General features: G+C 36.2%; 243 protein-coding genes, 1 other RNA gene, 5 pseudogenes and 2 riboswitches (2 of these 251 running past the window's edge). Of the genes and pseudogenes, 197 read left to right on the plus strand and 52 right to left on the minus strand.

Annotated elements, in window-relative coordinates:
- The 11 genes from mutS to glnA all read left to right on the plus strand — a co-directional run.
- A protein-coding gene (gene mutS, locus MKY94_RS08255) for a DNA mismatch repair protein MutS (RefSeq protein WP_342578446.1) crosses the window boundary here: on the plus strand, positions 1-1,591 show its 3' portion. Its footprint begins 989 nt before the window's first position; only the last 1,591 of its 2,580 coding nucleotides appear in the window; its start codon lies beyond the left edge, outside the window; its stop codon occupies positions 1,589-1,591.
- Between the two features lie 23 nt (positions 1,592-1,614).
- Positions 1,615-3,438: a DNA mismatch repair endonuclease MutL gene (gene mutL / locus MKY94_RS08260; protein WP_342578447.1), complete on the plus strand. Its 1,824-nt coding sequence runs from the start codon at positions 1,615-1,617 to the stop codon at positions 3,436-3,438.
- Positions 3,439-3,448: 10 nt separating this feature from the next.
- Positions 3,449-4,960 (plus strand): glycerol kinase GlpK, encoded by a 1,512-nt coding sequence (glpK, locus tag MKY94_RS08265; RefSeq protein ID WP_342578448.1) that lies wholly within the window; start codon positions 3,449-3,451, stop codon positions 4,958-4,960.
- Positions 4,961-6,613, plus strand: a complete 1,653-nt coding sequence (locus tag MKY94_RS08270) for a glycerol-3-phosphate dehydrogenase/oxidase (RefSeq protein WP_144541809.1) — start codon at positions 4,961-4,963, stop codon at positions 6,611-6,613.
- On the plus strand, positions 6,610-7,530 hold the full coding sequence (locus tag MKY94_RS08275) for an alpha/beta fold hydrolase (protein ID WP_342578450.1): 921 nt from the start codon (positions 6,610-6,612) through the stop codon (positions 7,528-7,530). Before MKY94_RS08270 ends, MKY94_RS08275 begins: the two co-directional genes overlap by 4 nt.
- Complete coding sequence (gene miaA / locus MKY94_RS08280; protein ID WP_342578451.1) at positions 7,523-8,443, plus strand: tRNA (adenosine(37)-N6)-dimethylallyltransferase MiaA; 921 nt, start codon at positions 7,523-7,525, stop codon at positions 8,441-8,443. The genes MKY94_RS08275 and miaA overlap by 8 nt, the downstream gene beginning before the upstream one ends.
- 61 nt (positions 8,444-8,504) lie before the next feature.
- The gene (hfq, locus tag MKY94_RS08285) at positions 8,505-8,726 is read left to right on the plus strand and encodes an RNA chaperone Hfq (protein ID WP_144541813.1); all 222 of its coding nucleotides are present in this window, start codon (positions 8,505-8,507) and stop codon (positions 8,724-8,726) included.
- A gap of 76 nt (positions 8,727-8,802) precedes the next feature.
- On the plus strand, positions 8,803-9,102 hold the full coding sequence (locus MKY94_RS08290) for a rhodanese-like domain-containing protein (protein ID WP_144541815.1): 300 nt from the start codon (positions 8,803-8,805) through the stop codon (positions 9,100-9,102).
- A gap of 143 nt (positions 9,103-9,245) precedes the next feature.
- A complete protein-coding gene (locus MKY94_RS08295; RefSeq protein ID WP_342578452.1) occupies positions 9,246-10,496 on the plus strand; it encodes a methionine gamma-lyase family protein in 1,251 nt (416 codons plus the stop codon).
- A gap of 137 nt (positions 10,497-10,633) precedes the next feature.
- Positions 10,634-11,017: a MerR family transcriptional regulator gene (locus MKY94_RS08300; RefSeq protein WP_144541819.1), complete on the plus strand. Its 384-nt coding sequence runs from the start codon at positions 10,634-10,636 to the stop codon at positions 11,015-11,017.
- A gap of 41 nt (positions 11,018-11,058) precedes the next feature.
- Positions 11,059-12,393 (plus strand): type I glutamate--ammonia ligase, encoded by a 1,335-nt coding sequence (gene glnA / locus MKY94_RS08305; protein ID WP_191697958.1) that lies wholly within the window; start codon positions 11,059-11,061, stop codon positions 12,391-12,393.
- A gap of 108 nt (positions 12,394-12,501) precedes the next feature.
- Here glnA and MKY94_RS08310 read toward each other — a convergent pair whose 3' ends face one another.
- The 3 genes from MKY94_RS08310 to MKY94_RS08320 all read right to left on the minus strand — a co-directional run bounded on the left by MKY94_RS08310 (position 12,502) and on the right by MKY94_RS08320 (position 13,910).
- Entirely contained in the window at positions 12,502-12,735 is a 234-nt protein-coding gene (locus tag MKY94_RS08310) for a tyrosine-type recombinase/integrase (protein WP_342578667.1), read from the minus strand.
- Positions 12,736-12,763: 28 nt separating this feature from the next.
- Positions 12,764-13,438 (minus strand): site-specific integrase, encoded by a 675-nt coding sequence (locus MKY94_RS08315; protein WP_342578453.1) that lies wholly within the window; start codon positions 13,436-13,438, stop codon positions 12,764-12,766.
- 259 nt (positions 13,439-13,697) lie between these two features.
- Positions 13,698-13,910, minus strand: coding sequence for an ImmA/IrrE family metallo-endopeptidase (locus tag MKY94_RS08320; protein ID WP_342578668.1), 213 nt, complete (start codon positions 13,908-13,910; stop codon positions 13,698-13,700).
- A gap of 4 nt (positions 13,911-13,914) precedes the next feature.
- On the opposite strand from MKY94_RS08320, the pseudogene MKY94_RS08325 reads away from it, so the two are divergent.
- The 20 genes and pseudogenes from MKY94_RS08325 to dnaN form a co-directional block, all read left to right on the plus strand.
- Positions 13,915-14,136, plus strand: a pseudogene (locus MKY94_RS08325) (hypothetical protein); the annotation flags it as partial.
- Positions 14,137-14,363: 227 nt separating this feature from the next.
- On the plus strand, positions 14,364-14,537 hold the full coding sequence (locus tag MKY94_RS08330) for a hypothetical protein (protein ID WP_342578454.1): 174 nt from the start codon (positions 14,364-14,366) through the stop codon (positions 14,535-14,537).
- A 570-nt stretch (positions 14,538-15,107) separates the two neighbouring features.
- Positions 15,108-15,473 (plus strand): hypothetical protein, encoded by a 366-nt coding sequence (locus MKY94_RS08335; protein WP_342578456.1) that lies wholly within the window; start codon positions 15,108-15,110, stop codon positions 15,471-15,473.
- A gap of 28 nt (positions 15,474-15,501) precedes the next feature.
- A complete protein-coding gene (locus MKY94_RS08340; RefSeq protein WP_342578458.1) occupies positions 15,502-16,083 on the plus strand; it encodes an SMI1/KNR4 family protein in 582 nt (193 codons plus the stop codon).
- A gap of 101 nt (positions 16,084-16,184) precedes the next feature.
- A complete protein-coding gene (locus MKY94_RS08345) occupies positions 16,185-16,469 on the plus strand; it encodes a hypothetical protein (protein ID WP_342578460.1) in 285 nt (94 codons plus the stop codon).
- An 89-nt stretch (positions 16,470-16,558) separates the two neighbouring features.
- On the plus strand, positions 16,559-16,816 hold the full coding sequence (locus tag MKY94_RS08350; RefSeq protein ID WP_342578461.1) for a hypothetical protein: 258 nt from the start codon (positions 16,559-16,561) through the stop codon (positions 16,814-16,816).
- A 155-nt stretch (positions 16,817-16,971) separates the two neighbouring features.
- A pseudogene (locus tag MKY94_RS08355) lies at positions 16,972-17,277 on the plus strand (HNH endonuclease).
- 136 nt (positions 17,278-17,413) lie between these two features.
- Positions 17,414-17,749 (plus strand): P27 family phage terminase small subunit, encoded by a 336-nt coding sequence (locus tag MKY94_RS08360; RefSeq protein WP_342578670.1) that lies wholly within the window; start codon positions 17,414-17,416, stop codon positions 17,747-17,749.
- Positions 17,746-18,243, plus strand: coding sequence for a hypothetical protein (locus MKY94_RS08365; RefSeq protein WP_342578463.1), 498 nt, complete (start codon positions 17,746-17,748; stop codon positions 18,241-18,243). The genes MKY94_RS08360 and MKY94_RS08365 overlap by 4 nt, the downstream gene beginning before the upstream one ends.
- Before the next feature lie 10 nt (positions 18,244-18,253).
- A complete protein-coding gene (locus MKY94_RS08370) occupies positions 18,254-18,535 on the plus strand; it encodes a hypothetical protein (protein WP_342578464.1) in 282 nt (93 codons plus the stop codon).
- Positions 18,536-18,823: a hypothetical protein gene (locus MKY94_RS08375; protein WP_342578465.1), complete on the plus strand. Its 288-nt coding sequence runs from the start codon at positions 18,536-18,538 to the stop codon at positions 18,821-18,823.
- A 138-nt stretch (positions 18,824-18,961) separates the two neighbouring features.
- Complete coding sequence (locus MKY94_RS08380) at positions 18,962-19,570, plus strand: histidine phosphatase family protein (protein WP_342578466.1); 609 nt, start codon at positions 18,962-18,964, stop codon at positions 19,568-19,570.
- Between the two features lie 291 nt (positions 19,571-19,861).
- Positions 19,862-20,068 (plus strand): annotated as a pseudogene (locus tag MKY94_RS08385) (hemolysin XhlA family protein); the annotation flags it as partial.
- A 12-nt stretch (positions 20,069-20,080) separates the two neighbouring features.
- Positions 20,081-20,341: a phage holin gene (locus MKY94_RS08390; protein WP_154310985.1), complete on the plus strand. Its 261-nt coding sequence runs from the start codon at positions 20,081-20,083 to the stop codon at positions 20,339-20,341.
- Positions 20,342-21,010: a M15 family metallopeptidase gene (locus tag MKY94_RS08395; RefSeq protein ID WP_342578467.1), complete on the plus strand. Its 669-nt coding sequence runs from the start codon at positions 20,342-20,344 to the stop codon at positions 21,008-21,010. It abuts the gene before it with no gap.
- Positions 21,011-21,567: 557 nt separating this feature from the next.
- Positions 21,568-22,065 carry a sigma-70 family RNA polymerase sigma factor gene (locus MKY94_RS08400; protein ID WP_154310982.1) on the plus strand — a complete coding sequence of 166 codons (498 nt, stop codon included), beginning with the start codon at positions 21,568-21,570 and terminating at the stop codon, positions 22,063-22,065.
- Positions 22,055-22,702, plus strand: a complete 648-nt coding sequence (locus tag MKY94_RS08405) for a zf-HC2 domain-containing protein (protein ID WP_342578469.1) — start codon at positions 22,055-22,057, stop codon at positions 22,700-22,702. The genes MKY94_RS08400 and MKY94_RS08405 overlap by 11 nt, the downstream gene beginning before the upstream one ends.
- Positions 22,703-23,109: 407 nt before the next feature.
- Entirely contained in the window at positions 23,110-23,496 is a 387-nt protein-coding gene (locus MKY94_RS08410) for a hypothetical protein (RefSeq protein ID WP_342578470.1), read from the plus strand.
- A 728-nt stretch (positions 23,497-24,224) separates the two neighbouring features.
- A complete protein-coding gene (locus MKY94_RS08415) occupies positions 24,225-24,371 on the plus strand; it encodes a hypothetical protein (RefSeq protein ID WP_154310979.1) in 147 nt (48 codons plus the stop codon).
- Between the two features lie 512 nt (positions 24,372-24,883).
- Positions 24,884-26,014 carry a DNA polymerase III subunit beta gene (gene dnaN / locus MKY94_RS08420; RefSeq protein ID WP_342578471.1) on the plus strand — a complete coding sequence of 377 codons (1,131 nt, stop codon included), beginning with the start codon at positions 24,884-24,886 and terminating at the stop codon, positions 26,012-26,014.
- A 148-nt stretch (positions 26,015-26,162) separates the two neighbouring features.
- On the opposite strand, the gene MKY94_RS08425 is transcribed toward dnaN, so the two are convergent.
- The 3 genes from MKY94_RS08425 to MKY94_RS08435 all read right to left on the minus strand — a co-directional run bounded on the left by MKY94_RS08425 (position 26,163) and on the right by MKY94_RS08435 (position 28,435).
- Complete coding sequence (locus MKY94_RS08425) at positions 26,163-26,342, minus strand: hypothetical protein (protein WP_151110252.1); 180 nt, start codon at positions 26,340-26,342, stop codon at positions 26,163-26,165.
- Positions 26,343-26,824: 482 nt separating this feature from the next.
- On the minus strand, positions 26,825-26,974 hold the full coding sequence (locus MKY94_RS08430) for a hypothetical protein (RefSeq protein WP_154310977.1): 150 nt from the start codon (positions 26,972-26,974) through the stop codon (positions 26,825-26,827).
- Between the two features lie 546 nt (positions 26,975-27,520).
- Positions 27,521-28,435: an iron-hydroxamate ABC transporter substrate-binding protein gene (locus MKY94_RS08435; RefSeq protein ID WP_144537082.1), complete on the minus strand. Its 915-nt coding sequence runs from the start codon at positions 28,433-28,435 to the stop codon at positions 27,521-27,523.
- 268 nt (positions 28,436-28,703) lie between these two features.
- Between MKY94_RS08435 and MKY94_RS08440 the strand changes: the two genes are divergently transcribed.
- On the plus strand, positions 28,704-28,931 hold the full coding sequence (locus MKY94_RS08440; RefSeq protein ID WP_144537080.1) for a lactate dehydrogenase: 228 nt from the start codon (positions 28,704-28,706) through the stop codon (positions 28,929-28,931).
- Between the two features lie 133 nt (positions 28,932-29,064).
- Here MKY94_RS08440 and MKY94_RS08445 read toward each other — a convergent pair whose 3' ends face one another.
- Both MKY94_RS08445 and MKY94_RS08450 read right to left on the minus strand, forming a co-directional pair.
- On the minus strand, positions 29,065-29,496 hold the full coding sequence (locus MKY94_RS08445; protein ID WP_342578474.1) for a hypothetical protein: 432 nt from the start codon (positions 29,494-29,496) through the stop codon (positions 29,065-29,067).
- A 31-nt stretch (positions 29,497-29,527) separates the two neighbouring features.
- Complete coding sequence (locus MKY94_RS08450) at positions 29,528-29,719, minus strand: hypothetical protein (RefSeq protein WP_191697408.1); 192 nt, start codon at positions 29,717-29,719, stop codon at positions 29,528-29,530.
- 196 nt (positions 29,720-29,915) lie between these two features.
- Between MKY94_RS08450 and MKY94_RS08455 the strand changes: the two genes are divergently transcribed.
- From MKY94_RS08455 to MKY94_RS08490, 8 genes are all read left to right on the plus strand, one after another.
- The gene (locus MKY94_RS08455) at positions 29,916-30,836 is read left to right on the plus strand and encodes an oxidoreductase (protein WP_342578475.1); all 921 of its coding nucleotides are present in this window, start codon (positions 29,916-29,918) and stop codon (positions 30,834-30,836) included.
- Positions 30,820-31,671: a hypothetical protein gene (locus MKY94_RS08460; protein WP_342578476.1), complete on the plus strand. Its 852-nt coding sequence runs from the start codon at positions 30,820-30,822 to the stop codon at positions 31,669-31,671. Before MKY94_RS08455 ends, MKY94_RS08460 begins: the two co-directional genes overlap by 17 nt.
- A gap of 200 nt (positions 31,672-31,871) precedes the next feature.
- Positions 31,872-32,102: a DUF3139 domain-containing protein gene (locus MKY94_RS08465; RefSeq protein WP_342578477.1), complete on the plus strand. Its 231-nt coding sequence runs from the start codon at positions 31,872-31,874 to the stop codon at positions 32,100-32,102.
- Positions 32,103-32,398: 296 nt separating this feature from the next.
- Positions 32,399-32,830 (plus strand): hypothetical protein, encoded by a 432-nt coding sequence (locus MKY94_RS08470; RefSeq protein WP_225216079.1) that lies wholly within the window; start codon positions 32,399-32,401, stop codon positions 32,828-32,830.
- 231 nt (positions 32,831-33,061) lie between these two features.
- The gene (locus MKY94_RS08475; RefSeq protein WP_342578478.1) at positions 33,062-33,508 is read left to right on the plus strand and encodes a DUF2262 domain-containing protein; all 447 of its coding nucleotides are present in this window, start codon (positions 33,062-33,064) and stop codon (positions 33,506-33,508) included.
- A gap of 197 nt (positions 33,509-33,705) precedes the next feature.
- Entirely contained in the window at positions 33,706-34,236 is a 531-nt protein-coding gene (locus MKY94_RS08480; protein WP_191697412.1) for an HAD family hydrolase, read from the plus strand.
- Positions 34,237-34,293: 57 nt separating this feature from the next.
- Positions 34,294-34,575 (plus strand): hypothetical protein, encoded by a 282-nt coding sequence (locus MKY94_RS08485; RefSeq protein WP_191697413.1) that lies wholly within the window; start codon positions 34,294-34,296, stop codon positions 34,573-34,575.
- 14 nt (positions 34,576-34,589) lie between these two features.
- Positions 34,590-34,982, plus strand: a complete 393-nt coding sequence (locus tag MKY94_RS08490) for a group-specific protein (RefSeq protein ID WP_191697414.1) — start codon at positions 34,590-34,592, stop codon at positions 34,980-34,982.
- 441 nt (positions 34,983-35,423) lie between these two features.
- Here the strand turns inward: MKY94_RS08490 and MKY94_RS08495 are convergent, their stop codons facing one another.
- A complete protein-coding gene (locus MKY94_RS08495; RefSeq protein ID WP_191697415.1) occupies positions 35,424-35,870 on the minus strand; it encodes an ImmA/IrrE family metallo-endopeptidase in 447 nt (148 codons plus the stop codon).
- A gap of 31 nt (positions 35,871-35,901) precedes the next feature.
- Positions 35,902-36,228, minus strand: a complete 327-nt coding sequence (locus tag MKY94_RS08500) for a helix-turn-helix transcriptional regulator (RefSeq protein ID WP_144537060.1) — start codon at positions 36,226-36,228, stop codon at positions 35,902-35,904.
- Between the two features lie 222 nt (positions 36,229-36,450).
- Here MKY94_RS08500 and MKY94_RS08505 point away from each other — a divergent pair, with 222 nt between their 5' ends.
- The 7 genes from MKY94_RS08505 to MKY94_RS08535 all read left to right on the plus strand — a co-directional run bounded on the left by MKY94_RS08505 (position 36,451) and on the right by MKY94_RS08535 (position 39,242).
- Entirely contained in the window at positions 36,451-36,645 is a 195-nt protein-coding gene (locus tag MKY94_RS08505) for a hypothetical protein (protein WP_340863024.1), read from the plus strand.
- A 30-nt stretch (positions 36,646-36,675) separates the two neighbouring features.
- The gene (locus MKY94_RS08510; protein WP_263619337.1) at positions 36,676-36,801 is read left to right on the plus strand and encodes a hypothetical protein; all 126 of its coding nucleotides are present in this window, start codon (positions 36,676-36,678) and stop codon (positions 36,799-36,801) included.
- Positions 36,791-36,952 (plus strand): DUF3954 domain-containing protein, encoded by a 162-nt coding sequence (locus MKY94_RS08515; RefSeq protein WP_144537056.1) that lies wholly within the window; start codon positions 36,791-36,793, stop codon positions 36,950-36,952. The genes MKY94_RS08510 and MKY94_RS08515 overlap by 11 nt, the downstream gene beginning before the upstream one ends.
- Before the next feature lie 167 nt (positions 36,953-37,119).
- On the plus strand, positions 37,120-37,599 hold the full coding sequence (locus MKY94_RS08520; RefSeq protein ID WP_342578479.1) for an ArpU family phage packaging/lysis transcriptional regulator: 480 nt from the start codon (positions 37,120-37,122) through the stop codon (positions 37,597-37,599).
- A gap of 276 nt (positions 37,600-37,875) precedes the next feature.
- A complete protein-coding gene (locus MKY94_RS08525; protein WP_144537052.1) occupies positions 37,876-38,169 on the plus strand; it encodes a hypothetical protein in 294 nt (97 codons plus the stop codon).
- Entirely contained in the window at positions 38,166-38,435 is a 270-nt protein-coding gene (locus MKY94_RS08530; RefSeq protein WP_191697418.1) for a phage holin, read from the plus strand. Before MKY94_RS08525 ends, MKY94_RS08530 begins: the two co-directional genes overlap by 4 nt.
- A gap of 117 nt (positions 38,436-38,552) precedes the next feature.
- Positions 38,553-39,242, plus strand: a complete 690-nt coding sequence (locus MKY94_RS08535; protein ID WP_191697419.1) for an N-acetylmuramoyl-L-alanine amidase — start codon at positions 38,553-38,555, stop codon at positions 39,240-39,242.
- A 99-nt stretch (positions 39,243-39,341) separates the two neighbouring features.
- Here MKY94_RS08535 and MKY94_RS08540 read toward each other — a convergent pair whose 3' ends face one another.
- From MKY94_RS08540 to MKY94_RS08550, 3 genes are all read right to left on the minus strand, one after another.
- Positions 39,342-40,028 (minus strand): hypothetical protein, encoded by a 687-nt coding sequence (locus MKY94_RS08540; RefSeq protein WP_342578480.1) that lies wholly within the window; start codon positions 40,026-40,028, stop codon positions 39,342-39,344.
- Between the two features lie 367 nt (positions 40,029-40,395).
- Positions 40,396-40,998, minus strand: a complete 603-nt coding sequence (locus MKY94_RS08545; protein WP_340863028.1) for a hypothetical protein — start codon at positions 40,996-40,998, stop codon at positions 40,396-40,398.
- A gap of 636 nt (positions 40,999-41,634) precedes the next feature.
- The gene (locus tag MKY94_RS08550; protein ID WP_342578481.1) at positions 41,635-42,093 is read right to left on the minus strand and encodes a DinB family protein; all 459 of its coding nucleotides are present in this window, start codon (positions 42,091-42,093) and stop codon (positions 41,635-41,637) included.
- A 192-nt stretch (positions 42,094-42,285) separates the two neighbouring features.
- Here MKY94_RS08550 and MKY94_RS08555 point away from each other — a divergent pair, with 192 nt between their 5' ends.
- Complete coding sequence (locus MKY94_RS08555) at positions 42,286-42,672, plus strand: hypothetical protein (RefSeq protein ID WP_191697423.1); 387 nt, start codon at positions 42,286-42,288, stop codon at positions 42,670-42,672.
- A gap of 130 nt (positions 42,673-42,802) precedes the next feature.
- Here MKY94_RS08555 and lexA read toward each other — a convergent pair whose 3' ends face one another.
- Positions 42,803-43,423, minus strand: coding sequence for a transcriptional repressor LexA (gene lexA, locus MKY94_RS08560; RefSeq protein WP_151110235.1), 621 nt, complete (start codon positions 43,421-43,423; stop codon positions 42,803-42,805).
- 175 nt (positions 43,424-43,598) lie between these two features.
- On the opposite strand from lexA, the gene MKY94_RS08565 reads away from it, so the two are divergent.
- From MKY94_RS08565 to MKY94_RS08585, 5 genes are all read left to right on the plus strand, one after another.
- Positions 43,599-43,910 (plus strand): LysM peptidoglycan-binding domain-containing protein, encoded by a 312-nt coding sequence (locus MKY94_RS08565; protein WP_191697424.1) that lies wholly within the window; start codon positions 43,599-43,601, stop codon positions 43,908-43,910.
- Positions 43,907-44,554 (plus strand): recombinase family protein, encoded by a 648-nt coding sequence (locus MKY94_RS08570; RefSeq protein ID WP_191697425.1) that lies wholly within the window; start codon positions 43,907-43,909, stop codon positions 44,552-44,554. The genes MKY94_RS08565 and MKY94_RS08570 overlap by 4 nt, the downstream gene beginning before the upstream one ends.
- A 64-nt stretch (positions 44,555-44,618) precedes the next feature.
- Positions 44,619-44,852 (plus strand): DUF896 domain-containing protein, encoded by a 234-nt coding sequence (locus MKY94_RS08575; RefSeq protein ID WP_144537032.1) that lies wholly within the window; start codon positions 44,619-44,621, stop codon positions 44,850-44,852.
- Between the two features lie 87 nt (positions 44,853-44,939).
- The gene (tkt, locus tag MKY94_RS08580) at positions 44,940-46,940 is read left to right on the plus strand and encodes a transketolase (RefSeq protein ID WP_191697426.1); all 2,001 of its coding nucleotides are present in this window, start codon (positions 44,940-44,942) and stop codon (positions 46,938-46,940) included.
- Positions 46,941-47,088: 148 nt separating this feature from the next.
- Entirely contained in the window at positions 47,089-47,310 is a 222-nt protein-coding gene (locus MKY94_RS08585) for a YneF family protein (protein ID WP_144537029.1), read from the plus strand.
- A 357-nt stretch (positions 47,311-47,667) separates the two neighbouring features.
- On the opposite strand, the gene MKY94_RS08590 is transcribed toward MKY94_RS08585, so the two are convergent.
- A complete protein-coding gene (locus MKY94_RS08590; RefSeq protein ID WP_144537021.1) occupies positions 47,668-48,600 on the minus strand; it encodes an alpha/beta hydrolase in 933 nt (310 codons plus the stop codon).
- An 11-nt stretch (positions 48,601-48,611) separates the two neighbouring features.
- A complete protein-coding gene (locus MKY94_RS08595; protein ID WP_342578483.1) occupies positions 48,612-49,508 on the minus strand; it encodes a hydroxymethylglutaryl-CoA lyase in 897 nt (298 codons plus the stop codon).
- A gap of 108 nt (positions 49,509-49,616) precedes the next feature.
- Here MKY94_RS08595 and MKY94_RS08600 point away from each other — a divergent pair, with 108 nt between their 5' ends.
- From MKY94_RS08600 to MKY94_RS08655, 12 genes are all read left to right on the plus strand, one after another.
- Complete coding sequence (locus MKY94_RS08600; protein WP_342578484.1) at positions 49,617-50,801, plus strand: acetyl-CoA C-acetyltransferase; 1,185 nt, start codon at positions 49,617-49,619, stop codon at positions 50,799-50,801.
- A gap of 13 nt (positions 50,802-50,814) precedes the next feature.
- Positions 50,815-51,078: a DUF3886 domain-containing protein gene (locus MKY94_RS08605; protein ID WP_144537015.1), complete on the plus strand. Its 264-nt coding sequence runs from the start codon at positions 50,815-50,817 to the stop codon at positions 51,076-51,078.
- Between the two features lie 431 nt (positions 51,079-51,509).
- Entirely contained in the window at positions 51,510-53,180 is a 1,671-nt protein-coding gene (locus MKY94_RS08610; protein ID WP_144537013.1) for a hypothetical protein, read from the plus strand.
- Between the two features lie 14 nt (positions 53,181-53,194).
- The gene (locus MKY94_RS08615; protein ID WP_342578485.1) at positions 53,195-54,433 is read left to right on the plus strand and encodes a DegT/DnrJ/EryC1/StrS family aminotransferase; all 1,239 of its coding nucleotides are present in this window, start codon (positions 53,195-53,197) and stop codon (positions 54,431-54,433) included.
- Between the two features lie 13 nt (positions 54,434-54,446).
- Positions 54,447-56,255: a hypothetical protein gene (locus MKY94_RS08620; protein WP_342578487.1), complete on the plus strand. Its 1,809-nt coding sequence runs from the start codon at positions 54,447-54,449 to the stop codon at positions 56,253-56,255.
- A 12-nt stretch (positions 56,256-56,267) separates the two neighbouring features.
- The gene (locus tag MKY94_RS08625; protein ID WP_342578489.1) at positions 56,268-57,332 is read left to right on the plus strand and encodes a prolyl oligopeptidase family serine peptidase; all 1,065 of its coding nucleotides are present in this window, start codon (positions 56,268-56,270) and stop codon (positions 57,330-57,332) included.
- Between the two features lie 75 nt (positions 57,333-57,407).
- Positions 57,408-58,841, plus strand: a complete 1,434-nt coding sequence (locus tag MKY94_RS08630) for an extracellular solute-binding protein (protein ID WP_342578491.1) — start codon at positions 57,408-57,410, stop codon at positions 58,839-58,841.
- 131 nt (positions 58,842-58,972) lie between these two features.
- Positions 58,973-59,488 (plus strand): hypothetical protein, encoded by a 516-nt coding sequence (locus MKY94_RS08635; RefSeq protein ID WP_342578493.1) that lies wholly within the window; start codon positions 58,973-58,975, stop codon positions 59,486-59,488.
- Between the two features lie 67 nt (positions 59,489-59,555).
- Positions 59,556-60,200 (plus strand): YesL family protein, encoded by a 645-nt coding sequence (locus MKY94_RS08640; RefSeq protein WP_342578495.1) that lies wholly within the window; start codon positions 59,556-59,558, stop codon positions 60,198-60,200.
- 163 nt (positions 60,201-60,363) lie between these two features.
- A complete protein-coding gene (locus MKY94_RS08645) occupies positions 60,364-61,296 on the plus strand; it encodes an ABC transporter permease subunit (protein WP_342578497.1) in 933 nt (310 codons plus the stop codon).
- 63 nt (positions 61,297-61,359) lie between these two features.
- A complete protein-coding gene (locus MKY94_RS08650) occupies positions 61,360-62,232 on the plus strand; it encodes a carbohydrate ABC transporter permease (protein ID WP_342578498.1) in 873 nt (290 codons plus the stop codon).
- A 67-nt stretch (positions 62,233-62,299) separates the two neighbouring features.
- Complete coding sequence (locus MKY94_RS08655) at positions 62,300-63,925, plus strand: extracellular solute-binding protein (protein WP_191697437.1); 1,626 nt, start codon at positions 62,300-62,302, stop codon at positions 63,923-63,925.
- Between the two features lie 90 nt (positions 63,926-64,015).
- On the opposite strand, the gene MKY94_RS08660 is transcribed toward MKY94_RS08655, so the two are convergent.
- Together MKY94_RS08660 and MKY94_RS08665 are read right to left on the minus strand one after the other, a co-directional pair.
- A complete protein-coding gene (locus MKY94_RS08660; protein ID WP_342578499.1) occupies positions 64,016-65,269 on the minus strand; it encodes an MFS transporter in 1,254 nt (417 codons plus the stop codon).
- A gap of 19 nt (positions 65,270-65,288) precedes the next feature.
- A complete protein-coding gene (locus tag MKY94_RS08665; protein WP_342578500.1) occupies positions 65,289-65,876 on the minus strand; it encodes an ArsR family transcriptional regulator in 588 nt (195 codons plus the stop codon).
- A gap of 199 nt (positions 65,877-66,075) precedes the next feature.
- On the opposite strand from MKY94_RS08665, the gene MKY94_RS08670 reads away from it, so the two are divergent.
- On the plus strand, positions 66,076-66,615 hold the full coding sequence (locus tag MKY94_RS08670; RefSeq protein ID WP_151110208.1) for an AAA family ATPase: 540 nt from the start codon (positions 66,076-66,078) through the stop codon (positions 66,613-66,615).
- A gap of 238 nt (positions 66,616-66,853) precedes the next feature.
- Here MKY94_RS08670 and MKY94_RS08675 read toward each other — a convergent pair whose 3' ends face one another.
- Positions 66,854-67,750: an aldo/keto reductase gene (locus MKY94_RS08675; protein ID WP_342578501.1), complete on the minus strand. Its 897-nt coding sequence runs from the start codon at positions 67,748-67,750 to the stop codon at positions 66,854-66,856.
- A 68-nt stretch (positions 67,751-67,818) separates the two neighbouring features.
- Between MKY94_RS08675 and MKY94_RS08680 the strand changes: the two genes are divergently transcribed.
- The 12 genes from MKY94_RS08680 (at position 67,819) to MKY94_RS08735 (ending at position 78,361) form a co-directional block, all read left to right on the plus strand.
- Positions 67,819-68,361 carry an NUDIX hydrolase gene (locus MKY94_RS08680; RefSeq protein WP_151110205.1) on the plus strand — a complete coding sequence of 181 codons (543 nt, stop codon included), beginning with the start codon at positions 67,819-67,821 and terminating at the stop codon, positions 68,359-68,361.
- A gap of 56 nt (positions 68,362-68,417) precedes the next feature.
- Positions 68,418-68,885 carry a hypothetical protein gene (locus tag MKY94_RS08685; protein ID WP_151110203.1) on the plus strand — a complete coding sequence of 156 codons (468 nt, stop codon included), beginning with the start codon at positions 68,418-68,420 and terminating at the stop codon, positions 68,883-68,885.
- Positions 68,886-68,970: 85 nt separating this feature from the next.
- Positions 68,971-69,411 (plus strand): Fur family transcriptional regulator, encoded by a 441-nt coding sequence (locus MKY94_RS08690; protein ID WP_144536985.1) that lies wholly within the window; start codon positions 68,971-68,973, stop codon positions 69,409-69,411.
- Between the two features lie 188 nt (positions 69,412-69,599).
- Positions 69,600-70,499: a site-specific tyrosine recombinase XerD gene (xerD, locus tag MKY94_RS08695; protein WP_151110202.1), complete on the plus strand. Its 900-nt coding sequence runs from the start codon at positions 69,600-69,602 to the stop codon at positions 70,497-70,499.
- Positions 70,500-70,571: 72 nt separating this feature from the next.
- Complete coding sequence (gene deoB / locus MKY94_RS08700) at positions 70,572-71,750, plus strand: phosphopentomutase (protein ID WP_151110201.1); 1,179 nt, start codon at positions 70,572-70,574, stop codon at positions 71,748-71,750.
- Between the two features lie 15 nt (positions 71,751-71,765).
- Complete coding sequence (locus MKY94_RS08705) at positions 71,766-73,070, plus strand: pyrimidine-nucleoside phosphorylase (RefSeq protein ID WP_342578502.1); 1,305 nt, start codon at positions 71,766-71,768, stop codon at positions 73,068-73,070.
- A 353-nt stretch (positions 73,071-73,423) separates the two neighbouring features.
- Positions 73,424-73,780, plus strand: coding sequence for an anti-sigma factor antagonist (locus tag MKY94_RS08710; RefSeq protein WP_144536977.1), 357 nt, complete (start codon positions 73,424-73,426; stop codon positions 73,778-73,780).
- Positions 73,770-74,216 carry an anti-sigma F factor gene (spoIIAB, locus tag MKY94_RS08715; RefSeq protein ID WP_144536974.1) on the plus strand — a complete coding sequence of 149 codons (447 nt, stop codon included), beginning with the start codon at positions 73,770-73,772 and terminating at the stop codon, positions 74,214-74,216. The genes MKY94_RS08710 and spoIIAB overlap by 11 nt, the downstream gene beginning before the upstream one ends.
- Positions 74,216-75,001 carry a SigF/SigG family RNA polymerase sporulation sigma factor gene (locus MKY94_RS08720; RefSeq protein ID WP_144536972.1) on the plus strand — a complete coding sequence of 262 codons (786 nt, stop codon included), beginning with the start codon at positions 74,216-74,218 and terminating at the stop codon, positions 74,999-75,001. The genes spoIIAB and MKY94_RS08720 overlap by 1 nt, the downstream gene beginning before the upstream one ends.
- Before the next feature lie 2 nt (positions 75,002-75,003).
- Positions 75,004-76,449 carry a spore germination protein gene (locus MKY94_RS08725; RefSeq protein ID WP_342578671.1) on the plus strand — a complete coding sequence of 482 codons (1,446 nt, stop codon included), beginning with the start codon at positions 75,004-75,006 and terminating at the stop codon, positions 76,447-76,449.
- 65 nt (positions 76,450-76,514) lie between these two features.
- Positions 76,515-77,837, plus strand: coding sequence for a diaminopimelate decarboxylase (lysA, locus tag MKY94_RS08730; protein ID WP_342578504.1), 1,323 nt, complete (start codon positions 76,515-76,517; stop codon positions 77,835-77,837).
- A 164-nt stretch (positions 77,838-78,001) separates the two neighbouring features.
- Positions 78,002-78,361 (plus strand): GNAT family N-acetyltransferase, encoded by a 360-nt coding sequence (locus MKY94_RS08735; RefSeq protein WP_144536969.1) that lies wholly within the window; start codon positions 78,002-78,004, stop codon positions 78,359-78,361.
- A 2-nt stretch (positions 78,362-78,363) separates the two neighbouring features.
- On the opposite strand, the gene MKY94_RS08740 is transcribed toward MKY94_RS08735, so the two are convergent.
- Positions 78,364-78,867 (minus strand): DUF309 domain-containing protein, encoded by a 504-nt coding sequence (locus tag MKY94_RS08740; protein ID WP_340844371.1) that lies wholly within the window; start codon positions 78,865-78,867, stop codon positions 78,364-78,366.
- 54 nt (positions 78,868-78,921) lie between these two features.
- Between MKY94_RS08740 and MKY94_RS08745 the strand changes: the two genes are divergently transcribed.
- The 12 genes and pseudogenes from MKY94_RS08745 (at position 78,922) to MKY94_RS08800 (ending at position 91,632) form a co-directional block, all read left to right on the plus strand.
- Entirely contained in the window at positions 78,922-79,692 is a 771-nt protein-coding gene (locus tag MKY94_RS08745) for a segregation/condensation protein A (RefSeq protein ID WP_144536967.1), read from the plus strand.
- Positions 79,673-80,251, plus strand: a complete 579-nt coding sequence (gene scpB / locus MKY94_RS08750) for an SMC-Scp complex subunit ScpB (RefSeq protein WP_144536965.1) — start codon at positions 79,673-79,675, stop codon at positions 80,249-80,251. The genes MKY94_RS08745 and scpB overlap by 20 nt, the downstream gene beginning before the upstream one ends.
- A gap of 53 nt (positions 80,252-80,304) precedes the next feature.
- Positions 80,305-81,267: a D-alanyl-D-alanine carboxypeptidase family protein gene (locus MKY94_RS08755; protein WP_186318085.1), complete on the plus strand. Its 963-nt coding sequence runs from the start codon at positions 80,305-80,307 to the stop codon at positions 81,265-81,267.
- A gap of 101 nt (positions 81,268-81,368) precedes the next feature.
- Positions 81,369-82,103 (plus strand): pseudouridine synthase, encoded by a 735-nt coding sequence (locus MKY94_RS08760; RefSeq protein ID WP_144536961.1) that lies wholly within the window; start codon positions 81,369-81,371, stop codon positions 82,101-82,103.
- A gap of 97 nt (positions 82,104-82,200) precedes the next feature.
- On the plus strand, positions 82,201-82,737 hold the full coding sequence (resA, locus tag MKY94_RS08765; RefSeq protein WP_305076191.1) for a thiol-disulfide oxidoreductase ResA: 537 nt from the start codon (positions 82,201-82,203) through the stop codon (positions 82,735-82,737).
- 13 nt (positions 82,738-82,750) lie between these two features.
- Complete coding sequence (locus MKY94_RS08770; RefSeq protein WP_151110197.1) at positions 82,751-84,412, plus strand: cytochrome c biogenesis protein ResB; 1,662 nt, start codon at positions 82,751-82,753, stop codon at positions 84,410-84,412.
- Position 84,413: 1 nt separating this feature from the next.
- Complete coding sequence (gene ccsB / locus MKY94_RS08775; RefSeq protein WP_151110195.1) at positions 84,414-85,598, plus strand: c-type cytochrome biogenesis protein CcsB; 1,185 nt, start codon at positions 84,414-84,416, stop codon at positions 85,596-85,598.
- Positions 85,599-85,718: 120 nt separating this feature from the next.
- A complete protein-coding gene (locus MKY94_RS08780) occupies positions 85,719-86,435 on the plus strand; it encodes a response regulator transcription factor (protein WP_144536954.1) in 717 nt (238 codons plus the stop codon).
- Positions 86,428-88,209, plus strand: a complete 1,782-nt coding sequence (locus MKY94_RS08785; protein ID WP_342578507.1) for an ATP-binding protein — start codon at positions 86,428-86,430, stop codon at positions 88,207-88,209. Before MKY94_RS08780 ends, MKY94_RS08785 begins: the two co-directional genes overlap by 8 nt.
- Before the next feature lie 45 nt (positions 88,210-88,254).
- A pseudogene (gene sigX / locus MKY94_RS08790) lies at positions 88,255-88,797 on the plus strand (RNA polymerase sigma factor SigX); the annotation flags it as partial.
- On the plus strand, positions 88,790-90,043 hold the full coding sequence (locus MKY94_RS08795; RefSeq protein ID WP_342578508.1) for a hypothetical protein: 1,254 nt from the start codon (positions 88,790-88,792) through the stop codon (positions 90,041-90,043). The pseudogene sigX and the gene MKY94_RS08795, both read left to right, overlap by 8 nt.
- A gap of 706 nt (positions 90,044-90,749) precedes the next feature.
- Positions 90,750-90,884, plus strand: a riboswitch (FMN riboswitch).
- A gap of 154 nt (positions 90,885-91,038) precedes the next feature.
- Entirely contained in the window at positions 91,039-91,632 is a 594-nt protein-coding gene (locus MKY94_RS08800; protein ID WP_342578509.1) for an ECF transporter S component, read from the plus strand.
- A 151-nt stretch (positions 91,633-91,783) separates the two neighbouring features.
- Here the strand turns inward: MKY94_RS08800 and MKY94_RS08805 are convergent, their stop codons facing one another.
- Positions 91,784-92,032 carry a ferredoxin gene (locus tag MKY94_RS08805; RefSeq protein WP_144536944.1) on the minus strand — a complete coding sequence of 83 codons (249 nt, stop codon included), beginning with the start codon at positions 92,030-92,032 and terminating at the stop codon, positions 91,784-91,786.
- Positions 92,033-92,143: 111 nt separating this feature from the next.
- Here MKY94_RS08805 and MKY94_RS08810 point away from each other — a divergent pair, with 111 nt between their 5' ends.
- From MKY94_RS08810 to MKY94_RS08840, 7 genes are all read left to right on the plus strand, one after another.
- Positions 92,144-93,178 carry a helix-turn-helix domain-containing protein gene (locus tag MKY94_RS08810; protein WP_342578510.1) on the plus strand — a complete coding sequence of 345 codons (1,035 nt, stop codon included), beginning with the start codon at positions 92,144-92,146 and terminating at the stop codon, positions 93,176-93,178.
- A complete protein-coding gene (locus MKY94_RS08815; protein ID WP_144536940.1) occupies positions 93,171-94,580 on the plus strand; it encodes a RecQ family ATP-dependent DNA helicase in 1,410 nt (469 codons plus the stop codon). The genes MKY94_RS08810 and MKY94_RS08815 overlap by 8 nt, the downstream gene beginning before the upstream one ends.
- 77 nt (positions 94,581-94,657) lie before the next feature.
- A complete protein-coding gene (locus MKY94_RS08820) occupies positions 94,658-95,296 on the plus strand; it encodes a LysM peptidoglycan-binding domain-containing protein (RefSeq protein WP_342578511.1) in 639 nt (212 codons plus the stop codon).
- A 73-nt stretch (positions 95,297-95,369) separates the two neighbouring features.
- Entirely contained in the window at positions 95,370-96,002 is a 633-nt protein-coding gene (locus tag MKY94_RS08825; RefSeq protein ID WP_144536936.1) for a CBS domain-containing protein, read from the plus strand.
- 172 nt (positions 96,003-96,174) lie between these two features.
- Positions 96,175-96,939, plus strand: a complete 765-nt coding sequence (locus tag MKY94_RS08830; protein ID WP_342578512.1) for a metallophosphoesterase — start codon at positions 96,175-96,177, stop codon at positions 96,937-96,939.
- Positions 96,940-96,970: 31 nt separating this feature from the next.
- A complete protein-coding gene (locus MKY94_RS08835) occupies positions 96,971-97,939 on the plus strand; it encodes a YpdA family putative bacillithiol disulfide reductase (RefSeq protein WP_340863043.1) in 969 nt (322 codons plus the stop codon).
- A 267-nt stretch (positions 97,940-98,206) separates the two neighbouring features.
- A complete protein-coding gene (locus MKY94_RS08840; RefSeq protein ID WP_342578513.1) occupies positions 98,207-98,431 on the plus strand; it encodes a hypothetical protein in 225 nt (74 codons plus the stop codon).
- Positions 98,432-98,501: 70 nt separating this feature from the next.
- On the opposite strand, the gene MKY94_RS08845 is transcribed toward MKY94_RS08840, so the two are convergent.
- Complete coding sequence (locus tag MKY94_RS08845) at positions 98,502-99,482, minus strand: asparaginase (RefSeq protein WP_342578514.1); 981 nt, start codon at positions 99,480-99,482, stop codon at positions 98,502-98,504.
- A gap of 79 nt (positions 99,483-99,561) precedes the next feature.
- Between MKY94_RS08845 and prsW the strand changes: the two genes are divergently transcribed.
- The 34 genes from prsW (at position 99,562) to MKY94_RS09015 (ending at position 129,372) form a co-directional block, all read left to right on the plus strand.
- The gene (gene prsW, locus MKY94_RS08850; RefSeq protein WP_144536926.1) at positions 99,562-100,257 is read left to right on the plus strand and encodes a glutamic-type intramembrane protease PrsW; all 696 of its coding nucleotides are present in this window, start codon (positions 99,562-99,564) and stop codon (positions 100,255-100,257) included.
- Between the two features lie 497 nt (positions 100,258-100,754).
- Positions 100,755-101,489 (plus strand): spore cortex-lytic enzyme, encoded by a 735-nt coding sequence (sleB, locus tag MKY94_RS08855; RefSeq protein WP_225216089.1) that lies wholly within the window; start codon positions 100,755-100,757, stop codon positions 101,487-101,489.
- Between the two features lie 9 nt (positions 101,490-101,498).
- Complete coding sequence (locus MKY94_RS08860; RefSeq protein WP_151110181.1) at positions 101,499-102,782, plus strand: PepSY1/2 domain-containing protein; 1,284 nt, start codon at positions 101,499-101,501, stop codon at positions 102,780-102,782.
- 72 nt (positions 102,783-102,854) lie between these two features.
- The gene (locus MKY94_RS08865; protein ID WP_144536920.1) at positions 102,855-103,502 is read left to right on the plus strand and encodes a flagellar brake domain-containing protein; all 648 of its coding nucleotides are present in this window, start codon (positions 102,855-102,857) and stop codon (positions 103,500-103,502) included.
- 77 nt (positions 103,503-103,579) lie between these two features.
- Positions 103,580-104,251 (plus strand): (d)CMP kinase, encoded by a 672-nt coding sequence (cmk, locus tag MKY94_RS08870; RefSeq protein ID WP_144536918.1) that lies wholly within the window; start codon positions 103,580-103,582, stop codon positions 104,249-104,251.
- Positions 104,252-104,839, plus strand: a complete 588-nt coding sequence (locus MKY94_RS08875; protein WP_151110179.1) for a lysophospholipid acyltransferase family protein — start codon at positions 104,252-104,254, stop codon at positions 104,837-104,839.
- Positions 104,840-104,932: 93 nt separating this feature from the next.
- Positions 104,933-106,075, plus strand: coding sequence for a 30S ribosomal protein S1 (gene rpsA, locus MKY94_RS08880; RefSeq protein ID WP_154310939.1), 1,143 nt, complete (start codon positions 104,933-104,935; stop codon positions 106,073-106,075).
- A gap of 122 nt (positions 106,076-106,197) precedes the next feature.
- Entirely contained in the window at positions 106,198-107,508 is a 1,311-nt protein-coding gene (gene der, locus MKY94_RS08885) for a ribosome biogenesis GTPase Der (protein WP_144536913.1), read from the plus strand.
- 23 nt (positions 107,509-107,531) lie between these two features.
- The gene (locus MKY94_RS08890) at positions 107,532-108,551 is read left to right on the plus strand and encodes an NAD(P)H-dependent glycerol-3-phosphate dehydrogenase (protein WP_144536911.1); all 1,020 of its coding nucleotides are present in this window, start codon (positions 107,532-107,534) and stop codon (positions 108,549-108,551) included.
- A 109-nt stretch (positions 108,552-108,660) separates the two neighbouring features.
- Positions 108,661-108,840 carry a DUF2768 domain-containing protein gene (locus MKY94_RS08895; protein WP_225216090.1) on the plus strand — a complete coding sequence of 60 codons (180 nt, stop codon included), beginning with the start codon at positions 108,661-108,663 and terminating at the stop codon, positions 108,838-108,840.
- A gap of 13 nt (positions 108,841-108,853) precedes the next feature.
- Positions 108,854-109,561 (plus strand): hypothetical protein, encoded by a 708-nt coding sequence (locus MKY94_RS08900; protein ID WP_144536909.1) that lies wholly within the window; start codon positions 108,854-108,856, stop codon positions 109,559-109,561.
- Between the two features lie 81 nt (positions 109,562-109,642).
- Complete coding sequence (gene spoIVA / locus MKY94_RS08905; protein WP_144536907.1) at positions 109,643-111,121, plus strand: stage IV sporulation protein A; 1,479 nt, start codon at positions 109,643-109,645, stop codon at positions 111,119-111,121.
- 173 nt (positions 111,122-111,294) lie between these two features.
- Positions 111,295-111,567 carry an HU family DNA-binding protein gene (locus MKY94_RS08910; protein WP_144536905.1) on the plus strand — a complete coding sequence of 91 codons (273 nt, stop codon included), beginning with the start codon at positions 111,295-111,297 and terminating at the stop codon, positions 111,565-111,567.
- A gap of 178 nt (positions 111,568-111,745) precedes the next feature.
- On the plus strand, positions 111,746-112,315 hold the full coding sequence (folE, locus tag MKY94_RS08915) for a GTP cyclohydrolase I FolE (RefSeq protein ID WP_340844377.1): 570 nt from the start codon (positions 111,746-111,748) through the stop codon (positions 112,313-112,315).
- Positions 112,316-112,382: 67 nt separating this feature from the next.
- Positions 112,383-112,604: a trp RNA-binding attenuation protein MtrB gene (gene mtrB, locus MKY94_RS08920; protein WP_144536901.1), complete on the plus strand. Its 222-nt coding sequence runs from the start codon at positions 112,383-112,385 to the stop codon at positions 112,602-112,604.
- A gap of 89 nt (positions 112,605-112,693) precedes the next feature.
- Positions 112,694-113,443: a heptaprenyl diphosphate synthase component 1 gene (locus tag MKY94_RS08925; RefSeq protein ID WP_144536899.1), complete on the plus strand. Its 750-nt coding sequence runs from the start codon at positions 112,694-112,696 to the stop codon at positions 113,441-113,443.
- 15 nt (positions 113,444-113,458) lie between these two features.
- Positions 113,459-114,163, plus strand: coding sequence for a demethylmenaquinone methyltransferase (locus MKY94_RS08930; protein WP_144536897.1), 705 nt, complete (start codon positions 113,459-113,461; stop codon positions 114,161-114,163).
- Positions 114,164-114,183: 20 nt separating this feature from the next.
- The gene (gene hepT, locus MKY94_RS08935; protein ID WP_186318083.1) at positions 114,184-115,158 is read left to right on the plus strand and encodes a heptaprenyl diphosphate synthase component II; all 975 of its coding nucleotides are present in this window, start codon (positions 114,184-114,186) and stop codon (positions 115,156-115,158) included.
- A gap of 80 nt (positions 115,159-115,238) precedes the next feature.
- Positions 115,239-115,685 (plus strand): nucleoside-diphosphate kinase, encoded by a 447-nt coding sequence (gene ndk / locus MKY94_RS08940; RefSeq protein ID WP_144536893.1) that lies wholly within the window; start codon positions 115,239-115,241, stop codon positions 115,683-115,685.
- Positions 115,686-116,291: 606 nt separating this feature from the next.
- Entirely contained in the window at positions 116,292-117,062 is a 771-nt protein-coding gene (locus MKY94_RS08945; protein ID WP_151110167.1) for a protein-glutamate O-methyltransferase CheR, read from the plus strand.
- A 150-nt stretch (positions 117,063-117,212) separates the two neighbouring features.
- Positions 117,213-118,394, plus strand: coding sequence for a chorismate synthase (gene aroC / locus MKY94_RS08950; protein WP_191697451.1), 1,182 nt, complete (start codon positions 117,213-117,215; stop codon positions 118,392-118,394).
- A gap of 2 nt (positions 118,395-118,396) precedes the next feature.
- A complete protein-coding gene (gene aroB, locus MKY94_RS08955) occupies positions 118,397-119,485 on the plus strand; it encodes a 3-dehydroquinate synthase (protein ID WP_342578515.1) in 1,089 nt (362 codons plus the stop codon).
- Positions 119,486-119,851 (plus strand): chorismate mutase, encoded by a 366-nt coding sequence (gene aroH, locus MKY94_RS08960; protein WP_191697453.1) that lies wholly within the window; start codon positions 119,486-119,488, stop codon positions 119,849-119,851.
- Positions 119,852-119,873: 22 nt separating this feature from the next.
- Positions 119,874-120,974: a histidinol-phosphate transaminase gene (gene hisC / locus MKY94_RS08965; protein WP_342578516.1), complete on the plus strand. Its 1,101-nt coding sequence runs from the start codon at positions 119,874-119,876 to the stop codon at positions 120,972-120,974.
- Positions 120,974-122,071 carry a prephenate dehydrogenase gene (locus MKY94_RS08970; protein ID WP_342578517.1) on the plus strand — a complete coding sequence of 366 codons (1,098 nt, stop codon included), beginning with the start codon at positions 120,974-120,976 and terminating at the stop codon, positions 122,069-122,071. The genes hisC and MKY94_RS08970 overlap by 1 nt, the downstream gene beginning before the upstream one ends.
- 13 nt (positions 122,072-122,084) lie before the next feature.
- Complete coding sequence (aroA, locus tag MKY94_RS08975; RefSeq protein WP_342578518.1) at positions 122,085-123,377, plus strand: 3-phosphoshikimate 1-carboxyvinyltransferase; 1,293 nt, start codon at positions 122,085-122,087, stop codon at positions 123,375-123,377.
- A 103-nt stretch (positions 123,378-123,480) separates the two neighbouring features.
- Positions 123,481-124,716 carry a tetratricopeptide repeat protein gene (locus tag MKY94_RS08980; RefSeq protein WP_151113693.1) on the plus strand — a complete coding sequence of 412 codons (1,236 nt, stop codon included), beginning with the start codon at positions 123,481-123,483 and terminating at the stop codon, positions 124,714-124,716.
- 20 nt (positions 124,717-124,736) lie between these two features.
- Positions 124,737-125,288, plus strand: coding sequence for a ReoY family proteolytic degradation factor (locus tag MKY94_RS08985; protein WP_144536877.1), 552 nt, complete (start codon positions 124,737-124,739; stop codon positions 125,286-125,288).
- A 16-nt stretch (positions 125,289-125,304) separates the two neighbouring features.
- Complete coding sequence (locus MKY94_RS08990; RefSeq protein WP_151110156.1) at positions 125,305-125,754, plus strand: YpiF family protein; 450 nt, start codon at positions 125,305-125,307, stop codon at positions 125,752-125,754.
- Positions 125,755-125,908: 154 nt separating this feature from the next.
- Complete coding sequence (locus MKY94_RS08995; protein WP_144536873.1) at positions 125,909-126,412, plus strand: ubiquinol-cytochrome c reductase iron-sulfur subunit; 504 nt, start codon at positions 125,909-125,911, stop codon at positions 126,410-126,412.
- Positions 126,413-126,432: 20 nt separating this feature from the next.
- Positions 126,433-127,107, plus strand: coding sequence for a cytochrome b6 (locus MKY94_RS09000; RefSeq protein WP_144536871.1), 675 nt, complete (start codon positions 126,433-126,435; stop codon positions 127,105-127,107).
- A gap of 41 nt (positions 127,108-127,148) precedes the next feature.
- Entirely contained in the window at positions 127,149-127,928 is a 780-nt protein-coding gene (locus MKY94_RS09005) for a menaquinol-cytochrome c reductase cytochrome b/c subunit (protein WP_151110154.1), read from the plus strand.
- A gap of 124 nt (positions 127,929-128,052) precedes the next feature.
- Entirely contained in the window at positions 128,053-128,634 is a 582-nt protein-coding gene (locus MKY94_RS09010; protein WP_342578520.1) for a DUF1405 domain-containing protein, read from the plus strand.
- Between the two features lie 63 nt (positions 128,635-128,697).
- Entirely contained in the window at positions 128,698-129,372 is a 675-nt protein-coding gene (locus MKY94_RS09015; protein ID WP_191697514.1) for a zinc metallopeptidase, read from the plus strand.
- Between the two features lie 133 nt (positions 129,373-129,505).
- Here MKY94_RS09015 and MKY94_RS09020 read toward each other — a convergent pair whose 3' ends face one another.
- Entirely contained in the window at positions 129,506-130,375 is an 870-nt protein-coding gene (locus tag MKY94_RS09020) for a YitT family protein (protein WP_151110150.1), read from the minus strand.
- 101 nt (positions 130,376-130,476) lie between these two features.
- Between MKY94_RS09020 and MKY94_RS09025 the strand changes: the two genes are divergently transcribed.
- The 18 genes from MKY94_RS09025 (at position 130,477) to MKY94_RS09110 (ending at position 146,230) form a co-directional block, all read left to right on the plus strand.
- The gene (locus MKY94_RS09025; RefSeq protein ID WP_151110148.1) at positions 130,477-130,812 is read left to right on the plus strand and encodes a nucleotide pyrophosphohydrolase; all 336 of its coding nucleotides are present in this window, start codon (positions 130,477-130,479) and stop codon (positions 130,810-130,812) included.
- Positions 130,812-131,588, plus strand: coding sequence for a 4-hydroxy-tetrahydrodipicolinate reductase (gene dapB / locus MKY94_RS09030; protein ID WP_342578521.1), 777 nt, complete (start codon positions 130,812-130,814; stop codon positions 131,586-131,588). Before MKY94_RS09025 ends, dapB begins: the two co-directional genes overlap by 1 nt.
- Before the next feature lie 11 nt (positions 131,589-131,599).
- Positions 131,600-132,007 (plus strand): methylglyoxal synthase, encoded by a 408-nt coding sequence (gene mgsA, locus MKY94_RS09035; protein WP_144536859.1) that lies wholly within the window; start codon positions 131,600-131,602, stop codon positions 132,005-132,007.
- 19 nt (positions 132,008-132,026) lie between these two features.
- Positions 132,027-133,157 carry an N-acetyl-alpha-D-glucosaminyl L-malate synthase BshA gene (gene bshA / locus MKY94_RS09040; protein ID WP_144536857.1) on the plus strand — a complete coding sequence of 377 codons (1,131 nt, stop codon included), beginning with the start codon at positions 132,027-132,029 and terminating at the stop codon, positions 133,155-133,157.
- Complete coding sequence (locus MKY94_RS09045; RefSeq protein WP_342578522.1) at positions 133,157-134,338, plus strand: CCA tRNA nucleotidyltransferase; 1,182 nt, start codon at positions 133,157-133,159, stop codon at positions 134,336-134,338. Before bshA ends, MKY94_RS09045 begins: the two co-directional genes overlap by 1 nt.
- Positions 134,328-135,308 (plus strand): biotin--[acetyl-CoA-carboxylase] ligase, encoded by a 981-nt coding sequence (locus tag MKY94_RS09050; RefSeq protein ID WP_342578523.1) that lies wholly within the window; start codon positions 134,328-134,330, stop codon positions 135,306-135,308. The genes MKY94_RS09045 and MKY94_RS09050 overlap by 11 nt, the downstream gene beginning before the upstream one ends.
- A 267-nt stretch (positions 135,309-135,575) precedes the next feature.
- On the plus strand, positions 135,576-136,433 hold the full coding sequence (gene panB, locus MKY94_RS09055; RefSeq protein ID WP_144536851.1) for a 3-methyl-2-oxobutanoate hydroxymethyltransferase: 858 nt from the start codon (positions 135,576-135,578) through the stop codon (positions 136,431-136,433).
- Entirely contained in the window at positions 136,408-137,256 is an 849-nt protein-coding gene (gene panC, locus MKY94_RS09060) for a pantoate--beta-alanine ligase (RefSeq protein WP_144536849.1), read from the plus strand. Before panB ends, panC begins: the two co-directional genes overlap by 26 nt.
- Positions 137,256-137,639, plus strand: a complete 384-nt coding sequence (panD, locus tag MKY94_RS09065; RefSeq protein ID WP_144536847.1) for an aspartate 1-decarboxylase — start codon at positions 137,256-137,258, stop codon at positions 137,637-137,639. Before panC ends, panD begins: the two co-directional genes overlap by 1 nt.
- 345 nt (positions 137,640-137,984) lie before the next feature.
- Positions 137,985-140,744, plus strand: a complete 2,760-nt coding sequence (gene dinG / locus MKY94_RS09070) for an ATP-dependent DNA helicase DinG (protein ID WP_342578524.1) — start codon at positions 137,985-137,987, stop codon at positions 140,742-140,744.
- 22 nt (positions 140,745-140,766) lie between these two features.
- Positions 140,767-140,937: a YpmA family protein gene (locus tag MKY94_RS09075; protein WP_342578525.1), complete on the plus strand. Its 171-nt coding sequence runs from the start codon at positions 140,767-140,769 to the stop codon at positions 140,935-140,937.
- Between the two features lie 3 nt (positions 140,938-140,940).
- Positions 140,941-141,429 carry a DUF5590 domain-containing protein gene (locus MKY94_RS09080; protein WP_144536841.1) on the plus strand — a complete coding sequence of 163 codons (489 nt, stop codon included), beginning with the start codon at positions 140,941-140,943 and terminating at the stop codon, positions 141,427-141,429.
- Positions 141,430-141,457: 28 nt separating this feature from the next.
- The gene (gene asnS, locus MKY94_RS09085) at positions 141,458-142,753 is read left to right on the plus strand and encodes an asparagine--tRNA ligase (RefSeq protein WP_191697463.1); all 1,296 of its coding nucleotides are present in this window, start codon (positions 141,458-141,460) and stop codon (positions 142,751-142,753) included.
- A 62-nt stretch (positions 142,754-142,815) separates the two neighbouring features.
- Positions 142,816-143,526, plus strand: a complete 711-nt coding sequence (locus MKY94_RS09090) for a DnaD domain-containing protein (RefSeq protein ID WP_144536837.1) — start codon at positions 142,816-142,818, stop codon at positions 143,524-143,526.
- A gap of 10 nt (positions 143,527-143,536) precedes the next feature.
- Complete coding sequence (gene nth, locus MKY94_RS09095; RefSeq protein WP_144536835.1) at positions 143,537-144,193, plus strand: endonuclease III; 657 nt, start codon at positions 143,537-143,539, stop codon at positions 144,191-144,193.
- A complete protein-coding gene (locus MKY94_RS09100) occupies positions 144,180-144,488 on the plus strand; it encodes a YpoC family protein (RefSeq protein ID WP_151110132.1) in 309 nt (102 codons plus the stop codon). Before nth ends, MKY94_RS09100 begins: the two co-directional genes overlap by 14 nt.
- A gap of 202 nt (positions 144,489-144,690) precedes the next feature.
- On the plus strand, positions 144,691-145,257 hold the full coding sequence (locus MKY94_RS09105; RefSeq protein WP_342578526.1) for a histidine phosphatase family protein: 567 nt from the start codon (positions 144,691-144,693) through the stop codon (positions 145,255-145,257).
- A 103-nt stretch (positions 145,258-145,360) separates the two neighbouring features.
- On the plus strand, positions 145,361-146,230 hold the full coding sequence (locus MKY94_RS09110; RefSeq protein WP_191697465.1) for an SDR family oxidoreductase: 870 nt from the start codon (positions 145,361-145,363) through the stop codon (positions 146,228-146,230).
- A 209-nt stretch (positions 146,231-146,439) separates the two neighbouring features.
- On the opposite strand, the gene MKY94_RS09115 is transcribed toward MKY94_RS09110, so the two are convergent.
- On the minus strand, positions 146,440-149,064 hold the full coding sequence (locus MKY94_RS09115; protein WP_342578527.1) for a PBP1A family penicillin-binding protein: 2,625 nt from the start codon (positions 149,062-149,064) through the stop codon (positions 146,440-146,442).
- Between the two features lie 21 nt (positions 149,065-149,085).
- Entirely contained in the window at positions 149,086-149,685 is a 600-nt protein-coding gene (gene recU / locus MKY94_RS09120; RefSeq protein WP_151110126.1) for a Holliday junction resolvase RecU, read from the minus strand.
- A gap of 184 nt (positions 149,686-149,869) precedes the next feature.
- Here recU and MKY94_RS09125 point away from each other — a divergent pair, with 184 nt between their 5' ends.
- From MKY94_RS09125 to MKY94_RS09170, 10 genes are all read left to right on the plus strand, one after another.
- On the plus strand, positions 149,870-150,025 hold the full coding sequence (locus tag MKY94_RS09125; RefSeq protein ID WP_154310921.1) for a hypothetical protein: 156 nt from the start codon (positions 149,870-149,872) through the stop codon (positions 150,023-150,025).
- A gap of 75 nt (positions 150,026-150,100) precedes the next feature.
- Complete coding sequence (locus MKY94_RS09130; protein WP_144536823.1) at positions 150,101-150,460, plus strand: YppE family protein; 360 nt, start codon at positions 150,101-150,103, stop codon at positions 150,458-150,460.
- A 1-nt stretch (position 150,461) separates the two neighbouring features.
- The gene (locus tag MKY94_RS09135) at positions 150,462-152,741 is read left to right on the plus strand and encodes a DEAD/DEAH box helicase (protein ID WP_151110122.1); all 2,280 of its coding nucleotides are present in this window, start codon (positions 150,462-150,464) and stop codon (positions 152,739-152,741) included.
- On the plus strand, positions 152,731-154,008 hold the full coding sequence (locus MKY94_RS09140) for a ribonuclease H-like domain-containing protein (RefSeq protein WP_342578528.1): 1,278 nt from the start codon (positions 152,731-152,733) through the stop codon (positions 154,006-154,008). The genes MKY94_RS09135 and MKY94_RS09140 overlap by 11 nt, the downstream gene beginning before the upstream one ends.
- 79 nt (positions 154,009-154,087) lie before the next feature.
- A complete protein-coding gene (gene gpsB / locus MKY94_RS09145) occupies positions 154,088-154,384 on the plus strand; it encodes a cell division regulator GpsB (RefSeq protein WP_144536817.1) in 297 nt (98 codons plus the stop codon).
- Positions 154,385-154,449: 65 nt separating this feature from the next.
- Positions 154,450-154,833: RNase P RNA component class B (rnpB, locus tag MKY94_RS09150), an RNA gene on the plus strand.
- A gap of 324 nt (positions 154,834-155,157) precedes the next feature.
- Positions 155,158-156,909, plus strand: coding sequence for an EAL domain-containing protein (locus tag MKY94_RS09155; protein WP_342578529.1), 1,752 nt, complete (start codon positions 155,158-155,160; stop codon positions 156,907-156,909).
- Complete coding sequence (locus tag MKY94_RS09160) at positions 156,909-158,036, plus strand: class I SAM-dependent RNA methyltransferase (protein WP_144536813.1); 1,128 nt, start codon at positions 156,909-156,911, stop codon at positions 158,034-158,036. Before MKY94_RS09155 ends, MKY94_RS09160 begins: the two co-directional genes overlap by 1 nt.
- 57 nt (positions 158,037-158,093) lie before the next feature.
- On the plus strand, positions 158,094-159,992 hold the full coding sequence (locus MKY94_RS09165) for an ATP-dependent DNA helicase (RefSeq protein WP_340844391.1): 1,899 nt from the start codon (positions 158,094-158,096) through the stop codon (positions 159,990-159,992).
- 174 nt (positions 159,993-160,166) lie between these two features.
- Positions 160,167-160,766, plus strand: a complete 600-nt coding sequence (locus MKY94_RS09170; RefSeq protein ID WP_342578530.1) for a hypothetical protein — start codon at positions 160,167-160,169, stop codon at positions 160,764-160,766.
- 726 nt (positions 160,767-161,492) lie between these two features.
- Here the strand turns inward: MKY94_RS09170 and MKY94_RS09175 are convergent.
- The 4 genes from MKY94_RS09175 to MKY94_RS09190 form a co-directional block, all read right to left on the minus strand.
- Entirely contained in the window at positions 161,493-163,160 is a 1,668-nt protein-coding gene (locus MKY94_RS09175; protein WP_154310916.1) for a b(o/a)3-type cytochrome-c oxidase subunit 1, read from the minus strand.
- Between the two features lies 1 nt (position 163,161).
- A complete protein-coding gene (locus tag MKY94_RS09180; protein ID WP_144536805.1) occupies positions 163,162-163,638 on the minus strand; it encodes a cytochrome c oxidase subunit II in 477 nt (158 codons plus the stop codon).
- Between the two features lie 20 nt (positions 163,639-163,658).
- Complete coding sequence (locus MKY94_RS09185; protein ID WP_144536803.1) at positions 163,659-163,781, minus strand: cytochrome c oxidase subunit 2A; 123 nt, start codon at positions 163,779-163,781, stop codon at positions 163,659-163,661.
- A 306-nt stretch (positions 163,782-164,087) separates the two neighbouring features.
- Positions 164,088-164,543: a chemotaxis protein CheX gene (locus MKY94_RS09190; protein ID WP_144536801.1), complete on the minus strand. Its 456-nt coding sequence runs from the start codon at positions 164,541-164,543 to the stop codon at positions 164,088-164,090.
- A 336-nt stretch (positions 164,544-164,879) separates the two neighbouring features.
- On the opposite strand from MKY94_RS09190, the gene MKY94_RS09195 reads away from it, so the two are divergent.
- Entirely contained in the window at positions 164,880-168,491 is a 3,612-nt protein-coding gene (locus tag MKY94_RS09195) for a dynamin family protein (protein WP_342578531.1), read from the plus strand.
- Positions 168,488-169,303, plus strand: coding sequence for a sulfurtransferase (locus tag MKY94_RS09200; protein WP_342578532.1), 816 nt, complete (start codon positions 168,488-168,490; stop codon positions 169,301-169,303). Before MKY94_RS09195 ends, MKY94_RS09200 begins: the two co-directional genes overlap by 4 nt.
- Before the next feature lie 117 nt (positions 169,304-169,420).
- On the opposite strand, the gene MKY94_RS09205 is transcribed toward MKY94_RS09200, so the two are convergent.
- Positions 169,421-169,780 carry a hypothetical protein gene (locus MKY94_RS09205; RefSeq protein ID WP_342578533.1) on the minus strand — a complete coding sequence of 120 codons (360 nt, stop codon included), beginning with the start codon at positions 169,778-169,780 and terminating at the stop codon, positions 169,421-169,423.
- Between the two features lie 254 nt (positions 169,781-170,034).
- On the opposite strand from MKY94_RS09205, the gene MKY94_RS09210 reads away from it, so the two are divergent.
- Positions 170,035-170,454, plus strand: coding sequence for a hypothetical protein (locus tag MKY94_RS09210; protein WP_342578534.1), 420 nt, complete (start codon positions 170,035-170,037; stop codon positions 170,452-170,454).
- Between the two features lie 447 nt (positions 170,455-170,901).
- Positions 170,902-171,972: a 23S rRNA (adenine(2503)-C(2))-methyltransferase RlmN gene (gene rlmN / locus MKY94_RS09215; protein WP_191697474.1), complete on the plus strand. Its 1,071-nt coding sequence runs from the start codon at positions 170,902-170,904 to the stop codon at positions 171,970-171,972.
- Positions 171,973-172,004: 32 nt separating this feature from the next.
- Here the strand turns inward: rlmN and ytzI are convergent, their stop codons facing one another.
- The 3 genes from ytzI to ilvA all read right to left on the minus strand — a co-directional run bounded on the left by ytzI (position 172,005) and on the right by ilvA (position 175,187).
- On the minus strand, positions 172,005-172,154 hold the full coding sequence (ytzI, locus tag MKY94_RS09220; RefSeq protein WP_342578672.1) for a YtzI protein: 150 nt from the start codon (positions 172,152-172,154) through the stop codon (positions 172,005-172,007).
- A 114-nt stretch (positions 172,155-172,268) separates the two neighbouring features.
- Positions 172,269-173,759: a catalase gene (locus MKY94_RS09225; RefSeq protein ID WP_154310910.1), complete on the minus strand. Its 1,491-nt coding sequence runs from the start codon at positions 173,757-173,759 to the stop codon at positions 172,269-172,271.
- Positions 173,760-173,924: 165 nt separating this feature from the next.
- The gene (gene ilvA / locus MKY94_RS09230; protein WP_342578535.1) at positions 173,925-175,187 is read right to left on the minus strand and encodes a threonine ammonia-lyase IlvA; all 1,263 of its coding nucleotides are present in this window, start codon (positions 175,185-175,187) and stop codon (positions 173,925-173,927) included.
- Between the two features lie 214 nt (positions 175,188-175,401).
- Between ilvA and MKY94_RS09235 the strand changes: the two genes are divergently transcribed.
- The 5 genes from MKY94_RS09235 (at position 175,402) to MKY94_RS09255 (ending at position 180,847) form a co-directional block, all read left to right on the plus strand.
- On the plus strand, positions 175,402-176,166 hold the full coding sequence (locus MKY94_RS09235) for a DeoR/GlpR family DNA-binding transcription regulator (RefSeq protein ID WP_144536786.1): 765 nt from the start codon (positions 175,402-175,404) through the stop codon (positions 176,164-176,166).
- Entirely contained in the window at positions 176,163-177,470 is a 1,308-nt protein-coding gene (locus MKY94_RS09240; protein WP_342578536.1) for a four-carbon acid sugar kinase family protein, read from the plus strand. Before MKY94_RS09235 ends, MKY94_RS09240 begins: the two co-directional genes overlap by 4 nt.
- Positions 177,467-178,477 (plus strand): 4-hydroxythreonine-4-phosphate dehydrogenase PdxA, encoded by a 1,011-nt coding sequence (gene pdxA, locus MKY94_RS09245; protein ID WP_144536781.1) that lies wholly within the window; start codon positions 177,467-177,469, stop codon positions 178,475-178,477. The genes MKY94_RS09240 and pdxA overlap by 4 nt, the downstream gene beginning before the upstream one ends.
- Before the next feature lie 70 nt (positions 178,478-178,547).
- On the plus strand, positions 178,548-179,924 hold the full coding sequence (locus tag MKY94_RS09250) for a gluconate:H+ symporter (protein WP_342578537.1): 1,377 nt from the start codon (positions 178,548-178,550) through the stop codon (positions 179,922-179,924).
- Positions 179,925-180,298: 374 nt separating this feature from the next.
- Positions 180,299-180,847, plus strand: a complete 549-nt coding sequence (locus MKY94_RS09255; RefSeq protein WP_342578538.1) for an NADPH-dependent FMN reductase — start codon at positions 180,299-180,301, stop codon at positions 180,845-180,847.
- Between the two features lie 177 nt (positions 180,848-181,024).
- Here the strand turns inward: MKY94_RS09255 and lepB are convergent, their stop codons facing one another.
- A complete protein-coding gene (gene lepB / locus MKY94_RS09260; RefSeq protein WP_340863962.1) occupies positions 181,025-181,582 on the minus strand; it encodes a signal peptidase I in 558 nt (185 codons plus the stop codon).
- A 95-nt stretch (positions 181,583-181,677) separates the two neighbouring features.
- Positions 181,678-182,580 (minus strand): LysR family transcriptional regulator, encoded by a 903-nt coding sequence (locus tag MKY94_RS09265; protein ID WP_144536777.1) that lies wholly within the window; start codon positions 182,578-182,580, stop codon positions 181,678-181,680.
- A gap of 120 nt (positions 182,581-182,700) precedes the next feature.
- Between MKY94_RS09265 and gltB the strand changes: the two genes are divergently transcribed.
- The 4 genes from gltB to hisF all read left to right on the plus strand — a co-directional run bounded on the left by gltB (position 182,701) and on the right by hisF (position 190,433).
- Positions 182,701-187,233 carry a glutamate synthase large subunit gene (gene gltB, locus MKY94_RS09270; protein WP_342578540.1) on the plus strand — a complete coding sequence of 1,511 codons (4,533 nt, stop codon included), beginning with the start codon at positions 182,701-182,703 and terminating at the stop codon, positions 187,231-187,233.
- A gap of 184 nt (positions 187,234-187,417) precedes the next feature.
- Entirely contained in the window at positions 187,418-188,899 is a 1,482-nt protein-coding gene (gene gltD, locus MKY94_RS09275) for a glutamate synthase small subunit (RefSeq protein WP_342578541.1), read from the plus strand.
- 147 nt (positions 188,900-189,046) lie between these two features.
- A complete protein-coding gene (gene hisH / locus MKY94_RS09280; protein ID WP_342578542.1) occupies positions 189,047-189,667 on the plus strand; it encodes an imidazole glycerol phosphate synthase subunit HisH in 621 nt (206 codons plus the stop codon).
- Positions 189,660-190,433, plus strand: a complete 774-nt coding sequence (gene hisF / locus MKY94_RS09285) for an imidazole glycerol phosphate synthase subunit HisF (RefSeq protein WP_154310904.1) — start codon at positions 189,660-189,662, stop codon at positions 190,431-190,433. Before hisH ends, hisF begins: the two co-directional genes overlap by 8 nt.
- 212 nt (positions 190,434-190,645) lie before the next feature.
- On the opposite strand, the gene MKY94_RS09290 is transcribed toward hisF, so the two are convergent.
- From MKY94_RS09290 to MKY94_RS09305, 4 genes are all read right to left on the minus strand, one after another.
- The gene (locus MKY94_RS09290) at positions 190,646-191,308 is read right to left on the minus strand and encodes an HAD-IB family hydrolase (RefSeq protein ID WP_154310903.1); all 663 of its coding nucleotides are present in this window, start codon (positions 191,306-191,308) and stop codon (positions 190,646-190,648) included.
- Between the two features lie 214 nt (positions 191,309-191,522).
- Positions 191,523-192,116, minus strand: a complete 594-nt coding sequence (locus MKY94_RS09295) for a spore coat protein (RefSeq protein WP_186318095.1) — start codon at positions 192,114-192,116, stop codon at positions 191,523-191,525.
- Between the two features lie 215 nt (positions 192,117-192,331).
- On the minus strand, positions 192,332-192,898 hold the full coding sequence (locus tag MKY94_RS09300; protein ID WP_342578543.1) for a branched-chain amino acid aminotransferase: 567 nt from the start codon (positions 192,896-192,898) through the stop codon (positions 192,332-192,334).
- 14 nt (positions 192,899-192,912) lie between these two features.
- Positions 192,913-193,467 (minus strand): DUF1273 domain-containing protein, encoded by a 555-nt coding sequence (locus tag MKY94_RS09305; RefSeq protein WP_342578544.1) that lies wholly within the window; start codon positions 193,465-193,467, stop codon positions 192,913-192,915.
- Positions 193,468-193,559: 92 nt separating this feature from the next.
- Here MKY94_RS09305 and MKY94_RS09310 point away from each other — a divergent pair, with 92 nt between their 5' ends.
- Together MKY94_RS09310 and MKY94_RS09315 are read left to right on the plus strand one after the other, a co-directional pair.
- The gene (locus MKY94_RS09310; protein WP_144536759.1) at positions 193,560-193,787 is read left to right on the plus strand and encodes a DUF2642 domain-containing protein; all 228 of its coding nucleotides are present in this window, start codon (positions 193,560-193,562) and stop codon (positions 193,785-193,787) included.
- A 12-nt stretch (positions 193,788-193,799) separates the two neighbouring features.
- The gene (locus MKY94_RS09315; protein ID WP_144536757.1) at positions 193,800-194,693 is read left to right on the plus strand and encodes a manganese catalase family protein; all 894 of its coding nucleotides are present in this window, start codon (positions 193,800-193,802) and stop codon (positions 194,691-194,693) included.
- 205 nt (positions 194,694-194,898) lie between these two features.
- Here MKY94_RS09315 and MKY94_RS09320 read toward each other — a convergent pair whose 3' ends face one another.
- The 6 genes from MKY94_RS09320 to MKY94_RS09345 are packed head-to-tail and all read right to left on the minus strand — an operon-like array spanning position 194,899 to position 200,623.
- Positions 194,899-196,095, minus strand: a complete 1,197-nt coding sequence (locus tag MKY94_RS09320) for a CoA transferase (protein WP_342578545.1) — start codon at positions 196,093-196,095, stop codon at positions 194,899-194,901.
- Between the two features lie 17 nt (positions 196,096-196,112).
- A complete protein-coding gene (locus MKY94_RS09325) occupies positions 196,113-197,255 on the minus strand; it encodes an alpha-hydroxy-acid oxidizing protein (protein WP_144536755.1) in 1,143 nt (380 codons plus the stop codon).
- Between the two features lie 12 nt (positions 197,256-197,267).
- On the minus strand, positions 197,268-198,044 hold the full coding sequence (locus MKY94_RS09330) for an enoyl-CoA hydratase-related protein (RefSeq protein WP_144536753.1): 777 nt from the start codon (positions 198,042-198,044) through the stop codon (positions 197,268-197,270).
- Between the two features lie 15 nt (positions 198,045-198,059).
- A complete protein-coding gene (locus tag MKY94_RS09335) occupies positions 198,060-198,731 on the minus strand; it encodes a methionine ABC transporter permease (protein WP_144536751.1) in 672 nt (223 codons plus the stop codon).
- Positions 198,728-199,747 carry an ATP-binding cassette domain-containing protein gene (locus MKY94_RS09340; protein ID WP_144536749.1) on the minus strand — a complete coding sequence of 340 codons (1,020 nt, stop codon included), beginning with the start codon at positions 199,745-199,747 and terminating at the stop codon, positions 198,728-198,730. The genes MKY94_RS09335 and MKY94_RS09340 overlap by 4 nt, the downstream gene beginning before the upstream one ends.
- 57 nt (positions 199,748-199,804) lie before the next feature.
- On the minus strand, positions 199,805-200,623 hold the full coding sequence (locus tag MKY94_RS09345; RefSeq protein WP_151110074.1) for a MetQ/NlpA family ABC transporter substrate-binding protein: 819 nt from the start codon (positions 200,621-200,623) through the stop codon (positions 199,805-199,807).
- A gap of 94 nt (positions 200,624-200,717) precedes the next feature.
- A riboswitch (SAM riboswitch) is annotated at positions 200,718-200,830 on the minus strand.
- A 151-nt stretch (positions 200,831-200,981) separates the two neighbouring features.
- Between MKY94_RS09345 and MKY94_RS09350 the strand changes: the two genes are divergently transcribed.
- A complete protein-coding gene (locus MKY94_RS09350; RefSeq protein ID WP_151110072.1) occupies positions 200,982-201,485 on the plus strand; it encodes a PPC domain-containing DNA-binding protein in 504 nt (167 codons plus the stop codon).
- Positions 201,486-201,901: 416 nt separating this feature from the next.
- Here the strand turns inward: MKY94_RS09350 and MKY94_RS09355 are convergent, their stop codons facing one another.
- A complete protein-coding gene (locus tag MKY94_RS09355; RefSeq protein ID WP_342578547.1) occupies positions 201,902-203,065 on the minus strand; it encodes a pyridoxal phosphate-dependent aminotransferase in 1,164 nt (387 codons plus the stop codon).
- An 85-nt stretch (positions 203,066-203,150) separates the two neighbouring features.
- Between MKY94_RS09355 and MKY94_RS09360 the strand changes: the two genes are divergently transcribed.
- From MKY94_RS09360 to MKY94_RS09375, 4 genes are all read left to right on the plus strand, one after another.
- Positions 203,151-203,930, plus strand: a complete 780-nt coding sequence (locus tag MKY94_RS09360) for a carbon-nitrogen family hydrolase (protein WP_340844405.1) — start codon at positions 203,151-203,153, stop codon at positions 203,928-203,930.
- A gap of 82 nt (positions 203,931-204,012) precedes the next feature.
- A complete protein-coding gene (locus tag MKY94_RS09365; RefSeq protein ID WP_154310898.1) occupies positions 204,013-204,492 on the plus strand; it encodes a PaaI family thioesterase in 480 nt (159 codons plus the stop codon).
- Between the two features lie 94 nt (positions 204,493-204,586).
- Positions 204,587-205,255 (plus strand): phospholipid phosphatase, encoded by a 669-nt coding sequence (locus MKY94_RS09370; RefSeq protein WP_342578548.1) that lies wholly within the window; start codon positions 204,587-204,589, stop codon positions 205,253-205,255.
- Between the two features lie 177 nt (positions 205,256-205,432).
- Complete coding sequence (locus tag MKY94_RS09375; protein WP_144536735.1) at positions 205,433-205,993, plus strand: sugar O-acetyltransferase; 561 nt, start codon at positions 205,433-205,435, stop codon at positions 205,991-205,993.
- A 238-nt stretch (positions 205,994-206,231) separates the two neighbouring features.
- On the opposite strand, the gene MKY94_RS09380 is transcribed toward MKY94_RS09375, so the two are convergent.
- From MKY94_RS09380 to pepF, 3 genes are all read right to left on the minus strand, one after another.
- The gene (locus tag MKY94_RS09380; protein WP_144536733.1) at positions 206,232-207,509 is read right to left on the minus strand and encodes an MFS transporter; all 1,278 of its coding nucleotides are present in this window, start codon (positions 207,507-207,509) and stop codon (positions 206,232-206,234) included.
- A 193-nt stretch (positions 207,510-207,702) separates the two neighbouring features.
- Positions 207,703-207,978, minus strand: a complete 276-nt coding sequence (locus tag MKY94_RS09385) for a hypothetical protein (protein ID WP_151110064.1) — start codon at positions 207,976-207,978, stop codon at positions 207,703-207,705.
- Between the two features lie 235 nt (positions 207,979-208,213).
- Entirely contained in the window at positions 208,214-210,025 is a 1,812-nt protein-coding gene (gene pepF, locus MKY94_RS09390) for an oligoendopeptidase F (RefSeq protein WP_195762012.1), read from the minus strand.
- A gap of 517 nt (positions 210,026-210,542) precedes the next feature.
- On the opposite strand from pepF, the gene MKY94_RS09395 reads away from it, so the two are divergent.
- The 5 genes from MKY94_RS09395 to MKY94_RS09415 all read left to right on the plus strand — a co-directional run bounded on the left by MKY94_RS09395 (position 210,543) and on the right by MKY94_RS09415 (position 215,130).
- Positions 210,543-211,715 (plus strand): ABC transporter substrate-binding protein, encoded by a 1,173-nt coding sequence (locus tag MKY94_RS09395; protein WP_144536729.1) that lies wholly within the window; start codon positions 210,543-210,545, stop codon positions 211,713-211,715.
- A gap of 104 nt (positions 211,716-211,819) precedes the next feature.
- Complete coding sequence (locus MKY94_RS09400) at positions 211,820-212,692, plus strand: branched-chain amino acid ABC transporter permease (RefSeq protein ID WP_144536727.1); 873 nt, start codon at positions 211,820-211,822, stop codon at positions 212,690-212,692.
- A 9-nt stretch (positions 212,693-212,701) separates the two neighbouring features.
- A complete protein-coding gene (locus tag MKY94_RS09405) occupies positions 212,702-213,655 on the plus strand; it encodes a branched-chain amino acid ABC transporter permease (protein WP_144536725.1) in 954 nt (317 codons plus the stop codon).
- Positions 213,645-214,433 carry an ABC transporter ATP-binding protein gene (locus MKY94_RS09410; RefSeq protein WP_342578550.1) on the plus strand — a complete coding sequence of 263 codons (789 nt, stop codon included), beginning with the start codon at positions 213,645-213,647 and terminating at the stop codon, positions 214,431-214,433. Before MKY94_RS09405 ends, MKY94_RS09410 begins: the two co-directional genes overlap by 11 nt.
- The gene (locus MKY94_RS09415; protein WP_144536720.1) at positions 214,426-215,130 is read left to right on the plus strand and encodes an ABC transporter ATP-binding protein; all 705 of its coding nucleotides are present in this window, start codon (positions 214,426-214,428) and stop codon (positions 215,128-215,130) included. The genes MKY94_RS09410 and MKY94_RS09415 overlap by 8 nt, the downstream gene beginning before the upstream one ends.
- Positions 215,131-215,379: 249 nt before the next feature.
- On the opposite strand, the gene MKY94_RS09420 is transcribed toward MKY94_RS09415, so the two are convergent.
- A complete protein-coding gene (locus MKY94_RS09420; protein ID WP_342578551.1) occupies positions 215,380-215,625 on the minus strand; it encodes a hypothetical protein in 246 nt (81 codons plus the stop codon).
- Positions 215,626-216,303: 678 nt separating this feature from the next.
- Between MKY94_RS09420 and MKY94_RS09425 the strand changes: the two are divergent.
- A pseudogene (locus tag MKY94_RS09425) lies at positions 216,304-217,725 on the plus strand (transposase).
- A 50-nt stretch (positions 217,726-217,775) separates the two neighbouring features.
- Positions 217,776-218,225 (plus strand): GNAT family N-acetyltransferase, encoded by a 450-nt coding sequence (locus tag MKY94_RS09430; RefSeq protein WP_340844466.1) that lies wholly within the window; start codon positions 217,776-217,778, stop codon positions 218,223-218,225.
- 192 nt (positions 218,226-218,417) lie between these two features.
- Here MKY94_RS09430 and MKY94_RS09435 read toward each other — a convergent pair whose 3' ends face one another.
- Positions 218,418-218,858: a hypothetical protein gene (locus tag MKY94_RS09435; protein ID WP_342578552.1), complete on the minus strand. Its 441-nt coding sequence runs from the start codon at positions 218,856-218,858 to the stop codon at positions 218,418-218,420.
- Positions 218,859-219,087: 229 nt separating this feature from the next.
- Here MKY94_RS09435 and MKY94_RS09440 point away from each other — a divergent pair, with 229 nt between their 5' ends.
- The 7 genes from MKY94_RS09440 to MKY94_RS09470 all read left to right on the plus strand — a co-directional run bounded on the left by MKY94_RS09440 (position 219,088) and on the right by MKY94_RS09470 (position 225,678).
- Positions 219,088-219,564, plus strand: coding sequence for a hypothetical protein (locus tag MKY94_RS09440; RefSeq protein WP_342578553.1), 477 nt, complete (start codon positions 219,088-219,090; stop codon positions 219,562-219,564).
- Positions 219,565-219,604: 40 nt separating this feature from the next.
- A complete protein-coding gene (locus MKY94_RS09445; RefSeq protein ID WP_342578554.1) occupies positions 219,605-220,165 on the plus strand; it encodes a hypothetical protein in 561 nt (186 codons plus the stop codon).
- 98 nt (positions 220,166-220,263) lie between these two features.
- Positions 220,264-220,767: a hypothetical protein gene (locus MKY94_RS09450; RefSeq protein WP_342578555.1), complete on the plus strand. Its 504-nt coding sequence runs from the start codon at positions 220,264-220,266 to the stop codon at positions 220,765-220,767.
- Between the two features lie 416 nt (positions 220,768-221,183).
- Positions 221,184-221,663 carry a C40 family peptidase gene (locus MKY94_RS09455; RefSeq protein ID WP_342578556.1) on the plus strand — a complete coding sequence of 160 codons (480 nt, stop codon included), beginning with the start codon at positions 221,184-221,186 and terminating at the stop codon, positions 221,661-221,663.
- Between the two features lie 193 nt (positions 221,664-221,856).
- Positions 221,857-222,912, plus strand: a complete 1,056-nt coding sequence (locus MKY94_RS09460) for a stage II sporulation protein P (RefSeq protein ID WP_342578557.1) — start codon at positions 221,857-221,859, stop codon at positions 222,910-222,912.
- Between the two features lie 779 nt (positions 222,913-223,691).
- A complete protein-coding gene (locus MKY94_RS09465) occupies positions 223,692-225,221 on the plus strand; it encodes a multicopper oxidase domain-containing protein (RefSeq protein ID WP_342578559.1) in 1,530 nt (509 codons plus the stop codon).
- Positions 225,222-225,351: 130 nt separating this feature from the next.
- Positions 225,352-225,678 (plus strand): four-helix bundle copper-binding protein, encoded by a 327-nt coding sequence (locus tag MKY94_RS09470; RefSeq protein ID WP_342578560.1) that lies wholly within the window; start codon positions 225,352-225,354, stop codon positions 225,676-225,678.
- A gap of 359 nt (positions 225,679-226,037) precedes the next feature.
- On the opposite strand, the gene MKY94_RS09475 is transcribed toward MKY94_RS09470, so the two are convergent.
- A complete protein-coding gene (locus MKY94_RS09475; protein ID WP_342578561.1) occupies positions 226,038-226,583 on the minus strand; it encodes a VTT domain-containing protein in 546 nt (181 codons plus the stop codon).
- A gap of 1,023 nt (positions 226,584-227,606) precedes the next feature.
- Here MKY94_RS09475 and MKY94_RS09480 point away from each other — a divergent pair.
- The 4 genes from MKY94_RS09480 to MKY94_RS09495 all read left to right on the plus strand — a co-directional run.
- Positions 227,607-228,188, plus strand: coding sequence for a TetR/AcrR family transcriptional regulator (locus tag MKY94_RS09480; protein ID WP_342578562.1), 582 nt, complete (start codon positions 227,607-227,609; stop codon positions 228,186-228,188).
- 84 nt (positions 228,189-228,272) lie between these two features.
- Positions 228,273-229,121, plus strand: a complete 849-nt coding sequence (locus MKY94_RS09485) for an alpha/beta hydrolase (protein ID WP_342578563.1) — start codon at positions 228,273-228,275, stop codon at positions 229,119-229,121.
- Between the two features lie 31 nt (positions 229,122-229,152).
- The gene (locus MKY94_RS09490; protein WP_342578564.1) at positions 229,153-230,223 is read left to right on the plus strand and encodes an alkene reductase; all 1,071 of its coding nucleotides are present in this window, start codon (positions 229,153-229,155) and stop codon (positions 230,221-230,223) included.
- Between the two features lie 447 nt (positions 230,224-230,670).
- Positions 230,671-230,686, plus strand: the 5' portion of a protein-coding gene (locus tag MKY94_RS09495) for an NADP-dependent oxidoreductase (protein WP_342578565.1). It continues 986 nt past the right edge of the window; 16 of the gene's 1,002 nt are visible here — the first part of the coding sequence; its start codon is at positions 230,671-230,673; its stop codon lies off the right edge, out of view.

Raw genomic sequence — 230,686 nt, forward strand, 5'->3', positions numbered from 1 at the left:
ATACGACTTAGAGCGTTTGGTTGGAAGAATAGGATTTGGAAGTGCAGGGGGTAGAGATCTTGCCCAGCTAAGACAGTCTCTTTCTAAAATCCCGCAGATTAAACAGCTGTTATTAGAAACGCAGGACGAAACGTTACAGCGTTTGGGAAAAGCAATTGAGGATTGTCAGGATATATGGAGAAAACTTGCAGATGCAATTAGCGATCAACCACCGATTTCCGTGAAAGACGGAGGGGTTATTAAAAACGGCTATAACGAACGTTTAGACCAGCTTCGAGATGCTTCTGTTAACGGGAAAAAGTGGATAGCAGAGCTCGAGCAAAGAGAGCGTGAAATCACGGGAGCAAAAAATTTAAAAATAGGCTATAACAGAGTGTTTGGATATTATATCGAACTGACCAAATCGAATATCCATTATGCAGATGAATCTAGATATGTCCGGAAACAGACACTGGCAAATGCGGAACGGTACATAACGGACGAGCTGAAAGAGAAGGAATCTCTTATTCTATCTGCGGAGGACGAAAGCTTAGTGCTTGAATACGAACTTTTCACCGAGCTCCGAGAGGAAATTAAACATTATATTCCGCTTGTTCAAAAGCTGGCCAAACAAATTAGTGAGCTAGATGTGTATATTTCCTTTGCGGAAGTTGCCGAAAAACATCGTCTGACGAGACCTGTCTTTCATAATTCGAAAGCTATGATTATCAAAGAGGGCAGACATCCAGTTGTAGAGAAAATGATGAACAACCAATTATATGTACCTAATGACTGTGTGCTCACTGAAGAAGAAAATATGATGCTAATTACTGGACCTAATATGTCTGGTAAGAGTACCTTTATGAGGCAGGTGGCAATAACTGTCATTATGGCACAAATCGGTTGCTATGTTCCAGCTAAATCAGCAGAATTGCCGATAGTAGATAAAATATTTACACGAATCGGAGCTGCAGATGACCTTGCTGGTGGTCAAAGTACTTTTATGATTGAAATGATGGAATCGCAACATGCCATTGTCAATGCAACAAGCAATAGTCTTCTTCTATTTGATGAAATTGGTCGAGGAACGTCTACATATGACGGCATGAGCCTTGCACAGGCTATGATGGAGTATATTCATAATCAAATTGGGGCAAATACGTTATTTTCTACTCATTACCATGAGCTGACGGAGCTTGAGCAAACATTGTCCCATCTACGTAATGTTCATGTAGCTGCTACGGAGAAGGATGGTAAGGTCGTATTTCTTCATAAGCTACAGGATGGGCCAGCAGATAAAAGCTATGGTATTCATGTAGCAGAGCTTGCGATGCTTCCGGAAGGAATTATCTCAAGAGCTAGGGAAATCCTTGATACCTTCGAGCAGCAGGACAAAAAGGAATCAAAAAAGGAGAATGAGGCAATTACTCAGCTATCATTTTTTGATGAGTTGCCTACTCCATCAACTACTCCTAAAATAGTGGAAGCGAAAACATCAGACAACGAACTAACAGATAGAATAGTAAAAAGGCTTAAGAAGGTTAACATTTCGGGTACTACACCTTTAGAGGCTCTTCAATTATTATATGAACTGCAAAATGAGCTAGATTAAAACATAATAGGTGGTGAGCAACAATGGGAAAGATCGTCGTAATGGAAGAGCTTTTATCCAATAAAATAGCGGCGGGGGAAGTAGTGGAGCGTCCTGCCTCCGTCGTGAAGGAATTAGTGGAGAATGCCATTGATGCAGAAAGCACCTCCATTGAAATCATGCTACAAGAAGCAGGACTAGCAGAAATACAAGTAACCGACAACGGAAAAGGTATGGATGAAGAGGATGCCCTTCGTTCCTTTTCCAGACATGCCACTTCTAAAATAATGACTGAGCATGATTTGTTTCGTATTCGCACCCTAGGTTTTCGTGGGGAGGCACTTGCTAGTATTGCCTCTGTATCTAAAATCCTTCTATGGACATCGAATGGGGAAAACATCGGTACAAAGGTAGAATTAGAAGGCGGGAAGATTCAATCTTGTACCCCGGCTCCCATTCGCCGAGGGACTGATATCGTTGTGAAGCAGTTGTTCTTTAACACACCAGCACGACTTAAATATTTGAAAACTATTCAAACGGAGCTAGGTCATACTATCGATCTTATTAATAGGCTAGCACTTAGCTTTCCTAAAATAGCTTTTAAGCTTTCACACAACGACCAAACAATCCTACAAACTAGTGGCCGCGGAGATTTGAGACAGGTTCTTGCCTCTATCTACGGAGTGTCCAATGCTAGAAAAATGATTAAATTTGAGGCAGAGTCCTCTGATTTTAAAATTTCCGGATATGGTACGCTTCCAGAGATTACGAGAGCATCTAAAAACTATATGACGATTCTTGTCAATGGCCGTTGGGTAAAGCATTACGGGCTGAACAATGCAATTGTAGAGGCGTATCATACCTTACTCCCAATAGGTCGTTATCCGATTGTCGTATTGAACATAGAAACAGACCCAATGCTAACGGATGTTAATGTTCATCCCGCGAAGCATCAAGTCCGGCTGAGTAAGGAAAAGGAACTGATGGAGCTTGTGAAGAAGACCATCCGTTCTGTTATGCATCGCTCTCAGCAGCCGCCGGAGATTAAAGAAAAACCCGTAAGGCCAAAGCCACAGCCTAGCTACCAGTTTGACTTTTTTAAACAAACCTACGAGTCGGTAAAGCCTCCTCAGAATGAGGAGCAAGATACTACGACTCCTATAGCTACTTCTACTCCATTAGGCCCTGAAGACACCAATTGGGGAGGAACCCCTAAGGTCTATGAGGAATCGTCTCCTCTTACGGAAGAAGTATACCCAGAAGAAATCATAGAACAAAAAGAGCCGTTTCCAGATCTTCATGTGGTTGGTCAAATCCATGGTACATATATTGTGGCGCAAAGTGAGGATGGATTTTACTTGATTGACCAGCATGCGGCTCAAGAACGCGTCAAATACGAGTATTATAAAGAAAAGGTAGGAGAGGTTGATGCAACTGAGCGCCAAGCGCTTTTATTGCCACTCACATTCCACTACTCTTTAGATGAATCCTATCGTATTAAGGAATCTTTGGAGGAGCTACACAAAGTAGGGATATTCTTAGAGGAATTTGGTTCTTCCAGTTTTGTTGTCAGAGACCATCCAGCTTGGTTTCCTAAGGGGCATGAAACGAAAATTATCGAAGGACTGATCGAGCAAGTATTGACGAACCGAAAAACAGATATTAAAAAGCTTCGGGAAGAAGCTGCGATCATGATGAGCTGTAAGCTCTCGATTAAAGCAAACCATTATTTAACTTTACATGACATGGAGCAGTTGCTAGTCAGCCTTAAAAATGCAAAGCATCCACTGACTTGTCCGCACGGTAGACCAGTCATTGTCCATTTTTCTACGTATGAAATTGAAAAGATGTTCAAAAGAGTAATGTAGGAGGGGTAATATGGGGAAGTATATTTTATCAATTGATCAAGGAACCACTAGTTCAAGGGCTATTCTGTTTGATAAGGAAGGTAATATTGTTCATTCTTCTCAAAAGGAATTCAAGCAGCATTTTCCGAAATCAGGCTGGGTAGAGCATGACGCAAAAGAAATTTGGGGAACTGTGCTCTCGGTATTGGCGGCCGTTTTAACGGAGAGTGGAAGTCAGCCGGGAGATGTCCATGCAATAGGGATAACCAATCAGCGGGAAACGACGGTTGTCTGGAACAAGCATACAGGCAAACCTGTATATAATGCGATTGTATGGCAATCAAGACAGACTCAGTCTATTATCGATGATCTTAAGAAGGATGATCTAGAATCCTTCTTTCAAGAAAAAACAGGCTTAAGGCTGGATCCTTACTTTTCGGCAACTAAGGTCAAATGGATTTTAGATAATGTCGAGGGGGCAAGAGAGCAGGCAGATGCTGGAGAGCTGCTGTTTGGGACCATTGATACATGGTTAATCTGGAAGCTTTCAGATGGAAAAGCACATGTCACAGATTATTCAAATGCCTCTCGAACGATGATGTATAATATTTTCGAGCAAGAGTGGGATCAAGAGATTTGCGAGAAGTTAAATATACCGATGAACATGCTACCTACAGTTGCTTCCTCCTCAGAAGTTTATGCAAAGACAGATCCGTCTGTTTTCTTTGGCAAGGAGTTAGACATAGCTGGTGCCGCAGGAGATCAACAGGCTGCCTTGTTCGGTCAATGCTGCTTTGAAAAGGGCATGGCGAAAAATACCTACGGTACAGGTTGCTTCATGCTATTAAATACCGGGGAGGAAGCCGTAACATCTGACTCTGGTCTACTAACGACAATTGCTTGGGGCTTGGATGGTAAAGTCACTTACGCATTAGAGGGAAGTGTATTTGTGGCTGGTTCAGCCATACAATGGCTTCGAGATGGACTCCGTATGCTAAAACATGCAAGTGAATCTGAGAACTACGCAAAACGAGTCGACTCTACAGAAGGTGTCTATGTCGTACCTGCCTTTGTTGGCTTAGGAACCCCATATTGGGATTCTGATGCAAGAGGTTCAATTTTTGGGCTCACACGAGGCACAACCAAGGAGCACTTTATACGTGCGACACTGGAGTCACTTGCCTATCAATCAAAGGATGTTTTGGATACGATGATGAAGGATTCTGGTGTGGAGGTAGAAGTTCTCCGAGTAGACGGTGGGGCAGTAAGTAACGAATTTCTCATGCAGTTCCAAAGTGATTTGTTAAAATTACCGGTAGAGCTAGCGAAGCTCAATGAGACAACAGCACTGGGTGCTGCATTCCTAGCAGGATTGGCAACGGGATTTTGGAAGGATGAGCAAGAGCTTTCGAACATGAGAGAAAGCCAGCGCTTGTATGAGCCGGAAATGGATGAGGAAAAACGTAAGAGATTATATAAGGGCTGGAAACTAGCCGTAGAAGCAACAAGACTATTCAAAATATCAGAACAAGGAGTGGACTAAGTGAAATCTTCAGTAGAACGTGAGCAAATACTTAACACACTAAACTTTTACGAATTTGACGTATTAGTAATCGGAGGCGGGATTACTGGTGCAGGTATTGCACTAGATGCAGTAACAAGAGGTATGTCTGTAGCCTTGATAGAAATGCAAGACTTTGCAGCAGGGACATCTAGTAGATCTACAAAGCTGATCCATGGTGGTTTGCGTTACCTTAAGCAAATGGAAATAAAAATGGTTGCGGAGGTCGGAAAAGAACGAGAAATCGTATATGAAAATGCGGTTCATGTTTCTAAGCCTACCGGTATGCTTCTACCGTTCCATAAGCAAGGGACATTCGGACCTTTAAGCACTTCTGCTGGCCTTAAGCTTTATGATTATCTGGCAGGAGTCAAAAAGGAAGAGCGTCGTTTGATGCTTTCTGCAAAGGAAACATTAGAAAGAGAACCTTTAGTAAAAAGTAAAGACCTTCTTGGTGGAGGATATTATGTAGAGTACGTGACAGACGACGCAAGGCTAACGATTGAAGTTGTAAAGAAAGCGATTGAAAAGGGTGCTGTTTGCTTAAACTATGCTAAAGCTAGATCATTCCTTTATAACGACGAAAACAAAGTGGTCGGTGCTGAAATTGTTGACATGGTAACGAACAAAAGAATAGCAATCCATGCTAAAAAAGTAGTTAATGCGACTGGACCATGGGTTGATGGTGTGAGAGCACTTGATGCAATCGAAAACAAAAAAAAGCTGCGACTAACTAAAGGTATTCATGTAGTAATTGACCAATCTATTTTCCCTCTCCGTCAGGCAATATATTTTGATACACCTGATAAGCGAATGGTATTTGCTATACCTAGAGATGGAAAAACATATGTTGGAACGACAGACACCTTCTTTGAAGGCAAAATTCAAAATCCAGTAGCTACGCTAGAGGATGTGGAATACTTAATAGATGCGATTCACTATATGTTCCCTGATGTAAGAGTTGGAGTAGAGCATGTAGAATCCACATGGGCTGGTGTACGACCTTTAATATACGAAGATGGTAAAGACCCTTCTGAAATTTCCCGGAAGGATGAGATTTGGCAATCGGAGGCTGGCCTTCTAACAATAGCGGGTGGTAAGCTGACAGGCTATCGCAAAATGGCAGAGACGATTGTAGATAAAATTTCCAAGCAGCTTGGGGACGAAAAGTATGGTCCTTGTGTAACGAAACATTTAAATTTATCCGGTGGAGAAACTGGGGGCTCTGAGCAATTTGAAGGTTTTGTTACAGTAAAAGAACAAATTGCTCCTTCTTATGGTTTGTCACGTGAGGAAGGTAGAAGATTAGCTAAACTCTATGGCTCTAATGTAGATAAAGTATTTCAATACGCTCATATTCTATCTACCGTTCCTTCAAATTTACCGCTAGGTCTGCTTGCACAGGTGTATTATGCAGTTCATGAGGAAATGGCATATTCTCCTGTGGATTTCTTAGTTAGAAGAACTGGTATGCTCTATTTCCATATCGATCAGTATAAAATGTATAAGGATGAAGTATTAAATGTTATGAAGCAATTGCTCCAATATTCTAAGGAAGAGACCGAAAGTTATTCGCAACAATTGGAAGAAGCATTACTAGATGCTATGTTTTCGGAAGGTAGTGTTGTCGAGTGAAGGAAATTTTAGAAGCGAAGATGTCAGATGGTCATCTCATTTATGTAATGAAAAATGTACCAAATGATACACCAATCGGCCATGTACACCTTTTACATGGCTTGGCTGAACATATCGATCGTTATGATGCGTTTGTGCATTTCCTTGTCGATAAAGGTTTTATCGTCAGTGGACATGATCATCGGGGACATGGTAAGACTGCTGGAAAAAATGGTAAGCTAGGTTATTTTGCAGACCATTCAGGCTTCGAGAGAATAACAGAGGATGTACGAGAAATATTGATAACCGTCCGAGAAGGAATAGGCGAAATTCCTGTTATTTTATTTGGTCATAGCATGGGCTCGTTTGTCGCCCGTCGATATATGCAAAAATATAGTGACTCCCTGTCAAAAGTTATTCTAAGTGGTACAGCATTTGACCCTGGCGTAATGGGAGACATGGGAAGGTTAATTGGTAAAATAGCTTCTAGGATAAAATCACCGCAAGCGGAAAGCCCATTGCTTAACTCGCTTGCCTTCGGTGGATTCAACAAGCAAATCGATCAACCAGAGACTCAGTTTGACTGGTTAAGCACTGACAAGGTAGAGGTAAATAAATATATTGAAGATCCACTTTGTGGATTTATCCCATCTAACCAGCTGTACGTGGATATGTTCGGTGGGATGAGATCCATTCATAAGGAATCGGAAAACATGAAAATTCGCAAAGATTTGCCAGTGCTGCTCATTAGCGGTGGGAAGGATCCTGTCGGAAAAGACGGCAAGGACATTTTTAAAGTAGCGGAAGGTATGAAAAAAGCAGGTATGTGGGATATAACCGTGCAAGTGGTGGAAGGTGCAAGACATGAACTCTTAAAGGAAAAGGGAAAAGATAAAACAATGGACTACATTTACAAATGGATGATAAAGGATGAATAAAAAACCAGCTGTTATTGCAATTGTAGGGCCAACCGCAGTAGGCAAAACGGCGTTAAGCATTGGGCTAGCAAAGGCTTACAATGGGGAAATCATCAATGGTGACTCCATGCAGGTTTACCGAGAGTTAAACATTGGTACCGCGAAAATTACCGAAGATGAAATGGCAGGAGTTCCACACCATCTGTTGGACATCAAGGATCCGACAGATGGCTTCTCTGTAGCAGAATACCAAAAACTTGTACGAGACAAAATAGAAGAAATTGCTTCTAGAGGTAAAGTGCCCATTATTGTTGGGGGAACTGGTCTTTATGTGCAATCGGTACTATATGACTTCCGCTTTACGGAACAGCCCAAACTAGATAGAACAAGGATACAGGAGCTTGAAGGCCTTAAATCGGAAGAATTATATGCAAGACTTCTAAAAAAAGATCCGGAGGCTGCTAAGGATATCCATCCGAACAACGTCCAAAGAGTAATCCGTGCAATTGAGAGGCTAGAGCTAACTGGAATGCAGCGAGATGAAATTGAACAAAAACAAGGACATGAAAAGGTTTATCCCCATTATATTATTGGTCTTAATATCAACCGCGAAGTGCTCTATGAGCGCATTAACAAACGAGTAGATATCATGGTGGAGCAGGGGCTGTTGAAGGAAGTGAAGGGACTTTATGACAAAGGTATTAGGAACTCGCAATCCATCCAAGCGATTGGATACAAAGAAATTTATGAATATTTGGATGGGAAGAAAACGCTTGAAGAAGCGCTTGAGCGATTGAAGCAAAACTCTAGAAGGTATGCCAAGCGTCAGCTAACCTATTTCCGTAACAAAATGGATATTCATTGGTTTAATCCGTTTGAAGACAATAAAAGAATTTTAGAAGAAATTAATAGCTTTTTGCAGGAGAATAAATAATTAAGGCGAATAGTTAAAGTGTTAGGGTATTTTAGCGTAAAATGCAAACGGGGGTATTAAGATGAAACCGATGAATATTCAAGACAATTATTTAAATCAGTTAAGAAAGAACGAGATTTTTGTAACAGTATTTCTTTTAAATGGTTTCCAATTAAAAGGAACAGTTAAATCATATGACAATTTCACAGTATTGTTTGAATCAGATGGGAAGCAACAGTTAATTTATAAGCATGCGATTTCTACGTTTGCTCCATCTAAACCTGTTAAATTATCAGAAGAGTAAAATCGAATCCATTGACAGTTCCACTTACTCCTATTATTATTTGATAGAATCTTTAAATGAAGTGGAGAGGTTAAATATGAAGACTATTACGACAGATGAGCTTCTAAAAAAAATAGATGCAGGCGAGCAAGTAAATATTATTGATGTACGTGAACAAGAGGAAGTGGATGCAGGTATTATTCCTGGAGCAAAGCATATCGCATTAGGGCAAGTGGAAACAAGCTTGGATCAAATCGACCCGTCCGTTCCTCATTACATAATTTGCAAGGCTGGTGGCCGCAGTGCAATGGCTTGCGAAATTCTAGAAGAGAATGGTTACGACGTGACTAATGTGACAGGCGGAATGATGGCCTGGGACGGCGAAGTACAATTCTAATAACTACTATACAAAGGGGCTAATTTCATTTTTTGAAATTAGTCTTTTCTCTTTTATCAAAAGGAAGTATTGCTTTCATAAATGAGCGTATATTTTTATCCAACAAAACACAAAGTACAACGAATAGAATTAGGAGATGTATCATGGAATTTATAACTACTTTATCAAAGAATGTAACAGAATTGGCAGAATCAGCTGAATCTAAGATTGTCGAACAACATAAAGAAGTGGAAGGAATTGCTTTTCACAATCAACAAAAAGTGCTTCATGCATTTAAGGAGCATCACGTAAGTGACCATCATTTTAACCCTTCAACTGGATATGGGTACGATGATGAAGGACGTGATACATTAGAAAAAGTGTATGCAACGACTTTTGGAGCAGAGGCGGCGCTTGTTCGACCGCAAATCATCAGTGGTACGCATGCGATTTCTATTAGCCTATTTGGAGTTTTACGCCCAGACGATGAATTATTATATATAACTGGGAAACCCTATGATACATTGCAATCGATTGTCAGTGGTGGAGAAGAGGACACTGGATCTCTAAAAGACTTTGGTATTAACTATCAGCACATTGACCTGTTAGAAGATGGTGCTGTGGACTGGGAAGCAGTAAAAAATGCAATACATGACAAAACCAAGGTAGTGGCGATTCAACGGTCTAAGGGTTATGCAGTCCGTCCTTCCTTCACAGTGACTCAAATTAAGGATATGGTCGAAAAAATTAGAGGCATCAAAAAGGATGTCATTATCTTTGTGGACAACTGCTATGGAGAGTTCGTTGAAACCCTTGAGCCAACTAACGTCGGAGTTGATTTGATGGCTGGTTCTCTTATTAAAAACCCAGGTGGCGGTATCGCTAAAACTGGTGGTTATATTGCAGGAAAAAAAGAATTTGTTACAAAATGCGCTTATAGAATGACTTCACCGGGTATAGGTTCAGAGGCGGGTGCTTCACTGAATACATTATTAGATATGTATCAGGGATTTTTCCTAGCTCCCCATGTCGTTTCGCAAGCGGTAAAAGGCGCTATCTTTACTTCTGCAGTTTTAGAGGAAGTAGGCATGACAACCGAGCCTCATTATTCACAAAAGCGTACGGATTTAATACAATCCGTCTCCTTTCAGACTCCAGAGCAAATGATTCAATTCTGCAAGGCAATCCAAGCACATTCACCTATTAATGCACAGTTTGCGCCAGAACCAGCTTACATGCCAGGCTATGAGGATGATGTAATAATGGCTGCTGGAACCTTTATACAAGGCTCAAGCATGGAACTAACTGCAGATGGGCCGATTCGTCCTCCTTATACTGCTTTTATCCAAGGTGGATTGACATATGAACATGTGAAATATGCGATTTTGGGGGCAGTTCAGTCTTTATATAAATAACAAAAAAATACCACTTTCTAAAAATAGAGAGTGGTTTAATTTTTTTGAAAATTTTATGTAAGAATTGTTGACATGATGTTGACATGTTAGCTAACATCACATATACTATGTTTATAACCTACATAGGAGGTGCAGCGATGGAAAAGGAATGGAGACGTTCCATGCCACTGCTATCGATGAATATTGTCATGCAGCTAACAGGATTAACAGCAAGACAAATTCGATATTATGAAGAGCAAGAATTAGTTCAGCCTGCACGAACGGAAGGTAAGCAACGCATGTTCTCATTAGACGATATCGATGTCCTGCTAGAGATTAAAGACTTATTGAAATCTGGTGTGAACATAGCCGGTATTAAACAAATTTTTGAGATGAAGAAAAATCCTGCAACCTCCAAGGACGTCCGGCAAGTAATCTCTGATCAGGAGTTACGCGAAATTGTTAAGGAAGAAATGCGATTGGCACAAAGACAGCAGCGAGCTTCTTTGAGGCAGGGGGACTTATCTCGCTTTTTTCGTTAAGTGAGTTTAAAAAAATATCAAATATTTAGGAGAGTGGAAAAATGAGTAAGTATACAAAAGAAGACATCAAAAAGTTCGTTCAAGAGAATGAGGTGAATTTTATTCGTCTTCAGTTTACAGACATACTAGGTACGATTAAAAACGTGGAAATTCCAGTGAGTCAGCTCGACAAAGCTCTTGATAATAAAATGATGTTTGACGGATCTTCTATCGAAGGATTTGTTCGTATTGAAGAATCTGATATGTACTTAGTTCCAGATTTAAATTCGTGGGTAGTATTCCCTTGGATTACAGGAAAAGGGAAAGTAGCTCGTCTAATCTGTGATGTAAATAAAGCAGACGGAACTCCATTTGCTGGGGATCCTCGTAGTAACTTAAAAAGAATTTTAAAAGAAATGGAAGAACTAGGATTCACTAGCTTTAACTTAGGGCCAGAGCCGGAATTTTTCCTATTCAAATTAGATGCTCAAGGTGAGCCGACGTTAGACTTAAATGACCATGGTGGTTATTTCGATTTAGCTCCAGTAGATCTTGGAGAAAACTGCCGTCGTGATATCGTACTTGAGCTAGAGGAAATGGGCTTTGAAATTGAAGCATCTCACCATGAAGTAGCTCCAGGGCAACATGAAATTGACTTCAAATATGCGGATGCTATCACTGCTTGTGACAACATTCAAACATTTAAGCTAGTAGTTAAAACGATTGCACGTAAACACGGATTGCATGCAACATTCATGCCAAAACCATTATTCGGTGTTAACGGTTCAGGAATGCACTTTAACGTATCATTATTTAAAGGTAAAGAAAATGCATTCTTCGATGAGTCAGCAGACATGAAAATGAGCGAAACATCTATGCAATTCATGGCCGGTGTATTAAAACACGTCCAAAGCTTCACTGCAATTACAAACCCGACTGTAAACTCATATAAACGGCTAGTCCCTGGTTACGAAGCGCCTTGCTACGTTGCATGGTCTGGTCAAAACCGTAGTCCACTGATTCGAATTCCTTCTTCTAGAGGATTAAGTACTCGTATCGAGGTTCGCTCAGTAGACCCAGCTGCAAACCCATACTTAGCTATGGCTGTAATTCTTCAAGCTGGATTAGATGGTATCAAAAACAAATTAACACCACCGCCAGCTGTTGACCGTAACATTTATGTTATGACAGAAGAAGAGCGTATTGAAAACGGTATTCATAACTTACCACCATCACTACACGCAGCTATACAAGAACTTGGTAAAAATGAAGTTATCCGCGGAGCTCTAGGCGAACACATCTACGCTAACTTCGTAGAAGCAAAAGAAATCGAATGGGATATGTTCCGTACGACTGTACATCCTTGGGAACGTGAGCAATACTTGAAGATGTATTAAGCTTGTAGTATAGGGGTATAGAGGCTTTTGATATGGGGTGTTTTTATAAAATGGTTCAGCAAAATACATTGCACCCCATATTCACCCCATTATTTTCATAAAAAAATATCATTTACTTATTCCTTTAAAAACATCGTTCAGTCTTTCATTGACTTGTTCGGTGTTTTTCTTATTCATTTTTTTAGATAAATGAGCGTACACATCAGAAGTGATTTGTTGGCTGCCGTGCCCTAGTTGTTTTTGAATGTATTTGATATCTGCGCCAGCTTCTAAAAGGTTAACTACATACGTATGACGTAGAGAATGAATTGGATAAGAGTTTAATCCAGCTCTTTTTAATATCCTTCCAAAAGCATTAAAAAGGCATGTTTTAGGCGTCTTTTCTACAAAACACTAAGTTTAAATCATGATGGTAGATATCATTCAATAGTAGCTTATTTTGATTTTGAAAATTGAGATGTGTTTTCAATGCAATTGCTGTAGTATCAGCTATATCAATGACTCTATTTTTTCGGTTTTTTGTATCTCCAAAAATTTCCCCATCGTTACCAGGTTGAAAATCCAAGCTTTTATTAATAGTAATAGTCTTTTCCTTCAAATTAATGTCCGTCCATTGCAAAGCTGCAGCTTCACCTTTTCGCATTCCTGTTTCAATTAATACCTTGAAGAATATCCAGTAGATATAACCGTACTTGTATGCATGATTCAAGAGTTCCGGGATATTATCTGAGTCAATAAATTTTAAGGATTCATTTTCTTGTTCACGTTGACCAGGTATCACTACATCTTCACAAGGATTATCAGAAATCCGTTTGTTTTTCTTCGCTTGTTTCATGCAGTTGTAAATAGCGTTGTGTATTTTTAAAACAGTGTTGCGAGCCAGCTTCTTCTCTCTAAATAGATGATTGATGAATTTTTGGTATGTTTCAGGACTGATTGACTTCAAAGAAATACTTTTGAAATAAGGTTTGATATGGTTTTCTATACTGTTAGTTAAAGAAGAGTGATAGTTCTTACTGATATTTCCCTCTTTATAGTCTTTCATCCACAAGTCTAGATAAGCGCTTAATGTAATATCCGATTGATCATAACCTTCTTGTATTTTGCCTTGTACTTTTTCTGCTTCGCGTTTAGCTTCAGGTTTTGTTCGGAATCAGCGCTTCGACTTTTCTTTTAGTTTATTGGATATAGGATCTATATAACGTATTCTGTATTCCCATTTATTATCATGTTTACGATAGGTGATGTTTGCATTTATGTTCAATTTATTCACCTCCTTTCAAATAGGCACAAATGTTCTTTTTTTAGTTAAATTTTTTACCCGCTATGTATTTTAAAGCTAATAGTTCCTTGGGAATTCCTTTTTCTTTGATAGTATCATCGATGTTAAAACAAGGATCATCATTATTCACAAATAATTCATCGGGTAATAATAGCTCGACAGCAAAGATATTAGCTTCTATTTCAAGCTTTTCTGTAGAAAATAGAGTATGTTTTTTTAGAAAAGAAGTACTTATATCCTTAGCACATAAATTAAATGATCTTCATGAGTTAAAAAAACTCATTAGTACATTTGATGGTTTAGAATACAAAATACTCTACAAGAAGCATGTGGAAGGCATGACGCTAGAGGAAATTGCAAACAAACTAAACTACAACACAAATTACATTCGAATAAAACACGCAAATATCATGCGAATGAAGCGCTATGCAGAAAAAGTTACATCGAAAAAAGTAACATAAAAGTAACTTACTAATTAGAAATAGATTCCATTGATTTTTCCATTTAATATAAGAGTATAAAGAACTGCGAATAAGTTCTTTAATAGTTTTCTCCCTTTGAAAAAGCATCTGGACTTAATTGTCTCGGTGCTTTTATGAGTTTATGTAAAATTCAAAAAAATTAGAAGGATTTTGCCGAATGAAGTAGAATATAACAGATGTAACACAAAATATGTAATATATGGAGGATGGAGATTATGAAAAAGAAAAAGACAATATTGTCAGTTGCTGCTGGAGTTCTTATGCTTTTAACTTTATCTTTTGGTACAGGAGCAAGTGCGTTGAATGATCCTGGTCATGGTGGTGGCGGTACGGTTAAACCACCAACGTGCACTAAGTATCCTTGTCCTATAAGACCGTAAATCCAAATAAAATATAACGAATAAAAATATCGAAAAGCTTTGAACTCACTCAAGGAATAATGTAAAAAGGTCACATCCAATAGGACGTGGCTTTTTTCTTTTATAAAACTAATTTTTAGCGGGAGTATAAAGAACCGTGATTAAGTTCTTTTAAACTTTTCTCCTTTTGAAAAAGAGCGTTCATGTATGGATGCTCTTTTATTAAATCAATTTTCTATTAATGACATACGTTTCCTTCTAATCTATGATTAGTTTAAATTGGTGTGTAATTAATGGTGAAAATAAGGAAATTAGATGTTGCTAAAGATAAGTATGGTAACTACTATTTTATTAAAATGAATAGAGATAACGATATCTTGAGGTTAATTCATGTGTATAAATACATTGAGGAATAACTGTTTAATAATTAAGAAAAAACTATCGAAAGAATTCCAATGAATGAACAAGCAAAAATTATGGTTGAGAGAAGCAAAACCGATGATAGATATTATAATTTAGAGGATTTATTAAAACAATTCGAAATTGAAATTGATAATCAGATTTAAAAAGCGAGTCATGATCTATTAACTCTTGGCAAAATCAAGTCCTAAAATGCAAAGAGCAATTGATTATGGTATTAGACCTTATACTTTGCTGAGAAATGAAATCGCGGGAACTGGTTTACATGCACATCATATTATGCCGAAAAAGTTTTCTGTCAATTTTAATTTAAAAGGTAGAGAGAATGATATGTTTTGTCTTACTCTTGACAGTACAACCCATAATATGATAACTGGTAGATTTAATTCGAGACTTAGTAAATCAGCTGAAACATATACTGCAGCTGAAGTAAGGAGAGTTAGTATAGAAATCTATGATCAACTATACAGAGAAACTGGTGATTACATTTTTAAATTCCAATCAGATTTTATTAAACTTAATCAATATGCACCTTGATTAAATCATAGTGGAGGGGTTATGTTATATGAAAATAAGCGATTTCATCCGTGAATTTAAAAAAACATATCCTGGACAGGAGCTTTACAAAGTTGCTACAAAAGCAGAAATTGCCTCGTTTGAAGAATCAATTGGGATTCTACTTCCTTCAACCTTTAAAGAGTTTCTTAGGACTTTTTCTAACGGGATTTTGCTGTTAGGATGGGAGCCCATAGGAGGGGTAGATGAAAAATCTCCTTGTGGAGCTATTCGAAAATCGGAGCGAATAATTTATGACCTTCCATCAGAAGTTTTGATTGAAGAGACGAATGAATTGGTATATTCCGCTCGTCTTATAACATTAACGATGTTCGATGGCGGAGAGAGTTCAAATGATCATTGGGCATTCATTTTTGAAGAGGGTATCCCTAATAACGAATATAGGATAGGTTATATAGGTCAAGACAATAAATCTATCGTGAAAGTTGTTCGGAATTTTGAAGATTGGTTGGGAATATTTTGGAAAGGAAACAAGGATAACAAAGATAGTGAGTTTGCAATTCCAACGTTTCATATAATTTACCCAGATTATGATGAACGTGGAAAAATACTGCATGAGTGGTTGAGATAAACTTCAAAAATATATGTTAAAGTCATATCCATTTGGGTGTGGCTTTTTATTATGAAACTTTTTCCATATTTACCCGTAACATAATCTAGGGGGAATAATATATGTGGAATAAAATGAAAGCAATTTACAATCAAATCATTAAATATACGCTAGCTATTTTCTTAATATTGTTTTTCTTTTACATGCTTTTAGTCCTAATAGTTCAAGGGATTGAAGGTAAACTTGATCCTTTAAACTTTATCTCTGTTGTCGCAGTTGCTCTTTCTTTTCCAGGAATAGTACAAACATTGGCGGATGAAGTTAATCCTAAAAAAAAGACATACAAGTTAAGTTGTAAATGTCCAAAATGTAAACATTTGATTCAGATGGACATGAAAGAAGAGTAAGCACTTATTTTCATCATATCTACTCAAAATATTACTACATACAATCATTTCCAATCACATTATGATTAGTGTGGAGGGAGGTGTTACGGATGGAGATTGCTAAACAAATTGAAATTCATCAATATTGTGATGAAATGTGGCAGAGACTTATAGATGAACGTGGTAAATACACAAACGATATTGATGACGAAGTATTAAACAGTGCTGCAGAAAAATTCGAAATAACTGCTGAAGAAGCTGAAGCTATATTCAATAAAATCGATAAAATTAAAGTTGAACTAAGTGGTGAGTTTACTGCAGAGAATATTCGCAAAGCTATTGAAGAATACGAAAAAACTAACAAATAAAACATTAAAGTCACATCCATTCGGGTGTGGCTTTTTATTATGCCTAAAAGGTGGTGATTTAAATTATCTTCGAGCTATCGGTTAAATAGTAAATATGATTGTGGAGGGATGATTCATTGTATGTATCACCAGAAAGATTACAAGAACTAATAGCCATTATTAAAACTAGTAATCATCTAGCATTCTATTCAACAAAAGAATAGAAACATACTCGCAGTGAAGTACGTAAGCGAGACAACAATGAATGTCAGGAATGTAAACGACAAGGAAAAGTATTCACAAATAAAACTGAGCCAGATAAACGAAAGAGATTAGACGTGGATCACATCAAAGAGCTGGAATATTATCCGGAACTTTGTTTATCAATGAATAACCTTGAGACACTTTGCTTACGTTGTCACAATGTAAAACACAATCGTTATGTGAAGAAAGATAATAAATGGAACGACGAACAATGGTAGAGTACCCCCGGCCTAAAAGGTTTCAGGAATGTTGGGGGAACTGTCAACGGTAGGGGTGTCTGCTGTCCAAAATTATTGAAAAAATCCACGTTATATTAGGGGGTTAAAAATAGAGGGGGGTGTTTGAGTGAGTGGGATGGTAAAAGTCACAGATTTAGAAAAGCAGATGTTGGGGAGAGTGGATCCATTTGATATGTTGGAAATAAGCAAGGTTAAGCGTTACATCTCTATTGAAAAGCAAATTAGAAAGTTGCAACAAGCCATAAATAAAGAGGGTGTAATGGTAACAACGGTTAATGCTTCCCAAGAATTTATCAAAGCAAATCCAGCTTTAAATGAATTGAATAAGCTCACAAAAACATTGATTGCCCTCGAAAATTCAATCAAATTTACTAGTCTACCCGAAGCATTGCCGGATATAGATTTAAACTCGAAGGATAATGACGAACCAAAAGTCAGTGATCTATATTGATTCATCAAAAATACGTTGATCTTTATATTAATTCATGGAGGAAAGGATTATTTATTTTCAACCGGGAGCGTATTGACCTGGTTAGACAATTAGAAAGTGAAGTCCTGATTCGTGATGATATTTATTTCGATGAAGAGCAAATCGAAAAATGTATAAACTATATTGAAAAATGGTATTTCAAACTAGATCTATTTCAAAAGTTTATTATCGCATTTATATTTTTGAAATATAAAAAACGAGACAAGTTATTTTACAAAGATATCGTGATTGTAATTGCACGTGGTAATGGTAAGAATGGTTTAATATCTGGTCTTGCTGATTACTTTATCAGCCCAGGACATGGCATTGAAGGATACAATGTAGATGTTGTGGCCAACAGTGAGGACCAGGCGGAAACATCGGTTAAAGAAGTCTATAACATGAAAGAAAAAAATAAGAATTTCATGAAGACCTTCTTCTCCTGGACTAAAACAAAAATAACCGGATACTATTGAAGCAAGTGGCGTGTATGAAGTCTTCGAGTCGGAAACTGGTGTATTTGTATCTCTCAAAGAGGAGTACAAAAGTTACTACCTAACGGTGTTTGCTACTGTAAACATGCAAGGACAAGAAATAACTCAAGTAATAGAATATGACCCTGGAATTTTTGGTAATATGTCCATTCCAATGGAAGGCATGACCCCCGAAGGAAACATGATGAAGTTAGATTATACTCATCTAGGAGTTATTATTAGTAAGTTGCCATTTAATGTGATTACTCCAGGTTCATTTGTTAAAGCATATTGAGTGAACTTTGTATTAAAGGAAATACCTGTTGAGACAAAGGATGTTATGTATGCTTTTGTAGGGAATACAAAGGAAAATATTAAAGGACTCAGTTGTATATCACTAAAATTTATCACCAACATTTCAAATTTTCGAGAAGATTTTATGAATGATATTGCATTCGAGTCTTCCGGTGAAACCACAGAATTATATCCTGTTGCTAATGGTCTATCCTATCATTATGGTAATTTAGTACAAGTAGTGGATGGAGTAGTCACGTCTGTATTAGCAAATAATGATATTAGTTAAATCTAATATAAAAAAAGTTGCTATTAATTCTTAAAAAACTAATAGATTGGACACTAACAGTAATTAAAATTATTCACATGTCATTTCATATTTTCATTTTTATTTAGAATAATTTAAAATGAAAAAGGGGGAGAGAATATGAATCAAACAATTTACTTATTTAGGCATGGAGAGACCCAGTATAACACTCAAGGACGTTACCAAGGAGAACTTGACTCTACATTAACCGAAGATGGTATAAATCAGGTCAAAATGAATGCAAGAATATTAAAAAGTTTAATTAAAGATCCAAATGAATGGGAAATTATTTCAAGTCCGCTTGGAAGAGCAGTAGAAAGCACCAAGATCATATGCGAAACAATAGGTTATGAGTTTTCTAAGGTTAAAATTGATATTCGCTTAAGTGAAGTTGCTGTGGGATCATGGGCAGGATTGACTTTAGAACAAATTGAAGTCGGTTGGAAAAATAACATGGAGAACACAAATTTATATAATTGGTACTTTAATTCTCCTGATGGAGAAAGTTATGATACAGTCGTGAAGAGGTTATCTAGTTGGTTTAAAGACATAGAAAATTTACCTAATGTTATCGTGGTTTCTCATGGACTAACAGGGAGGGTTCTTCGAGGAGTTTATAGTAATTTGAGTAAAGAAGAGGCGCTAAAACTTGAGGTGTCGCAACGTACCTTCTTTAAGTTATCTGAACAAAATGTTCATAAAATTAGCTCTGATTTCGATGACTTTTAAGAAAGTCAAAGGAGTAGATGTTTTGTTTTAAAGTGCTGCATTTCTTAGTGCACAGTTAATCGATTTAAATTTACGATTAGAATATTAATAGGTTTAGTAAACAAGGCAATATTGAAATAGAGAATATATTAGTAGGAACGTTCCAATATGGAGCGTTCTTTTTTAATAGAAAATATGTTTTCAAGGGGGCAGTACATGGACAAGGAGGCGGAGAACATGGATGTGTGGAAGGAAAAAGTTCAGCAAGACATTGCAGAATTATAAAATGGACAAACCGTCTTAAAAAGTGAGCAAGACCGAATGAAGCAAGACATCCACAAACTAGAATTATCGGATCAGCTGCAGAACCAAGAGATTAATACTATCAAATCTACATTATCTGAAATCAAGGAAGATACAAATTGGATTAGACGTAAAATCACTGGTGCACTTATTACTGCGGTAATAACAGCAGTCGTTGGAGGAATTGTTGGTATTGCAATAGCAAATATATTCTAGGAGGAATAACACATGAAAATTAACTGGAAAGTACGTTTCAAACACAAACCATTTTTAATATCTTTATTCGCATTAGTGATGTTACTTGCCCAACAGGTAGCATCTTTTTTTGGATTCGATACAACGATTTACAATGAGCAAGCAACAGATTTGTTTAATACAGTCTTAGCAATCCTAGTGTTACTAGGAGTAGTTTCAGACCCAACAACAGAAGGAGTTTCAGACAGTAAGCAAGCCATGTTTTACAAAAAACCACGTGATGAGGTGAAATAAATGGTTGTAGCACTTGAGGAATTAATCAGACGATCCGTTAATCGAATTGGTGCTGTTCATCCTTCTCTGAAGGAATACACAATAGAGTTAATTAAACGATGCTACAAAGAAGATATTTATGTTCAAATATCATCTGGATTTCGTTCAAATGAGGACCAAGCTTATATATATGGTCAAGGGAGACCAAATTATATTTGGAATGGTAAAAAGTATGGTTTAAAAGGAAGTATTGTATCTAATGCTCAACCAGGAACGTCCATCCACAATTATGGTCTAGCTATTGATTACTTTTTAGTCAGTGATGATGGTAATAAATCATTGTGGACAGTTAATGATAAATGGAAACGTGTGGCAGCTATTGCTAAATCAATGGGGTTTGAATGGGGTGGAGATTGGAAGAGCTTTAAAGATTATCCTCATTTGCAATACAACAAAGGATTAAGCATAGCCCAATTGAAGGCTGGACATAGACCTATTTTTCCATCATTGAAAGCGGTAGAAGGGGTTACTAATACTGATAAAATTATGTGGGGCAAGACCGAACTTAAAAAAGGTCAAATCGGTAAGCTGATAATCCTGAAACCTATTAATCTGTGGAAGGACTCTCCACATACTTCTAATAAATTAGAAAAAGTTCGTGTATTGAATCCAGGTGAGGAATATAGCTAATGATATTGCAGATGGAACTATTACTATTTCTAAGACTATAAGAAGTGTATTCGTAGGAGCTTATAATATGGTTGTAGGGCGTTCTAAGAGAATCTTGGATACTTCTTAATCTGTGGAAGAAAAACCTCATCTAAGCAATCCTGTGACTTTCTTTGATTGGTTAAATGAGAAACCTTCTGACTGGGAATCTATTGAGAGCAAGCCTGTGTATTTAGAAAATTGGTTGGAGTGGTAAGTTTTTTTCATAAGTAGTGATTCCAACTATCGCGAGCAAACTATATATAGGCAGTATAACAATAGCCCCCCTTGAGTAATAGGTAGACGCTATTTGACGCTTACAAAAAAATGATAGCTATTTAAGTTTCGTGCAATAAAAATACTTTATAATATTCCGATCAATTTTCTTTGGTTGAAATGATAAGATAAAATGATTTAGTCACAAAAATAAAAAATAAAAATTGTTGTAACGAATCAACAAATTTCTGGATATATAGATGGTTGACTTTCAAAAATATTGGTTCAGTATAGCAAAATTCTCATTAGAAAGGAGGTAAATCGTGGATAAAGAAAATATATATCAAGAATATGGGGACTTTATTTTTAGGTATTTATTAACCCTTACAAATGATGGTCAATCTGCTGAAGAATTAACGCAAGAGACGTTCTATCAAGCCATTAAGTCCATTGACAACTTTCATCATAATGGAAAAGCAAAATTTTCAACATGGCTATGTTCAATTGCCAAAAACGTTTGGTTACAAGAAATGAATCGCGAAAAAAACAAGCACAAGTTGGTAAACTCATTAAGTGATGAAACGCCTATTTCTTATAATTTAGAAGATGAATATTTTAAAAATGAAGACAAAATTAGTTTTTATAAAAAAGCTCAACTACTGAGTGACATTAAACGTGAAATACTTTATCTCAGATTATTAGGGGATTTATCTTTTAAAGAGATTGGCTCCATTTTAGGCGGAACAGAAAACTGGGCAAGAGTAACATTTTACCGAGCAAAACAACAAATTGGAAAAGGTGGGGAAGATTATGAATCATAGTGTATTTAGAGATTTAGTCCCGAGCTACATAGAAAATTTAACAAGCGAAGAAACAAATAATGAAATCGAAAAACATATGGAACAATGTGAGGATTGCCGACAGTATGTAAAGGAAATGCAGGAAGATTTGTTGGTAGAACATACCGATGAGAAAAAAAAGGAGGAGAAAGGTATCGACTATTTTAAAAAGGTACGATCAAAAAACAGAAAAAAGATTTTCATTATTGTAGGATCACTACTATCCATTTTCATTGGTTGTTTCTTCTTCTTCGACCAAATGTGGATTGCAAATGAAAAAAATGTGCAAACATCCATCAAACAACAAGGTACAATGGTTACGCTGTCCTTTCAAACGAAAAATGACAATCGATATATTTTACCAATGAGTTTTAGGGGACAGAAGTATATCTATGAGATCATTATTTATGAAAAATGGAATGATCTTTCAAAACCAGCCAGTATTTTCAAAGATGGAAGTCCTGTCACGTTTACATTTTTAGATGCAAACACATTAATACTAGACAATGGTGAAGAAATGAAACTTACAGATGAAGACAAAATACTCATTCAATATAAAAACAGTACGGAAGAGATACGATTAAAGGATTTATACGATCCAGAAGATAAAAGAAAATGACATGAACATGAATAAGAAAGAACTAGCTGCTACATTAACCTGAGATTATTGTTCCAAAAATCGTCCTTTTCTGAACGAATTTACACCAGATATGTTAGTTGTATGCGAACGTTTTAAAAAAGTATATCCAAAATAAAATAGTTAAATTACTTTAGTGTGTGTGGGTAGATTAGTTCATGTTAATATAGCTATTCAACTAACCGGTGCTTAAGTAAAAAGACAATCAAATAAAAATGAGCTTGGAGATACATTTTCCAGCTCATTTTTTATTGTGTAAATTAAATCAATCCTTATATAATGATACTCGTACCAAGGCCAGGCTTATATAAAATTGGTTGGTATGGTAGTAATTAGATTATTATAAGTAATATAAAATCCTCTCATAATGTAACTAGGAGGATGATCATATGTTAAAGATTCTTTTAAAAAGGATATTTACAGTCTTTATTTTAATATTAACCATTACCACAACTGCCCATGCAAGTGACTCATCTAAAGAAGAAGGCACGGTAATTTATCATGTTAAATACGATTATGATGAAATATCGAAATTTTTGAGAATGAGCAGAGAAGAATACGAGCAAAAGTGGAACCAAGGTTTATCTATATTTGATATGGCTAAAGAACAAGGCATAGAAAGAAGAGAAGTTGAAGGATATTTTTATACTTTTCACTATGAAGAGATGCAGAAGTGGAGGAAAGAAGGTCCATTGACAGAAAAACATTATTTTCACTTGGTATATAATTTAGCTGAAGAAATCGAAGATTTTATAGATAGAAATCCAAATAAATAAATTTAAAATAAAAAAAAAGACCACCAAAATGTAGTGGTCTCAACGTTTTTCAATAATTAATCTCACCCCATAATCCACCCCATAAATACCCCATTTTTATTTTTAGGCTGTAGAATCACATGTTAAATGATTTCTTGAAAACCTTGTTTTGTCTACATTTTTAATACTATATAGTTCTATACATTAGGCAGTATGTCATCCGTACGACTGTATACCCATGGGAACGTGAGCAATATTTGAAGATGTATTAATAGTAAAGCGTTGGGGCTGTAAGGCTCCAACGCTTTTTTGTATATTGTAAATGAGGTTATTGGTATGAATTTAAAATGCTACCACATTTCTTTCACGAAATTATTCATATTCTTTCATGTACTCATCAAATTTGTCAATTGAACGTGCAGCAGTCTTTTAAGATATGCACATACATCCGTTGTAATTTGCTTAGATCCACGCTCCAGTCGTTCCTGCATAAATTTCATATGCGCCAGCCTTCATAACTGCTTATATATATCTTGTTTAATGAATGGGCAAAGAGAGCTTAGAAATAGAAACTTTAAGAACGATAAAGCTTCTTTGGTTGCAATAGAAGAAATAAAAAATCACATCCAAACCGACGTAGTTTTTTATTTTTAAAAATTAAAAATAATATAAAAAATAAAGGGTTTTGGGTAAAAAAAGTAGAATATAACAATTGAAAGATAAAAATGAACTAAAAAGGAGGTAAAATTATGAAAATTAAAAAGAAGTTATTATCGATTGTTGCTTTGCTTATTGTAAGTTTATCTTTTGGAGCAGGGGCAAGCGCTCAACACGTTGGCGAAGGTGATGGTCCTAGGCCAATATGTACTAATAATGGTCATTGTTACTATCCATAATAAGATTTTTAAAAGTTTTTTGAGCATCTCTTCGGAGGTGCTTTTTATTATGAGAAAGAGGATAAGGAATTAATAAGTGAAGCTAATTGCTCTAGGAAATAGGGTGATGAAGTTCCAATAATAGTGGCATAAAATCAGATTAATAAAAAACCATTAAAGGAACAAATCTTTTCCTGTCTCTTTGAACAAAAATAGTTCATGAAGTCACATTCAATACAAAGTGCTGCTTTTTATTATGCTTTAGAAGTGGTGATAAAATGTTTTTCTATAAAACTAAATTGTGGTGGTCTAAACACACCAAGGTTTTAAAAAGTGATATGTAATGTTCCGAGTATTATTAAACTCCTATGAATGATTCCAGTTAGGAAGGGACAGGCTCTGATGCACCGTAGTGATAGGAGTCTGACTAACGGATGGTCTATATTTTTTTCTAAATCATATTACAAAAAGCAGGAGTTATAGTTTAATTTGTCGAATTAGTTTCACTTACATTAAAAAGAGGTGGGTCAACTATGGAATTTATAATAGATAATGAATGTTTTAATAAGGCAATATCAGATGTTAATAGAGCAGTATCTTTAAAAACAACCTTTCCTATACTGACAGGTATTAAGATAATTGCAAATAATAATGGTTTAACCCTTGTCGGTAGCAATTCAGATTTTATTATTGAAAAGGTTATTCCTTTAATGATTGATGGAAGGAAAGTATTGGAAGTTTATAATCCTGGCAGTGTTGTAATTTCAGCAAAGTTTTTAAGCGAAATTGTTAAGAAATTGCCCGAGAAAATACATATAAAAGTAAACGAAAAACATTTAGTTACCATACAATCCAATGAAATAGTAACCAACTTATACGGATTTGATGCAGAAGAATATCCCACTCTTCCTCAAATAGATGAAAATAAACATGTTACAATTTCTAGTGAGGATCTAATAGAGGCCATTAGACAAACTGTTTTTGCAGTTTCAAAAAGCGAGGCTAGACCTGTCTTAACAGGAGTTAACATGTCAGTCAAAGATAGCAGGCTTAAGTGTGTAGCAACAAATTCTCAACGTTTAGCTTTAAGAGAGGTTGCAATAAACTCCAATGTAGATGGAACTTTCATTGTACCAAGTACAAGTTTAAATGAACTAATTAAAATAATTAATAATGAACATAGTGTATTAAATATTTTTTTTACAGACCGGTATATGATTTGTAAATCAAATACACTTTCATTTTTTTCTAGATTAATTGATGGAATTTACCCAAATGTTTCAGGATTACTTCCAGAAAACTCGAAAACAACAATTACTCTCAGTACAAATCAACTATTAAAAAGTATAGATAGAGCTTGTCTCTTTGCGAGTGAATGGAAAAATAATAATGTACATCTAGAAATCATGAATGATTTAAAAATACAAATTTCCTCAAACTCGTCGGAAATAGGGAAAATAGAAGAAACTTTGAACATTAAGGCTATTACAGGTGAAACTAACTTAAATATTTCAATTGATGGGAGTTTTTTAATGGACGCATTAAAAGCAATCAAGGAAGAAGAGATAAGAATAAGTTTTGGCGGTTCTATGAGACCAATCCTAATTGAACCTATTGACAATTTATCTTATCTTCATCTTATTTCACCTGTTCGTTCCTATTAAATAGTACAATTTAGAATGCAAATTAAAATGTACTTTTGTAATTTTTTCATTTAAGGAGCTTAGGCTCTTTTTTTGTTGAAATTCAACTAATAAATATGTTAACACTGTACACAGTTGTAAGTTTAAAAAACATAAAAAAAGACCTTCTTCAAGGTCTAATCAGCTTTAGTTCGCTATTCACATGTTCACGAATGAGAAGTAATTCAATAACATCCTGAGATGAATATGAGTAAGGTGCATTATCAGGAATAAGCTCATTGAATTGTCTAACCAAGTCATTAAGGGTGTCTACATAAAAGTCATTTAAATGTAATTCAAATTTTATCAATATTGTTCTCCTTCTTCTTTTTTAGAAGCATGAACCATTCTCTATAATTTTATTCAATTAGTAGTGAAATACATGCATTAAAAATTAAGAAAATAAAAAAGGACCTTTATCTAAGGTCCTCATGTAAACTGAGATGAGAGTAAAATAAATTTCTCAGTTGTTATTTAGCTTATGTAAGTAACAATTTATTGTACAGGCATGACTACTGTAAAAATACAAAATTTCTTTCAAAATTAAAGAAGTTGACTTCTTTTAATAACATCTCTGAACAATACAATAGCGCCAGAGATTGAAACAAGCGCTATTGTATTAAATGATTAAGGCCTGTCTAAACATGGCGCAGATGCACCAGTGCCACAATTAAAAGCTGATGCCGGACTTTGGCCGATTAAAAATGCTGTTAGGCATAAAACAGAGATAAAAAGTTTAATGTTTTTTCGTCCTACCCACTTAATATTAGAGTGTAATCACTTTTACAATAATCACAAATCCTTAGGTACACAAGGGGCGTTACTATAATCAGGCTTACAAATTGGAGGTGCTTGTACAGTTGCTGCTGAAGCAATTGTTGTAGATGATAAAGCAAACACAAAGCCAAAAGCGAGTAGTAACTTAGTTATTCTCTTTTTCATTATTTTCACCATCCTTTCAAATATACGTAAATTATAGACAATGATAGCAATTTATTCATCGGTCATTTTGAGTGAATTTTCAGTGAATTAAGTAGTGCTTACTAATTAGTGTAATTGACTTTCTAATAGGTAAATATTATTGTGTCGTTAGAATTTATTTCAGTAGATACATCAAAGAAAAGATGAATGTTGATATACTAATTGGAGTTAACAAGCAATTTTATGTGGTGCAAAATAAAGAGTATTAAACTCTAATAAGATAGACAACATATTATAGCGGCAGGCGACGACTCCATCGGGGGAAGGGAGATAGATAAGCCATCAAAAATGACGCGTGAGCGACGGTGATGGCTTATCCCACCGCGGAAAGTGGAATTCAATTATACTTTGTTCATTGTAAAGTTACTAATTCTTTAGAAATTGAATCAATTGTAAAAAACAATCAGCTTCAGGTAAAATACCATCAACTGATTGTTTAAATTAGTATTCTTCATATCTAAAAATATGCAATCGTACTTACATTAAAGATGTGAGCTTTCTCTAGTATTATTTCTGTAAAAAGGAGCTTTCAAAAAAATCAAGCAAAGTATCTAGAGTAATTGGATCACTGTAAGTAGAAGCTTTTGTGTTTATTTCATATACTTGACCGTTTTTGACGGCAGGGATGTTCTTCCATAAATCTGTTTCTAAAAAAGAGTTATCTACATCAGGATTTTTGCTAAAAATTACATAGTCTCCAGCGAATTCAGGAAGTAATTCTGTGGAAAATGTATATATACCAGATTCAAGAGCCAATTCCTCCACTTTTTCCGGCATTTTTAGACCCATGGCTTGATATAAAATTTCAGTGCCACGTGCATAATTATTTCCGAAAACATAAAACTCCTTATTACCACTTTCAATAACAGAAACAGTAGCATCTTCACCAATTTTCGCTTTAATAGCCTCTCCAGTGGATGCCGCGCGTGATTTAAAATCCTCAATCCATTCTTTAGCTTCTTTTTCTTTGTTCAGCAGCTTTCCAATTTCCAACTGCTGATCTAAATAGTCCAGTTTTCCCCATGTAAAAACAACAGTCGGTGCGATTTCATTTAATTTATCAATATTATTCATATGCGAGCCTGCTATAATCAGGTCTGGATCTAATTCAATTATTTTCTCTAGGTTTTCCTCTGTTACAACTTCTACTCCATCAAGTCTTTCTTGAAAAAGAGGGTTCATCTTCGTCCAGTCGTCAATTCCAACGATATTAGCATCTAAAGCCAGTGCGTTTGGGCCATTTGTAAGAGTTATTACTCTTTGGGGATCTGTAGGAACCTCAATAGGTCCAGTTTCAGATTCATATGTAAAAGTATCCGACTTTGTCTCTCCTTCAGTTTCTTCCTTGTTCGTGTCATTGTTCCCACATGCTGCAAGTAAAAGCACTAAGAAAAATAAGGATGTTATAAATAGCTTTTTCATCATGTAAAACTCCTTTTTTGTCATTTGTATTTTAAGAAAAGTTGATATTAATTAGTAATGATAATCATTTTCAATTAACTCTCATAAATATTAATTCTATTATTAAAAATTGTCAATAATATTTTATTTTCATGGTTGGAAATACATGTGTAATATCACAAGTAGAAAAATAATTTACTGGTCCTAATAGAGGAGGATAAAAAGCTTCTCAAATATTTTTAGTATTTCTGGACAAACTACTAAAAGAGGTTACGAAGGAGGGATAAAGATGGAAATATTATTGAATAGGATTCATGAAGGAATTGAATATCTTACTTCACAAGGTAAACAAATTAACTTAATAAAAATGAACCCTGACATTTTTGATTCTTTGACGCAAGACGAACTTCCTAATGTTAAAATATGTAACGATGCCACAACGATTTTTGGAGTTTCAATGGAAGCAGATGAGAACGTAGAAAAATATGAATTCATTATATCTAGGCCACTTAACTAAAAATAGAAAGGGACCTCTTTGTATAAAATAGAGGTCCCTTTCAACATATACAGCTACTGTCTAATAGATTGCAAGGAAGAGGAATGTACCGATTAATAATCGGCTTCACAAAATCTATTGGACTGGAAATTTATTATCTATACTTTTCTAAATCACTTAAGGCTTTTTGCAAGCCTTCCTCGATGCTTTCATTTAAATCTGTTTGGTATACATAAAAGATTAAGCCATTATGGAATTCGTATAGATTATAGGACACAACATTCATGTTTTCCGTCTCTTTTTTAAATTCTTTAAGCCCTTTTTTCCGATCTTCCTCAGAAGGGTAGATATAGATTAAGAATGGTTTGTTATCTAGCAAATATATATTTGGTTTTATGCCGTTTAGCTTATTGCCAAAAATATTACCAAAAATATTACCAATCCTCTCCTTTGGCTCTTCTAGAGTAAGGTGCTGATTTTCAAGGGAGCCAATTACGTCCTTTAAGGTAATAACTTTAGGATCTTGCCCTTGGCAAGCAGTTATTAACACAAATAGAGTGAATAAGAATAAGTAAGCCTTCCTCATCTTAATGCTCCTTATCATTTGTTGTTCTATCTCATTTTGATTTGAATAGTAAGCCTTTGCCGACATACTTACGATAACCCCATATACCGAATGACATGATAGCCACACCTATCATTAGTAATAAGATATAGTCAAAGGAATTTACGTTTATTATTTGATTAAGTGATATACCTATAAGGAGACCACTTATCCCGGCAAATAAAGACCAAAAGAAACGTTTCATTCTATAATCCTCCTCTAAAGTACTGTTAACATTAACAGTCATTTTACTCTACTATCTATATTCTACAAATATTTCCAAAAACCTTGTAGAAACCGCTATAATAGAAGAGAATTAAAAAATGGAATAGGACTAATAACAGTTGAAACTTCAACTAATTTAAAATAGGAATAACAAGGAAACGACAGGAGTATTTTTAATGAAAAAAATAATAATTGGTACTGCTTGCATTATGATAGTTGGTATATTCGTAGGTACTTTATTTTACGAAAATTTAGATGCGATTCCAACGGATTCCAAGCAGAATAATATAACAACATTAGAACAAACAAAGCCACTACAGCCATTCTATGTAGACGATTTAACTGGATATTCTTTAGAAAATGATCAAGTACAAATTACTTTTAATAGTGGCAATGAATGGATTGAAGTTCCTATTGAAAAAGAAAAGTTATTTGAAGGGGAATATTCCGGAAGTAAGACAGAACTGATAGATGATAGCTATATACTTTCACAGGGGCATGCCTATTTTTTATATTCTAATGAAAATGATTCAAACGAAACCAGTATCGAATTGCTTTATACAAAAAATGATGGTAAGACATGGGGGAATATAGTTGTCGTAGATCGCTATCCTCTAATTCGTTTTCGAAAAGTTGAGTTTTTAAATGATTCCTTTGGTTACGTCATAATTTCAGGTGATCGTACAATGTCACAGGAATGGACAAATGTTTATATTACGAAGGATGGCGGGATGCAATGGAAAGAAGCGACTCATTCGAATATCACCAGATTAATTTCAGATGGGGGATTTGTTAGTGAAGAAATAGGCTTCTTGTCATTTGGGATACTTAACCCTGAAGAACCTGATCTTCATATCACGCAAGATGGAGGGGCCTCTTGGCGTGAAGCCAATATCAATATTCCAGAGAAATATAACAAAATATTTGTTCTGGCGGAGGTGCCTTTTAAAGAAGATGACTACTTAGCCGTCTACATTAATCAAGGACCTAATGGGGATTACCAAGGTGGGAAAGTTAAAGGGAAATTCATTTCTAATGATAACGGAAAGACATGGGAATTTTTAATGGAGGTAACACCAAATGAACCGAAAATATAAAAAAATAGGAGGCTGGTTATTCTTTCTAATGGCCATTGGATTGTTTAGTGTTCAAATGGGATATTTCTTTTTAAAATCAAGATATGTAATAGAGTACGTGGATAATAGATTTTTTTACGTGATAAACATATTAATAGTATTAGCCATTTTCCTCTCCTTGTTTCTTCTGCTCACTGTCAATAAAAAGTGGAAAATGATAATAGTGAGCATTACAGTCGTACTTCTATTTATACAAGGGGTTTTTATTACTATCCATAGCTATCAAACTAAACATATTCTAAGTATTTCACCAGATTTTAAAAATGTGTTAGTCATTAAGGAAGATAGGAAAGCCAAACAGGCAAAATACTATAGATCATATTATTGGATATTTGCTCGGGAAAAAGAAATTTTGCCCTATAAAACTAAAAGCGAGTTTAAAGTGAAGTGGGTAGAAAAAGACATTGCCGCTGTTACTTATAAAGCTGCTGATAGTACGATACACCAATATATCGGTACCTATGGGGATCGTGACGAGGGTTCCTATTCTTACGTTGGTCCATCTATCGCTGGACAATGGCAAGGGGATAATGCAATGGTTATCAGTTCACCGGATGGAATTACTGTTATACACAACGGAAAAACGGAAAAGTTTAAATGGGACAGTGTTGTTCAATTTGGTACATTAGCCGTTGTTTTGGTCCAAAATAACGAAGCAACTTGGATGATAGGTTTATCAGAGAACTTTAATAGTAACTCGAATGAACCAATACCACCCTCAGGAGAAATCGTATTATACGAAGCAACTATGAATAACAACGATCCGATAACTCTGAAGTATCTATCTGCTGAATAAATTATAAATGAGTGCAAGTAAATCCAATCTATCTATCTATATGTATGGATTAATTTATCCACTAACAACTATAACTGCATGATTAATTAAACCAGCAACATTTGCTGAAGAGGTTACAAACCACCTTTTCAAAATGATGATTGAAAATTTCTAAATTAAATTTTTATATTGTGTTCAAGTTATCCACAGGGGTGTATTAATTGAAAATAAAAATAATAATAAGTTTAGTTGTTTTGGTTGGATTAGCAATTTTAGCTATAGTTACTATCTATCCTGGCAGTCAAGAGGATGCTGAAGTAAAATTTGCTGAATATCTGAATAAACAAGGTGTAGATGATAATAAGATATCATCAAAAAAGATAATTAAAGACTATAAGAATGGTGGGTACGGATTTATAGTCACTTTTGAAGATGATCCTGCGTATAGTTAAGAATATTTTTATAATGGTAATAGTAAAAAAATAGTTCTAGTTGTCTATGATGATGGAAAATCAATAGATGAAGGTATGAAATATGAACCTATAAATGATTAATAATAATGCAACATTCTCTACGAGTTAACCTACAAAATCCAAATGGTGTAGACATTTGTCTAATGCTGTTTGAATAACAAGTAAACATCATATTTAATTGTGATGTATTGCTAAAAATTAAACAGAGGTAATTGTATTAAATCCAAATAGTTATAAAGTGGAGCTCAAATTTAAAATTTTAGGGGGAATTGAAATTGAAAAAAATACTCGCTATGTTTTTTACAATATTATTTTTGACTGCTTGTTCTGAGACCACGAAAAACGATTATAAATTTATTGGAGAAAGTGATCATTGGGAAGCTGAATATTTGTATAAAGGAATCGAAAAATGGGGAGAAACAAATGGAACAAAAACGTATTCGAACGATGCCAGCTATGAGTTCGTTTTAAAATACAAAGGTTCATTAGAAGATTTGTCGTCACTACAAAAGCTTGAATACTCTTATCAAACTGATAATAGTAGCGGGAAAAGAATTCAAGAGTTCACAGAACCTCCATCGTCCGTTACATTTTCTTCTTCAGGGGCCTCAAAAGGTGGCTCAAAATTAACCGAAGATGCTGTCATTACAGTAAATGTTAAATGGGGAGATTTAGAAGAATCATTTGATCTGCATAATTTAAAGTAGCATATATGATTTTTACTCCATACAATCTTGGCTTTCTAAGAAAGAAAAGGGGTTCGTAAAATATGCTTCGATACTTTCCATTTCATTAGCTGTGGTATATATATTGCTTTTCTATGTAATCGTCGGCAAAATTTAATTAATGAATAAAATCAATTCATAGGTGAATGTGAACTATCGAAAGTTCTATTATGTAAATTTCTTTCCGAAGATCTATTCAAAGGGGATGATTAGGTGAACTCATCTATTTACAGCAACGAATTGGGGCTGTTTACTTTCAATGAAATAACCAATAACTATGAAAATCATGAAAGTAAAATTCATTGGAGCTTAAATAGTAGTAATTTAGACGATGCCAAGAGGCTGTTGATAATCGCCGAAAAGTTTTTTACATCTATAGATGAGAAGGCAAGAGTATCTGTAGCAACAAATATGATTCATTATAAAAATGATTTTTGGCCAGAATACGATGAAAATGATCCGACTCTAAATTGGGATGAAGTGGATGCTGGGGAATATGATATAACAAAAGAAAAGTTTGCTACGTCTATTTCATTATATGATGTGGAAATAAGTGGAAATGAAATATATTGTGAATTCCATGATGGCGATTTGTTTGGAGGGCATAGAATACACGCAACCTTTGATCATTGTTTAGACCTACTAGAGGCTAGTATTTAGTTGAGAAAATGGATAGATATTGCGGTTGTAGGAATTATTATATTAATTATCGTTTTAAATATTTTCTTTAAGAGATAATAAATAACATACGTACACACCTTAGCCTAAAACGAAAACATTTTAGGTTTTTTCTTTATAGACTGATAATTATTTTCTTCCGGGGAACACTAGGAGAAAATAATAAAGGTGTGTAAGAGATGAAAAAAGCTGTATTTTTAGATCGCGATGGTGTTATAAACGAAGTACTAACTAATAGAGTTAAATTTGTGAATAAACCGAAGGACTTATATTTCCTGCCAGGCGTACCAGAGGCTATAAAAAAATTAAATACTATCTTTAATTATGTGTTTGTGGTTACCAATCAAGGTGGAGTAGGTCTTGGATATATGAAGGAACAGCAGTTAATTCATATACATGAGCATATGAAGGAAGCTTTAAGGAAGAAAGGAGCGATTGTGAATGATGTTGTCTATTGTCCCCATAAGCCAAAGTCAGGCTGTTCCTGTAGAAAGCCTAATAGTAAATTAATTGAAGATCTTGCCAAGAAGTATGAAATAAATTTACCCTCTTCTTATATGGTTGGAGACACAGATACGGATATTATTGCGGGTAAAAAAGCTGGTACAAAATGTGTTTTCCTTGGAAAAAGTGACCCTCTAGCTGATGCGATATTTTCTGATTTAGCAGGCGCCGCTGAATGGATTATTCAGGATAGTCAAAGTAAGTAAACCGAGAATATTATTTCCTAAACTTAATTGCTGCTCGAAGCAGAAAGGAGCTTGTGTATGAAGATACATTGGATAAATGGCCAATATTCAGAAGATAATAGGATTTTTGATACTAAGAATGAAGTGTATGAATGGTCTAATTCATTGTATGGCGATTTTTTAGGCTACTTAGTTAGTAAAGTGAATGTTGGGTATACAACTCCAGATGAAAAAGTGATTAATTCTCTCGAGAAGCTCATACCAAAATGGGCAAACTATCTAAATATAATGGTTGTTGTGCAAAAAGATAAAATTAACGTAAACAATAAATATCTTTATAGAATTTGGACTTTATTTTAAAGGGGGGAGTTAATATGAATTTTTACATTGCCTCAAATTTTCAGAATATCCATGAAGTAAGAGAACTTGCTAGAATTTTAAAACTTGAAGGTTGGAACCACACATATGATTGGACTAAGAATGAAAGAGTAGATTCGTATAACTTGCTCTCTGAGATTGGCAGAATAGAAAAACAAGCAGTAGTTGATTCTGATTTTCTTGTTGTTCTTCTTCCAGCCGGTAAGGGTAGCCATATTGAGATGGGAATAGCTCTGGGGTTAGAGAAAAGAATTTTTTTATATTCTTCTACGAATTCAAGTTTTGATTTTGACCAAACTAGCACTTTTTATCATGTGGATGGGGTTGACCGTTTTACTGGAGATCTACAATCCTTCGCTCACTATTTAATAGGTATACATCACCAATAACATTAAGGGATAAGTTAGGCAGTTTTTTTGTTAGTAAACAAAACAAGACCGATTATTAATGGGAATAAAAACATCCAGATTAAATTTTCATTTAAAACATTGACCATGTTATTATTAATGTTTTTATTGTCGATGTAGTAAAAAAAAGCTCGTACTGCCGTTAATAATACGTAAATGGTTATAGTGAATTTGAGAAATTTCCCCGAGAATACTAGGAGTAAAATCAGTACAAAAGAAGTTAGTAGGACTAGAAAGAAAAAGGAGTTCAATTCATGCATTCTATAGTTGATCGGTATATCCGCAAGCATGATTATTTTTCTAAGAAATAAAAAAATAAATAAATTTATTAATACAATGACGCACACACATATCCCAATTATGTCTATCAATCGCATTTAGAAGCCTCCACAAGACGTTAAAATTTAGTTAAGTCTATTAGATTTATTTTTTTGAAATATTTAATGGATCAAAAAACAGCTCATACTCCTTATATTGTATGGAAATTCCATATCGTTGCTTGTAGACGTTAAGGGCTTCTTTTAAGTAGTTAGCTGTAATTTCAAGGTGCAAGCAAATTTCCTCGACAGTCGTATACCCATGTAGATAACACTCGATTAAATGATCAAGTGAGACAATTTTTTCATAGCCCCACCTTCTTGCAATCAGTTCTAGCTTTTGATTGTTTATATTACCTAAATCGGTTATATTCCCGGTGGACGTCTCGTAATGTCCTAGCTCTTCAGCCAAAATACAGTGTTTTTCGTAAGAGGACTTGGATTTATTGATTTCTATATTATTGTCATAGTATAGACCGGAAAGCCCCTTTGGCAAGTCCTTTTCCATAATACATATTTGCGGATATTCCATCAGTAGTTTCTCGAAACTCATGTAATTACACCCCCTTAATCCTTCATGGAAATTATTTTCTTTGTGATTTGATAAACTCAATATACTTTTTGATGTCCTCCATCTCTTCCTCGGTAACATCCTCATCTATATGGGCGGCAATTGTTTCGATATTCTTACCCTTTTTAGATTCTAATGGAGGGAAAAATTCATTGATAGAAACATTTAAGATTTTAGCAAGCTCATATAATATTTCTTGATTGGCCTTCCTTTCTCCTTTTTCATAACGAGAAATAGTTTGTTTAGTAGTATGTAACTTTTCAGCCAATTCTTCTTGGTTCATATTTCTCATAATCCTCCATTTTTTTATCTGTTTTCCTACGTAATTAGTCAGCTCCATTTCACTTTTTTCCTCCTGCAATAGTATTTATCTAATTATATAATAAAAGTCACCATAACGGAAGTGAAATTAAGGTATAATGCTATTTAACCATTTACAAGTAACCAATATGGTGATATATTGTTTTCACAATCAGGTTTGAACTTCTAAGATAATGGATGAATAAAAATTTTTTTTGTAAAGTCACCGAAATGGTTACTTGGAGAGGGAGGAGAAAATTAGATGAAGCAGGAAACGTATTTGTTGGATGTATGGTATTTCAATGATGGTACTCTAAAGGATCCATTTGAGATTTGGTTTGTAGTTACGAAAACCAGAGGCTATGAGGAATATTTAAAAGTGAAGGAACAGTCAAGTGAAATACGCTTTAACCCATACTCTGAAAGTCTTTTATCTAATATGTTTAGGAACTGGTAGCATGTAGCGTTTGAAAGGGGTGAGTTCTAATTGTCTGTTTTATACGTACTTCTGACTACTGTTACTCTAAGCTTTAGTTTTTGTTTGATTGAAGTGGACAAGCGCTTAGCTCGACTAGAGAAAGTAAGAGAGGGAGCTGATATGTATGAAAAATGAAAAACTAAAAATCGAGCAAGCTGTATGTTTGATTAAAGATGGAGAAATGGAGCTAGTGGAAAAACCACAATATGGCTACGGAAAACAAATTATTACTTGGCAAAATGGAAAGCCTACACATATAGAGATTCAATCGACTAAAAGAATATAACCGTTACTGGAATAACCAGGACACAGACTTGAAGACAAGTCTTGTGTCTTTTTTTTGCTTTGCACCCGTTGTAGTTTAAGGCCAAATGGAAAAGGATGCCTCTTGTAATCTTGCCGTTAATGTCCAAACATTCAAACTTGTGCATTCCATATTAAGGAGGACTTTAAATGAATATACAGCAAATAGATTCTCGTAAAACCAAAAAAGCAGTGGAACGTGCTTTTGCAGAATTTAGAAGATATCTACTTCAATCTTCTTTAGATAAAATGCCAACTATTACAGCTCAGTATTCCTTGGTACCGCCATCTGGAAGCTTTAGTGGATCGTCTACTGAAAATTCAGCAGTGAAAAATATAGATTATGAGCGAAAAAGAAAGCTAGTAATGGAGAAAATTATACGTGCTGTTAACAAACTATCCTACAAGGAAAGGTCTATAATTACGATGAAATATTTTGGTGAGGAGGAGGTATACGATTATGAAGTTTACACCGACCTTCACCTTTCTCATCGGCAGTATTATCGTATTAAAGCTGCGGCCTTTCAAAAGCTTGCTATAGTACTGAATTTAGTTGTATGGAAAGAACAAGAGAACTTGATTAAGGACATAGATCTGAAAGATAGTGAAATAATCGAGTGGCACTTTTAAGGCACACTTTTTTGTTTTAGATGTGTTTTAATATAACCTATAGAATGGTTTTAAAAATTAATTACCTAATTAGTGCTTTGTAATTAAAACACAACCATTGTCACTTTGTTGTTTGGAATAGAAAGTGAGCTCATAAAAAGAAGGCACATTGCTGGCACACATTTTCGTTTTGGATATGTTTTAATATAAACTAAGAAGAATAAAAATATGAGTGGACAGAAGAGAACGTTCCCAATAGGGCCGTTCTTTTTTTGTTCCCTAAAAAGGAGTGAGGGAATGGAATTATTCATCGGCATGAGTTGCACAGTTTTAGGGTTTCTTGTTGGGTTGCTTACTTATAGTCGCAATAGGGACAAGGATATGAAGGCAGAGGCAGCTAGAACAGCGGTAATTGAAACCAAGCTCGATAACATCAGTAGAGGGGTGGAGATAATTCAACAAGAAATGAAAGCATCGGAAAAGCATAGAGAAATTTTGTCAGAAAGACTTATAAGAGTGGAGGAAAGTACTAAGCAAGCTCACCGTCGATTAGACGAAGTAGCACTTATTCAGGAGGTGACGAGTGTATGAATATCAACTGGAATGTGCGTTTACAAAACAAGATTTGGGTGATGAGTTTCCTGTCCCAATTATTTATCCTAGCAGAGCTAATGCTTATTGCTTTCAATAGTCTAGGAATTACTGAGTATACCTTTTCAGAGAACATAGAGAAATGGATATTAGCCATGGTAAATGTAGTTTTTGGCCTGTTAGCGACATTAGGATTGATTCAAGATCCTACTACACAAGATCTCTCTGATAGTAAAAGAGCAATGACATATAAAAAACCAAATTGAGCTGCCCTTATGGGTGGCTCTTTCTATTGAAAGGGGGTGATTCCATTGGTGTAGACAACGGTTGTACAAGTTTTCTTTAAAAAAATAAAAACAAAAAATTAGAAGAGGTGATTGATTATGGTAAAAATTTTTATTGATCCAGGTCATGGGGGAACTGATCCAGGAGCTGTAGGTAATGGATTACAGGAGAAAAATTTAACTTTGCAAATTGCAACACGTGTGAAAAATATTCTTTTAGCTGAATACAACAATGTAACTGTATTAATGAGTCGTACAGGAGATACATTTCCAACTTTGCAGGATCGTACGAATCAAGCGAATGCCTGGGGAGCAGATTTCTTCCTTTCTATTCATATTAATGCAGGAGGGGGGACAGGCTATGAGGATTATGTCTATCCAGGTAGCGGAACTCCTACTACAACATATCAAACAAATATTCATTCAGAGATCTTAAAGCTTGTTAATTTTTCAGATCGAGGAAAGAAAACGGCTAATTTTCATGTTTTGCGTGAATCAAATATGCCTTCGTTGCTTACAGAAAATGGCTTCATCGATAATGCCAATGACGCAGCTAAACTTAAGACATCCTCTTTCATTGAATCTCTAGCAAGAGGCCATGTAAATGGTATTGTTAAGTCCTTTGGGCTTCCTAAAAAGAGTACCGCTGTGTATCATACAGTAGTAAGTGGAGATACAGTTTACGGTTTAAGTCAAACTTACGGAAGCACAGTTCAACAGATTAAAGATTGGAATGGCCTAGACTCCAATTATACAATTTATGTTGGTCAGGTTTTAAGAGTGAAATAATAGGTCAATGATGCAGTGAGTAGTTGGGAGTCCTTCATTGTAAAATATTAAATAATTTATATTGAAAAAGCGTTGAGATTTCTATCTCAACGCTTTTTTCTATTTAGTTTCGATTGTTACGCCTTGCAGTTTTATATATTGTCCATCAGAGACTGTAATATATGTATCTGCTTCAACGTTTTCATTTGTCACGATATCCTCTAACTGATGCGAACTGCTCTTTGAGACTTCGTAGTATCCTAATCCTGTCTCAGCATTATAAATAATTTTATATTCTCCAGCCGGGATATCTTTTCCTACTTTGTACATACCGTCTTTATAAATACCATCATTAGGAACTATAGAAGGAGCTTGCTCAATAGAATACATATCACCATCCTGAAACTTAAAATATTCTCCATCGTGAAGCGTCACATAGGAATGGGAATCCTTACTTAAATTATCATTGAAAATAATACCTTCCAATGTACCTGAGCTGTCTTTTGAACTTTCTATATATGTGTAGCCGTTAGCAAACACTATATATTCTCCTGCGGATATATCAGTACCAACCTTGTATGTCCCTGATTTAATCTTTCCATCATTTTTCTTTTCTTGTTTATCCTCGTCTGTTTTTGGATCAACAGTCGTTGAAGCTTCGTTTTTATTGTCTTCTGTGGTTTTCTCGGTAGCTATATCGTTGACCGGCTCATCATCTCCGCCAACTGATGCAAGTGCAATAATAAAAATTACGACGATTACCCAGAACCACCACTTCTTATAAAAAGGTTCTTTTGGATTTCCCATTATTCTTCTCCACCTGTCATATGTAGAATTACATTTAAACATTAACAGAATGCCCATTATTACTGTTTTTTATGAGAGCAAAGAGATATTTTGTTGTTACAATCAAATAGTAAATAAAGTGACGAGAGATAAAGTAAATACTTTAACGTGTTAGTCGATTATTTAGGCGAGACTCTTTAAGATTACTTCTTACTAGTGTATAGGTAATAGGCTGGAAGAGCTTAGGGAGGCCATTACTTAACAGGCATTTTGAAAGAAGAACTTTGTTTTATTATCACATTATAAAAATGAAAACTTTTGTATGTATAAGACTGGTCGCTAAACAATGGCGATCAGTCATCAAAAAAAGGTTAATAGATTTGCAATGTTATTGGATTCCGTATTCTTTAATAAGAGCCTCCATTTTTCTCGAAAACTCGCGATCCAATTTCCTAACTTCATTTAGAATTTCGTTTGCTTTAGTTATTTTGTTTGGATCATTGGCATCAAGACCAGCAGCAATTTCACTGAATGCGATATGTTGCTTGCTAATAGCATCTATTAATATTTCATGCGTGGCTGCAATATCATCATTTGGAGGAATAATAGCTTCAATGTTTTCTAAAACAAACATATTTTGTGGAAGAATTTCCTCGTAAATAGCAGTGGCAAATGTATAGCTGTCCAATTCACCATTGGATGATCCAAATCTTAGCTCATCCCAGCGTACTGCTAAATCTGTTACCTCCATATAAGCTACTCTCACATCGTCCACATAGTATTGCACCAGTTCCTTATCTGTAGATACCACTTCCTCCTCAGGTACTGTTGCTTCTTCTTTTGAATCTGATTTGTTTTCCTCAGCAGCAGTCTCTTCTTTTGTTACTACTTTCTCTATCTCTTTTTCAGGTTTTTCTTCCTCCTTTGCTACGGAGCAAGCAGTAAGGCCCAACATACAAGAAACCATTATTAAAAAGAACCATTTTCGCATTATCAAAAACTCCTTTTGGCTTTTAATCCTGTGCTTATTAAAAAAAGTAAAGAACGTATTGTATAACTTGGTTTAAGATGATAGAAAAATAGTTGCTTTTACAAGGATTTAGTTGAGCAAATGTAAGGTCTGTCGTTAGTTTCTGTACTTTATTTATTATTTCTCACGATAAGAAAGGGGATTTCAGTCGGCTTTAAAATATGCACTTATTTACTATATTCATCTCTTAAAATGAAGTCACTGCTATAAGGAAGGAAAACGGGTTTTTGTTAGAGTGGATATATACGACAGGTTACGAGAACAGTAGGATTAGAAAATGTATTTAAATAACATTTTTATGGAAAATAAATATTGAGGCATGAGGTGGCATTGAGAAGAAAAGTCCTACTATGTAGCTTTTAAATAATCAGATGTGGAATTGGGGGGACGCATATATGTATTAACTTCAGTACTCATCAGCTAGGGAAACAAAAAAAGGAAGACAAAAATTTTTATTTTAGTCCTTCCTTTTTTGTTGAATCTAATGATTTGAGGATAGAAGAGCCAAATTAATGTAGCGAAAGGGAATGGGATGAATTGTTTCACCCCCATTAGATAATTTTTGAACAATATTCTCAGTTAGACAATGAAGCTAATTTAAAAAAGAGGTTTAGGAAAACCATTGAAATGAGCGATGATGCCAATTTGTCCTATGTGGTATGCTTCGTGACTATATATATGATGGAATACCCAGTTAAAAGTTGGGGGAGAAGGAGGAATCCAACCATCAGAAAATTTAGGGACTTCAATCAGTTGATTAAACTGTTGATCAGTCAAGTTATTTAATATTCCGTCTGTATGTATGCGAATATCTTGATAAGCTTTAAGTATTTCGAACGGAGAGGAATTTTTGTCTAAAGTCAAAACTAACTTTTGTTGGAGTGCCACTTCATTAATCCAGAAATCCTCACTAGTAGCAATATGTGAAATAACCCATGCCAAATTATTTGGATAGGTTGGTGAGGTTTTAAACCAGCTTTCTTCTTGTAAACTATTCAAATAAGGTAATAACGTTTTTCTGTAATCATTCCGATATGGAAAAGCCAAATAAATCAATCCTTTCTATTAATATAAATTAAATAATGTAAATATAAATTTTAATAAACAAATGTATTCATTTATGAATTCCTAAAGATTTTTTAATATTCCGATGAATTGAAATAGGATAAAGAGCTTACAAATTTGATGTTAATATAGTACAATGCTACTTATATATCTGTAATTCCGGAATTAGTGGAGGGATAGAATGTGGATGCAAATGAATTAATTAATGTGATTAATCATAGTATAGAAAAGTTAGATTATGCTTCAGCAAGAAAATATATAGAGGAAAATCTAAATCTAGTTAATATCAATAAGCATTTACTTATTGATAATGCGAGAAGTGTGTTAGATTACATAAACGACACCCTAGAATCAGGAGCCCAGCCTTTAACTCGCCAAGAAGTTTCCTTGATTTACACGATTAATAAGCATGCTATGAAATTTGACGTTAGAGCTTTGAGAATGGTAATAAGAGATAACCCGTCCTTGCTAATAAGACAAGACATCAAACATTATTTTAATGAAGATGCAAAGACTCTCTTAGAGGGAATGAATGTAATACCAAAACAATCAAAACAAGCAATAATATAAACAAAACCCCTTCATGTCTCGAACATGAAGGGGTTTTTCGATGATCTAAACAAAAATGTCCACTTTCTTGTTAGATATGATATCGGCTCAAAGTAATCATACTATGAAAATTGTAGAAGTCAAGCAATCATTAGTGAATATGTCGGTAAACTCCTACTACTTTTCCTAAAATAGAGACTTGATTAACAATAATCGGATCCATCGCAGAGTTCTCCGGCTGAAGGCGGAAATACGTTTTTTCTTTAAAGAATCGTTTTACTGTTGCTTCATCCTCTTCTGTCATTGCTACAACGATGTCCCCATTATTAGCAGATTGCTGTTGTTTAACAATGACATAATCTCCATTCAAGATTCCAGCTTCAATCATACTATCACCCATAATTTCTAACATAAATAGGTGATCATCTGAAGTACCAAATGTTTCAGGAAGCGGGAAGAATTCTTCAACGTTTTCAATTGCAGTAATAGGCATACCAGCTGTAACCTTCCCAACTAAAGGAACATGCACAACTCCCTGCCTTTCGACCGTAGCCTCTAAACCATCTAATATTTCTATTGCACGTGGTTTCGTAGGGTCTCTACGAATTAAACCTTTACTTTCCAATCTTGCTAAGTGGCCATGTACAGTAGAACTTGAAGCAAGACCTACTGCCTCACCAATTTCACGTACGGATGGTGGATAGCCTTTTTTACGAACTTCTTCCTTTATAAAAGCTAGAATATCTTCCTGTCTTTTAGACGCTTTCTTCAATGAGTTCACCTCTTTTAGTAATAAATTCCCTACTAGATTAATACTTATTAATAGTATACCAGTGTCCTGAAAATTATGCAAACATAGGTTCTAATATTTGTTGACAAAAACAAATGTTCGTATTAATATTAGAACATACATTCCGAACAAACATTCTAATTTTGGGGGTTTTTTTATGAATTGGGTAAAAAACAATTATTTTTTAGCATTATTTTTAGGACTAAATCTTATATTTATGACAACTATGGTAATCTCACATACAATAACAACCGAGGAAGACTCACACATCAAAATAGAACAAGGGGATTCCTTATGGGCTCTTGCAACAAAATATGGCATAGAAGATTCAAGGGAAGAATGGGTGAGTCAGGTAATAGAAATGAATAATTTATACGATACCTCTATTAAAGCTGGGGATGTTATAGTTGTTCCTAAAGTAAGTGAGAACCTTCACTTAAATTATGGAACAGAGGTAGCGGGAGAATGAAATCAGTTATTTATTGTCGAGTAAGTACAGACAAGTCCACACAAGAAACTTCTTTAGAGAGACAAGAGGAAGAGTTGATAGATTTTGCTAAAAAACAGGGCAGTGAGGTTTCTCAGGTTTTTGCAGATCAGCATAGTGGATATGATGTTGAGAGAGACGGGCTATTAGAGATGCTCAATTATGTAAAAGAAAATGATATCAAAGCGGTGTTTGTGCAAGATGAAACTAGAATAGGTAGAGGTAATGGTAGAATGGCTGTCCTTCATTTACTTCAGAAAACAAACACAACGGTCTATACGTTACAGGATAAAGGGATATTAAACTTAAATGAAATGGATTCTATGCTTTTAGAAATCCTTGCCTTGGTGGAGGAATATCAACGTAAAATTCATAATGCTAAGATTAAAAGAGGAATGAAGCGCGCGATATCAAAAGGCTATCGTCCAGAAAAGAATTTAAAAACTCGTGGAAACCCTGAGGGAAGAGAGCGAATAGATATACCTGTTGATGAAATTGTCCGATTACGGAACGCAGGGCTCACATACGAGGAAATCACCTCTACATTAAAGGGATTAGGTTTTAATATAAGTAAAGCAACCGTACATAGAAGATATATGGAATTTAAAGAGACTCACGAAGGGTAAAGACTTGCACTTCGTGAGTTTTTTTCATACCTTTATATAAGAGTTAGTTGAAAGGATGAAAAATATGTTAAGTAAAGAAAAACTAGCACGTATTAATGAGCTGGCAAAAAAGTCTAAGTCCAGTGGATTATCTATTGAGGAAGCAAAAGAACAAAGTGCTTTGCGTAAAGAATATTTGGAAACATTTAGAGCAACAATGAGAGATACAATAGAAAGTGTAAAAGTTATCGACCCTTCTGGAAACGATGTTACACCAGAAAAGGTACAACAAGCGAAAAAGGGTAAATTTCTGAATTAACTAATCATTTCAGAAACCATTGATAATACACGAATTGTTGTCTAAACTATTATTATAGAAAAAATTTTGTTCGAGAGGATGTCATTCATGTCATTACAATCAGATTTATTAGCAATTACGACTATTCGTACTCTATCTATCGATGCAATCGATAAAGCAAACTCTGGTCATCCAGGTCTTCCTATGGGAGCTGCACCAATGGCGTACACATTATGGACAAAACATTTACGCCACAACCCAAGCAATCCTAATTGGTTTAACCGCGACCGCTTTGTTTTATCAGCAGGTCATGGCTCAATGCTGTTATATAGCTTGCTACACCTTGGTGGTTATGATCTTCCTATGGAAGAGATTAAAAACTTCAGACAGTGGGACTCTAAAACTCCCGGACATCCAGAATTTCGTCACACAGCAGGGGTAGAAGCAACAACTGGTCCTTTAGGACAAGGTATAGGTATGGCTGTAGGTATGGCTATGGCAGAGGCGCATTTAGCTGCTACTTACAATCAAGAAGGACATTCTATTGTTGATCATTATACGTATGCATTATGCGGAGATGGAGATTTGATGGAAGGTGTAGCTGCTGAAGCTATTTCTCTAGCGGGACACTTAAAATTAGATAAATTAATCGTATTATATGATAGTAATGATATTTCGTTAGATGGAGATTTACATAAATCTTTCTCTGAGAACATTGAAAAACGTTTTGAATCATACGGATGGAACCATATTTATGTAGAAGATGGTAATGATATTGAAGCAATTTCAGCTGCAATCGACAAAGCTAAATCACAAAACGATAAACCAACAATTATCGAAGTGAAAACAGTTATTGGATTTGGTTCTCCCAACCGCTCTGGAAAAGCAGATGCTCATGGTATGCCGCTTGGTAAAGAAGAATCTCTATTAGCTAAAGCAGAATATAAATGGTTATTCGAAGAAGATTTCTATGTACCAGAGGAAGTTTATGAAACTTTCAAGGAAGCTGCTGAGCGTCAAGGTGTTCAAGAAGAAGCTACATGGAACGAAAGATTAGCTACTTATGAAAAAGAGTTCCCAGAGCTAGCTCAAACTCTAAAACAAGCGATTAATGGAGAGATGCCTGCAAACTTTGCAGATGCACTTAAAACTTATGAAGAAGGAACTTCACAAGCAAGTAGAGCAGCTTCAGGTGAAGCGATTAATGCCATCGCTCAAAATCTGCCTTCATTTTTCGGAGGAAGTGCTGACTTAGCTGGTTCTAACAAAACGACTATTAAAAATGCTGGAGATTTCTCTGCAGAAAACTATGCGGGCAAAAACATCTGGTTTGGTGTTCGTGAGTTTGCAATGGGTACTGCTCTTAATGGTATGGCCCTTCATGGCGGTCTACATGTGTTCGGTGGGACATTCTTCGTATTCAGTGATTATGTACGCCCTGCAATTCGTCTATCCGCATTAATGGGATTGCCAGTAACATATGTGTTCACTCATGATAGTATTGCAGTAGGGGAAGATGGACCAACTCATGAACCAGTTGAGCATTTAGCTTCACTAAGAGCTATGCCAGGCTTATCAGTAATCCGTCCAGCTGATTCAAATGAAACAGCGGAAGCATGGAAATTAGCTGTATCCTCTAAGGATCAACCAACTGTGTTAGTGCTTTCTCGTCAAAACTTACCTACACTTAAAGGTTCTGTAGACCAAGCTAGTGAAGGTGTGGAAAAGGGAGCTTATATCGTTTCACCAGTTGAAAATGCAGAGGGTATCTTACTTGCAACAGGTTCAGAGGTTGGACTAGCAGTAGAGGCTCAAAAAGCTTTAGCAGAAGAAGGAATTCAAGTTTCTGTAGTATCTATGCCATCATGGGATAGATTTGAAAAACAAGATACTGCATATAAAAATGCTGTGTTGCCTTCTAACTTAACAAAACGCCTTGCTATTGAAATGGGATCTTCTCTTGGATGGCATCGTTATGTTGGATTCGAAGGTGACGTTATTGCAATAGACCAATTCGGTGCAAGTGCACCTGGAGAGATCGTAATGAAGGAATATGGCTTTAGTGTAGAAAATGTTGTTTCTAAGATGAAAAATCTACTACAAAAATAATATTCTTCTTTGCAATTCGAATACTTTTTCTTAAAAGTATTCGAATTGCTATTTATCAAAGAATTTATATAGAATGCCTATGAAATTTATAGTATAATTTCAATTGGTGTCTTGTACACGTAGAGAAGTTGGTAAAGGAGGAGAAACATTGGATACTTGGATATGGGTTGTTATAGTAATTGTCGCTTTAATCGGTGGTGTTGTAATCGGATTTTTTGCAGCACGACAATATATGATGAAATATTTGAAAGAAAATCCACCAATCAATGAACAAATGCTACGTATGATGATGGCACAGATGGGTCGTAAGCCATCCGAAAAACAAGTGAAACAAATGATGAACCAAATGAATAAAATGCAAAACAAATAATTAAAGGCACTCATTAATTGGGTGCTTTCTGACTGTAAACATCTCAAACTAATTGAGCTGTTTGCAGTTTTTTATATACACTCATTTTATTTTGGGATTATTTCTAATATGAAAAAGGATTACTTCAAAAATATTTGTTGAATTTTATTAAAGTAGACTCCCAAAGAAATATAGATTCTCTTTAAGGAGATTTTCACTCTGAATTTATTATGTAAAGATTTCAATTAGGAATGATTTGTTATCAATAAAAATAAAAAGAGGATTCCAATTCTATAATGGAATCCTAATCTTAAAATTTTATTATTCAATATGCTTAATTAATGGAATATTAATCGTTTAAAATCAAATTAGAAATGCCTATTTTTCCCCTAGTAAGCTATATTGCTTTAAAAAATCTGATACAACTTCTTCATATTCCTTGCTATTTTCATTAAACGATTTAGCGTGTGCTCCTACATCGAATAATTTGAGCATTTTAGGTCCTTTTTTCTTTTCATATAAATCTTCTGTCATCTTTGGCAAGATGAAATCATCCTCCATACTATGAATAAATAAAACAGGTTTTTCTATTTTATCTACTACATCAATCGGAGATACCAAATTCAAGGTGTAACCATCTCGCCATTTTAAGAAGAGATTAGCAAATCGGATGGCTAAGCTAGAGCGAAGTGGGGTGGTTTGGGTAAGTAAATGATAAACCTGGTCTTCAAAATCAGAGAATGCGCAATCTGAGATATAGAAGTCTGCATCGTCAATAATAGAACCGGCATATAGCAGGGTGGTGGCTGCTCCCATTGACTCCCCGTGTATCCCAATTACCGCTTTTTCGCCTGCACGTTCCCGAACTGCTTCCACTATTGCCTGTAAATCCATTTTTTCGTAATAACCAAAGCTTGTCGTTTTACCTCCAGAATCACCATGTCTACGATGATCATAGACGACGCAGTTAAAGCCAAGTCTTTCGAACATTCTTACAAAACGTAGCGAATTAATCTTATTCTCAGTAACACCATGACAAATGATGACGTAATTTTTCGTTTGGAGAGGTTCAATGAAAATCGCTTTCAGAGAGTAACCATTCTTCGAGGGTATCCACCGTTCTAATTTGTTTACAGCATTAAACCAGACCTCATCTAAACGTTTGGAAGTAATTTCTCTATTGTATATAAAGTCATCTTCTTTTTTCTTCATGTACATGAGTTTATTCGTGAGAAAAAAACCAAACACAGTGGCTACTGCTGTAAGAATACTTGTGAAAATACTCGTCCAAACGATAACTCTTTTTTTCATAAGCTCAGCTCCTACTTGCTCTTATATAATCTATACATCCCTGTCTCAATTGGTCTGGAAACATATGGAGCAACGATATTGACTGCTTTTAATAATTCGTCCATATTGATATTGGTGGAAATATCCATTTTATGTAGCATATTCACAACATCCTCAGTTGCTACATTTCCTGTGGCACCGGGTGCAAAAGGACATCCTCCTAAGCCACCTGCAGATGTGTCGAATCTTGAAATACCGGCCTGTAGGGCTGCAAATATATTGGCAATCCCCATTTTGCGAGTATCATGAAAATGTGCAGTAATTAATGTATTCGTAAATTCATTTTTTATAGCATGGAATAAATTATAGCTTTCTTTTGGATTCGCCATTCCAATGGTATCTGCTACGCTAAGTTCGTTTACTCCCCATGACACGAATTCCTTGCATAGTTCGATTGTCTTTTGTGGATCGACCGCACCCTCAAAAGGACAATAGAACGCAGTAGAAATACATGCTCGGACAAAATGTCCATCTTCCATTAGTTTTTCCACAATAGGCTTCAATTCATCCATACTTTCTCTTGTAGTTTTGTTAATATTTTTTTGGTTGAAGCTATCTGATACACCTACGAAAACTGCGAAGCTAGTAGCTCCATTTTCCATTGCTAGCTCTACACCTTTTTTATTTGGTGTTAGTACAAATTGTCTACCCACTTTTTTAACTTTCGTAACTATCTCTTTTGAGTCTTTCATTTGTGGAACCCATTTTGGTGATACAAAAGAACTTAGTTCCATTTCTTCTATACCAGCCTGTTGAAGCTGTTCAATAAAAGCTAATTTTATTTCTGTTGGAACCTCATTTTTTTCATTTTGTAGGCCATCTCTTGGTCCTACCTCGATTATTGTCACTTTATTTGGTAAACTATACATATTCATCCCTCCCTCTTTTATTGTAATGAATGGATGGTTGAACAAGCAAACTTTTAATTTGATTTATTAGATTTTATTGAAAAAGGGAATATTAAGGAGGAAATTCACGTGACAAATGAAGTTGTGATCGTAAGTGCTGTTAGAACAGCGATTGGTTCTTTCCAGGGTGGATTAAAGGATGTACCAGCAACTAAACTTGGGGCTATCGTTATTCATAAGGCATTAGAAAAAGCAGGGGTAGAAAAGGAATCAGTAGATGAAGTAATCATGGGGAACGTGCTTCAAGCAGGTCTAGGACAAAACCCTGCCAGACAGGCATCCATTCAAGCTGGACTTCCACAATCGGTTTCAGCTCTGACTATAAATAAAGTATGTGGTTCAGGACTTAAAGCAATTCATCTTGCTACTCAAGCAATTATTGCTGGGGATGCAGAAATAATTGTAGCTGGCGGTATGGAAAATATGAGTCAAGCTCCTTATCTATTAAAGAATGCTAGAGACGGCTTCCGGATGGGAGATCAAAAAGTAGTGGATAGCATGATTTCCGATGGACTATGGTGCGCATTCAACGATTATCACATGGGTATAACGGCAGAAAATCTTAGTGACCGTTATGACATCTCACGTGAAGAGCAGGACAAATTCTCTGCGCGATCACAAGCAAGAGCTGCAGAAGCTGTAGAAAATGGAAAGTTTGATGAAGAAATAGTTCCTGTGGAAATTCCACAAAGAAAAGGAGATCCCGTTATCTTTGATAAAGATGAGTATCCGAAAAAAGGGTCTACTGAGGGAAAACTAGCTGGATTGCGTCCGGCATTTAAAAAAGATGGGTCTGTTACCGCTGGAAATGCTTCTGGTATTAACGACGGGGCAGCTGCTGTAGTTGTGATGTCTAAGCAAAAGGCAGATCAATTGGGCCTAAAACCTTTGGCTACCATTGTGGCTAACGCATCTGCAGGAGTAGATCCAAGCGTAATGGGTATTGGTCCGGTAGAGGCAGTGAAAAAGGCATTGAATAAATCCCAGTTATCTCTTAGTGATATTGAGCTTATTGAAGCAAACGAAGCTTTTGCAGCTCAATCTATAGCAGTTGATAGAGAGCTATCCTTCAATCATGATATACTAAATGTAAATGGTGGAGCTATTGCTTTAGGCCATCCAATCGGTGCTAGTGGTGCTCGTATTTTCGTTACTTTACTTCATGAAATGGAGAAGAGAAATGCTAAAACAGGACTTGCAACACTTTGCATTGGTGGAGGTCAAGGGGTAGCTACTATTGTGAAACGCTCATAAAGTAGGTGAAAAAATGGCTAAAAAAAAGCAAAAAAGACATCAACAGCCGCAAGCTAAATCCTCTTCTGTAAAAGAAGAAGGTAATGCTCTTTCAGATCAGCTTTCTATGGATGTTCTTGCTAAGTTAAAAGAAACGAAGAAACAGTTAGTGACAGCTGAACAAGAAAGAGAAGAGGAAAGACAGGCACAGCTTGCTTTTGAAAAAAAACAAAAAGAAAAGAACAAAACCTTTGAAGAGCTACTCGATGAGTATGGCTTTGGTGGTTCTAAGTTCTAATTGAAGACCTATTCACCCGCAAAGGTGAATAGGTTTTTTTATTAGATAAGGAATTTTAAAAAATTAGCATAGGGCTATTTGATAAGTAGAATATTATTTTTCCTTCATCTTTAGAGCAGACAATCCTCTCAATAAGTAAAAGAAAATAATTAAAACACATTTTTTTTTGCTTTTATGCTGAAATCGGTCTGTTTCCTAGAAGCAGCAGTTTACGACAATAACTGTGTAAATTACTACAATGGAGCCTTGTTTTACGGCAATCTCACTCTCATTTGAAAATCCAATTTCCAAAAACAAAAACTCGATTATAAAAAATATATAAAATTTTCAAACAATTAATTGATAAAAATATCCAATTATACTATGATTATCATAACAATATAATAGACATGTAATATACCTGTCTGTTCCTATAGAGGAGTGACCATTCAATGAAAATGGCAAGGCTGGGGGTTCTTTTAGATAGAGAGGAAGCAGAGAAGCAATGGGGGAGGGGAAACAATGTTTTTGAATGTTATGTTTATGAAATTCTCGACCATTTTAGACTCCCTTATCAAAAAATAGATAGTTTGGAACAACTTAATTCCTTTGATTTATTGATAGTCGCTCAATGCCCGGATACTGAAGCTGCTCAAGCAAAAATACTAAACTATGTAGAGTCTGGGGGAATTGTGATTGCATATGGTGGGCTAAATAATCTGAAGGATAAGCTAGGATTTAAAAGTCAACATATTTCCACTGCAGGCTATGCAGAGCTTTCGACTTTTCTCAATCAACAGACCCCTCTTCGATATCTTCAAGCGGAACCTTGGATCTATGAAGGGAAAGAGTTATCGTACAGCCAGTTAGGGACATTGATAAATGAGGATGCGTATGCACTACAACGAATTCAGCACGGAAAGGGTTCTATTGAGCGTTGGGCGGTTCCTATACCACAAACGATCGTTGCTATGCAGCAAGGAACTGCTCCAGTAACTTTAGATGGCATTCCAGCACCAGATGGGAGTGCAAATCTTGATGAGGATATATTAAAGGCAGATGATGGCTTCGAGCTAGATTGGGATTTAGATAGAAGCTTTACCCAAACAGGAATGCCGTATTTTCCTCATCCTTATGCAGACTTATGGAGAGAGGTTATTCTAGAGCATCTTGTTAAATGTGCAATGGATAAACAACTTACGATTCCTCTTATTGATTATTGGCCAACTGACGTGAAGCATATGGCTATGATCTCTCATGATAGTGACCTTAATGTTGATGAATCAGCACAAATAACGCTAGATACACTAAAATCAGAGAATGTGCAATCCACTTGGTGTATGATTGCGCCTGGTTATAATGCTTCTATTTATGAGCAGATAAAAAAAGATGGTCATGAACTAGCACTCCATTATAATGCGCTTGAGCAGGATGATGGCATCTGGTCGCAGGAAGCCTTTGAAGCACAGCTTACATGGCTACAGCAATCTACAAAAGTTGAAAATATAATTTCCAATAAAAATCATTATACGAGATTCGAAGGGTGGGGAGAATTTTTTATATGGTGTGAGAAATATGGGATTGAAGCAGATCAGTCCAGAGGGCCAAGTAAAAGAGGAAATATAGGATTCCTATTTGGAACATGCCAACCTTATTTTCCAATCGCTTGGGCCGATGAAAAAAATCGACTATATGACGTGTTGGAGATTGGCTTCCTGACGCAGGATTTAAATCATAATACATTAGCTGATGCAACGGTCATTGAACCGTTTCTTGAAGGAGTAAAAAGAGTGAATGGAGTGGCCCATTTTCTATTTCATCAAATTCATATTTATCAGCAGCAACCTGTTCGTGAAGCTATAGTCCAATTAATCCATACTGCAAAGCAGCAAGGCTTTTCGTTCTGGACCAGTAAGCAAATTAACAATTGGGTAAGAGGAAGACGAAAAGTAGAAATCATAGGTATTTCCGATTTAGGTGAGATCGAGCTTAAAGGGAATATATATGAGGATAAGTTAGTCGTTCTTTTGCCTGTTTCGGCTGAAACTTCACAAACGGTCAAACGTTTTGGATTGAACTGTAAAATTGCTTCGATTGCCAATCACATCTTAAAAGAAGCTTAATGTTGGAGGGGCTTATGATGAAAAACAATACTTTAGCAATATTTGGTGGCCAACAAGTAAAAACGACTCCTTTTGGTACTGGTAAGCGCTTTGGCTTAGATGAAGCGACGGAGCTGCTTGAAGCATTAGAGCAGAATACTCTTTTTTATCATTTTGGCAACAAGGTCAAGAAATTTTTATCCGATTTTAATGAAATGTATGGAGTAAAGTATAGTGTTGCAACCTCCTCGGGTACTGCTGCGCTTCATGTAGCCTTAGGTGCTGCTGGAGTTACAGTAGGTGATGAAGTAATCACAAGTCCGATAACAGACCAAGGTACCGTTATCGGAATTCTGTATCAAAACGCTGTCCCGGTGTTTGCAGATTTGGAGCCACATAGCTATAACCTAACAGCTGAATCTATCGAACGAGTAATTACACCGAAAACCAAAGCAATTATCGTCGTTCATCTTGCTGGCAACCCGTGTGACATGGAACCAATCATGGAGCTTGCTAAAAAACATAAGATAAAGGTGATTGAGGATTGCGCCCAAAGTTATCTAACCACATACAAAGGACGTTTGACGGGAACAATTGGAGATTATGGGTGCTTCAGTACAAATGATTTTAAGCATATATCTACTGGTGATGGCGGAATTGTTACTATTAATTCTAGTCAAGAGGAAGATTACTACACAACACATGCTTTTGCGGACAAAAATTATAAAAGACAGGAAAAGTCAGTTATAAGGGATATCGAATACTTGGCACCAAATTATCGAATGACAGAGCTACAAGGTGCAGTTGGTATAGCTCAATTAAAGAAGCTGGAATGGATTTGTACGAGAAGAAACAAGCTTGGAGAACAATTGACCGTAGGAATACAGAATACGAAGGGCATTCATCCAATGAAAATTACTGAAGGTGGATGGTGTAGCTACTGGTTTTATATGTTCACCCTGGACTCGGAATCTTTGAAATGTACACGTGAAGAATTCTCGGCGGCACTATTAGCAGAGGGTATACCAAACTCACCTGGGTACATACCACAGGTTCTGTACGCTCAAAGTTTATTTCAACAAAAGCAGGCTTACTTAAATAGCCATTATCCTTTTGACCAAGGTAACTATGATTATGCTATTGGAAGTTGTCCGAACGCGGAAAGAATTTTGCAGAATGCAATTCGACTAGATATCAATGAGTTTTTTGAGAACAAAGATATAGAGGATATGATTACGGCGTTAAATAAAGTAGCAGCCCATTATCGTGTGTAAGGGAGAGGTCTTTATGTATAATAAATTTATAGATCATGGGACTCCTATTGACGCGGAGGAAGAGCGAACTGCTGCCTTATGTACGAAGGAGGAGGGCACTAGATTTGTTATTGCTTCAAAGGGGTTTGTATTAATAGTTGACATAGACATGGGTAGTTCCAAACAGGTTTTTTTCCCAGAGGGAAATAAAGAATATCCTTTTGCTTCCTTTAGTAGTAATGGGCTATTTTATACAGGTGCAGGAAATATGCTGCTGGTGTTGGACCCGTTCTTGGAACGCTTCATAGATTATCAAATGATTGAAAATGAAGAAGAAATTGTTGGATTTAGTTTTGCGGAGGATTTAACAGGTAACATTTTTTTTACCACCTATCCACAATGTTTTTTACTATCCTATAATCCAGAAACGAAGAGTGTCATGGATTACGGCTCCATGCATTCACAAGAAAAATATCCAAGTAGTCTTGCAGTTGACGAATATGGCTGGGTATATATTGGAGTAGGTACAGAATTCAAGGACATAATAGCCTTTCATTTAAAAACAGGCAATAAAAAGAATCTAATTCCCTCTTCCCTTAGGCAAAAGGGTTCAGGTTATGTTTACCTTGGCACAGATGGTTTTGTCTATGGGCATATGGAGGCATCAGATATGAGGGATGTATTAACAGCTTCACAGTGGTTAAAGTTCTCAGAGGGTGAATTTCAGACTGCTAATTATGTTGCACCATCTTATTATGGAGGAGCTGGATTTCAAAAAATACACCATTATCAAGAAGCATCCTATGAAATATTAAGCTACAGTCTATCGGAAAGATATGTAGAAATTGTAGAAAAGAAAACTGGAGTTCATACAACCATTCAGCTAAATTATCAGTCGGATGGAGCTGAACTCTCTACTATTTATCTCGATATATCCGGATACATTTATGGAACATCCATGCATCCTCTACAATTTTTTCAATTTGATATATCTAATAACTCCTTTAAAAATTTTGGTGCACTAGAAAAGGGTGGCGGTGGAAATATTTGTGCCTATGCCTCCCAGGGCGATTTACTTGTGGGAGTAGCTTATGCTGGTGGCAAGCTTTATGTTCATAAAATGAATCAGAAATCAGAAGAACCTACTAGCCCTCGCTTAATTTTAGAGGAGGAGCATATTCATCGTCCACGATGTGCTCTTGCCACGAGCGATAAAAAAGAGATCGTATGGGGTGGATTTCCAGGTTATGGGGTAGTTGGCGGTGCTTTAGCGTTCTTTCATATCGAGACAGAAAAACATACCGTAGTTCCTAATAATAAGATTTTACCCTATCACAGTACGATCTGTCTTAGCGAGCTAAGAAACGGGGATCTCGTTGGTGGAACTAGTGTAGAAGCCCCAGGAGGAGCCGAGGTCAAAGCGCAAGACGCCAATTTGTATGTGTTAGATAAAAAAACAAAACAATTGAAGTATAAATTTGCTCCCTATAAAGGAACACGAGAAATCATCTCTATTTATACGGATAGTTATGATTACGTTCATGGAGTGACGGAGAAAGGTTTATATTTTGTATGGATGCCGTCAACCAACACAATTATTACTGAAAAGAATCTCTCTCATTATGGGGAGCCTATTCGCTCTTGTTTCGTGTTTGATGAGCTCACTCAATCTCTTTACTGCCTGATGAGTAAAGGACTCTTCGTGAAGAATATGCAATATCCAGGCACTGAAATTTTGTTAGTTGAAGAATTGCCCACAAAGGCGAGTAGCGGAATTGCTCTCTATCAAAAAAGAATTTACTATGGGAGCGGCAGTCATTTGTATAGCGTAAGTCTAGATTGATGGAGGGCAGGAATGTATACATTAACTACTTTAAATCAACAAGGGGCTTCATCCCTTTTACACGAAATAGGAAGTAAAGAAGACTGGGAGAAAAAGAGAAGTCAATTAGAAAATACATGGCTTGAATGTATTGGAGGAATCCCGCCATTAGTAAAAACGCAGTTTGAACTATTCTCATGGGAGACATTTCCTGAATACTATTTTCTAAAAGTAAGGTATGCTACGTTTTTTGGAGATACTGTGCCGGCAAACCTGCTACTGCCACGAGAGGTTAACTCAAAAAATCTGGCGAGTAAGAACGATGCCTTGGAAATCTTATATTCGGATAAATTACAGCATCCAGCAGTGATCGCCTTACATCCTACGAGTGAAGTAGGGAAAGACGATGTAAGTACGCCAGAAGGTAGAGAAAATAGACAATATGGACTTGAACTTGCCAAGAGGGGATATGTAGTTCTTGCACCTGATACTATTACAGCAGGAGAACGGGTTCTAGATATCGAAAAACCTTTTCAAACAGCAACCTTTGATAGGCAACATCCTAATTGGTCGGCTGTGGCGAAGATGATTATTGATCACAAGCAGGGAGTTAGTCTGTTAGAGAATTTTACTTGCGTTGATAGCACTAGAATAGGTGCTATTGGCCACTCTTTAGGAGGCTATAATAGCTACTTCTTAGCTGGAGTTGATCGAAGAATAAAGGCAGTGGTTTGTAGCTGCGGGTTTTCAACAATTGCTGGGGATCCAGAACTGCATCGATGGGGTAAACGAGAATGGTTCAGTCATATACCAAAGCTAAGTGAATACATAAATGAGGGTAAAGTTCCTTTTGAGTTTACGGAGATAGCGGCATTGGTCGCACCAACCCCTTTTTTTATGTGGATGGGGCAAAATGATTATATATTCCCACACTGGAAGCCGGCTGCACAAGGCTTGAATGATTTGAACTCCTTATATCGATGGTTAGAACAAGGGGATCGAATTAAAACGCTTATTGGAAACTCTGATCATGATTTTCCAAAAGAAATTAGACAAATGGCTTACCTATTTTTAGATAGGTGGTTAAAGGAAAAGTGATACTATCAACCTTCCACATGATATTAAGTATTTATAGTTAATTTGGGCCGATTTGAGGCAGGGGAGTTGTATGCATTGCTAAAAAGAAAAAGTGACTTTGAAAGTCGTTATAACAAGTTTATCCATGAGGTAAAGCAAGAAATAATTACAGGAAAGATTAAGCCTGGAGAATTTATCCTTCCAGAAAACACTTTGAGTAAAGAGTATGAGCTTAGCCGAGTATCCATACGAAAAGCATTAGCAGAACTAGTGGACGCAGGCCTAATAGAAAAAATAGCTGGAAAGGGCAACCGAGTTACATTGCCCTGTGAAACACAGAAGCAAACGATTACACTTGGATGGTTTTCCAACTCTTACGAAATAGAGACAATCCGTCAGATTATTAGTCGATTTGAAGAGCTTAACCCATATATAAAGGTAAATCTTGAAGTTTTGCCGAATAATCAGTATGTCTATAATCTTTCACAAGCCTTTAAGCATGGAAATGGTCCAGATGTTTTTATTGTTTCGGATTATCATTTTAGACAATTGATGGATTCAAATCGTTTAGACCTGCTAGAGCCTTATTTACCAGCACATCTTGATTCGGAGAAGGATAGCTATCATCAGATTTTTGATATGTTTACTACGGAAGGTAAAATTCATTTGACGCCATTCGTCTTCTCGCCAGTAATGATTTGCTATAATAAGGACATTTTTAAAAAAGCGGGGATAACGGAAGAATTTTTAATAAAGGATTGGGAGGATTTATTGCATATTTCTCAGCAGGCTACTAATGAAGTTAGTGAGGATAATCTTATTAATGAGTATGGATTTTGTTTTTCCTCTTCTACAAACCGTTGGCCAGTATTTCTTCTGCAAAATAATGGACGTTTTATCGGTTCCGATGGTTCTCAGCCAGTGATGAACAGTCAAGAGAATATAGAGGCGCTTGAGTTTTGTGTAGATTTGATGTATAAGCATCAAGTTTCTCCAATATTTTCTCATGGTAGCAATGACCTCGCAGAAAACTTGTTTATGCGTGAAGGAGCTGCAATGATTCTAACCACCTATTATTTCATGAATGAATTTAGGGACCATAAAATACAGTGGGACGTAATTCCCCCTCCCAAAAACAAAAAGTCTGCCACCCTGTTACTAGGTGGTGCTTTGGGTATCAATGTGGACAGTACGATGAAGGAGTCTGCACATGCACTTATTGATTTTATGGTTGGTGAGGAAGCGCAGAAGCTTATAAAGAAAAATGGCTGTACGATTCCAATGCTTCGGACTGTGGCAGAAGATAATAGTCTTTTACAGACTGGGATTCATCCGGAACACTATAATGCATTTATAGAAACGATGCCAAATGCTGTAACTATAAAGGATTTAAATCTGACTGTTGAAGAATTTGAATTAGTTGAACGAGAAATGCAATTCCTATGGGCGAATATGGAAAAATCACAGGATACGTGTCAAAGAATTCAAAACCTACTAGAAGGAAAAAATTCCTTAGTAAAAAATAGTTAGTTTTTTTATGAAACGGCAGGTAGGTTAATTGATTTCTTTTTTATCTATGCCTCCGAATGTAATAGTAAGGTAAACAGTTTGTTGGGGCTGCAATTGAATTGCGATATTTCTACGAAAGGAGGAGAAAAAGCATGAAATTAGCCTTGCTTAGTCCTCATGCCCCTCAAGTCGGTTTTTATTATAACTTAACTAAAACAGAATCTCACTTAGTGTTTAAGATAGACCGAGCAATAGAACAAAAGGTAGACTATTTATTTTTTCCTAAAGAGGAACAGATTAGTAGAAGAGCTTTAATTCATGACAAGATTACATTTTTAGGTAAACAGGCTTGGATAACTTTCCTGAACAATGAAATGTATCCATCCAAGTTTTCTATTAAAGGTGCAAGTTCCCTTGAAATAGAAGGGAATCATTTTTGTCATGTGAGCAACGATGCCAATATTTCAGTATATTTTTACGAAGCTTCCGTATTGATTATGTTAGAGGTAAAAGAAGATACTACAGTTTCACTAAAAATACCGAGGCCAATTCAAATTTTGATAAATGGTAAAGAGACTATAAAGGCACAAGGGATTTGTGGCTTCCAAAATGGAATGCTTAAGTTAAAACTAGAAAAAGGTCAATATAGCGTGGCGGTTACGCTATAAATAAGTCTTTTCTATTATAAATAGATGGAATATTTCGTGAATCTTATAAATATAAGAGGTGTTTGGTATGGAACTGACAGGATGGAGAGGTACATTATATCGATATATGGACTGGGGGATGAAACTTGCTTATGTAAATATCCTTTGGTTAGTTGGAACGGTCATAGGGCTGGGGATTCTAGGATTTTTTCCAGCTACTGTTGCAATGCTTACCATTATTCGTAAATGGAGCAATGGGGAAGAAGATATAAAGTCCTTTACACTCTTCAGAGAAATCTATAAAAAAGAATTCCTCAAATCTAATCTATTTGGTTACATATGGGTTATTATTGGCATCATTCTTTTTGTAGATTTACAATTTTTCCGTAGTTTGCCTAACATAGCTGCTTTAATAGCTTCCTTTTTCTTTTTTATACTAGGGGTCATTTATTTGATTGCTCTATTATATGCGTTTCCACTCTATGTTGGTTATCAGATGAAGCTAATACAATACTTTAAAGATTGTATTTATATTGTACTTTCCAACCCATTATTTGCAATATTCATGGTTTTAGGATTTTATTTTCCTTATTATTTAATGATGAAGATACCTGGACTAATCCCTTTTTACGGTGGAAGTTTAATAGGTGTTGCTTTGATTTTTATCTCTAATAAGATGTTTCAAATCATAGAATCTAAGCAGAAGCACAATATTAATACGGCGCACAAATAATTTTAGAAAAATATTGAATAATTGTAAAATTTAAACTAATATTATTATAAATACAGGTATTATACAGGTAATCAATTTGGCGAATCAGTATAAAGGAAAGGGGAAATAAGTTATTGTAACTAAAAATAAGAACATAGAGACAGTTGTACCTCCAGTAACTGAATTGAAGAAAAACCCCAAGCCGTCCAAGAACAATTCCATTAAACAAAAATTATGGAGAGATCGCTATTTATTGTTACTTCTTTTGCCGGGGGCATTATATTTTTTAATCTATCGATATATTCCTATGGTCGGTATACTTCTTGCATTTAAGGATTATAGTCCCTTTATAGGGTTTATTGATAGTCCTTGGGTAGGGTTAAAATACTTTCGATTAATATTTGAGGATGCTGAAGTGGTGCAAGTTATATGGAATACACTACAAATTTCTCTACTACAAATTGTTTTTGCTTTCCCAATCTCAATTATTCTTGCCCTCATGCTAAATGAGTTAAGGAACCAACTTTATAAAAGGTTTCTTCAATCAATTGTTTATATGCCACACTTTCTTTCGTGGGTAGTAGTTGTTGGTATTACAGTTATTTTTCTTCGAAGTGAAGGTTTGGTGAATAACTTTCTAGTAACCTTTCTAGATATAAATCCTATTCCTTTTTTAACTGATCCAGCTATGTTTAAGCCCATTGTTATCCTTCAAGTAATATGGAAGGAATCTGGGTGGGGAACAATATTGTTCTTGGCCGCCTTATCAGGAATCAGCCCTCATCTGTACGAGGCTGCAGTTATGGATGGTGCAAGTCGAATGAGACAGATTTGGCATATTACTCTACCTGCATTGAAAAGTACGATTGTCATTCTTCTAATTCTTCGCCTAGGAAATGTAATGGATAGCGGTTTCGAGCAAATCTTTCTGATGTTAAATCCCTTCAACATGGAATCTGGGAACGTGCTCGACACATATGTATACTTCAAGGGAATACAACAGGCTAATTTCAGCTTTGCTACCGCCGTTGGCTTATTCAAGGGAATTATTGGATTAATATTAGTAGTACTTGCAAATAGGCTAGCAAAACGCTTTGGAGAGGAAGGTTTATATTGATAGATTGATAATTTAGGATGATGAGACTATGAAGTAAGGTCTCATTTGATAGGGGGTATGTTAATGTTCAGATCTTCAGGAGAAAAAGTAATGGATTTTTTTAATGGAACGGTTCTTTTAGTTATTGCTGCTGCAATGCTATTTCCATTTTTATATATTTTCTCAGTTTCTTTTTCCAGCGTCAGTGATGTATTAAATAGCGATTTCCTCATATGGCCAAAGGAATGGGTGACTGATGCCTATACGTATATACTAGGTTCTGATCAATTTGTTAGGTCCTTATTTGTGACAGTTTATATTACTGTAGTAGGAACCTTTGTTAACCTATTGTTTACAACCACTATGGCTTACTCATTAACTAGAAACATTTTGGGTCAGCGTACAATTCTTTTTCTAGTTTTATTTACAATGCTTTTTTCAGCGGGGATGATTCCGACTTATATCGTTGTAAAGGAAACAGGATTATTAAATTCCCTATGGGCACTTATAATCCCTGTTGCAATCAGTCCTTTTAATTTGATTATTATTACTCAGTTTTTTAAGGGCATTCCTGAGGAACTAACTGAGGCAGCGCTAATAGATGGTGCAAATGATATTCAAATATTTACTCGTATTATCTTGCCTTTATCTAAGCCGGCATTGGCGGCGTTTGGTTTATTTTACGCGGTAGGTCATTGGAATAGCTATTTTTCGGGAGTTCTCTATTTAAATGATCCTGCAAAATGGCCGATTCAAGTAATTTTAAGGCAAATCGTTATTGTCAACGAACCTAATGCTGCACTCGGTGGGCATGCAGCCATGCTTGAAAATTTACCACCTCCAGAAACGGTACAGATGGCAGCTATTTTGTTAGCCACCTTACCAATTTTGATAGTCTATCCTTTCTTACAAAAACACTTTGCTAAAGGAGTGATGCTTGGATCTGTCAAAGGATAACTTTCTATTGTAATGACATCGCAGATTTTTTTCACCAGCCAACAAAAATAGTAACGGAGGGGTTAATGTGAGAAGTAAGCAGTGGTTTTATGGTTTTATAATTCTTATTATTGGTCTTGTTTTAGTAGCTTGTACCGATGAAAATGCCCAAACTGAACCAACGAAAGAGCCTGCAGATGAAACAAAGACTGAAGAAGGAAATAAAGAGGAACCTAAAGTAGATCCTTTTGATCATACAGAGAAGTATACAATTACAGGGATGACATTCCGTTTTGGAGATCCGCCACCACTAAAAAGTCCAGGACTTGATATGATCAACGAGCGCTTCAATGTAGACTACAAGCCAGAAATTATACCTCAGGGAGATTACATTGAAAAGTCTTCTGCTATAGTAGCATCCGGCTCTATGCCAGATTTAATCGGTTTTCCAGGCACAGATACACGCTTTTATCAATGGGCGGAACAGGGAGCGTTCTTGCCACTAGATGATTATCTTAAGCACTATGACACGCTAGGAAACATTCCAGACTATGTCTATAACTCTTTTAAGGTGAATGGCAAAATATATGGTATTCCTCGTTACTCTCAACCATATCCTGTAACGCCAGTTATTCGTAAGGATTGGTTAGATAAGCTTGGCTTAGAAATCCCAACAAACTATGAAGAATTAGAGAAAGTTGCAATTGCCTTTACGAAGGAAGATCCAGATGGTAATGGTAAAAATGATACTTATGGGGTTGCAATTGGAGAAAATATTAACCCGAACTTTAACATGGGAACATACTGGGATTTTAATGCATGGTACCACCAAGACGAGGAAGGCAATTATATCCCAGGTATCATTTCTGAAGGAAGAAAAGATTTAATCCAATTCTTCGCTAACCTTTATAAAGAAGGGGCGATGACAAAGGATTTCGCAGTACTTGATTGGGCTAGTACAAACACTGAGTTCTATTCTGGCAAGGCTGGAATATTTGTTGGTGGCGTTTCAGGTATGTCAGAGGCTTACTTTGAGGGATTATTAGCAGCAAATCCAGACGCTCACTTAGTAGCAATTCCTCCTTTTGAAGCACCTGATAAATCAAAAGGCTTTACTATTGGATCTGGCTATTCAGGAATACTAGCACTTAATGCAAAAATGGCTGGTGATGAGGGTAAGATTTTCCGTGCATTAGAAATGGTAGACTTCGGGAAGAAATTCTATCCAAGAGACACAAAAAATCCAGACAATGCGGATTTCGATTTCTATTTAGGTGGAGAAGGAAAAGGATATAACATGGAAGACGGGCAGGCTGTTCAATTGCCAAACTTCTCATCAGATGGGCTTTCTCCTTCAACTTATTTCTTAGACAATCGTGAGCAAGTACCAACAGATGCAAATATCACATATGCTGATGACTACAAAATGCCAGAGATGAAGGAAATGGTTCAATCTCTACAAGAAATGTTTGAAGCCAATAAATTATATGTGGATCCATCATATGGGGTTATGTCTCCAACTAACCAAGAAAAAGGTACAGATCTAACTCAGTTCATTATGAACGAGCAATCCAAAATGATTGCTGGCCAAAGACCGATTTCTGATTGGGATAGCCTAGTAGATGAGTACATGAAACGAGGTGGAGAAGCAATCATCAAGGAAACAAACGAAGGTATTAAAGCAAAAGGCTACACAGAAAGAGAATGGAAATAATCTCAAAGTAAGGGCTGCCTCAAAAGTTTACCAGACTTTTGGGGCAGCTCTTTTTTATAGCTTTCCATAAGGACCATTTATCTTCAAACACTAATTTACTTCTTTTATTACTCTTGAATTCAACGTAAATATTATAGAAATAATTACTATTAAAATGCCACATAAAAGCATAATGTTCGAAATTGTTATATTCAACATTAGTGCTAATGAAACAAACCCATAGGAAAGTGGGACAAGACCATTAGATGAGGCATTAATAAGGCTCATTACTCTTCCCATTTTTTCTTCATCACATTGCTCTTGAATAAGGGAGACTAGTGAAACATTAATTATCGAGGAAAGGACTCCCATCATCAAAAGTAAGATAATACCTTGCCAAACTGCTTCGATTTGACCAAGTAAAGATAAGAGAAGCCCCAGGATGGAAATGATTAGTAATACTATTAGTCCTCTTTTCTTTCTTAAGTTAAGTAAACCTACAATAATGGCACCGACTAACATTCCACCTTGGTAAGAACCTTGTAAAAAGCTTAAATCTAACGGCACTCCATGGATCACTTTGTCTACTAGAAGTGGTATGCCCATGAGAAGCGGACCGAAAAAGAAAAAGTTAATGACAACTAGAACAAACAACATACTTTTAAGGAAGGGTATCTTCCAAACATAGGAAAACCCTTCTTTTAATTTCTCTTTCGTGGTATCCATTTTCGTAGAATTTTGTTTACGATTATCTTCCTTTATGAATGCGGAAAAAACAAAAGTCAAAGTTAAAAAGAATGCGATTAGCGAAAATAAAATACTAAAAGATCCTACAGTAAGTACCCATCCACCAATCATTGGCCCAGAAAACATAGCAATTTGGTTTGAGCTTTGGATAAATGAATTTGATCTTGTAAGAAGATCTTTGGAAACTAGGTTAGGAAGTAACGATGTATTTGCTGGAGAAAAGAATGCATCTAATACTCCAAATAATAATGCAAAGCAAATTAGAGGCCAGAATTCAAGAATATCCATTCGTAGAAAAAATACCATAATTATAACCAAAACACATCTTACTAAACTTGAAACAAGCATAATTTGAGATCTTTTATAGCGGTCTGCATATACTCCACCAATTGTCATAAAGATGATACGTGGTAGCATAGTTACCATCATTACAATTCCAAGGGCACTTTCTTTATTTAGAACCTTGATGATATACCATTGCTCCGCAAATAAATAAGTAGATAGTGCTAAAAAAGAGGTTGTACTTGATAACCATAAAAAAACAAATGCTCGATTTCTTAACAAATTTGAAGAAAGGAATTCATTCTTGTTTTCCCTTAACACTTGCTCTCTACTCAATAGATATACTCCTTTTACCTTATGGTTTGTTTTTAAAGATAGGTTCTTCAATCTGAAATGCTGTGGTCATAATATAATAGTTTTGCTGTTCAAGGTCTGTATCTTTTTCAAGCTCATCTAGTAGCTCTCTATACTTCTGAGTAAATTCGAGGAATTTGTCTTTACTTACTTTTACTTCTTTTTGAATAGAGAGTTTAGGCCATTCTTCAACATTTGACGAATTTAATTCAAAGGATTTATCAGGTGCAGTTAAAACTCTGGTCTTAGCACGATCAATTACCTCCAAATATGACTGTCTAGTAGCCTCTTTTGCTTCCACGTAACTTAATAGGTTATCGGCAGGGATGAACCCCTTTGCTACAGCTTGGTAAAACTTTAGAATATTTCCTCCGCGTTCTTCCTTTCTTACAAGCTTAATGATTTGGTGCTTCTCCAGTTCTCGAAGATGATAAAGAATTTTTGCTCTAGATAAGTTGAGTTCCTGGGCAAGCATATGTCCTGTGTGGGGTTGTTCGACTAGTAGCATCAGCATTTTAGTACGTAACGGATCACTAATAACCTTTAACTGTTCGTAGCTTTCAATTATAAAAATGGATTTTTGCTGCATTTAAATTCTCCTTTTTAACCGGTTAATATTTATTAACTGTAATCCATTATGTAATAAATGTAAATAGATGTAACGTGTTTTTATGTAAAAATAAAAATATTTTGAAATTTTGACGGTAAGAATATAGACGATACTATATTAAGAGAAATTATTGGGTTAGAATGGATAGGGTGAAAATGGAAAATGGGGTGAAATAATAATGAAAATACATATTTTAGGTGCGTCAGGCTCAGGCACTACTACTTTGGCTCAAGCATTATCAGCTGTTCTTCACAATACACATTTGGATACGGATGATTATTTCTGGTTAACAAAATATACGGAAATAAGGGAAGTAGGAGAAAGAAGATATCTACTAAAGGAAGACCTAAATAAGTATGAGAGCTCTTTTTTATCAGGGGCATTATGTGGTTGGGGAGATAACTTCAAATCTTATTTCGATTTGGTCATTTTTTTGTCGATTCCACCAAATATTAGATTAAAAAGATTAGAGAAAAGAGAGTTTGAAAGATACGGGGATGAAATATATGTAGGTGGGCCTAAGCATGATCAATATAAGAAGTTTATTGAATGGGCGTCCTTATATGATTACGCAGGTTTAGAAGTGAGGAGTAAAGCTTTACACGAACAATGGATGGATTCGTTAAACTGCCCGATATTGAGAATTGAAGGAGATTATTCAGTGGAAGAACGAGTACATCTTACAATGGACTTCTTGCGCGATAACGGTAGTTTCTAGTTCAACGTCCCGTATTTTAAAATAGCTCATAGATTTCTATAATAACCAACTAAATTGCTTCAACACTATGTGAATTACGACAAAGTATAGCTTATTTACTACAATCATTAGCTGAATTACTACAATCCTTAGTTAATTTACTACAATCAGCTCAAATTTTACGACAATACAATATCATGCTCGGTAAGACATAAAAAGCCCCTAAGTAAAGTTCCTTCAGGGGCTAAAATCTTTGTTTTTATATTCGATGCTCAGTATATTTATCTTTTTTTGTAATTTCAGCTGCTTTTTCTAGTATTTCTATTGAAACCTTGGATTTATACGCTTCTATAGTTTCCATTAGTTGCTCTTTAGAGCTTGCTCCAACGATTGCAGCACCATTTTGAAGCACATAACGAAGGGCAATCGCATTTAGAGGTATGTCTAATGCTTTAAGCTTAACTAATGTGTCTAATAGTTCTTTGTTGGAGTAGGAGAGGTAATCTCCAGCCTTTTTCGCTCGAATTAGACCTTCATCTTCCGTCAACAAGCCCTTTGCAAGTGAGCCCCTGCTGAGTAGTGTAGTATCGCTTTGCTCCAGTAAGGAAAGCCATTCCTCCGGTCTTCTATCTAGTAAACTATATTGCATCATAACTGAAACTGCAGAGCTTTTATTCAAAAATCGATTGATAACATTTGGTCGAATAGAAGAGATGCCGTATTCCCTAATTAGGCCATCTTTTTTGAGAGATTCCATTGTGTCGATAACCTCATCCACGTTGTCTTCCATTGTTCCCCCATGGAGCTGGTATACATCGATATAATCTGTTTGGAGACGTTTTAAGGAGTCATGAATAGCTTTTTGAATCCATCCTTTAGAGGCGTCCCAATGCCAGCCATCACCATTTTCATTTGGTCGATTACCAACCTTTGTTGCAATGATTACCTCTTGTCTATGAGATTTAAGAAGGCTCCCTAGCATTTTTTCATTTTCGCCCTGATCATATAAATCTGCAGTATCATAATAAGTAATGCCATGTTCTAATGCGGTTTGAATAATCTTTTCTGCTTCTTCAAGATTTGATGGCAGTGACATACATCCAAGTCCAATTTCTGAAATCGAAACATCACTTTTTCCTAATTGTCTTTTTTCCAAGATTATCACTTCCTTTCTTACATGTTACAATGAGAACTAGGTAGATTCAAATAAGAGGGAGCGAAACAATGAAAAAATTTGAAGAAAAAACAGTGCAGACCAATCTTGAATTTTCTGGACGAATCATAACCTTACAAGTGGATGAAGTACTATTGCCTAATGGTAAAACAGCTAAAAGGGAGATTGTTAAGCACCCTGGAGCAGTGGCAGTAATAGCTGTGACAGACGATAAAAAGATTATCTTGGTAGAACAGTATAGAAAAGCTTTGGAACGCTCTATTATTGAAATACCAGCTGGCAAAATTGAACCTAATGAGGCACCTGAGCTAACGGCATTGCGAGAGCTAGAAGAGGAGACAGGTTACACCTGTGCTAATATGAAATTTATCCAATCATTTGCCACATCACCAGGCTTCGCTGACGAGATTATTCACCTTTATATGGCAGAGGATATTGTAAAAATGGAACAAGCATCTGCCTTAGATGAGGATGAGTTTGTGGAACTATTGCACGTATCACTTGAGGAAATGGAACAAATGGTAATCTCTCAGCAAATATTTGATGCTAAAACAGCATTTGCATATATTTGGTTAAAAGATTACTTAAAATGAAGCATGTTTGAACCTAGTACAAGCATAAGATGAAAATAGATAGGGGGGATTCCAAGTTGAACCAGTCTTATACTATTTTCATTTCACTATGCGTACTAGTTTTGAGTTTTGTTGGTGGATTAATATTATTCGAAAGAAGTTCACCAGAACAGCAGCAATGGATCATCAACCTTTTGGATGCAAGAGTCTTACTTGAAGGGCCACCTAGTTTTTTAGAGACTATCTTTCCTCATTTGATGATTGCAGTCGTGTTTTTTCTGTTTTATCAGCATCGGTATTTGCAAAAGTTTACATTAGTTATTTGTGCCTTCAAAATAACCTTTTATGGCTTTTGTTCAAGTTATTTACTACAGACACAAGAAACTACATTCCCGTATGTTTTCTGGTGGTTTCCTTTTCAACTAGTTTACTGCATTCTACTTTTGGCTTTGGCAAATCGGGTAAATCTCTTTACACTTGCCTTCTATATAATTACTATTATAATAGAGTTTATTCTTTTACCATTTATAGTATATAATATTTAGTATTAAATAATAATTATTATTATGTGAATGGCTTGTAATGAGAAAACACTTCTTGGTATAATAGTGGTAGTTAAGGAGGCGTCATATGGAAAGCCGTATTGATCGTATTAAAAAACAATTATCTGGTGCGGGCTATAAACTGACGCCACAGCGTGAAGCCACAGTTCGAGTATTGCTTGAGAATGAAGAAGATCATTTGAGTGCGGAAGATGTTTTCCTACTAGTTAGAGAAAAATCTCCTGATATAGGGCTTGCGACAGTTTATCGTACATTAGAGTTATTGAACGAATTGAATGTTGTAGATAAGATTCAATTTGGAGACGGCGTATCACGCTATGATTTGAGACAAGAGGGCGCTGCTCATTTCCACCATCACCTTGTTTGCATTGAATGTGGAGCTGTGGATGAAATTCAAGAGGATTTACTCGAGGATGTAGAGGAAATCGTCGAAAAGAAATGGAACTTTATCATAAAGGATCATCGACTGACTTTCCATGGGATTTGTCATCGTTGCCAAGATAAATAACCAGAAAGGATAGCTATTATATGCTATCCTTTTTTTAATAGTTAAAAAAGGATATGCTGTTACTAAATTACTTATCTAGGTTCAGCGTTATAGCGCGAGGTTAAATGAAAAAGCTCCAATGATTAGGGAAATTACCCTTCCCTTTTTTGCAGCTATCAGCATAGATTTTTTAAAAGGAGATTTTAAATTTGAAAGAAGGCCTACTTCATTTAGAAGACTATTTACATTTCCTGCGTATTGAAAGACAGTTAGCGGAAAACACTTTAATTTCGTATAAAAAAGATTTAACGGACTATTTAAAGTCTGTTTATGAAAAACAGCATTTGCAGAGTTTAAGTGATGTAGAAAGACAGCATATTATCATCCATTTAAGAGATTTAAAGGAGAATGGTAAGTCTGCAAGAACAATTTCTCGTCATATATCATCTATTCGATCCTTTCATCAATTTCTATTGAGAGAGAAAGTGGCAGCGAATGATCCGACTATTCATTTAGAGCTGCCCCAGTTGGAGCAGAAACTCCCAAACTTCTTGTCAGTAGAAGAACTCAACAGTCTTCTTGGAAGTATCAGTGTGTCCAAGCCACAGGGTGTTCGAGATTTGGCTATGTTTGAACTGATGTATGCAAGTGGTATGCGTATAAGTGAATGTCTAAATCTAAATCTCGAGGATTTACATTTGTCAATGGGCTTTGTTCGTGTATTTGGAAAAGGCGGGAAGGAACGTATTATTCCACTTGGAGGAGCTGCGTTGCGAGCATGTAGTAATTATATTGAAAATGCTAGGCCGCAGTTACTTAAACAGGAACGTACCGACGCAATATTTATCAATCAGCGTGGCAAACGTTTAACAAGACAGGGTATTTGGAAACTACTAAACAAACATGCCCTTATGGCTGGTATTAAAAAAGAAATTACGCCTCATGTACTAAGGCATTCCTTTGCTACTCACCTAATTGAAAATGGTGCTGATTTAAGGGCAGTGCAGGAAATGTTAGGGCATGCAGATATTTCTACAACACAGATTTACACTCATGTAAGCAAGAAAAGATTAAAAGAAGTTTACAAACAATATCATCCTCGTGCATAATGTCAGAGGTCTGACATTTATTTTTGAGGAATTTTTGGTACACTAATATAGAACAAGTAGGAGGTACTATTCATGGAAAAATTTAAGCGTATACATGTTATTGTTATGGATTCGGTAGGAATTGGAGAAGCACCTGATGCAGCAGCATTTGGTGACGTAGGCTCACACACGCTGGGTCATATCGCAGAAAAGATGAATGGCTTAAACATGCCAGAAATGCAAAAGCTAGGATTGGGTAATATTGAACCAATCAAAGGAATTGCTCCAGCAGAAAAACCAGCAGCTTATTTTGGTAAAATGCAAGAAGCTTCTGTTGGAAAAGACACGATGACAGGTCACTGGGAAATCATGGGCTTAAACATCGACAAACCTTTTAAAGTGTATCCTAACGGCTTCCCAGCGGAATTGATCGCTGCTTTAGAAGAAAAAACTGGTCGTAAAGTAATTGGGAACAAACCGGCAAGTGGTACGGAGATTTTAGATGAGCTTGGGGAAGAGCATATGAAAACAGGGGCAATCATTGTATATACTTCTGCAGACCCTGTTTTGCAAATAGCTGCTCATGAAGAAATCATACCGCTAGAAGAATTATATCGAATTTGTGAAATCGCTAGAGAGCTTACTCTGTCGCCTGAATTTTTAGTGGGACGTATTATCGCACGTCCATTCATCGGAGAGCCAGGAAGCTTTGTGAGAACTTCTAATCGTCATGACTATGCATTGAAGCCATTTGGTCGCACTGCAATGAATGAATTACAAGACGCTGGTTTAGAAGTTATGGCAATTGGTAAGATTAATGATATTTTTAATGGAGAAGGTATTACTTCAACAGTTAGAACGAAAGATAACATGGATGGCATGGATAAATTTATCGAGACATTGGCAATAGACTTTACAGGTATCAGCTTCTTAAATTTAGTAGATTTTGATGCTTTATATGGTCATAGAAGAGATCCAATTGGTTATGGTAAAGCACTTGAAGAGTTTGATGCTCGCTTGAAGGAAGCGCTTCCTAATCTCACAGAAGATGACTTATTGATTATCACTGCCGATCACGGTAATGATCCAACGATGCCTGGAACAGACCACACGCGTGAATATGTTCCTTTAACAGTTTATTCGCCTAGATTCACAGAGGTAAAAGAATTGCCTTTACGCATGACATTTGCAGATATCGGAGCAACCATTACTGAAAACTTTGGTGTTAAACCAACAGCTTTTGGTGAAAGCTTCCTATCCTTATTAAAATAAAGGACGTGTATGACAATGAGAATGAATGATATTATCGAAAAGAAAAGAGACGGCCAAGCTTTAACAAAAGAAGAAATCAATTTCTTTATTGAAGGCTATACAAACAATTCAATCCCAGATTATCAAGCTAGTGCTTTACTAATGGCCATTTATTTTCAGGATATGAACGATGAAGAACGTGCTAACCTAACAATGGCTATGGTCAATTCTGGTGAGCAAATAGACCTCTCTGCTATTGAAGGAGTTAAGGTTGATAAGCACTCTACCGGTGGAGTTGGTGACACAACTACATTAGTCTTGGGTCCACTAGTTGCCGCTTGTGGCGTTCCAGTAGCTAAAATGAGCGGACGTGGCCTTGGACATACAGGTGGAACAATCGACAAACTAGAGGCGATTGATGGTTTCCATGTGGAGTTATCTTCCGAGCAGTTTGTTAAACAGGTTAATGAAATCAAAGTAGCAGTAATCGGGCAAAGTGGTAACTTGACACCTGCTGACAAAAAGCTCTATGCATTGCGCGATGTTACCTCTACTGTAAACAGCATTCCACTGATTGCTAGCTCAATTATGAGTAAAAAAATTGCAGCAGGAGCAGGTGCAATTGTTTTAGACGTTAAAACTGGTGACGGTGCCTTCATGAAAACAACTGAAGATGCTCGAAAGCTTGCAAAAGCAATGGTTCAAATCGGTAATAGTGTAGGACGTCAAACAATGGCAATTATTTCTGATATGAGCCAACCACTCGGAAGAGCGATTGGAAATGCCCTAGAAGTACAAGAAGCAATTGACACACTAAAAGGCAAAGGTCCGGATGATTTAACTGAGCTATGCTTAACTTTAGGTAGCCAAATGGTAGTTGTAGGAGAAAAAGCTGATACTCTGGAAGAAGCCCGTGTAATGCTACAAAAAGCAATCGACGATGGTTCTGCACTAGAAATCTTCAAGCAATTTATCAAATGGCAGGGTGGTAACGAAAAAGTTGTAGATGATACTGCTCTATTACCAAAGGCAGATTTCATCTTTGAAGTGTCTGCTAAAAACGCGGGCTACGTAACTTATATGGAGGCAGATGAAATTGGTACTGCTGCCATGCTATTAGGTGCTGGTAGAGCTACAAAGGAGTCTGAAATCGATTTAGCAGTAGGTATAATGCTAAACAAAAAAGTAGGAGACCATGTAGATGAAGGCGAATCACTGGCTACTATTTACGCGAACTCTGAAAATGTCCAAGAGGTTATGAATAAATTACACGAAAACATTCATATCGAAGCAGAACGAAAAGAAGCACCACCATTAGTTTATGAAATAATTACAGAATGATATTTGTATTAGAGCGACCTTGGTCGCTCTTTTTTTTGTTGGCTATTTTAAAGTTGGTTGTTTTCAGATTATCTTTTATACAACCTAGTATTTCAACACCATATATTCAGTGAGTAAAAGATTTTAAAGAGTACAGGCTTGAATTTGCCCTTCCATAGACATCTCGTAAAAGTTAATAAAAACTTTTACGAGATGTCTATTTTTTGATTAAAAATTGTTGAATATTCCCATACTAAATGTGTATAGCCCATTTGTCGAAAATCTTCTAAATTTCGATGATTTCTTCTACTTTTGTCAGGCGCAAAGGATTATAGAATTCTATGTGGAATTGCGCTTTATGAGGAGGCGATTTTATGAAACATGATGTTGAAAAAGTAGGAGACGAAATTGTAATTATTCGATTGAAAGGTGAGCTAGACCATCATAGCACTTCTGAAATAAGGAATGAGATAGTACCAATGATTAAAAATGGCTCTATTAAAGTACTAGTTTGGAATTTGAAAGATTTAAATTTTATGGATAGTTCAGGTATAGGACTAATTCTAGGTAGAATGCGAGAGCTAGCGCCAATTGATGGTCAAACAATTATAGTTAACCCGTCACCAACGATGCGTAAAATTTTTCAGTTTGCAGGTTTAAGCCCGTACATCTACAGTGAGTCAGAAATTGAAATAATTTCAAAGTTAGGGGGAATAGTTTATGGACAATGAAATCACATTATCTTTTATTGCCAAAAGTGAGAATGAAGCATTAGCGAGAATGGTGATGTCTAGTTTTATCTCAGCAATTGATCCGACAATTGAGGAGCTTTCTGAATTTAAAACAGTTATCTCAGAAGCTGTAACCAATGCTATCGTGCACGGTTATGAAGAGGATGGCGTAGGCAAGATTGAAATTCATGCCGAAAGAAGCGGAAGAGAGATTGTGGTCTCCATCGTTGATTATGGGCGTGGAATACAAGATGTGACACAGGCGAGAGAGCCTTTATATACTACCAAGCCTGAGCAGGAACGCTCTGGAATGGGCTTTACGATAATGGAAAGCTTCAGTGACGACGTGGATATTTACTCCATTCCTGATAGGGGGACAACCGTTACTATCACGAAGAAATTTGTACCAATTCAAGAATCATGTAGGATCGTCTAATGATGAACAACAAGCCAACTATTTTACTGACCCAAGAGAAAATGAGAGAACTTATTGCCTTGTCGCAGGAAGGGGATAAGTTTGCCAGACAGCAAATGATAGAAGGAAATACAAGATTGGTTTGGTCTATTGTTCAGCGCTTTGCTTCTAGGGGGGCAGACCTAGAGGATTTATTTCAAATTGGATGTATTGGTCTTATGAAATCGGTTGATAAATTCGACTTGTCCTATGAGGTAAAGTTTTCTACGTATGCAGTTCCTATGATTATTGGAGAAATACAGAGATTTCTTAGAGATGATGGAATGGTGAAGATAAGTCGATCAATACGCGAACTAAATTTTAAAATTCGTCATGCTACAGACGATTTTCTTAAGACTCATGAACGGCAGCCAACCATTTTAGAGCTAGCAAGTATATTAGAGGTTTCAAGAGAAGATATAGTCATGGCCACGGACGCTTTAAGAGATCCCGCTTCCTTGCAGGAGCAACTCTATGAAAACGATAGTGGTGATGCTTTAACCTTGATGGACCAAATGAGAGATGAGCGTTCAGAAAAGTCATTTGATCATATTCCTCTGAGAGAATTGGTAGAAAAACTAGAAAAACGAGAACAGATGATTATTTATCTGCGTTATTACCTAGACTGTACTCAAAGTGATATTGCTGAAAGGTTAGGTATATCCCAGGTTCAGGTGTCAAGGCTAGAGAAGAAGATATTGACACAGTTAAAGAGCTGGCTAGTACCTGTTGGTAGTACCGCTAATACAAAAGCTAGAGATAGGTGATTATTACGAAACCGTTATTTAAGGATATGGCCGAGGCCGAAGCATATTTAAAAGATAAGTTTGGGGTGAATGAGTCGTATGATTTCGGGATTCTTCATACCCATTTGTTTAAATTTCCAGTGTTACTTGTTTATATTAACGGTCTTATCGATGGTCCAACGTTAACTGAATTAATGACCGGTACTTTAAAATGTCCTCCAGAAGAGGACCTAGATCAAAATGAAATTATGAGTCATTATTTTCCTTACTACTCTATAACGGAATATGATTCTAGAGAAAAATGGATTGCCGCCCTACTAAGTGGTCAGGTAACATTCATTTTAGAAAATGGATCTGTTTACACGATTGATGTACGTAGCTATCCCGGTAGAACACCTGAGGAGCCTGACAACGAAAAGGTTGTACGAGGCTCCAGGGATGGCTTTACCGAAAATATTGTATTAAACACTGCTCTCATTCGTAGACGAATAAGAGACACCAATCTCCGATTTGAACTACACCAAATATCCTCCATGAGTAAAATGGACATTGCAATCTCCTATATTAAAGGAGTGGCAAATGAAGAAAACTTAAAACTTATTCGGAAGCGTCTTAAAAATATTAAACATGACGGTTTTACAATGAGCGATAAGGCATTAGAGGAATGGTTATTTGTTCAAGGCTTTCATCCTATGCCTTTTGTTCGCTTTACAGAACGACCGGATATAGCTGCTGCACATTTGCTTGAAGGACATATTTTACTCGTAGTAGATACCTCTCCATCGGTTATTATAGTCCCTACGACTCTTTTCCACCATTTACAACATGCAGAGGAGTATAGACAGGCACCGGCAATAGGAACTTTAGTAAGATCGATTCGTTTTTTTGGTGTTTTCTTCAGTTTATTTCTCTTGCCATTTTGGTATTTAATGTCTAAGCATCCAGAACTTCTTCCGAATGCCTTGGACTTCTTAGGTCCCAATGAGAAAAGTGCCATTCCGCTTTTACTACAAATAATCTTTGCGGATATTGGGATAGAATTTTTAAGGCTAGCAGCTATTCATACGCCCACTCCGTTATCCACTGCGATGGGTATCATTGCGGCATTAGTTATTGGCCAGATGGCTGTAGATGTTGGATTATTTGTTTCTGAAGTCATTTTATACACAGCAATCACAGCTATATTTACATTTGCTATCCCTTCCTATGAACTGAGCATAGCGACTAAAATATTCAGAATGTTTATTTTAATTGGGACAGCCATTTTAGGGGCAAATGGATTTTTTATATCAACCGTATGTTTGATTTGGTACATATGTAGTCTTAAACCGTTAAATGTACCCTATTTATGGCCGTTAATTCCTTTTTATCCAAGAGCATTTGCTCGTATACTCATTCGTTTTCCGATGCCAACCAACGCAAAGCGACCTTATATAACACGATCACCTGTTCGAGATCGCTCCAAATAGCATTGCATTTCCCTTATTCGATATGGTAAAGTTCATATAGAAATGAGGAAAAGAGGCGAGGATACATGGTAATGGTATCAGAGCATGCTGTGAATGAAAAAGGGCACCTATTAATAGGTGGTATTGACTCCTTAGAACTTGCAAAAACATATGAGACTCCTCTGTTTGTATATGATCTGTCTCTTATTAGAGCTAGAGCTAGAGCCTTTTTAAACACTTTCAAGCAAGAAAATGTAGTTGCACAGGTTGCCTATGCAAGTAAAGCCTTCTCTAGCGTTGCGATGTACCAAGTGATTGAGCAAGAAGGCTTATCCTTAGACGTTGTCTCCGCTGGAGAACTATATACAGCTATTAAAGCAGGGTATCCTGCAGAGCGTATTCATTTTCATGGTAACAATAAAAGTGTTGAAGAATTAATATTAGCTATGGAGCATAAAATTGGTTGTATAGTGGTGGATAATTTTTATGAAATTGAGCTTTTAAAACAACTAACTGTTAAACTCAACCAAAAAGTGAAAGTTCTTCTGAGAGTGACTCCAGGGGTTGAAGCACATACCCATGATTATATTACGACTGGACAACAAGACTCAAAATTCGGATTCGATTTGATGAATGGACAAGCAGATAAAGCTTTCCAACAGGTTTATAAAGATGAATTTATTGAATTACTGGGATTGCACTGCCATATCGGGTCCCAAATTTTTGAAACAATCGGATTTAAAGTGGCAGCAGAGAAGCTTATTACTAAAATGATTGAGTGGGAAAACACCTTTGATTACGCTTGTACAGTGTTAAATTTAGGTGGAGGGTTTGGGATTAAATATACGGAGCAAGACACACCATTAGAACCGTCTATTTATGTGAAGGAAATGGTGATTGCAGTAAAAGATTTAGTTTCCAAAGCGAACCTAGATATGCCTGAAATATGGATTGAACCTGGTCGTTCGTTAGTAGGGGACGCGGGAACGTCACTTTACACGATCGGCTCGGAAAAAGAAGTGCCAGAAATACGAAACTATTTAGCGGTTGATGGCGGTATGTCTGATAATATTCGCCCAGCTTTATATGGAGCGGAGTACAGTGCAGCTATTGCTAACAAAATGGGAGAACTCAAGGAAGTGGAGTATACCATTGCTGGTAAATGCTGTGAATCTGGTGACAAGCTAATTGAACATATTACACTACCAAAAGCTTCACCAGGGGATATTTTGGCTGTTTTTTGTACAGGTGCATACGGTTATGCAATGGCAAGCAATTATAATCGCATTGCAAAACCAGCCGTTGTTTTTGTTGAAAACGGTCGTCATCAGTTGGCAGTGAAACGAGAAACTCTGGAAGACCTTGTTCGTCTTGACCTTCCCTTCACGTTAGAGAAAGGAAGAGGCTAGATGAAAAACAAGAATGTTATTTTGTTTCTAATTATATTTATAGTTGGTATAGTATGGGGAGCATTGTATTGGTTCCTTATAGCACCAAATGTTAAACTATAGTTGGACAATTATCATAAAAGGTAGTAAAGTTCTTTTAAAGAAATTAAAAGAGGGTCTAAAACATGTTATGTCGTTATAAAAAAGCATATGAAAAAATTTCTATGGGGTTGTTGTCTTTCATGCCCAATGAAAAAGATTTGAAAAAATTGCTAGAAACAATTCATCAATATGAATCTAATCCAGATTGGCACTTATTTGTTTGGAAAAAGGATGAAGATGTAGTAGGAATTGTAGGAGTTCGTATGGAAGGCACTGAAGGTGTCATTCAGCACATTTCTGTGAATCCTTCTCATCGAGGTGAAGGTATTGGCAAAAATATGGTTCAAACACTGTCGAATATTTTACAAACCACCACTGTAAAACCAACAGAAGAAATAAAACCTTTCTTTGAAAAATGCAATGCAGATAAAGAAGAGAACTGACCTTAGTGGCCTTCTCTTCTTTTTTTCTGTTTTTCTCGTTCTTCAAGTATTTCAGAGCGATCTCTAAGCATATGTTTATGAATAAGAAAATTTCGATCTTCTTCCTTTACGAATGGTATCTCCTCAACCCGGGAAAGAAGCTCCTTGTTTTGGATGTCAATTTGAAATCCTAAAAATGGTTCCTGCTTTTGGATAGAATTATAGGCATTTGTAGCATCTTGGTATAATCGATGAAAATTAATAGTTTCAAAGAAGGGAGAGTGACTTGTTTCTTTCATTCGCTTAATACTGCCACCCATTGTTTTTAGTGCTCCTGAAAAATTCCCTCTACGCCAATGGTACATAGAAGTGGAAAGTAGGATAAGTGCAGCCAAAGAATGTACTTTTTGGCGAGGTGCAACTTCCTTCCAATAGTCTTCTAACAGTTCGTGGCATTCGAAATAATCGTTGATGTCATTAAATTCTTTTAAAAATTGAACAAAATTAGGATGGAATGTAGGGTGCATTACAATCACCTTTCCTCTATAATTATGATTAAAATTAATATTAGGTGGAGTTTTATGTCTTACGAAGTAAAAACAGAAGCATTTGAAGGTCCACTCGATTTATTATTACATTTAATAAATCGTTTGGAAATAGATATATATGATATTAAAATGGCCGAAATCACCACGCAATATATGGAACACATACATGCGATGCGTGTACTGGAGCTAAATGAAGCAAGTGAATACCTAGTGATGGCCGCTACCTTGCTCTCTATTAAAAGTAAAATGCTTCTTCCGATTCATCAGGATGATCAACTGGAAGATGATTTTGATATTAATCTTGACGATCCTAGGGACGAGTTAGTTCTTAAATTAATAGAGTACAAGAAATACAAAGAAGCTGCTAGTAATTTGCAAGAGTTAGAAGAAACTCGAAATCTATTTTATACTAAGCCTCCTACGGATTTGAGTGGCTATCAAAGCAATCAGCAATTGGCCTTGTTTGATCTTGAAGTAAATGTTTACGATATGCTTGGTGCTTTCCAGAAGATGCTTCGGAGAAAACAGCTAAATGCTCCTCTCCATACTCGCGTAAGTAAACAAGAGGTCTCCATTCGAGAGTCGATGAATAATGTAATCTCTACATTAAAAGAGCATAATGGAAGACTGTCATTTTATGAGCTTTTCCCTACTAGAGATAAAACAACAATTGTTACTACTTTCTTAGCAATATTAGAGCTCATGAAACGACAGGCGGTCAAGGTTGAGCAGAAGAAAAATTTTGAAGATTTATTTGTTCAACTAGGAAAGGAAATAGAAATATATGAAGAAATTGAAGAGTAAAATAGAAAGTCTCTTATTTGTTAGTGGAGAAGATGGCTTAACAAAGAAACAGCTTGCATTTTTAACGGAGGAAGATGAAGAAAATGTAAGAGAAGCTTTAGACTCGCTTATGATGGAATATGAAGATTCTGAGGAAAGAGGAATTCAACTTAAACAACTTGCTGGCACGTACCAATTAGTAACGAAGGAAGAAAACGTGGATTGTATTCAAAAGCTAGTTGAAAATCCTACTACTCAATCTCTATCTCAGGCTTCGTTGGAGGTTTTGGCTATCATCGCATATAAGCAGCCTATTACAAGGGTAGAAATCGAGGATATAAGAGGAGTGAAATCAGAAAGACCGATACATACTTTATCTGCTAAAGGACTAGTTCAAGAAGTTGGACGTGCAGAAGGAACGGGTAGAGCTATCTTGTACGGCACCACACAGGAATTCCTACAGTACTTCGGTTTAAAAGATATAAGTGCATTGCCTCCTTTACCAGAAGATGTGGAAGTAGACGATATGGGAGACACCGATTTGTTTATGACCAAGTTTCAAGAGGCATTTGAAGGATAGAAATAAATGAAAAAGGAGTATTTTCCATTTACAAAAAAGCGTTTATACTAGTTTTGTTTTTTCTATTAATAAATATTAGTAATGCCCATGCAACCTCATCCTCCTATGCTGTTATTGATGCTAAGACGGGAAGACTATTGCTTGGAAGTAATGCGGATGTAGAGTTGCCTATTGCGAGTCTTACAAAGGTTTGGACGGCTTTGACTGTGCTGGATAATGCCACACTTGACGAAGAGATCACAATTTCTTCTGTTGCTGCTGCCCAGGAGGGTTCCTCGCTCTATTTACAGCCTGGAGAGGTCTGGACAGTTAACTCCTTACTGCATGGTCTTATGCTTCAATCAGGAAATGATGCTGCATACGCATTAGCAGAGCATACAGGAGGGTCATTAGAAGGTTTCGTTAAGCTGATGAACGAGAAGTTTGAATTAGCAGGGTTAGATCATTCTCACTTTACGAATCCATCAGGTTTACACAATGACGATCATTACGCTTCTGCACATGACATGGCTAACATGTTCCGTTTAGCACTCCAAAATGAAGACTTTAAAAAAATCTCCTCCGCCAAAAATTTTGTGCCAGAGGAACGTTCGATCAAATGGAGAAATAAGCACAAACTAATGCACTTCAACGAGTACACCGTTGCCGGAAAAACTGGCTATACGAAAAGAGCAGGAAGAACACTTGTCACTTATTTAAAAGATAAGGACAAGGAAGTTATCGTGGTGACATTGAACCACTCGAATGATTGGAATACTCATGTCTCCTTGGCTGAGCAAGTCTTCCAAAACTATGAGAATGTTAAGGTAGTGGAAAAAGGGAAATATCAGCTATTTCAAAAAGACGTGATAGAAGTAAAAAAAGACTATTATTTATTGTTGAATAAAGAGGAACAGGATCAGTTGAATAATGTTCTAATTATTCCTCGTAATAATAAGGAGAAAAAGCCTTATTTGTGGAAAGTAATGATTGATAAAGATGTTGCACTAGAATTTAATGTGAAGAAAGTCAAATAATTTTGAGAAGACAGTTTTTCCAAAAGACTGTCTTCTTTTATTTTATGTAAAAGTGTGACATAATTCACTCATGTATGGAAAGAATGGACGAGGTGAATTACTTGGAAAGATTACAAAAAGTATTAGCACACGCAGGTGTTGCTTCTAGAAGAAAAGCTGAAGAGTTAATTTTGGAAGGAAAAGTAAAAGTAAACGGTAAAGTAGTGAAGGAATTAGGTACAAAAGTTTCTGACTCTGATACGGTAGAGGTTGAAGGAGTAAAGTTAGAGAAGGAACAAAAAAAATACTACTTACTTTATAAGCCAAGAGGAGTTATTTCTGCAGTAACGGATGACAAAGGTAGGAAAACCGTGACGGATCTATTGCCTCATGTTACAGAACGCCTATATCCAGTAGGAAGATTAGATTACGAAACGTCAGGAGTACTACTTTTAACAAATGACGGAGATTTCTCGTATGCGTTGACCCACCCTAAATTTAAAGTGGACAAAACCTATGTGGCGAGACTTAAAGGAATACCACTTAAGGAACAATTAAGACCTCTTGAGCGTGGAGTTGTCTTAGAAGACGGCAAGACCGCACCGGCAAGGGTAAAGCTTTTGTCTTCTGAAAAGAAAACGAATAAGTCGATTGTAGAAATCACTATCCATGAAGGAAAAAATCGTCAAGTACGACGCATGTTCGATGCAATTGGTTTTCCTGTGCAAAAACTAAAAAGAGAACGATTTGGCTTTCTAACTTTGCATGGCTTAAATGCAGGGGAGTGGAGAGAACTAACAACTCATGAGGTAAAACAGCTCAGAGTTCTTGCTGAAACAGGTAAAATAGGTAAATAACAATGAAAAGTTCACAAAGCCTTCATATGTCCTTCTCAATTTGGACATTAATTTTGATATAATATTGTCGGCAATGCATGGAATGGAGGAAATAAATTTGGCTCAATCCAAACAAAAACGTTTTTACATAAGAGCAGTTATTTTAGTAGTACTTACACTAGCAATTGTATTTACAATTTTCTCTAACGTGACTAAAGAAAAAAATGCAGTTTTACAAGTCGGCGATAAAGCACCGGATTTCCATGTGGTAGACACGAATGGAGAACAGCATAAGCTTTCCGATTACAAAGGACAAGGCATCTTTTTAAATTTCTGGGGAACTTGGTGTAAACCTTGTGCAAAGGAAATGCCTGCAATGGACAATCAGTACAATGTCTACAAAGATCAAGGTGTTCAGACTCTAGCTATTAATGTTGGAGAATCGGATTTAAAGGTAAATCGTTTTGCTAACCGTTATGGCTTAACATTTCCTATTGCAATCGATCAAAACAAAAGCTTGTTGGATTCCTATAATATTGATCCGCTACCAACAACCTTTTTGATTAGCCCGGAAGGTAAGATAGAAAAGATTATTAAAGGTGAGATGACCGAGCAAGATATTGCAAATTTCATGGAACAAATCAAACCTTCCTAAAGGAGTCTTTTAGATGGACAAGATAGTTTGTAAATGTGGGCACGTCAACCCTGCAGGTACAGAGCTTTGTGAAAGCTGTGGACGCCCTTTAAGTCAACAATCGAGAGAACAAAAGATTGTTGATATGAGATATGAAGGGTCTGCAAGACGTTCTCAAACCTATAACAAAACAATAATTGATAAAATCTGGAATTTCTTCTCTAGTGTAAAAGTCGGAATGTGGATTATCGTTGCTATCCTAATAGCTGCCGCTATAGGAACTATTCTGCCACAGGTTTTTTATGTTCCTGCAACGAGAGAAGAAGATATTGCAGCATATTATGAGAGAGTGTATGGATGGTTTGGAACATTATATTATGAATTAGGACTTTCTGATCTTTATAGCTCCTGGTGGTTCCAAACGCTAGTGGGAATGCTAGGTATTTCTTTAGTCATTGCAAGTTTGGATAGAGTAATACCACTTTACAAATCTCTTAAAAAACAAAAAACAAAAAGACATATTAGCTTTTTGAAACGTCAGCGTGTATTCGGCGCAGCAGAAGTAGAAGCTCCTGTCGAATCTCTTGAGAAGGCGGAAGAAAAGCTTAAGTCAATGAAGTATAAGGTTAAACGAGAAGGAAATGCAATTCTTGCAGAAAAAGGTCGTTTTTCCAGATGGGGGCCTTACGTAAACCATTTAGGTTTAATACTTTTCCTGTTTGGTGTTATGCTACGTGCAATCCCAGGGTTTTATGTAGATGAAACTATGTGGATAAGAGAAGGAGAAACTCTTTACATACCACAAACAGATGGTTATTTCTTAGAGAGTAAGGATTTCATCTATGAAACATATACAAAAGAAGAGTCAGAAGAAGTTTTTGGTGAAGCACTTGATAGAGTGGGATCGATTGCTAAAAATTATCAAACGGATGTAGCTTTATATAAAGGGCCAGATGATGCAGTCGCTGGTCATCCCGAAGACTTAAAGTTAGTGAAGGAAGAGTCCATCCAGGTTAATGAACCTTTGAAATTTGATAATTTCTCTGTGTTCCAGATGGATTTCCGTCTTAATGAATTAAAGTCTATGACTTTCCATTTGGAGGACAAAGCTACTGGTACTGATCATGGTCAGTTTACGGTGGAGTTATCAAATCCACAAAGTATGTACGAGTTAAATGATGGTTATAAGGTAGAAATTGTAGACTACTACGCTAATTTTTCTGGTTTTGTAGATGGTGAACCTCAATCAGAGACTCCTGAGCCTAAGAATCCTGCATTTTTAGTGAAAATGTACAGCCCGGAATATCCAAAAGGTGAAACTAGTTTTGTCATGATTCAAAATACATTAGAACCTTTAGGGGAAACAGAATATAAAGTTAAATTTGAAAGTGTAGAAACTAGAGATATGTCAGGTCTTACAATTCGCAAAGATTTAACACTTCCTATTCTAATGCTTGGTGGACTTATCTTTATGATTGGTGTTGCACAAGGGTCTTATTGGAACCATAGACGTATTTGGCTTCAATATTTAGAGGATGGACAGATGGTAGTAGCTGCTCATACGAACAAAAACTGGATGAGCGTTAAGAAGGATATCGATGAGGTTTCGAAGATAACCAATATACCACCATACGAAGATCAGCAAGATTTAGATGCAAAACAAGAAAAAGAGGAAACAGAGGAAGGTGTAAAATAAAATGACAATGGTTTCTGTAAGTGAGACTTTATTGTTTGTAGCGTTTGTCGCTTATTTGGTTGCTACGTTTTTATTTGGTGGAGCAGTCAAATCTTCAAGTGCAGCAGCTACAAATTCATATAAACGATGGGGAAATTTAGCAATTATAGTGACGATTATTGGTTTTGTAGCTAACTTGGGTTATTTTATTACCCGTTGGATTGCTGCTGGACATGCACCAGTAAGTAACTTATTTGAATTTACTACAGCATTCGGAATGCTCGTAGTAGGAGCTTTTATACTTATTCACTTTATCTATAAAACTCCTGCTCTTGGTCTTTTTGCATTGCCTATAGCAGTGCTAATCATTGCCTATGCAAGCATGTTCCCAAAGGATATCACTCCATTAATCCCAGCTCTAAAAAGTCACTGGTTAACTATTCATGTTATTACAGCAGCACTTGGTGAAGCTATATTAGCAATCAGTGCAGTAGCGGGTTTAATATGGTTACTAAAAAATATCGACCTAACAAAACCGTCTAAGCAACGTTTTTGGATAGAAGCAACCATGTACCTTTTAGTTTTAGTTTTAGGTTTCGTTATTTCAACTGTTTCATTTTCTGCAGTAGATTATTCAGCAGAATATTCTTATATAGACAAAGAAGGAAATCCACATGATATAGAATATAACCTACCAGCACTATTTGGTATGAATGAATCAGAGGTTATTACTGATGGGGCTATGGAACCGCTAATTGAAGTTCCACCTTTAATTAATGGTAAGAAGTTAACGACTGTTGTATGGGCAGTCCTATTCGGTACAGTACTTTATGGATTACTTCGATTAATCTTACGTAAACGTATTGCTACAGTTTTACAGCCATTAGCTAAAAAAGCTAATTCTCAACTAATGGATGAAATCGGGTATCGCTCTGTATTAATTGGCTTTCCTGTATTCACATTAGGGGCTCTAATATTTGCAATGATATGGGCTCATGAAGCTTGGTCTCGTTTCTGGGGCTGGGATCCAAAAGAAGTTTGGGCTCTTATCACATGGTTATTCTATGCGGTATTCTTACATTTAAGATTGACAAAAGGATGGCAAGGTGAAAAATCTGCATGGTTGGCATTAATAGGTTTTATCATCATTATGTTTAACCTTATTGCTGTAAACTTAATCATTGCGGGTCTTCACTCATACGCATAAGTAAGTCAAAAGTAGTGTCAAAAAGCTCTACATTCAGCAGAATGTAGAGCTTTTCTTTTCTTTTATGTTAAGTAATTGTACAATATAGAATAGATGTAGATAGAAGGGTATGATATTTAAATGTCAGAAATGATAAAACTTTTAGTAGTAGATGATGAAGAACGTATCCGTCGTTTGTTGAAAATGTATTTAGAAAGAGAAGGGTATATGGTAGAGGAAGCTGAAAACGGAGAAGCTGCTCTTTTGCTCGCTTTAGAAAATGAATATAATTGTATTCTCCTAGATATTATGATGCCTGAAAAAGATGGTATAGAGGTTATTACAGAGCTTCGAGAACATAAAGACACACCAGTTATTCTTTTAACAGCTAAGGGCGAAGAAGCTAATCGTGTAGAAGGCTTTGAATTGGGAGCGGACGATTATATTGTAAAACCTTTTAGTCCAAGAGAGGTTGTTCTTAGAGTAAAGGCACTTCTGAAAAGATCAGCAGCATTTTCTCCATCACAGACAGTTTCCATTTCTAAGGATATTGTTGTATTTCCTCATTTAACCATTGACCATGATGCACATAGAGTCACTGCAGATGGTGAAGAAGTTAGCTTAACTCCAAAAGAATATGAATTGCTTTACTTCCTTGCTAAAGCGCCAGATAAAGTTTTTGATCGGGAACAGCTGTTAAAAGAAGTTTGGCATTACGATTTCTTTGGAGATTTACGTACAGTAGATACCCACGTAAAAAGATTACGTGAAAAATTAAATAGAGTTTCTGAAAAAGCTGCGAAAATGATTGTAACTGTTTGGGGAGTTGGCTATAAATTCGAGGTAGGAAATGAATAGGATTTGGAATAGTGTGGTCGGGAAGCTATGGGGAACCATATTGCTTCTCGTCTTATTTGTGTTGTTTATCGTTACAGTCCTAATGCTAGAATTTTTAGAAGACTTTCATACAGAACAAGCGGAAGAAATTCTTAGACAAGAAGCTGCTACTATAGGGAAAATTGTAGAACAGCATGAAAATCTAGAGAATTCCCTCTCCATTATTAGTGATATTTTAGGCTCGGAAACAAATACATTAATTGTAAGAAATGCAGATTCTGTATTCCTCTCCGTTCAAGAGGGTCTCAATAAAGAAGTTATCAATGATAAAATATTAGAAGACGAGCAGCTTTCCAAGATTTATACTTCGGATAAAACAATTATTAAGAAAATGCTAATGCCATCCATGACAGAAGAAAATCGAATGGAAAACTATATAATTTTGGCATCTCCTCTAGAAGCTGACGAACAGGTTCATGGAGCAGTTTTTATTTATCAAAGCTTAGAAGTTGTAAATAAAACCTCTAATAATACAACAAAAATTGTATTTCTGTCTGGATTTATAGCTCTGTTACTTACAACCTTGCTTACTTTCTTTCTTTCTTCTAAAATCACATCTCCCCTTCGATCGATGCGTGAGGCGGCTTTAGAGCTAGCAAAAGGAAACTTTGAAACGAAGGTACCTTATACGCAAAGAGACGAGATAGGGGAGCTTGGCTCTGCATTTAACAGAATGGGTAAGCAATTAAAGCATCATGTGGAGGTAATCAATCAGGAAAAGGAACAGCTTTCAAGTATTCTCACTTCTATGACAGATGCCGTAATTACGTTCAACAAAGAATTTCAAGTACAGGTTAGTAATCCACAGGCTGACCAACTGTTAAATAAATGGCATGAAGAAAATGACATTGCTAACAAATCAGATTTACCTGATGAACTTCAGCATCTTCTAGAGCATGTATTGCATTTAGAAGAAGAATTAGATGAGGAATTAGAAATAAGAGGATCATACTTCTCTGTGTCGATCAGCCTTCTTTATAGCAATGAATCTGTTCGTGGGGCAGTGGTCGTATTGCGCGACATGACTGAGCAACATAGATTAGACAAAATGCGTTCAGATTTCATCGCTAATGTTTCTCATGAGCTAAGAACACCTATTTCTATGCTGCAAGGATACAGTGAAGCCATTATCGATGAAATAGTCACGACAGAAGAAGACAAAAATGAAATGATTCGGGTTATTTATGATGAATCTAAACGTATGGGTAGACTTGTAACAGAGTTATTAGATTTAGCAAGACTTGAATCAGGTTATTTGAGCATACACAAAGAAAAAGCAGAAATTGTTTCGGTAATCGAAAGGATCACCCAAAAATTTGACCAAGCTGCGAAAGAAAGTAACGTTCGCTTAAAGTTTGATCACAATATACCTTCTGAGGAATTAATCGAAATTGAGATAGACGAAGATCGTATGGAACAGGTTTTAACGAACTTAATTGATAATGCTTTAAGGCATACACCGGAAGAAGGCTCTGTTTCCGTTCTGTTAGAGAAGTACAAAAACCAAATCATTATAAAGGTATCGGATACTGGATTTGGTATACCTGCGGAGGATTTACCTTATATTTTTGAGCGGTTTTATAAAGCCGATAAAGCTAGAACTAGAGGGAAAGCTGGCACTGGCCTCGGCCTTGCTATTGCCAAAAATATAGTCGAAAGACACGAAGGTCACCTATCAGCTGAAAGCACAGTCGGGGTAGGCACAACATTTATTATTCAATTGCCATTAAGCTAATGTAACAAATCGGGAGATGAAACGACTAATTGAAAGAACGGGGGGAGCATTATGAATGACTCCGTTTTCCACCGCTTGTATGATACCTATCATCAAGACGTTTTTCAGTTTTTGATCTATCTAGTTAAAGATAGACAAACTGCGGAAGACTTGGTCCAGGAGGTTTATGTTCGTGTTCTAAGAGCTTACAGTAAGTTTGAGGGAAAAAGCTCCGAGAAAACATGGTTATTTTCAATTGCAAAAAATGTGGCTATTGATCATTTTCGAAAGTATTCCGTTAGAAAGAAGAGAATGTTTGATGCTTTTGACTGGGAATCTACACAGCTTGCATCAAAAGACATGTTGCCGGAGGATTTTACTGTTTTAAATGATGAAATGAAAGCCTTGCTACTAGCTTTAGATACATGTACTGGAGATCAGAAAATGGTAGTCATTATGAGATATTTTCAAGAGCTGTCCATTGCTGAAACCGCACAAGTATTAAATTGGACAGAAGGTAAGGTAAAGACTACTCAGCATAGAGCTATTAAATCACTTCGAGAAAAATTATCTGATAAACAAAAGGAGGGTAATGTTTTACATGAGTAATCAAGAAGAAAAGAATAAAGCGTTAGATGAGCTCTTACACAACATGCCCAAGTTCACAGATAATCGTTCGAAGGATGAAGTATACAATCGAGTGAAGTTAGAAATGGATTCTTCCGATTTAAATAAAGTTATACGAAATAATAAATCGTTTTCTAAATGGATGCCACTTTTAGTGTCTGTTGCTTCTGTTTTGTTGTTAACGTTCTTAATTTCTTCATACTTGGGCACAAGTAGTGAAAAATCTGCAATCCAGCAACAGGCTACAGACAAATCGGACATGTTGAGAACGTTGGACATTGCTCCTGCCTCTGAGGTAGAAACAACAGAGGGCGGAATGGAAGCCAAGGAAGATGCGGCTATAGAAAATTCAAATGATGTAGTCAATTCTTTAGCTGTCGAAAGTGAATTAGTGCCCGTTCAAGCCTTTAACAACGCTAGAACTGTATATGAAGATGATTTAAATGATGGAATTCCATTTCATTTTTCTGTAACAGAAGGGGCAGAAGCTTACCCAATCACAATAATTATACCTAGGGATAAAATAAACGAAGATTTTACTGACGGATTGCCAAATAGTCTTCAGTTATATGAAAAATATGCAAGCACTATAGATGAATCTGCTCTAGGGTTCGAGGAATATTTGCCCTTGCAAGGTAATTTAGTTTCAGATGGCGATACGCTTCAACACTATTTACCTAAAGGGCATGGTTATGATGCTGCTTCAGCTACTTCCGGAGTGTATACTGATACAATCCGTCATATTTTTACGGATTTTTCCTTCCTGGAACGATTAAGTGAGGATGGCACAGCTATCAATTGGGACCAAGTAGGAGTAATAGGGAAAAAGGAATTGGCAAGCGGAAACAAAGAACGAATGTATTTTAAACACACAATGAATAGCGGACTGACATTCCTTGTTCCAAAGGATGCTAAGTTTGAGAATGCTTTTAAAGATATGCCAAAATCAGCAAATGATCTTTATACGACTGTTGTACCGAAAGATGTTAGTTATGAGGTATCAGAGGAAGGCAACACGGTTGTAATAACATTTGACGAAGCATTAGATTTGGCAACATTGGAATATGAAGATTCTATTCTTATGATTGAAGCCTTTACATTAACAGCTGCAAGCTTCGATAAAACAGTTCGTCTAGAAAATGTTGTACAGAAGCAATGGGATCGATTTGATTTGACAGCTAATTTACCAATCCCAATTGGCCCTAATGGGTACATGATGAACCACTGAATAATAAAGAATCGACCTACTAATTAGTCGGTCGATTTTTTTATTGGGTTTTTTATACGAAAAAAGTGTTTTATAACCGGATAGAAAAATTTATGATCGTTCGGACGAGTTTTATGACCGGATAGAAAAATTTATGACCGTTCGGACGAGATTTATGACCGGATAGAAAAATTTATGACCGTTCAGACGAGAGTTATGAGCGGATAGAAAAATTTACGACCGTTCAGACGAGAGTTATGACCGGATAGAAAAATTTATGATCGTTCGGACGAGAGTTATGACCGGAAAGAAAAATTTATGACCGTTCAGACGAGATTTATGACCGGATAGAAAAATTTATGACCGTTCAGACGAGAGTTATGACCGGATAGAAAAATTTATGACCGTTCGGACGAGAGTTATGACCGGATAGAAAAATTTATGACCGTTCGGACGAGAGTTATGACCGGATAGAAAAATTTACGACCGTTCGGACGAGTTTATAACCGGACAGAAAAATTTATGACCGTTCAGGCAAGTTTTATAGTCGGAAAGAGTTATTTATTACAGTTATATATAAGGTGAACAAAAAATCACTGTACTTTAATTTCATAAAAAAGGTTCATCTGTTAATATACTTAAATCGAAACAGTTGTATTGCATATATTAATATAGTTTGATAAAATGATTGTAATTCAAGATAATCTTGAATGACAATAAAATATTGATTCATCTTCGGGGCAGGGTGAAATTCCCGATCGGCGGTATTAGAAGAGTTTTTTCTTGAGCCCGCGAGCCGTAAATGGCAGGATTTGGTTAAATTCCAAAGCCGACAGTATAGTCTGGATGGGAGAAGGTGAAGGTGCAGTCGTTTTTCGTATGCTCTTATACGGATACGCTTATTTAAGTGTACCTTTTTCTCCTTTAAGCTTTATTTGCTTAAGGGATTTTTTGAGTATTGATAACGAACTGAACCTTTCTTCTTGTGGAGTGAATCGCAAAAGGAGAGAGGATTTATGGCAAAAAGTAAGACGCGTATGCTTATTGCAATCGCAATGCTAAGTAGTATTTCTTTCGTTTTAATGCTGCTTGCATTTCCGTTACCAGTTTTACCAGCTTATTTGAAAATTGACTTCAGTGATATCCCAGCGTTAATTGCTGCAATCACTATGGGGCCAATTGCAGGAATCATTGTAGCTTTCATGAAAAACGTACTAGATTGGTTCTTTTCAGGAAGTCCTACAGGCGTTCCAGTCGGTCATATGGCTAACTTCGCAACTAGTATTTTGTTTTTGACACCTGTTTATGTCATTTATCGTAAAGTTTCTTCCTCTAAAGGGATTGCTTATGGTTTAGGCGTCGGGACAGTTTGTATGGCCCTTGGTATGAGCCTGTTAAATTATTACGTTTTCTTACCAATGTATTCGTACTTTTTAAACTTCCCAGCGGAAACAGGAACAGCTTTATTTAATTCTATCATTTTCGGTATTTTACCGTTTAATCTGATAAAAGGTATTATAGTTACAATTGTTATGGTTGTTCTATTTAAACGATTGAAGCCTATACTAGACAAGGTGAGCGAGTCGTTTAAAGTTCCAAATATAAATTAAAGATATGTATGACTGCTGGCAAACTAGACAATTTCTAGTTTGTCTGCGGTTTTTATTTTTTTGTAGGTATAGTATTAACCTGCCACTTAAGTTTATAGAAATATAAAAAGCCAAGAAAAATGAGCTAGTCATCCTTCTTGGCATTAATATACTATTCAAATTTTAGAGCGTCGCCTTCAAATGATTCTTCAGCCACTTTAATGGAATCGGTAGGGCAGCCTTCAAATGCATCCTCCATGTCCTCCATCAGTTCCTCTGGAACTTCCGTTGTTCCCGTGTTATCATCTAAAATAACAAAGGCAATACCTTCATCGTCATAGTCATATATGTCTGGAGCAGCTGCTCCGCAAGCTCCGCATGCGATACACGTATCTTTATCTACTATAGTATATTTTGCCATTAGTATATTCTCTCCTTTAATTCTACTTATAAGAATTAGCTATCTTATTCATTCTAAAGCTGTTTACGTTTCTTTTCAACAAAAATACTTTCAAACTGTGAGGTATTTAAATTGTATTTTAGCCAACTATTACTAAATGTTATTCAAAAATTTAATGGGGAACGGTCAGCAATGGCTTCCTTTTACTTATTAAAAGGGAAAAAATCTGGACAAACCATTCAAGATGTCACTTATTTTAATCTACATCGTTTTTTCTCTATTTATCCGAAGTTAACACAAGAAGAATATAAGCAGCAGTTGTTTAAACTCCAACAAAACAACTGGATTGAAGAGGAAGATTCTCTACTAAGGATTAGTCATAAAGGTTTAAAACAGTTAACTGGATATACAGAACCTTTGTTTAATGGCTGGGAGCTAAGGGGAAATGAAAAATTGTTCTGGTCAAGATTAGAATTAGTAGTCCAAACACTATCTTATTTTAATAAAAATGAAACTAGATTTATTCCCAATCAAAAAGATTATTCGGTTCACCAGTTTGTGAAAGATTACTTACGAGGGAGAGACTATAAATCATCAACATTTCAAAAGGACTTTAAAAGTCAGTTAGAGCATTTACTTCAAATTGCTGAGTTACAGGAAATACATCGTATACTATTAGTCTATCGAATGAGCGGTTATCACATTAGTGGGCTCACATGGGAGCAATTAGCACAGGAGTGTGGAGAATCTATTATAGATATGAAGCTTCAATTTGTAGAAGCGTTGCATATTGTCTTAGATAACATCAATCAAGAAAGTCATCCAGATTTAATAGGTTTAACAAAAGAGATTTTTGTACATAGTCCTTTAACACAATCCGCTTTAAAGACCGAACAGCTTTTAAAGGAAGGTTACTCTATCCAAGATATCGCTGCCCTAAGATCTTTAAAAGCAAATACAATCGAAGATCACTTAATAGAAATAGCAGCAGCTGATCGAAGTTTATCATTGACATCATTTATATTGAACGACCAAATAAAAAAAGTGCTAGAATTCTCCAATAAACATCAAACCAAAAAATTGAGGTTAATTCGCGAGAACATACCTGAGTTAAGCTATTTTCAAATTAGACTGGCTTTAGCTAAAGGGGAGAAAGAAAATGGATGAACTTCAACACATTCTTCAAACTAGGTTTGGATATAAAGATTTTAGAGAAGGACAGAGGGAAATAATCGAAAAAGTCCTAGCTGGAGAGGATGTAGTAGCTATTTTGCCCACTGGGATGGGTAAATCGTTGCTGTTCCAGCTACCAGCATATTTAAAGAATGGAGCGGTGCTAATAGTATCCCCTTTGCTTTCTTTAATGCAGGACCAGGTAGAGCAGTTAAAAATGATGGGAGAAAAAAGAGTAGTGGCCATCAATTCATTTTTATCCTTCGAGCAAAGAGAAAAGGCGTTATCTGGTTTACAAAATTATAAATTTATTTTTACATCACCTGAAATGTTACAGAATGAGCGTTTTCAAAGAAGGTTAGCTAGTTTAAATTTAGCTTTTATAGTTGCTGATGAAGCGCATTGTATTTCCCAGTGGGGATTTGATTTCCGACCTGATTATTTAAGGATCTCTGAGTCGCTTAAATCGTTAAGAAAGGCAAACGTGCTAGCCTTAACTGCTACAGCCACAAAGGAAGTTGTAAAAGATATAAAAACTACCTTGTTAATGGAACAGCCATTTGAATATATTCATTCCTTGGATCGTCCTTATATTGCTTACGAAGCACATGAGGTGGAGAGCCAAAAAGAAAAGGTAGAATGGATATTAAATAGGATTACTAGCACTACTGGACCTGGTATATTATATAGTCAGTCGAGGAAAAAAACTGAATTTTATACAGAAGAGTTACAAAAAAAGGGCATCAGAGTCGCTTATTATCATTCTAAAATGGATCAAGATGACCGTATTCTCATTCAGCAACAGTTCCAACAAGGCCATTTAGATTGGATTTGTGCTACGAATGCTTTTGGAATGGGTATACATAAGGATAATATTAGACAAATTATACATGATCATATACCAACCTCCGTTGCCAATTATATGCAAGAGGTTGGACGGGCAGGTAGAGACGGAAAACAGTCCATAGCCTCCATTCTTTATATGTTATCCGATGTAGAACAAGCTTATTTTGTTGCGATGCAGGATTTTCCCGACGAACAGGATATTATCCTTGCATATCAGACCAATGAAAATCAGGTGCAGTTATCTGAAACAACGGAAAGAATTTTAGATTATTGGAAAATGGTATTGTCAACAGAGGAAACTATAGAACTGTTTAAGAATATTCGACAAAAAAAATGGATAGAAATTCAAAGCTTGTACACGCTATTACAAAATGAGAATTGTATTAGGGAACAGGTAATTGCCTATTTCGATCAAAAGCTGATAGACAAGCCTTTAAATTGCTGTTCAAAATGTTCTTTAAATCTTCAAGAGTTATTTCATTTACACGATAAACCCCTTATCCATGCTACAGTATTAGATTGGAAAAGTAGATTAGGCAGTATCCTATAATACTTAACAACATTTACATTTTCAACAAAATTCGTCATAATAGTAGTAGATAAGTGGAAGAATGGAGTTTGACTAATATGAGTAAAGATGATTATCAAAAAAAGATTGACGAACATAGACAGTCCATTGGTGTAGAGAGTGAAGCAACTGAATTGAGAAGAAGTAGAAGAAATCCACCAGGTAAAAAGAAAAAGAAAAAGAAAAAGAATATACTCATCCCATCCTTGTTTTTTATATTTATCTTATTGCCTGCAAGTGTTTTGATTTATGTACAATTTTTTTATCAACCAGAAAGCGAAGCCTCAACTGAAGACGAAGGAATCATACAGGTTGTTACTAAGCCAATTTCGAATTTGAACAGCAGCAGTGAAGAAGAGGAAGAAAGAGAAGAGGCAAACGAAACGGAAGAAAATCAAACTTCAGAAGCAGAGAAGCCAGAAGATACAACAGAAGTGCCTCAATCAACTCCAGCCCCTCCGGCAGTTGAACCTAAAGAAAAGGAGGAGGCAGCAACACCAGCACCAACTCAGCCTAAAAAAGAAACTGTACAAGAACCAAAAAAAGACGCGAAAATTCATATAGTTAAGGGTAATGAAACATTATATCGAATCGCGATGAACTACTACAATAATCCAGAAGCAGTCGAAAAGATAAAAGCTGCAAATGGACTAGCTTCCAATGAAATTTATGAAGGACAAAAATTAATTCTGCCATAATCACAAGTTGGAAGGATAAATTCACTTTTTATAGAATATATAGGTATAGACCGTTTTGGAAAGAGGTGTTTGTATGTTTGTAAAAAGTGTAATGATACCAAAGGAAAAATGCTTAACTATTAAAGGCAATGCTTCAGTTTTGGACGCTTTAAATGAACTAGAGGCAAAGGATATTGATGCATTACCAATTATTGAGGATGGAAAGTATAAGGGGATGTTTAACAAGTACCTTTTATACAAGGCGTTCTTTTATAGCAACACAGATAAAGATACTTTTTTGAAACAAACAAAGGTATCTGATGTTGTAACAAGGGAAGATACATTTGTTCAAACTAGTGATGTGTTTGAACAGGCTTTTATGAAGCTATATGATTTTCCAATTTTAGCAGTAGTAGAAGATGAGAAGTTCTTAGGCATAGTCACACGCTATGACACAATTCATCAGTTTAAAAGTGCATTTGGTATGAATACAAAGGGCACTCGAATTGCCTTTACTTCTGTAGAATCTGAAGGAAGAATTCTGAAAATGTCCGACATTTTGCATAAGTATCACACTTCTGTAATTTCGCTAGTAACATTTGATGAAACTGACAAGCTAGTGCGCCGAATAGTTCTTAAAATTGACAATGAGCAAAAATTAGATCGAATTATTCAAGACTTAGAAAAGTCAGGTTTTCGAGTGTTACATATTGATAAAGATGAGTAATATAATCAATATAACGAATGGTTTAAGGACAGGGATAAAATCCCTGTCTTTTTGTTTGAAAGATAATATAGTCATGCTGAAGCTATAGCTGATACCTCTCGTGTTTCCCCATTTGCTTTTCGGGGTAGATATAGGCGCTTGTGCTTTTTTTATAATGGTTAGGGGGGATTTAATGTTGTATATAGTAATAACAGTTTTGGTATTGTGCTTGCTTCTTTTCACATATATGCTCTTTTTAGCATTTCAAACGAATGTCAAAGAACATAGTCTCTGTGTAAAAGAAATACCTAAAGGAGAGCAATTCCATATATTTTTTATATCTGACATTCACCGTCGGAAAATTAAAGATGAACTCATCCACAGTATTATCGGAAAGGTGGATGTAGTAGTTATTGGTGGAGACCTCACGGAAAAAGGAGTACCATTGAATCGGACAGAATTCAATTTAAAGCAATTAAAAAAGCTTGGCCCTGTTTTTTATGTTTATGGTAATAACGACCGAGAAGTCGGTGAAAGTAACTTATTAACTTTGTTCGAATCCCTTGATATTCATATTTTGAACAATAGTTCTGTAGTTCTTTCTAATCTAAATCCTTCCTTGCGATTAGTAGGTATTAATGATGGCTTTGTCGGAAAAGTAAATATAGCAGAAGCCTTCGAGGATGTAAAAGAAGAGGATATCTTAATTTTTGTAACACATGCACCAGCATTCTTTCATGCGGCTCAAAAAATAAGTAACCCACGATTAATGTTGGCTGGACATTTACATGGCGGTCAAATTCGTATTGGTCCTTTAGGGATATATGAAAAGGGTAGTTTTAGATTGAAGGAAAATAAAGCAGAGTTAATAAGCAATGGGTTTGGTACTACAGGCGTACCGCTGCGCCTTGGTGCTAAACCAGAATGCCATATCATTACTCTTAAAGGTTGTAAATGATTAGTAAAAAGTAAGAAAGGAAGTTTTGTACTTGGAACAAATTATTGATGTAGTAGTAGTTGGAGGAGGACCTTGTGGAATTTCTGCAGCAATTTCCACACAAGAGTTAGGATTAAAAACGCTCATTATAGAAAAGGGTAACATTGTAAATGCGATATATAATTATCCAACCCATCAAACTTTCTTTAGTACCAGTGAAAAGCTTGCCATTGGAAATGTACCGTTTATCGTAGAGGAAAGAAAACCAAAAAGAAATCAAGCCTTGGTTTATTATCGCGAAGTAGTAAAACGTAAAAATATTCAAGTTAATAAATATGAGCATGTAAAAAATGTGGAAAAAGCTTCAAATCATTTTGTCATTACAACTTCTAAGGGCTCTTATAAAGCGAAAAATGTTATTATCGCTACGGGATATTATGATCATCCAAATTATATGGGTATTCCTGGAGAAAAACTGCCAAAAGTATTCCATTATTTTAAGGAAGGGCACCCTTACTTTGCCCAAAATGTTTTGGTGATAGGGGGCAAAAACTCAGCTATCGATGCTGCACTTGAACTCAATAAGGCGGGCGCGCATGTGACAGTAGTGTACCGTCAAGGGCAATATTCACAAAGTATTAAGCCTTGGGTTCTACCAGAATTTGAAGGCTGTGTACGTAATAATGAAGTAAATATGCACTTCAATACGGAAGTTATGGCTATAAATGATGATAGTGTAACTTTAAAGGGTCCCGACGGTGAATTTACGATTGAAAACGACTTTGTTTTCGCTATGACAGGTTATCATCCAGATCATTCATTTATTGAAAAGATGGGTGTAGCAATAGATGCCACTACCGGTAAACCCTTTCACAACCCGGATACGATGGAGACTAATGTAGAGGGGATTTTTATAGCTGGAGTAATCGCTGCGGGCAATAATGCAAATGAAATTTTTATAGAAAACGGTCGATTTCATGGAGAACAAATTGCTACAGAAATAAAGAGAAAAGCTTTGTAAGAAAGTGCGCATGTGAATAAACAAACATCTGTTAAAACTGTCTTCTATAAAGGAGTTTCTAAATGATTGAAATTATTACCGATGTACATAATCTGGAAGGTACTTGTTATATAGAGATATTACCTGATATATAAAGGGGAATGCTGGAATACTTCTTCTATTTATTTCACAGAAGAGAACTTTAGCTATATGCTGCCCGTCTTCGAGAAGTGCTGTAAAGAATTTGATTATTACGCATTCAATGAAATTGATATAGATACGTGGAAAGTGATTTCTTTCGAATTAGAACAACTAAAAATATTTTTAACTGAAAAACCTATTAAAATTAGCTTGAAAGAAGTATTGGGTTTTCCATTTGTTTATTCCGAAAAAGAATTTATGGAAAACTATGATACAAATAGTGCGCAACTTATTACAATGATTACTCAATTTCAATTATGGATACAGAAAAAAAGTTTAGTAACAAGTTTTATCTCTGTTTTAGGTATATAAATAAAAGAACATATTATTTAACAAAAAGAAGAAAGCAAAATAGCTTTCTTCTTTTTGTTAAAAACTATAGCTATTTCTCTTGTCTACTAAATATACTATGTAGAGCTTGCTCAGGGTTCAGATGGTTTAAGGCGATCAGGAGAGCTAGTCGAGCTTTTTGCCCGTTTAGACCTTGAGCGAAAATCACCCCACGCTCCTTCAATCCTTTTCCTCCACCTACATATCCATATACGTCCTGCGCAATGCCATTAAAGCATCTTGACACTAAAACAATGGGTATATTCTTTTCTAAAATATCATGGATAACGGGTACTAAGCTTGGTGGAACATTACCTTGACCCAATCCCTCTAGAACAATACCATCAAACCCTAAGTTAACCGATGCCTCAAGAAGATCAGGCTCCATTCCTGCATATACCTTAAACAGAGCAACCCTTTTGTTAATTTGTTGAATCGGAAATATTGGTTGATGATTAGGTGAATGATGAAAATACACAATAGACTTAGAGATAAATCCTATAGGTCCATACTGAGGACTCTGAAATGTACTTACATTGCTAGCATGTGTTTTCGTTACGTTCTCGGCTGTATGTATTTCGTCATTTAATACTACTAATACGCCTTTACCTTGTGCATCATCTGATGAAGCTACTTGTATAGCAGCTACTAAATTGTATAAACCATCCGATCCTATTTCGTTTGCCGATCTCATAGCTCCAGTAAGTACGATGGGAATAGTGGTTCCAATGGTCAAATCTAAAAAATAGGCCGTTTCCTCTAATGTATCGGTTCCGTGTGTAATAACTACTCCATCAATATTTCCTTCTTGAATGTATTGATCAATTAATTGTTTAAGTCGTAACATTTCAAAAGGGGTAATATGTGGTGATGGGAGATTAAAGATTTCAGTTTCTATAATATTTGCAAAGCCCTTTAGTTTTTCTGCCTCCACCATAAGTGGATTTTTTTCGGACGGCATCACAGCACCTGTAACTACATTTACTTGCATAGAAATAGTACCGCCTGTATGGATGAGTAAAATTGTTTTCAATTATATAACCTCCAATTTTTTTACAAAATGATTAGAAATTATTGTATACTATTATTAGTAATGTGGAAGGAGTAAGAAAATGTTCGTACTACTTTCCTGTGCAATAGCACCGGCTCTTGCGCTTTTAAGTTATTTCTATCTTCGAAAAGAAATTTCGAAAGAACCTTCAAGACTTTTGTTACATACTTTTATTTATGGTGCTATATTAACATTTCCAATTATGTTTATTCAGCACGTTCTAACTGAGGAGCATTTGTTTGATACTCTATTTTTGCGCAATGTTTTAGTGACAAGCGCTTTAGAGGAATTTTTTAAATGGTTGATTTTAATGGTAGCCTTATACAACCACATAGACTTTGATGATCCATATGACGGAATTCTATACGGAGCAAGTGTTTCTCTTGGATTTGCCACGGTAGAGAATATCCTTTACCTCTTAAACTTCGGAATGGACGAAGCTTTTTTAAGAGCATTACTTCCCGTTTCGAGTCATGCATTATTTGGGGTTGTCATGGGATTTTATATTGGAAGAGCTAAATTTACTTCTACCAAAAAAATAAAATATGAGGTTTTTTATGCATTAGCTGCCCCATTGTTTCTACACATAATTTATAATAGCATACTAACCTTCACAGGGTTAGAAATATTGTTAATGGTACCGTTTATGCTGTTTTTATGGATTTTTGGCCTGTCGAAAGTAAAGCAGGCACATATCTTATCACGTAGAACAAGATTTGAAAAGCACGAATATTTTATAAGGGAAGATACAAATTAGTTCATATCACAATGATTCACTAACAAAACCTTGGTGGAATAAATTTATATCAACAAGATGGATCTTGACTATTAGTCATGATCCATTTTTATTTTAGGGATATTAGCGTTGTGTGAATGTGAGGATTTTTGAGAAGCTGATAGAATTTTTAATCAGTTATCCATCATCAATATCATTACTACTAAAATTGGAGATAAATTTTAATATAAAAAAGTCCAATTTCTTAATTTAAAATTTAGAAATTGGACTTTTTTAGTTACTCAAGAATTCATAGAATGCGCCTGTTGTAAATGAAAATCATCGATTAAGAAGTAAGCAAATACAATAAAACTATAAACTCCGAATATAAGATAATTTATCTCTTACTAAAAACTCCTTTTTAAAAGTTAATATGTATAAACTAATCCAGTTTATCCAAGCTAGTTAAAAAGGAGAGATGTCATATGAAACAGATTAAATACATCCTAATTGGCTTAATATTTTGTACAGCCAGTTATATGTTGTTAACTAAAGAACAAACAACTCAAGCATTCTCCGAACAAATAGTTCAGCGGGGAGCATATGGGGACGATGTAATCGAATTACAAGCCAGATTACAGTATATAGGCTACTATACCGGTGAAATTGACGGCAAGTTTGGTTATGGAACTTACTGGGCGCTTCGAAACTTTCAAGAGAAGTATGGATTACCGGTCGATGGAATGCTTGGGGAGAGTACTAAATCGAAATTAGTGAAAGCGTCAAAATTTGACAAAGCATATGTACATGAACAAATTAACAAAGGCAAAAGCTTTACTTATTATGGTAACGAGAGTCTAGATAATCAAGTCAAAAATGAAAAACCAGATAGTACTAATATGCAGTTACCACCTGAATATAGTGAAAGGGATTTAAAGCTAATCGCTAACGCAGTTTATGGAGAAGCACGAGGGGAGCCTTATGAAGGGCAAGTTGCAGTAGCTGCAGTAATTCTCAACAGGATAGAGCACCCCGACTTCCCTAATACTGTTAGTGAAGTTATTTTCCAACCATTAGCTTTCACAGCAGTTGCAGATGGGCAAATTTGGTTAGAACCAAATGAACGTGCTAAAGAGGCAGTGTTAGACGCATTAAATGGATGGGATCCATCTGAAAATGCCATCTATTATTTCAACCCAGACACAGCAACTAGTCAATGGATTTGGTCAAGACCGCATATCAAAAAAATCGGACAGCATATTTTTTGCTCATAAGGAGACCATATGAAAAAATTTGGATGGGTAATAGTTATAGCTGCTTTAGCCATATTTGTTGTTTACCATTTTAATGTGCAGGAGCAAAATACAAACCTTAAAAATGCTCTAGCAAGTCAATATTCTAATCAGTTAAATTCTGCTTCAGAAAAGCTCACAGAGTTAAGCGATTCAATCGATGAGACATTAATATTCAAGGATGAAGCATCATTAGATCGTCCGCTACAGGACGTTTGGAGACTTTCTTCCGATATCAGAGCTTCCATCTCAGCATTGCCTATAGACCAAGAGACTTCATCTGGATGGATGAACTATTTAACTCGAATTGGTAATGGAGCAGCTCAAGTACGAGCTGGTAAAGTACCGATTGAAGAGTGGCAAACCAACATGGTAGACGCCCGTGGGAATTTGAGAAGTTTATCAGATCAGTGGGCATTTACCAATCGAGATGATGGAAATAAGGACTATATAGTAACTTCATTTGTCCAAAATAAATTAAGTAAGGAAAGTCAAAAAAATTGGAAATCGCTTGGTGCTTCGGTTAAAGCCTATACAGAAAGTGATTTTCCGATGACAGCGAGTGAAACCGATCAACAAAAGAAAAAGGATTTACAGCATATTTCGGACGAGCCAGTAAGCGTTGAAGATGTAAAAGAAAAATTCGCTAAACTCTTCCCAGAGTTAGCCGATGCAAAAATACATGTTACAGAAAGTGGAAAGGATGCTCCTTATCCTTTTTATCATATTGAATTTCATAAAGGCATTCGTATAGGTTATGCGGATTTCACTAAAAAAGGAGGCCATCTTTTATCTTTCTTAATGGAAAGACCTTTCGATAAAAATTCAATCGATACGGAGAGTATGAAGGAAAAAGCTTTAGCCCAAATGAAGAGGCTTGGATTCGCGGATACTGAGTTGATAGAATTTAGAGAAAATACAATTGCTTGGCATTTAGCATTTGCTCGTAAGGATGCCGAAAATAATGCTATTGTTTATGCGGATGGTGTTCATCTCAAAATAGCTAAAGATAATGGGGAGCTATTAGGTTTAAATGCAATGGAATATATTCAAGAGGAAAAAATAGCTAGTCAAAAAATGGTGCCATTAGACTATAAAGAAATTTTTGCTGATGATTTAAAAATTGAAGAAGAGAAGATGGCATATGTAGAAAATGATGAATTACAGCAAAGACTTGCTTACGAATTATTGACTAGAAGCGATAAGATAGGAACTTATAAAGTCTATATCGACGCGGAAACTCACGAGATTCTTCAATCGGAGAAACTGCCTTAAAATAATATATAGAAAAATCCCTCTTTAAGTGTCATAATTAAGTCATTATTACAATTAAAGAGGGTAAAAATTATGCAAATCAAACTAGGTACTAATTTAACGCTTGAGCCAACATTCACAGACAAATCCGAAAAATATCGGTGTAAAGTAGTAGATATGGACGATCAGTTTATATATATCGATTATCCTATAGATACAGTTACGAATAAGACAATCGTATTGATAGAGGGTACTCAACTAAGAGCTACATTTATAGAGGAGGCTAAATCAGTATATGCCTTCCCTACAGAGGTGCTAGGTAGAAAGTTGGGGCAAATTCCGATGATAAGACTTCCTTATCCTGAATCCTCTGATTTCATGAAAATTCAACGTCGAAATTTTGTTAGGGTTGTTTCTCCCATAGATATCGCAGTTGAATTTGGAGATGAAAAATACCAATTTGTAACGGATGATATTAGTGCTGGTGGTGTAGCAATTATCATTCCCTTTGACGTGAAATTTAATGCAAATGATGAAGTTTCTCTTATTATTCCCCTACCTTTTAATAATGGAGAAATGAGATACGTTTTTACCACTGCTTTAGTTGTACGTATTTGGGAAAAGGAATCTGTAAAGATTGCATCCCTTCAATTTACCAATACAGATGATTTAGACAAGCAACAAATCGTACGGTTTTGCTTTGAAAGACAGTTGTTATTACGGAAAAAAGGACTAAATTAAAAGTCTGTATTTACAGGCTTTTTTTTTTTGAATCGTAATATGATAAAATATATGCGTATAGAGTGGAGGATAAATTAATGAAACAAATTCAAATTGCAATAGACGGCCCAGCAGCTGCTGGTAAAAGTACAATAGCAAAACAAACAGCTGAATTATTAGGGTATACATATGTAGATACTGGAGCAATGTATCGCGCTATTACGTATAAAGCGCTTGGACTTAACATAGATTTGCAAGATGGGACTAAGCTAACAGAGCTACTGAAAGAAACCTCTATTGAACTTAAGCCTTCTCCAAAGGGACAACTAGTATTCCTTGATCAAGTAGAAGTAACCGAAGAAATACGTTCTAAAGAGGTAACTGCCAACGTTTCCGTCGTAGCTGCTCATGCAAATCTACGGGAAGAAATGGTAAAGAGACAGATAGAAATGGGCAAGCATGGCGGAGTTGTTATGGATGGCCGTGATATAGGAACTCACGTACTGACTAACGCAGAACTTAAAATTTTCATGTCTGCAAGTGTGGAGGAACGAGCAAACAGAAGATTTTTAGAAAATCAAAAAAGAGGAATTCATACAAACCTAGAAGAATTAATGCATGACATAGCTTTAAGAGATAAATTAGACAGCGAAAGGGAAGCATCTCCTTTAGTAAAAGCGAAGGATGCTATTTTTATTGATACTACATCTCTTACTATTAAGGAAGTCTCTAATAAGATTATGCAGCTAGCACAAGAAAGGATGGTATGATTGGAGCTATATTCCTTTGCAAAAACAGTCGTTTTTGCAGTCTTAAAACCGATTTATCGATTTGAAGTGATAGGGTCTGAAAATTTTCCTAAAGAGGGCGGAATCTTGCTTTGTTCTAACCATATAGAAAATCTAGATCCTCCTGTTGTTGGAATCAATGCTCCACGGCCAGTCAATTTTATGGCGAAAGAGGAGCTTTTTAAAATACCTATACTAAAAAGCATACTACCTGGAGTAAGAGCTTTCCCGGTAAAAAGAGGGATGAGCGATCGTGATGCCTTACGTAAAGCGTTAAAGCTTTTAAAAGAGGGAGAGGTTGTTGGACTATTTCCTGAAGGGACAAGAAGTAAAGACGGAAAACTTGGAAAAGGCTTTGCTGGTGCAGGTTTTTTTGCATTGAGAGGAAACGCAAATGTAGTGCCATGTGCCATAATAGGACCCTATAAACCTTTTAAACGTTTAAAAATAGTGTTTGGTGAAGTAATTGATATGGAACCATATAGAGAGAGAAGAGCCTCTGCTGAAGAAGTAACTGAAGTAATAATGGAACATATTGCTAAGCTAATAGAGCAATATAAAACTAACTGAAATATAAATTTCTATTATAAAAGTGCTTCTTTTTGTATTTCTGTGAAAGTTCGCATAAAATAGAGAAGAGACGTTGTGAAGGAGGAATATCATATGTCAGAAGAAATGAACTTAAACACGCAAGAGTTTAAAGAAGGAGATCTGGTAAAAGCGACGGTTGCACAGGTAGATGAAAAATCTGTGATCGTATCAATTGAAGGTGCACCTTTCGATGGTATAGTTCCAATTAGCGAGCTATCTAGCCTGCATATTGAAAAAGCGTCCGACTCCGTTTCCATCGGTGATGAACTAGAACTTATGATTACAAAAGTAGAAGAATCAAACTATGTTCTTTCTAAAAGAAAAGTTGATGCTGAAAAAGCATGGGAAACTTTAGAAAAACAGTTCCAAACCGGAGAAATTATTGAAACAGAAGTTAAAGAGGTTGTAAAAGGTGGACTAGTAGTAGATTTAGGAGTGCGTGGATTCATACCTGCTTCCCTAATTGAAGATTACTTTGTTGAATCCTTTGAAGACTATAAAGGACGAGTTTTAACCTTTAAAATTGTAGAACTTGAAAAAGACAAAAACCGATTAATCCTTTCTCATAAAGCGGTAGTAGAGGACGAAAAGTCGGTAAATAAAAATAAAACACTTGATGCTATAAATCCCGGTGACGTTGTTCCAGGAACAGTGCAAAGATTAGCTTCCTTTGGTGCATTTGTAGATATTGGAGGAGTAGATGGACTTGTTCATATCTCTCAAATATCTCATGAGCACTTAGACAATGTGTCGGACGTGTTAACTGAAGGACAAGAAGTTAAAGTAAAAGTTTTATCTATAGATCGTGATTCGGAAAGAATTTCATTGTCTATTAAAGATACTTTACCTGGCCCTTGGTCTGATTTAGAAGAAAAGGCCTCAAAAGGTTCTGTTTTAACAGGAAAGGTTAGACGTTTAGTTTCTTACGGAGCTTTTGTCGAAGTTTTCCCTGGGGTTGAGGGATTGGTTCACATTTCACAAATTGCTCACCAGCACATAGGTACTCCTCAAGAAGTACTTAAAGAAGGGCAAGAAGTACAGGTGAAGGTGTTAGATGTAAACAGCAAAGAAAAACGTTTGTCACTAAGCATTAAAGAGCTAGTGGAGAACGAAGATAGTTTCAACTTAGCTGATTATCAAATGCCAGAGGAATCCAAGGGCTTCTCTATTAGCGATGTTCTAGGCGACCGCTTAAAGGACTTCACTAACAAATAAGAATAGCTTTTTTTCGTCATAATATGTAACTTATTCAAGCAGGTGACTTCAATAAAGTCGCCTGCTTTTATTATTTTGTTGTATAATACAACTTAGACGAAGTTTGGAAGGATGTAATAGTAATGACAAAACCAGTAGTAGCAATCGTTGGTAGGCCTAATGTAGGTAAATCGACCATATTTAATCGCATTGTAGGAGAACGTGTATCTATCGTGGAGGACATTCCAGGAGTAACACGAGATCGTATATATAGCTCGGCTGATTGGCTTACCCATGAATTCAATATAATCGATACAGGTGGTATCGAATTAAGCGATGAACCATTTTTAGAACAAATTAAACAACAGGCTGAAATTGCAATGGAAGAAGCGGATGTGATTATCTTCTTAACAAATGGTAGAGAAGGAGTCACGGCAGCTGATGAATACGTTGCTAAAATACTTTACAAAACGAAGAAACCTGTTGTGCTAGCAGTAAACAAAATCGACAATCCAGATATGCGTGAAATGCTTTATGACTTTTATACTTTAGGATTAGGCGAACCATTTCCGATTTCCGGTTCTCATGGCTTGGGTCTAGGAGATTTATTGGATGAGGTAGCGAAAAACTTTCCTGATATAGAAGAGCAGGAATATGGTGAGGAAGTTATTAAGTTCTCCCTAATTGGTCGCCCAAATGTAGGGAAATCATCTTTAATCAATGCGTTTTTAGGTCATGAGCGTGTTATTGTTAGTGATATAGCGGGTACAACAAGAGATGCTATTGATACAGAGTACTCTTTTGATGGACAAGATTATGTGATGATCGATACTGCGGGTATGCGCAAAAAAGGGAAAGTGTATGAAACTACTGAGAAATATTCCGTTCTAAGGGCATTAAAAGCAATTGAACGTTCGGATGTCGTCTTAGTTGTTCTAAATGCAGAAGAAGGTATTCAGGAACAAGACAAGAAGATTGCAGGCTATGCTCATGAAGGTGGTAAAGCTGTAATAATTGTTATGAATAAATGGGATGCTATTGAAAAAAATGACAAAACGATGAATGAAATGACAAAATCAATTCGTGAGCATTTCCAATTTTTAGATTATGCCCCAATAGTATTTGTTTCGGCTAAAACAAAACAACGTGTTCACGCACTTTTCCCTGTCATCAATCAAGTAAGCGAAAATCATGCGATGCGTGTACAATCTTCTATCTTAAATGAAGTGATCGAAGATTCAGTTGCTAGAAACCCTGCTCCTACAGATAAGGGTAAAAGATTACGTATTTATTATGCGACACAAGTGGCTATCAAACCACCTACATTTGTTGTATTTGTAAATGAACCTGAGTTAATGCATTTCTCTTATGAAAGATTTTTAGAAAACCGTATTCGTGAATCATTTGATTTTGAAGGTACGCCTATTAAAATTATTACTCGAGCTAGAACTTAAAATAGCATAAAGGGGGATTAAAAATGGCGAATATTACAGTGCTTGGAGCTGGTAGCTGGGGAACGGCTCTTGGAATGGTTCTTGCGCATAATAACCATGATTGTCTTCTTTGGTCACACAGAGAGAAGCAAACAGAGGAAATACTCAAAGATCATACCAATAAGCAGTACTTGCCTGATACCAAATTACCCGAAAATCTTAGAGCTACAAGTGATTTGAAAGTAGCGATAGAGCACGCTTCAACGATTGTAATTGCGGTACCTACCAAAGCAATCAGAGAGGTATGTCAGGACTTTGTAAAGCTAATGAATGATAAAAAGCTTTTCATCCATGTCTCTAAAGGAATTGAACCAGATTCCTTGAAACGAATTTCTGAGATGATTGCTGAGGAAATACCAGCATCTTTAGTTGAAGGTATTGTTGTCTTGTCTGGTCCAAGCCATGCTGAGGAAGTAGTGCTTCAGCATCCTACTACTATTACAGTGGCTAGTGACAACATGGTAGCTGCTGAAAAAGTTCAGGATTTATTCATGAATAATTATTTTAGAGTTTATACCAATGATGACGTTATCGGCGTAGAGATAGGAGCCGCCTTAAAGAACGTCATTGCATTAGCTGCTGGAATCGTAGATGGACTTGGCTACGGAGACAATGCAAAGGCTGCTCTTATTACTAGAGGATTAGCTGAAATTTCAAGACTTGGTATTAGTTTAGGGGCCAAGCCTTATACTTTTTCAGGTTTAACAGGTATGGGAGATTTAATAGCAACGTGTACGAGCGTTCATTCTCGTAACTGGAGAGCAGGTAATCTACTTGGTAAGGGTGCAAGTCTAGAGGAAGTGCTAGAAGAAGTAGGAATGATTGTAGAAGGCGTTCGTACGACAAAAGCAGCTCATCAGCTGGCGGTAAAACAAGAAGTCGATATGCCTATTACGGCTGCTCTCCACTCTGTTCTTTTTGAAAATGTACACCCGAAAGAAGCGGTGGATTCACTAATGCACCGTACGAAAAAAAATGAATTGGAAGATTATAAGACGTTTTAAAAATTGACATAAAGAAGAGTTGTATGAAAAAACAACTCTTTTTTCATGTGATATAATATTTTCATGAAAGGTGGGGAAACTCTTGTTACTAGTCTCTTCAATGGACAAAATGTGGATATCCTTTGGTTCCATGGGATGTATGTTTATGGCTATGTTATTAATGTTTTTTGTTAAAAATAAATTTTCTAACCGAATCCTAAAATTCATCTTTGGTCTAATAGCATACATATTACTATTCATAGGATTTATCACAATGGTTTATATCATTTTCAATCCAACAAAAGCTTAGTAAGGAGATTCGGATGAAAAAACTATTATTAACAGTTATGGCGATGGTTGTACTAGTATTAAGTGGATGTGGTTTTAAAGGTGGTTACGAGCCAGAAAACCTATTACCTTATGAAGACCAGCTAAATTCCGTTCAAACTGCAGTAGAGAGCTTTAGAGAAGCTTCAGGTGGTTTGTTGCCTATTAAAACACGTGAGCAGGAAACAGATCAATATATAAAATATCCAATAGATTTTAAGAAAATTGTTCCCGCATACTTAGGGAAAACTCCGGCTAATTCATTCGAAGCAGGTGGAATTTATCAGTATGTTTTAATGGACGTGGAGGAAAATCCAACTGTTAAATTGGTAGATTTGCGTATTGCAGATACATTGCGTGATATTAACTATCGAAAAGGTATTAATGGCTATGGCCCTATTGCTGAGACAATCACGGAAGGGGTCTATAAGCTAGATTATAAAAAAATGGGCTACAAGAATGAATTATCTGTTCAAAGCCCTTATTCCGACACAATGCTCCCTTTAGTGGCTACTGGAGACGGAAAAGTGTATGTAGACTATTCGATTGAGCTAAATCGAATGCTACAAGACACAGAAGTCAATGTGAAGCCAGGTGATGATATACGTTTTCTGCTAACAGACAACTTCGCAATTGTTCCTGCATATTCATTGCCATATACAGTCGATGAAAATAACGAACCAGTTTTTATGCTCAATAAATAACAACATAGGAAACGTTTCATGTGTTATGCATGAAACGTTTTTTTAGTGCATATATTAAATTGCGAAGAAAGGAGAATACCGATGTCTAGTAAACTGTATGAACAAATAGCAGAAAGAACAAATGGCGATGTGTATCTTGGTGTAGTAGGTCCGGTTAGGGTAGGTAAATCTACGTTTGTCAAAAGAGTAATGGAGCTAGTTGTAATACCGAATATTGTTGAGGAATCAGAAAGATTACGAGCACAAGACGAACTTCCACAAAGCTCTCCTGGAAACGTCATCATGACTGCAGAACCTAAGTTCGTTCCAGCCCATGGCACTAATATATACTTGGGAGAAGAACAACTGCGGCTGCAAATTAGATTAGTAGATTGTGTAGGTTATATGATTGATGGTATTAAAACCCACTCAGGTGAAGAGGGGCAAAAACTTGTCCATACACCATGGCACAATGACGCTATTCCGTTTGAAGAAGCAGCGAGAATTGGGACTGACAAAGTCATACGCGATCATTCCACAATCGGAATTGTAGTGACGACCGATGGCACTGTGAATAATATTCCAAGAAGAGCAGCTGAATCAGCGGAAAATGAAATTATCACTCAACTAAAGGAAATAGGAAAGCCTTTTGTTATTGTTGTAAATAGTAAAACGCCTGGCCATTTAGAAACACTTCAATTATGTGAAGAGCTTCAAAAATACCATGAGGTGCCTGTAATTCCAGTCGCTGTCGATAGAATGACTGCGGATGAAATTCAGTACATACTCCAACAGGCGCTTTATGAATTTCCAATTACGGATATTGAACTGGTAAAACCTGATTGGACAGATGTATTGGAACCAGATCATTTTGTGAACAATCAAATTACGACTTCTTTACAGGAGTGGTTGCAAATTGTTTCTAAAATGAGAGATGTCAAAGAGTTGGCTTCAAAATTTAAAGAAGTACCATTTATTAAAACCGCAGAGGTGATAGAAGCAGATCCAGGTAGGGGCTCTGCTTGTATTCAAATAGATCTTAAGCCAGAGGTATTTCAAGAAGTTTGCGATGAATGGCTAGATGAACCGATTACGTCTAAAAAAGATTGGCTCTTGTTTGTGAAGGAGGCTTCAACAGCTAAAAAAGCATATCATCGATTTGCCGATGCTCTTGAAGCAGCAAAAACTACTGGTTATGGAGTATCTTTGCCATCAATACAAGACTTCCAGCCTTCTGCACCTGAAATTATTAAGCAAAATAATTTCTTCGGGGTTAGTTTAAAGGCTAAGGCATCCTCTCTTCATATTATTCGTGTAGATATGGAAGCGGAATTTGCCCCACTTTTGGGCTCAGAATTTCATAGTCAGCAGCTTCTAAAGGATTTAAAACATGGGTTCTTACATGACCGAGATGCATTATGGGAAACACAAGTTTTTGGAACTTCTCTTGTAGAGGTTATGAAAGAAAGCATTCGATATAAAACAGAAAGTGTTAGTCAGGTTGCGAAGAAGAGAATGCGTCAAACAATTGAAAGAATGGTAAATGAGGGAGACCGTGGTATGGTTACCTTTATTTTATAAATATGATTTGGGGCTTTTTGCGACTATGCAAAAAGTCCCGTTATTTTGTTAAATTACCTTTTTTTTTAGGAAAGTTGCTCAAACACAGACAAATAGTGTTGCGAAGGGTTTTCGGTTGTGATACTCTTTTTACAGGATTGAAGCTTATCTTCCTTTGAGAGGAGGTGAATAGTATGAATAAAACAGAATTAGTGAACTCTGTAGCAGAGGCTGCTGATTTATCTAAAAAAGATGCATCTAAAGCGGTTGAAGCTGTATTTGAATCAATTCAAACTGCTCTTGCAGATGGTGAAAAAGTTCAATTAATCGGTTTTGGTAACTTCGAGGTTCGTGAACGTGCTGCACGTAAAGGACGTAACCCTCAAACAGGTAAAGAAATCGACATCGCTGCTAGCAAGGTGCCTGCTTTTAAACCAGGTAAAGCACTTAAAGATGCAGTAAAATAATGGATGATGTAGTACATAGAACGGTTACTGTGAAGCTTGCTTCATGGTAGCCGTTCTTTTCTTTTTATTATATAATATTAATTTGTGTTGTCTGTGAAGTGAAAATTATTTCTTATCTGCGTTTCATATGCTAAGATACATACGACATATTATGCAGTTTTATCTAGGGGGTCAGCAGATGACGAAGGTCAATCTGAAAAAAATAGAAGATGCAGTGACGATGATTTTAGAAGCTATTGGGGAGGATCCTACAAGAGAAGGATTACTGGATACTCCAAAAAGAGTTTCTAAAATGTATGCAGAAATGTTTGAAGGGCTTCATCAAGATCCAAAAGAACATTTCAAAACAGTTTTTAATGAGGAGCATGAGGAACTAGTTTTAGTAAAAGATATACCTTTTTTCTCTATGTGTGAACATCATTTAGTACCTTTTTATGGTAAGGCACATGTAGCATACATACCTAGAGATGGAAAAGTGACAGGGCTTAGTAAGCTTGCTAGAGCGGTAGAAGTTACAGCAAGAAGACCTCAGCTTCAAGAAAGAATTACTTCTACAATTGCGGACGACATTATGGAAATGATTAACCCACATGGCGTTTATGTTGTCATTGAGGCTGAGCATATGTGTATGACGATGCGCGGGATAAAAAAACCAGGCGCTAAGACAGTAACTGCTGTAGCAAGAGGTATATACGAAACAGACGAGATTAAACGTTCAGAGGTTTTATCGTTTATCCAAATGAAATAACTACTTTTGAGGATAGTAAATAATATGGTATGATGAATTTAGATTATGAACAAAGGAGACTATTGTAATGTCTAGTTCAGATTTTATCGTTATAAAGGCAGAGGAAGATGGAGTACAAGTGATAGGCTTGACTCGTGGCTCAGATACTAAATTTCACCATTCAGAAAAACTTGATACAGGTGAAGTAATGATCGCTCAGTTTACAGAGCATACATCTGCAATGAAAATTAGAGGTAAAGCTTCTATTCATACAGACAATGGAATTATCCAAAGTGATTCTAAGAAATAATTAACCTAAATGGCCAATAATCGCTAGTTATAATATATTTGATCATGACAGATTAAAGCTAACTGCGATTGGGAAATGGAGTAAAGTGTATGAATGAATCTTTGATTAAACATCATATAGAACAATATAAAAAAGATATTCTCATGCAAATACAGCATAATACTCTGTTAAAATATGCAGGAATACCTGTTATTGATGAAGATCGTTTGTTTTTTACACTTTTACCGCTACTCAATGGGGAAGAATGGGCTGAAGCGAACAAACAATCAACCATTGCCGTATCCCTTATTTTTGCAGCACTTGCCGCTCATGATTTGGTGAAGGAACAAAACGCAACGACAAAAGAGCAGCAATTACAAGTATTAGCTGGAGATTATTATAGTGGGAAATATTATCAGCTATTAGCTAAGGGGAAGCAAATTGAGTTAATTCAAATCTTTTCCTCAGGAGTCTCATCTATCACGGAGCATAAAACAAGATTTTATGATCACTTAGATTACTCATATGGAGAGCTTATGCAATCTATTCAATTGATCGAAAGCAAGCCAATTGAACAATTTATGGAGCACTTTTCCTACAATGAGTATGTATTTATCATGAAAGAAGCTTTACTTCTTCTAGCTCTAAGAAGAGAGTTAACTGCATATGAAAATAGGGAAGAAACATTTTATATCCGAAACTCATTCCTGCTACAGACTAAGATAGAAACTCTTCGCGCTGAAATGGAAGCGGTTGAAAAAAATTTGGTGCGCGATGTAAGATACTCGAATATATTAAAAGAAAATGTAAAGCATGCGATTTTAGAGCGAGTGACCGAACAAGCTTTAAAAAGCAGTTGAGAGAAGGTTTAACACATGGGAAAAACAAAAGAACAGCATGTCCATGAAGTTTTTGAGAAAATCTCTGAGAACTACGATTCTATGAATTCTGTCATAAGCTTTCAACAGCACAAAATTTGGCGCAGCGATACGATGAAAGCAATGCAGGTTAAAGACGGAAGCAGCGCCTTAGACGTTTGCTGTGGTACGGCGGACTGGACAATTGCAATAGCGAAAGAGGTTGGTCCTACAGGAACAGTTAAAGGGCTAGATTTTAGTCAAAATATGCTGAATGTAGGAAAAGAAAAAGTAAAGGAAATTCCACAAATAGAATTGATTCATGGAAATGCTATGGAATTGCCCTTTGAAGACAATACATTCGACTATGTAACTATTGGATTTGGTTTACGAAATGTTCCGGATTATAAACAAGTGTTGCAAGAAATGAATCGAGTAGCTAAACCAGGCGGTATGATTGTTTGTTTAGAAACCTCTCAGCCGGATTCCAAGCTTTTTAATGCTGGATTCCGCTTTTACTTTAGATATATCATGCCAGTTTTCGGAAAGCTTTTTGCTAAGAGCTACAAAGAGTATTCTTGGTTACAAGAGTCTGCAAAGGAATTTCCTAATAGAGCGGAACTTGCCAAATTATTTGAAACGGTAGGAATGGTTAACGTTAATAGTAAACCATACAGCGGTGGGGCAGCAGCCAGACATATTGGCTTTAAGAAAGATTTTTAAGTGGGGGAAGGTTTGTTTCTGTGGATAAGATGAGATTAAAACTGCTTTATTCCGATCTTAAATCGGATTTGGAAGTCATTGAAAACGAATTAGCAGCAGCTGTGAATTCTTCCTCCCACTTATTGAATGAGGCCTCGCTTCATTTGTTGCTAGCAGGGGGAAAACGAATTCGCCCTGTGTTTGTACTGCTTTCCGCTAAATTTGGAAACTATTCTATAGAGTCTATTAAGCAAGTTGCTGTTTCTGTCGAATTGATTCATATGGCATCTTTAGTCCATGATGATGTTATAGATGATGCTGAAACTAGAAGAGGCCGAGAAACGGTGAAGTCCCAGTGGAACAACCGCGTAGCTATGTATACAGGGGACTTTCTTTTTGCTAAGGCTATTGAATACATAACAGCAGTAAAAAATACATACGCCCACGAAGTTCTCTCGCACACGATGGTTGAGCTTTGTATCGGGGAGATTATTCAAATTGAGGACAAGGGTTTTGTTGATCAGACAGTTAGAGATTATTTAAGAAGAATAAAAAGAAAGACGGCAATCCTCATCTCGGCTAGCTGCGAATTAGGTGCTATTTCATCCGGAGCAGATGAAAAGACTGTTAGGCATTTAAAGAGATTTGGTTATTATGTGGGAATGTCCTTTCAGATTATTGATGACATCTTAGATTTTACATCCACTGAGGAAGAGCTAGGTAAACCAGCTGGTGGTGATCTGTTGCAGGGAAATATTACTTTACCTGTTATTTACGCAAAGAACGATCCAACTATCCATCCGCTATTGCAAAAAGTCTTTGATGGTGAAATTGAAGAGCGAGAGATGCAAGTATTACTTGACGAGATTCGTCAATCGGATGGTATAAAACGCGCTAAACAAATAAGTAATATGTATTTACAAAAGGCGCTGCATGAAGTAAAACAACTTCCAACAAACTCTGCCAAGAAATCTTTGCAAAATGTTGCATTATTTATGAGCAAACGCAACTTTTAATTGAAATTAATTGACTGTAATGTTAGTATTTTTAACGGTGGAGAAATAAAATCCATTTTATATTTGAAGGAGTGTTCATGATGGAAAAAACATTTTTAATGGTAAAACCTGACGGCGTACAACGTAACTTAATTGGAGAAATCGTTAGTCGTTTCGAGAAAAAAGGATTCCAATTAGTTGGAGCAAAATTAATGCAAATTCCTACTGAATTAGCAGAACAACACTACGGTGAGCACAAAGAACGTCCATTCTTCGGAGAACTAGTTGACTTCATCACTTCTGGACCAGTTTTTGCAATGGTTTGGGAAGGTGAAAATGTTATTTCTACAGCTCGTTTAATGATGGGTGCTACTAACCCAAAAGAATCTGCTCCAGGAACTATTCGTGGTGACTTCGCAGTAACTGTTGGAAAAAACATTATCCACGGTTCTGATGCACCTGAAAGCGCTGAGCGTGAAATTGGATTATTCTTCAAGCAAGAAGAGCTAGTATCTTACTCTAAAGATGCTAACAAATGGGTTAACTAATTTAAATGTATGAATAAAACCAATTCTCTTAATGGTGAGTTGGTTTCAGACTGTAGACAAACTCAAAGAAATTTGAAATTGTTTATAGTCTTTTTTTATTTACAATACATATAAGAAATTGTCGAATTCCATTATGGGCACGGCCTCAGCCTTCTTCCTCTCTACGCTCAGCCCCGGTGCTTCGCCTTGTGCTGTTAGCGTAAGAGTCTTCGCGCCTTCCATTTCAATCGACCATTGTCGGCATATTTAAAAAGTGTTGAGTATCATGATGACTAAAAGTCTAATCAATGAATGTGAACAACTTGAAATGCTAATGTTTAAGCCACTTGGCCAAAGCACCAGTTGTCCGTAAATTAAATGCAATGATTAATTCCTTTTCATTTATCCATTGGTAGAACTTCTTTACTCTACTACTAAGAGACCACCACCTCCTTTCTATGTGTTTGCTTATCTTCGCTAAATTCCTTCTAATCCTATGTTTTATATTTTATCTAACAAAAAAGAATTTAAAGTAAATGTTCATATTTATCTGTTTTTTAACTATATTCTAAACGAATAGATTGCGCTATACTTTATAGATAGGCTAGTGGAAGGGAACGATATTATTTGCAAGATTACATAAAATTTGTCGAATCTATTAAAAGAAAAACTGGTATTGATTTAGCTTTATATAAGGAAGCCCAAATGAAACGTCGCTTAACGTCATTATATGAAAAAAAAGGATATAAGAATTTTATTTCTTTCTTTGAGGCGATAGACAAAGACCGAGATCTTCTGAATGAGTTTTTAGACAGGATGACTATTAATGTATCAGAATTTTATCGAAACAGTAAGAGATGGGAAGTATTACAACAAAAAATTTTTCCAAAGCTGTTAGCCGAAAATAAGCGATTAAAAATATGGAGTGCTGCGTGCTCAACAGGAGAAGAGCCCTATACTACAGCCATGGTGCTTTCAAACCATCTACCATTGTCTCAAATATCAATTATAGCGACTGATATAGATGAAAATGCAATCCAAAGAGCGAAGGTAGGTATCTATCCCGAAAGGTCATTGGCCGAGGTACCAGTTGAAATGAAGAATAAGTATTTTGAGAAGCAAACTTCATTTTATAAAATAGATGATATTATTAAACGAACAGTTACCTTTAAAAAGCATAATCTTTTAATGGATACATACGAGAAAAATCTCGATCTGATTATTTGTCGCAATGTCATGATTTATTTTACGGAAGAAGCTAAAGACCAAATTTACCAAAGTTTTAGCAACTCATTACGTCCTGGTGGGATACTTTTTGTTGGCAGTACAGAACAAATTTTTAATCCTACTAAATACGGATTTGAACCGGAGGATACTTTTTTCTATAGAAAAAAGTAGTAAGATTGCATTAAGTTTGGCTAAGCAAGGAATTAGTGGCATTTAATGAGGAACTGTCCGATAAAAAACGGACAGTTTTTCTTCTATACTTTAAGTTTATATGTTATAGTTGAAAACAAATACTTTAGCGAGTTGAAGGGGGAAAGCGTTTTGCGTTATTTAACAGCAGGTGAGTCACATGGACCACAACTAACAGCCATTATAGAGGGTTTACCAGCCCAATTAGAGATTACAGGTGAAAAGATAAACAAGGAATTAAAACGACGTCAAGGTGGACATGGCCGTGGAAGACGTATGCAAATAGAAAAAGATACAGTTGCCATCACAGCAGGAGTGCGTCACGGTAAATCACTAGGATCTCCAGTCTGCCTAGTAGTTAATAATGATGATTGGAAACATTGGACTCATATTATGGGCATTGAACCGCTTGGAGAAGATGTGGATCCGGACGAGATTAAAAGAAAGATTACAAGACCTCGTCCAGGTCACGCAGATCTTGTCGGTGGTATGAAATATGGCCATCGTGATCTACGAAATGTTTTAGAGCGTTCTTCTGCTAGAGAAACAACCGTCCGAGTGGCAGTTGGAGCAGTAGCAAAACAATTATTAAATGAGCTTGGTATTTCCATTGTTGCTCATGTAACCAAAATAGGCGGTATTGAAGCAAATTTAAATTTAGCAGAAGGAATGTCGATTGATGAAATTCGTGAGAGAGTGGAGGCAGACCCTGTCTATTGTTTAGATTCTGAAGCTTCTGCGAAGATGGTGGAGGCAATTGATCAAGCTAAAAAAGCTGGAGACACTATTGGAGGAATCGTTGAGGTAATAATTACTGGGATGCCTGCAGGTGTTGGAAGCTATGTTCATTATGATCGAAAGCTTGACGGTAAACTCGCTATGGCAATGATGAGTATCAATGCATTTAAGGGAGTCGAGGTTGGCTTAGGATTTGAGATGGCTAACTTGTTTGGTAGTCAAGTGCACGATCAAATCTCTTGGAACAAAGAAGAGGGATATGTTCGTGATACAAACAGACTTGGTGGTATCGAGGGAGGTATGTCAACAGGAATGCCGATTGTTGTAAGGGGTGTGATGAAGCCTATACCAACATTATATAAACCATTACAAAGTGTCGATATCGATACAAAGGAGCAGTTTAAAGCAAGCATTGAACGATCTGATAGCTGTGCAGTACCAGCAGCATCTGTAGTAGCAGAAAACGTTATTGCCTGGGAGGTTGCTTCAGCTGTATTAGATACTTTTAAAGGCGATCAAATGGATATTTTAAAAGCAGATATTGAAAGACATAGAGCGTATACAAAGGGGTTTTGAACATGATTATCCCAGTTAAAACAAATGCCTCTGTTTACGAGGTGCATCTTGGAGAAGGCATCCTTGAGGATTTTTCCTTCAGAAATAAAAAAAAGCTAGAAGACTATGATCAGTTAATTATCGTAAGCGATGAAATTGTTTGGAGTTTACATGAGGACTATGTAAGAGAAAATTTTACCGCTCCGTTTAAAATATGTATTGTTCCAACTGGCGAGTCCTGTAAAACCTTTGAATCCTATTTAAATGTACAAACCTTTCTTTTACAGGAGGGAGCTACACGGAACTCCGCTCTATTTGCTTTTGGGGGAGGGGCTGTAGGAGATTTAACAGGGTTTGTTGCAGCTACCTTTATGCGAGGCATTGCATTCTATCAAATCCCTACTACTATCCTTGCACATGACAGCTCTGTTGGTGGGAAAACAGCGATTAATCATCCGATTGGAAAGAATATGATAGGTGCTTTTTATCAGCCGAAAGAAGTGATTTATGATTTTCACTTTTTAAAGACACTTCCTCTAAGAGAGGTTAAGTCCGGCATGGCTGAGGTTATTAAGCATTCACTTATTAGCGATAATAAGTGGGTGGAGGAATTTTACCAGCTTACTTCATTAAGTAATTTAGATAAACATCAATTGTTACAATGGCTGGATAAGGGGATTCGTGTCAAAGCCAAAATTGTTGAAATGGATGAAAAAGAGAACAGCTTCCGAAAATATCTCAACTTTGGGCATACATATGGTCACGCAGTAGAAGCCTCCATCGGATACGGAAAGATTTCACATGGGGAAGCAGTAATGATTGGAATGATTCCAGCACTAATGCTTAGTGAAAAGTTCGGCAATCTGCCTAATGGCTTTGCAAAATCATTTTACTCGCTGGCTATTAGACTTGGATATGATATAAAGCAGGTTTTAGCATGTCCCTTTGAGAAATTGGCGGATTTCATGCTGAAGGATAAAAAGACAATGAAAAAGCAACTGCATTTTGCATTACTTGACACCATTGGGGTGCCTTTTATAAAGGTTGTTCCAATGGAAGACATAAAACAGTGTGACGAACAATTACGAAAATGGATAATGGAGGGGAAATAATTGATTAGAGGCGTTAGAGGAGCAACAACAGTGGATGCAGATTCTAATGAGCAAGTATTGCAAGAAACGTCCCGTCTTGCTTTAGAAATGGTCAAGGCGAACGACATTGATCCTGAGTCAATCGCTTCTGTCATTATTAGCACCACTACGGATATTACTTCAGCTTTTCCTGCGAGGGCTGTGAGAGGTATAGAAGGATGGTCGTACGTCCCGGTAATGTGTACGCACGAAATGAATGTCCCGGGTGCGCTAGAGAAATGCATACGTTTAATGATGCATGTCAATACAGAGAAATCACAAAAGGAAATTCAACACATATATTTAAACAAGGCAATTCAATTGAGACCAGACTTATTAAAAAGATAATAATAGAATTGGGGTAAATAGAATGAAATTCAAAAAACAAATTGCTGGATTACAAGCATACCAACCAGGAAAAACAATGGATGAAGTTAAGAAGGCCTTTAATCTTGAAACGGTTACAAAGCTTGCATCTAACGAAAATCCATATGGTGCTTCACCAAAAGTAAAGGAATTTTTGGCAAATGCTAATATAGATTTTGCTTTATATCCAGATGGATATGCCTCTAAGCTTCGCGCTGCGGTTGCTAACCATTTGAATATTTCCGAAAAGCAATTGTTATTTGGTAACGGCTCTGACGAGAATATATTAATCGTTTCCAGAGCGATTCTAGAGCCTGGTTTAAATACTATTATGGCAGATTTAACTTTTGGTCAATACAAGCATAATGCCGTGGTGGAGGGCGCAGAAGCACGTACTGTTCCTCTTACAGCAGAGGGAGAGCATGATTTAGAAAAAATGCTTGCGGCCATCGATGAAAACACAGCAATTGTTTGGATTTGTAATCCTAATAATCCTACCGGGACACTAACTCCAAGCGATAAGATAAAGGCTTTTGTAGAGCAAGCACCAAGTGATGTATTAATCGTATTAGATGAAGCTTATACAGAGTACATCACGGATAATAGTTATGAAGATTCTATTCAGTTAATAGAAAAACATCCCAATGTTTTAGTGATGCGTACCTTCTCAAAAGCTTATGGGCTAGCAAGCTTCCGTGTAGGTTACGCAGTAGGTTCTGAGGAAGTAATTAGTCAGCTAGAGCCGACAAGAGAGCCATTTAACAATACAGTCATCTCTCAGGAAGTAGCCATATTAGGACTGAGCGATCAGCAATTCATCGCTGATTGCAAGGAAAAAAATAATGCTGGGAAATCTCAATTCGAAGCATATTGTAAAGAGAGAAAGCTGCACTTCTATCCTTCTCACACAAATTTTATTTTGATGGAAGTAAAAGCAGATAGTGACGTAGTTTTCCAAGGGCTTATGCAGCGTGGATATATCGTTCGCAGTGGTAATGCTTTAGGAAAACCAGGGTATCTTCGAATTACTATTGGAACAAAAGAACAAAATGAAGAATTACTTCAAAAACTAGATGAAGTATTGACAGAGGTAGGGGTAATTTAATGAAACAAACCATCTTCATTATTGGACTTGGTCTCATAGGAGGCTCTCTAGCTTTAGGGTTAAAGAGGAAAGAAGGTTTGACTATTGTAGGCTATGATAGCAATGAAAATTCTCTTGTTACTGCTAAAAAGCTAGGGGTAATTGATGAAATTGCTTCTAATATGGAAGATGCTGCACAGCAAGCAGATATTATCGTGTTTGCAACTCCAGTCAGTATAACAATTGACCTTATGAAGCTGCTTCCAACATGGAAACTAAAAGAAAATGTGATCATTACGGACACGGGTAGCACGAAGAATGAAATAATGAATGCCGCTGAAGTACTTAAGGATTTTGGAATTACTTTTATTGGGGGGCATCCGATGGCTGGCTCCCATAAAAGTGGTATAGGAGCAGCTCGTGCCTATTTGTTTGAAAATGCTTATTATATGCTTACTCCCTTTGTAGACGAAGCGGAGGAAAATTTAAAGAGACTTAAGGATATTTTGCTAGTTACTAAAGCAAAGCTCGTTGAGATTAGTGCACAGGAGCATGACCATATGACAGCAACTGTTAGCCACTTCCCTCATTTAATAGCAGCCTCACTTGTACATCAACTGTCTGAGGAAAATAAGAGCTTTCCTTTTACAAAGCAGCTAGCAGCAGGTGGTTTTCGAGATATAACTCGTATTGCTTCTTCCAATCCGATTATGTGGAGAGACATAACGATGCAAAACCGCCAGGAAATTAGTAATCAGCTTCAGCTTTGGACGGAGGAGATGTTACGATTAAAGCATCTTATAGAAAAGGCAGACCAAAAAGATATCGAGGAATACTTTGCACAGGCAAAACAAATTCGAGATGATCTACCAATTGCTCAAGGAGCACTATATAGTGTATATGACCTGTATGTGGATGTTCCGGATTATGCCGGTGTTATCTCCGAAGTTATTGGTTATTTAGCAAAAGAAGATATAAGTATAACAAACTTGCGTATTGTGGAAACAAGAGAAGACATATTTGGTATTTTGGTCATTAGCTTTCAGTCGATGGAAGACCGTGCGAAGGCTGTTAAGTGTATTGCTACTCATACCTCATTTGATACATACATTGCTTAGGGAGGGATCTACGATGTCAGATAAACTATTAAATTTTGATAAGCCTTCCTTACAAGGAAGTATTAAAATACCAGGGGATAAATCAGTTTCTCATCGTTCTATTATGTTTGGGGCTATCGCAGAAGGAACTACAACAGTAGAAGGCTTCCTACAGAGTGATGATTGCTTAAGTACAATTGATTGCTTCTCAAAGCTGGGTGTTGATATAAAGGTAGAAGAGGACCGTGTAGAAATAAAAAGCAACGGGATTTCTACATGGAAAGAACCTGATGAGATTTTATATACTGGTAACTCTGGAACTACAACTCGTTTAATGCTTGGAATATTAGCAGGATCTAATATCTCCTCTGTACTTATAGGGGATGAGTCGATTCAAAAAAGGCCTATGAAAAGAGTTACAGAGCCATTAAAGCAAATGGGCGCAAAACTGATTGGTCGAGCAAATGGACAGTACACCCCAATAGCAGTGGAGGGGTCAAATTTGCAGGCCATCCATTATAAAATGCCTGTAGCAAGTGCTCAAGTTAAATCTGCTATATTATTAGCTGCTTTGAACGCTGAAGGTGAAACAACAGTAGAAGAAATAGAGACTACTCGTGACCATACAGAAAAAATGCTTAGTCATTTTGGAGTAAATATTCAAGTTGAGGACAGAATGATTCGTCTTCACGGTGGGCAAAAGCTAACAGGTACTCATGTAATAGTGCCTGGGGATATATCATCTGCTGCCTTTTTCTTGGTTGCGGGGGCTATTTCTCCAAAGAGTAGGTTGGAGCTGACCAATGTAGGGTTAAATAAAACTCGGACAGGGATCATTGACGTATTACAATCTATGGGTGCATCTTTAACAATCGATATGTCAGAAAATACAAGTCACGAGCTAATCGGTGCTTTGACTATTGAGACGTCAGATTTAAAAGGTACAACTATAGGAGGCGATCTAATTCCTAGATTAATAGATGAGATACCAGTAATAGCTCTTCTAGCAACTCAAGCTAAGGGAAAAACAATTATCAAAAATGCAGAAGAATTAAAAGTAAAAGAAACAAATCGCATAGACGCAGTTGTTAATGAACTACGAAAACTTGGAGCTAATATTACTCCTACAGAAGACGGGATGATCATAGAAGGGCCAACTCCATTGCATGGCGGAGAATTATTGACTTACGGAGACCATCGTATTGGGATGATGGCTGCTATTGCAGCACTAATTACAGAAGGATCGGTATCAATCGACAATCATGAATGTATTGCTGTTTCTTATCCAAATTTCTTTGAACATATAGAAAAAGTCACGAAACAATAACTTTTCCATAACTCTCCCTAATAAGGAGAGTCTTTTTCTTGTTCTACTTTAAAAGTTCTTGTACGATTAATAAATGAGAAGGAATGGTGATGATATGGAAAGAATGATGCCCTTTATTCGAGTAATGGAGAATGGAGATATAGAAAAGTTAGGAGTAATGCTGGACGCTTTCTTGCTAGAAGGAGATCCGGATGAGCAGTATGAGTTAGCTGATATGTTGACAGAGTATGGATTTGTCCAAGAGGCATTAAAGCTTTTAGAGCATTTAAACTTTATATTCCCAGAAGAGGATCAGCTCAAAATAGATCAGGCACAATTATATTTAGAATTGAATAAAGAAGACGATGCTTTGGAAATGCTAAGCAATATAGAAAAGAAAAGTGAGTCCTATCCACAGGCTTTGCTTACTTTAGCTGATTATTATCAAATGATTGGTTTATATGAGGTTGCTGAACATAAAATAAATGAAGCAATTGCTATTTTACCAAAAGAGCCATTACTGCAATATGCAAAAGGCGAGCTATTGTTTGAAACGGGGAGATATTTAGAGGCTGCGCGATTAATGGAGGAGCTGTTAGCTTCTCAAAATGAGCTACAAGGAGTGAATTTGCCTTTAAAAGTAGCTGAAATTTATAGTGCTGGTGCTGCTTATGAAGAGGCGATTCCTTATTACACAGATGCATTAAAGAAGGAAGCGGCCCCTGAAGTTCTATTCCAAGCTGCTTATGCTTTTTTCCAAGCTAGACAATATGAAACTGCAGCAAAACATTTAAATCATCTTTTAGAAATTGATCCAGATTTCTTCTCAGGGTATATGCTCCTGGCAGAAACTTATGCAATGCTGGAAAAGAACGAGGAAGCATTAGAGGCTATTACAAACGGAATAGCTCGAGATGAATTTGAAAAAGAATATTATTTATTTGCAGGTAAAATTTCATTGAAATTGGGTAGAGTGAAGGAAGCAGAAAGTTTTCTTCAGCAAGCTATAGCATTAGATCCGGAATATATGGATGCTATCTACATACTTTCTTCTTTATTTTCACAGGAAGAGATGGATGAAGAACTGATTGAACTATACGAGGCCTTAAAACAAGAGCAATTTGAATGGTCATCTATGTATCCACTTCTAGCAGAGGCATATGAACGTTTAGAAATGTATGAAAAAGCATACGAATTTTATAAACTTGCATATACTGAACATAAAGAGGATGTAGCATTTTTAGAAAAATACTTATACTTCCTTTTAGAAGAAGGTAAACGTGAAGAAGCTAAAGAAATCATTTCCAAATTGCAGAAGCTTCAGCCTGAAAACAGTGAATGGTTTGACATGATGGAATAAAGATAGGAAGGAGAGGTTATGTGACTGCTTCTGTTTCAGTTGGCGAGAAAAAAGAGTTTGTCCGTTGGTTTTTGAAAAAGTATCAAATGAAAAGAAGAGAGTGCGTGTGGATTTTAAATTACTTAATAAGCCATGAAACAATGTTGAACAATGTACATTTTGTGGAGGAAGCTCATTATTGCCCTCGTGCTATGATTATGTCTGTAACTACTTCCTCCGGAATACCTTTTAGATTCTATAAAGGTAGTATCATGACCGCGGATGCAGAAAAATCATTTCATGATCTTCGATTGCACCCAGAGGAAGAAATGTATATTCAGTTGAACTTTCAAACTCTTCCTCCTAGTCCGGAGTACCTAGCAGTTTTAGAAGAGAACCCATATATGCCGAAATACTTGCATATTAGTGAAAAAGATAAGATGATAGCAGAAGATATATTGACAGAAAGCTTGCAATCTTTTCAGGCTGAGCAGTTGAAAAAACAGATTGATCAAGCAATTGACGAAAACAATAAAGAAAAATTTCTCGAGCTTTCCGCATTGTGGAAAAATCTTCCGTATAGAGAAAAATAGGAGAGATGAGATTATCATGCATTGGAACGGAAAAGATAGCGCAGTTTTTCAAGCACAAAAAGAATATATAGACACAGCAATAATTCCACTAATATTAATAGACGGTTCAGAGCATGGCTTCCCATTTGCTGCTTCTGCAGCTGATTTTACCTTATCGTTAGCCAACACAATTGAAAATCAGTTTAAAGGAAGGATTGTATTATTTCCTTCCTTCTCTTACACGAATAATCAGGACAAGCTATCATTACTTGATGCTTGGAATGAGGAATTAAAAAAAGCTGGGTTTAAACACACATTTTACGTTACTTCTGATAGAGAGTGGAGTACAATGGGGGAGGATCAAAATGTAATATGGTTCCCATCAATACCACTTGATTCCATGGATCAAAAAATGAAAATATCCGTATTGGAAGATCAATTAAGACAATTAATCCCGCTTTTTGCAAAAAAATGGGCAAATTCGTGACAATATCTTTCATTAATTGTTCACAAAGTTCATAATTCGTGGCAGGAATTATTGACCTTCTATTTTTATTGATATATCATTGAAATGTCCTAGTATTATTAATTCAAGCAAGTATGTCCATTGGACTGACCTTTAAGTTAGAGGGGGGAAAAGGATGAGTAACAATAAAGTATCAAGACGTCAATTTTTAAGTTATACATTAACGGGTGTTGGCGGATTTATGGCTGCAGGTATGCTAATGCCAATGGTACGTTTTGCAGTTGATCCTGTATTGCAAAAATCAGAAGGTGGAGACTTCGTACTGACTGAGAAGAAAATTGCAGATCTTACAGATGTGCCTGAACGAGTAGACTTTACTTTTGAACAGGTAGACGGCTGGTACAAGTCTGATGTAACTAGTTCTGCATGGGTTTACAAAGAAGGAGACAGCGTAATCGCATTATCTCCAATCTGTAAGCACTTAGGATGCACAGTCAACTGGGAAGGTGACCCAGCGCACAAAAACCAATTTTTCTGTCCATGTCACGCAGGTCGTTATGAGAAAAACGGACAGAATGTTGCAAAAACACCACCTCTAGGTCCGTTGGATCAATTTGAAGTACGTGAAAATGACGGTTTCTTAGAAATTGGAAAAGCTATAACTAACACATTAGTTTAATGTAAGGGGGTACGACATCAGTGCTTAATAAAATCTATGATTGGGTGGATGAACGTCTTGATATTACACCTATATGGCGTGATATCGCAGACCATGAAGTACCAGAACACGTAAACCCTGCACATCATTTCTCAGCATTTGTTTATTGTTTCGGAGGATTAACTTTCTTCATCACAGTTATTCAAATTCTTTCTGGTATGTTTTTAACAATGTATTACGTACCTGATATCGAGAATGCATGGGAATCTGTTTACTACCTTCAAAACGAAGTAGCATTCGGTGAAATCGTGCGTGGGATGCATCACTGGGGAGCATCACTTGTAATTGTTATGATGTTCTTACATACTTTGCGTGTATTCTTTACTGGTTCTTACAAAAAACCTCGTGAACTAAACTGGATGGTCGGAGTATTAATTTTCGCTGTTATGTTAGGTTTAGGATTTACAGGTTACCTACTTCCTTGGGACATGAAAGCATTGTTCGCTACAAAAGTAGGTATTGAAATTGCCGCATCTGTTCCAGTTATTGGTGGCATGATCAAAACGTTATTAGCTGGTGATGAAACAATCATCGGTGCACAAACATTAACAAGATTCTTCGCGATTCATGTATTCTTCTTGCCAGCTGCTCTTTTTGCTTTACTTGCAGCTCACTTTATCATGATTCGTCGTCAAGGTATTTCTGGGCCACTATAATGGGTAAGTGGAACAGATAATTCTTAAAAGGAGGGGACAATATGCATCGCGGAAAAGGTTTGAAATTTGTTGGAGATTCTCGTGTAACGGATCCTTCTAGCCGTAAAAAGAAAACTCCTAAAGACTATTCTGAGTATCCAGGTAAAACAGAAGCTTTCTGGCCTGATTTCTTGTTAAAAGAATGGTTAGTTGGAGCAGTATTTTTAGTCGGTTATTTAGTATTGACAGTTGCACATCCATCGCCGTTAGAGCGACCAGCTGATCCAACGGACACAGCTTATATTCCTTTACCTGACTGGTATTTCCTATTTTTATATCAATTATTAAAATACGAATTTGCTTCTGGACCATATAATATTATTGGTGCAATCGTTATGCCAGGTCTTGCTTTCGGAGCACTTTTACTAGTACCATTCTTAGATACAAGCAAGGAAAGAAGCCCATGGAAACGTCCTTTACCAACTGGTTTCATGCTTCTAGCAATCGCATCCATCATTTTCTTAACTTGGGAATCTGTAGCAAACCATGACTGGGAAGCTGCTAAAGCACAAGGTGAAATTAGAGAAGAAGTCGCTGTGGAAATTGATGAAACAGCACCAGGCTATGAAATTTATCAGGGATCTTCCTGTATAGGTTGTCATGGTAATGCATTTGAAGGCGGTATAGGTAAGCCACTTATTGGTTTAGAATATACAGCTGAAGAAATTGTTAATATTGCTCATGAAGGGATTGGAACTATGCCACCTGGCTCTTTCCAAGGAACAGAAGAGGAATTACAACAGCTTGCTGAGTTTATAACAACCTTACAGCCAGTAGAATAATCTTTACTATTAAGGGAGTCAGGTAACTGGCTCTCTTTTTTTAGCTATAAATTTTTTAATGGTACAACTATGTTACAAAATAACTTAATTATAAAAAAGAGGAGATTGGGTAATATATATGTTAATGCATTTAAAGATGTTGCTTTACAACAAATCCTTTATGTGGTTAATGTTTTTTGTAAATCTTCTGGGCACGATTTATGGTTACATTTGGTATGAAGGGCAATTATCTGTTACTGAAGCTAAGTTTTTAATGTTTGTACCAGACAGCCCGACCGCGAGTCTTTTCTTTACGATAGCTCTTCTTGGCTGGCTGCTTAAAAAGAATTGGAAGCTAATAGAAGCATTAGCGCTAATTACATTAGTTAAATACGGTTTATGGGCTGTAGTTATGAATATATGGACATATCTGGAAACTGGAGGTATTGGATGGATGGGATGGATGCTAGTTGCATCTCATTTTGCTATGGCTTTACAGGCTGTTTTATATATTCCTTTCTATCGTTTTAAACTTGGCCATATTTTAATGGCGGCAATATGGACCTTACATAATGACGTCATTGATTACGTTTTTGGACAAATGCCAACCTATAGAAGCTTAAGTGATTATGCCAATAACATTGGTTACTTTACTTTCTGGCTATCAATTGCATGTATTCTGCTTGCAATATCCATTTATCAAAGAAGGTCAAATCATATTAGTTGATTGTAGATCAGTTTCCTATTAAAATTAGTGTTAGATATTGAGAGGGGGAAAAGTCTGTTGGGAATGTATATCATTTATTTTGCGATAATTTTATTATTGCCGATATATGCACAGATGAAAGTTAAAAGCACCTATAAAAAGTATTCTAAGGTACGTTCTACATCCGGTATGACTGGTGCAGAAGTAGCTAGACGAATTTTAGATGAAAATGGTTTATATGATGTTAAAGTAGTAGAAAGCAGCGGTTTCTTAAGTGATCATTATAATCCGATGACCAAAATTGTCGCGCTATCTAGTCATAACTTCCATGAAGCTACTGTAGCTGGTGCTGCAATAGCTGCTCATGAGGTAGGCCATGCTATTCAGCATAAGGAAGCTTACTCTTTTTTAACATTAAGACATAAATTAGTTCCGGTAGCTAATATATCTTCTAATGCATCTTGGATCTTTATTATGATTGGTATTTTTGCAACTTCAACTAACATGTTGTTATTAGGTATTATTCTATTAGCCATGGGGGTTGTATTCCAAATCGTTACTCTTCCTGTTGAGTTTAATGCCTCTAGTCGAGCTATGAATCAGATGGTTTCGTTAGGTGTTATTCGTAACGAAGAAGAGAGACACGCTAAAAAAGTATTGAGTGCAGCTGCCTTAACGTATGTAGCAGCCGCAGCGGTAGCAGTGCTTGAGCTATTACGTCTAGTCTTAATCTATACAGGTATGTCTAGAGACGAATAGTTAAAAATGAAGACTATCTTAGCTTCTGCTAGGATAGTCTCTTTGTTTTAAAATGATTTAACTATAAATAAAAAACAAAAGAGCATGTTTTGCAGAGTGAAAATGCAAGCATGCTCTTTTTATATCCTTTAGTTTAAAGGAGTGGTCTTTTTTGTTCGTCTAATGTAAAGCCCTCACCCATTACATCATTTGTTTCTGTAACTGAAACAAATGCATGGGGGTCAACAGCTGAGATGATAGTTTTTAATCGCATAATTTCATTTTTAGAAATAACGCAATATAATACTTCCCGATCTTTTTTTGTGTAATGCCCATAGCCCTTTAGGACGGTTACTCCCCGGTCCATTTCGGTTGTTATACGATTAGCAATGGCATCCTGATGTTCAGATATGATGAATGCTCCACGAGCTGCATATGCACCCTCCTGGACGAAATCTATAACTCGAGCACCTACAAATACTGCAACAAGCGTGTACATCATTGAACGGATATCCAAGAATGTTAGCCAAGAAACTAAAATAACTAATGCATCAAACATAAACATTGTTTTACCCATGCTCCAGCCCAAATATTTTTGGGCTAATCTAGCAATAATGTCAACTCCACCAGTAGTACCACCAGCTCGGAAGATGATACCAAGCCCTGTACCTATAAAGACACCAGCAAAAAGTGAGGCTAAAAATAAATCATCGCTAATCCCGAGTTGAATCTCATATATATCGAAGATTTTTAAGAAGACAGAAACTGAAAAGGTTCCTATAAGGGTATAATAAAATACTCTTCTACCTAAAAGCTTCCAACCTAAAAAGAACATAGGTATATTCAGCACAAGATTCATAACAGAAACATCTAACCCAAATACAAAATAAAGAATTAGCGTAATCCCTGAAAATCCGCCTTCTCCAAGGGCATTTTGCATATTAAAATGTACAAATCCAAAACTAAAAATTGCAGATCCCAGTATAATCATCAATATATTCTTAAATTTTAAGCCTATTCCCATTGTACCACCTCATTTAATAGTCCATACTAAATCTATAATATTTTATAGCTTTTGACAACTGTAGTGTATATTTATTACGATAAATGAGGGAGAGTGAGTTTATGAAAGAACATAAAAACATGAAAATGCTTCAACAGGAAGTAGATACATACATAAGCCAATTTAAGGAAGGATACTTTCCTCCAATGGAGCTCCTAGCAAGACTCACAGAAGAACTAGGAGAGCTTTCTAGAGAGGTTCAACATAAGTATGGTACTAAGAAAAAAAAGAATACAGAGGTACAGAAGGAACTTGCTGATGAAATGGGTGATTTCTTTTTTGTATTAATTTGTTTGGCTAACTCAGAGGGTATTGACCTAGAAGATGCTTTACAAAAAGTACTCTATAAATATAATACACGTGATAAAGATCGATGGACTAAAAAGGAGGACTCATAATGGTAATAAAAGTAGCAGTAGCAGGGCCCAGAGGCAAAATGGGAAGGGAAGCAGTTGGAACCATTATAAAAAACGAGGATTTTCTATTAGTAGGATTATTAGATTCAAAAAAAACAGAAGCTACCTTAGGAGATAATATACCGATTTATACTTCTTTAACAGTGTTAATCGAAGAAACGGCACCGGACGTTTTAGTTGATTTGACCGTACCTTCTGCTGTTTACGAGCATATTATTACTGCATTGGAGTATGGGGTAAGACCTGTTGTTGGCACTACAGGCTTTTCAGAAGTACAATTAGATAATATTAGAAACTTGGTAGAAGAAAAACAAGTCGGCTGTATTATTGCTCCGAACTTTTCTATTGGAGCCGTATTAATGATGAAGTTTGCCCAAACTGCTGCAAAATATTTACCTGATGTTGAGATAATTGAACTGCATCATGATGAGAAGGTAGATGCGCCTTCAGGGACTGCGATTAAAACTGCACAAATGATACAAAATACTAGAGAAGCTTCAGTTCAAGGTCATCCAGAAGAAGAAGAAATTCTTAAAGGTGCAAGAGGCGCTAATTTTGATGGAATGCGCATCCATAGCGTTCGTTTGCCCGGTTTAATCGCACATCAACAAGTGCTTTTAGGTGGAGATGGTCAGCTATTAACTTTAAGACACGACTCCTTCAATAGAAGTTCTTTTATGTCAGGTGTGGTTATTTCTATTAAAGAAGTGATGAATCAAAGCAAATTAGTGTATGGTTTAGAAGAAATTATCCTATAGGAGGAAGCAACATGAGAATCGCATTAGTTGCCCATGATAAGAAAAAAGAAGATATGATCCAATTTGTAACAGCTTATAAAACCATCTTAGAGGAGCATGAATTATTTGCTACTGGGACGACTGGTAAAAAGATTATTGATGAAGTAGGTTTGTCAGTCAATCGATACAAATCTGGCCCCCTAGGAGGAGACCAACAGATCGGATCAGCAATAGCCAACAATGAAATGGATATGGTTATCTTTTTTAGAGATCCACTTACAGCTCAGCCCCATGAGCCTGATGTAACTGCTTTAATACGTCTATGTGATGTTTATCAAATTCCATTGGCTACAAATATGGGGACGGCAGAAGTACTCTTAAAAGGAATCGAAGAAGGATTTTTAGATTGGCGACTGCTAGAAGAACGCCGCGGACGTTAAGGAAATGAGGATATAATATATGCGTAAATTAAAAATAGGTATCACTTGCTATCCTTCAGTCGGGGGTTCCGGTGTTATTGCAACAGAACTTGGGAAAATGCTGGCAGAAAGAGGTCATGAAATACATTTCATCACTTCTAGCGTGCCTTTCCGTTTAAACAAAATTTACCCAACCATTACCTTTCATCAGGTAGAGGTTAATAGCTATTCGGTATTTCAATATGCTCCATACGATATTGCGCTGGCAAACAAAATGGCTGAGGTAATTCAGGACGAAGGTTTAGACGTTCTGCACGTGCATTATGCTATACCTCACGCGGTTTGTGCAATATTGGCAAAGGATATGGCAAACTCAGACATTGGAATAGTTACTACATTACATGGAACTGATATTACAGTGCTAGGCTATGATTCCTCGCTTACAGGAGCTATTCAATACGGAATTGAGAAGTCTGACGTGGTAACTGCTGTCTCTAAATCCTTAGTAAAGCAAACGAGAGAACTTATAACAACGAAAAAGGATATAGAGACAATTTATAATTTTGTCGATGAAAGAGAATATCATAAAAAAGACGGTGGCAATCTTAAGGAACTCTTAGGTATAAAAGAAAATGAAAAAGTTATTATTCATGTTTCTAATTTCAGGAAGGTCAAGCATGTACCAGATGTAGTAAAAAGCTTTGAGCTCATACATAAAGAAATTCCGGCTAAGCTTTTACTAGTTGGGGATGGACCAGAAAAGCACCCGGTCATGGAATATGTAAAAGGCAAGCCGATTGAAAAGGACGTCCTATTTTTAGGGAAGCAGGAAAATGTTTCGGAATTATATGCAATTTCTGACTTGATGTTACTATTATCTGAAAAGGAGTCCTTTGGATTAGTGCTATTAGAAGCAATGGCGTGTGAGGTTCCATGTATTGGTACAGCAGTAGGAGGGATCCCAGAAGTAATAGTTCCAGGAGAAAATGGGTATCTTGTTCCTCTTGGCGATATAGAAAAAGTAGCGGAATATGGATTGAAGATTTTAAAGGACCCTATTTTACATAATCAATTAAAAGAAACAGCATTAGAGATAGTACGAACTCGTTTTAGCTCTGCACAAATAGTCGAACAATATGAAAAGATGTACGAAAGAGTGGCGAAAAACTGATGAAAGATCGATGGCCAGATGCATTTAAGGTGATTTCTAAACTGGAGGATGCTGGCTTCGAAGCATATGTAGTTGGTGGAGCAGTGCGAGACTTCGTGCGAGGAGTACAAGCGAATGATGTTGACATTACTACAAATGCCTTACCACATGAGGTAAAAACTCTTTTTGAACATACCATCGATGTAGGAATAGAGCATGGAACAGTTCTTGTCGTACTAGAAGATCCTATCGAAGTAACGACCTATAGATCTGAAACGTCTTATAGTGACTTTAGAAGGCCAGATGAGGTCCGGTTTGTCCGAACATTGAGAGAAGATCTCCATCGTAGAGATTTTACCATCAATGCAATGGCCTTGACGAAGGAAGACGAGCTAATCGACTTTTTTGGTGGTAAACAGGATTTAAAACTTAAAATTATTAAAGCGGTTGGAAATCCAAAGGAACGATTTTCTGAGGATGCTCTTCGTATGCTAAGGGCAATTCGTTTTTCCTCTCAACTAAATTTTTCCTTAGAGAAGTCTACTTTGGATGCTATACAAGAGCTCCATCCTCTAATAACTCACATCTCTATGGAAAGAGTCAAAGTAGAGCTTGAAAAGATTTGGATAAGTAATTATCCGTATAGAGGCATGGAACTTTTTGCTGCAACTGGTCTCTCCGAGCACTTTTTGGGAGATTGGTGTACCAACGTTTCATTATGGAAGCAATTTAATCACTTTGGCAATAGAGCCAATGGCTGGGCTTTTTTTGTATTGATGAACGAGGGACTGAATATAGGCGAGATATTGTCAACTTTCAAATGTTCAAATGATGAGAAGAGCTATGTCAAAAACGTGTTGCTTGCGGTTAAGTTTTTGAAGAAGGGTTTTTGGACTTCATATGAATTATTCCAGTTTACAGTAGAGGTTTTAATTGCTGCCGCTAGCTATAGTCAAATTATACAGCATATTGAACATCCCTATACTCCTGACATATTAGCTGATTTAAAAGCCAGACTGGCTATTTCATCTGTACGTGAGATTGTTGTAAGCGGACATGATCTGATGGAATGGAAGAAGGAAAAGCGTGGGCCATGGATTCGGGAAGTATTAGATAGATTAACTACAATGATATTAAATGAGGAAATAGAAAATGACAGACAACATATAAAGGAATGGTTTATTCGTGAATATGTCAATTAAAGAAAAAATTATTTCCAGATTAAAAGAGGCAAGCGGTGAACCAATCTCAGGACAAATACTAGCAGATGAACTAGAAATATCTAGAACAATGGTATGGAAGTATTTAAAGGGACTAGAGGAAGAAGGCTATGAAATAGTAGCTATAAAGAAAAAAGGTTACATCCTAAATAGATTGCCTGATACAGTGGCTGCTGAGCGTATTTCTCTTCATCTTCAAACAGAGCATCTTGGAAGGGAAATTGTTTATCATCCTGTTTGTGAATCTACGCAAACAATTGCTGCAAATAAAGCTAGAGATGGCGCTACGCATGGTACAGTTGTCATTGCAGAGGAGCAGACAGCCGGGCGTGGAAGAATGGACCGTTCATGGGAATCTTCATCTGGTGAGGGAATATGGATGAGCGTCATTTTGCGTCCGAAAATAACTCCACAATTTGCGGCCCAATTTACTTTAGTAGCTGCTGTATCAATTGCACGAGCTATTGAAGAGGTTACAAACTGTGTCCCTAATATTAAATGGCCAAATGACCTTCTGCTTAACGGGAAAAAAGTAACAGGTATTCTAACTGAGCTGCAAGCAGATATGGATAGAGTTCAAGCAATTATTGTTGGGATAGGCATCAATGTCAATCAAACCGCTGATTCTTTTAAGGGGGTATTGGAGCCTATTGCAACCTCTCTAAAAATGGAGTCGGGCACAGCTGTAGACCGGTCTTTATTGGTCTCTAAAGTACTTTTTCATTTAGAGAGATATAGTGATATGTATATAAAGCTAGGATTTGAACCTATTAAACTTATTTGGGAAAGCTACAATTGCACATTAAATAATCGCATTAGAGCTACTACCTTAAGAGAGACTGTCGAAGGTCAGGCAATTGGAATGACAAATGATGGTGCGTTACAGCTTCGGCTTGATAATGGGGAGATAAAAAATATATATTCCGCAGATATCGATTTATTAAAAACTTAGTTTGGACGTTTGAGTCGAATTCTGTTATTCTTTATGCGAAGGGTAGTATCTTTAGTGAGAACTACACCTATATTTTAGTTAAAAAAATTTAATAGTCTGCCTTGATCTTAGATTGACAGGGACGGAGAAAACCGATGAATTTAAATTTTCTGCCCTTCTGTCCACTTTCGGATTGAAGGGCTTTATATTTGGTTTTCTCTTCATCTTGCAGAATGCATCAGTATTAAGGCTGTGCTGGACGTATGGATATTATGAGGAGGGAAATGATTGAAGACGACGAGTGACTTTTTGAAGATGAAAAGTAAAGAAGACAAGATTACGATGATGACTGCTTACGATTATCCAACTGCTAAGTTTGCAGAAGAGGCTGGAGTCGACATGATTTTAGTTGGTGATTCTGTTGGGATGGTTGTATTAGGCTATGATTCAACAGTATTAGTAACCATGGAAGATATGATTCATCACGGCAAGGCAGCGAGAAGAGGAGCAACAAATACGTTTTTAGTAGTTGATATGCCCTTTGGTACTTATCATGGGAATATTGATCAATCACTTGCGAACGCTGTCCAACTAATGCAAAAGACTGGGGCACAAGCGGTGAAAATTGAAGGGGCAGATGATGTAATACCTGTCATTGAAAGATTGACTTTTGCTGGTATTCCAGTGGTAGCGCATTTAGGTTTATTGCCACAATCGGCCGGAGTTTTAGGTGGCTATAAAGTACAAGGGAAAACTGCAGAAGCAGCACAAAAGCTAATAGAGGATGCAAAAAAATGTGAACAGGCAGGTGCTTGTGCCGTTGTTTTAGAATGTATTCCTTATCAGCTTACTGCAGAAATCTCAAGCAATTTAACTATTCCAACTATCGGTATTGGAGCGGGCTCCACTGCTGACGGCCAAGTATTAGTTTTCCATGATTTAGTGAAATATGGCTCACACCATATCCCTAAATTCGTAAAGGAATACGCGAATGTGGGTGAACCAATTCTTCAAGGCATTAGGCAGTATGTTGAAGAAGTTAAGAGTGGAATATTTCCTTCTTTGGAGCATTCTTTTACGATGAAGGACGAACAATTAAATCAGTTATATGGAGGCAATCATGCGAACAGTACAAACGATAGATGAATTAAAAGCTATTATCTCAAATCAAAAACAACAAACCATTGGATTTGTGGCTACAATGGGTTATTTGCATGAAGGACATAAAACACTTCTGACAAAAGCAAGAGCTGAAAATGAATTCGTAGTTGCAAGTATTTTTGTAAATCCTGCACAATTCGGTCCTAATGAAGATTTAGATAGATATCCCCGAGATATTGAAAGAGATACAAAAATTGCAACAGAGGCAGGGGTAGACTTATTGTTTGTTCCAACGCCAGACGAGATGTATCCTTTTGAAAGTGGTATTACTATCAACGCTGGAGAGATTTCAACCAAGCTGTGTGGTGCAACTCGTCCAGGACATTTCGATGGAGTTTTAAAAGTAGTTTCCAAGCTATTTCATTTAATCCAACCTACTAAGGCATACTTTGGCCAAAAGGATGCACAGCAGTTAGCTATAATTAAATTATTTGTAGAAGCATACAACTTTCCACTTGAAATAGTTGGCGTTCCAACTGTCCGTGAGGAGGATGGCCTAGCGAAAAGCTCAAGGAATGTCTTTCTAAGCGAAAAAGAACGAGATGAGGCACCTCATATATACAAGGCGTTAAATTTAGCAAAGGATACATGGTTGAGAACGAAGGATATAGAAGGGGCTATTTCCAAAGCAAAACAATATATTAATGAAAATACTTCTGGTAAAATAGATTACCTGGAGGCATTGGCCTATCCTACTTTACAGCCGGTTAACGAGTACACAGAAGAAGTTCTCTTCGCAACAGCTGTTTTTTTCGAAAAAGCAAGATTAATTGATAATATGATAGTTAATATAAAGGAAGTGCAATGATGTTAAGAATGATGTTAAATAGTAAGATTCACCGTGCAATAGTTACAGAAGCAGATTTAAACTATGTAGGTAGTATTACGATTGACCAAAATATATTAGATGCAGTAGGCATGCTTCCAAATGAAAAAGTTCATATCGTTAACAATAATAACGGTGCCCGTTTTGAAACATATATAATCGCTGGAGAACGTGGTAGCGGTGTAATATGTGTAAATGGAGCTGCCGCACGTCTTGTACAGCGTGGAGACGTAGTGATCATCCTGTCCTATGCTTATGTGATGAATGAAGAAGCAAAATCACATCAGCCTACAGTAGCAATCATGAATACGGATAACACAATCAATCAAATTATCCACTATGAACCAGAAGCGACTGTTATGTAAGATTTGAAAGCTAGACTTAGCCAAAGTCTAGCTTTCTTTTTGGATTTATAGCCGTTCAATTACATAGGTAACCGGAAAAATGTTGCAGAAATTGAGAGAAGTGTTGCGGTAATGCTCAAAAATGTTGTGAATATTAAAACAAAAGTTGCAGGAAAGCAAACCTTCGCAGAGTTGCAGCGTTAAGAACGGAATGTAGGCTTATGGCAAATCTAAGCAGTAATTATTATTTCGTTCTACATATATTTCGTTTCTATTTATGGAATGTGGTACAATTTTTAAAAAGCAACACAAGAAAGTTTCTAGGAAAAATAGATGCTTTTAATTTAAATGATGGTGAGATGAAGAATGTTGGAAAATCATAAATATGCAGTTGTAGATATTGAAACAACAGGCCATTCATCTGCCAATGGTGACCGAATTATTCAACTTGCAATTGTTTTTATTGAGAACAATCGGATTAGTAATTCATTTACTACGTTCGTAAACCCCAAAAAAGCGATTCCTTTGTTTATTCAGGATTTAACGAACATAAAGGACGAGGATGTAAAGGACGCTCCGTTATTCGAAGAAATTGCTCCTAAAGTTTTGGAAATTCTGCAGGACCATATTTTTGTTGCGCACAATACAAATTTTGATCTGACATTTCTTCAACAGGAGCTAAAACGGGTAGGTTTGCCTAAATTAGTTTGTAAATCTATTGATACAGTAGAATTCGCTAAGTTGATGTTCCCTAATATTTATAGCTATAAGCTTCAGGACATTGCGACTGAGCTCCATATAGAATTAGAGTCTGCTCACCGTGCGGATGATGATGCATTGGCTACTGCACATTTGCTTTTAAAATGCTTTGACCAGCTGCAAGCATTGCCATTAAAAACGGTGGAGCTATTACATAAAAGATCCTTCCAACTGAAATCCAATCTAGCACTCATCTTTTTTGAAGTTATAACGATAAAAAGAAAGACTTATGTGACCCAAGATTATTTAGAATATCGCGGAATACCACTAAAAGATGTGAAAAAAGAGCCTGCACCAGAATGGAGTAAACTTGCTTATCCGATTTCTAATGATGAAAAGAATCGATTATTCCAACACGGTAGCCTGAAGCTAGAGGAAAGACCAGGGCAATATAAGCTAATGGATGAGATTCACCATGCACTAATAGAATCCAAAGAGATTGTGTGCGAGGCGGAAACCGGAATAGGAAAAACATTAGCCTACCTTATTCCATCCGTTTTATATGGATTAGATCAAGGAAAGCCTATTATAGTTAGTACTTATACAACACATCTCATTGATCAGCTTATAACAGAGGAAATCCCAAAGCTTTATGACATTCTTAACATTAGACTTAGAGTGGCGAAGCTAAAAGGTATCAATCACTATATTGATGTTTATCGTTTTTGGGAGCACCTTCAGCAAGAGGATGAGTCTTACGATGAGACGTTTACGATTATGCAAGTTTTAGTTTGGCTTACTATAACAGAGGAGGGTGACCTCTCGGAATTGAATGTTTCGGGTGGTGGTCAGCTATTTATAGATAAAATAAGAAGGACCTCAGAAAAAAAGATTAATGATGTAAAAGGGATAGATTTTTATGAGCGTGCTCTTCGTCGAAGTGAGCACTGTGATATCCTTGTAACGAATCATTCCATGATTATTATGGATACGGAACGAGAAACAAAGCTATTGGGCCATGGTTGTGCCACAATTATTGATGAGGCACATCAAATGATTCATGCTAGTATATCCCGAAAAGAAAGAATTTTTTCATATACTAATTGGAAATATATTTTAGGTCAATTTGGCACTCTAGATACAGATCATCTACTTTACAAGCTGTCTCTTCTAAATGTTTCCTTGTCTGTCCGCATTCGTATAGAGAAGCTGTTTGTTGACATAGTTGAATCATTTGATCATGCAATGGGATATGTTATCTCTACTATTCAAAGCTATCCACATAAATCGAAGAGTACCAAACGAACTTATGCTATGGAGGATTTAAATTTAGATAAAGCTTTTTTTATAAAAGTTGCTAAGAATCTACAAACATTTATCTATTCAACTAAGCCCTACGTGGGCTCTGCAAAGAAAAATATTATTGATGAACAATTATTAGTATTAGTAAATGAGTGGGAATATTGGTTACGTGAACTGGAGATTAAAGTAAGTGAATGGGATGAAATCTTCTTGCAGGATAAGGAAGTAGAGGCGAAATGGCTCGAGTTAGATAATAGAAGCGTCCCTGGAAGTCTCACTATCATCAAAAGACCATTAAATTATCAAGAGGATATAAAGGATGCCATGGCTCCTTTAAGAGAGCAGGGAGGAATTATCTGGACTTCTGGAACATTGACAGTGCCCTCCAATAAATACTTTATTACTTCTCAGCTTGGATTGAGCTCAAATATACCTATCCATCAGTTTAAAGTAGAATCTAACTTCTACAAGGGTGCAGAGCTTTTAATCATCGAGGATATGCCAGACATTCAGCAAGTATCTCAATCGGATTATATTGAATCAGTTGCGGAAGCAATTGTCCAGACGGTTTTGGTCACTGGAGGAAGGTGCTTTGTGTTATTTACTTCACAGGATATGTTGCGTAAGACTGTGGAATTGATACAGGATACTAATCTGCTTGAAGATTTCATGCTATTTGCACAAGGAATCACGACTGGGAGCAGGATGCGTTTGTTAAAGTCATTCCAGCGATTTTCTAAGTCTGTATTATTCGGAACTAATAGCTTTTGGGAGGGAGTAGACGTTCCAGGTGAAGCTCTTTCAGTAGTGATTATGGTTCGCTTACCTTTTTCTTCTCCCGATGATCCCTTATTTAAAAAGCGTGCAGAGCTGTTAACTAAAAATGGACAGAATCCTTTTTCTTCTTATTCCTTACCAGAGGCAATTTTAAGATTTAGACAAGGATTTGGAAGATTAATTCGTTCCTCTGCCGATAAAGGAGTATTTATCGTATTAGACAGAAGGATTGATACGAAGTCTTATGGTAGTGATTTTCTACAGGCAATCCCAAATATTCCTGTTAAGAAAGTATCATTAGAAAATATAGTCTTAGAGCTAGAAAATTGGTATACTAATGAAGGATGAGTATTAGAAAGCGGGTATAAATATGGAAAACAAAATTGAAGTGATATCAACCGTCACCGTACAATACCAATCAGATCTATATAAAATAGTGGGTGCATTGAACCGTTCGTTGAAGGAAAAGGATCTGATGTTTGGATTAGCATTAGATAAAGAAGATCAAGAAAAAGCAGTCTTCACAATTTATAGGACCTAAACTATGGCATTAAAGAGATGGCTAATATTTATCGTTGTTTTTGCTATCAGTCTCACCATAATCCTAAGCCTACTTATTTATAAGGAAGCAAGAGAACCTTTCAATGATAACCTGACGAAGGCAGAGTCTTATACGCTTCAAAATAATTTATTGAAGACAATAGATGATTCGTATGTGTATAATAATACCGACTCATATCAGACAATTATTGGTACCAATAAGGACGGCTCTAAAAAAGCTTTTTTTATCCCAACAAAGGATAACGAAGAGCAAATTATGGAGGTAAGCCTTGATGAAGGTATATCTGAAGAGAAAGCTGTTTCGATAGCTTTGGAAGGGGAAAAAGGTAGTAAGCTGCTTCACGCGAAATTAGGTGTGGAAGAGGTCGGGCCAGTATGGGAGATTACCTTTGTGAATTCTAAGGATAACCTCAACTACGTATATCTGTTATTTGATAATGGCGATTGGTGGAAGAGAATATCCAATTTGTAAAATATATTTTTAACTTTTGGAGGACAACATGAAAAAAATTATGATTAAAGATATGTCTAGCCATGTTGGAGAGACAGTAAAACTTGGTGCGTGGCTTGCAAACAAACGCTCAAGTGGTAAGATTGCCTTTTTACAGCTTCGCGATGGTTCTGGATTTGTACAAGGAGTAGTAGTGAAGGAAGTTGTGGGAGAAGAGATTTTCCAAACAGCAAAAGGTTTAACTCAAGAAACTTCTATGTATATTACTGGAGAAGTAACAAAAGATGAGCGTTCTTCATTTGGTTACGAGCTTCAAGTAAAAGAAATAGAGGTAATTCATGCAGCGGTAGATTATCCAATCACACCGAAAGAACACGGTACTGAGTTCCTAATGGACAACCGTCACCTATGGTTACGTTCAAGAAAACAACACGCGATCATGAAAATTCGTAACGAAATTATCCGCGCTACATACGAATTCTTTAATAATAACGGCTTTGTAAAAATGGATCCCCCAATTTTAACTGGCTCCGCTCCAGAAGGAACTTCTGAGCTTTTCCAAACTAAGTATTTCGATGAGGATGCTTATTTGTCTCAGTCTGGTCAGCTATATATGGAAGCAGCTGCTATGGCCTTAGGAAAAGTATTCTCTTTTGGACCAACATTCCGTGCAGAAAAATCCAAAACACGCAGACACTTAATTGAATTTTGGATGATTGAGCCTGAAATGGCATTTATAGAATTTGATGAGAACTTAGAAGTACAAGAGCAATACGTTTCCTTTATTGTTCAGGCCGTTCTTAAAAACTGTCAATTAGAATTAGAGCGCTTAGGTCGCGATACATCTAAACTGGAAAAAATTCAAGCACCTTTCCCTCGTATTACTTATGACGATGCAATCAAGTTCTTACATGAGAAAGGCTTTGATGATATCAAGTGGGGGGACGATTTCGGATCACCTCATGAAACAGCTATCGCAGAAAGCTATGATATGCCAGTTTTCATCACTCATTATCCAGTAGGCATTAAGCCATTTTATATGCAGCCACATCCAGACAGAGAAGATGTTGTATTATGTGCCGATTTAATTGCTCCAGAAGGATATGGTGAAATTATCGGTGGTTCTGAACGTATTCATGACTATGACCTATTAAAGCAACGTCTTGCGGAACATAAATTAGATGAATCAGCCTATGCTTGGTATTTAGAGCTTCGTAAACAAGGGTCTGTTCCTCACTCAGGATTTGGTCTTGGATTAGAACGTACTGTAGCTTGGTTAAGTGGAGCAGAGCACGTTCGTGAATCTATACCATTCCCAAGACTATTAAATCGTTTGTATCCATAATCTTAAGCCAAAGGAACAATATATATTATCATCATGCAATAGATAAGAAAGGGAGTGCGAGTATGCATAAGCGAAATCGGCTCCGAATCTGGACAGAGCAGGGAAATGTAACCATTTCCCAGCTTTTTTTTAGCCATTATAAGGCCATTAATATGAAGGATGAGGAAGCTATTCTGCTATTACATCTTATCGCTTTTGGAGAAGCGGGAAACCACTTTCCAACCCCTCAAAACTTAGTGGAACGTACACATTTTAGTGAACATAAAGTAGTGACGATTTTACAGCGTCTTGTCCAAAAAGGTTTAATTCAAATAGAACAGCATATGGACGACGACGGAGTCCATTATGAGTACTACGATTTTAATCATTTATGGGAGCTCTTGGTCGATTGCGTAGAGCAACAAAACCTAACTAAAGAAGACGAAGAAGTAAAGGGCGAAGAAGGCGAAATTTACAAGTTATTTGAGCAGGAGTTCGGTAGATTATTATCTCCAATGGAATATGAAACGATAGGCATGTGGTTTGACCAGGACAACCACTCAGCCTCCTTAATACGTTTAGCGTTAAAAGAGGCGGTTTTGTCTCAAAAGCTTAGCCTGCGTTATATAGATCGGATATTATTCGAATGGAAAAAGAAAAATATTAAAACGGTTGAAGCTGCAGAAAATCAATCGGCACAGTTTCGACAGCATATACCAATACAAAGACCAAAGGAGCAACCTGCAAACACAGCGAAGGTTCCTTTCTACAATTGGTTAGAAGAAAGAGAGTAGGTGGAGAAAGTTGCTAACAAAAGCCCAATGGCATTTTTGTTTAGAGGAAATGGAAAGGATGTTTCCGGATGCTCATTGCGAGTTAGTCCACGACAATCCTTTTGAATTATTGGTAGCTACATTACTTTCAGCACAATGTACTGATGTCCTTGTAAACAAAGTAACAAAGGACCTTTTTCAAAAATATAAAAAACCTGAAGATTACTTGGATGTATCCATAGAGGAATTACAAAATGATATTCGCTCAATAGGTTTATATCGTAATAAAGCAAAAAATATTCAAGCACTTAGCAAGCAACTAATTGAGCTCTATAACGGCGAGGTTCCTGCTAATCGTGATTTACTTACGACATTTCCAGGTGTTGGTCGAAAAACAGCTAATGTAGTTGTTTCGGTAGCCTTTGATATACCAGCAATAGCTGTAGACACTCATGTAGAGCGTGTTTCAAAGCGACTGGGACTATGCAGATGGAAAGATTCTGTTCTGCAGGTAGAAGAAACGTTGATGAAAAAGACACCAATTGAATCGTGGTCTAAGGCGCATCATCAACTGATATTTTTTGGGCGGTATCATTGTAAGGCCCAAAATCCCAATTGCCCGCAATGTCCTTTGTTGCCGGTTTGTCGAGAGGGTAAAAAGAGGATGAGTAAAGTTGTCCAAGCTTAGAAAAGATGATTTTAAACCGATTTTTGCAAGATGGTCAGTTATTCGGAATCAATTGGAGATTCTTTATAAGGAAAGAGAGAAAGACACCCATGATTTAATGGAGAGGGGCATCGAATTATTGAGTGAATTATTCGTATTGGCTGAAGGTACTTCCCCTTTAAATTATGAAGAGCGTTTTATCTTTGTTCAAAAGAATTATAAGTCTTATGCAGCCTTTCGACAACTAGATGAATTGTTCAAGGAAACAGAAAAAAAACTTGCTCGTCGATTCATCATGGAATCAAGAATGCCTTAATATTTTTAACACTACCCCATAAGAACTGCCTATAGAAGTTAGATACTAAACTAACATACAGAGGCAGTTTCTATGGGGCTTTTTTATGAGAATGTTTTTATTTTTCATCTTGCATGGTGAGCTTTATAAAGTGCATCTAAGAGAAAAACTTAATTATATAGGTTATATTTAACAGAATAATATTAAATTTTCTGGAGGTTATATGAAAACTTTCATATATATGTTAAGACACTGTGATTCACTTAAAACCGGAAATGAAAAAGATAGAGGATTAACTGAAAAAGGAGTAACTTATGCTCAACGACTAATAAAAATTTTACAAGAAGAAAATATTAATACAGTAATATCCAGCCCATATACCCGCTCTGTATTAACAGTTCAACCATTAGCTGAACACATTGGACAAAATGTGGTAATTATTGAAAATCTTAAAGAAAGAGTTTTTAGTCCAGGGAAAAAACGTTTATCTGATAATGAGCTTCAATGTTTGTTAGAAAAATCTTTTGAGGAACCGGATTTTTCTCTTAAGGGAGGAGAGTCGAATAATGAGTGTCAAAGACGGGGAATAGATGCACTTAAATCAATATTACATACTTTTAAAGGTCAGAAAATAGTAGTAGGTACTCATGGGGCAGTAATGACGTTAATGATGGGATATTTTGATAGTAGTTATGGCTTGGATTTTCTTTTAAGCACTTCAAAGCCTGATATTTATAGAATGGAGTTCAATGAATTGGAATTAATAGATGTAACTAAAATATGGAAGTAATGTCTATTTGTTAAGTTCATAATGTCAGTAAAGCTTTAAAAGAGCATCAGCTTATCCAAGAATGCTACTCATTTATTATTAATTTTGAAAGGAAGATGCTCTTTTGAATTCGTTAAAGGGGAAAATTGCAGTTGTTGCTGGTGGAACACGTGGTGCTGGTAGAGGAATTGCTGTTAAGTTGGGAGAAGCTGGAGCAATAGTATATGTGACAGGGAGAAGTACAATTCATAGTCAGTCACCCATGGGCCGTATGGAAACAATTGAGGAAACAGCAGAATTGGTAACAAAAGCCGGGGGAAAAGGAATACCTGTAAAGGTCGATCATACTATTGAAACGGAAGTTGTTCACCTATTTGACCGTATCAAAAAGGAACAGGGAAGGTTAGATATATTAGTTAATGATATTTGGGGAGGAGATCCTCTTACGGAATGGGGAAAGCCAATAGGAGAGCATAGTCTTCATAAAGGACTTCAGATGCAAAAACAAGCAGTCCACTCACATATAATTACTTCCCATTATAGCATCCCTTTATTTAAAGAGAATAATGGTGGCCTGATCATCGAAATTACTGACGGCATTGATTACGAACCTCGAGGTAATTTCTATTATAGTCTAGCAAAAATCTCCTCAATCCACATGGCACAGGCGATGGCCATGGATCTAAAAGAATATAATATTGTTGTCATTGCAGTTACTCCTGGTTTTTTACGTTCGGAAGCAATGCTTGAATCGTTTGGCGTTACCGAAGAAAATTGGAGAGAGGCAACAAAGATAGATCCTCATTTTATTGCGTCTGAAACACCATTTTATATTGGAGAGGCTATACGCTGTCTTGCAAGTGATCCTCATATAGCTAAAAAGACAGGTGGGGTATATAGCACCTGGGAACTTTCAGAGGAATATGCATTTAAGGATGCAGATGGTTCACAACCACATTGGGGAAATTATTTTATAAAAAATGTGAAAGTTTAAAAGGTAATATCTTTCAGTCTCTTCTTGAGCAGATTCATTTTCAAAGTCAAATTGTTTATTAGAATTGCAAGAGACTCTTTATTTACCGTAAGATTGATTCATATTTTATACCAAAAATAAAAGAAACCAAAAAAACGAGGAAAGTTTATATAAACTTTCCTCGTTTTAGCTTATAAAATTATCATCTAACCATGTTAAAGAATGCTTGGTTAAGGTGTAGTACCGCTTTCGGTGTTACCTTCTGGATTTTCTACTGGACTTTCTCCATCAGTTCCACCTTCGTTTCCTTGACCACCCTCATTAGCGCCTCCATCATTGTTACCAGTGTTGTTGCCATTCCCGTTACCATTATTACCGTTGTTGTTGCCATTATTTCCGTTATTACCATTGTTACCGTTGTTACCATTATTTCCGCCTTGGTTCTCATTTTCATCTTCAGGATTTTCCTCAGGGTTTTCTTCCTCAGGCTCTGGATCCTCAAGATTTTCTTCCTCAGTACCTTCTAAAACTAATTCTGCGCTAGCTGGAGCGCTTCGAACATCTTCAGCTAAAGCTGTAACTGTAAATACATACTTACTACCAGGAATAAGATTTTGGACGATTAACCCTGTTTTGTTTGTCGTTTGCAAAATCTCATTTGGACCATTGTCTATTGAGACCGCAACTTCAAATTGAACATCTATATCTTCCTCGTCTGGCTGTTCAAATTCCCAATTTAATGTTGCAGATGATGTCGTTTCGTCATATTGAACTGATAAATTAGTTGGAGCGTTGAGCTCAAGCTGATCATATTCTTCAGATACTTCTGTAGGCTCTGTTCCTTTAACGAATAACTCCGTTAACTTTTTATCATCAGGAGTATATTCACTAGCTAATTTTAAAGGATTAGATCCTTTTTCAATTGTTACTTCTACAACAGAATTAGGTTTTTTAAATTTTTCCGTTTTCTGTCCTTCAGAAATATTCCCCATTACCTCTTTAAAGATACGTTGGGGGAGACTACGCTCTTCAGATGTAGTGATAGCTGAGTTGTCATCATAACCAGACCATACGGTTACTGAATAATTGGTTGTGTATCCAGCAAACCATACATCCGGAACTCCTTTTTTGTCTCCTCCGAAGTTGGAAGTACCAGATTTACCTGCAACATCCAATCCACTAACTGCTGCGGCCTTACCAGTACCTTTTGTTAAAACATCTCTTAGAACATCTGTAATGATGTAAGCTGTTGAATCCTTCATAACTGCTTTAGATTCTGGCTTATAGTTTTTTTCTGTTTTGCCATCTCTATATACAATTTTATTAATCGCATATGGCTCTGTATGAATCCCTTCATTACCAAATGCAGCATATGCTCCTGCTAGTTGGATAGGGGACATGAATTTTGAGATACCACCGATTGCATAAGCTTCGTTGACTGTACCGATGTCTACTCCAAATCGACTAATAAATTCTCTTGATTTTTTAGTACCTACTTCTTTTAAAGTTTTGACGGCAGTAGTATTACGTGATTTATATAATGCTTCACGCATAGTCATAGATCCTAAATATTTGTTATCAGCATTACGTATTACCTGATCGGTCCCTGTATATTTAATTTCTTCGTCCACAAGTGTCTGAGCAGGGGACCAACCTAAAAATTCTACAGCTGGACCATAATCTATCAACGGTTTAATAGTCGAACCTGGTGAACGATTAACCATATCTTGAGCATGATTATATCCTCTATCTGCTCCGTAATTTCTTCCTCCACCAACAGCAACTACTGCCCCTGTCTTAGTATCAATCACTGCAACACCAGATTGTATATCCTCTGTTGGGAATATATCTGAGGTCAAGGTCTTTTCTACTTGCTCCTGAGCTTTTGGTTGAAGAGTCGTATGGATGGTTATTCCTTCGGAAATGGCATCTGCATCACCGTTTTCCTCAAGCTCATCTAATACTATGTCGATAAACGCATCATATTTTGAATCTTGGTTTGCAACTCTTTCTTCTTCTGGAAGAAGGGAGTCGGTAACTGGAACCGCTTGAGCAGCCTTCATTTCCTCGTCAGTTATTTTCCCATGAAGATTCATTAGATATAGGACAGTATTTCTTCTTTTTTCAGCTAGTTCTGGGTTTTTAAAAGGATTATAGTTATTTGGACTTTGGGGCATGCCCGCTAGCACTGCCATTTCATGTAGATCTAAATCCTTTAATTCTTTACCGTAAAAATATTTAGAGGCAGTTCCGAATCCATAAATACGTCCTGACATAAGAACTTTGTTAAAATACATTTCGAAAATTTCTTCTTTTTTATATTCACGCTCTAACTGAAGAGCCAAATGGGCTTCTTGAGCCTTACGTTTTATTGTTTTTTCATTTGTAAAGAATGAGTTTTTAACAACTTGTTGAGTGATTGTACTTGCACCCTGTGCACCAAATCCATCTTTCAGATTGGCCAAAACGGCTTTACCTAATCGTAGAACATCGACTCCCATGTGGTCGTAAAAACGTGCATCCTCTGTTGCTAATATGGCATCTTCCATTTGTTGAGGGATATCTTCATAGGAAACATATTCGCGACTTTCGCTTCCGACAGTTGCAAACACTTCCCCATTAGCATCTAATAATTTAGGACTAATTGGATCCTTTAACAAGTCCTCGTCTAAATCTGGAGCACTGCTTGCGTAAAATGCAAATACAGATCCGCCAGCTATCAATCCTACTAATCCAACAGCCACAATAGCTAGTAAAACTCGCTTAATCCATGTTTTGGCAGGTTTCTTTTGTTTTTTCTTTTGAGCCATTTGTTGCTTTCTTCTTTGTTCACGAGTTGTTTTTTGCTCACTCATAAACGTCTCCTCACTTTCGCTTTATACATACAAGTCATTAACTATCTTTAAATAATTGACCCTTGGTGCATATTTTGGGTTTATTTCAATCCCATATTCTTCAAATTCTTCGAGGGTTATTGATTTCCTTCCCCCCGATAGCATTCTATCCCAAAATAATTTTAAATGCTCGTAAGACAAATAAAAATATCTATCCATACTAGAAAATCGAACTAACAAGAAGCTGATCCCAAGTTGTTTAACTACTTTACCCATATGCTCTACTTGATGTAAGTGAACATTTTTCAGAGGAAAGGAAGTTTTATTTTCCGTTTCTTTTGCTTCAAAGTCAATATATTTTCCTTTGTAGACTCCGTTAAAGTCAGTAGTTGATGGGGTTCGATAATATGCTTCTTTTATAACTGCGGAGCTTCTACTTGGATAATCCACCTTGACGACCTGAATAGGTATTGGCTTTTTATAGATGACTGCAATTTCATGAGCCAGATAGTACTCGTTGGCATCATTTATCTCATCTTCTAACGTCCTACCCCTATTACTAAAAGAATAATCTTTTTTCTTTGGAATATTTGTTTTCTTGGTAGGTGTATATACTTTCCCATTAGGGTATTGAATAGCCAAGACAATCACCTCTTTTATGGTATTAGTTTATCACAAGTTAGTTAGACGAACGAGTAATCAATTTAGTTTCATTTTTGTAACTGTCGATGGACCACTAGTTTTGTCTGATGTAAAGAACCTTTGTCGAGCAGGAAGGTATTTATGATGTAGGAAGGAACTTAACAGTTAAAGGAGAGTGGACATTATGAACAAAATTGAACGCCTTATCGACCAACTTGAGCTATTGGAATATCTATTAGAAAACCGTCTGAATGAAGAACAGGATCAGTTCGAAGAAGATTTTAGTAAATCATCCTTTCGTTTACTAGGTAAAATGGAAAAATTGGAGAATAATATGTAAGGAATGTATGTTCGTCTGAAACTGGTAATATGATATGCTTTTTGATAAACTATTACTAGAATGAGAGGGATTACATTGTCATTAACAAGTGTAAATAATCAGCTTTTAAACGAGTGTGATATTTGTATAGAACGTTTTCACCGTTTCAGAGAAGAGGACCGAGAGCCTGACTTTTTTAGAGAAGTGAAGCCATATGCATATAATATAGATGAATTATTAAACGAATGGGAGCAGCTTGTTCGACCTTGGATACAGACCAAACGACCGAAATATGTCCATCCAAGCCAAATTGATTCACTACTAGAATCTATGAGGCAATTTGTTGTGCAGTCATTTTATAAAGCAACGAGTAAAAAACGTTTCTTAAAGTCTGTACATTCTTCCAAATACACATTAGAAACAATTCTTCAGGCATTGAAGGAGGTTGGAGAGTAACATGCAAAAGAATAAAAGTATTGCAGAGCTATTAGATAATTGGAGAATTGATAGCAATCGCCACCCGCAAATTGAGCATATCCATACAGTAGAGGAAAAAGATGCAATTTATGCACCTTTCCCAGAAAAAATGCATCCCTCTATTAAAAATGCTTTGAAAGGTCGTGGGGTGAGTCAACTCTATATTCATCAAAGACAAGCTTTTGATGCTGCTTCTTTAGGGAAGTCATTTACTGCTATTACTCCAACTGCCTCTGGTAAATCTCTTTGTTATCATCTTCCTGTCTTACAATCGATAATGGAAGATCCAACCTCTCGTGCCATTTATTTATTTCCGACGAAAGCATTAGCGCAGGACCAAAAAAGCGATTTAAATGAATTGATTCGAGAGAGTGGAGAAGAGATATTAAGTTTTACGTACGATGGTGATACCGAGCCGGGGATTAGACAAAAAATTAGAAAATCTGGACATATTGTGTTGACTAATCCAGATATGCTTCACTCTGGCATACTACCTCACCATACGAAATGGGTTTCCCTTTTTGAAAATCTGAAATATATTGTCATTGACGAAATTCATACATATAAAGGTGTATTTGGTAGTCATGTTGCACATGTTATTCGCAGATTGAAAAGGATCTGCGAATTTTACGGTAGTAAGCCGCAATTTATTTGTACGTCAGCTACTATTAAAAATCCTAAAGAGCTTGCAGAAAATTTAACAAATGAAACACATCAATTAATTGATCAAAACGGGGCTCCTGCTGGCAGAAAGCACTTTGTATTTTATAATCCTCCTATTATACATCCAGTATTTAATGTTAGAAGAAGTGCGGTTTTAGAGGTTAGGGATCTTGCGCAAGAGTTGTATGTAAACGGAATTCAAACTATTGTATTTGCTAAAAGTAGAGTAAGAGTGGAAATGCTAGTAACTTATTTAAAGGCTTTGGTGAGTAAAAAGATAAATGATCAATCTATTCGTGGCTACCGAGGAGGATATTTACCTTCTGAGCGAAGAGTTATCGAAAAAGGGTTGAGAGAAGGAGTCATTCGAACAGTAGTTAGCACAAATGCACTTGAGTTAGGAGTAGATATTGGCCAGCTTCAGGCTTGTATTATGACTGGGTATCCAGGAAATATTGCAAGTGCTTGGCAGCAAGCAGGTCGAGCAGGCCGTCGACAGGACGAGGCCCTTATTATTTATGTGGCTCAATCGACAGCTCTAGATCAATACGTAGTAAAGCACCCTGACTATTTTCTTGGACAATCACCTGAAGAGGTCCGGATCCATCCAGACAATATGATAATTTTGATGGACCACCTTAAATGTGCAGCCTTCGAGCTTCCATTTAGTACTAGTGATACATATGGAGAATTCTCTATTCAAGAGCTGTTAGAATTTCTTGAGAGCGAAGGAGTTCTTCTAAAGACATCGGACAAGTGGCATTGGATGTCCGAAAGCTTTCCAGCTAGTAATGTAAGTCTTAGGTCTGCTTCTCAGGACAATGTCATAATTATTGATCAATCTATTCCAACAAAAACTAGAGTGATTGGAGAAATGGACCTTTATAGTGCGATGACATTACTCCATGAAGAAGCGATCTATCTCCATCAGGGTACTCAGTTTCAAGTAGAAAAACTAGATTGGGAGGAGAAAAAGGCCTTTGTGAAGGAAGTGGACGTGGATTACTTTACTGATGCTAATATCGCAATCGAACTAAAGGTATTAAGCGAGGATAAGGAAAGGGAAGCGGATATTGGTACGCTTAGATTTGGTGATATCATTGTTCTTGCTCAGCCTACTATCTTCAAAAAGATTAAGTTCGATACCCATGATAATATTGGTTCAGGAAAAATACATCTACCGCCCCTAGAGCTTCATACCTCGTCCACTTGGTTTAGCTTCGATAAACCAAACAATTGGTCAGAAACGTTGCTTTCAGACGCAATGACAGGAGTGGCCTATGCGCTACACTCGTTTATCCCTTTATTCATACATTGTGATGCTAAGGATATTCATGTAGTACCTCAAGTAAAATCGATTAATGTAGAAAAGCCTACTTTTTATATTTATGACAGCTATCCAGGGGGAATAGGTTTATCCGAGAGAATGTTTGATCTATGGAATAATTTAGTGCCTAAGGTGACGGAGCAGATAGAAAGCTGTCCATGTACTGGTGGTTGTCCCGCTTGCATTGGCGCTCAGGACGCCGAACAAAACTTGAAAAAAGAAGTTATTAAACTCCTTCACTTATTGCAGGTGAATCAAAATGTCGTATGAAAAAAAACTATTAGAAATGAAGGGCCTATTAAAGAAAAATACTCCTGAAAAACAGCAACCCAAAAAGGAAGTGCTAGATATTGCACTTCCTTTTTATACAGAGCAATGGGAAAAGGCTGGATTAAAGCTAATAAAAAATGAAAAAGGTTTCTTCTTTTTAAAAGAAACATTTTATCGTAACAAGCATATACATGGAACTATTGGCTTGGATAAGCTTGAAGCTGCTATTTCTTTTATGCAGGAAAGATATCCAACTCATCCGCTTACTATTTCTCCAAACAGCCCTTATTGCTTTTATGACACGGAAACGACCGGTCTAAAAGGGGCTGGTGTCTTAATTTTTTTGAATGGTATTTTAAAAAAGGCTCCTGGAGGTTATTTATTGTCTCAATACGTGCTAGCAGACCCAGGACAGGAAGCTGCCTTTCTATTGGCCACTGAGTTTTGGAAAAACACTCAAACTATTATTACTTATAACGGTAAAAGCTTTGATTTGCCCCAATTAACGACAAGGTGGACAATGAATCGTAACACTTTACCACCCATGAAATCTCAAGGACAAATTGACTTAATGCACTCATCTAAAAGAATTTGGAAAGGTGATTTAGAGCGATTTAAATTAAAGCAATTAGAAGAAAGTAAATTAGGTTTTAGTCGCAAAAATGATATACCTGGTCATTTAGCTCCAATTATTTATTTTGATGCGGTTAAGCATGGTAACCCAACTAACCTTATGAGAATTTTAAAGCATAACGAATGGGATATCCTATCACTAGCAACGCTTTATACTTTATCGGTGGATCTACTAAAAGAAACCGAGGTTCAGGAAACTGCAAACACCTATACGAATATTGGAAAATGGTTTAAAGATTTAAAGTCTAAGGATGCAAGCAAGGAATGGTTCCAATTTGTATTAGATCAATTTCCAGAAAGAGAAACAAGCATGGCCTACTACTATATGGGTTTGCATTTAAAAAGGCAAAAACTGATGGATGAAAGTATCGAAGCCTTTAAGGAAGCTTTAAAAGAAATAAAAGGGAAATATCGTTTAGAAGTTCTGGTAGAACTAGCAAAGCTATATGAACATCAAAAAAAAGATTATGAAAAAGCATTAGAAATGACCCTTGAATGCCTTGAATATTGGAGAGATTCTGAAATAGATTCACATAAAGATTTTAGTAGTCAGCTCCGTATGCGGGAAATAAGAATAAAAAAGAAAATAAATATTTCCCGGGAAAGCGCACAACCTAACAAAAAACGCACTTAATCGCCCAAAAATACTCCATTATTCGACACCACTATGCTATAATACGAGTAGCGAATTGTAGACGGAAGGAAGATGCTGCATGGAATTTAAGTTAAAGGCTTCTGATATATTAGAAAAAGAATTTAAAACAGGCTTAAGAGGCTATAATCAAGAAGAAGTAGATATGTTTTTAGATGATATCATCCAAGATTATGAAGCGTTCGAAAAGAAAGTATCACAGCTGCAATTAGAAAATAAGCAACTAAGAGAAGAGTTAGCTGAGGCACCAAAACGAACAGCTCCTGTCCAACCAGCAGCTGGCGCTACTAATTTTGATATTCTAAAAAGATTATCTCATTTAGAAAAACATGTGTTTGGCGCAAAATTGTACGAGTAATATTATATTAGTAAAGAATTATTGTATATTCAGCTAACATCGTGTATAATTGGTTTACCACTTATATATTCGGGCAATCGCTGCAATGCTAGACATTGTAGAGGAAAGTCCATGCTCACACAATTCTGAGATGAATGTAGTGTTCGTGCTTAGTGAAAAAATAAACTAAGGCAGCCATTTTGGCTGACGGCGGGATGAAGGCCTAAGTCTTCGGATATGGCTGACAATCTCTGAAAGTGCCACAGTGACGGAGCTGTATAGGAAACTATACAGGTGGAACGAGGTAAACCCCACGAGTGAGAAACCCAAATTATGGTAGGGGCATTTTCTTGAAGGAATTGAACGGATAGAAAAACAGACAATAATCTGTAGATAGATGATTGCCATCCACATACGTACGAGGTAATGCACCGTTTGAGTACCGTGGAAACAAAACATGGCTTATTGAGTGTATGAGTGGCTATAATTAATAATACGGAAAGCTCTCCAATCACGGAGAGCTTTTCTTTTCTTAATAGATAAAAAAGTATATGCTTATTTATAGTATTTATATAGCTATGGGAGTGTTGTACCATTATGGTATGTAAGTAAAATACTATCGTACTGCTTCCGCACTTTTCTGATATATTTTTTGATTCTTTATAATATAATGCAAAATCTTCACTATCCTCACAAATTTTTTCTAAAATTGCTTACTACGAGATGTTTACATAGAGTCGATCATAAGATGGTCATCACCGATTATAAGAGAATAGGCATATTCCGAACAGGAGATGCAGGATGAAAGCGGGTCATTAAAGTTGAACAAAGAGCAACAACCTGAAAGCTTTTCTTCATATCCAAATAATTTAGTGGAGAAAGTATTTAATTCGACTACTGAGGGTATTATGATTACGGATGAAAAAATGCGGATTACGTTAGTAAATGCTGCGTTTGAAAAGGTTACGGGCTATGTTTTGAACGAAGTGCGAGGTGAAACTCCACGTATACTGAAGTCAGGTAGGCAAGAAAAAACATTTTACGCAACTATGTGGAATGAGTTGAAGCTTAAAGGTACCTGGCAAGGCGAAATATGGAATAAAAGAAAAAACGGAGAACTTTACCCAGAATATCTAACTATTTATAGCATACAAAACGAGCAAGGGGAAACTACTAATTACTTTGGTGTCTTTTCCGATATTTCCATAAAAAAAGTGGTAGAGAAAGAAATGGAAACGTTAACTTTCAGTGATCGCCTTACGAGTTTACCTAATAGATCTTCCTTTAACGAATTATTTTCACAAATAATCAGTGAATCTGGTTCTCAGGCAAAGCATGCAATCTTGTTTATAGATTTAGATCGCTTTAAGCAAGTAAACGCCTCACTTGGCAATGAAGTAGGGGATATCATCCTAGTTGAATTTGCTAAACGCATTAAGCAAATTATTAATAAAGACGATATTTTTGCAAGATATGGTGGAGACGAATTTTTGCTTGCTATACAGGATATTAAAAATCAAAAAGAAGCCGCCCAATATGCTTCAGAAATTATTAAATCGCTTAGCAAGCCATTCTATTTAGATGATATGGAAATTTATATCACTTCTAGTATTGGAATTGGATTATACCCTCAAGACAGCGAGGATGTTGACAAGCTTTTACACAAGGCTGACAAGGCAATGTACTTCGCTAAACAAAATGGTAGAAACCAATATGCTTTTTACTTCGAGGAATTAAAGAGGGATTCAAAGAGGCAATTGTTCCTAGAAGCTGAGTTGAGAAAGGGTATTCAGGCTAAAGATTTTAACATATACTATCAACCGAAAATTTCGCTAGATACAAATGAAATCGTTGGAGTAGAAGCTTTAGTTAGATGGCAAAATGATCAGATTGGAGTCGTATCCCCTGGCGAATTTATACCTTTAGCAGAGGACACGGGCCTTATCATTCCTTTGAGTGAGCTAATAGTTGAAAAAGTATGTTTAGATATTCTTGAATGGAGAACACTTGGTTTAAATAACCTTAATGTATCAATAAATATTGCTTCACTCCATTTTCAACAGGATAATTTTATCGAGAGAATAAATGAAATATTGATGCAATATAATTGTAGTCCACAGCAGCTTGAATTAGAATTAACAGAGCGTACGATTATGAAGGACTCCGAGATTATTATAACCAAGCTAATAAAGCTTAAAAATATGGGTTTTAAAATTTCCATTGATGATTTTGGTACAGGATACTCTTCTTTAAGCTATTTAAACCGATTTCCTTTAAACTATTTAAAAATTGATAGAAGCTTTATACAGCATATTACTTCATTAAAGGATAAACAAGCGATCGTAGAATCAATTATATTAATGTCTCATCGCTTGCAATTAAAAGTAATAGCTGAAGGTGTAGAATCCAAAGAACAAGTAAAAATCTTAAAAGAAATGAACTGCGATATTATACAAGGATATTATTACAGCAAGCCAGTTCCAAGTAAAGGGCTAATGGATTTTCTCGAGCTTTGGGAGATCCTTAAGCAAGAAGGGAAGCAATAATGACAACATTTAAATTAGTAGCAACTGCAGCAATGGGCTTAGAAGCCATCGTTGCAGAAGAAGTGAAAGCACTAGGATACGAAACAACGACTGAAAATGGAAAAGTATATTTTGAAGGAGACGAGCGGGCAATTGCAAGAGCCAATGTTTGGTTAAGAGTAGCAGATCGAGTGAAAATTGTCGCAGCTCAGTTTCCAGTAAGAACTTTTGATGAACTTTTTGAACGTACAAAGGCTATTCAATGGGAAAAGTTTCTTCCTGTGGATGCTGCATTTCCCGTTCAAGGTAAATCCGTCAAATCTACTTTATTCAGTGTTCCAGATTGTCAGGCTATTGTCAAAAAAGCGATTGTAGAAAGATTAAAGCTTGCATATAAACGAATTGGATTTCTGGATGAATCAGGTGCAACATATAAGATTGAAATAAGTATACTTAAAGATGTGGCAACAATCACCTTAGACACGAGTGGTGCTGGATTGCATAAACGTGGCTACCGACATGGCCAAGGGGAAGCTCCATTAAAGGAAACGTTAGCAGCCGCTTTGGTAAAAGTCTCTAAATGGAGCCCAAATCGTCCATTTGTCGATCCATTTTGTGGTTCTGGGACAATTCCAATAGAAGCAGCTATGATTGGCCAAAATATCGCTCCAGGCTTTAATAGAGATTTTCACAGCGAAGATTGGTCTTGGATGCCTAAAACAATTTGGGATGATGTAAGAAACGAAGCAGAGGATTTAGCTGATTATGATCAAAAATTAGAGATTATCGGCTCTGATATTGATCATAAGATGATTCAAATCGCAGAACAAAATGCATTTGAGTCAGGATTTGCAGATATAATCAGCTTTAAACAAATGCAGGCAAGTGACTTTTCAACCAATCTGACGGATGGTGTCATGATTGGTAATCCTCCTTACGGCGAACGTATAGGAGAAATCGAAGAAATTGAAAAAGTTATCAGCGATCTTGGTCATACAATGGAAACATATCCATCATGGTCGGTATATATGCTTTCTTCTATGGAGAATTTTGAGAATCTTTACGGACGTAAAGCAACTAAGAAACGTAAATTATTTAATGGATTTATTAGAACAGACTACTATCAGTTCTGGGGTAAACGTTCATAACAGTAGGGGAGACTAGCTCTCCCATGCTGTTATATTATTATTCAAGGGAGTTAGAAAATGAAGCAGGCTCTGCCATTTAAATTATCAAAAGACCGTTCTTTCTTTGAATCATTAGGAGATTGGATGGGAGACGTATTATACGATGAATTGCCAGAGAAAGGGTTTGAATGTCGTGATGAACAAATTTTCATGGCATATCAAATCGAAAAAGCATTAAAAGAAAAAAATGTATTATTTGCAGAAGCAGGCGTAGGTACAGGTAAAACGATCGCTTACTTACTTCCTGCTATTTCTTATGCAAGATATACTGGAAAACCAGCCTTGATTGCATGCGCGGATGAAACGCTAATAGAGCAATTGGTAAAAGAGGCTGGAGACATCTTTAAGCTACAAAATTATTTAGATATAAAAATCGATGTTAGGTTAGCTAAATCACGTAGCCAGTACCTATGCCTAAAACGATTGGAAGAAGCGCAAAAGGATAGCGATAACGACTTCTTTATAGAAGAAATTGAAGATGGAGTACCTGATTTCGTTTATGGCTCGTCTTCTCTTCAAAGTATCTTTCCATTTGGAGAGCGTAGCCAATTTTCAGGAGTAAGTGATGTAGACTGGCAAAAGGTTAACTTTCATCCTACTCAACAATGTACTGTCTGTGATTTACGCAATAGATGTGGGCAAACAATTCACCGTCAGCATTACAGAGAATCATCTGATTTAATCATCTGTTCCCATGACTTTTTAATGGAACACCTATGGACTAAGGATTCACGTGTTCGAGAAGGACAATTGCCATTTTTACCAGAAGTGTCGATGATTGTATTAGACGAAGGACATTTGCTAGAATTCGCAGCTCAAAAAGCGTTAACCTATGAAGTACAAAGTGAAACATTAATTCGATTACTTGAAAGAGTAATGGTAGATGGTGTTCGCGAAAAGACTTTAAACTTAATGGAAGTTCTCCAAGATACGCATGAGAAAATTTTTAGCGTTTTACGAATCGGCAGCTTTGCGGAAGAAACGGAACGTATGAAGATTAACAAGTCATCTGAGCTAATGCAGTTATGTAAGCATGCCATTAAAATTACAGATGATTTACTAGAGGAGTTCGTGTTTGAATCAGAGCTTTTTACAATTCCAGAATATGAACTTCGAATGGTAGAGGAATTTTTAGAGCAATATTCATTTTCATTGCGATTATTTACAGAGAAGGGCGATGGGGTTGAGTGGTTAGAAATAATCGATGGCTACGAAACACTTATTATCATGCCTAGATTAGTTACAGACATTTTAAATGAAAAGCTATTTTCTACCAAGCTTCCGATCATCTTTTCATCTGCTACATTATCGATTGAAAAAGATTTTACGTATTTGGCAGATTCGTTAGGAATAGAAAAGTTTCAATCATTCTCAGTGCCATCTCCGTTTGACTACGATGAAGTGATGAAAGTTAAAACGCATCATATTAGCCAGGAAGAGAAGGTTAGTGAAGTCGATCATTTATTGAAAGCAAAGCAACAAACACTTATTTTGTTTAAATCAAAAGCTGCGATGGATAAATTTAGGTCCTCCACATGTACTGATGATATTGCATATGAAGGGGATCGTGAGCTTTCCACAATCGTCAAAGAATTTCAAAATGGAGAGTTTTCTACACTTTGCTCTTATCATCTTTGGGAAGGCTTAGATTTGCCTAAAGAAGCATTAACTAGAGTAATTATTTATGATTTGCCTTTCCCACCGGTAGATCCGTTATTTGATGCCAAACGTTCATTTTCTAATAATCCATTTGAAGAAGTGGAGCTGCCGTTCATGCTGCTTAGACTTCAGCAAGGAATAGGTCGACTAATTCGTACCTCTGAAGACTACGGTGAAATTCACCTATTGTTGAACGAAAAAGAAGCGCCATTAGAGGGACGTTTTGTAGGGATTTTGCCAACACCAATTTCAAATTAATTTTAAATAGCCTTTTTCTTTTAATTTTGTGGATGTAAACCACTCATTCCTTATGAATTTTAAGGAATTTGTTTGTTATACATTGGACGAATATAAAAGGAAAAGGTTTTTTAACGAATCCCTTTAAATTGAATAATATAAATAACAGGGCGTATGTCTCAAGAATTTAAAAAGGTGGGATTGAGTATACAAAATATGGATGATACAGTTTATTTAAACAAGGACGATATTACTAGTGATTTTCATTATGCTAATACAGAAGAGAAAATGACTGGTCCATGGTTTGACAATTTAACTTTTTTACAAATGAACCATCCAAAAAATATTCATCAACAAAATGAAGTAGCTAATAAAGACACATCAAAACAGCCATCGGAAGAATTAAATGAGATAGTAAAAATAAAGCGACCTACGATTATAAGAAGAAAATGTGGTAGATCATTATTGACATCTTCCACTGATTACAAATTTATATTAATGGACGCTAAGAAGAGCAAGAAGGATAGCAGCATGCTAAACTGTTTGAAAGTAGCCAGAAGCACACTAAAGCCTTATTATAACCTTTTAAACAATAGCTATATCTCTATCAAACCTAAAGAAAAATATAAAAGAGCTCATCTATTCACCTCTTCACAAACAATGGAATTAGATGATTATAACTACGAATTAGAATTGATGGCTTACATGGAATATGAAGATAATCAAACAGACTTGGAAAGAAAACCACATTTAATACTGCAAGATTCATCTGTGTTATTAGACCAACATTTATGATCTATCCTGAATATTACAATTTGTTGGCATATGTATCTAAAATAAATACTGTAAGTGTAATTATACGGAGAAAAAAAGGCAAATAACCATCCGTGGAACCTGTTAAAAGTAATATCGAAGTTTTATCTATGGCACCGTAGAAATAGAGGATGCTGGAGTTTCAACTCCTCCTAATTTGATGTCTGGGCTTGGTTCATAGAAACTAAGCTCATTTTTAAATATATAAATATATAGTAAATTGGGTTGAAGAGACTTAATTAGCTTTATCCAGATATGCTTGGTGAAGAGAGGGGGGACTGCTTGGTATATTTGTAGCATTCTTCAAAAGAGGCTGGGACATAAGTAGATTCATGCTACATAAAAATGCTGTGAGTTGATTCTTATTACAATCTATAAAGAAAAGAATACTTCATTCTGAGTGAATGCGTTTTGATAGACATTTATTTAACTGAAGATATCTTCTTTTATATGTGAAGGTATGTGCAGTTTTCACTTGATATCGAAGATAACTCGGGGTGTTTGGATCGGAGACGGCGACTCCTAGGGGACAAGCGTGTGGTAGAGACTACAGGCTCGAGCAGTGCCCCCAGGAAATCGTCCGCTGTAGCAGAGAACACCAACTGTAAGTAGAAAAAGCCCCGGAAATTTACTAAACGGTAAATTTCCCGGACTCTTGAATTTTTAAGGTGGGTTTTATCCCAGCTTCGTAATATTAAGATTTTGAAGTTACCAGAATTTATACCCTTTTGAACCTGGAGGAGCATTCTGAAGCATATCGAACACTGGAACTGTATAAGCAAACAAGATTAAGAAGATACAAATAGTCAACCAGATCTTCCAGTTTTCCAAAACCATTGGAGTTTTTTCTGCATTTTCAGAAACCTCGCCAATTGGGAATTCTGTTTCTCCTTTAGGAGCAAACCATACTAGGTGGACGATGATATACAATACCAAGATGATACCGATGAATAAAATCGTACCACCAACTGCCTGAGCTATCTGATAGCCAATCCAATCAGTTGCTTGTGCAGAATCACCATAGGTAGAGAAATCTGAACGGCGAGGAGCACCCATTAAACCAGCTATATGCATAGCTCCAGACATGATGGACATACCTACTGCCCATACAATAGCTTGTATAATTGCTAGCTTATTCATTTGTTTAGTCAACACTCTACCAGTAAGATGAGGAATTAACCAATAAGCGGCACCAAAGAATGTTAAAACAACTGTTGTTGCTAAAGTGAGATGAAAGTGACCAGTAACCCAGATAGTATTATGTACTACTTGGTTCATTTGGTTAGATGCATTAATAATACCTCCAGCTCCAGCAGGGATGAAGGCTGCCATACCGATGAATGGTACAACGAATCGAGCATCCTTCCATGGAAGCTTTTTAAACCATCCAAATAACCCTTTTCCTCCAAGCTGTCTTCCGCGAATTTCAAATGTAGCGAACATGGAGAAAGCAGTTAGAAGGGAAGGTATAACAACCATCATTGTCAAAACTACTTGCAAGTATTTCCAGAAAGAATCAATACCAGGCTCTGTCAATTGGTGATGGAATCCAACAGGAATAGAGAAAATCAAGAAAAGCATAAAGGAAAGTCTTGCAAGTGCATCCGAATAAATTTTCCCGCCAATAATTTTAGGAATGATTACGTACCAAACCATATAAGCAGGTAATAGCCAGAAATATACTAATGGGTGACCAAAATACCAGAAAAGTGTACGAGAAAGAAGAATATCAATCTTATCTACCCAGCCTAATGACCAAGGAATCAATTGGAAAACTACCTCAACTGCAACACCAAGTGAACAAATGATCCACATAGTTAAGTTTACGATTACCATAAAAGTTAATAATGGGCTTGGTTCTCCTGGATTAGCTTTGCGCCATTCTCTATATTTCATTATAAGGCCAGCTCCACCAATCCAAGAGCCTACGACTACCAGGGCCAATCCCACATAGAAGATCCAATGTGCTTGTAGGGGTGCATAGAAAGTGTACAGAACAGATGCTTCATTTAATAAAACCATTACTGCAGCAGCAGTTGTTCCGATTGTCATTGTCCAGAACCCAATCCAGCCAAGCATTCTTTGCTTATCTGTCAATGTGCCGGCAGTGCGACTTACAGCAGCAATTTGGAAACCAAAGATAAAATAAGTTGTTAAGATAAGTGCTAATAAAACCCCATGAACCGTTAATAATTGATAGTATCCGATTCCCCAAGGAAGAGTAAATTGTCCAGAACGTACTAGTGTTTGTAATAGTCCACAAAGTCCTCCGATTAAAAGTGCAATGAATGCTACATGGATGTGAGCCATTGCGAGCTTGCCATCACGACGATCTACCTTCACAAAGCTTTGTGCTTTTTCTGTTATTGTTGCCATGTTACTCAACCACCTTTAACTTCGATGTCATAGAAGTGTGTCCTATGCCACAATATTCGTTACATAATATTAAATACTCTCCAGCTTTATCTACTGTTGTTACGTATTCTGAAACGTAGCCAGGTTCTAGCATCATATTAATATTCGTACCTACTATTTGAAAGCCATGAATTACGTCTTTTGTTGTTGCGATAAATTTAACAGTCGACCCGAGTGGTACTTCAAATTCTTGTGGATTATAGAAGAAAGCAGAAGCAACGACTACTACCTCGTAATCCCATTCCTTACCTTCGACCTTATGAACTCCAGGATTATTAAAAGGAGCAATTTCATCTACTCGCTCAGGATCAATATATACTTTTGCACTAGGTGGATGAGAACCGTAATGAAATGCGCTAAAGCCAACTATAATTAAGAATAAAACCAAAGACCCTACCCCGAATGTTATCCACCATTTTTCATACTTGTGAATATGCATAACCTTTAACCTCCAATGATTTAAAATCTGTCAATAAATAAATAGAATGCCAGAAACCAAGTTACTAATATAAAGATTCCCACTACGCTAACAGATATTAACGTGCCCTTAAGTTCTGGTTCTTTATTGTGTTTTTTGGACATCAGTCGTACACCTCCAAAATATTCTTCTTTTTATCTATAGCTACATCATAAATTTAAATATTTATGTATGATGTGATATTTCTCACACATACAAAGGTATTATGTGAAGATAATGTGAAATAAATTAAAAGTCATAGAAGTGGAAGGGAGATTAGTGAAGATAGTTGCAGTTCAGACTCTTGAGAAACAGAGTGCTAGCTAAAGATCTTATCCTTTAAATTAGCTCAAGGTCCTTAGGGATTGCCAAATAAAAAAGAATCCTTTATTTAAAAGGATTCTAAGTTTTATATGTATTCTTATTGATAGTTAGTCCTCGTCTATTGTAAGAATAATAGTCATAAGGCCTATGTCTTCGGTTTCTACAGGCAAGCGAAAGGCATGATGAAAACCAAATAGTTTACTCTTGCCAACAATGACAGTTGGCGGTGTAATATCAATCTCTAAACCTTCTTGGGCAACAGTAGTACACAAGTTGCCTGCAATCATATTTCCGAGTTCACCAGTAAAAGATTCGAGCATTTCGCCCTCGAGAGGCATGCCGAACATAGAGGCGCCGACGGAGGAGAAGAATTGGGAGGATGCATCAACAATAATTCTTCCCTTAATGTCTCCAACAATTCCTATGAGAACGCCCATCTCTTCCTGATCAAATGGTTGAATCATTAGTGTGGGAGACTTAAAACTAAGGTTAAGAGGAATAACAGACTTTAATGATTGAATGGTACCATTTAAAAGTGTTTTAATATGCTTGGAATTACCCATTTTATCCCCTCCTAATAGTAAAGATGAATCAATTTTATCATATTGTCTAGTTAAAAAGAATATATTTTGTAGTCAATTGTTGAAAAATGTGATAACATCTAAATGAGAATGAATATCAAGTTCAGTTGAGAGGGAGATTGTCATGGTATTTATATTAATTGGATCGACTGTAGTTATATACAGCGTAATAACTAAACACATTTTAAATTCTATTACACCACAACCAAAATAATAGTAGTACAGTGATGACTTTATGAACAATAAAGTCATCTTTTTTTATATTTTCTGATATGATATACATATTGTTAAAGAATAAAAAGGGGAAATAAATTTCACATGAATCCATTAGAGGAATTACAGAAAATCAAAGAATCGAATGCTTTACTAGCGACAATTTTTAAACAAAACAATGATGAAGAGAGATATGCAAAATCAAAACTTTTTGCAGAAAAAATAGAAAAGGGAACATTTACAATTGCTTTTGCAGGTCATTTTTCAGCAGGGAAATCAAGTATGATTAATGCCCTTGTAGATGAACAACTATTACCAACAAGTCCCATACCAACCTCTGCGAATATAGTTACGGTAAGCAAAGCGGATAAGAATTTTGCTATTGTCCACTTTGTAAATGATGCTCCGGTCAAATTCTCTGGGGAATATGATATTGGACAAGTAAAAAAATATTCCAAGGACGGGAGTAAAGTTTCTCAAATAGAAATTGGACATCAAACCTCGGAGCTTCCTAAAGGGATTATAGTTATGGACACACCGGGAGTGGATTCAACGGATGATGCACATCGTGTATCAACAGAGTCTGCATTACATCTAGCAGATATCGTGTTTTATGTTATGGATTATAATCATGTGCAATCCGAGCTGAATTTTCAATTTACTAAACAGCTGCTTCACTACAATGAAAATATTTATTTAATCGTAAATCAGGTTGATAAACACAGAGAAGAGGAATTATCTTTCACTGAGTATAAACAATCTGTTTCTACAGCTTTCAATGCTTGGAATGTCGAGCCAAAGGATATCTTTTATACTTCATTAAAAAACAAAGAAATAGTACATAATGATTTTCAACAAGTTAGGCAGATCGTTAAAGAATCTATACAACATAAAGAAGAACTTTTCCTACGGTCAGCATCAGCTACTCTAAAAAAGCTAAAGGATGAACATATAAAATTTTTAGAAGAGGAAAAAAAAGACTTACAGCAGGAACTAAGTTATTTACTCACAGAAGAAGATTGGAGCAATGTTGAAGAAATATTAGATCAGCTGGAAACTTCAGAGAAGCAAATACAGCTCCAAGAGAGCGGTGCGTGGAAAAAGACATTTGAAACGAGCAGGAAGGCTATATTGGAAAACGCTTCAATTATGACTTATGAAATGCGTGACCTTTTAAAACAATATGCAGAAAGTAGGCAGGATTCATTTAAGGTTGGTTTCATCGGAAGCAAGAAAAAAACAGAAGAAGAAAGAAAAAGAAGGTTAGCAGAAGCAATTCAGATGCTAGATAAAATTGTAGCTACTAATATTACTACACATATAAAAGATTTAATGAAGGGTCTTTTAAAGGATGTTAGCTTGTTAAATGAAGAAAAGGCAAACGAAATAAATAATATGTCCTTCTCTTTACCTGAGGAAATCATCGCAGACACTATGCATAGTGGGGCAAGTGTTACGGGAGATGCAATACTGAACTATGCTAATAGAGTAAATGATGCAGTTATTAGATATTATGTGAAAGAAACTGACCGATGGAAGGATGAAAATTCAAATTATATCGAACTACATTCATCCAATCAAGATGTGCGGTTAGGGGATAAAACGAATGTTTTAAAGGAAAAGCAAGAAGCTATATCAAAAGTGTCTGATATAGAAGAAAGAATAGAAAATCTGGATAAGCAATTATCGACACCTTCGATCCAGTTTAGGAAAGATAGAGATCATCTTCTAGATGAATGGGAGAAAGAACGCTTGTCCTTCGAGCGCTCTATAGTAGAGTACGTTGATAAAGCTAGTGAAGAAACAGAAGTAATTTCCCCTGTCTTAATAGAGGAAGAGATATTAGAGGAAAGTGCTACATTACCTTTAGATGAAGTAGTACAAAGGGCAAACAAAATTGGAGAGATTTTATCGGAGCTTCCTGATTTTAAGGACGCCGCGTCTGTTATTAAGAAAAAGGCAATGCGTGTTCAAAACCAACAATTTACAATTGCTCTATTTGGTGCCTTTAGTGCAGGAAAATCAAGCTTTTCTAATGCCTTAATGGGAGCGGATGTTCTGCCGGTTTCTCCAAACCCTACAACCGCTGCCATCAATAAAATACATCCAATTTCTAAAGAACATCTGCACAATACCGCTGATGTTACTTTAAAATCTAAAGAACAGTTACTCGATGATGTAAAGTTTGCCTTTTTACAATTGGGTAAAAACGTTATTTCATTAGAGGATGCATACGAAAAGGCTCCTTCTGCCTTAAGTGAATCAGCTGCAGAAGAAGTGCATAAGTCATTTGTAAATGCTTTCTATAAAGGATATCCTGATGTACGGAATCACCTAGGTGAGATACTAAATGTGGATGATCAAGAATTTTCCCTTTATGTGGCAGAGGAATCGAAAAGCTGTTTTGTTGATTACATTGACTTTTATTATGATTGTGAGTTAACTAGATTAGGCGTCACTTTAGTAGATACACCAGGTGCAGATTCCATCAATGCAAGACATACTGGTGTTGCGTTCGATTATATACGAAATGCAGATGCCGTTCTTTTTGTCACATACTTTAATCATGCTTTTGCAAAGGCTGATAGAGAATTTCTTATTCAGCTTGGTCGTGTTAAAGATTCCTTTGAACTAGATAAAATGTTTTTCGTTGTAAACGCCATTGATCTTGCAAGCAACGAGGAAGAGGCTAACTTAGTTAAACAGTACGTAAAAGACGAACTGCAGCGATTTGGAATTCGATTTCCTAGGGTGTATGGAGTCTCTAGTCTTCAAGCTTTAAAAGAAAAGCAAAACAAAGAAAGACTTCATCAAGGCATGGAACATTTTGAAGAAGCATTCCATCATTTTTTGGAAAAAGATCTTAAACAAATTGCTATAACTTCATTAGAAGAGGAATCTAATCGACAAAAAAATAAATTGCTTTCTTTAATAGAACAAACGGAGGCTAACTTAGCTAGAAAAGATGAACGACTTTCTGAGCTTAGCGATCAGGAACTAAAAATAAGGAATCGTTATACTGAATACAAGTCTGTATCTTTAAATAAGGATGCGGTTCAGGAATTGGAATCCCTTCTTTTTTACGTATTACAACGTGTGTATTATCGATTCAACGAATTTTTTAAGGAAGCGTATAATCCTTCGCTTTTCTCTAATTATAATGCATCCACGGCTTTGGACTTAGCATTGAGGGATATACTTCAAATGATTCGTTTTGATCTGGAGCAGGAAGTCCGTGTAACGAATTTCCGACTGCTACAATATATTCAAAAACAAATGACTCAAATAGATAAAGAAGAAATGCGAGTATTAAAGGAATGGAATGGGAGCTTAACTTATAGCCCTCATGAAAGTGAAGACTACGAATTACTAGAGTTTGTTGGCCCCTTTAAAGACAAAGACAAATATACTCATGTAAAATCATATTTTAAAAGTGCTAAGTCATTTTTTGAAAAAAATGAAAAAGAAAAACTAAGAGATGCTCTATCCGAGCAAACAAAAGTTGAGGCAGCTGCTTATTTAGATGATGAAAAAAAACGTTTAGTAAAATGGCTAACTATCTATGCAGAGAAGGAAGTAGAAAATGCTCGCTTAAAATGGTTAAATGAATCCTTAACTCAGTTGGAGGCAGAAAGAAGATTACTGGAGCAGGAAGAAACACTAGCTAAGTGGAAGGATATCTATAAGAAATTAGAGACTGGAGGTAACGAAAAATGACAAAGGTATTTATAGAGCTTTCAGAAATAGATATAAAGTCTTCAAGATTTATTGATACGCGCTTTATCTTGGGGGAACCTTCCGCAGGCTATGAAGCATTTAAAGAATGCCATGTGAGTGGAGCAGTTTATTGGAATCTTGAAAAAGACCTCTCTGATATGGACGATTTTAAAGGTAGACATCCGATGATTTCTAAGGAAAAAATGATTGAGCTTGTACAAAACTCAGGTTTAAATTTAGATGATAAAATTATTATTTATGATCAAGGGGAAGCTCCTTTTGCATTAAGAGCTTATTTCTTACTGGAATGGGCAGGGTTTAAAAATGTAAGAGTTTTACGCCAAAGCTTTGAAATGATAAAACAGCAACTTCCAATAACTGATGAAGTGGCTCAATATACGAAGTCGAATATGACTCCACTTTGGAATGACGAAATTTATTTAACTATGGATGAAGTGCGAGATATTGCAAATGGAAAAAGGGACGGACAGTTAATAGATGCTCGTTCTTCGGCTAGGTATCGGGGAGAAATAGAGCCTATTGATCATATAGCAGGTCATATTCCAACAGCAATAAATTATGACTGGGAGCAACTAAAGCGAGATGGTGCATTTTTGGAGCAAGAACTAATGGAATCTCAGCTAAGCAACCTTTCTAATAAGGATAAGCCTGTCATTGCATACTGTGGGAGCGGAGTAACGGCAGCTCCATTATACGCAAGCTTAAAAGAAGCTGGTTACAAGGATGTAAAATTGTATGTAGGTAGTTACAGTGACTGGATCCGAGAAAATGATGTAGAGAAATCTAACTAATAATAAAGAGACCATATCTTCTAGGGGATTGGTCTCTTTATTATTAGGTTTAATTTTTTGAAAAGCTTAAGATTTGCATTTAGATAATTTTATAGCTTTTTACGACTTCTGTTGAGTTCACTCTTTTTTAAACAGGTATTTTTTGTTTATATATGCTCCTTCACTGGTAACGATTACTTCTGCATATGGTATTCCAAATACAGTATAAGTGTTTAGAATAATATACGGTAGTTGTTCATCTTCATCGATCTGATTACTATCAATCTCATATGAAACTACTAATAGCTGATCAAATGAATTTTGAAAAATATTATTAAATGTACCTAAGTTAAAATCATTCCACTCAGAATCATTATGTACGTTTGTATAAAGCAAACTGGTTGGTAAAAAAGCAATGAGACAAAAAATAAAAGATATTAACTTTAAAAATGCTTTACCTGAACTATAATTTATCCTTCTTCGTTTACGGTACCTCATATTAAACAACTCCAATACTTGTTTTTAAACGCTATAGCAACTTATTCGAATTGTCCTGTAAACATGAATAAATTTAGTTCAAAGACCCATTGGTTGAATTAGAAACGATATAAAATAATGCGGAGTTTAGGTAAATTCATTCATAATCGAAAGAAAATGATACAATAAGGGATTTGCTACGTCTAACTTGACTAATAAAGAAATTGGAAGGGAATGGTTGATCTTTGAGGAAGAAAATGGCCCTTTATTTATCAATGGTTTTTACTTCAGTCGTTCTTTTTGGCTGTCAATTCGAAGAAAGCACTGTAAATAAACCTAGTACTCAGCAGTATTTAGAAGAAAATGAAAAAGTGGAGACAGATGTAGAATTTTCAGTGGTTACTCTTACAATGATAAAAGAGGGTACATCAATTGTTTTTGATGATTACAATGCACTTGAGCAATTTAAAAGCATAATTTCAAGCGCGGTAAAAGAAAATGGAATCGTAAATATAGCCAATCCAGATTATTCTGTAGATATAATCAATGAAAATGAAGACAAACAGGTTTTACATCTTTGGTTGGGTGGAGCATTTGAAGAAAGTACCTTAATGAATACAAATGACACTCACACTATTTATATTCTTCCTAGTGAATCTACCAATAAGATATTGGATTTAATAGAACAGGTCTAAAAGATAATCTTTTAACGACAATAAGCTTTATCTCTTTACTATTATCCCCTTAACTAAAAAATATTTTAGTTAAGGGGATAATTAGCATTTTACCAATTAAACACGAATATTTCTCATTCCGCTTATTGGAACGACCGGCGGTTACTCCAGCGGGATGAGTGAAACAGATAAGACAGCACAAACGAGGCAAAAGCCACGGTTATGGCTTATCACTCATCTCGTGGAACGCGTCCGCCTAAAGTGGAAATCAAGTAAACTAAACGCATTGGTAAGAATATTTTTGCTTAGGCTCGTCTAATATTATTTAAGTTAACAGAGTAGTTCGCTTGTTTTTGGAGAAACTAAATAATATCTTTTTAAGGGTATTTCATATATAATAAATTGTCGTATAAAAGAATTTGGTGTATAATAGGCAAATTGTATGTGTAAGAAAAGAGGGGCTAAATAATGAAAAAATCAATTTATGGTCTAACAAGAGACCAATTAATAGAGTGGTTAATGGAACATGGACAAAAGAAATTCCGTGCTGAACAGGTATGGGATTGGTTATATATTAAACGAGTACAGAGCTTTGAGGAAATGACGAATGTAAATAAAGATTGTCTTAAGCTATTAGAAGATAATTTTGTAATCCAAACCTTGAAGGAAAATGTAAAACAAGAGTCTGCTGATGGAACGATCAAATTCCTATTTGAAATGCAGGATGGAAATTTAATCGAAACAGTTTTAATGCGATTTAAATACGGCTTGTCTGTATGTGTAACAACACAAGTAGGCTGTAATATTGGCTGTAGTTTCTGTGCAAGTGGTCTGTTAAAGAAAAGCCGAGATTTAGATGCTGGAGAGATTGTCGGGCAAATTATGAAGGTACAGGAGCATTTAGATGAATTACAGAAGGATGAGCGCGTTAGCCACATCGTAGTAATGGGTATTGGTGAACCATTTGATAATTATAAAAACCTTATGAATTTCTTAAGAACAGTGAATGATCAAAAAGGTCTTGCTATCGGTGCGCGCCATATAACAGTTTCTACAAGTGGGTTAGCTAAGAAGATTATGGACTTTGCAAACGAAAATATTCAAGTTAACCTTGCAGTTTCCTTACACGCTCCAAATGACGAGCTTCGTTCTAAAATTATGGTTATCAATAAGGCGTTTCCAATTGAGAAAGTTATGGCTGCTGTTGACTATTATTTAGAAAAAACAAACCGTCGTATTACATTTGAATATATTCTTCTTAAAGATGTAAATGATCATGTTGAAGAAGCACAGCAATTGGCGAAGCTACTGGAAAATAAACGACATCTTTCTTATGTTAACTTGATTCCATACAATCCAGTTGACGAGCATGGCCAATACCAACGTAGCACAGAAAAGTCTATTAGTTCATTCTTCCAAACTTTAAAAAATAGCGGTATTAACTGTGGAGTGAGAATGGAACAGGGAACTGATATTGATGCTGCTTGTGGCCAATTACGTAGTAAACAAATTAAAAAAGAAAAAGCTGGAGCAAAATAATACACTTCCAATACAAAACGCATCTTCCTTATTCAGGAGGATGCGTTTTTTTTCTTTTTCTCTAATTCTGTTGGACGCTCGTCTATTGTATGTTTATAGGCATAGCCCTTGTTGATAGTGAAAATAGTTAAGGCAAGGACAATGATAAAGATGATGATTCCAATAACAATGACTGTAACTATGGGAATAACCTCCAAAAAATAAAGTATACACTCATATCATAGCACAATAAAGATGATGGCGGGAGAGGGGGCAATTACAATAGAAAAAGCTATCCCGAGGGATAGCTTTTTACTTTATACTGTAGCAGTAACATTCATAACTTCTTCAATTTTTTCCCATGGAAGTTCCATTGCCGCAGCAACGCCTTTACCATAAGCTGGATCTGCTTTATAGCAATGGATGATGTGGCGGATTTTAATGAAATCTTCTACACCATTCATATTACGAGCAGTGTTTTCAAATAATACTTGCTGTTTTTCTGGGGTCATTAGATTGAACAATTTACCTGGTTGTTCGAAATAATTGTCATCATCTTCACGGAATTCCCAAATACCAGCATCTCCTTGAAGTGCTAGACTAGGCTCTTTGAATTGAGGTTGTTCCTTCCATTGACCATAGCTGTTAGGCTCATAAGGTAATGTACTACCTAAGTTACCATCTACACGCATAGCACCATCTCTATGGAAAGAGTGTACAGGACATTTAGGTTTGTTAACAGGAATTTGGTGATGGTTAACACCTAGGCGGTAACGTTGAGCATCGCCATAAGAGAATAAACGACCTTGTAACATTCTATCAGGGGAGAAGCTAATACCAGGTACTACGTTAGCTGGTGTAAAAGCAGCTTGCTCTACTTCTGCAAAATAATTTTCAGGGTTACGGTTTAGTTCCCATTCACCAACTTCGATAAGTGGGAAGTCTTTTTTATACCAAACTTTTGTTAGATCAAAAGGATTATAAGGCATATTATTAGCTTGTTCTTCCGTCATTACCTGAATATACATTTTCCATTTAGGGAAATTACCAGCTTCGATATTGTCGTATAGGTCACGTTGATGACTTTCACGGTCAACACCAACCACTTCAACTGCTTCTTGATCAGTTAAGTTTTCAATACCTTGTTGAGAACGCATATGGAATTTAACCCAGACACGTTCATTGTTAGCATTGATCATACTGAATGTATGGCTACCAAATCCGTGCATTGTACGGTAAGATTTTGGAAGTCCTCTGTCACTCATTACGATTGTAATTTGGTGAAGTGCTTCCGGTAATGATGTCCAGAAATCCCAGTTGCTATTAGCACTACGCATACCAGTACGTGGATCACGTTTAATAGCATGATTTAAATCTGGGAAATTAAGTGGATCACGGAAGAAGAATACTGGAGTGTTGTTACCAACTAAATCCCAGTTACCTTGCTCTGTATAGAAACGCATAGAGAATCCACGGATATCTCGTTCCGCATCTGCAGCTCCGCGTTCACCAGCTACAGTTGAGAAACGTACGAACATATCTGTTTCTTTACCGATTTCAGAGAATATACTAGCGCTAGTATATTGAGTAATATCATTAGTCACAGTAAATTTACCGTAAGCACCTGAACCTTTTGCGTGCATACGACGCTCTGGAATTACTTCTCTATCAAAGTGTGCTAGTTTTTCTAATAACCATACGTCTTGTAGTAAAAGAGGACCTCTTCTACCAGCAGATTGTGAGTTTTGGTTATCTACTACTGGTGCGCCAGCTGCAGTTGTCAGCTTATTGTTTTGTTTTTCAGTCATTCTTTTTCCCCCTAGATTAGAATCTTTATAATACAAGAATTATTATATCAAAGGGTGGGTGAGAATGCTAGAATTTGAATGTAACTTTTTATTATTCTTATAGGAATGTGAACATTATTAGTCAATGGAAAACTATCTAAAACGTTGATATAGTTGGATTCTCACTTAAATTAATAGATCAAAAAGTGTGCTATCTTTATTAACTTCCTTAAAGAAAAAGCCATTCTCATTCATACGTGAGAGAAGCTCTAAATAATCCTCACTTCTTTTTAATTCAATGCCTACTAACGCCGGTCCACTTTCTTTGTTGTTCTTTTTGGTATATTCAAAGGTGGTGATATCATCGTCTGGACCCAGTACTTTATCAAGAAATTGTCTTAGTGCACCAGCTCTTTGTGGAAAGCTAACGATAAAGTAATATAGGAGCCCTTCATGTAATAACGATTTTTCCTTAATCTCCTGCATCCTGCCAATGTCATTATTTCCTCCGCTAATAATACATACGACGGACTTACCTTTTATTTGTTCCTTATGAGAATCGAGTGCTGCAATTGATAATGCCCCTGCAGGCTCTGCGATAATAGCGTGTTTATTGTATAAGCTCAAAATAGTTGTACATACCTTCCCCTCTGGGACAAGGGTGATGTCATCCACATATTTAGAAACAATCTCGTGGTTTAGCTTTCCTACACACTTAACAGCTGCCCCGTCAACGAATTTATCAATTGCATCAAGAACAATTGGTCCTTTGTTAGCTATGGCAGCTTTCATACTTGCAGCACCTGAAGGCTCTACACCAATAATTTTAGTGTTGGGGGATAGGTTCTTTATATAAGAAGAAACTCCAGAGATGAGACCTCCACCACCAATACTAGAAAAAACATAATCAAGCTCCTCATCAATATCATTCATAATCTCCACAGCCACTGTACCTTGACCAGCAATGATGTCTAGATCATCAAATGGATGAATAAACAAACGGCCTTCTTGTTCTGCATAAGTAGTTGCAGTACTAGCGGAATCATCAAATGTATCCCCAGTTAGGATAATTTCTGCGTATTGCCGGCCAAACATTTTTACCTGCTCAATTTTTTGACTAGGAGTGGTTAGAGGCATAAATATTTTAGCGGAAATACCTAAGTGAGCACAGGCATAAGCGACTCCTTGGGCGTGATTACCTGCACTAGCACAGACTATTCCTTGCTTTCGAGCGATCTCTTCAATGGTTTTAATTTTATAATAAGCACCGCGGAGTTTAAACGAACGAACATGTTGTAAATCTTCGCGTTTAAAGTAAATATTCGCTTCATATTTTTCAGATAGATAGTCGTTTTTTTGAAGAGGTGTATGTATAACTACCTCTTTAAGAAATTGGTGCGCTTTTAGCACATCTTCAATTTGAAGTGTTTTGATATCTGCCATTTGCATGATATGACCTCCTAAATCTAATTATCAGTATATTTTAACACACTACAGTGATAAACCCACGATTTATTTTTGATAATTCTAAATAATAAAACACTAAGGTTATTTTACATTACCTATTTTTGATAATTTCAAACATATTTTATTGACAAAAATGTTCGATTAGAACATAATATGTTCATAGTTAACATTTTATTTGTATTTAGGGGATGAATTCATGCTTCCAATTAACAGAAAAAAGAAAATTATCGATGAGCTTTCTATTAAGGGGAAGGTTGAAATCTTAGAGCTTGTAGACCTTTTAGGAGTTTCTGCAATGACTATACGAAGAGATTTAGACGAATTAGAAAAGCAGAAAAAATTGATAAGAACACATGGTGGTGCTGCGCTACCTCAAGCGATAATAGGGGAACAATCATATGAACAAAAGCTTTCAGAAGCTCATATACAAAAGAAAGAGATTGCACAAATTGCCGTTGGCTTAGTAAAAGACGGTATGAGGATTTTGTTGGATTCAGGAACAACTACATTAGAAATTGCAAGGCTATTGAAATCACGGACGAATATCACAGTAGTTACAAATGATATTAAGATTGCTGCTGAATTAACAGATTCTAATTTAGAAGTTATTTTACTTGGTGGAAAGATCCAGAATGGTGTCGGTGCAATACTTGGATCCTACGCTGAGCAAATGCTAAAAAACATACATGTAGATATTCTGTTCCTTGGAGCACATGCTGTGCATGCTTCTCTCGGTATATCTTCTGCAACTTTCGAGAAAGCATCTATCAAAAAAGAGATGATAAACGTAAGCGAGGCGGTTTACCTAACTGTAGATGCACATAAATTTGGGAAAAAAGCATTTGCTAAAATAGCTGGTGTGGATTCGGTAACAGGAATTATAACGGATAGCACTATTTCTAAGGAAGTAGAAGAGATTTATAAGGAGAAATCTACTTTTATAAAGGGAGTGACAAAGTGAAGATAGGCATTATTGCAGATGATTTAACAGGAGCAAATGCTACTGGAGTCCTCCTGGCGAAAAATGGTTTCACGAGTGCTACAGTTGTTTTTGGTGGAGAGGTGCCATTAAATAGTGATTTTACCTCTATTAGCATAGATACAGATAGTAGATATTGTTCTCCTTCTAATGCAGAAGAACGTGTTTTGAAGGCATATGAGCAACTAACAATTTGGGGAGCAAGTGTTATTGGTAAACGAATTGATAGTACTGTGAGAGGTAATCTCGGAGTAGAGACCGATGTTTTACTGAATGCCATCGGTGGAAACTCCGTAGCGGTTGTTGTTGCTTCTTACCCTGATTCAGGTCGAGTAGTTTCAGGTGGCTATCTTTTAGTGGATGGGGTACCTGTGGAAGCAACTGATGTCGCTAAAGATCCTATGAATCCAATAAGTATCTCTCATGTCCCTACTATTATGGAAAACCAAAGCCAACTTCCTGTTTGTCATGTGGGGCTTGGCACAGTTTTAAAGGGTAAAGAGGCAATACAATTACAGTTAATGAAGCAAATTGAAGCGATGAATCGAATTATAGTAGTAGATGCAGTGACAAATGAAGAAATTGACAATATTGCCGAGGCGATGGCTTCCATAGATGGAATTCATTTTATCCCCGTAGACCCAGGTCCACTCTCTGCCTCTTTTGGAAGAATGAAAGCCCATCAACATGTTCAAACAAATAAATTCATCGTGACTGTTGGTAGTATTACTCCATTAACTGGTAGACAGCTGAATTATTTAATTGATAAGAAAAATGCAGATCCAGTATATGTGCGTGCTAGCGCTTTAGCATCGGTAAGTAGTTCCTGGGAGAAAGAAATTGATCGTGCAACGGAAGAAGCATTGAATAAACTAGAGGTGCAAGAAGTATTAATCATTACTACCTATGCTCCTGGAACAGAAAAGCTGAACCTAGCCGATATAGCATTGAAAGAGGGCGTTACGGAAGAAAAACTGGCTAAGCGTTTAACAGAGGGGCTTGCTAGAGTAACTAACAATGTGGTTCAGCAAACAAAACATCAAATAGATGGTACTTTCTCCAGTGGAGGAGATGTAACGGCAGCTATTTGTGCTGTGAGTGATGCTGCAGCGATAGGCTTGCAGGATGAAGTGATTCCCTTAGCTGCTTATGGCCATTTTATAGGGGGTACATTTGATGGTATTCCCGTGATTACTAAGGGCGGGATGGTAGGAGATAAATATTCTATCTACAAATGTGTAAGATTTTTAACAAACAAAAAAGAAGAAGGAAGTGTTCTAATATGACAACACGAGAAATTATTGCAATACCTATGGGAGATGCAGCAGGGATAGGACCAGAAATTACAGTGAAATCTTTAGCTAAAGAAGAGATTTATTCAATGTGTAAACCACTAGTTGTAGGTGACGCTAAAATTATTCGTAAAGCAATTGAAGTTACTGGGGTGGACTTAAATGTAAACGTGGTTGCCTCTCCAATAGATGGTTCTTATAAATTTGGAACAATTGATATTATTGATTTGAATAATATTGATTTAGAATCTTTTGAACCTGGAAGCGTTTCTGCTCAAAATGGACAAGCGGCATTCGAATTTATCAAACGATCAGTGGAATTAGCTATGGCTGGGGAAGTTAAAGCATTGGCAACAACTCCTATCAACAAAGAATCTTTAAAAGCAGCTAATGTTCCTTACATTGGCCATACGGAAATGCTAGAAGACCTTGGTGGCTCTCCGGATCCATTAACAATGTTCCAAGTAAATGGTATGCGTATTTTCTTCTTAACTCGCCACTTATCTGTTGCTGACGCTATTAAACAAATGACTAAAGAGCGTGTACGCGATTATTTGAACAGATGTGACCAAGCTTTACAGCGTTTAGGTGTGGAAACTCGTAAATTAGCTGTTGCTGGGTTAAATCCCCACGCAGGTGAGGGTGGTTTGTTTGGGATGGAAGAAGTAGAAGAGATTAAACCAGGCGTCGAGCTTGCTAAAGCAGATGGAATTGATGCATATGGACCAGTTCCTGCTGACTCCGTATTCTTCCAAGCACTTAATGGAAAATATGATGCGGTTCTTTCCTTATATCACGATCAAGGCCATATTGCAGCGAAAATGACCGATTTCCATCGTACTATTTCTATTACGAACGGTCTACCATTCTTGCGCACTTCTGTAGACCACGGGACCGCGTTTGATATTGCATGGAAAAACATTGCATCAGAAGTGAGTATGTTTGAGTGTATCAAGCTTGCTGCAGAATATGCGCCTAAATTTACTCGTGAGTCTTTGTAAGTTTTGTAATTCTAGAAAAGGGGATTCCCCTTTTCTATTTAAATATACATAATTGAAAGGGGTTTCAAGAATGGGTTTAGAAATGCAAATGTTGTTGGGGTTAGTTATTGGTGTAACGGTTTTAATTTTGCTTGTGTTAAAAACTAAAATTCATGCTTTTTTAGCGTTGCTAATTGCAGCTTCTGTAACTGGGCTTATTGGAGGAATGGAGCCTTTAAAGGTAGTTAACTCTATAACTTCTGGTTTTGGTAACACGCTAGCTTCTATAGGGATCGTTGTAGGGCTAGGGGTAATGATGGGGAGGATTTTAGAAGTAACGGGAGCCGCTGAAAAGCTAGCTTACACGTTAATTCGAGTAGTTGGAAAGAAGAAGGAAGAATGGGCAATGGCCATTGCTGGTTATTTCGTATCTATTCCTATTTTTGTAGATTCGGCCTTCGTCATTTTAAATCCTTTAGTAAAGTCATTATCACGTAAAACAGGGAAATCTGTAGTTACATTGGGGATTGCATTAGCGATAGGGTTAGCAGCAACTCACCATGCGGTTCCACCTACTCCAGGTCCTTTAGGAGTAGCGGGTATTTTTGGAATAGATATAGGTGAAATGATCTTCTGGGGATTAATATTTGCTATTCCGATAATTATAATAGGTGTTCTTTATGCAAAATGGATTGGAAAAAGAATATATCAAGTTCCAGAAGAAGATGGAGAAGGATTTATTCGTAAAGATTCATCTGAAATGGTATACAATGATTTTTTAGCAGCTTCTGCTGACAGAGAAAAAGAGCTACCATCGTTTTTCAAATCTTTTTTACCGATATTATTGCCAATCATATTAATATTCTTAAATACTACATTAACAGCTTTAGAAGTAACAGGTGGGTTCTGGGATTATGTACTATTCTTAGGACAACCAATTATCGCTTTAGCACTTGGGTTAGTTGCCGCAATTTATGGATTGGCTAATCAAATGAAAAAAGAAGAGGCTTTAGAGAGAATGGAAGAAGGAATGACTACTGCGGGTATCATCCTTTTAGTTACAGGTGCTGGTGGTGCATTAGGAACAGTATTGCGGGACAGTGGCACAGGGGACTATTTAGCTGAAATAATTGCTGGATTGCCTTTGCCTGCTATATTAGTGCCTTTCTTTATAGCGTCTATTGTACGATTAATACAAGGTAGTGGGACTGTTGCTATGATTACAGCAGCTTCAATCTCTGCTCCAATTTTAGCCAATCTTGACGTTAATCTAGCCTTAGCAGCTCAAGCGGCGGCACTAGGTGCAATGTTATTTTCTTACTTCAATGATTCCCTGTTCTGGGTTGTTAACCGTATGTTAGGAATCACTAAACTAAAAGAGCAAATTCTAGTATGGTCCGTACCTACAACCATTGCTTGGGGTACCTCTTTAATCATGCTAATCATAGCCAATGCCATAGTAGGCTAATAGAATACTAGAACATCGCTGCTTATATTTCTAGTGTTTCTTATATTTCATGTGTCTGGTATATTACAGGTGCCTGGCACCTGTAATATACACAAATTATTTTAATATACAAACGCAAATATTCTAATATAATATAATTACAATTCTCGTAATAAATACGCTTAAAAAAGGTTTTTTTAATAGAGGAAGTTAGTTGCAAATAGAGAAGAAAAAATAGGAACTTTTATTTCAATAGTGTTACAGGTGCCTGGCACCTGTAACACTATTTTTATGAGCAAATTTTCAGCATATTTTAGTGGGTGCGTGATATACTAACAAAATGATTTGGGTTTGAAATTTTTGCATGATTTTTAATAGTTTTAGGAGGAATGGATATGTCAATCAAGGTAGCAGCTATTATTGGAAGTAACAGAAAAGAGTCTTACAATCGTAAATTAGTGGAGTATATGAAGAAGCGTTATGCGGATAAGTTAGTTATTGAGCTTGTTTCTATCAATGAAGTAGAAATGTTTAATGCTGATATTGAGAATGATCCTCCGCAAGGTGCGATTGAATTTAAAAAGAATGTTCGTAATGCGGATGCGGTGCTTTTTGCTGTACCAGAATATAATTTCTCTATTCCTGGTGCTTTAAAAAATGCAATAGATTGGTTATCACGTAGTGGAAATGATTTAGTTGGTAAACCAACTTTCATCATCGGCTCTTCAATGGGTGTGCTAGGAAGCGTTCGAGCTCAAATGCACCTTCGTGAGATACTATCTAATCCGAATCTCCAACCACAGCTACTTCCAGGAAACGAAGTGTATGTAGGGGCAATTCATACAAAATTGAATGAACAAAATGAAGTGACTGTTCAAGCAACAATCGATTTTCTAGATAAAGTAGTAAATAATTTCATCGAATTTTATAATAAAGTTAAGTAAGAGTAAAAAGGGAGAAAATCATTGATGATTTTCTCCCTTTTAATATATAAAGCATATTTTGATCTCTGTTATAATTTTTATTTAGCTTTTCAAGCAATTGCTTTTCAAGGTGCTTAGGAGCTTAGTTTTTCGCAAGCCTTGCAATGCAAAAATCTTGTATACTCAGCCCTAGATCTATTATTTAATATAGCTAAAATTCTCTAAAGGATAAATTGTCATGTTCACCTTTCCTAAAACGATATCAATAGGTACAAATCCGACACTAGGATTTCTGCTATCGTTGCTGAAACGTCTATTGTCCCCTAGGACGAACAAGGAACCCTCTGGAACGACTACTTCCCCCAAATATTCTTCAAGTGTAAAGTCCTCCGTGAGCGTGCCATTATCTAATAACTCTTTTTTAAATTCATCTAAATATGGCTCATCGAATTTAGTCCCGTTTATTAAAAGCTCATCGTTTTTATAAGAAATATGGTCTCCAGGAATGCCTATAACTCGCTTGATATAATTAGTTTCCGCATCCACTTTAAAAACAATTACATCAAATCGCTCGTAGTCACTCAATTTCGGCCCTATTTTATTGACCATGACTTTGTCCCCGCTTTCAAAAGTGGGGAGCATAGAGGCACCTTCTACTTCGATAGGTGTAAACAAAAAATATCGAATTCCAAAAGCAAATATAACAGCAATTCCAATCGCTCTAACCCACTCCCAAAACTCACTTTTACCATTCATCTCTTTCAAATTATTCCCTCACATTCTTCCATTATTATTTGCTTTATTTTACCATGAAAATATAAATTATAGAAAAAATATCCTGTTTGAGTACATTATTGATATTGGTTAAGCAATTTAAAAAACTTCACAGTAAAATCATGAAATACCTTCTCAGATGGCGATAAGTCCCTCGTGACCGGGCTAATCATGCCAACTGTTCTTTGAAGAGGAGGAGAATACAGTGGGATCTTAACCGTAAACCTAGGAATAGAGTCATAAAAGGTGCTATCAGGCAAAAGTGTTATACCGATCCCAGCAGCAACCAATCCCTTAATAGCATCCATGTCCTCACCCTCTGAGGAACTTTTAGGTGTAAATCCAAGTGAATTACATGCGTCTATTATAATCTTATGTAATACAAATCCCTTAGGGAATAAAACAAAGTCCTCATTTCGCAAATCAATCAAGGGAACCCTCTCCTTCTTTGCTAAAGGGTGATTTACAGGAACTAGCACGGAAAAGTTTTCCGTAAACAATATGGTGGTATTAATAGAATAATCTTTCGGAGGGAGTGGTCCTAAAAATGCTATATTAATTTCCCGATTTTTTACCGCATCTATTAAATAATCATAAGATCCTTGTCTTAATTGGAAAGCCACATTCGGATGCTCTTTTTTAAAGGCAGAAATAACGGTCGGTAATAAATGGCCGGCTAAACTAGTGGGGAAGCCGATTTTAATAGTCCCTTTTTCCGGATCCAAATATTCGTCAATTTGTTTTTTTGCATAGTCTATAGCCTGTAGAGCTGAAAGGCTATGCTCTAAAAAGATCTTCCCTATTGGTGTCAATTTAACATTGCGACCTATTCGCTCGAATAATTCTACTCCCAACTCATTCTCTAAATTAGCTATTTGTCTGCTAACCGCAGACTGAGCAACATGTAAATGTATCGCCGCTTCCGAAATATGTTCTCGTTCTGCGACTTCTTTAAAGTATCTTAATTGCCTTATTTCCATAGTTTTCTCCTAACCTATCTCAAAAGTAGATTGTTTATATCCAAATTATATATTGTTTATATTATTTTGAAAACATACAATGTTCCTAACACACTTTTTTGGAAAATGGAGGTCGATTACATGACATTTCACCAGCTACCGAAAGCACAGGGCATGTATAATCCAGAATTAGAACATGACGCCTGTGGGATAGGTTTATATGCAAATATAAAAGGAACACCAACACATGATATAGTGAAAAAAGGTTTAGAAATGTTATGTCGTTTGGATCATCGTGCTGGAAAAGGTAGTGATGGTCAAACGGGAGATGGAGCAGGTCTCATGGTACAAATTCCAGATGTTTTTTTTCGGGTAGTTTGTAGTCAATGGGAAATTCCAGAAAAAGGACAGTATGGAGTAGGTATGTTGTTTTTTACAGAGGCGGATGAAGAAAGACAAGCGATAGAACAAAGAATAAATGATACCATTTTCGCCGAAGGTCAGGAACTTATAGGATGGAGGACAGTCCCGACAGACAAAAGTATGTTGAGTGATTCAGCTCGAAATACTGCACCAGTAGTGAGGCAAGTATTTATTAAAGCTAAAAGTCTTCCTGACTCTTTATCCTTTGAACGGAAGTTATATGTTATTAGGAAACAGATAGAGCATTGGGCACATCAAGAAGCTAAAAAATTCTACTGTGCAAGTCTTTCAAGTCAAACAATAGTTTTTAAAGGAATGCTGACTCCTAAAGAAGTAGATCAGTTTTATGTGGACTTACAAGACGAGCTTTTTACTTCTGCTTTTTCACTAGTGCATTCTCGATACAGCACTAATACTTTCCCTAGCTGGGAGCGTGCACACCCAAATCGCTATATTGTTCACAATGGTGAAATAAACACGCTACGCGGTAATGTCAATTGGATGAAAGCTCGTGAGCAACAGTTTGTTTCAGATGCCTTTGGTGATGATTTAGGAAAAATTCTTCCTATTATTGATCCTTCTGGAAGTGATTCATCTATGCTCGATAATGCATTTGAATTTTTTGTATTAGCTGGGAGATCTCCGGCACATACAGCTATGATGCTTATTCCAGAACCGTGGACTGAGAATCCTCATATTTCTCAAGAGAAAAAAGCATTTTATGCTTATCATAGCTCTTTAATGGAGCCTTGGGATGGACCAACAGCTATCTCGTTTACAAATGGCAAGCAGGTAGGTGCTATTCTAGATCGTAATGGGTTGAGACCAGCTCGTTATTACGTGACAAAAGATGACTACATTATATTTTCTTCAGAAGTCGGAGTAGTAGATATCGAAGAAGATAATATTCTTTATAAGGAGCGTCTAAGTCCTGGAAGAATGCTTTTAATAGATTTGGAGCAGGGAAGAATTATATCCGATGAAGAAATTAAGTCAGAAATGGCGATGGCTCAGCCTTATCAGCAATGGTTAGAAGACTATCAACAAAAGATATTAGTAAATGAAGAAAACATAGAAAATCTTGATGACCTGTTATTTCGTCAAAAGGCTTTTGGCTATACGTATGAAGACATTCACAAATATATACTGCCAATTGCAATAGAGGGAAAAGATCCTATTGGTTCTATGGGGAATGATACCCCGTTAGCTGTATTGTCAGATAGACCGCAATCCCTTTTCAATTATTTTAAGCAGTTGTTTGCTCAAGTTACCAATCCACCAATAGATTCAATACGGGAGCATATTGTTACATCCACCATGACATTGCTTGGTGCAGAAGGCGATCTGCTTACCCCTGGAGAAGTTAATGCGAAGCGAATATATTTGGATACACCAGTTTTAACTAATGGGCAGCTTCAAGAAATAAAGGATTTGAAGGATGAAAGCTTTCAAAGTGGTATTATTTACATTGATATGTCTGAAGATTTGGAAAAAGATTTGCGGAGAATATCTAAAAAAGCAGACGAACTGATAGAACAGCGAATCTCTTTAATCATTTTGTCTGATAAATCTCTAAATCAGTCTCAACCAACTATTCCGATTTTATTGGCAGCTAGTCATTTACACCAACATTTGCTACGAACAGGTAATCGAACGAAAGTTAGCATTTTAGTGGAATCTGGGGAGTCAAGAGAGGTTCATCAGTTTGCTGCACTTATTGGTTATGGGGTAGATGCGATTAATCCATATCTTGCATATGCGACCATTGCGGAAGCTATACAAAATGGACACTTAGAATGCAACTATCACGATGCTATAGCTAAATATAGTAAGGGGATAGCAGAAGGTGTCGTAAAAGTCATGTCTAAAATGGGTATTTCCACTGTACAAAGCTACAGAGGGGCACAGATATTTGAAGCGGTAGGTATTAGCAAAGATGTAATTGAGAATTATTTCACAGGCACTGTGTCTCAGCTTGGTGGGATTGACATAGAAACGATTAGAGAAGAGGCAATTCGTAGACATATACTAGCGGTCGAATCTACTGTGGATGCTTTAGATTCAGGGAGTGATTTTCAATGGAGAAGCACTGGCGAGCATCATGCCTTTAATCCAAAGACAATTCACACACTTCAATGGGCAACGCGAAGAGGAGACTACGGACTTTATCGTCAGTATGCAGAAATGGCAAATGAAGAGCGAATAGGCTTTTTACGAAACCTACTGACATTTAAGAAGGGAACAAAGAAAATCACATTAGATGAAGTTGAATCTGTAGATTCCATTGTGAAGAGGTTTAAGACAGGTGCTATGTCCTTTGGTTCACTAAGTCAGGAAGCGCATGAAACTTTAGCAATTGCAATGAATCGTCTTGGAGGCAAGAGTAACAGCGGAGAGGGTGGAGAACATCCTAATCGTTATGTAATAGATGCTAATGGGGATAACCGACGTAGTTCTATCAAGCAGATTGCTTCAGGTCGTTTTGGTGTAAATAGTCACTATTTAGTAGAGGCAGATGAGCTTCAGATAAAAATGGCTCAAGGCGCTAAACCAGGTGAAGGTGGTCAACTTCCAGGCAATAAAGTATATCCATGGGTAGCAGATGTCAGAGGATCCACAACTGGAGTGGGATTGATATCCCCACCTCCACATCATGATATTTATTCCATAGAGGATATGGCCCAACTTATTCATGATTTAAAAAATGCAAATAGATTTGCGAGAATTAGTGTGAAGCTCGTTGCCAAATCAGGAGTAGGAACAATTGCTGCGGGTGTTGCAAAAGGCTCTGCAGACGTAATTGTAATTAGTGGATACGACGGTGGAACGGGAGCTTCTCCAAAAACAAGCATTAAGCATACAGGATTGCCTTGGGAGCTAGGACTTGCTGAAGCACATCAAACGTTAATGCTAAATGGCTTACGAAATAAAGTGGTTTTGGAAACTGACGGCAAACTAATGACTGGAAAGGATGTAGTAATGGCTGCTTTGTTAGGAGCAGAAGAATTTGGCTTTGCTACAGCGCCTCTAATCGTATTAGGCTGTGTCATGATGCGTGCCTGTCATATGGACACTTGTCCAGTAGGGATAGCAACGCAAAATCCTGAGCTAAGAGACAAATTTAGTGGTTCTGCTGATTATGTCGTTAACTTTATGAGGTTTGTGGCAGAGGAAGTAAGAGAGTATATGGCATTGCTAGGATTTAGAACAGTTGATGAAATGGTAGGAAGAACTGACCTACTTGAAGTTAGTGACCGAGCAAAATCTCATTGGAAAGCTCAGCAACTAGATCTCTCTGTCCTACTATACCAAGTGAGTGGAGACAGAACATGTAAACAAAAACAAGATCATCAGCTCGAAAAGTCATTTGACATGAGGGAGCTTATGCCTCGAGTTGAAAAAGCTATTATAAATAGAACAAAGGTTGATCTACAATATAAGATTGCTAATACTGATCGAGTTGTCGGTACCATTATTGGAAGTGAAATCTCCAAAAAATACGGGGCAAGTGGTCTTCCAGATGATTCAATTACTTTACGATTCAATGGTGCTGCCGGTCAGAGCTTTGGTGCATATATTCCACAAGGAATGACAATGTTTGTAGAGGGAGATGTAAACGACTACTTTGGCAAAGGAATTTCTGGAGGAAAGCTAGTTGTTACTTCTCCATTATCAGGAACTTCAGAACAAAATGTAATCGCTGGAAATGTGGCGCTATATGGAGCTACTGATGGAGCAGTGTTCATTAACGGCCGAGCTGGTGAACGTTTTGCTGTAAGGAATAGTGGTGCAGACGTGGTTGTTGAAGGGATAGGTGATCATGGTTGTGAGTATATGACGGGCGGTCGAGCAGTTATCCTTGGGGACGTAGGCAAAAATTTTGGAGCAGGTATGTCCGGTGGTATCGCTTATGTATTGGTTGAAGATATAGAGCAGTTCAAATTTAAGTGTAATAAAGAAATGATTGGACTTGAGAAACTTCAATCTAAAGAAGAGACTCATAGTGTAAGACAGCTAATAATGGACCATTACTATTATACAAGAAGCACAAAAGCAATGAATATTTTAGACAATTGGAATGAAATGGTGCAAAAAGTAGTCAAGGTTGTACCTAATGATTATAAAATGATGCTAGAAAAAATTGCTGCATTTAAAAAAGATGGATTAACAGAAGATGATGCAGCGATGAAAGCCTTCCTTTCAACCTCTACAAAACAAGTAGAAAAGAAAGCTACGCTTATCAAAAAATAAAGTAATTTGCCTCCTTTATGGAAGAGATTCGGGCTCAATTAGGATAGCACTACGTAGGGCATTTTTGGTAGAGCTGCTCAGAGTAAGTAATAGTTTTACAATGCTTACTTTGACATCTAAAGATGTCTAATTATCGTGTGAAGCAGGCAATCAGTGCCGTACTAAGGAAAGGAGGAATTTTTATATGGGTAAACCAACTGGTTTTATGGAATATCAACGAGAAAAAGGAAAGGAAGTCGCACCTCTAAAACGTATAAAAAACTGGGGGGAATACGCTTCTAAGCTTTCTGATGAGTCTCTTCGCAAGCAAGGAGCACGTTGTATGGATTGTGGGACTCCATTTTGCCATATGGGAATCGAGATCAGAGGTGCAACTACTGGCTGTCCAATAAATAACTTAATACCAGAATGGAACGATTTAGTTTACCGAGGGAAATGGCAAGAAGCATTAAATCGATTAATGATGACAAATAATTTCCCAGAATTTACAGGTCGAGTATGCCCGGCACCTTGTGAGGGCTCATGCACATTAGCTATAACAGATCCTGCAGTTTCTATTAAGAATATCGAAAGAACAATCATAGACAAAGGATTTGAAAATGGCTGGATTACTCCAAGAATTCCTACGATTAGAACTGGAAAAAAAATAGCCGTTATTGGTTCTGGTCCTGCTGGTTTAGCAAGTGCAGACAATTTAAACCAAGCTGGCCACTCTGTTACGGTTTATGAACGTGCTGACCGTGCAGGCGGGCTGTTGATGTATGGTATTCCGAATATGAAACTAGAAAAAGAAATAGTAGAAAGAAGAGTTCACCTGCTTCAGCAGGAAGGTATTGATTTCATTTTAAATACAGAGGTTGGAAGGGATATTACTGCTGAGGAGCTAAAACTTCAATATGATGCAGTTATCCTTTGCATCGGGGCACAAAAACAACGTGCACTTCATATGGAGGGTAGTAATGCAGAGGGAGTTTATTTAGCAATGGACTATTTAACTTCTACAACAAAGAGCTTATTAGATTCAAATTTCGCTGACGGTCAATTTATTAACACGAAAGGGAAGGATGTTATTGTAATTGGTGGAGGAGATACAGGTGCAGACTGTGTAGCTACAGCTATCCGTCAAAACTGTCGTAGTGTAGTTCAGTTTGGAAAACATCCACAGCTTCCATCATCCCGTGCAGAGGATAACCAATGGCCTACAGATCCGAATATTTTTAAACTGGAATATGCGTACGAGGAAGCTAATGCAAAATATGGAAAAGACCCTAGAGAATATTTAATTCAAACGAAAAAAATGATTAAAGACAAGGATGGAAGGCTAAAAGAGCTTCATACAATCCAAATGGAAAAAATCCTTGGTGAGGACGGATTTTATTTCTTTAAAGAAGTTCCAGGTTCGGAAAAGATTTGGCCTGCGCAATTTGTTTTTGTAGCAATAGGATTTGAAGGACCAGAGACTTCTTTAACTGAACAATTTGGAGTAAAGGTTTTGAACAAAAGGATTGCTGCTTCTGCTAAAGATTATACTACAAATGTAGAAGGTGTATTTGCAGCAGGTGATGCTAGAAAGGGCCAAAGTTTAATCGTTTGGGCAATTAAAGAAGGTCAAGAGGTAGCAAAAAAAGTGAATGACTATGTAACGAATAAAGCAGTTGCTAGATAATCATGTGAGAGACCTAGGGATGGGTCTCTCGATTTTTTTTGCAATATATTTCATTGTGTTATCATATTAGCATACTAAAGTTTTTCTTTTATTTTCTGTCAACTGATGGCATAATAAAGTAATACTAGAACTGGGGGTAGTAACAGCATGATTGGTATTATAGATTATGGAGCAGGAAATTTACATAGTGTAGTAAAGGCAATTACTCAGCTTGGTTATCAGATTAAGCTTATTACTAAACCTAGTGACCATGACGATCTAATAGATAAGCTAATTCTGCCAGGGGTAGGAAATGCAAAGGTATCTATGAATGTTTTAAATGAGACAGGCTTAAGTGATTATTTACGAACAGAGGTTGCCAAGGGGACACCGCTTTTGGGAATTTGCTTAGGAATGCAACTTCTTTTAGAAACTAGTGAAGAGGGAGATGTACCATGTTTAGGATTTCTACCCGGAACAGTTCCATTGTTTGGTGAAGAGGCTGAAAAGGTTCCTCATATGGGATGGAATCAAGTGAAGGATGTTCAAAATCATTTCTTGTTTCAGGATATTCCAGAAAGCACTGATTTCTATTTTGTTCATTCGTATTACGCAGAGCCTAGCATGGAGCAACACGTCATAGGTGTGACTAATTATGGACCCGACTTTGCGTGTGCAATAGGAAATAAGCAAGTGATGGGTGTACAGTTTCATCCAGAAAAAAGCGGTAAGTATGGCATTCAATTACTAGACAATTACTGCAAGCAAGGAGTTAGACAGCATGCTTAGAAAAAGAATTGTTCCTGCAATAGATGTTTTAGGTGACAAAGCGGTAAAGTATGTACAATTTAGAAACCCTACAATAATTGGTGATCCAGCAGAGCTAGGGAAGAAATATTCAGAAGACGGCGCGGATGAGTTAATCTATTTAGATACCACCGCTTCATTAAAAAACCAAGATTTGAAAATAGATTGGATACGTCGAGTTGCAGAGCAGGTGTATATACCTTTTTCTGTAATAGGCGGTGTTAGAACAATAGATGATTTCAAGAGGCTTCTTCGCGCTGGCGCTGATAAGGTAGGGGTCAACTCAGCTGCCGTACAAAGACCAGAGCTTTTAAGAGAAGCAGCGGATATATTTGGTAAACAATGTGTAGTGTTGGGACTTGATGCCATGCCAATTTATAATGACGATAAGGAAATTGTGAGATGGGAAGTATATACACATTCTGGACACGAGAAAACGGGAATGGATGTAGTGGAGTGGGCGCAACAAGCAACCGATCTTGGAGCTGGTGAGATTATTTGCACAAGTATTCATAAGGATGGCATGAAAAATGGTTATGATGTGGAGCTGATCAAGTTACTCTCGGAAAAAGTAAATGTACCAATTATTGCTTCTGGTGGTGCGGGTAAATTAGAGCATATAGAAGAAGTGTTTGCTGCAGGAAAAGCGGACGCGGCACTAGTAGCTTCAATGATTCATTACGGAGATTATACTATTTCGGAGATTAAGGATTACCTGCTGGTGAAGGGTATTAATATGAGAATGTAAAGTTAAAATGACCTGTCTGTTGAACGTTCCTGTTCACAGCAGGTCTTTTTGCAGTATTTATTTGATAATCAGACGGAATTAAAAAAAGCTATCAAGCCATCCAAATGGATAGCTTGGATAAAGGTGGTTTATGCATTTATTTAGCATTGCGCTAGCCACACAAATAGTAAGAGTAGCAAAGATTTATTAAAGGTTTTTTAGATATTCTAAATCTATCTAATTATTTCCCAACCACGTTCTTGGGCAAGATTTCGAAGCTTTTCTTCTGGTTTAACTGCAATTGGATTTCCGACTAATTCAAGAACAGGTAAATCCGAATAGCTATCACCGTATGCATAGCTGTTTTCCCAGTCTATTTCTTGGCCTTCTAACTGTTCCAAAAGTTTCTGAGTCTTCATAGCGCCATTCACATGTTCCAGCGGTGATTTAGTATATACTGAATTCTCTTTATAGATTATTTCAGTGCCTATGATTTGTTTGAATGAAATCCCTTCGGTTACTCGCTCTAAAAATTGAGTATATGCACCCGACACTAGATAAATATGTACATTTTCTTGTTGGTGAGTATTTAGCTTTTCCAGTACTTTTTTATTGAAGTTTTTTTGCATTTGTTCCTTTAATTCATCAAAATACTGATACATCTCATCTCTTGTTCTACCTTCAAAAGCTTCCAAATATAGTTGCATGGACCGCTTCTTCATATTTGTAGTTGGATAAAGCTTAAGCTTATTTGCAATATAAGGAGGTACGATCGATCGATAGAATCGTTTATATTGGGGATGATAAGTTGGGTGTTCCTTTAAATGGTTCATTAACAGCTTGAACGTTTCTTCTTCGTATAAAGTTCCGTCAAAGTCAAAAATTGCAACTCGCATGTCTTCACCTTTTCTTTATAGGACTTTGTTTTATTATACTGGAAAATACGAAGGAAAGAAAAAATACTTGTCCTTAAGTGAATTTTGTAGAAATCTATATGAGTTTCTACTTATAAAATGTATACAAAATTGCAGATTATTCTTAGCTTTTACAAAAAAATATGGCGCTTTCTGCTCCAAAGTTGAACAGAAAGCGCCAGGATGCTGCTTCGAATTATTGCATTTTGTACATTGGACCTTCTGCAGTACCGTAGTTGTTGAAGATCTGTTCCATTGTTTGATCATCGAAGCGTGGTACTTGATAATAACCATGCTTGTTTTGATAAATGGAAAGCTCATACGCCATCTCAATACAGTTCGGGATTGAGTCTTGAAGTACTCTTCGTACAACTGGGTTGGTAGACTCTAATGCAGCAGGTACTTTTCCAGCGGCACCAGCTTTAGCAGAGCCTAGCAAATAACCTGAAATCATTTCATCATTAATTTCAGAAATGCTTTGCATAGGTTTCTTAGGCTGTGAAGACGGCTTTAAACCATAAGTGAAATCATTTTCCGTTGCCATCTTATAAGATGACGTGCGGTGTGAAGGATCTTTTCCGGTTTTAAAGCATTCCACTAACATATTATACTCATCCAAAGCGAATGAATATTGGCGATCCAGGATATTCAGTAATTCCTGATCCTTCACATGAGGACGAAGAATGGTTTTCAAGTTTAATGCACCAATTGCTGCTGACAATACCTCATGTACATCCATTAGCTCGTGAGCGCCATGATTAAAATGAGGTACAACTGTTTGCCCGTTCATCGTTTCACTGTGATTTTGACTGTATGTGTTATCCAATCTATTCTCCTCCTCCATAAAGATGTATTAAAACATCTCAATTAGTGTGAACAGAACAACCAAAAATATGTATAGATACTTATAGCTAAAATATGTTACAGGTGCCAGGCACCTGTAACACATTTGAAATAAAACAATCGTGAATTTTTTAGGGAAATTCACGATTGTGCTTGGGCAATTTAGTTTTCGATTGATGTACCTAAAGAAAAGAGGAAGCGATACAAAAAATGGTATGTTTCTTCTATAGTATAGTTATCGTTAAAACCGTCAATATAATTTAAAGGAAGGTTTACTTCCCAAAGACCATCGCCGTTAGAGAACATGACGCTGTAATTCATTGCTTTTCCATCGAAGTGATTGTCCAAGTAAGCTTTTAATGCTTCGCCATATTTTTTTTGTATGGAAAGACCAAACATAGCTGTATACACATCAAATACTTCATCATATTCAAAGGCAATAGCATCTACACTAATCACGTCGAAGTGAGCAGTCTCTAAGTACATGAATTCGTTTACTTTTTCTTTAAAATGAGTTATTGGCGTTTTTAAAAATGCGCTAGATTCTTTTGAAACTAATTCTTCTGTTTCTTTGTCAAACCGTTCAATGATTGCGCTATTAAATAGGTTGTCGTTTTCTATCAAGGATATACTTGTAGATTCTGACAAAAGTTCTTTCGCTAAAGCGTAATCTTGTTCTTCTTTAGTTAGCTCAAGGGTTACACCTGTAGCATCGGTGATTTTTTGCATAAGTTTCTTTTTTATCATATATAATCGTTCCTTTCTTCATCAGCAATTACTTGTAAGTCATATGCGTCAATACTAATTATAGGGTAGTTATTTTTTTCTGCATAATTTTGCGCTAGTTTTTTTATGAATTTTGGTGACCCTTCATTCTCCTCATCATAAATGATTAACATAGCATCTGTATTTCTTATGAGAAATTTATTCTTTTCTATAAATTGCCATGGAGCCTCATAAGGCTTCTTTGTCACACTAGTATGAAAATCAGCTAGTGATATAAGTCTTTGATAATTTTCCTTCTTTTGATCATTCCAATTTTTTTCCTGTTCTAAAAAGGGAGTAATAATAGAATATTTTAAATGTGGAAATTCCTTTTTTAACTCCACTACCAATTCTGCAGCCCAAGTTTCTACACCAAGCTGTCCACTTGTTATTACCCATTCAAGTCCCTCGTCGAGAAGTGCGCGCATCTGATTCTCAACTGCTTTTTTTATGATAGGCACACCAGGATGGTTGTCATTGAATATACCTAATTCATGGGCTTTATACCCAGTTATTAAAAGTCTTTTAATCATTTTCTCTACCTTCTTTTAACTTTTTGAGTAATGTGTCCATATACTACATCTTCTCATAAACTAGTTTGAATGCAAAGAAGGGATGATGAAAGTTGGATGAAACGGTAAGCGTAGAGTATGTAAGTCCATTTGAAGGACACGTTTTCCAAGCGGCACAAAGTTTAATGGGTACAAACATAGCAGTACAAACAACTAAAAATATTCTTCAAGGTAAACTGACGATGGTAGCTCCGGATCATATTGTAGTGAGTGTAGGTGGAGTTCCTTTTTACGTACGTATTCAAGCTATAGTGTGGATTACTCCGAACATATCTAAATGAAAGGATGGTTAATTGTTTAATAGAGTAGATAAGTTGTTAATTGAATTACCTAATTTAGAATATGGTGACGCAAATGCTGCTTCAGTAGTTCAAGAACTATTAGGAGGGAAATTTGGTGAGATGTCTACTCTCAACAACTATATGTATCAATCCTTTAACTTTCGTGGAAAAACTAAGCTAAAACCATTCTATGATTTGGTTGCCAGTATCACTGCAGAGGAATTTGGTCATGTAGAGCTCGTATCTAATACGATTAATCTGTTATATAAAGGAACTAGCTTTAGTGGAGATCCAGATTTAGCACCACTTCAAGATGCCAAGAATATGCGAAACACTTATGCTTTTATTGCCAATGCTCAAACCTCTTTAGCTGGAGATTCTATGGGTAATCCATGGAGAGGAGATTACGTATTCTCGAGTGGCAACCTAGTACTAGATCTTTTGCATAATTTCTTTTTGGAATGTGGAGCTAGAACTCATAAAATGAGAGTATATGAAATGACTGAACACCCAACTGCTAGAGAAATGATTGGATACTTATTAGTACGTGGAGGAACTCATATTATTGCGTACGCAAAAGCTCTTGAAATGGCGACAGGTGTAGATGTGACCAAAATGCTACCAATCCCTAACTTGGATAATCGTGCGTTTGATCACGCTCGCAAATACGAGGATCTTGGATACGGAAATGTTCTATTCACTTGGAATAATGTTGGCGATTACAAGGACATCGATAAAATTTGGAAGGGACAAAATCCAACAAGTGGAGACCGGTTGTTCGTGAAAGAAGGCAGTCCTAAGGGCTATAAAATTCCTGAATTAGAATCGCTTCCGGAGGAATTTGCTCCTGGTATCGGACCAGAAGAATTCCAAGCAATCGCAAAAAGACTGATGTCAAAAATTTAAATTAAGAAAACCTAGCGCTTACATCCGTCTTGAAATTATATGAGTATAGCGAGTAGGCAGCACTCTAGCTATCCCAACTATATTCATTTGACCTTGAATGATAAGGCTCTAGAATTAAATGAATCTGTTTTCAATCTTTAACACTTTCGTATCTTTCCATTAAAAAAGCCCCGTTCTAGCTGAACTGGGCTATTTCATATCATTATCAATTATTTAATACACCTTTTGATACAAGTTCACGTATTTTTTCTTCCGAAAATCCAAGCTCATCCAATACCTCCCGATTATGTTGGCCAAGCAGGGGGGCAGGGGAACTCAGCTGCCCTGGGGTTTCAGAAAATTTGGCTGGGAAGCCAAGTGTTTTCATAGGGCCAGCTATCGGATGCTCGTAATTTAACACCATATCTCGAGAAAGAATATGCTCATCTTCAAGCGCTTGATCGTATGAATATATTGGGCTGCATGGAATTCCATGTTCATCAAGCAATGATAGCCATTCGGATGAGCATTTCTCTTGAAGGACAGTTTCAATTTCCAACTCAAGTTGGTTTACATTTTGTGTTCGTATAGAATTGGTTAGGAATCGTTTGTCATTAATCCACTCTGGTTTATTTATTACATATAAACAAAACTTTTCCCAAAGTTTTTGATTGCCAGCACCAATTAAAATAGAACCATCCTTAGTTTGAAACCCTTGGTAGGGAGAAGAGACACGATGAGCTGTACTATTTCTCTTAGGAATCTCGCCTTTACCAAAATATGCAGCTGCCTCCCAAACCGTCCAAGCGAGACCTGCGTCTACTAAGGATACGTCTATGTATTGACCAACTCCTGATTTTAACCGATAAATATAAGCAGAGAGAATTGACTGTATGGCTGTTTGTGCTGCTGCTATATCATGTATAGCAATGCCGACTTTTACAGGCTTACCTTCACGTTCTCCAGTCATATCCATTATTCCAGAGAGACCTTGCGCCATAATGTCATAGCCGCCCTTGTTTTTATAGGGTCCGGTCTGTCCATATCCAGAAATAGAACAATATATAAGCGATGGATTAATAGCTTTTAAAGTTTCATAGTCTATTCCAAGCTTGTTAGTTACACCCGGTCTGTAATTCTCAATAATAACATCCGCATCCTTGACTAATTCCTTCAATATCTGAATGCCTTCTTCTTTTTTTAGATTAAGGCATATACCTCTCTTGTTTCGATTCACCATCATATACATATAACTTTCTTCTTTAACATAAGGTCCCATTTGACGAGTATCATCCCCATTTGGGTATTTCTCAACTTTTATAACTTCAGCTCCCATATCTGCTAGAACCATAGAGCAATAGGGACCCGCGAGGACCTGAGAAAGATCAACTATTTTCATACCTGTCAAAGCTTGTGCTATCATGATAAACCACCTTATCTTTAACCTTTAATGACCAGCATATTTCTAAGTTCTTCCATATTGCGAACACCCGCCAAGGAGATTGAAACCTTAGTCTCCTGCAGGAAATTTTCTAATACTCTTTCTACACCTTTCTGGCCACCGGCAGCAAGTCCCCATACGAATGGTCGCCCAATACAAACAGCAGTTGCACCAAGAGCAAGTGCTTTAACAGCATCAGAACCTCTTCTCACTCCGCTATCAAATAGAACTGGAATGCTTCCATTTACAGCTTCCACAATACCTGAAAGAGCATCTATGCTTGCAATAACACCGTCCAACTGACGACCTCCGTGATTGGATACGATGATACCATCAATTCCTTTTTCAATTGCCAGCTTGGCATCATCCGGGTGAAGTATACCTTTAATCAAAATAGGAAGGGATGTGTGATTCCTTAACTCTGTAATATCATTCCAGTTTAATGTAGGATGATAAATGTTTTCTAGGATGCTATCCACAATGGCTTCCTGAGATTGCTCCGTTAAATCAGCCATAAAAACAGGGTCTGTTGCGTAATTACCTTGACCATAGCCGCGTTTAAGAGGGGAGAACTGATTGCGAATATCTTCCTCGCGCCATCCAAGCATAACCGTATCCACTGTTAACACGATTGCCTCGTAGCCAGCAGCTTCCGCTCTTCTTGCCATACTAAAAGCAATTTCTTTATTGGAGGACCAGTAAAGCTGAAACCACTTTGAGCTGCCTGGAGTTGCTGCGGCAATCTCTTCAATAGAATAGCTCGACACAGTACTTTGTATATAAGGAAAATTAAATTTTGCTGCCGCCTTCGCAACAGCAATTTCTCCATCTTCATGGGCAATTTTATTTACACCGACGGGAGCGATGAAAAGAGGATGCGGATATGTATGACCTAATATTGTTACTTCTGTATTCAAAGAAGAGACATCTGTTAAGAATCTTGGAACTATCGAGTATTTGGAAAAGCTACTTATATTTTTATTGTAGGTTTCTTCTCCACCTGCCGATGAACGGATATAACCAAAGGGACCAGGTTCTAATGCTTCTCTCGCTTCCTGTTCTAATTCCTTAAAGTCAATTGGATATTTTGTGTGATTGTCTATATTTCCTAATAGTAAGTCATTATTTTTAGCATTGCTCATGATCTACACCTCTTATGTAAAATTGGGCTTTCTTTTTTCTAAAAATGCTTGAATACCTTCTGTATAATCCTTAGAGCTGAAGGAATCTAATATCAACTGCTCTATCTCAAGCGTTTCTTCATTTTCTCCATCTAAAATAGACTGGATAACTTGCTTGATTCCATTGTTTGCAGTGGAGGATTTGCTCACAATTTTGTTAGCAAAAATCAAGCATTCCTCTTCCACCTCTTCCATCGGAAAAACATAATCAATTAAACCAATTTCCTGTCCTTCTTCAGCAGAAATAAGCTTAGCTGTGTAAAGTAACTCTTTAGCTTTAGAGGGACCAATCAAATTTACCAATCGCTTAGTGCTTGTTAGATTATATATAATTCCTATATTTGCTGCAGTGATACCAAGCTTACTTCCAGCCGAAGCAAATCTAAAGTCACAAGAGTTAGCTAGCTCTAAACCACCACCAATAGCTAATGTTTTAATAAGTGCGATAGTCGGCTTAGGAAAGCGGTATAGTTTTTCAACCGATTCAAGCGTTAAGTCATTATAAGCCTTCGCTTTCTCAGCAGAAAAACGATTTTCTAAAAACTCGGTTATATCTGCTCCAGAAGAAAAGGAGGTTTCATCCACTCCTTTTAAAATAAGCAATTTAATAGAAGTATCCTTTTCTAACTCTTCTAAGATTTGACCCAGCTGTTTAAACATAGCGAGAGAAAATGAGTTTTTCTTTTCAGCTCTATTAAATACAAGTGTAGCAATAGGCCCATTACGTTCTATGTGCAATTGGTTTGTCATTAGAAATGCCTCCGTTTAATCTTTTTTTATCCTTGCAGCTAATCTGTTACCGATAGACTGAATACCTTGAACTAGAATGATCAATATAAGCACCGTGGCATACATGATATCTTCTTCATATCGTAAATGCCCAAAACGATATGCTAGGTCACCAAGTCCACCTGCACCGACCATACCTGCCATTGCCGTAGCTCCGATTAATCCCACTGTCGAAATAGTTAAGCCTAAAATAATTGAAGGACGTGCCTCACGCAGTAGCACATGCCAAATGATAGAAGGAGTTTTAATTCCCATCGCTGTATAAGCTTCAATGACACCATTCTGTACCTCTAAAAGTGCGGATTCCATCAATCGTGCAATATATGGAGCAGTATAAATTACTAATGGAACGATAACACCCTTAACACCGATCGTAGTTCCAACAATAAATTTAGTAAAAGGAAGGATAAAAAATAGTAGAATAATAAATGGAATAGAACGAATTATATTAATCAGAAGGTTACTAACTTGGTATATAACCGCATTTTGTAACGCTTGACCTGGTCTAGTTAGAACGATAAGTATTCCAAGTGGGATACCAATGATTATGGAAAAGAATAAAGATATGCCTACCATCTGAAATGTTTCAATTACAGATTCTCCGATGATTGGCAACCATTGATTAGTGAATTGTTCGAATCTACTCATGAGTGCACCTCCAAGCTCTCAGTTCCAACTCCTTGTTCTTCTAAGAAGCGAATAGCTGATTGTACTTGATTTTTTTCTCCTACTAAATGAATCACGATATTACCGACAATTCCGTTTTTCAATTCAATAATATTGGCCGTTAAGATATTTGGTTGTACATCAAACTTCTGACTAACCTCTGCTAATAATGGTTTTCCAGTACTTTCCCCAACGAAAGTCAAGCGAGTGACTGCACCCGTCACATGGAGCTGAGAAATAAGGGAAGGGGATAAGTTACGTTGACTAATTGTGTTTAAGAACTTTTTAGTTGTCGGATGACTAGGCTTCGTGAAAAGATTAATAGCTGTGTTCTCTTCTACAACTTCTCCGTTTTCCATCACATACACATGATCACAAATCTTTTGAATAACATTCATTTCATGAGTTATTAAAAGAATAGTTATACCTAACTCCTTATTGATCTTTAATAAGAGCTCTAATATTGAGTCAGTCGTTTCTGGATCCAGAGCACTTGTTGCTTCATCACTTAATAATACTTCTGGTTCCTGGGAGAGAGCTCTTGCAATAGCTACACGTTGCTTTTGGCCGCCAGAAAGCTGGTTTGGATAGCTTTTATGCTTATCGGTTAAGCCTACTATTTCTAAATATTTTTCCACTCTTTTTTTAACTTCGTTCTTGTCGTAGCCAAGCAGCTTTAAAGGTATAGCGATATTGTCGTAAACAGTGGCAGTTTTTAAAAGGTTAAATCCTTGAAAAATCATGCCTATTTTGTTTCTGACTTTTCGAAGTTGAGGAAGGGGAAGGGGGGTTATTTCTTCGCCATTAATGTATACTTTGCCTTTTGTTGGCTTTTCGAGCAGGTTAACACATCTGATAAGTGTGCTTTTCCCTGCTCCGCTATAGCCGATAACTCCGTGAATTTCACCTTTTCTTACATGAAGACTTACGTTACTGACAGCCTTTACTGTGTTGCTTTTGCTGATGAATTCCTTTGTAATATTCTCTAAAACTATCATGTTAAATCTTCCTTTCTAAAGAAAACGTTACCGGTTGCGGCAACGTTTTTGTTATTTCTACTCATCCCAGCTTGCTAACACAGAACCTTGAAACTCTTCTTCGATAAATGTTCTGACTTCCTCTGATTGATAAGCTTTTACAAACTTTTGAACGGTTGGATCATCTTCGTTTTCCGCGCGGACAACGATATAGTTCACATATGGAGAGTTAGATGACTCTAAAAGAATTGAGTCTTCCTTCGGGTTAATGCCAGCAGCCAAAGCAAAATTTGTATTGATTGCTGCAGCATCTACCTCGCTAAGCTGTTTCGGTATTTGAGCAGCCTCTAATTCGATAAATTCAATATTCTTAGGGTTTTCTTCGATATCATAAATAGAAGCATTTTCTTTTTTATCTTCTTTAATTTTAATAAAGCCATTTTCCTCTAGTATATATAATGCGCGTGAACCGTTAGTTGGGTCGTTTGGTAATCCAAATGTGGCACCTTCTGGTAAATCTTCGAACGATTTAAATTTTTCAGAGTAAATACCCATTGGGTTTAAAATAGTTTTACCAACTGGTACTAGCTCAGTACCATGGTCTTCGTTGAAAGCATCAAGAAAAGGCTCATGTTGATAGCTATTTGCGTCTAGGTTACCTTCAGAAAGTGCTGTGTTTGGAAGTATGTAATCAGAAAAAGCTTTAATTTCTATTTCTAGTCCATCTTTTGCTGCAACTTCTGCTGCAACCTCAGCTATTTGTTCGTGAGGACCAGCAGTTACACCTATGACTAATTTATTTTCATCTAAGGCTTTGTCACCTTTAGATTCATCACCACAAGCCGCAAGCAACCCCGTTAATAGAACTCCTGATAATACTAAACCAACCTTTTTCATTAAAATTCCTCCTTAATAATTATTAAAGAATTCGAATAAATATAAAAGCCTCTCTTTCAAAAAGAAAGAGAGGCACACAAAAATGCATTGTCCTCTCTTATCTTCCAAAACAAAAATGTTTTGCAGGATTTAGCACCTTTCTATACTTTTGGTATAGATGGTTGCCGAGCTTCAACGGGCCAGTCCCTCAGCTACTCTTGATAAGAGATAATAAGCTATTAAGTTTTTCGTTTATTCTATAAATGAAAATTTACTATACTAAACTAACAAAGTCAAGAGCTATTTTTTAATAGTAAAATTTTTTAGAAAAGATTAAAATTATAAGATAATAAATAATTATGCAATTGGAGGAATCGACATGACAATAAGAGCAAATTTTGCAGTAGGTGATTTTGAGAGAATAGTTGGTGCTAGATTAAAATATGGAACAGATTTGATAGAAGGGATAGAAGCAATATGTGAAGCCAATCAAATTACTTCTGCCACTGTCGTTAGCTGCTTTGGAAGCTTTCAAAAATGTGGCTTTGTCTATTTAATTCCAGCTGATTCCTCGAAAATAGGTGTAGCCTATAATGAAATGATCGTAAAAGAAGGACCTATAGAATTTTTACATGGTACAGGAGTTATATGTCAGCAAGAAGGAAAATATGCCACACATTTTCACGGATCAATGTGTGATCAATATGGTGCTGTTTTTGGAGGTCACTTCATCAAAGGTGAGAATCCTGTAATTACGGTTGACCTAGTCTTAGCCGAAGTAAAAGGGATGGAATTCCATCGGAAACATGATGAAGAGACTGGTGCAATTCAGTTTTATCCGATTGAGCAAGGGAGCAAGTTCCCCAGGACAATAGAGGAATAGAAAGTGTAGTAGGTTAACATATAAAAGAATTCAAATAAACAATAGAATATGACATAAAAAAAGACTACTTTTGTAGTCTTTTTTTATTTTGTTGGCTATTTCACTTAAACACACTAATTAATATTGTGATGAGAAAATAAACTAAAATACCAAGTATAAATAGTCCTATAAATTTTTTCATGTAAGATACCTCCAGAGGATTAAGCTTGTTTTTTATTGAACGGTCATAAAAAAAATTATCCGGTCATAAAACGTTGCTATCCGGTCATAAAAATTTTTATCCGGTCATAAAATCGCGCTATCCGGTCATAAAAATTTTTATGCGGTTATAAAGACAATTTATCAATTATTTTCATAGAAATTAGTGTCTTTTAACTTCACTTAAACATCTTTTAGATGATAACAGTAACTAATTCTTAAAAAAGTTCTAGCTTTTCTATACGGTCAACAGCCTCAATCAGGCGATCCTCATCAACTAAAAGTCCGATGCGTACATAACCTTCCCCGTGTTTACCAAATCCATTGCCAGCAGCGACAGCAACATCTGCTTTTTCTAGAAGTATGTCAGCAAATTGTTCACTAGTATAGCCATTTGGTACAGGAAGCCATGCAAAGAATGAGCCTTCAGGAGCTTTCACATTCCAACCAATTTTGCGACAAGCCTCTATGAAAGTATTTCTTCTTTTTTCATAGAGTGCCACTAATTCTTCCACACATTCCTGAGACCCATTTAGTGCTTCTGCTGCTGCAGATTGAATAGCAGGAAAGAGGCTGACAAAAAGATGGTCTTGTATAATATTGATAGCCTCAATCATTTTAGAATTACCTAAGGCAAACCCTACGCGCCAGCCTGCCATATTATAGGTTTTGGATAGCGTATACATTTCAATTCCGACTTCTTTAGCACCTTTTGCTTGTAAGAAACTAATAGGTTTTTTCCCATCAAAGCCGATGCCTCCGTAAGCAAAATCATGGACAATGGCTATATCATTTTCCTTTGCTAACTCAACAGTTTCTTGGAAAAACTCTAAAGTAGCAGAGGCTCCCGTAGGATTATTAGGATAATTCAAATACATTAGTCTCGCTGCCTCTTTTTGGTCCGGGGTAAGCTGCTTGTAATCGGGTAGAAACGCATTTTCTTCTAACAGTGGCATAGTATCAAATTGCACATTTGCTAGTCCTACTCCAGAGAGATAATCTGGATAACCAGGGTCAGGAAGGAGCATTAATTCCTTCTCATTCATCATAGCTAAAGGTAGCTCTACTAAACCTATTTTAGTACCAAAAAGTACGGCTACCTCTTTATTAGGATCTATATTAACGTCATACTCTCGAGAATAAAAATCTACGGCCGCTTGCTTTAGCTCGTTTATACCTCTAAAGGGAGAATATTTATGAGAAAGCGGACTTTGTGCTGCTGTCGATAGCGCTTGTACAATATGGTCAGGTGTCGGCTGGTCAGGGTTTCCTTGTCCGAGATTGATAACATCCCTACCTTCTGCCACAGCCTTCGCTACTTTTTGTACTAATGTTGCAAAAAATTGGGGAGGGAGATTTTTTAAACGATCAGAAAATTCCATGGACAATACCTCTTTTTCTAAATAGTTGCATATATTAGTCAAATCTTATAATCTTTTTAGTATTATGTCTATAGGTGGTGGCGAAATGAAAATAGCTTGTGTTCAGTTAGATATAGCGTTTGGTAATCCAAAAGAAAATTTTAAAAGAGTAGAAAAGAAAATTAGAGAAGCAGCTATACAAGGAGCAAATCTTATAGTTTTGCCGGAGATGTGGAACACGGGATATGATTTAACGAGATTAGAAGATATAGCAGATGATAAAGGGGTAAAGACGAAGGAATTTCTAGTTAAACTTGCGAAAGAATTACATATACATATAGTGGGTGGCTCGGTTTCGACGAAAAAAAAGAACTCCTTTTACAATACCATGTATATCGTAAACCATTCGGGAGAGCTAATCGCTGAGTACGACAAGGCCCATTTATTTAAGCTAATGGATGAGCATTTATATTTAAAAGCTGGAGACAGTAAGAATATTTTTATGTTGGATGAAGTGACGATGGGAGGCGTTATTTGTTATGATTTACGCTTTCCGGAATGGTTTCGTGCTCACTCATTGAATGGTGCCAAAATAATTTTTGTTCCTGCTCAATGGCCCTCAGCACGTATAGACCATTGGAAAATACTTTTACAGGCAAGAGCTATTGAAAATCAATGCTATATAGTTGCAGTAAATCGAGTAGGAGAAGATCCGAACAATCAGTTCAATGGAAACTCGATGGTAATTGCTCCATGGGGAGATATAGTTTGGGTAGGAAACGAGGAAGAAACTATTGGATTAGTAGATATTAATTTAAATCTAGTAGAAGAAGTAAGAGGTAGAATTCCTGTATTTCAAGATAGAAGAGAATCATTATATAAATAATAATATTTCTTTTTAGAAAACTATTTAATTCAGTTGACGTTTAATTGGCTTTTTTGTATGGTTTTGTAAAGGGGGAGAAATAATGACAGAACATAAACTGGCAATACAAGATGAATATCCAGATGACTTTGCTTGGTGCTATGGATGCGGTCGTTTAAATGAAGAGGGGTATCATTTAAAGACTTATTGGAATGGAGACAAAACAGAAACTGTTTATCATCCACGAGAAGAGCATATTGCAATTCCTGGCTTTGTATACGGTGGATTAATTGGAGCAATAGTGGATTGTCATGGAACTGGTTCGGCAGCTCTTGCACTTCACCGAAAAAATGGTTTTGAGCCTGGCAGTGGAGAAACACCGCCACGATTTGTCACAGGGTCCCTCCATGTCGATTTTCTTAAGCCTACGCCTCAAAAGGTCGAACTAAAAGCGATAGGTACGGTGGAAGAGATTCATCCGAAAAAATGGAAGGTAATTTCAGAAGTCTACGCAGGAGATACGCTTTGCGCTAAAGGGGAAGTCATCGCTGTAGTTATGCCTGCAACATTTACAAATAAATAATAACGTTAGCACAGGAGACTTTTTCCTGTGTTTTTATTTTATAAGATTATACCCTTTCTTTTATGGGAAAGAAGAAATAAAGGAGGGAAATGGAATGGATACTTTTCTATATTTATTTTTCACAGGCTCCTATATAGCATTGCTTATTTGGGGCTTAATCGGAATAAGGAAGCAGGATTTACCACAGTGGACTAGTTTTATTTATCTTATAATATTAGCTCTCATTTATGACAATGGAATTATCGCTTTTGGTAAATGGATTGGTGAGGGAGAGTTGCTAGAGACATTGAATCTGTTAAGGTTTTGGACACATGCTTTTTTAACACCTTTACTAGTTTTATTTGCTACTGGTACATTGAAGGAAAGTGGGGTATTATGGGCTCAGAAAAAATGGTTGTCCATAGTAGGTATTATTTATACGGTAATTTTAATAGGTATAGAAGTGTGGTTGGAAGCCTCTCAACTTACATTAAAAGCTGCTGAGGAATATGGGGTTCTAAGATATGTTTCCACCAAGGAAGCTTCTGGGCCCCCAGTTATGATTCTCCTTGTAACACTAGTATTGATTGTGGCTAGTGCTATTCTTTGGAAGAAAACAAAGTGGGCAGTATTTTTTATAGGTGCAATCGTGATGACCATAGGAAGCGCAGTACCAATAAATGTAGATAGCGGAGCGGTGACAAATGCTTTTGAATTGTTCTTGTTATTTACACTTGTTTGGACAAAAAGAAGGCTAGTCGAAGATAAACTACGTGTTTATTAAAAAATGAAAAAGCATAAAACAAGGATATAAGATATCTTTAACTTTACGTGTAAATTTAAATATTAATAAGTGATAAGTGAGTATTCCTTTGGGAGTTATACTTTTCATGTAATAATAAATCTATTAGTAAAATAAAGTAAAATAAGTTTTAACTCAGAGCAGAAAAGAGGATAAAAAATGAAAACTGAAAAAGAAAAAATGCTGTGCGGTGAAATGTATAATCCCGCTGACCCTGAATTAGTATTGGAACGAGAAAATGCTAGACGAAAAGTAAGGATTTACAATCAGACATTGGAAAGTGAGGGACAAAAACGCGTTGAATTATTAAAAGATTTATTAGGTTCAACTGGAGAATTAGTCTATATGGAACCAAATATCAGATTTGATTATGGCTATAATACATATGTTGGTGAAAACTTTTTTGCAAATTTTGACTGTACCATTTTAGATGTTTGTGAAGTTCGCTTTGGAGATAACTGCATGCTTGGACCTAGCGTGCAAATTTACACAGCTACACACCCAATTACCCCCATGGAGCGTAACTCAGGAAAGGAATACGCAAAGCCTATAATAATTGGGAACAATGTGTGGATTGGTGGTAACGCAGTTATAAATCCAGGTGTTTGTATAGGAGATAATGCTATCATTGCTTCAGGAGCAGTCGTGATAAAAAATGTGCCCGCAAATGTGGTTGTAGGTGGAAATCCAGCAAAAATAATTAAAGAAATTGAAGTGTAGAGGAATAGGTCAGGTGTAAGTTTAAATCTCACTTATGATACTTGCATTTAACTGTTTAAAAATTATAAACTATCCTGAGGCAAGAAAATAGCTACATGCAAGAATGTTGTCCGATCGACTTTCTTGCATGTAGCTAAATAGTTACCCTTACAGCTTTTTTTGCTGAGAAAGCTTTGTCATAGAGATAGTTCCCTTTTCCCTCCATAGTCCTTAGCGAATAATTACCACTAATTAAAAATTAGACAGCATCAACTGGCACTGGCTTTGGTGCTTTATCTGGTTCAGGTACTCTAATCAACACTATTATTCCAATAATAAACAAGATGATTAAACTAAACACACCATACGATGAATTGCCTGTAATTTGTGTAGTTAGACCAATTAAAAGTGGGCCCATTATGGAAGCAAATTTACCAAAAATATTATAGAAACCGAAAAACTCATTTGAATTTTCCTTCGGTATAAGTTTGCCGAAGTACGATCTACTTAATGCTTGTATTCCACCCTGAGAAGTTGCTACGAGCATTGCTAAAATCCAGAAATCTGCAATAGTTTCTAAGAAAAATGCATAAGTACATACAATTATATAAACAAAAATTCCGACATATAGCATTTTCTTTTCTGAAAATCTTGCAGCTAGTTTACCATATAAAATTGCAAAAGGGGCAGCTACAACCTGTGTAACAAATAAGACGATGATTAAATCCGTAGCCTGTAAGCCCAAGTCAGTGCCATAGGCAGTAGACATTGCGATAATAGTTCCTACACCATCAATATAGAAGAAATAGGCTATTAAAAATAGAAATAAAGCTCGATACTGACGTATTTCTTTTATAGTTTTTCCAAGTCTTTTAAAGCTTTGAGCGACAGGATTTTTTTCACGCTCAATATAATGAATTTGTTTTACATTTCTAAACATCGGAATAGCAAAAATAATCCACCAAGCGGCTGTAATCAGAAATGCAATGCGGCTTGCGTTTATTTCAGATAGAGGGATTTTTTCTGCCCCAGCCAACAAAATAATAACCATACTAATTAAAAAAGGAATCGCACTACCAATATACCCTAGTCCGTATCCTCTCGAGGAAACACGAGACATTCGTTCATTTGTTGTAACGTCAATAATAAAGCCATCATAGAAAACATTCGCACCAGTTGCACCAAGAGCTGCAAAAGTATAGCATATCAAAAATAGATACCATTTATCATAAGGGATGAAAGCTAGTAAAGCAGTAGCAGCTACTCCTAAAAAGAAAAAGAAAAAGAAAAATTTCTTTTTATATCCTTTATAATCGGCGATGGTTCCAAGGATTGGCCCTATCATTGCTAATATAAATGTAAAAATGGCAATAGTGTAACTGAGATAAACTGTAGAATCATTCGTATCTACGCCGGCAGCTGTTGCCGATCCTTTGTAAAAAATAGGAAAAATAGCAGTTGTAATTATTATAGAATATGCAGAGCTTCCCCAATCATAAAGAGCCCAACTATTTTCTTCCTTTGTAAACTTTTTCATATATAATGATTCCCCCTTTCTGTCTGATAATATTGTACATGATTTATAACAAACTATGTAAAAAAAACTGAAATATTACATATCTTTTACGTTCTATTAGATAGTAATAAGAAGCTTAAGAGTTTAGAGAAAGAGTTGTGAATATTTACGGGAAAAAAGAGGAAGGGGCTTGAGATGCCCTATAGAAGGAGGTTTATTTTAGTTTTGAAGCAATTTCAGATACAACAAAAGCTAGGTGGTCATTTCCAAAAAGCTGCAATACTTGTATAACAGTCTCGGTATCTACTTCTAATGCATTTTTTTCCGTTTCTTCTATTGCACTTGCTAAAGCGTCGTTTGTTTTTTGATCTGGATATGCTGTTTGATATAATGCAAAAGGGTCTAAGTCATGATTGATACACCATTGGGCATACAATTGAATCATTATATTTTCATCCTGTTCGTACTGCTCTATCACATTGTTTTTCATATTAACTCCTTTGTAAGAAGGCAATTTATCGCATTCTAATTTTATATTCTTTATATAGCAACTAGTTCACTAGTTTTAAGTCGTACTCTAAGTATATTACTTTTTCCCATTGGAGTCTTTATAGATTTGAAGAAAGTCACGAGTTAGTCCCTCTTTGCACAAGTTGTATTCAGTCTAATATAAAAGCTCGAAGTAAAAGAAGCTATCATAATATACATTATGATAGCTTCTTTCTTTATTTGTTTTCAATTGTCTCTGTTAAGATTTCAAGTTCATCAATCAGTGAACCAATGTATGCAATAGTGTCTTTAAGTGGCTCATCTGTAGTGATATCAACACCAGCCATTTTTGCTAATTCTACTGGCGTTTTAGTGCCACCAGCTTTTAAAACTTCTACCCATTCATCTACGGCTGTTTGGCCTTCATTTAATATACGCTTAGCTACCTGTGTAGAGATAGTTAATCCTGCACTATACGTATATGGGTATAAGCCCATATAATAATGAGGCTGACGCATCCATGTAAGCTCTGCTCCATCTGTTATTTCCACTGCATCTCCCCAGAAATCTTCTAATACTTCGCGCTTATAAGCATTTAATATTTCAGCATTTACATTTTGACCTTGATCCACTCGCTCATAAACTTTACGTTGGTAAGCTGCTTCCAATAAATGAGTAACAAAATTATGATAATAAGTTCTAGCCACTATAGATGAAATTACCCAGCGTTTAAATTTAGGGTCATCTGAATTTTTTAAAAGGTGGTTAGCAACTAACATTTCGTTCATGGTAGAAGGTGCTTCTATAAAATATAAAGATGGACGAGAATTAAATAGATTTTGTTCTTGGTGTGCAAAATAGAAATGACCAGCATGACCAAGCTCATGTGCTAATACAAAAACCTCATTCATGCGACTTGACCAGGATATTAAAATATATGGATGGCTACCATAAGGACTAGAACAGAAGGCCCCAGTTGATTTTCCTTCATTTTGAGCGAAGTCTACCCAGCGTTCTTTGTAAGAACGATCAACCATTTCAAGATACTCGTCACCCATAACAGATAGAGAATCTTTGATATATTTTTTTGATTCTTCTATTGTAATTGTTGGTTCATAGTTTGGATCAAGAGCAATCTTTAAATCAGCGAACGTCATCTTATCAAGTCCATGTATCTTTTGAAGCAATTTCGCGTATTTTCTCATATGTGGTGCTAGCTCTTTTGTGATCAAATCAATTTGACGGTTATATAGAGAAATATCTACGTCTTGGTCAGAAAGTAAGTATTCAAATACTGAGTCATATCCTCGTAAGTCTGCTGTCGTTTTTTCTTGTTGTAGTTGAATATCATATGTTTTTGCAGTTGTGTGCTGATATTCCTTAAGCTTTGAAGAGAAAGCTTCAAATGCTGTTCTACGAAGAACCGTATCAGTTTCAGCTTCCCAATCATTTTCAAAGGAAACGTAGCTTAATGGATATTGTTTCCCGTTTACTTCGAAATTTGGAAAGGCAATATCTAATAGCTTAGTAGTTTCGTATAAGTTATAAGGTGCATCAAAGGTAGGGGAGTAGGCAGCTAAAACCTTTTCAACCTCAGGATGTAGAGTATATTTTTTCTTTTCAAGTAATTTAACTAAATAATTCTCGTACTCGGAATTTAGTTTTATAGCTTCTTCTATAATTTCTTTTGGTAATTCTAAAAGTTCACTATCAACAAATGAAGTTTGGCTTGCAACTTTTCCGGCTAAAGAACCAAATTTACCAGCTCTCATTTGTGATTCAGTATTTGTTTGATCTACGGTTATAGCTAGTCTTGCGTAACTTCCTAATAAATTGAACTTCTCAAAAAGAGTCTTGTATTCGCTTAAAGCGTCCACGATTGCTTTAGCGCTATCTATTTTGCCTTTAAATTTCTCGGCAAACATAGGGACGCTTTTTTCTATTTCCTCTAAAGTATTATTGTAATCCTCTTCCGTAGCATATAAATCTTTTAAATTCCATGTTTCTTCTACTTTCACGTCTGATCTTTTTGGTAAGCTTTGCACCATTTTCATCTCTCCTTAATATTACGGTTTTCGAACTATAAATAATTATAGCGGAGAAAGGTAGAAAAGTAATTATTTTTATTATTTTCAATTAATTTAATTGATTAATATAACAATCAAGTTTAATGGACTGTATTTTTAAGGAGGCGAGCGATAAGCATCAACTCAGTTCAGAAGTTGTTTGTAACTTTGTTCTCCTCTTGTTGGAACTTACGGACGCAGTACAGAAATAATTTCGTTATTCTTATACATGCAGTGTTTAAGCAGGCAGGGATGTCCATCATCATCTATAGATTCGGTAAAACTTTTATACATAATATTATTAATACAATAACAATAGTATATCAAAAATTATAAAAATTCTAATTAGTCAAATTTCTATAGACTGAATCATTACTTTGTTTTACAATGTAATTGTATTAAAGAAATGTTAATTTTGGAATAAGTTGCTATTAAAAAGAGAGGATAGTACGCTTTAAGATTTCAAAATTTTCAAACATTATAAGGGGGTATATTTTTTATGAAAAAATCAAAATTTGCTTCATTGTTCCTTGCCTCATCCCTTTTAATAGGGGTTTTGACAGGATGCTCTAGTGAAGGTGGTCAGGGTGACGGTGGGGATACAGTAAAAATTGGTATTAACTTGGAACTTTCTGGTGGCACAGCATCTTATGGCCAATCTGAAGACAAGGCTATTGACTTGGCTGTGGATGAAATTAATGAAGACGGTGGAATTGATGGTAAGAAAATTGAACTTGTAAAAGTCGACAATAAATCAGATGCAGGTGAAGCAACCAATGGAGCTATTAAGCTAATTACCAAAGATAAGGTAGTAGCAATCATAGGCGCAGCAACTAGTGGTAACTCTGTAGCACAAGTAGAAGTTGCCGGGAAAAACAAGGTGCCGCTAATCTCACCATCAGGAACTAGCACTACTGTAACAGTAAATGATGATGGGAAAGTTAATGAATATGCTTTCCGCACAGCATTCATTGATCCCTTCCAAGGAACTGTGGCAGCAAACTTTGCTGCCAATGAATTAAAGGTTAAAAATGTTGCAATTTACGCGGACAACGGAAGTGATTATGCAAAAGGCTTAGCAGCATCCTTTAAAAAGGATTTTGAAGCGGCTGGCGGTAAAATTGTAGCGGAGGAATTTTACGCAGCAAAAGATTCTGACTACCGATCTACCTTAACCAGTATCAAATCTAGTAACCCAGATTTCATTTTTATTCCTGGATATTATGAAGAAGTTGGTCTAATCGTTAAGCAAGCTCGTGAAATGGGAATTACGGTTCCGTTGATGGGTGCTGACGGATGGGATTCACCAACAATCGTTGATTTAGCTGGGGCTGATGCTTTAAATAATACGTTTATCATTACTGCTTACTCATCAGAAGACCCAGATGGAAAAGCAAAATCATTCTCAGATAAGTTTAATGAAAAGTACGGTGAAGCTCCTAACTCGTTCCATGCTCTAGGCTATGACACTGTTTACTTATTAAAGGATGCAATTGAAAGAGCAGACTCAACCGATGGTGAAAAAATTAAAGAAGCATTAGAAGCAACTGATAATCTGGATTTAGTAACGGGACTATACTCCATGGATGAAAATCATCACCCAGTGAAATCAGCAACAATTATTGAGTTTGTAGATGGAAAACAAGTATTTAATACAAAGGTAAATCCTTAAAATATTGTTACTAATAATGGAGGGATTCATTCCCTCCTTTTCTGTTACTTTATGAAAGTGGGTTTAGACTTGTACAGTACTAACATATAAGGGAGTGGAACTACATGGAATGGATTCAGCAGTTGATTAATGGTATTTCACTCGGAAGTATATATGCCTTAATCGCCCTTGGATATACGATGGTATATGGAATAATCAAGTTAATAAATTTTGCGCATGGTGACGTGTTCATGGTAGGTTCTTTTATTGGTTTTTATTCTATTACAGTATTTGGATTAGGTTTTTTCCCAGCACTTATTATTTCAATGACAGCTTGTGCACTATTTGGTGTGATTATAGAAAGAATTGCCTACAAACGACTAAGAAACGCTACGCGTATAGCTGCGCTTATTACTGCTATAGGGGTTTCCTTATTAATCGAGTATGGAGTGATTTATATTAGGGGCGCTCAATCTGAAGCGTATCCAGACTTCTTTAAGAAAACCTTTGAACTTTATGGTGTTCAAATAAGCATGCAATCAATTTTAATCCTCTCTGTTTCTGTTGTGTTAATGATTATTCTACAATTTATTGTACATAAAACTAAAACAGGGAAGGCAATGAGAGCTGTTTCTCATGATACAGAGGCAGCAAAATTAATGGGCATCAACGTAGACAACACAATCTCTGCAACTTTTGCTATTGGTTCAGCTTTAGCAGGTGCTGCTGGAGTTATTTTCGGAGTGTATTATACAAAGATTGATCCACTAATGGGAGTTATTCCAGGAGTAAAAGCATTTATTGCAGCGGTTCTAGGAGGTATTGGAATCATTCCAGGAGCAATGGTAGGGGGACTTCTTTTAGGAGTGATTGAATCTGTTGTCAGTGCAGTAGGATTTTCTTTGTGGAGAGATGCTGCAGCATTTGTCATTCTAATATTAATACTCATCTTTAGACCATCAGGTATTTTCGGCAAAAATGCACGAGAGAAAGTGTAGGTGTATTAAATGAAGAAAACTTCTAAACAATTTTGGCTATTTATTGCTTTGGGAATAGTTGTATATGCCGTTATACAGTTTCTTATTATGAATGGAATGTTAGATCAATACTATAGCAATACGATTATACTCATATCAATTAATATTATTTTAGCTGTAAGCCTCCATCTGATTATTGGTATTACAGGGCAGTTTTCTATAGGTCATGCTGGATTCTTGGCTGTTGGTGCCTATATATCTGCTATTGTAACGATGAAGCTGGGACTGCCATTCTTTTTAGCGATTATTGTAGGGGGAATTGTTGCAGCATTGGCCGGTTTAGTGGTAGGTATTCCTAGTCTACGGCTAAAGGGAGATTATTTAGCGATAGCCACTCTTGGCTTTGCTGAAATCATTCGTATTATTTTTTTGAATATCGACTATGTCGGTGGGGCTTCAGGCATGCAGGTTGAGCATATGACAACATGGACCTATACATTTATTTGTTTAGCCATAACAATTATAGTTATAGTTAACTTCACCAATTCACGCCATGGTATAGCTTCTATCTCTGTAAGAGAGAATGAAGTTGCAGCTGATGCTATGGGGATTAATACTACGTATTACAAGGTAGCAGCATTTGCTATTGGCTCCTTTTTTGCTGGAGTGGCAGGGGCGCTATACTCTCATAATTTTTATATTATACAACCAAGTCAATTTGGATTTTTAAAATCATTTGATATATTAATCCTCGTTGTTTTAGGAGGGTTGGGCAGCCTATCAGGAGCTGTTTTATCAGCAATTCTTTTGACGGTTGTATCAACTTACTTGCAAGGTTATCCTGAAACGCGAATGATTATTTATAGTCTAGTATTGATCATCGTTATGTTATATAGACCTAAAGGTTTGATGGGAACTATGGAAATTACGGATTACTTTAAAAGCTGGAGAGCACCGAAAGGGGGCAGTCAATATGGTAAATAAGCCTTTACTAGAGGTTCTAAACGTAGGGATACAGTTTGGTGGTCTAAAAGCTGTCCAAAATTTAAATATAGTTTTAAAACAAGGTGAACTTGTAGGATTAATCGGACCTAACGGAGCTGGTAAGACAACGAGCTTTAATCTGTTGACTGGCGTTTATGCACCTACAACAGGTGATATTGTGTTTAATGGAGAGCGTATCAATGGATTGCCCCCGTTCAAGGTAACTAGAAAAGGGATCAGCAGAACCTTTCAAAATATTCGTCTGTTTAATGAATTGACTGTCTTAGAAAATGTTAAAGTTGCTTATCATTCTTTAGCAACACATTCGATGATTAGCTCAATTTTAAGACTTCCTTCTCATTTTAAAGGTGAGCAAGAGATGGAAGAAAAATCAATCGAATTTCTGAAGATTTTTAAATTAGATAAGTATAAAGATGAGCTTGCAAAAAACCTTCCTTATGGTCAACAGAGAAGACTTGAGGTTGCTAGAGCATTGGCGGCAGGTCCAAAGCTGCTTTTATTAGATGAGCCAGCAGCAGGTATGAATCCTCAAGAAACTAAGGATCTAATGGACTTAATAGGATTTATCCGAGAAAAATTTGACCTGACCATTTTATTGATCGAACATGATATGAATTTGGTGATGGGTGTCTGTGAGAGGATATATGTGTTAGATCATGGACAGCTTTTAGCAGAAGGAACTCCACAGGAAATAAGAAACCATCCTAAAGTTATTGAAGCTTATTTAGGAGAGGAGATTCCGGGCATCCATGCTTAAAGTAGAAAATATAGATGTATTTTATGGAAATATACAGGCGCTACATAATGTAACGATTGAAGTGAATGAAGGCGAAATAGTTACGTTAATAGGGGCAAATGGAGCAGGGAAAAGCACATTGCTTAAAACCTTATCAGGATTGTTAAAGCCAAAGAAAGGGAAAATAGAGTTTTTAGGTAAATCAATTTCCGGGAAAGCAGCTCAAACTATAGTGAAATCTGGTATTTCTCATGTACCTGAGGGTCGAAGAGTTTTTTCCAATCTTACTGTGGAGGAGAATCTAGAGCTAGGAGCATTTCTACGTAAAGACAAAGCTGGAATTTCTTCGGATTTAAACAAAGTTTACGAAACGTTCCCTAGGCTATTAGAAAGGAAAAAACAACTTTCTGGTACGTTGTCTGGTGGTGAGCAGCAAATGCTTGCTATCGGTCGAGCAATCATGGCAAAGCCTAAACTTGTCTTATTAGATGAACCTTCCATGGGTTTAGCGCCGCTTATGGTGCAAACAATATTCAAAGTTATAGAAGAAATAAATAATGATGGAGCAACTGTCCTGCTTGTTGAACAAAATGCCCATATGGCTCTCTCTGTAGCTAACAGAGGCTATGTAATTGAAACAGGGAAAGTAGTACTTTCTGGTCCATCAGCTGCGCTTCAATCAAGTGAAGAAGTTAAGCTCGCATATTTAGGTGGATAATTGGGTAATGAATTTTATTTATTAAAATTAAGGATTTAAAAAGATGGTAATAAAGAAGAAACTGCTGAAGTAAAAGGTGTTATTCTCTTCTCTACAAAAGAAGAAGTTAAGATAGGTAAATTCCAATATGGGGATGATAGTGGCTTGGCAAATATTCTAAATGAGTCTAATTAAAATGCAGAAACCGCTGACTCTTTCAGCGGTTTTGTTTTTGTTATTCAATTAACCTGCTGCGTTAGTTTAATAACTTTACTCTTCAAGGATATATTTGTCCCATTTGACTGAAATAATTTCATCTTTAGTTGGTTCAGAAACAAGATTTTCCGAAACTTCCTCTCTAGCTTGAGAAATTGTAATTTTTAAAGGACTATCCCATTCATTTTCACATTCACTACACAAAACAAATAATTCATCTGTTGCCGTATCTTTAACAATTTCAAGCCATCCCTGCGAACAAATTGGACACCAAGCAACTTTATATTCATAATCTCCCATTTGAAAATCTCCTTTTAAATATATAACCAATTTTACAATCCTTGTTCAACTAAACTGCTTCGTTAGTTTCTGTAATGCTTTAACATTTGTTATAGTCATTTTAATAAACTACATGCTAACGGGGTAGACTTTTTTATTTTGAAAAATTAAGATATAATTTAATCATCAATGTACCCTTGTATTCAACGTGAGATCTCACATTAGAGAAACTCTACCGTTAGTTTGGGGACATTGTTTTTTTATTCAAAAAAATCATGTAAAATATAATTGTGCAGTGACCTTTAAGGTGTTTCCGACCAACCGGAATGGGGCTATGGTTTCGTAGACCTCTTATATTGACGTGAGGCACTCCATGTTCTTTTCGGCACTGCACATACCCATATATAAAGCCACTTAGATCCTGTAAATCTCGACAGGATTTTTTTATATTTTAGGAGGAATATTTAAATTCATGTCGTATTTATTAAATTTAATAGACTATATAGAAGTCTTATTAAATCTAATATATTATAACAGTTGAAACTCTACCGTTGTTTGGAGCTTTGTATAAAGACTCTTTAGTTCAATTTGAGATTTAATATCTGGCGATATAATCCTGACATGCTACATTGGGCTTTAAGCTCTAACAGAAACTTGGATAGTCAGATATGCCATACTGTTATTGTTGGAGGAAAAGTGATGAAAAACACTAATAGTCCATTTAGTTATGGAAACGAATCTGAAGTTAATAATGATCAAGAAACACGAAAGTTTTACCAGTTCTATGTTGGAATTGATATAGGGGCTAGTTTCCATGTTGCCTCTTGTATAAGATATGATGCTTTTTTAGACCCAAAAGGAATCGCTTAGAAACGCACTAAGACATTAAAATTTAACGCTGATAGTGTGGGAATTGTTGAATTTTTAAGTGCCTTAAAACAAATGGAAGAACAGTTTAATATAAATAGAGATGACTTCTTGATTCTTTTGGAGCCAACTGGTGGACATTATTCTTATTTAGTCCAACAAGTATTATTAAACGAAGGTTACGATTTATTTCAGTTAGAAAATAAAGCAGTTGGTGAATTCCGAAAAAATTTAGGGATAAGTGAGAAATCAGACTCAATGGATGCAAAGGTTATGTCTTATATGGGATGGCATAAGCAACTACATCCTAATATGCAAGGTGTCACTTTATTACGACCGCAAACAGTACTCCAATCCTTATTTAGAACTGTTATGAGAGATCGCTGGTATCTCAATGTTCAACTTACTCGAAGAAAAAATCAAGTACAACAATTACTAAAAGTCACACACCCTGATTTAAACAAAGCTTTTAAAAAGTTAGGTTCCATCTCTGTGATGAAATTGGTTTTAGAATATCCTACTGGATTAGATATGAAAGACTGTAGTGAAGAAGAATTATACAAAGCTATTTCAAAAGCTGGGGCTAAGAATGTTGCTAAAAAAGCTGCTAAAGTTTTAGCAGAAGTGATGCCTAATACAGTTGCCGTTCCTGTTGAGCATCTCGTAGGCCGCCAAAAGTGGGTTATTGAAGAAGCCTTACGGCTTGAAGAAAGTTTAAAGCTGATAGATCAGGAAATCCATAACCTTCTATGGGGAGTACCTGAAAAACGAATTCTACCCCATCCGTATACTGAGATCCTACTATCGCTCCCCTTTGTTAGTGAAAATATAGCTTGTACCTTAATTGGTGTTATTGGTGATATTGAGAGATTCAATACATATAAAGAATTCAAGAAATACTTAGGTGTTTCGGCTGAAAATACACAATCTGGGACGTCAGTAAAAGGGACTAAACAAACTAACAGTGGGGTTCGAGACGCTCGTCGTGTTCTATACCAGATGACCTTAATAATATTGGCTAATGGTAAAACTCACCCTACCGTTTTTAAAGCATATTATGACCGTAAGGTTGAAGAAGGAATGAGTAAGAAAAAAGCAATTGGCCATTTGTGTGGTAAATTGGCTAATTTAATCTATTCTCTTCTGAAAAATAACATGAAATACGATCCAGTTATCCATGCAGCTGCTTGTGGTATCAACTTGGCTGACTTAAATAAATCTAAAGAAGAAAAAGAACCTTTGTTATTAAGCTAACGATACAGGATAATTCAATAAATTTTTAGTTGAGGAGGTACAGTTAATACATGAGTAATGTGCATTTTAAAAATATTGATGATACTAATAAATACAAAGTTAGAAATATTAAATTAAAGCCTGGACAAGACAAATTTATTGAAACAGTAGATGAATGTTTAAAAGAAGCTGAAACCTTTCATGAATGGCATCCAGTAGCTATATATTATGATGATGAAATTATTGGATTTGCTATGTATGGTTCATTTGGTCTTAATAAAGATACTTGGATTGATAGAATAATGATTGATGAAAAACATCAAGGCAAAGGCTATGGGAAACTTGCGATGATAAAACTTATTGATATAATTTCAAAAGAATATGGCGTAAACGTTATATATTTAAGTATCACTGAAGAAAATAGAACAGCTTATAACTTGTATAAAAATATAGGGTTTGAGTTCATGAATGAGAGAGATCCGAATAATGGAGAGCTTTTATTTAAGTACACAATAAAATAAGAGTCAATTGAATATCCTTATTGAACGGGGGCTTTTCTTTAATAAGGTCCCCTATTGTCACATATCCCTAAGTCTATTAAAACGCCAAAAATCCCTACTTTTAATTTGAAAGCAAGGATTTTTCTTTGTATTCAATTATGTGATTTTAAATTAAAGCACTACACTACATTGAGTAAGAATACATGAAATGACCTATTTTTCTACTTCGGTAATGATAGGTATGGAAGTAGAAGCAATGTTCACAATATGGTCAATACAGATCATTCCATAATGTTTAAAGGGTCCTGGATAATCTTTTGATGCAAACGTATGGGATTGAACAAAATCAAGAAAATGTGATTTACTATAAACTCTAAATGCTTTTCCTTCAAATTCCTCGTATTCATCCCATTGAGTAAAGGACTCATTCGTTACAGAGTAGCTTATATAGTTTTCGAAATGAATTTGAATGATAGGTAAACTTTCATCTGTAGTTACAGGAAATCCTTCAATCGACACATCTCCAATTACATATTTCTCTTCTGTTTCAATTACTTTGCGCCTTTCAAAAAAGAGTCTAAGGCTGTTTACTTGTAGTTCTGTCTTTCCAATTAAGTCAATGTTTTTTAACTTCATTAAATCTTGATATAACAATTTATCACCTCATTTTGAAACATACTATTCATTGATTTTACATCTTCTTATTGAACTAATCTGCCCGTTAGTCTAAGTGTAACATCACCTCATATTATTTTTCTTTGCGTGAAAAACAGTCATATGAGATGAAATTATATCTTCTTCAATTATTTCTGTTAATATACTCGTTATTGCCATTACAATGGATCCCCAGTATGAATGGAATGCGAAATCTTTAGAGAGCTATATGACTGCTACAAATATTATTGACGTAACATTGGTGGATTTGCCAACAGGAAAAATGACCGCGTACACAGAGGATTCTTTACATTATTTAGATGAACTTTGGATCCTAGTAGATGATGCTGCTCAGGAGTACCTAGCTTGGGACGAATATATACAATCTCTGAAGTCCAAAATCCATATTCCATTTTATTTAATATTCAATAAGACATATAAGTTCTCCCAAGTAGAGAGATTAAGCCTAGAGTTAAAGATACCGTTATTGACTCAGATTCCTTCATTACATGAAGAAACTATGAGAAATTATTATGAGAAAGTTCCCCTTTATTATCATCAAGAGGTTCAAGAAATATTAATTAAACCTTTTACAGACTTATCGAAACATATCTTCGGTTCTGATTTTCTTATTAATGAAAAAATTCCTTATTATACAAAGGATCGCCTATTCACTCGATTGATTAAGTTATTGAAATTCACTTAAATAAATACTATATTCACTGTAGATTAATTATTTAATTTTTTTGGCAAATTACTCATTCGATATCCATGAAAATGGAAATGTGGTTGTTTGTATTCGGACAGAGAGTGACAAACCATTTTCAGTAGAATTTCCTTCTTGGATTCATTATTTAAAAGAAAAGAGAAAACTGGAGAAAAGAGAATTTATAGAAGGCAACATTAAAGCTGGGAGCGGGCAATTAAATCGCGTATATAGATGCCTATTGAATCATTTATCGTTAGAAGACCATCACCTGAATCATTTGTTAAGTGTTCAACGAAAAATGACAGTTAATGAAATAAAAGTTAGAGGTTATAAGAGTTTACCAGACAATACTTTTACAATAGTAAAGCGTATGGGTGATATAATAGCACCTGAATATTTGAAAGGTGTACCAGGTTTTTTTGAAGCGAAATATGGATGGGGAGTATCGGGAAAAAATGGGATTATGATTCCTTACCGTAATGAGGAAAATCAAATTATTGATTTTCAAGTTCGAGTAGATAACCCTCCAAATGAAGTGGTTATAGATAAAGGTTCATTTAAAAATTTGAAAGCCGTTGTTGATGAACAGCCAACTTAGTTAGAATTCAAGATGGAGAAGAGTTTATAAAAGAAATACAACTAGAAGTAGGAGAAAGCCATTCCATCTACCATGGTAGTAACTATGGATTTATTAGAATGAAAAAAGGGCAACGAAATTTTTGGTTGTCTTCCGCTAATAAGGTAAATGGCACTGGAGCAGGAGATCCACTCCCAATCCATGTAGCAGTTCCCACATCGAGGTTAGAAAGATGGGAAACAGGAGAGGCTTTAAAAACAAATGCAGTATGGATAACAGAAGGAGGATTGAAAGCTGATATTACAGCTAACCACCTTCCAAAAGTCTATAATGAAGAAGAAATTGAAGTACTAGGTGATACTGTACTAGGTATACCTGGTATAAATACTTGGAAATATATACTTCCTGTGCTAGAAAAAATGGAAGTTAAACATGTAAACCTTGCAATTGATATGGATTTAATGACAAATCCTGATGTCGCTTTTCATACGAGAAACTTTATTCTCGAATTAAAAAATAGAAATTTTACAGCTAACATGGTTCTCTGGAACGAAGAAGATGGTAAAGGAATAGATGACTTATTTCTTAATGGAAAATACCCACGTTTAGAAAAAATTTTCTAATAAATTGTCCAGTGTCCATTTATATTAAAGTTGGTAACCTTACATTAAAGTTGGATACCGATGAGACATGGAAAGATATACAAAAATAAAGATCAGACTAACTAAGTTAATAAAATCGTATTCAAAAATTACTTTTTTGAATACGATTTTTTTGTGAAGATTTTTCAATTTAAAAAAAGCGTTCAATTGAAATAGTCGAGTCTATTCAAGATTTTCAGTTGAAATTGATTCGGCTGAAGAAACAACTGTGTATAGAAAAATAATTCTGTAGTCCTGATTTCTGTTGAATAATATAGTTAAACTAGGAGTTTGTAATGATTTTGAAATCAAATTGTAATGAGTATATATCATTATTTGTGATAAAGTTACAATTATAAAAATAACGTTTACTGGGGTGTAAAATGAGAAGTAGAATTATGCAAGTATTAATTGTGATATCTTTAATTTTTTCTGTACAAGTATATTCAGCGGATAAAGTCAATGCTGCAACATCAATTGAAATCGGAGCATTTGCTTCAAAGTTTTATGGTACCCCATATAAATATGGTGGAACAACTCCAAAAGGATTTGATTGTTCTGGATATATAAGATATGTTTTTAATAAATTTGGCTTAAGTTTACCTAGAACTTCAGCCGAGCAATATAAAGTAGGAGAAAAGGTAGCGAAAGATAAATTAGCGCCAGGGGACCTAGTGTTTTTTGCGAATACTTACAAAAAGGGTATTTCTCATACAGGAATTTATTTAGGCAATGGAGAGTTTATTTCAGCAAAAAGTAAAGGTATTTTAAAAGCTAATTTAAATACAGATCCTTACTGGGCACCTAAATATGCAGGTGCTAAAAGGTTATCTAATGTAACTGTAGCTATGGAAAAAGGAAAAAATACTAATAATTAATTTTTAGAATTTGAAGAGCACAATCATCCACAGCATAGATGATTGTGCTTTTTTATGCTTTGATAGGTAAGAAATTCTCTCTTGTCCATATATTCTCCATAATCTTTTGTTATACTTTTTTATGGTGTGGAGAGAAGAAAATACTTGATTAGTTTGAAACTACTTCAAACCTAGAAAATAAAGGAGCGACCGAATGTCTTCAAGCAATTTTGATAAAGAAAAGAACACTACAAAAAAACAGAAAGATATTTTACTGAGTGCTTTATTAGTATTTGCAATTTTGCTATTTATCCTTTTACTTATTTCTTTCTGGATGACATTTTTTTATGATCCAGCAGAAGACATAGATAGTACACTTGCAGATAGAATCTACCCTTTTTTTCATGTTGAATCAATAAATAGTTTATCTGAAAATTTAGATGAGATGCTTACAGAAACAACTAATCTAGATAGACATGGGAAAACTAATCTGAATCTAGAAGATAGAGATGAATTTCAGCCTTCTATGGACAGTTTTTTTAATGAAAGAGAACTTACTATAAAGAATATTGATGCTATTTTTGAAAATATGAAATCGCCAAAAGAGATTTCTACGTCACACTCAACTTTCGGAAAGGAAGTTCTGTATATCTATCATACTCATAGCAGGGAATCATTTTTACCATATTTAGAAAGTACAGATAAACCTGAAGAAGCTTATCACTCTAAAGCAAATATTACATTAGTAGGTGAACTGCTTGGAAGGGCACTGGAAAGAAGAGGAGTAGGAACTACAGTCGATTCAACTGATATCATTCAAGAACTAGAAACAAGAGGATTGGACTACAACAGTTCTTATAATGTCTCAGGTGATTTAGTTCGTTCTGCCTTAAGAGATAATAAAGATTTAGAGATTTTTATTGATTTACATCGCGATTCTTTGCGTAGTGATTCTACTACTACTGCAATGAATGGAGTAAATTATGCCAAATTGTTATTTGTTGTAGGTACAGGCCATGAAGGTTTTGAAAATAATCTTACGTTTGCGGAAGGGCTACAAACAATTTTAGATAGTCAATACCCCGGAATGTCTAAAGGCATAATGAAAAAAAGTAGTAACCAAGGAAATGGAATATATAATCAAGATATCTCTCCAAACTCTATTATTGTGGAAATTGGAGGCGTAGATAATACGGTAGAAGAGCTTCATCGAACTACAGAGGTTTTTGCTGATGTTTTAAGTGAATATTATTTTCATGAAAGAAAGTAAATTAGCTTTTTTGTTCCAAGACATTATTTAGTTTGTGTTCCTATTATATTTCAAATTACTTGATATCTTAAAGTTAAATGCACCTTAAGCCAGAAAAGCTTCAAGGTGCATTTCATTTTGTGATTTTAAAGTCCTGCATGCGATACTAGATTGTTTAATTGTTCTTGTAATAGGTCTGAAACAGCTTTTGCTAAAACTGAAATTGTACTGTTAGCAAGGTCTTGATTATAAATGCCTTCCACATGGCCTTCTTTTTTACCGATGTCGCCTTTAGATATTCAGGGAACCAATTCATTTAAGTGAGAGGAAAGATGTTGGGCATAGGATTTGTTTAATAAGTAATTCAAAGATTTTTTTCTATTTGCACAATCTCTGTGAAAATCGATAATTATGTCATATTTATTGTACTGAACATTTTTTGTTAAATAAGGACGGATATCGTTATAGGTTTCTGGACAGTACGATTAGTCTTCTTTAACTTATCCATGGTGTCAACTCCAGGAATTTAGTTTCAATAGAATTAAGCTAAAATGATTTCTAATTATATTTTCAAAAGCAGTTATATTTGAGGTTGAGTGATAAACCTTTGCTGACCTGCCCTCTTTTTTACTTTTGGTATAAAGGATTCGTGGGAGTGTGTAAAAAGAAAAGTACACTTAATATTTGACTAATATTGTTTCATTGGCATCCACTTAGCATAAGCAAATAACTCCATAAATTTTCCATATTTATTTGATAAACTGCCAATATATTAAATAAATTAACAGGAGAGAATGAAGATGAAATACAAAATGTGGGTTATTTCAGTATTGTCGGTAAGCATTTTAATAATTGGTGGTTGTAGTGCAAGTAATTCTTCTGACAAAAATGCAAGTATGGATCATACTAATATGACTGAAGAAGAAATGTCGAATATGGAAGGAATGGATCATTCCAATACGAGCGATGAAGATATGGGTTCTATGGAAAACGGTCATGATAGCCATACAAACCCTTTGGCATTAAATGATTCAACTGGAGAAAATGAACTAATACTCCCACCATTAATTGAATCAAAGGATGGAGTAATAGATATTACAGCTCAGCAAGGAACAACCGAATTTTACGAAGATGTTCAAACCGAAACATATGGATATAATGGTTCATTTTTAGGACCTATTATTCAAGTAGTAAGAGATGAAACAGTAACATTTAGAACTAACAATGATTTATCAGAACCTACTACATTTCACTGGCATGGTGTAGATATTCCAGGCGAAGGTGATGGTGGTCCACATCAAATCCTACAACCAGGTGAATCAGAAGATGTAAAATTTACTGTTAATCAGGAGGCTTCCACTCTATGGTTCCATCCACATCCTGAAGGTACTACAGCAGAGCAAGTTTATAAAGGGTTAGCTGGTTTAATTTATGTGGAAGATGAAAATTCGAAAAATCTAGATTTGCCAAAAGAATATGGGATAAATGATTTTCCATTAGTCTTCCAAGACAGACAATTTAATGAGGAAAAGCAATTCGATTATCAAGCAGTAATTAATGAAGATGGAACAATAGGAGATACTTTATTAATAAATGGAACATTGAATCCTAAACTTACGGTAGGTAAAGAAAAAGTTAGATTACGTTTATTAAATGGTTCAAATGCACGAAATTATTCTTTTAAATTAAATACAGGAGAATCATTCCAACAAATTGCTACAGATGGCGGGTTCGTAAATGACCCAACTACAATGAGAGAAATAACTTTAACGCCCGGTGAACGTGCAGAGATTATCATTGATTTTTCAAAGTATGAATCCTCAAGTGAGATAGCGTTAATTAATGAGGAAGATACAAACCTCTTGCTATTTAAAATTGAAAAACAGAAAACAAATTCAAGTGATTTACCAAAATATTTAAATAATTTTGCTGTTACAGAGGAAGAAAGAAATCTACCTGTTACAAAAAAACTTGAACTTTTCGGAATGGGTGCTATGGTGACAATTAATGGTAAGAAATTTGATATAAATCGAATTGACTTTACTCAAAAACAAGGCGTTACCGAAATATGGCAAATTTATAATAAGCCTGATGGAATGGGCGGAATGACACACCCATTCCACATTCATGGTACACAGTTTAAAATTGTTTCAGTTGATGGAAACGAGCCCCCAGTAAACGAACAAGGCTGGAAAGATACTGTTGCAATTGATGCAGGAGAAACAGTGCAATTAGCCGTTAAATTTAATAACAAAGGTGTATATATGTTCCACTGTCATGTTCTTGAACATGAAGAGAATGGAATGATGGGACAAGTAAAAATAGAGTAAATGTATATTACTATTACATACGAGTTATAAAAATAAGGATTTTCTAAGGAGTTCTTATTTTTCTGTTTCAACTAATACCTTATGGGAATATTAATACTGATTGCAAATATTAATACCTAGGAGGAATTTCATGAATCAGAAATATGAAGAATGTCTTAAAGCTTGTATGGAATGTCTAAGGGCTTGTAACACATGTTTTGATGCTTGTTTAAGAGAAGACGATGTTAAGATGATGGTCGGTTGTATACGATTAGATCGCGCTTGTGCAGATGCTTGTGCCGTTGCGATACAAGCGATGACTTCGAACAGCCCTTTTGTGAAAGAAATATGCCAACTTTGTGCAGTAATTTGTGAACGCTGTGGAGAAGAGTGTGCTAAACACGAACATGACCATTGCCAAAGATGTGCTGAGTCATGCCGCAAATGTGCTGAAGCATGTCGTCAAATGAGTGCATAAGAAAATTTACGGAGATTATTAAAATAATATAAGGCTACTGCAAAAAGTTTAATTACATGGCTTTAGCGGTAGCCTTAAAAATATTTAAGAGAGTAATATTCCAATTCGAGCTGTCTATTGGATAAAAGATATATTAAAAGACTAAATATACAATTATCGAAATATTCATAACGAATAGAAACCATCCGACTAGTTTTATCTTTGTGTTATATAGGAAGGTTCAACCTAGATTATTGTGTTAATAGAGACTGTCAGTTTTTTTAAAATCTAAAAGTAGAAAACTTGCTGTGTAGTATAATATCGATAAATATCTAACTTTAATAAAATTCATTAACTAGCATTCATTTACTAGCATTCATTTACCTTTTCTTTATAATCCAAAAAGTTGTAAATATAACTAATAACAAGATTATGACACCGTAAAAATAATTAATAGAGATTTTTTGGAGAACTCCAAAGACTATAGCTACTTCAATGGCAACTGCAGGTACTTTCCCGATTGAACTTGCAGACATAAAACGCCACCCAGTAATGGTTGTTAAAGAAGCACCTGCGGTAACTATCCCAGATGGAATAAGTGGTAGAATTCGAGATAGAATAATTAGTATGAACACATGCATGGGAGAACTATTTTTTACGCTTTTAAAAATTGTATGACTTAGCCACCTAGGATTAATTTTAGAAAATCCCCATCGATACATATGAAAACCAATAATTGCACCAAAAATTTCTCCAGTCAGTGTTAGGATAACACCAAGCAATAAACCCAAGGAGTCTATGTTGATAGCAGTGACAAAGAAACTCGGTATAAAGCCTATTGCACCAATTCCCAAGTTCAAGAAAAATAATAGTATAAATTTGATTGTTGTACTTATTAAAGAAATGAGTGTTATCGATTCATTCACAGATTTTAAACCACCTATAATAATGTTTTTAGTATTTACTAATATTGTCTATCCATGATGAGGAGGATACTCTTTTCTTTTGTATTAATATATAATATAGAAGAAATAAGGAGAAGTTGTGGAGTTTAAATCTGTAATACGTCATTAAAACACATCCGATTAAAATAAAGATACACAGATGACAAGATGGAGATTTATCTCTGTATAAATGAAGGGAACAAAGGTAAAGCGTTGTTTCTAATGTGTTTGATGGCGGGATTACTCCGAAACAGTGATTTATACATTCGGCACAATAATTGTGATACTGCTATCATTTTTGATTTCACTCATGTACTACTTAATAAATTTATTAAAAAGGAAACTTTAATCTGACTTTTGACTAACGGTGCTTAGTTAAAGATTCGTTATCCTAAAATAACATTGGGTTACTAACTATAATGTAAATTAAAATATTTCGAAAAATGCGTATTTCGTTGCTGTTATTGAATTTTGGAGTTACCAACTATAATGTAACTGGACATCCAGTTACAACATAGTTGGTAACTTTACATTAATGTTGGTAATTTAACATTATTGCAGGTAACTGATATTTTAAAAGAACGTTAAAATCACCTCTCTAGTCTAACTGAGAGGTGATTTTTTGTTGGGTACCTATGTTAAAATAGCTATAAATTGTGAAGGGTTTCACTTAAACTAACGAAGCAGGTTAGTTGAAGATTCGATTTCCGAAATAACCAATCTTTTTTAATAAAATGTAATAGCGATAAACACTGAAACCCCGTATATTGATTGAAATTCTTGAAAATTACGTATACAAAGATAATAAAGTTTTTTATAAAACTCCAATCATGTTATTCAACAATCGGGCCAATTAGTTGAAAAGAGATCATTAGTATATGCCATAAGATAATATCCAAAACTCAATACTTTACTAATCATTCTAAATAGTGTAATGTGCTTTGTAGAACGTTCGGTCTAAAAAGGCTTTTAGATATTTTTATCTTTTAGGGAGAAGGAATTAAGATGGCTAGAAATAAAGAATTTGATGAAAAGGTAGTTCTAAAAAAAGCGATGGAACTTTTTTGGAAGCAAGGATATGAAAAAACATCTATGCAAGATTTGGTTAACCACATGGGGATTCATCGTAGAAGTATCTATGATACATTTGGTGACAAGTACTCGTTATTCTTAGCTTCTTTAAAATCTTATGAAGTGTTTGTTGCAGAAGAATTAACTAAAATTATAAGCAATTCTTCAACAGTGAAGGTAGCTATTAGAAAGATTTTTGAGTACGTAATCAATGTAGCTGAATTAGAAATCTATCCAGCAGGTTGTTTTGCAGTTAATACGGCTGTAGAGTTGTCTTTGTTAGATAAAGATATACAACATTTAACTACTAAAATGTTTAACGATACAGAAGAGTTATTCAATAAACTTTTAAAAGAGGGGCAAAATAAAGGCGAACTTAAAAATGATTTAAATACTCAAGTTACTGCTCAATTTCTGCATAATAACCTTATTGGTTTAAGAGTATTAGTTAAAACCAATTATACAAAAAAGGAATTAGAAAGCATTATTGATTTAATTTTGAAAGTGTTAGAATAGCTTTCTTTTTTCTTTCTCCATTCTAGAATGTTCGTTCTAATAAAGACTTTTTTATAAAAAATAAAAAATTTAAGGAGAATTTATATGACAACATTTACAATTCCAACAGAATCAACATTTATTGAGGCGAATGGAATACGTTTTGCATATAGGAAATTTGGTGCAGAATCAGGTACACCTGTCGTATTCCTTGTTCATTTTAGAGGGACGATGGAAAATTGGGATCCTAACATGCTGGCTACAATTGCAAAAGAAAGACCAGTGATCCTTTTTGATAATAAAGGAGTTGGAGAGACAAATGGTAGAACACCAGAAACGATAACAGAAATGGCACAAGACGCTGCTACATTTATTAAAGCACTTGGTCTTAACCAAGTGGATCTTCTAGGTTTCTCAATTGGTGGGATGGTGGCTCAAGAATTAGCCTTACAAGAAGGACACCTCATTCGCCGTATTATTATAGCTGGTTCGTCTCCAGAAGCTGGAGTAAATCCAGATCCAGTAATATTTGAGAGAATGAATCGTCACGGAGGTAATGTAAACGATGCTTTAGATGATTTCATGTTCTTCTTCTACCGTTCAACTGAAACAAGTAGAGCTGCTGGAATGGAGTCTCTACAACGAATCATGAATCAGAAACAGGTTGAAAGCTCAGATCAAGTACAAGCAGCTCAGCTAAAAGCCATTGCAAAATGGGCTCAACCGAAGAATGATCATAATTACGAGTGGTTGCAAAACATTCCTCATCCTGTGCTTGTGACCAATGGTATTGAAGATGTAATGGTACCAACAAAAAATAGTTATATTCTAGCTGAGCATTTACCAAATGCACAGCTGATTATTTATCCTGATTCTGGTCATGGACACCTGTTTCAGTTCCCAGAATTATTTGCTGAGAATGTTAATTCATTTTTAGATACTACATCGCTATAAGTGTTATAACAAACAAAAAAGGAGATTGATTATGAGTAAGCTATTTGATGAAGTGCGTATTGGAAATATTTCTTTAAAGAATCGTATAGGCATGGCACCTATGACAAGAAGTCGTGCCTTAGAAGATGGTACACCCAGTAATTTAGCAGTTGAGTATTACGGTCAACGTGCGTCTGTTGGCTTAATTATAAGTGAAGGGACTCAACCTTCTGATGATGGGCAAGGGTATACAAATACACCAGGCATTTATACTAAAGCTCACATCGAAGGGTGGAAAAAAGTAACATCTAAAGTTCATAGCGAAGGTGGGAAAATATTCATTCAACTGATGCATGTAGGGCGTGTATCACACCCAGATAATACACCACATCATCGTCAGGCCGTTGCTCCTTCAGCCATTGCTCCTAATGTGGAAATTTTCACTGCACAAGGCATGAAGCAAATTCCTACTCCTAGAGAGTTAACAGAAGAAGAAATTAAAGATGTAATTAATGAATTTCGATTGGCAGCAAGAGCAGCTATTGAAGCTGGTGCCGATGGTGTCGAAATTCACGGGGCTAACGGTTACCTCATTCAACAATTTCTAAGTGAGAACGCTAATCATCGCCAAGATGCGTATGGTGGTTCAATAGTAAATCGATCTCGTTTTGCTATTGAAGTAGCAAAAGCGGTTGTTGAAGAAATTGGAGCCGAACGTGTGGGTATTCGTTTTTCACCTCAAGGTACATTAAACGGTATAGAAGAGGGCGAAACTAGTATTGAAATGTATCATTATCTTATCGCCGAGTTAAATAAACTCAAGCTCGCCTATCTTCACGTCATGCACTTTGGAAATGAACCATTGCTACAAGAAATACGTAAGATTTGGTCACAAGCACTTCTCGTTAACCGAGCAGGACGTCCTTTAGATAAATTAACAGTAGACTTGGATAATGAACTGGCTGACGTTGTAACTGTAGGAACTTGGTTAATTGCAAACCCAGATTTTGTGGAGCGTTTAAAAGTCAATGCGCAATTAAACGAACCTGACCGAAATACAATGTATGCAGGTGGTACGCAAGGATATACAGATTATCCGTTTTTGAATGAAGAACATGATTAAAAATCAGCAGTAATAATAAATTAAACTTCCCATAAACTTTTTGTTTTGGGAAGTTATTATTCTTTATAGGATGATTAGGTGATTGATAATCGTTACACCCTAAGGAACAATCAATAAGCTCGAAAAACTAAACTGGGTTTATCTGCGATTGAAAATGGAAGAAACACATATACATTCAACAGAAAAAGGTAATATAGCTTCTTGAGGAAATTGATCAATGTTTTGATGAATACTGTAAACAGTACACATCTATTTTTGAAGAAGAGAGATGTAATGATTTAGCAAAATTCGGAAGAATAAAACTGTCCATATATATAGTTAGCGGCATTGACAAACATTTTAGGTGCTTTAGGATACACAGACTAGACTAACACTGAATGAAATAAACGATTCAGAAAAAATCATCAATGTAAGAGTTGGTGTTTTTTTAAAAAGGAGATTAAGAATATGAAAGCTGCTCAAA

This window comes from Psychrobacillus sp. FSL K6-2843 (genome assembly GCF_038626375.1).
GTDB lineage: Bacteria > Bacillota > Bacilli > Bacillales_A > Planococcaceae > Psychrobacillus > Psychrobacillus faecigallinarum.

Bases quoted from the DNA above. Each gene is read 5' to 3' on its own strand.
- mutL (WP_342578447.1), top strand. From the start codon at position 1,615: ATGGGAAAGATCGTCGTAATGGAAGAGCTTTTATCCAATAAAATAGCG.
- glpK (WP_342578448.1), top strand. From the start codon at position 3,449: ATGGGGAAGTATATTTTATCAATTGATCAAGGAACCACTAGTTCAAGG.
- miaA (WP_342578451.1), top strand. From the start codon at position 7,523: ATGAATAAAAAACCAGCTGTTATTGCAATTGTAGGGCCAACCGCAGTA.
- hfq (WP_144541813.1), top strand. From the start codon at position 8,505: ATGAAACCGATGAATATTCAAGACAATTATTTAAATCAGTTAAGAAAG.
- MKY94_RS08290 (WP_144541815.1), top strand. From the start codon at position 8,803: ATGAAGACTATTACGACAGATGAGCTTCTAAAAAAAATAGATGCAGGC.
- MKY94_RS08295 (WP_342578452.1), top strand. From the start codon at position 9,246: ATGGAATTTATAACTACTTTATCAAAGAATGTAACAGAATTGGCAGAA.
- MKY94_RS08300 (WP_144541819.1), top strand. From the start codon at position 10,634: ATGGAAAAGGAATGGAGACGTTCCATGCCACTGCTATCGATGAATATT.
- glnA (WP_191697958.1), top strand. From the start codon at position 11,059: ATGAGTAAGTATACAAAAGAAGACATCAAAAAGTTCGTTCAAGAGAAT.
- MKY94_RS08315 (WP_342578453.1), bottom strand. From the start codon at position 13,438: ATGAAAGACTATAAAGAGGGAAATATCAGTAAGAACTATCACTCTTCT.
- MKY94_RS08330 (WP_342578454.1), top strand. From the start codon at position 14,364: ATGGAGATTATGAAAAAGAAAAAGACAATATTGTCAGTTGCTGCTGGA.
- MKY94_RS08340 (WP_342578458.1), top strand. From the start codon at position 15,502: ATGAAAATAAGCGATTTCATCCGTGAATTTAAAAAAACATATCCTGGA.
- MKY94_RS08345 (WP_342578460.1), top strand. From the start codon at position 16,185: ATGTGGAATAAAATGAAAGCAATTTACAATCAAATCATTAAATATACG.
- MKY94_RS08350 (WP_342578461.1), top strand. From the start codon at position 16,559: ATGGAGATTGCTAAACAAATTGAAATTCATCAATATTGTGATGAAATG.
- MKY94_RS08360 (WP_342578670.1), top strand. From the start codon at position 17,414: ATGGTAAAAGTCACAGATTTAGAAAAGCAGATGTTGGGGAGAGTGGAT.
- MKY94_RS08380 (WP_342578466.1), top strand. From the start codon at position 18,962: ATGAATCAAACAATTTACTTATTTAGGCATGGAGAGACCCAGTATAAC.
- MKY94_RS08390 (WP_154310985.1), top strand. From the start codon at position 20,081: ATGAAAATTAACTGGAAAGTACGTTTCAAACACAAACCATTTTTAATA.
- MKY94_RS08395 (WP_342578467.1), top strand. From the start codon at position 20,342: ATGGTTGTAGCACTTGAGGAATTAATCAGACGATCCGTTAATCGAATT.
- MKY94_RS08405 (WP_342578469.1), top strand. From the start codon at position 22,055: ATGAATCATAGTGTATTTAGAGATTTAGTCCCGAGCTACATAGAAAAT.
- MKY94_RS08410 (WP_342578470.1), top strand. From the start codon at position 23,110: ATGTTAAAGATTCTTTTAAAAAGGATATTTACAGTCTTTATTTTAATA.
- MKY94_RS08415 (WP_154310979.1), top strand. From the start codon at position 24,225: ATGAAAATTAAAAAGAAGTTATTATCGATTGTTGCTTTGCTTATTGTA.
- dnaN (WP_342578471.1), top strand. From the start codon at position 24,884: ATGGAATTTATAATAGATAATGAATGTTTTAATAAGGCAATATCAGAT.
- MKY94_RS08430 (WP_154310977.1), bottom strand. From the start codon at position 26,974: ATGAAAAAGAGAATAACTAAGTTACTACTCGCTTTTGGCTTTGTGTTT.
- MKY94_RS08435 (WP_144537082.1), bottom strand. From the start codon at position 28,435: ATGAAAAAGCTATTTATAACATCCTTATTTTTCTTAGTGCTTTTACTT.
- MKY94_RS08440 (WP_144537080.1), top strand. From the start codon at position 28,704: ATGGAAATATTATTGAATAGGATTCATGAAGGAATTGAATATCTTACT.
- MKY94_RS08445 (WP_342578474.1), bottom strand. From the start codon at position 29,496: ATGAGGAAGGCTTACTTATTCTTATTCACTCTATTTGTGTTAATAACT.
- MKY94_RS08450 (WP_191697408.1), bottom strand. From the start codon at position 29,719: ATGAAACGTTTCTTTTGGTCTTTATTTGCCGGGATAAGTGGTCTCCTT.
- MKY94_RS08455 (WP_342578475.1), top strand. From the start codon at position 29,916: ATGAAAAAAATAATAATTGGTACTGCTTGCATTATGATAGTTGGTATA.
- MKY94_RS08460 (WP_342578476.1), top strand. From the start codon at position 30,820: ATGAACCGAAAATATAAAAAAATAGGAGGCTGGTTATTCTTTCTAATG.
- MKY94_RS08480 (WP_191697412.1), top strand. From the start codon at position 33,706: ATGAAAAAAGCTGTATTTTTAGATCGCGATGGTGTTATAAACGAAGTA.
- MKY94_RS08485 (WP_191697413.1), top strand. From the start codon at position 34,294: ATGAAGATACATTGGATAAATGGCCAATATTCAGAAGATAATAGGATT.
- MKY94_RS08490 (WP_191697414.1), top strand. From the start codon at position 34,590: ATGAATTTTTACATTGCCTCAAATTTTCAGAATATCCATGAAGTAAGA.
- MKY94_RS08495 (WP_191697415.1), bottom strand. From the start codon at position 35,870: ATGAGTTTCGAGAAACTACTGATGGAATATCCGCAAATATGTATTATG.
- MKY94_RS08500 (WP_144537060.1), bottom strand. From the start codon at position 36,228: ATGGAGCTGACTAATTACGTAGGAAAACAGATAAAAAAATGGAGGATT.
- MKY94_RS08505 (WP_340863024.1), top strand. From the start codon at position 36,451: ATGAAGCAGGAAACGTATTTGTTGGATGTATGGTATTTCAATGATGGT.
- MKY94_RS08515 (WP_144537056.1), top strand. From the start codon at position 36,791: ATGAAAAATGAAAAACTAAAAATCGAGCAAGCTGTATGTTTGATTAAA.
- MKY94_RS08520 (WP_342578479.1), top strand. From the start codon at position 37,120: ATGAATATACAGCAAATAGATTCTCGTAAAACCAAAAAAGCAGTGGAA.
- MKY94_RS08525 (WP_144537052.1), top strand. From the start codon at position 37,876: ATGGAATTATTCATCGGCATGAGTTGCACAGTTTTAGGGTTTCTTGTT.
- MKY94_RS08530 (WP_191697418.1), top strand. From the start codon at position 38,166: ATGAATATCAACTGGAATGTGCGTTTACAAAACAAGATTTGGGTGATG.
- MKY94_RS08535 (WP_191697419.1), top strand. From the start codon at position 38,553: ATGGTAAAAATTTTTATTGATCCAGGTCATGGGGGAACTGATCCAGGA.
- MKY94_RS08540 (WP_342578480.1), bottom strand. From the start codon at position 40,028: ATGGGAAATCCAAAAGAACCTTTTTATAAGAAGTGGTGGTTCTGGGTA.
- MKY94_RS08545 (WP_340863028.1), bottom strand. From the start codon at position 40,998: ATGCGAAAATGGTTCTTTTTAATAATGGTTTCTTGTATGTTGGGCCTT.
- MKY94_RS08565 (WP_191697424.1), top strand. From the start codon at position 43,599: ATGAATTGGGTAAAAAACAATTATTTTTTAGCATTATTTTTAGGACTA.
- MKY94_RS08570 (WP_191697425.1), top strand. From the start codon at position 43,907: ATGAAATCAGTTATTTATTGTCGAGTAAGTACAGACAAGTCCACACAA.
- MKY94_RS08575 (WP_144537032.1), top strand. From the start codon at position 44,619: ATGTTAAGTAAAGAAAAACTAGCACGTATTAATGAGCTGGCAAAAAAG.
- tkt (WP_191697426.1), top strand. From the start codon at position 44,940: ATGTCATTACAATCAGATTTATTAGCAATTACGACTATTCGTACTCTA.
- MKY94_RS08590 (WP_144537021.1), bottom strand. From the start codon at position 48,600: ATGAAAAAAAGAGTTATCGTTTGGACGAGTATTTTCACAAGTATTCTT.
- MKY94_RS08595 (WP_342578483.1), bottom strand. From the start codon at position 49,508: ATGTATAGTTTACCAAATAAAGTGACAATAATCGAGGTAGGACCAAGA.
- MKY94_RS08605 (WP_144537015.1), top strand. From the start codon at position 50,815: ATGGCTAAAAAAAAGCAAAAAAGACATCAACAGCCGCAAGCTAAATCC.
- MKY94_RS08610 (WP_144537013.1), top strand. From the start codon at position 51,510: ATGAAAATGGCAAGGCTGGGGGTTCTTTTAGATAGAGAGGAAGCAGAG.
- MKY94_RS08615 (WP_342578485.1), top strand. From the start codon at position 53,195: ATGATGAAAAACAATACTTTAGCAATATTTGGTGGCCAACAAGTAAAA.
- MKY94_RS08620 (WP_342578487.1), top strand. From the start codon at position 54,447: ATGTATAATAAATTTATAGATCATGGGACTCCTATTGACGCGGAGGAA.
- MKY94_RS08625 (WP_342578489.1), top strand. From the start codon at position 56,268: ATGTATACATTAACTACTTTAAATCAACAAGGGGCTTCATCCCTTTTA.
- MKY94_RS08635 (WP_342578493.1), top strand. From the start codon at position 58,973: ATGAAATTAGCCTTGCTTAGTCCTCATGCCCCTCAAGTCGGTTTTTAT.
- MKY94_RS08640 (WP_342578495.1), top strand. From the start codon at position 59,556: ATGGAACTGACAGGATGGAGAGGTACATTATATCGATATATGGACTGG.
- MKY94_RS08650 (WP_342578498.1), top strand. From the start codon at position 61,360: ATGTTCAGATCTTCAGGAGAAAAAGTAATGGATTTTTTTAATGGAACG.
- MKY94_RS08665 (WP_342578500.1), bottom strand. From the start codon at position 65,876: ATGCAGCAAAAATCCATTTTTATAATTGAAAGCTACGAACAGTTAAAG.
- MKY94_RS08670 (WP_151110208.1), top strand. From the start codon at position 66,076: ATGAAAATACATATTTTAGGTGCGTCAGGCTCAGGCACTACTACTTTG.
- MKY94_RS08680 (WP_151110205.1), top strand. From the start codon at position 67,819: ATGAAAAAATTTGAAGAAAAAACAGTGCAGACCAATCTTGAATTTTCT.
- MKY94_RS08690 (WP_144536985.1), top strand. From the start codon at position 68,971: ATGGAAAGCCGTATTGATCGTATTAAAAAACAATTATCTGGTGCGGGC.
- deoB (WP_151110201.1), top strand. From the start codon at position 70,572: ATGGAAAAATTTAAGCGTATACATGTTATTGTTATGGATTCGGTAGGA.
- MKY94_RS08705 (WP_342578502.1), top strand. From the start codon at position 71,766: ATGAGAATGAATGATATTATCGAAAAGAAAAGAGACGGCCAAGCTTTA.
- MKY94_RS08710 (WP_144536977.1), top strand. From the start codon at position 73,424: ATGAAACATGATGTTGAAAAAGTAGGAGACGAAATTGTAATTATTCGA.
- spoIIAB (WP_144536974.1), top strand. From the start codon at position 73,770: ATGGACAATGAAATCACATTATCTTTTATTGCCAAAAGTGAGAATGAA.
- MKY94_RS08720 (WP_144536972.1), top strand. From the start codon at position 74,216: ATGATGAACAACAAGCCAACTATTTTACTGACCCAAGAGAAAATGAGA.
- lysA (WP_342578504.1), top strand. From the start codon at position 76,515: ATGGTAATGGTATCAGAGCATGCTGTGAATGAAAAAGGGCACCTATTA.
- MKY94_RS08735 (WP_144536969.1), top strand. From the start codon at position 78,002: ATGTTATGTCGTTATAAAAAAGCATATGAAAAAATTTCTATGGGGTTG.
- MKY94_RS08740 (WP_340844371.1), bottom strand. From the start codon at position 78,867: ATGCACCCTACATTCCATCCTAATTTTGTTCAATTTTTAAAAGAATTT.
- MKY94_RS08745 (WP_144536967.1), top strand. From the start codon at position 78,922: ATGTCTTACGAAGTAAAAACAGAAGCATTTGAAGGTCCACTCGATTTA.
- scpB (WP_144536965.1), top strand. From the start codon at position 79,673: ATGAAGAAATTGAAGAGTAAAATAGAAAGTCTCTTATTTGTTAGTGGA.
- MKY94_RS08770 (WP_151110197.1), top strand. From the start codon at position 82,751: ATGGACAAGATAGTTTGTAAATGTGGGCACGTCAACCCTGCAGGTACA.
- ccsB (WP_151110195.1), top strand. From the start codon at position 84,414: ATGACAATGGTTTCTGTAAGTGAGACTTTATTGTTTGTAGCGTTTGTC.
- MKY94_RS08780 (WP_144536954.1), top strand. From the start codon at position 85,719: ATGTCAGAAATGATAAAACTTTTAGTAGTAGATGATGAAGAACGTATC.
- MKY94_RS08785 (WP_342578507.1), top strand. From the start codon at position 86,428: ATGAATAGGATTTGGAATAGTGTGGTCGGGAAGCTATGGGGAACCATA.
- MKY94_RS08795 (WP_342578508.1), top strand. From the start codon at position 88,790: ATGAGTAATCAAGAAGAAAAGAATAAAGCGTTAGATGAGCTCTTACAC.
- MKY94_RS08800 (WP_342578509.1), top strand. From the start codon at position 91,039: ATGGCAAAAAGTAAGACGCGTATGCTTATTGCAATCGCAATGCTAAGT.
- MKY94_RS08805 (WP_144536944.1), bottom strand. From the start codon at position 92,032: ATGGCAAAATATACTATAGTAGATAAAGATACGTGTATCGCATGCGGA.
- MKY94_RS08815 (WP_144536940.1), top strand. From the start codon at position 93,171: ATGGATGAACTTCAACACATTCTTCAAACTAGGTTTGGATATAAAGAT.
- MKY94_RS08820 (WP_342578511.1), top strand. From the start codon at position 94,658: ATGAGTAAAGATGATTATCAAAAAAAGATTGACGAACATAGACAGTCC.
- MKY94_RS08825 (WP_144536936.1), top strand. From the start codon at position 95,370: ATGTTTGTAAAAAGTGTAATGATACCAAAGGAAAAATGCTTAACTATT.
- MKY94_RS08830 (WP_342578512.1), top strand. From the start codon at position 96,175: ATGTTGTATATAGTAATAACAGTTTTGGTATTGTGCTTGCTTCTTTTC.
- prsW (WP_144536926.1), top strand. From the start codon at position 99,562: ATGTTCGTACTACTTTCCTGTGCAATAGCACCGGCTCTTGCGCTTTTA.
- sleB (WP_225216089.1), top strand. From the start codon at position 100,755: ATGTTGTTAACTAAAGAACAAACAACTCAAGCATTCTCCGAACAAATA.
- MKY94_RS08860 (WP_151110181.1), top strand. From the start codon at position 101,499: ATGAAAAAATTTGGATGGGTAATAGTTATAGCTGCTTTAGCCATATTT.
- MKY94_RS08865 (WP_144536920.1), top strand. From the start codon at position 102,855: ATGCAAATCAAACTAGGTACTAATTTAACGCTTGAGCCAACATTCACA.
- cmk (WP_144536918.1), top strand. From the start codon at position 103,580: ATGAAACAAATTCAAATTGCAATAGACGGCCCAGCAGCTGCTGGTAAA.
- rpsA (WP_154310939.1), top strand. From the start codon at position 104,933: ATGTCAGAAGAAATGAACTTAAACACGCAAGAGTTTAAAGAAGGAGAT.
- der (WP_144536913.1), top strand. From the start codon at position 106,198: ATGACAAAACCAGTAGTAGCAATCGTTGGTAGGCCTAATGTAGGTAAA.
- MKY94_RS08890 (WP_144536911.1), top strand. From the start codon at position 107,532: ATGGCGAATATTACAGTGCTTGGAGCTGGTAGCTGGGGAACGGCTCTT.
- MKY94_RS08895 (WP_225216090.1), top strand. From the start codon at position 108,661: ATGTGGATATCCTTTGGTTCCATGGGATGTATGTTTATGGCTATGTTA.
- MKY94_RS08900 (WP_144536909.1), top strand. From the start codon at position 108,854: ATGAAAAAACTATTATTAACAGTTATGGCGATGGTTGTACTAGTATTA.
- spoIVA (WP_144536907.1), top strand. From the start codon at position 109,643: ATGTCTAGTAAACTGTATGAACAAATAGCAGAAAGAACAAATGGCGAT.
- MKY94_RS08910 (WP_144536905.1), top strand. From the start codon at position 111,295: ATGAATAAAACAGAATTAGTGAACTCTGTAGCAGAGGCTGCTGATTTA.
- folE (WP_340844377.1), top strand. From the start codon at position 111,746: ATGACGAAGGTCAATCTGAAAAAAATAGAAGATGCAGTGACGATGATT.
- mtrB (WP_144536901.1), top strand. From the start codon at position 112,383: ATGTCTAGTTCAGATTTTATCGTTATAAAGGCAGAGGAAGATGGAGTA.
- MKY94_RS08925 (WP_144536899.1), top strand. From the start codon at position 112,694: ATGAATGAATCTTTGATTAAACATCATATAGAACAATATAAAAAAGAT.
- MKY94_RS08930 (WP_144536897.1), top strand. From the start codon at position 113,459: ATGGGAAAAACAAAAGAACAGCATGTCCATGAAGTTTTTGAGAAAATC.
- ndk (WP_144536893.1), top strand. From the start codon at position 115,239: ATGGAAAAAACATTTTTAATGGTAAAACCTGACGGCGTACAACGTAAC.
- aroB (WP_342578515.1), top strand. From the start codon at position 118,397: ATGATTATCCCAGTTAAAACAAATGCCTCTGTTTACGAGGTGCATCTT.
- hisC (WP_342578516.1), top strand. From the start codon at position 119,874: ATGAAATTCAAAAAACAAATTGCTGGATTACAAGCATACCAACCAGGA.
- MKY94_RS08970 (WP_342578517.1), top strand. From the start codon at position 120,974: ATGAAACAAACCATCTTCATTATTGGACTTGGTCTCATAGGAGGCTCT.
- aroA (WP_342578518.1), top strand. From the start codon at position 122,085: ATGTCAGATAAACTATTAAATTTTGATAAGCCTTCCTTACAAGGAAGT.
- MKY94_RS08980 (WP_151113693.1), top strand. From the start codon at position 123,481: ATGATGCCCTTTATTCGAGTAATGGAGAATGGAGATATAGAAAAGTTA.
- MKY94_RS08990 (WP_151110156.1), top strand. From the start codon at position 125,305: ATGCATTGGAACGGAAAAGATAGCGCAGTTTTTCAAGCACAAAAAGAA.
- MKY94_RS08995 (WP_144536873.1), top strand. From the start codon at position 125,909: ATGAGTAACAATAAAGTATCAAGACGTCAATTTTTAAGTTATACATTA.
- MKY94_RS09005 (WP_151110154.1), top strand. From the start codon at position 127,149: ATGCATCGCGGAAAAGGTTTGAAATTTGTTGGAGATTCTCGTGTAACG.
- MKY94_RS09010 (WP_342578520.1), top strand. From the start codon at position 128,053: ATGCATTTAAAGATGTTGCTTTACAACAAATCCTTTATGTGGTTAATG.
- MKY94_RS09015 (WP_191697514.1), top strand. From the start codon at position 128,698: ATGTATATCATTTATTTTGCGATAATTTTATTATTGCCGATATATGCA.
- MKY94_RS09020 (WP_151110150.1), bottom strand. From the start codon at position 130,375: ATGGGAATAGGCTTAAAATTTAAGAATATATTGATGATTATACTGGGA.
- MKY94_RS09025 (WP_151110148.1), top strand. From the start codon at position 130,477: ATGAAAGAACATAAAAACATGAAAATGCTTCAACAGGAAGTAGATACA.
- dapB (WP_342578521.1), top strand. From the start codon at position 130,812: ATGGTAATAAAAGTAGCAGTAGCAGGGCCCAGAGGCAAAATGGGAAGG.
- mgsA (WP_144536859.1), top strand. From the start codon at position 131,600: ATGAGAATCGCATTAGTTGCCCATGATAAGAAAAAAGAAGATATGATC.
- bshA (WP_144536857.1), top strand. From the start codon at position 132,027: ATGCGTAAATTAAAAATAGGTATCACTTGCTATCCTTCAGTCGGGGGT.
- MKY94_RS09045 (WP_342578522.1), top strand. From the start codon at position 133,157: ATGAAAGATCGATGGCCAGATGCATTTAAGGTGATTTCTAAACTGGAG.
- MKY94_RS09050 (WP_342578523.1), top strand. From the start codon at position 134,328: ATGTCAATTAAAGAAAAAATTATTTCCAGATTAAAAGAGGCAAGCGGT.
- panC (WP_144536849.1), top strand. From the start codon at position 136,408: ATGCGAACAGTACAAACGATAGATGAATTAAAAGCTATTATCTCAAAT.
- panD (WP_144536847.1), top strand. From the start codon at position 137,256: ATGTTAAGAATGATGTTAAATAGTAAGATTCACCGTGCAATAGTTACA.
- dinG (WP_342578524.1), top strand. From the start codon at position 137,985: ATGTTGGAAAATCATAAATATGCAGTTGTAGATATTGAAACAACAGGC.
- MKY94_RS09075 (WP_342578525.1), top strand. From the start codon at position 140,767: ATGGAAAACAAAATTGAAGTGATATCAACCGTCACCGTACAATACCAA.
- MKY94_RS09080 (WP_144536841.1), top strand. From the start codon at position 140,941: ATGGCATTAAAGAGATGGCTAATATTTATCGTTGTTTTTGCTATCAGT.
- asnS (WP_191697463.1), top strand. From the start codon at position 141,458: ATGAAAAAAATTATGATTAAAGATATGTCTAGCCATGTTGGAGAGACA.
- MKY94_RS09090 (WP_144536837.1), top strand. From the start codon at position 142,816: ATGCATAAGCGAAATCGGCTCCGAATCTGGACAGAGCAGGGAAATGTA.
- MKY94_RS09105 (WP_342578526.1), top strand. From the start codon at position 144,691: ATGAAAACTTTCATATATATGTTAAGACACTGTGATTCACTTAAAACC.
- MKY94_RS09115 (WP_342578527.1), bottom strand. From the start codon at position 149,064: ATGAGTGAGCAAAAAACAACTCGTGAACAAAGAAGAAAGCAACAAATG.
- MKY94_RS09125 (WP_154310921.1), top strand. From the start codon at position 149,870: ATGAACAAAATTGAACGCCTTATCGACCAACTTGAGCTATTGGAATAT.
- MKY94_RS09135 (WP_151110122.1), top strand. From the start codon at position 150,462: ATGCAAAAGAATAAAAGTATTGCAGAGCTATTAGATAATTGGAGAATT.
- MKY94_RS09140 (WP_342578528.1), top strand. From the start codon at position 152,731: ATGTCGTATGAAAAAAAACTATTAGAAATGAAGGGCCTATTAAAGAAA.
- gpsB (WP_144536817.1), top strand. From the start codon at position 154,088: ATGGAATTTAAGTTAAAGGCTTCTGATATATTAGAAAAAGAATTTAAA.
- MKY94_RS09155 (WP_342578529.1), top strand. From the start codon at position 155,158: ATGCAGGATGAAAGCGGGTCATTAAAGTTGAACAAAGAGCAACAACCT.
- MKY94_RS09160 (WP_144536813.1), top strand. From the start codon at position 156,909: ATGACAACATTTAAATTAGTAGCAACTGCAGCAATGGGCTTAGAAGCC.
- MKY94_RS09165 (WP_340844391.1), top strand. From the start codon at position 158,094: ATGAAGCAGGCTCTGCCATTTAAATTATCAAAAGACCGTTCTTTCTTT.
- MKY94_RS09175 (WP_154310916.1), bottom strand. From the start codon at position 163,160: ATGGCAACAATAACAGAAAAAGCACAAAGCTTTGTGAAGGTAGATCGT.
- MKY94_RS09180 (WP_144536805.1), bottom strand. From the start codon at position 163,638: ATGCATATTCACAAGTATGAAAAATGGTGGATAACATTCGGGGTAGGG.
- MKY94_RS09185 (WP_144536803.1), bottom strand. From the start codon at position 163,781: ATGTCCAAAAAACACAATAAAGAACCAGAACTTAAGGGCACGTTAATA.
- MKY94_RS09190 (WP_144536801.1), bottom strand. From the start codon at position 164,543: ATGGGTAATTCCAAGCATATTAAAACACTTTTAAATGGTACCATTCAA.
- MKY94_RS09195 (WP_342578531.1), top strand. From the start codon at position 164,880: ATGAATCCATTAGAGGAATTACAGAAAATCAAAGAATCGAATGCTTTA.
- MKY94_RS09200 (WP_342578532.1), top strand. From the start codon at position 168,488: ATGACAAAGGTATTTATAGAGCTTTCAGAAATAGATATAAAGTCTTCA.
- MKY94_RS09205 (WP_342578533.1), bottom strand. From the start codon at position 169,780: ATGAGGTACCGTAAACGAAGAAGGATAAATTATAGTTCAGGTAAAGCA.
- MKY94_RS09210 (WP_342578534.1), top strand. From the start codon at position 170,035: ATGGTTTTTACTTCAGTCGTTCTTTTTGGCTGTCAATTCGAAGAAAGC.
- rlmN (WP_191697474.1), top strand. From the start codon at position 170,902: ATGAAAAAATCAATTTATGGTCTAACAAGAGACCAATTAATAGAGTGG.
- MKY94_RS09225 (WP_154310910.1), bottom strand. From the start codon at position 173,759: ATGACTGAAAAACAAAACAATAAGCTGACAACTGCAGCTGGCGCACCA.
- ilvA (WP_342578535.1), bottom strand. From the start codon at position 175,187: ATGCAAATGGCAGATATCAAAACACTTCAAATTGAAGATGTGCTAAAA.
- MKY94_RS09235 (WP_144536786.1), top strand. From the start codon at position 175,402: ATGCTTCCAATTAACAGAAAAAAGAAAATTATCGATGAGCTTTCTATT.
- pdxA (WP_144536781.1), top strand. From the start codon at position 177,467: ATGACAACACGAGAAATTATTGCAATACCTATGGGAGATGCAGCAGGG.
- MKY94_RS09250 (WP_342578537.1), top strand. From the start codon at position 178,548: ATGGGTTTAGAAATGCAAATGTTGTTGGGGTTAGTTATTGGTGTAACG.
- MKY94_RS09255 (WP_342578538.1), top strand. From the start codon at position 180,299: ATGTCAATCAAGGTAGCAGCTATTATTGGAAGTAACAGAAAAGAGTCT.
- lepB (WP_340863962.1), bottom strand. From the start codon at position 181,582: ATGAATGGTAAAAGTGAGTTTTGGGAGTGGGTTAGAGCGATTGGAATT.
- MKY94_RS09265 (WP_144536777.1), bottom strand. From the start codon at position 182,580: ATGGAAATAAGGCAATTAAGATACTTTAAAGAAGTCGCAGAACGAGAA.
- gltB (WP_342578540.1), top strand. From the start codon at position 182,701: ATGACATTTCACCAGCTACCGAAAGCACAGGGCATGTATAATCCAGAA.
- gltD (WP_342578541.1), top strand. From the start codon at position 187,418: ATGGGTAAACCAACTGGTTTTATGGAATATCAACGAGAAAAAGGAAAG.
- hisH (WP_342578542.1), top strand. From the start codon at position 189,047: ATGATTGGTATTATAGATTATGGAGCAGGAAATTTACATAGTGTAGTA.
- hisF (WP_154310904.1), top strand. From the start codon at position 189,660: ATGCTTAGAAAAAGAATTGTTCCTGCAATAGATGTTTTAGGTGACAAA.
- MKY94_RS09290 (WP_154310903.1), bottom strand. From the start codon at position 191,308: ATGCGAGTTGCAATTTTTGACTTTGACGGAACTTTATACGAAGAAGAA.
- MKY94_RS09295 (WP_186318095.1), bottom strand. From the start codon at position 192,116: ATGAACGGGCAAACAGTTGTACCTCATTTTAATCATGGCGCTCACGAG.
- MKY94_RS09300 (WP_342578543.1), bottom strand. From the start codon at position 192,898: ATGCAAAAAATCACCGATGCTACAGGTGTAACCCTTGAGCTAACTAAA.
- MKY94_RS09305 (WP_342578544.1), bottom strand. From the start codon at position 193,467: ATGATTAAAAGACTTTTAATAACTGGGTATAAAGCCCATGAATTAGGT.
- MKY94_RS09320 (WP_342578545.1), bottom strand. From the start codon at position 196,095: ATGATAGCACAAGCTTTGACAGGTATGAAAATAGTTGATCTTTCTCAG.
- MKY94_RS09325 (WP_144536755.1), bottom strand. From the start codon at position 197,255: ATGAGCAATGCTAAAAATAATGACTTACTATTAGGAAATATAGACAAT.
- MKY94_RS09330 (WP_144536753.1), bottom strand. From the start codon at position 198,044: ATGACAAACCAATTGCACATAGAACGTAATGGGCCTATTGCTACACTT.
- MKY94_RS09335 (WP_144536751.1), bottom strand. From the start codon at position 198,731: ATGAGTAGATTCGAACAATTCACTAATCAATGGTTGCCAATCATCGGA.
- MKY94_RS09340 (WP_144536749.1), bottom strand. From the start codon at position 199,747: ATGATAGTTTTAGAGAATATTACAAAGGAATTCATCAGCAAAAGCAAC.
- MKY94_RS09345 (WP_151110074.1), bottom strand. From the start codon at position 200,623: ATGAAAAAGGTTGGTTTAGTATTATCAGGAGTTCTATTAACGGGGTTG.
- MKY94_RS09350 (WP_151110072.1), top strand. From the start codon at position 200,982: ATGACAATAAGAGCAAATTTTGCAGTAGGTGATTTTGAGAGAATAGTT.
- MKY94_RS09355 (WP_342578547.1), bottom strand. From the start codon at position 203,065: ATGGAATTTTCTGATCGTTTAAAAAATCTCCCTCCCCAATTTTTTGCA.
- MKY94_RS09360 (WP_340844405.1), top strand. From the start codon at position 203,151: ATGAAAATAGCTTGTGTTCAGTTAGATATAGCGTTTGGTAATCCAAAA.
- MKY94_RS09365 (WP_154310898.1), top strand. From the start codon at position 204,013: ATGACAGAACATAAACTGGCAATACAAGATGAATATCCAGATGACTTT.
- MKY94_RS09370 (WP_342578548.1), top strand. From the start codon at position 204,587: ATGGATACTTTTCTATATTTATTTTTCACAGGCTCCTATATAGCATTG.
- MKY94_RS09375 (WP_144536735.1), top strand. From the start codon at position 205,433: ATGAAAACTGAAAAAGAAAAAATGCTGTGCGGTGAAATGTATAATCCC.
- MKY94_RS09380 (WP_144536733.1), bottom strand. From the start codon at position 207,509: ATGAAAAAGTTTACAAAGGAAGAAAATAGTTGGGCTCTTTATGATTGG.
- MKY94_RS09385 (WP_151110064.1), bottom strand. From the start codon at position 207,978: ATGAAAAACAATGTGATAGAGCAGTACGAACAGGATGAAAATATAATG.
- pepF (WP_195762012.1), bottom strand. From the start codon at position 210,025: ATGGTGCAAAGCTTACCAAAAAGATCAGACGTGAAAGTAGAAGAAACA.
- MKY94_RS09395 (WP_144536729.1), top strand. From the start codon at position 210,543: ATGAAAAAATCAAAATTTGCTTCATTGTTCCTTGCCTCATCCCTTTTA.
- MKY94_RS09400 (WP_144536727.1), top strand. From the start codon at position 211,820: ATGGAATGGATTCAGCAGTTGATTAATGGTATTTCACTCGGAAGTATA.
- MKY94_RS09405 (WP_144536725.1), top strand. From the start codon at position 212,702: ATGAAGAAAACTTCTAAACAATTTTGGCTATTTATTGCTTTGGGAATA.
- MKY94_RS09410 (WP_342578550.1), top strand. From the start codon at position 213,645: ATGGTAAATAAGCCTTTACTAGAGGTTCTAAACGTAGGGATACAGTTT.
- MKY94_RS09415 (WP_144536720.1), top strand. From the start codon at position 214,426: ATGCTTAAAGTAGAAAATATAGATGTATTTTATGGAAATATACAGGCG.
- MKY94_RS09420 (WP_342578551.1), bottom strand. From the start codon at position 215,625: ATGGGAGATTATGAATATAAAGTTGCTTGGTGTCCAATTTGTTCGCAG.
- MKY94_RS09430 (WP_340844466.1), top strand. From the start codon at position 217,776: ATGAGTAATGTGCATTTTAAAAATATTGATGATACTAATAAATACAAA.
- MKY94_RS09440 (WP_342578553.1), top strand. From the start codon at position 219,088: ATGACTGCTACAAATATTATTGACGTAACATTGGTGGATTTGCCAACA.
- MKY94_RS09450 (WP_342578555.1), top strand. From the start codon at position 220,264: ATGAAAAAAGGGCAACGAAATTTTTGGTTGTCTTCCGCTAATAAGGTA.
- MKY94_RS09455 (WP_342578556.1), top strand. From the start codon at position 221,184: ATGCAAGTATTAATTGTGATATCTTTAATTTTTTCTGTACAAGTATAT.
- MKY94_RS09460 (WP_342578557.1), top strand. From the start codon at position 221,857: ATGTCTTCAAGCAATTTTGATAAAGAAAAGAACACTACAAAAAAACAG.
- MKY94_RS09465 (WP_342578559.1), top strand. From the start codon at position 223,692: ATGAAATACAAAATGTGGGTTATTTCAGTATTGTCGGTAAGCATTTTA.
- MKY94_RS09470 (WP_342578560.1), top strand. From the start codon at position 225,352: ATGAATCAGAAATATGAAGAATGTCTTAAAGCTTGTATGGAATGTCTA.
- MKY94_RS09480 (WP_342578562.1), top strand. From the start codon at position 227,607: ATGGCTAGAAATAAAGAATTTGATGAAAAGGTAGTTCTAAAAAAAGCG.
- MKY94_RS09485 (WP_342578563.1), top strand. From the start codon at position 228,273: ATGACAACATTTACAATTCCAACAGAATCAACATTTATTGAGGCGAAT.
- MKY94_RS09490 (WP_342578564.1), top strand. From the start codon at position 229,153: ATGAGTAAGCTATTTGATGAAGTGCGTATTGGAAATATTTCTTTAAAG.